Below are 222,164 nucleotides of genomic sequence, written 5' to 3'. Positions count from 1 at the left end.
GTTCTGAGTATGTTAAACTTGGGTTTGAAAATAATACCTTATCCATTGTTAAAATTATAGCATGCTCCTTATTCTGATTATGCTTCTCCCAATAATTGCTTTTGGAGAGGTGGTCATAATATCTAACTTCCCATTAAGAAAAACCAACCTTGAAAAGGTTATAAACCTTGAAAACTATAAGGAGATGGTTGAGATAATAAGGAATGTGGAGGATGTAAAGGATGCATATCTTATGGAAGAAGAAAACAGAGTAACCATCTACATAGAAAGGTACCCAATCATAAAAAGGATACACATAAAAGGAAACATGGCAGTTGCAAAAGAAGAAATACTTTCTTACCTTGGCTTTTATGAGGGCATGCCTATCCGTGGACCAGAGTTTAATGAGATGGACTTACAAACAAGGATAAAAAGGTTATACATGGACAAGGGATTTTTGGATGCATCCGTTGGTGTTACTATGGAAGAAGATAAGGATGGTTATGTGGACCTTTACATAGGGATAGATGAAGGTCCAATTTATTTTACAGAAAGTGGAGTGTATAAAGGTTCAAGCTACGACCCATCCCTTTTGGACTCAAAGATAGGCTTGGTTAAGGGTAGGGTTTTTAAAGAAAGTTTATTTAAGGAGAGCATCTTCTCTCTTCAGGACTTTTATACAAAAGAAGGCTATTGGGACAGCTTTGCTTACTATGAAGGCATTGAAAAACTTAAGCTAAATAGGCCTTTTTACTCTGTGCTTGCTCCCAGGGATAAAACACTTGCCAGAAACCCGCTTAAGCTCCTCGGGTCCCTATCGGAAGGCATATCAAACCTTTTTAGCCATCCAATAGGAACATTAAAAGCTTTGATAGGTAGAGGTTATGTAGCCAGACCTGTATTTCAGATAATTGAAGGTAAAAGGTATAAGCTCAGCTTTGAGGGTACAAGCTTTTTTACACAACAAGACCTAACCGACATAAGCGAGCTTGAAAAGAAAGGCGTTGATCCTTTTTCTTTGGAAGAGGCAAAAGAAAACATAATTAAAGCCTATCATAGAAAGGGCTTTTTTGATGTGGAGGTTTATTATGAAGTTAAGGAGGGACAGATAAGCTTTAGGGTAAAAGAAGGGGAAAGGTATAAGGCCGTAGGTACGGTGCTTGATGGAGAGTTTTACGATGAAGATAGGTTAGAACAATTGTTAAAAATGGAGCTTGAACGCCTTATGGAAGAAGGCTATACATTAGCGGAAGGACGAATAAACAAAGAAGTTTTTAAGGAGGAAAAGAAGGTAAAAGTTAGCTTGGATATAAAACCTGGAAAAAGGCAAATACTTAAAGACTTTGTATATGACGGCCACAATCAAGAAATCAAAAAGATATTTTCAAGGCATGAAGAAAAACTTCCTGCCATATTCAACTCACAACTTGTGGAGTCTTTAAACTTGAATATACAAAATTATTTTCTTAAAAAGGGTTTTATGGAAGGCGATTTTGAAACACAGGTAAAATTGGAAGAGGATGACAAAAACATCTATTACACATACATATACACAGTAAATGAGGGGCCTGTTTATAAATTGGGAGAGACCATATACTATGGATACAAAAACACCACTTCCCGTGAGCTTTCTTATATGACTGAAAAGGCAGTAAATTACTCTGAAAGTTTAAACGATAAAACATTACATAACATGTTGAATAGTGGAATATTTACTGGTGTATATATAGATACTTTCGTTGATAAAAACAAAAAAACTGTACACAGGCTCATACAATTATCCGAAGACAAAAGAGGTATACTGGATTTTTCATTAGGATACAATACAGAAGAAAAAATTTCCTTAGAGGCATTCCTTGGTATGAAAAATATCTTTGGAATAGGGCTGTCCTCGGGTTTAAAATACAGAAAAACTGGTAAAAGAAAGCTTTATGATATAACACTTGAGGATAGGTTTATCTTTTCAAGTAGATACTGGTTTAAAGCCGACGCTTTCAAAAACTATGAAGAACATAAAAGCTACAATTTGGATTCTCGTGGTTTCAATCTACAGTTGGGCTATAGGATAACGGGCAATACATCCGTAGGACCAGTTTTTAGCCTTTTGAACAACCAGGTGAACGGGCAAAGCTTTTATATAAAAAAGTATGGTATTTTCTTAATAAGGGAGTTTAAAGATGACCTATTTTCTCCCAATAGGATTCATTACGATAGTTTAAACTTAAGCTTTGCAGAAGGCGATGCAAAATACACAAAGTTTGATCTATCCACCTTTTACCTAATACCATTAAAAAGGAACTTTAAGCTAAGCTTTAAGGTGGCTGGTGGTGTTGTAAGTCAAAAGGCACCTATATTTGAAAGGTTCTTCTTAGGCGGTCTTAGGGACCTTAGGGGCTATTCCTTTGAAGAGGTGGGACAACCTAATGGCGGAAGATACTACGCCTTTGGCAGGCTTGAGCTTATGTTTCCCATAAAAGGTTCCTTTGTTGGTGTGGTTTTTGGCGATGGTGGAAGTGTGGGAGATAAGTTAGAAGACCTTTCAAAAAGTATAAAGTCTGATTTTGGTGGTGGTGTTGGAATAAATACACCCATAGGTCCCGTTAGGCTGGATGTAGCCTTTCCCTTTGAAAGAGAGTGGTTTAAAAAGTATAAGATCTATCTATCCGTAGGCTACTACTACTAACGTCTATGTAAGCGTTTGTCTATCTCATGCTTGTAGCTGTCAATCTTTTCCTTTCTATAAATTGGATTGCTAAAATAAAGCATGCTTAGCGTGAAGGAAAGGACAACCAAAGCAAGGAGAGTTATAAGGGCTATATATTTCTTCATCTTTATAAAAGGGGGCCAAAGGCCCCGTGCTTGTTATTTCTTATGGTGTTTTTCAAGCCATTCGTAGTTGTATGGGTCCCAGTCTTCGGGCATGTGGGGTATCTTGTCAAAGTTGTGGGGAGGTGGTGGTGAAGGTATAAGCCATTCAAGGGAGGGTGATTGCCATGGATTATCTTCTGCCTTCTTGCCAAGCTTGGTGGAAAGGACGAGGTTGAGGATGGTTATGAGAACTCCAAAAGCAAGTATAAAGGCACCTATGGTTTGAAGCTCGTGGAGCTTTATCCAGCTATCAATAGCTGGATAGTCCGCATACCTTCTTGGCATACCTTCAAGGCCTACAATAAACTGTAAGAAGTAGAAGAGGTTAGAGCCTATCATTATAAGCACAAGTCCTATCTTTGCCCAAAGCTCGTTGTACATCCTGCCAGTTATCTTGGGATACCAGTAATGGAAACCTCCAAAGACAGCAAGAGTGAGAGCCATTCCAAGTACGTAGTGGAAGTGGGCTACAACAAAGTGGGAGTCATGCACAGCCATATCAAAGGCTGGAAGGCCCAATGGTATACCGGTAAGACCACCTATTAGGAACATAAAGATGGCGGAGAGGGTGTAGAGCATTGGTGCAGTAAGCCTAATGGAGCCTTTATAAAGGGTGAATATCCAGTTGAATATCTTTATACCAGTTGGCACACCTATAAGGACGGTTGTATAAGAGAAGATAATCCTTATCCAGTCTGGCACACCACTGGTAAACATGTGGTGTATCCAAACCATAAAGCCCAGTATGGCTATGCCCCATATGGCAAAGATCATGGATGTTCTTCCAAAGATCTCTCTCCTTGAGAAGGTGGCTACCATTTCAGAAATTAGACCAAAGGCTGGTAGGATCATAACATAAACAACTGGGTGAGAATAGAACCAGAAGAGGTTCTGATAGAGAAGTGGGTCTCCACCCCTTGTAGGGTCAAAGAAAGCAGTGTGGAAATACTTATCCATAAGAAGCATGGTGACTGCACCAGCAAGAGCTGGCACGCCAAGTATCTGTATTACGTTCATAGCCAAAAAGGCATGCAAAAAGAGGTTCATCTTCTTGAGGGTTATACCGGGCGCTCTCATGGTGAGGTTTGTCACCACCAAGTTTATGGCGCTTGCCAAGGAGGAGGCGCCAAGAAGGTGTATTATTAGAGCATAAAAGGCCACAGGACCAGCATTTTCATTGAGAGAAAAGGGTGGATAGCCTGTCCACATCATCCTTATATGGTTGCCGGGCAGTAGGGTTATAAGGGCAAGCACGCTTGCGGCGAAGAACAACCAGTAGCTAAGGGCGTTGAGCCTTGGAAAGGCCACATCCCTCGCACCTATCATAAGGGGCAAAAGGTAGTTTCCAAAAGAACCCCATATACCAACTGCCCACCAGAACTGCATCAAAACACCGTGAATGGTTAGAGCTTGATTGTAGGTATCTTCAGACATATATTGGAGACCGGGCTGGAACAGCTCCAACCTTATGGCAAGGGCGGAGAGACCTGCTATAAGGAAAAAGATGAGGCTTGTGATGCCGTACATTATGCCTATCTTTTTGTGGTCCGTGGTGAAGATCCACTCTTTTAGGCCTGCGCTAAAGTACGGCTTATAACCTACTGCTGCCATGGTGGCGCACCTCCTTTAAAGGTTTTCTTTATTAGATTCTTGGCTTGTTTGCGTGCCTTGGTTTAACCACTTTTCAAACTCTTCCTTTGGCACAACCTTCAAAACTGCAGCCATCTTTGAATGCTGTGTTCCGCAGTATTCCCTACAGAAGACCCAATACTCTCCAGGCTTGTTTATCTGGAACCACATGTGGGTAATCCTACCAGGCACAGCATCCTCCATAGCCTTTGCCGGATGAACGTAGAAGGCATGTATAACATCTCTTGATGTGAGAAGGACCTTTATAGGTGTTTCTGCAGGAAGATAAGCTTTAAACATATCATTAACCTGCTCTGGCTTTAGGTAGGCGTTGTTCTCTGGGTTGACCACACTGTTAAAGAAGGAATATACCTTTTTGCCGTTTGGGTATTCAAACTCCCAACCCCACATAAAGGCAGTTACCTTAATCTCCATAGCATTTTCTGGAGCATTTCTTTGAACCCTATAAAAGGCAAAGCTTTGGGTGGCAAGGTATATGACCACTATGGTTGGTATTATGGTCCAAAGTATTTCAAGGGCTTTACTTTCATGCACATGTTGAGCCTTTTCATTAACACCCTTTTTGTAGCGATACTTAAACAAGAAGTAGGCACCTGGTATAAAGACCACAAGATAAATGATTACAGAGACAATGAGCCATATTTCATACATAGTCTGCCAATAGTTGGCAGGATAAGCTAAGATTTCCTTCATTGGTGCACCTCCTTTTTATGTCTGTTGTAAAAGTATGCAAGGGAAAGGGTTGAAAAGAGGCCAAAAATGCCAAGGCCTGCAAAGATTAAGGTTGGGTCTATCACATACCTGCTACGTGAATGGTCATACCTGTAGCAGGCAAGCACGGCAAGGTCCACAAGGTTGTTTATTGAAGGCTTTTCCCTTTGGGCGTCTATGAAGGCAAGGCTTACATCCTTCTCCTTTAAAAAGGGACCATAGAGGTATCTCATCACCTTACCATCTGGCGATATGAATATGGTTACGTTTGGATGGATAAAGATTTTGTCTTTGTCTATGTAGTAGAACTTGTACCCTACCGATTGGGTAAGATTCCTTATATCTTCCTTAGATAGCACACCCACAAGCCAGTTTTCTGGCATGTCCGTGGTGCCAAAGTTCCTTAGCATAAAGTTTTTCATCGTTTCAAGATTATCCCTCTCATCAAAGGACAGTATCACATACCTGTATTCCTTAGATAAGCTTTTTGACACCTTATAAAGGTTTTGCGCTGTTATGGGACATACAGTGTCGCAAGTATAGTATGCAAATAGGAGGGCTGTGGGCTTATTGGAGATAAACTCCTTTAAACTTACTTCACCCTTTAAGGTTTTCACCTTAGCGTTGGCTATCTCTTTCCCTATGTATAGGTCCTCTTGTATCTTTACCACGCTTACATCCTGCTCGCCATAATAGCTTGTATACCTGCCGTATTCATAAGGTTCTCTTGCCATGGCAAGGGCAAAAAGGGTAAGGGAAAGCATAAAAATCCTCATGCCAAGCTACCTATAAGGTAAGCACTGCTTGCCACAAGAAGCCACATAATATCTACAAAGTGCCAGTAAAGGGTTATAGCTCTTATATAAGTATGGCCCTTATGCTCGTTTGCCTTACCACTTAGCAAGAGAAATAGAGCCACAAGCATGGTTAGAAGGCCAACCACTATGTGTGAGGTGTGTATGCCAGTAAGCATATAAAAGCCTGTGCCATACATGTTGGAGCTAAGGGTAAAGCCTTCATGCCATAGATGGAGCCATTCCTTTATGTGTATAGCCATAAAGGCAAGACCCAAAACCATCGTAAGTAGTACAAAAAGGGCGGATGCGGCATTCTTACCTTTTTCAAAAAGTTTTTCTGCTATAGCTATGGTGGCGCTTGAAGCCCAAAGGATAAAGGTAAGTATGAGGGGTATGGTAAGGTTAATGCCCTTTGGAACCCACTGGTGCCATACTTCTGCGTGGGTTGCCCTTGCCATATAAAAACCTGCAAACATAGTGCCGAAGATTACCACCTCGGACACTATAAAGAACATCATGGCGGGCATACCAAGCCCTTCTTCGTGGCCTTTGGAGAAGAACTCGTTGATCCACCCGGCTATGCCGATCACGAAAAGGACAAGGCTTACACCCCCAAAGATAAGGGCAAGCATAGGCTTTTGCCACACCATTAGGGCTATAAAGGTTAAGGGGACAAGTAATACAGCCAGCCCTACGGGCAGAGGCCAGTAGCTATACTCATGCTCTCCTAAGTGATGGTGGTGCACCTCCTGTGCCATCCTTTGCCTCCTTTTACTCTAAGCTATTAAATTGCAATACTTAAATGATACATGTTTGACCTTTGGTGATCTATAAGTTATGGTAATAGGAATATAAGAATTTCTTATGAATTTTATTGCCTACTTGAGGACCACCTCCAATATATTTTCTCTGCCCTCTTTCCAGCTTAATTTCCTTTCTATTTTTACAACCACGTGTTTTACCTCTTGCCATGGAAGGTCTATATAGGTTGGTTCTCTGTAAACAAGTGCATTTTTTGCTTGATAAGATAGAACCCTTACAATCCTTGCACTTTCTCCAGTTGGTAGAAGAGCATCTATTATGATGTATAGCTTGGGATCCCCTTGGTCTGCTGTAGGAAGATTATGAGGAATTCCAACATTCACAACCTTTAGCCTTAGATTTGCACCCCTTTCTAGTTCAACAATAATATCTTCTGGTTTTGCCTTTCCCGTAGGGAAGCTGTGATCATGCCTGGGCTTTTTGGTGTGAAAGTACTCAAAGGGAAACTTCTGAACAATCCTTTTTTCTCCCAAGGAAGGCATGTGGCAGTCTTGACAAGACTTTTGAACCTTTGTAAGGTGCCACTCCTTGTAAGTCTCCTGATGACAGCCAGCACAGAAAAAGGCCTTTGTATAGTTAAGGTCTTGCCTTGAAGGGTGGGGTGGAGACCAAACCTTGTGAGGTCCATGCATGGCCTTTGTTTCCTCTTTGAAATGACAGGCTACGCAGGAAATGCCATCCTCCTTAAACTCCACCCTTAAAGCTGGTTTTACCCCAGGGTCTACTTGGTGTGGTGCATGGCAGGAAAGACACTTATTCTTTGTGTAGTTTTCACTTTCAAGCCTAAACTTCTCACTTTTCCAAGCTATGGCATGCCTGCTTTTCTCCCACTCCTTGAATATGTCGCTATGGCAGTCTGCGCAACGCTTTGCCTGAGGCCTCTCAAGCAGGTCCTTTTCTACAAAAACATTACCACAAGAGCTTACGAAAAGGAAAAGTAGAAAAAATACTACCATTTCCCCTCTCCAAGTTATATAATATTATTCCACAGGCCCGGTAGCTCAGTTGGTAGAGCACCCGGCTGAAAACCGGGGTGTCGGCGGTTCAAGTCCGCCCTGGGCCATTTTCAAAAGCTCAACCCTTACACGGTAATCTACAAGTATCTCAAGAGGTTCCCTGTTTAAATAAGGGTCCAAAAAGGGTATGGCGTAGGGCGAAGTAAGTAGCTTTCTTTCTTCCTCGTAGGATAACTCATCCACACCACCAAAGTAGGCTTTTGTCCCTCCCCTTTTCCTGCCTACGCTTTTTGTGGTGGATAGGCTAAAGCCAAGTTCTTTAAGGGCTTTCCTTACAGGCAAGGAAGAGGTATAAGAGACCCATACACCCTCCTTATGCATAAGCCTTTTTATCTCTTTTAAGAAGTCAAGGCTCCAAAGCTCTGGATTTCTGTAAGGTGAAAAGCCATCATGAAAAACCGCATGGGCTTCAAAGTCTTTTATCTTCTTTATACTTTCCCTTGCATCCCCAAGGTAAAGCTTAAAACTTACACCATCTTCCTCAAAGCTGGGAAGCTTTTCCAAAATATTTTTGTGGATGCTTCTAAACTCTTTTGGCATTGGTGGAATTTGAGCAGGCACTTCCTTCTCAAGGGATATTATTTCAATCTCTATAAGTGGGTTTATCTCTTTTAACTTTTTGATGGCTACAGCCACATTATAGCCAAGTCCAAAGCCAATATCTAAGATGTTTATCCTTTTGAGGCTTTGTACCTTCTCCAAAAGTCCAGAAGGGTTAAAAAACTTTTCAAGACATTCCCTTATGGCACCGGCAGATAGGCTATGGTATGGTTCTCCGTAGTGGGAATGTATAAGAGTAAAATCACCTTCCTGTGTTTTCATAATTCCAGACCCTTCAAGGGAAGGCTTTAACCAAGATTTTAGCTCTAAAACCATAGTGCCTAATCTCTCTTCGGGTATATATATGCCTTCTCTTGCTAAATAGACTTTTATAACCCTTTCAACCTTCATAATTCAATTATTTTAGACCTTGTAATATTTCCTTCTTAGTTCGTCTATTACATTTTTATCAACAATGCCTTCTGCTACGATCTTTCCATTTATAACAAGGGTTGGCACGCATCTAATTCCATAGTTTTCAGCCAATTTACAGCAACTCCCATCTATACATTCACTTGCTCTATGAACCTCTAAATTCACCAAGGGAAAGCTCTTTCTTATCATGTTTTCCATCTTGTCGCAGAGTTTGCAATCCGCCCTAAAAAGTTCCCATTTCATAGTTTTATCATCTCCCTGTTTATGTAATATAGCAACCTTAGAATTTTGTCAAGGGAATTGCGAGGCTGTTTATAAACTGACCTTGTGAAAACAAAAATATAATTAAAATAAAATTTAACTATACGCCGGGTGAGAAATTAAGCATGATAGAGCGCCTTACCAAGAGAACATGGCTGGGGAAACCTCCTTAATTCTCTTTACTGCAAGTTTGAGATAATTTTTATTTATATCAATCCCCACACCCTTTCTGTTTAACTTCTTGCAGGCTACCATGGTAGTTCCTGAACCAACAAAAGGGTCAAGGACAAGGTCTCCCTCATAGGAGAATAGCTTTATACACCTGAGCGGTAGTTCAAGAGGGAAAGGAGCCGGATGACCAAGAGCTTTCCTGTTCTCTCCTGGGAAAGTCCACATTCCGTTTGTCCACTCTATGAACTCTTCCCTGCTTATGGTGGTCTTTCCTCTGTCTCTTCTTTTCCAGTTTTCCTTATATAGCAAGACTACCATCTCTACTGGGGCTATAATGTATGGAGCGGATGCAGACAGCCAGCTACCCCAGGCAGTTCTCCTTGAGATGTTTTGCTCATTCCAGACTATTGTGCTCTGATATTTGAGTCCTACCTTCTTTGCCAGGCACACCACATCCGCATATACGCTCTGAATACCCCCCTTGTTTTTGTCAAGGGGTATGTTAAGACACACTCTTCCATCATCCGCAAGCAGTTGGTAAAACCTTTTAAGATACCTCTCAGTAAAGCGCAAATACTCCTCATATCCCATGCTATCGTCTATAGTCCCATACTCCATCCCCACATTGTAAGGAGGAGAGGTCACTATTAAATTCACTTTCCCCCTTAGCTCTTCCAGATCCACTTTCAAGAAGTCATTGAGCAGCAATCTTATCTGCCCATCATCGTAAAACAAGTTTTGCTTTTCTATAGCTTCGGTAGCATTCTCTTTTTCCTGCTCTCTTAAAAAACTCTCCAATGCTTTATTAAACAGGACATTTAAACTCATCCCTTTTTCTATAGAGAGCTCTTTGAGTCTCTCGTATAACGCTGTAAGAATTCTTACCTTTGTCTCCTTGAAGTCTTTTTTTCTCAGATATTTCATAGAAGAAATTATACCACTAAATTCTGGGGGCTACTTTACCCGCGGTTCCTTTAGTTATAATTAGGCTTCCGATGGATGCGGATGAAAAGGAAGTTAGAAGGAAAAGACAAAGAGAGGTATCCCTTGTAGGAGAAGCTATTGAGAAGCGTATAATGCAAATTCTTGCGCAGGACAACAAAATAAGGGAAGAGTGTATTATCGGGCATGGACCAGCTCAGGCAGTAAGAGCAGAAACCTTTGTTCTCAGGGACTTTGAAAGAGATGAGAGTGTAGAGCTTCCTCATTTAATACTTTCTGTCAAATACACAAGAGAGACGGGAGAAGAGGTTTATATGTATATGGATGCGGACATAGTTATATATCACAAACTCTCAAGAAGAATAGTTTGTGTTATTTCTTCTAAAAAGTCTTTCAGGGAAAGAGGGGCACAGTCCGCTTACTGGTCATTAAAGAAAACGGGACGGGATTTTAAGTATATAATTGTCACTCCAGATAGTGATTTTGAACTCTACAATCCAGACAACCCATACAAGCAGGCAAAGTGGAGGACGATTTTAGAGAACGAAATGGATGCTGTATTCGTAATAGATAAAGGACCACCTTTCAAGAGCAGGAATTTTTATGTGGGAAATGACCACCTGAAGAACTACATAAGGGAGCTTTTATTATCACAGACTTTCTGAATTTCTCACTCAGCGTATAATTAAAATAAAATTTAACTATGGTATGAAGGGTTTTGAATGGACGCCACATAGAATATTGCTAACCTCTTTCTTAGTAGTAATACTCATAGGTTCTGTTCTTATATATTTTTCCACCACAAGACCCATAAGCTACTTGGATGCCCTCTTTACCGCCACCTCTGCCACCACAGTAACGGGTCTTGTAGTGCTTGACACGGAAAAGGACCTAAACTTCTTCGGAAAGGTTGTGGTGTTGGCCCTTATTCAAATAGGTGGCCTTGGATATATGACCCTTACCACTTACTTCTTTATAGCCCTTAGGAAGAGGCTTGGTTTGAGAGATAGGCTTATGCTGGCAGAGTCTTTTAACTATCCCGGTATGCATGGGCTTGTAAGGTTTATAAAAAGGATTATACCCCTTGTTTTCTTTATTGAGTTTCTTGGCATGCTTGCCCTCTTCCCGCCCTTTCTGTTTAAACTGAGGGACCCAGCATGGGCCTTTTTTGCAAGCCTATTTCATTCCGTTTCGGCCTTCAACAACGCCGGCTTTTCCACCTTTTCTGATAACCTTATGGGTTTTAGGGGAAATGTATGGGTAAACTTGGTTATAAGCCTTTTGATAATCCTTGGTGGGTTGGGCTTTTATGTTATATACGAGCTAATACTCTACAAAAGGGGTGAGATAAGGAGGATTTCTACACATACAAAGCTTGTCTTTTTGTCTTCTTCCTTTCTTATTCTTATAGGCTTTATTTTCCTTCTTTTTGACCTGTAGCGCTTCAAAGATATGTCTTTGGGAGAAAAGGTGCTTGCAAGCTTCTTTCATAGCGTTTCTGCCAGAACGGCCGGCTTTAACACCATAGATATTGCAAAGCTTTCTGAGGCATCCCAGTTTTTGATAATAAACCTTATGTTTGTGGGAGCTTCTCCCGGTGGCACTGGTGGGGGCATAAAAACCATAACGGCTGTGGTGGTCTTTTTGGCTGTGCTTTCTTATATAAAGGGTAGGCAAGATGTGGTAGTCTTTGGAAGGAGGCTCATAGAAGTTCAAGTGCATAGGGCTATGGTTATACTTAGCTTGGCCTTTGCCTACAACACTATTGTGGCCATGCTTCTGGCGGAGATTGAAAACATAAAACTATTGCCCGCTCTCTTTGAGACGGTATCGGCCTTTGCTACTGTGGGGCTTTCTTTGGGCAATCCTAAGGGCCTTAGCCTCTCTGCAGACTTTTCTCCCTTGGGTAAAGGCCTTATAATTCTAAGCATGCTCATAGGAAGGGTGGGCCTGCTTGGCTTTATGCTTGCCCTTGTGGGTAAAGAAAAACCAACTCATGTAAAACTTCCTGAGGCGAGGCTTTTGATATGAAGAAGGTTTTTGGAGTTATTGGACTTGGAAGGTTCGGTTTTAACGTGGCAAAGACCTTGGCCGAAGGCGGTGCGGAGGTTATAGCCTGTGATGTGGATGAGGAGAAGGTAAAGGCCATAGCGGAGCTTGTATCTCAAGCCTTCATACTTGATGCCACCGATGAAAAGGCCCTAAAGGAGTCTGGCATAGCCAATGCGGATGTGGTGATAGTGAGCATAGGTGAGAACATAGAGGCGAGCATACTGGTGGTGGTCCAGCTTATGGAGCTTGGAGTAAAGGAGATTATAGCAAAGGCGGTAAATCCTCTTCATGGAAGGATATTGGAGAGGCTTGGTATAAGCAGGGTCATACATCCAGAAAGGGATATGGCCATAAGGCTTGCCCACTCTCTACTTGTAGGTGGCTTTATAGAGGAGATACCCATAGCAGAAAACTACAGCATCTTTGAGATGCTACCACCACAAAGGCTTCATAATAAAGCACTTAAGGACATTGACCTAAGGAGGAAGTACGATATCACCGTTCTGGCCATAAAGAGGGGTGAAAGGTTTATAGTAAACCCATCGGGTGATGAGGTAGTGCTTCCAAACGACATACTTGTAGTATTGGGCAACAGGGAGAGGATAGTATCCTTGTGATAATATTCTATGCTAATGCGTAAGCTTTTGCTTCTTCTTCTCTTTGTTCTTCTTGGTGCCTTTGTGCTTATCTTTGCCATAAACAAGGGGGGAGAAAAGTATGCGGTGGTGGAAGAAAAGGAGATAAAGAGGTTGGTCTATGGCTCTGGCTATGCCAGAAGCAAGGATTATGTGCTTTTGAAGGCCGAGGTCTCTGGCTATATAAAGGAGGTCCTTGTAGAGGAGGGGGATTATGTAAAGAGGGGGCAGGTGCTTGCCCTTATGGACAGTGGCCCACTGGAAGAAAGCATAAAAGAAGTCTCTGAAAGGTTAAGCCTTGCAAGAGAGAGGTCAAGGGAGGACTCTCCCTATCTTAAAAGCTTGGAAAAGGCCTTAGAATCTGCCAAAGTAAGCATGGAAAACTCCAAAAGTGCCTTTGAAAGAAGGGAAAGGCTCTTTTCACAGGGGCTAATACCAAGGGAAGCCTACGAACAGAGTAAAACCCAGTATGAGATAGCCAAAAGAGAGTATGAGAGGGCAAAGAATGCTTATGAAGATGCTATAAGGTCCATAAACACCGAAAAAAGAGTGCTTGAAGCGGACCTAAAAAGACTTTTGAAAGAAAAGGAAAAGTATGTTATAAGAAGTCCCATAGAGGGCTATGTTCTCAAAAAGTATGTAAGCAAGGGTGATTATATAAACCATATAAGCCAAGACAATAAGCTTTTCTCCATAGGTTCAAGGGATTGGGAGGTTTGGCTGGAGGTGGATGAAGAGTATGCGGGGCTTGTAAAGGAGGGGCAAAGGGTGGTCCTTAAGCTGGATGCCTACCCAGATAGGACCTTTGAGGGGAGGGTGGCAAAGATAATAAGGGAGGTAGACAGAAGCAGAAAGCTCATCACCGTAAAGGTCCTTGCAGGCCTTCCAAAGGAAACACCCTTTGGCGCCACAGTGGACGGCCAGATAGAGGTGGAAAACAAAAAGATGCTTCTAATTCCGGCAAGCGCCTACAGGGATGGCTATGTGCTTGTCTATGATGGCATAAGGAAGATAAGGGTGCCGGTAGAAGTTGGAGAGAGGTTTGGTGAGTATATTGAGGTAAAAAGTGGCCTACGGCCCGGTCAAAGGGTTGTCTTGCCATGAACTATATCCTCTTTGTGGCCTTTAAGATGCTTCTTGAGAGAAAAAGGCAAACCTTGGTCTCCATCTTGGGCGTTTCTGTGGGTGTTTGCGCCTTTATAGTGATGAGCTCCCTCATGCTTGGCTTTCAAAACTACTTTATACAGCAGGTCATAGACTTGGAGCCTCACATAAAGATAAAGCCAAGGGAAGAAGAGCAAGAGGTGGAAAAATACGCCATCCTTCTTGGTGCAAAGCCAAAGGAAAAGGACAGGATACTTGGCTGGCAGGAGATCATAAAGGAGCTGGAAGAAAACCCACAGGTGGTAGGCAGTGCGGAAAGGCTCATAAGCAGGGGGATTTTAAAGTATGGTATAAAGGACAAGCCCATAACGCTCATTGGCATAAACCCGCAGAGGGAGCCGAGGGCTTCTGTGATAGAGAGGTTCCTTGTCTATAAAAGACTTGATAAGCTTGAGACAAACAGGACTGGTGTGATAATTGGCAGTCTTGTGGCAAGGAGCCTTGGGATAAAAGAGCTTGGCAAAAAACTTGTGCTTGTGGCACCAAACGGGAAAAGCCTTTTGGTGAGCGTGGAGGACTTTTTTGACTCTGGCATAACCAACATAGATGATACAAGGGTGTATATAAACATAAAAACCCTTCAAAGCCTTTTGGAAAGACAGGGAGAAGTAAACGAGATAGTGCTTAAGATAAGGGATGTGGACAGTGCAGAAAGGCTTGCAAGAGAGCTAAAAGAGAAAATACCCTACGAGGTGGAAAGCTGGCAAAGGGCCTACAGGAACTTTTTAAGCATCTTCAAAATCCAAAACATCATAACCTACATGATAGTCTTTGCCATCTTGACCGTTTCGGCCTTTGGCATCTTTAACATAATCATGATGACAGTCCTTGAGAAGAAAAAGGATATTGCCATACTTATGGCCATGGGCTTTACAAGAAGGGACATACTTTTTATCTTTGTGGTGCAGGGCCTCATAATAGGATTGCTTGGTGCCATAATAGGCTCTTTTCTTGGCTTTGGATTGCAAGAATACCTTGAGTCTGTGAGGCTTGATGTGGAGGGTCTAATAAGGACCAAGGGCTTTGTGCTGGACAGAAGCCCAATCCTTTACCTATATGCCTTTGCCTTCTCCCTCTTCTTCTCCCTTTTGGCAAGCCTATATCCTTCCTACAGAGCAAGCAGGCTGAACCCTGTGGACATCTTTAGAAGCCAATGATTGAACTAAGGGGAGTAAAAAAAGTCATAGGACAAGAGGAGATACTAAAAGGCATTGACATTGAAATAAAAAAAGGTGAGTTTGTGGCCATCATAGGTGCGAGCGGTTCTGGAAAAAGCTCCATGCTATACATAATGGGACTTTTAGATAGGCCCACAGAGGGGGAGGTTTTCTTTGAGGAGGAAAGGATAGACTTCTCCGAGGAAGAAAAGATATCCAAAATAAGAAACCAAAAGCTGGGCTTTGTCTTTCAATTCCATTATCTTTTGCCAGAGTTTAGCCTTTTGGAGAATGTGATGATACCAGCCATAAGGCTTGGGATGAAAAGAGAGGAAGCAAGGGAGAGGGCCTATGAGCTTTTGAGGAGGCTTGGCCTTGGTGGAAAGGAGAATAGGAAGATATACCAAATATCGGGAGGTGAGATGCAAAGGGTTGCCATAGCAAGGGCACTTATAAACAAACCCTTGGTTATCCTTGCAGACGAGCCTACAGGAAACTTAGACAGCAAAAACACCCAAGCGGTCATGGACATATTCAAAGACATAAACTCTGAAGGCACCACCATAGTGATGGTGACCCATGAACTGGAACTTGCCAAACAGGCGCACAGGATTGTGGAGATGAGGGACGGAAGAATACTATAAGGGCTTTTTTTAAAATTATTTGAAGCATACCTTTTGCGTGCAAAAACTCTTTGAGACAAAAACACAAAAACTTACTTTATCATCTCTTAATCATCCGTGAACCTACTTTTTAGGTTCATAACCTTTTGGATAAGATATATCAAGGCTTAGAAGCCTTTTTGCGAAAAATTCTCAATTCCCAACTGGAGGTTCGCGGAAATTTTGCTCCACTTGAACCACTTGACAGATTCCTAAAATTGGTGTATTATCTATATTAGCTTTAGGTGGTAGGTGTTGGGTTTTATCTGAACTATGTGGGATGTAAAGCTTTAGGGATATCAGAGGGCTTAGTAGAGATATCGTCGTTTTATCTGAACTATGTGGGATGTAAAGGGTGATCGCAAGAATCCGACGATGCACCCATCCCCTCCCCAGGTTTTATCTGAACTATGTGGGATGTAAAGACGTAGCCATGCCCAGATCTCGTCAATCACTTCATGGTTTTATCTGAACTATGTGGGATGTAAAGCACAGTTTCCCCGCCCGTCTATGAAGAGATGCCCAACGTTTTATCTGAACTATGTGGGATGTAAAGTGTGGAACTTTGCTCCCCGCCCGTTTATTTCAAATCCTGTTTTATCTGAACTATGTGGGATGTAAAGAGTAGCTCTTGCTGTCCGCCTCTGCGAGGATCTCGTCGTTTTATCTGAACTATGTGGGATGTAAAGCATCTTTTGTATAGCATAGTCAAGGTAGAGAGTGGTTTGTTTTATCTGAACTATGTGGGATGTAAAGGTCAGTTCTTTTGTTTTCTCTTGCAGTACAGGAAAAGGTTTTATCTGAACTATGTGGGATGTAAAGCTTCTCCCAATCTGATCATAGCTCAACCTCCTTCTTTGTTTTATCTGAACTATGTGGGATGTAAAGTTGTTTTGCATAGCCGCACCTCCTTTAAGGTTTTTAGTGGTTTTATCTGAACTATGTGGGATGTAAAGCATGTAATAGTGGGCCGGTGGTTTTCCGTATAGCCGACGTTTTATCTGAACTATGTGGGATGTAAAGTCTTCCTTTACAACTATTTCCTGCCCTAAAGCCCTTAGTTTTATCTGAACTATGTGGGATGTAAAGTGGGATGTAAAGTAAGAAGCCTATTCAAAAAGCTTAACAGCTTCCTTTAAAACCATATCCACCTTCTCTTGGCTTGGCATCTCCACATATATCCTTATGAGTGGTTCTGTGCCAGAGGCTCTAAGGAGAAGCCAGCCATCATCCTCAAAGATGAGCTTTAGGCCATCAAGGGTATTTACCTTAAAAACCTTAAAGTCTCCAAGCTTCTCTGGTGGGTTCTTTATAAGTTCTTTTAGCCTTTCCTTTTTGTCCTCTTCCGCATGAAGGTCCACTCTCTTATAGTAGGCCTCTCCGTATTCTTTAAAGATTTCTTCTATTATTCCAGAGAGGGGCTTGTCCTTTAACATAATAAGCTCCAGAAGGTTCAAACCAGTAAAAAGTCCATCCCTTTCTGGAAGAAAATCCACAATGCCATATCCACCGCTCTCCTCACCACCAAAGAGGACCTTTTCTCTTATTATGACCTCGTTTATGTTCTTAAAGCCCACTGCCACCTCTTTTAGCTCCACGCCGAAGGCCTTGCATATCCTGTCAGCAAGGTAGGTGGTGGAGACTGTTTTTACCACCAGACCATCCCTTAGCCCTTTGTTCTTCAAGAGATGATAAAGCAAAAGCACATAGATGAGCTGTGAGTTTACAAAGTTCCCTTTTTCATCCACAAGGGCTATCCTGTCTCCATCTCCGTCGTTGGCTATGCCAAGGTCTGCACCAAGGGACCTAACTTTAAGGATTAGTGGTTGAAGATGCTTTTCTACAGGTTCTGGCGCATGGCCTCCAAAGAGGGGGTCCCTGTAGCTTCTTATGTTTATAACAGAGGTCTTTGTGCCGGTGAGTATATGAGAATAGGTGCCAAGGGCAGAGCCATACATGGCATCATGGACCAAAAGCATATCCCTTTGTGATAATAGCTCCATGTTTATCCTGTTTTTTACCTCCCTCATATACTCTCCCCAGATGTTTATATACTCTGGCTTAAAGTTCTCCGGCTTTATATCTTCTGAAATCTCTTTTTCTACCTCCGATATAAACTCTGGTGTGGCAGAGCCACCAAAATAGTCCTTTATCTTGTAGCCGTTATACTCCGGCGGATTGTGAGATGCGGTTATCATAACACCGTTATCAAAGCCCATATACCTTACGGCAAAGGAGATCATGGGAGTGGTGCAAGCTTTATTAGCAATATAACACTCAAAGCCAAGGGTTCTAAAAACCTTATAAACCTCAAGGGCAAAATGCTCCGACATAAATCGGTTATCATAGCCCACTATAACTTTATTCTTTCCTTTCCTTTGAAGCACCTTGGCATGGGCATAGGCAACCCTTCTTACGTTTTCAAAGGTAAAGCTTTCGCCTATTATGGCTCTCCAACCATCGGTGCCAAACTTTATCATTTTTGTCCTCCTTGAGGTATGTTTATTATGGGGGTCATCCTTGTATCATATGGGATTAGTATGATGGTGTTGTTGGGGCTTTTGGCATACTCTTGAATGTTCTCTATAAACTTCCAAGTAAGGTATTCTTTGGTTAAAGAGCCGGCTATTATTCTGTTTGCCTCCGCTATACCTTGCGCCTCCACCTTTTTCCTTTCGGCCTCCAGTCTTTCCTTTTCCAAAAGAAACTGCATCCTTTGGGCCTCTTCGTAAGCTTTGCGCTTTTCTTCTATTGCCCTTACCACGCTTTCTGGTAGCCTTATATCCCTTATTAGCACATCTTCAAGGATTAGATACCTTTTCATGAGCTGGTTTCCCACCTCCCTTTTTATCTTCTCTTGGAGCTTTGTCCTCTCCTGATAGACCACCGAGCTTTCCATCTCCGCTATGGCATCCCTAACAGAGGTTCTAACTATCTGTTTTATAAGCTTCTCTTCGTAATCTGGACCGTATTCTCTGAGGAGCTCGGGGGCCTTTTTCCCATCCACCCTATAAAGCACGGCCACATCCATGTTTACAGGCAAGCCGTCCTTTGAAAGGGAGCTTATGGGGTTGTTCTTTTCTCTTGTAAACTCCACAGCCCTTGTCCTTATCTCCACCTTTTCCACGCTTTGAACTATGGGTATTCTAAGGTGCAAGCCCTCCCACATGGGCGTGGGGTCTATCTTTCCCAAGGTCCTCTTCACACCCACAAAGCCAGAGGGTATTATAACAAAGGGATTGCCTATGAAGAACAGCAGAAGTATTAGTATGGGCAAAACCACGAGGTATGGCATAGACCTTAAGCCTTCTGTATTTACTTTTTTCATACTTTACCCCTCCATGCTTCTATTATACACACTGGCTAAAAATTCCTCGTCCGGGCTTTAAGGACTATTATAATTTTTTATGGTGCTGTAGATGATTTCACAAGAAGTTTTAAAAGAGGCTCTTAAAAAGAACAAGCTGAAAAGCGAGGTTTATGGAGACTTAGAATACCTTCGCTTTACCGACGACTTTAAGGATATACCAAGGGGTACTGTGCTTTTGAAGGATACCATCCTTTGGGGCTATCCTCACATAGGCAGGATATTCCAGCTTTCCACAGGCATAAGGGAGCAGTTTGAAGGGCCCTTTTGGGTGGAGGAAAAGGTAGATGGCTACAACGTTAGGGTCTTTATGCACAATGGAGAGGTCTATGCCCTTACAAGGGGTGGTTATGTATGCGCCTTTACCACTGATAGGGTAAAGGATTTTGTAAATCTGGAGGTCTTTGAAAAGTACCCAGACCTTGTTTTGTGTATGGAAGTGGCTGGCCCAGAAAACCCTTATGTGGAAGAAAGTCCGCCATACATCAAGGAAGACATAGCCTTTTTCCTTTTTGATATTATGCAAAAAAATCAAAAAAGCTTTCTACCTTATAGAGAAAAGCTAAGGATAATAGAGGAGTTTAACCTTCCAAGCGTGGAAAGGTATGGCTTATACACTCCAGAGCAGGTGGAAGACCTAAAAAATCTTCTCAAAAGGCTAAACGAAGAAAAGAGAGAAGGTGTTGTGCTAAAGGAAGACTCGGAAAGGGACAAGAGGGTAAAGTACATAACAAGCTACGCAAACCTTAACGATATAAGGATAACTTCCCTTAACATGCTTGGCCTTCCTGCAGATTACTATACCAACAGGCTCTTGAGGCTTGTGCTATTTTTGGAGGAGGAGGGCCTAAAAGGGGATGAAGAATTGCAAAAAGAACTTGGAAAAGCCTTTCTTGATGGGCTTTTTGAAGCTTGCAGGATGGCAAGGGAAGAGGGAAAGGTTTATAGAGTCTTTAGGTGTAGGTTTAGAAGTAGGGAAAAGGCTTTGGTATTCTTAGAGCAGATAAAACATGCATCCACACACATACAAGTGAATATGTTATCCCTTGAAAAGGAAGGAGATTTTTGGGTGCTTGAGTTTGAAAAGGTTTTCCTCAACATGACAGGCCTTTTGGGCTACCTTTTGAAAGGCGGATCGCTTATAGACTAAACCTCTACAGTAAGCTTTCAAGCATATGCCTAAAGCCCTTTGGGTCTATAAGTTTTATACCCACCTTATCAGCCCAATTTCTCAAACCCTCATCACCAGACACCAAAATGGCATCAAGCTCATAGGCAAGCAAAAGCACATCAAGGTCCTCTTTACTATCTATTATGCCAGCCCTTAGGGCTTCTCTATACTTCTCCCTTAGCTTGTTTATGAGCCTTCCCACATCTTCCTCGCTCATCCTTCCCGCTTCCTTTGTATGCTCTTCTGCAATCCTAAGCCCTTTGTTTATCCTGTATCGCACCTCTTCTATAAACTCATAAAGGAACTCTGCTGGCACCATCAGGTTAAACCTTCTGGGAGACCTTATCCTTACAGCAAGCTCAAACTTTGGCCTAAGGCTTCCAAGCTCTACCATCTTGTTAAACTCTTCATATACAGAGGTTGGCATATAGAACCTTGCTTTACTATGAAGTGCCAAAGATATGAAGTTTTCTATGGCTCCTATCTGGTCCTTTTCAAACTGGGTGTATATGTCTGGATTGGTAAAGATGCTTGTATCCAGCACAAAAATTTCTATGTCCTTTTCCATGATTTATATTTTATAACTAAAGAAAACGCCGGGTGAGAAATTAGACCTCAAGTTCACCCCTCCTATAATAGCTATATCCAATAGCATAAGCATATACATACACAAGCACACAAGTTAAAGTCCTCCACCCACTACCAGCATTAAAAAGCTTTATCTGACTTATAACACCTTCCACTACCTGCCTTTTTGCCCTCATCTCCCTACTACCACACACAATCACACCTTCACAACCCCTATAACCCCTATCTCCATACACCACACAACTCTCCACAAGCTTCCTAAACCATAAACTCCTTCTCTTCCTTTCCCTAAATGCCCTAACCTCATGCACACTTCCAAAGCTTATCCACACATCATAAACTCTTCCCCACCTATCACATAACACCATCATCAACATGCCATACCTGACCTCCTCAAACTCCACTACCTTCCCATTGTCTCTCCGAACTATCTTCCTTCTCCTCTTTGCCCACCATACCTTCCCTCTTACCCTCCTTATCTTCTGTGTCCTCGCCCTGTTTACATTGGCTATGTCCACTATGGTTCCATCTATTACAAGTTCTATCTTCTTACCATACAAAAGCCTTGCTAAAATCATAAGCCTCAGCTTGTGAAGCTTGTATTCTCTCAATATCCTGTATACTCTCTTGAGTCTGTATCTTCTGAAGATATGCCATGATTGTATGGATGGGTCAATAAGTAGTTTAGCTAAGGTGAGGACTTTTGTATTGGTTATGTAGGAGAGTATAAAGATGGCTGCTATATGGATGTCTGTGAGTTTAGGCTTTCTGCCTGCTTTAGCTTTTGGCACATTAAGGAATGGCAAGGCATTTTCAAGGTCTTTTAGGATTTGTTGGTAGATGCGTAGGTAAGGTGGTATAATTTCCATGATAAAAACCTCCGATGGTTTTTAGGGCTACTATTATAGTAGCCCTGCTGTCTTTTTATTGATATGGAAGGTTTAGCTTAAAGGGAATTTCTCACTCGGCGTATGATTTATATTTTATAACTAAAGAAAGAGCCAAAGATTGCAGAAGTCTTAAAAAAAGCTGGATTGCTTTAAGGTTTAAATTGACAAGGACTTTCTCAAGGTTTATGATTTTAACTATGAGAAGGGTATTCTTACTGCTTATAACACTGCTAAGCTTTTATAGTCTTTCCACAGCCAAGGAAGTGCCTTTTACACAGGAGGACAGAGACAAGCTCAGAAACATAGAAATAAAGGTTGAAAGGCTTGAAGTTAAAGTAGAAGAAGGTCAGAAAGCTTTGCAAGCGCAGATAGATGGACTTCAAAAACAGATTGATGGACTTCAAAGACAGGTGGATGGATTACAAAAACAGATAGACGAACTTAGGAGCGATTTTAGAACCTATATGAGTATAGTGATAGGAAGCATTATAGCCCTTGTGGGATTTATCATATGGGATAGAAGAACTGCCATATCTCCGGTGGTAAAAAAGACGAAAGAACTTGAGGACAGAGGTGATAAAATTGAAAAAGTTTTAAAAGATTTAGCAAAAGAAGACCCAAAGATTGCAGAAGCTTTAAAAAGGGCTGGGTTGTTATAGTTTGATTTGTTTGAATATGGGAAAATGGAGACTTTGGTAAATAAATCCATAAAAGGATTTTTGGGAAATATTTGAAACCTTTATTGCAACCATTTTGAGAATCTACGCACTTAGGTAATACTTGCTAAAAGCCTACAGGCTAAATCATTCCATCCTACACTTCCAAAAACCTATATTTATATCCTATGTATAGGGACCTAAACTCGCAGACGCAAAAGGATCTAAAGGAGTACTTTCAAAACCAAGACTACATGGTTATTGCCGTTCCAAAGGAGGACCTCATAAGAGTGTATGCCCTTAGGGCTACCAATACGGTGGAGACGGCAAGGAGGCTCCACTCCTTAGAAGGGGAAGAGTTAAAGCTTATGGCTTACAGCATACTATCCGCCTTGCTTTTGACTTCTTTGGTTAAGCATGCCACAAACCAAAAGGTGCTTTTCAAAATACAGAACGATAGTGGTGTGGTGGTGGCAGAAGCGGATGGTATGGGAAGGGTAAGGGGTTTTATGGAGGGCTATCCTTTGGAGGACTGGTCTTCTGGAACCCTTACGGTGGTAAAGGAGCTAAGGCTTGGCACACCCTATACAAGCATAGTGCCAGTGGTGGGAAGGAATGTAAAGGAGGCCCTTTCCTATTATTTTGAACAGTCGGAGCAAACAAGGACCTACATAGACATGTATGTAAAGACCGATGGCGAAAGGGTGCAAGAGGCCTTGGCCTACTTGGTGCAGGTTTTGGGTGGTGCAAGGGAGGAATCGGTCCGTAAGATAGAAGAGAACATAAAAAGCCTTAGCCTTGAGGGCCTAAGGCCCGAAGATATTGCCATGGCAATCCTAAGGGATATGGAGCCAAGGCTCATAGGCCTAAAGGAGGTAGAGTATTACTGCCCTTGTTCTGAAGAGATAGCAAGGTCAAGCCTTTTGCTTTTGAGTGAGGAGGAGTTGGAAGACATATTGAATGAGGGGCCCGCAGAGGTGGTGTGTAAATTCTGTAAAAAGATATACCGCTTTAGCAAGGAACAGCTTATGCTATAATTTTTTACTAAGTCCGCACCTTTCCCCGTTGGGTTGCCCTTAAATAGGGTTTGGGAAAGGGTGGCAAAACCCAAGGAGGTAAGTATGGCAGTAATATCTATGAGAGACCTTTTGGAAGCTGGTGTCCACTTTGGACACTCAAAGAGCAGGTGGAACCCCAAGATGGCTCCCTTCCTTTATGGGGTTCGCAACGGCATACACATAATAGACCTAAACAAGACGGTGGTCTACCTTGAGCAGGCTTACCACTTTGTGGCGGACAGCGTGGCTCAGGGTGCAGAGGTGCTTTTTGTAGGCACCAAAAAGCAGGCCAAGGATGTAATTAGGGAAGAGGCAGAAAGGGCTGGCGTGCCTTATGTAAATGAAAGGTGGGTTGGAGGACTCCTTACCAACTTTAGAACGGTGCGTAAAAGCATACTAAAGCTCCACACCCTTGAAAGGATGGAGGCCGAAGGCGTCTTTGATGTGCTTCCCAAAAAGGAGGTAAGGGCCCTTAGGAGAAAGATGGAAAGGTTGAAAAAGCTCTACGGTGGCATCGTAAATATGGAGAGGATTCCCAATATTCTCTGGGTGGTGGATACATTAAGAGAAAACATAGCAATCCAAGAAGCAAAGAAACTTGGCATTACGGTGGTAGCCATAGCCGACTCCAACTGCGACCCAGACCTTATAGACTATCCCATCCCAGGCAACGATGATGCCATAAAATCCATAAAGCTTTTGACTTCAAAGATTGCCGATGCCATACTGGAAGGTAAGCAAAGAAGAGAAAGCCTTGGAGAAGAAGCGGTAGAAGTGACAAGAAGAAAGGTTATAACCGTAGAAGAAGAAGAAAAGGCACTCTTTGAAAAGGCCATGGAGATGTCCGAAAAGTATGAATACATAGATAAAGGCGCAGAAGAGGAAGAATAAAGGAGGTAAAGTATGATAAGCGCAGAGCTTGTAAAAACCCTTAGAGAAATGACTGGTGCTGGAATGCTTGAGTGTAAAAAGGCTCTTGAGGAGGCTGGGGGTGATATAGAAAAGGCAAAGGAGATATTGAGAATAAGAGGTCTTGCCAAAGCGGACAAAAAAGCGGGAAGGGAAACAAAGGAAGGAATAATCTACACCTATGTATCCGAGGATAGGAAAAAGGGAGTAATCATAGAGCTAAACTGTGAGACGGACTTTGTGGCAAAGAACGAGCAGTTTGTGGAGCTTGCCCTAAAACTGGCAAAGCATATAGCGAGCCTTCCGGAAAACGCCAACAAGTCTGGCACTGGAGAGGATATAAAGGATCAAGCTTACTTTGAGGATACAAGCACCACTGTAGGAGACCTTATAAAGTCTGCCATAGCAAGGATAGGAGAAAATATACAGCTAAGAAGGTTTGTAAGGTTTGATACCGATGGTTATGTGCATGCCTACGTGCATGGCATTGGAAGGGTTGGCGTGCTAATAGATTACACCGCATCACAGATAAACGATAACGTGCTTAGAGTGGTGCAGGATGTGGCCCTTCAAATAGCCGCCATGAAGCCAGAGTTTGTTAGCATAGAAAGCGTAGACCCAGAGGTCCTTGAAAGGGAAAGGAGGATACTTACAGAACAGGCAAGGCAGGAAGGAAAGCCCGAGAACATAATAGAAAAGGTGGTGGAAGGAAGGCTCAAAAAGTTCTACCAAGAGAAGGTTCTGTTGGAGCAGGCCTTTATAAAAGATGAGAAAAAGACGGTAGGACAGTATATAAAGGAAAGCGCAACGGGTGTGGAGATAAAGAGGTTTGTAAGGTTTGAAGTGGGTGGTGCTTGATGGAGGCACCGGTCTATAAAAGGGTACTCTTAAAGCTATCTGGAGAGGCCTTTGCTGGAGACCAAGAATTTGGCATAGACCCAAAATTTCTTGAGTATATAAGCTATGAGATAAAAAGCCTTGTGGATGTGGGCGTGCAAACGGCTATAGTGATAGGTGGGGGTAATATATTCAGAGGTGTGGAGGGAATGGAGCTTGGTATAGACAGGGCTACCGGTGATTACATGGGCATGTTGGCAACCGTTATAAACGCCTTGGCCCTTCAGTCTGCCCTTGAAAGGCTTACCCAGATACCAACACGGGTGCTCTCGGCCATAGATATGAGGCAGGTGGCAGAGCCATACATAAGGAGAAGGGCCATAAGACACTTGGAAAAGGGTAGAGTAGTAATATTTGCCGCAGGCACCGGAAACCCCTTCTTTTCTACCGATACGGCAGGAGCCCTTAGGGCCATTGAGATAGGCGCAGACCTCTTTATAAAAGCCACAAAGGTGGATGGCATTTACACCGATGACCCAGTAAAGAATCCCAATGCAGAGTTCATTCAAGAGATATCCTACCTTCAAGCTATAAGCATGGGCCTTAAAGTTATGGACCACACGGCCATGACCCTTTGCAGGGAGAACAAGCTACCCATATTGGTGTTAAATATAAAAAAGCCCGGAAATCTTCTAAAGGCCGTAATGGGCGAAAAGGTCGGCTCTTTGGTAAGGTAATTGAGGAGGAGAAGCCATGATGGAGGAGATATTTAAAAGCACAGAAGAGGATATGAAAAAAGCTGTGAATTATTTTAAGGGTGAGATAGCAGGCCTGAGGACAGGTAGGGCAAGCACATCCCTCGTAGAAGAGCTAAAGGTGGAATATTATGGCTCAAAGGTTCCACTCAAACAGCTTGGCACCATAAGCGTAAGCGATGTGAACCAGATAACCATCCAGCTTTGGGACAGCAACGCCATAGCCAATGTGGAAAAGGCCATCATGGAAAACCTAAACCTCACACCACAAAGGCAGGGCAATGTGCTTAGGATAACCTTGCCACCACTAACCCAGGAAAGAAGAAAGGAGCTTACAAAGATGCTACACAAGATGGCAGAAGAGGCAAGGGTTGCCATAAGGAACATAAGGAGGGACGCAAAGGAGATGATAGAAGAGCTTGAGGGAGTTTCCGAAGACGAGGTAAAGAGAGCTTTGGAAAGATTGCAAAAGCTCACGGATAAATACATAGAAGAGATAAACCAGCTTGCTCAAGCCAAAGAAAAAGAGATAATGGGTAGCTAAAAGTTTTATATTATTTACCATGGACTTTCCCGAGCTTTTGGTTATACTGGCCGTTGCCTTCATATTTTTGGGCCCAGAAAGGATGGTGGAGGTTGCCACCAAGCTTGGGGAGTTTTTACGCAAAGTAAGGGAAACATGGGACGAATTAAGATACCAGCTATATGTGGAGAGTATAAACAAAAAAATAATGGAAGAGAGCAAGGATGTAGAGGTTTACCAAGAGCCTGAGGAGGTGCGAGAAGAAGATGCAACAGCAGGAACTTCCCAAGATGCCCCTGACGGAACATCTGAGGGAGCTAAGAAGCAGACTGATTAAGTCTATAATAGCCTTCCTTATAGGAACGGGCGTAGCCTTCTACTTTGCAAGCTACATTTTTGAAATTCTCAAAGAACCTGTTAAAAGGTCCTACCCAAAGGTGGAGCTTATAACTCTATCCCCCACGGAGCCGCTTTTTATACTCCTAAAAATATCCGTGGTCTTTGGCTTTATACTGTCTTCGCCCGTAATCCTATACCAGCTTTGGAGGTTTGTGGAACCTGCCCTATATCCCAACGAAAAAAGGCTCATAATCCCCCTTACCTTTTTTTCCATAATTCTTTTCCTTCTTGGGGGAGCCTTTTCCTACTTTCTGGCCCTTCCCATGGCCCTTAAATTTCTCTTAGGTATAGGCCTTTCACAGCTTCAAGCCACACCCTTTTTATCCGTTGACCTATACATTTCCTTCCTTCTTAAGATGATCATAGGCTTTGGCATAGCCTTTGAGCTTCCTGTTTTTATCTTTCTCCTACAGAGGGCGGGCATTGTGAGCGAGGAGCAATTAAAAGCCTTTAGAAAATACTTTATAGTGATTGCCTTTGTGGCTGGCGCCTTAATAGCCCCGGATGTGACCACCCAAATACTCATGGCAGTCCCCCTAATATTGCTTTATGAAATATCCTTGCTGGTTGGTAAGCTTGGCAGAAGAAAACAAAAGGAAAAGGCTATTGAGGTGGTCCAAGAATGAAAGTTCTTATCACTGGTGCCACAGGCTTTATAGGAAGGTATATAGTAAAGGAGCTTCTTTCGGAAGGCTATGAGGTGGGATGTCTTGTAAGGGATGTGGAGAAAACGATTAGACTTTTTGAAAATAAGGTAAGGGCCTACAAGGTGGATTTTGAAGACAGCGGGTCTCTTAAAAAAGCCTTTTCGGACTTTGGCCCAGACTTTCTCATACACCTTATAGGCATACTCTTGGAAGACAAAAGGCACGGACAGAGCTTTATGAGGGTGCATTACCTTTATGCCAAAAACCTATACCAGACCGCAAGGGAATACGGAAAGATAAAAAAGGTGGTGCATATGAGCTCCCTTGGAACCCATAAGGATGCCCCTTCCATGTACCACCGCACCAAATACATGGCGGAGGAAGAGCTAAAAAAGTCTGGACTGAATTACACCATAATTAGGCCTTCCATTGTGCTTGGGCCAGAGCAAAAGCTTTTTTACGATATGTGGCACATTACCACGTATATAAGGCTTGTGGCATTGCCCGGTGGCGGGTCATACCTTTTCCAGCCGGTGGATGTAAGGGATGTGGCCTGCGCCTTTGTTAAGACCCTTAGCCTAAAAGAAAGCGATGGAAAAACCTATGAGCTTTGCGGTAGCAAGAGGGTAAGCTTTAAAGGGCTACTGGAGGACATCTTTAGCGCATGGAAAAGAAAAGTTATACTCCTTCCTATGCCGAAGGCCCTTATGTACTTTGCAGGTCTACTGGTGGAAAGAATTATACAGCCACCACCCTTTAGCTCGGACCAGATGCTTATGATGTGGAGGGATAATGTGTGTGGCCTTGACCCAGAGGTGGAAAGCCAAGGCGTGCAAAAGTTATGTGGAAGGGAGCCAATTCCCTATGAAGAGTCTTTAAGGTGGAGTTTGGAAGAGTTTAGGAGGCGTATAAATGCCTGACCTTTCTGTGGAGCTTTTTGGTATAAGGTTCAAAAACCCCGTATGGGTGGCTTCTGGAACATTTGGCTATGGCTTGGAAGCTCTTGAGCTTTATGATGTATCAAAGCTTGGTGCTGTGGTTACAAAGGGCATATCCCTTAGGCCAAGGCAAGGAAACGCACCGGAGAGGATAGCTGAAACCCCCTGCGGTATGCTAAACTCCATAGGCCTTCAAAACCCAGGAGTGGAAGGCTTTTTAAAGAAGATATACCCGGAGATAAAAAAGATAGACACCAATTTTATAGCCAACGTCTTTGGAGAAGAGGAGGAGGAGTATGTAGAGGTTTGTCTTGCCCTTGAGGAGGCCGAAAAGGTAGTGGCTTATGAGCTAAATGTGTCTTGTCCCAACGTAAAAAAGGGTGGTATGCTCTTTGGCCATGACCCAGAGGTCCTAAGAAGGCTTATAGAAAGGGTAAAGTCAAAGGTGAAAAAGCCTGTGCTTGTAAAGCTATCACCCAACACGGGAGATGTAAAAAGCTTTGCCAAGGTATGCGTAGAGGCTGGCGCAGATGGCCTTGTGCTAATAAATACCTTGCTTGGCATGAAGATAGATGTAAATAGCCAAAGGCCTGAGCTTTCCACCCTTATGGGTGGACTATCTGGCCCTGCCATACTTCCCATAGCGGTAAGGATGGTCTGGGAGGTCTTCTCATACCTTGGCTCTTCCATCCCCATAATAGGCGTGGGAGGTATATACGATACGGATTCTGCCTTGCAACATATCCTTGCCGGAGCTGTATGCGTGCAGGTAGGAACGGCCAACTTCTTTGACCCTTACGCACCTTTGAGGATCATTGAAGGCATAGAAGAGTATATGCGCCAAAAGTCTGTGGAAAACTTTACCGACCTTGTTGGAAAGGCTCATCAGCTTGTTGTGAGGTAATGCTTTTGCGGTAAGTCTTATGAGAAATTCATCCTCTGTAGTGGCAGGTTTTAAACCTGCCAATTATAAAACATTGGGCGGATCCAAGACCCGCCCCTACATTGTTTGTCTCATTTATTTTTAGCAAAAAGGTATAATGGTATCTCCGTTGCTTAATTAATTTCTCACCACACGTATGCTGTAAAAGAATTTCCTAAAGGGAATTTTTGCTACGCCCAGGGTTGAGATTTTGTGCCTTAGACGTACATAAAGGCAGAGTATGAAGCTTTTAAGCCCATAGCATAAGTATTTCCCTTAGGCTCTCTCATACTGTTCTATCATTCTAAACCATAAGAAATACAAGGGCAATAAAGCATCCCAAAAACCTGTAAATAAGGAACCTACAAACATTACGGAAGGCATAAGTAAAAAGGGAATAACCAAAAAGTCTGCAAGTTTGTATCTAAAAACAAAAAAGTAGTATTTCCAGTATAGCCAAAGAATGGCCAAAAGGCCCAAAAGTCCCTTTTCTATAAACTCTGATATAAAAAGAACAGATTCATAACCTACGGCGGATTTTATGTGTAGCCCCTCCCTTTCCTCGGGTTTAAGGCCATGGCCTATCAAAAGTGGCACAATATTTGCTTCCTTTATATCCCTTTCTATTACCATAAGCCCTGCTCTTAAGTTGGCCCACCTTAGACTGGATATGGCATCCAAGGTTCTATTATCAAGCTTTTCTTGACCAGTAAGAACCTTATAAAAAGCTTGGAATCTTGCATCTTTTTTTACAAAGTTGTATGAAAAAACTGCTCCTAATGAGATGGAAAGCAAGGCTATTACTATCATATACCTAAGTTTTATAACACCTCTGAGTAAAAAGACGAGCAATAGGAGAGTTATAACAAGGCCAAGTATGGTGGACCTTCTGAGTGAAAAAAAGACCATTGATATAAACACAAAAAAGGCCAAAAGCCACCAAAGCCTTTTTGTTTTTAAGAACAAGGCTAAGGCAGAAAGGCTAAAAAGAGAATAAAAGGTGGCCACCTCAAAAACACCACCCCATATTGGAGCTACCGTGCCTTTATAATGGTATTTATAAAACACAACAGGTAGCAAAAGAAAGCCAATAAGGCTAATTATAAGGTTTAGCCTATAAAGGTATTTTTCATTAACTTTTACTTCATCTCCACCAAAATAAAGAAAAAGGAATACGCTTCTTTCAAAGGCTTTGTTTAAAAGGTGTGGTGCGTATATTAAAGTGGAAAGTAAGGTAGGGATTGCATGAACTAATAAGGGTAAAGAAAGCTCACCTTTTAGGCTTTTCTTTTTCCTCAGATAGGCTATGAATATATAAATTAGCCCAAGGATGAGCGCACCTTCAAAGACGCTTATTGACAAAAAGGATAGTATGGTGAGTAAAATTACAAAGAAATTCATGCCATTAAATTATAAACTTTATACGAACTTTAACACAGCTTCCTTCACCACTTCATAAGGAACTTCCAAACCTGTCCATATTCTAAAGCTTTCCATTCCTTGGTATAAGAGCATATCTAAGCCATCTTGGAAAGGACAACCTTTCTCTTTGGCCTTTTTCAAAAGGGGCGTTTCCTTATATATGATATCTATTACTACGTGGGTTGGCTTAAGTAGGTCATAATCAAAAAGGGGTGGATCGTCCTCTTTTAATCCTGAGGAGGTAGTATTGACTATAAGTTTAACCTCATCTATTACCCTCTCTGGCCTTTCCACCACCTTACAACCAAAGTTTTCACAAAGTTTGTAGGCTTTTTCTATGGTCCTGTTCCACAGAAAAACCTCTGACCCTTCACCTTTTAGGGCATAAAGGATGGCCCTTGAAGAACCCCCTGCTCCAAGGACCAAGGTTTTAATATCTTTCAACTGTAGCAATAGCTTCTTCACAGCCTTTAAAAAGCCTATCCAGTCCGTGTTGTAGGCATATACACCTTCTTGGGTAAACTTTAAGGTGTTGGCAGACCCTATAGCCTTTGCGTGGCCATCTACAAAGTCCGCAAGCTCAAGGGCCTTTTCTTTGTGGGGCAAGGTTATATTAACTCCTTTTACGCCAAGGGCCTTTAGGCCCTTAAAGGCTATTTCAAACTCTTCTGGCTTTACTTCAAAAGGCACATAAACGGCGTTTATTGAATGGTATTCAAAGGCCTTGTTTTGAAATACAGGAGAAAGGGAGTGTTTGATAGGATAGCCCACTACACCGTAGACTTCCGTTTTGCCATCAAGGTTCATCCTATCTGATACTTAGGTTGAAGTATTTCCACCTTTTTGACCCAGCTTAGATTGCCCTTGATTGCTACATCTACAACGTTTTTGACGCTTACATCCACTATAGGACAGTCTGTGCAACCACCTTCAAACTGAAGGTAAACCTCCCCTTCTTTTATATCTACCACTTTAAGGTTTCCGTGGTGCTCCTTTAGAGCGGGTCTAATTTTCTCAAGTATGGCTTCAACCTCTTTAAGTTCTCTTTCTTCCATAGCTAATCCTCCACCTTTCTATATAAATCTTGAATCTCCTGCCAAAGATTTCCCTGAGCTTCCTCATCCAAATCCATCAGCCTACAAAAACCCTTGAGAGTTAGCTTATCCACCACCACGTCTTCAATGTCCTCTTCTACAAGCTTTGAATAGCCGTACTTCATAAGCACTTCCTTTGCCTCCGGAATGCTTTGGAAAAGTTCTGTTAAGCTTATATCAAAGGTGATCCTTTCCTTCATGACTCTTTAACCTTTTTTACAAAAAGATGGTATTCGCCATCCTCTTCATACATACCCAAAAACTCCTGGCCAGTTGCCTTGCACCAAGCGGGTATATCTTCCACCACACCTGGGTCATCTGCTATAAGCTCAAGCACCTGCCCTATCTGCATAGTTTTTATCATCCTTGCCGTTTCTGCCACTGGCACTGGACAAAAGGTACCAACCACGTCATGCACCACGTCCGGCTTTATATCCTCAAGCTTCATGCCTTTCTCCTTTCTTGTTAAATATTTTAAGAGGTTCAATTAAATCCTCATTTATAGGTTCACCAAAAAGGCATATTTCTCTGCCTTCAAGGTTTATCAAAACCTCACATGGTTGGTTTTTTGAATACCTTGCTATAATATCGGCTATAAGCTTCAGTTCTTCTTCAGATGGTCTCCCCTTAATAAGTGCAAAAGTTCCCTTTCCATCCTTTCTGTATGCATAGCCGTATCTATTCCTAAAACCTTGGAGGAATCTTACTTCCCCCTCGTTCCTTGCTACTATTAGCTTGGCTCCGGAGGGTAAGCGAAGATGACGCCCTAAGGCAAAAAATACCAAATCATCCCTTGTTATAAAGCCTTCATTATGTAAAGCCTCTTTAAACCTATAGGCGTAGTTTTCATCCGTAAGATAACAGCACCCGCCTGCAGGCTGTTCGTATTCTAAGCCATACTTTTGTGCCAAGGCTATCTGTTTTTTCCTTCCTCTTCCCCTTATATCCAAGAGCTTGCTTCTGTCAACCCAACCAAGCCTTTCTGGAATGGTTTCTGGCAAAAGCTTGGCGGAGAGAGGTCTTAGGACGTAGCCTTCAAGCCCAGCCTCCTTTTCTATTAGCATTAGCCTTTCAAAGGTTTGGCTCATGGGCCTCTGGCCAAGCACTTCGCCAGTTATCAAAAATTGGTATCCTTCCCTTTCCATTATCTCCTTTGCCTTTTTAAACATAAATATCCTACAATCTACGCAAGGGTTTACGTTCTTTCCATAGCCATACTTGGGATTAAGGATAACATCAAAATACTCCTGGGATATATCCACTATCTCTATGGGAACTTGGAGCTGGGCTGCTGCTTTCAAGGCAGGATTCACATAGGGCGATCCGTCTTCTCGCTTCAGGCCAAGGCGCCTTTTGTGTTCTGTAATGCAAAAGCCTGTATAAAAGTGTATGGCCTTTACCTCAACGCCCTGGTCCTGAAGGAGGCGGACCGCTAAGGAGCTATCAAGCCCTCCTGAGAAAAGAGCAACAGCCCTTATCTTCATGTGGATAGGAACTCAAACTCCCTGCTTTCTTCCTCTTCCTCTTCGTAGCAGTCTGGTATGCGCATAGCTTCTTCCACTCTTCCTTGCTTGAGGAGATAGTCCTTTATGGCCACATGGAGCGTTTCAAGGCCAAGGTTGGTGCAGTGTATCTTTTGAGGGGGAAGGCCACCAAGCTCGTCAAAGATGTCCTTGTAGGTAAGGTTGAGGGCGTAGCTTATGGGCTTGCCCTTTATCATTTCGGTAAGCTGGGAGGAGACGGCAATGGCAGAGCCACAGCCAAAGGTCTTAAACCTCACATCCTCTATAACATCGTTTTCTGGGTTTATCTTAAGGGTAAATAGCATGGCATCTCCACAGGCTGGATTGCCACACTGCCCTATGGCGTTGGCGTCCTCAAGCACACCCACATTACGTGGGTTCAAAAAATGGTCCAAAACCTTTTCGCTATATTCAAACATCTTAGCACCTCCTAAAAGTGATAAGTATATTATGTTTGTCTTTGTGGTATTTGCTATGACCTTTATCAAAGATTTATCTTACAAAAACTTTTCCACTATATCTTTGAAAGTGTTGCTAAGCCTATGATCATCCTCAATCTCTAAATAATGTTTAACCTTTACCTTGCTTGTAAAAAGCCTTGAGTGTTCTACAGGCACCACATTATCTTTTGTACCATGGAAAACATATATCTCATAAGGCAGTTCTGTGGGAAAGTTTATCTCTCCATCATATATTATCTCGTAACCCCTTTCTCTTATATCCGCCGCAAACTCCCTGTTTATGACAACTTCAAGGCCAGTCTCACACTCTACAATCTTTAAGTCTTCTTTTCCCTCAAGCCAATTTTTGCAGTTTTCTTCACCTACTTCTTCTATGGTCAATTGCAAGGTAGAGTAGGAAGGAGCAAAGAGAAAAACCTTTTTAACCCTATGGGGTCTATAGAGCTTTGCGTAGTTTAGTATTACATATCCGCCGTGAGAGCTTCCGGAGAGCCACACCTCCTCAAACTTCTGAGAAAAGCCCTTTACAAGGGCGTCAAGCACTTCAAGTGTCCTTGTGGTAGTGGTAGTATGATAGTCCATGTCCATGGCAAAGAAGGAAAATCTACCTTGTAAGGACCTTTCCCTTAGGAGGGATACCTTACTTCCCATCACATTGCTTGCAAAGCCATGAAGGTGTATTAAAATAAGCTGAGGGTTGGCAGCCTCGTAGATGAACATAGGTGAAATTATATTGGATTTGGAATTGAGGAGGAAGCTTTTCCACCTTTTTGCCCTCTTGCTTTGGCTTCTGCCCATAAACTTCTTCCCAAAACCTTTGACTATACTTCTTTTTTTACTTGTTTTGTTTATAAACCTTCTAACTGTTATGGGCCTTTGGAAGGAAAGACTTCCCTTTTACTATAAGCTTGTTTATAAGCTTGAGAGGGAAAAGAACTATTCAAAGCCAAGCATACAGGCTCTATGGGCCAATCTGGGAATTTTTCTTAGCTTTCTTATCTTTGGAAAGGAAGCTTCTACGGTGGGTGTGGTAGTATTGGCGGTGGGGGATGCCTTTGCGGGTATGGTGGGTATAAGGTACGGAAAAAGAAGGATAGGAAATAAAAGCCTTGAAGGTGCTTTTGCCTTTTTCCTTTCCGTCTTTTTTGTCCTTTTTCCTTTTATAGGCTTGTGGCAGGCTTTTGTAGTTGCTCTGTTATCTTCTGTAGCAGAAATTTTGCCTTTAAAGCTTGATGATAACTTCACCATACCCTTAATAGCAAGCTTGGTTTATAAAATACTTATGCTATAATTCTAAGCTAAAGCTACCATGGAAACGGACCTTAGTACAACATCTTGGGGATTTGGGGCCTTGGCTTTCCCAAAATACCGCCTGCTGGGGAGTTGGGAAAGCTCAAAAAAAGGGCGGGATAAAAATACCCCAGCCCAAACTGTGCCCTTTCGGTGCAGTTTGGTAAAACAGGTCAAAGATGAGCTTGGGAAAGGTGCTTAGGCTTGAAAGGCTTATGAACAGAGATACTGGAAAGACCATAATAGTACCAATGGACCACGGAGTTAGCTCTGGTCCAATGGAAGGTATAGAAAACATACGCAAGGCTGTGGAAGATGTGGCAGAAGGTGGTGCCAATGCGGTGGTGCTTCACAAAGGCATGGTAAAGGCCGGACATAGGGGCAGGGGCAAAGACATAGGCCTAATAGTGCATCTTTCCGCATCCACCGATTGGGCTCCCACCAAGAACGATAAGGTGCTTGTTTGCACTGTGGAAGAGGCTATAAAGCTCGGCGCAGATGGCGTATCCATACATGTGAACATAGGCGCAGATATGGAGAGGGAGATGCTAAGAGACTTTGGCTATGTGGCCAAAGTTTGCGAAGAGTGGGGCATGCCCTTGCTTGCCATGGTCTACGGCAGGGGAAAGGATATGAACCAGTATGAACCGAAGGTGGTTGCCCATTGTGCAAGGCTTGGTGCAGAGCTGGGAGCGGACATAGTAAAGGTGCCTTATACGGGGGACCCTGAGAGCTTTTCAAAGGTGGTGGAAGGTTGTCCCATACCGGTGGTTATAGCTGGCGGTCCCAAGATGAAAACGGAGAGGGAAGTGCTTGAGATGGTTTATGGAGCCATAAAGGCTGGAGCAAAGGGCCTATCCATAGGAAGGAACATCTTCCAAGCAAAGGATAGGGTAAAGATGGTAAAGGCTCTTAGCCTTATAGTGCATGAGGGCAAAGGGGTAGAAGAGGCATTAAAAATACTTGAGTGAGGAGGCATAGATGGGGCTTTTGGAAGGTAAAAAAGCTCTTATAACGGGTGTGGCAAACGAAAGGAGCATAGCCTATGGTATAGCCAAAGCCTTTCGCAGAGAAGGTGCGGAGCTTGCCTTTACCTACGCCAACGAGAAGTTAAAAAAGAGGGTGGAAGAAATAGCTCAGGAGCTGGGTTCTAACCTTACCTTTGAGTGTGATGTTTCAAAGGATGAGCATATAAAAGGACTGCATGACTGGCTCTCTAATACTTGGGGAAGTCTTGACATAATAGTGCATTCTATTGCCTATGCGCCAAAGGAGGAGTTCAAGGGTGGCGTTATAGACACATCAAGGGAAGGCTTTAAGATAGCCATGGACATATCCGTTTATTCTCTCATAGCCCTTACAAGGGAGCTACTGCCCCTTATGGAAGGAAGGGAAGGCTCCATAATTACCCTATCTTACTATGGAGCGGAGAAGGTGGTGCCACATTACAACGTGATGGGTATAGCAAAGGCAGCCCTTGAAAGCACTGTAAGATATTTGGCCTACGATATAGCAAAGTATGGCCATAGGATAAACGCTATATCCGCCGGGCCTATAAAAACCCTTGCCGCCTACAGCATAACTGGCTTTCATCTCCTTATGGAGCATACCATGAAGGTAAACCCCTTTGGAAGGGCCATAACCATAGAAGAGGTAGGAGATACGGCAGTATTTTTGTGTAGCCCTTGGGCAAGGGCTATAACGGGAGAGGTCATCCATGTGGACAACGGCTACCATATTATGGGCGTATTTGGAAGGGAGGAGGAGATAAAGAAGGAAGTCTTTGGAGAAAACAAGGAATGAAAAGCTTTGAACTGTATGGCCTTAAGGAAGAGGAGTACAAAAGGATAGTAGATAGGCTTGGAAGGGAGCCAAACAGTGCAGAGCTTGGCATCCTTGGAGCCTTGTGGTCTGAGCATTGTTCTTATAAGTCTTCTAAGGTTCATCTTAGAAAATTCCCCACAAAGGCAAGCTGGGTGGTGCAAGGTCCCGGTGAGAATGCGGGCGTGGTAGAGCTGGACCAAAAGGTCTGGCTTGCCTTCAAAATAGAAAGCCACAACCATCCGTCCTACATAGAGCCTTTTCATGGTTCTGCCACTGGCGTGGGTGGAATAATAAGGGACATACTCTCCATGGGCGCAAGGCCCATAGCCCTTGTGGACTCTTTGAGGTTTGGCTTGCCCATTGACAAGAGGATAGTAAAGGGTGTGGTAAGAGGCATTTCCCACTATGGCAACTGTGTGGGCATTCCTACCGTAGCTGGAGAGACCTACTTTGAAGAGTGCTACAAAACCAACCCATTGGTAAATGCCTTTTGCCTTGGAGTTTTGCCCGCTGGAAAGATGCTAAGGGCAAGGGGAAAGGTGGGAGACCTTCTTTTCTTGCTTGGTTCTGCAACGGGTAGGGATGGCATACATGGGGCCGTTATGGCTTCTGGCGAGTTTGATGAAAGCTCTGAGGAAAAGCTTCCCAACGTGCAGGTGGGAGACCCATACTTTGGCAAAAAGCTCATAGAGGCACTTTTGCAGATAATTGACGAGGGCCTTATATCTGGCCTTCAGGACCTTGGCGCCGCAGGCCTTTCTGGTTCTGCTTCGGAGCTGGCAAGCAAGTCCAAGTGTGGTGTGGAGCTTTGGCTGGATAGGGTTCCGCTTAGAGAAGAAAACATGAAGCCTTTTGAAATACTCCTTTCCGAAAGCCAAGAGAGGATGTTGCTTGTTGTTCAAGAAGACAAGGTGGAAAGGCTAAAGGAGCTTGCCAAGTTTTACCATCTTGAAGGCGAAGTGGTAGGAAGGCTTACAGAGGATGGAGTCTTTAGAGCCTACTATAAGGATGAGCTTGTGGCAGAGCTTCCAGTTAGCTTAATAGTGGATGAGGCACCGGTTTATGAAAAGCCCTACAAAGAGCCAGAGTATATAAAGACCTTAAGGTCCTTTGACCAAAGGGAGCTTCCGGAGGTGGATATAAGAGAGTCTATTAAGAAGCTCCTTGCCTCTCCAAACATATGTTCAAAGGAATGGATATACAGCCAGTATGACCATCAGGTAGGCACAAACACGGTGCTAAAGCCCGGTGGAGACTGTGCCGTGCTAAGGGTCAAATGGGTTGTAAGGCCGGAATTAAAGAGCGACAAGCTAATAGCTATAACTTCGGAAGGCAATGGAAGGATGGTCTTTCTAAACCCCTATGAGGGGGGCAAGTATATAGTGGCCGAGGCCCTAAGGAACCTTGCCTGTGTAGGTGCTAAGCCCTTGGGCATTACAGACTGCCTTAACTTTGGAAACCCAGACAGGCCGGAGATAATGTGGCAGTTGGTAAAGGCCATAGAAGGCATGGCTGATGCCTGTGAGTTCTTTGGCGTGCCTGTGGTAAGCGGAAATGTGTCCTTGTATAACGAAACGGTAGAAAGAGGAGAGATAAGGAACATATATCCCACACCCATACTTGTGGCCGTGGGTGCCATAGATAAGGGCAAGTTTGTGGACCACAAGTTTAAGGAAGAAGGGGACTTGGTTTTTCTCGTAGGTGATATAAAAAGGGAGTATTCCCTTGGAGGCAGTGAATTTCTAAAAGTGGTTCATGGCAAAGTGGGTGGTGATGTGCCAGCTGTGGATCTGGAGAAGGAAAAGAGGCTTCATGAACTCCTTATAAAGCTTATTGAAGATGACATAATAAGGTCTGCTCATGATGTTTCTGTAGGTGGCCTTGCCATTGCACTACTTGAGTGCCTTTTTGGTAGCGGTCTCGGTATGGACCTAAACCTTTACATAGAAGACCGTCTTGACTTTTTCCTTTTCTCAGAAAACCCAAGCCTTGTGGTCTTAAGCGTGGAAAAGGAAAAGGCAGAAAGGCTAAAGGATGAGGTGGAGGCCTCTGGCCTTGACTGGATGCTACTTGGCAGGGTAAGGGAGGATGGCCTTTTTACCCTTACCAACAACGAGGAGTCTATTTTTGAAAACAGCGTAAAAGAGTTTGAGGAGATATGGCAAAAGGCCTTAGAAAACATGCTTTGATATATATAGCCGTTGCTACATTGGTTCTTTTTTTGGACCTTTTTACAAAAAGGATGGCAGAGGTTTATCTTGCAGAGAGGGACATAAGCCTTTTGCCCTTTTTGCACTTGGTTCTTATCTACAACAAAGGGGTTGCCTTTGGCCTTCTTTCTAATGCTCCCGATTTTTTAAGGATTCCTTTGCTTTTAATAACACCCCTTTTGGCTTTAGTTATTACCTTTCTTTACACCATAAGGTCAAAGAATACCTTTGTTAGCATACTTATGGGCATGGTGGGCGGTGGTGCTTTGGGAAACCTTTACGATAGGGCATTCTTGGGAAGGGTGAGGGACTTTATATACCTTTCTTACGGAGGCCTCTCCTGGCCAGCCTTTAACTTGGCCGATGCCAGCATAAGCATAGCCATAGTCCTTTTGCTTTTGAGAGGCTTTTTCCTACGTGATAAAAATAAATGAGACAAACTCTTTTTTAAACACCCTAAGGGCTTTTTGTTCTACTCAAAGCCAAAGCAGAAGGCACACCCCACGCAAGGGAAGAGATAAGCAAGAAGTTATGGAATAGAAAGCCAAGCTTTAGCCACTCCTTTAAACTTTCTCCGATAACTTTTAATGGCAAGCCAAAGGCAAGCTCATAAGTACCAAAGCCCATAAAGCTATGGATTGGAAGGACAGAGCTAAGTTCTCCACCCAAAAAGGCAAGGAAGCTTTTGTATAGGCTAATATGCTCAAGGTCAAGAAGGAGGAGAAGGCTTGCAAACTTGGTGGTGGTGGAAAGGAGGGATAGAGAAAAGATTAGGAGGACCAACTTAAAGCTTGTTTCATTTTTTATAAAAACTTTAAAGTCCTTTAACTTACCAAATGGCGGTATTATAAAGTAAAGCCAAGGGAGGGAAAGGGCAAAAATAAAAAGCATAAGAGAAGGCAAAAGCATTATAACCTTTAGGAAAGAAAGGCTAAGGAAAAGTAAAAAAAGCAGGCTAAAAAGGTCATAAAGCCTTCCTATAAAAAAGGTCCAAAGGGACAAGGACAGTTTTACATCTAACTGTTTTAGGTAATAAAACCAGCTTAGCTCTCCAGTCCTTGCGGGCAAAAGATTATTAAACATAATGTTGGCTGAGTTGATAAGAAAAAGGTGGGAAAAAGGAAGGTCTTTTATGAGTATTTTCCACCTCAACGTTCTAAAAAGCTGGCTAAGGCTATAAGAGAAGAAAGCTAAAATTAGGTTCAAAGGATTTATTTTTTGAAGGCTTTTTAAGAGGTCCTCAACTGGTATGAAATAAAAAAGAAGGGCAAGGAAAAGAAGGGTAAGGGCAAAAGGAAAAAGTTTTTTCAACCCTGTTCTGGCACGTCGTGTATAACTATCCTTTTGCCTGCAAACCTGGACAGTATTTCAACGGCCACCTCTACACCAGAACCTGCGCAGGAAGTAAAATGAGAGGAAAGGCCTGCAAGAGTACCAATTACAAAGAGATTTTTATCCACTTCATAATCCTTGTGCTTTATCATGACCCTACCAGGCTTTGGAGATTTGGGATTATCCATCACCTCTACTTGCAAACCCCTTATGTTAAAGTTATGAAAACCACCAGCAAGCACCACATAATCTGTTGTAAAGACCTTGCCAGAGGAGCTTTCCACTTCAAAAACATCACCCTTCTTTTCTACACGGACTACTTCCTCTTCAAGCATATCCACACCACCCCAACTCTTTATCTGTTCTTTTATCTTTTCTAAAAGCTCTGTGCCAGCCATTGGATCCAAGCCGGGCACATTTCTTAAAAAAGCCTTATTTAGGTCGGAATTGTTTAGGTCAAAGAGAAGGTACTTCCTATTCTCTGCCCATTGCCAACCTCTTCCTCTGGCAGATACCAAAGTCAAAGCACAAGAAAGACCACTTGCACCACCACCAACTATAATAACGTCATACTTCATGTTTAATTATTATAAGGCATACACGCCGGGTGAGAAATTAGACCTCAAGTTCACCCCTCCTATAATAGCTATATCCAATAGCATAAGCATATACATACACAAGCACACAAGTTAAAGTCCTCCACCCACTACCAGCATTAAAAAGCTTTATCTGACTTATAACACCTTCCACTACCTGCCTTTTTGCCCTCATCTCCCTACTACCACACACAATCACACCTTCACAACCCCTATAACCCCTATCTCCATACACCACACAACTCTCCACAAGCTTCCTAAACCATAAACTCCTTCTCTTCCTTTCCCTAAATGCCCTAACCTCATGCACACTTCCAAAGCTTATCCACACATCATAAACTCTTCCCCACCTATCACATAACACCATCATCAACATGCCATACCTGACCTCCTCAAACTCCACTACCTTCCCATTGTCTCTCCGAACTATCTTCCTTCTCCTCTTTGCCCACCATACCTTCCCTCTTACCCTCCTTATCTTCTGTGTCCTCGCCCTGTTTACATTGGCTATGTCCACTATGGTTCCATCTATTACAAGTTCTATCTTCTTACCATACAAAAGCCTTGCTAAAATCATAAGCCTCAGCTTGTGAAGCTTGTATTCTCTCAATATCCTGTATACTCTCTTGAGTCTGTATCTTCTGAAGATATGCCATGATTGTATGGATGGGTCAATAAGTAGTTTAGCTAAGGTGAGGACTTTTGTATTGGTTATGTAGGAGAGTATAAAGATGGCTGCTATATGGATGTCTGTGAGTTTAGGCTTTCTGCCTGCTTTAGCTTTTGGCACATTAAGGAATGGCAAGGCATTTTCAAGGTCTTTTAGGATTTGTTGGTAGATGCGTAGGTAAGGTGGTATAATTTCCATGGTAAAAACCTCCGATGGTTTTTAGGGCTACTATTATAGTAGCCCTGCTGTCTTTTTATTGATATGGAAGGTTTAGCTTAAAGGGAATTTCTCACTCGGCGTATGTTTAATTATTATAAGGCATACGGCCCACGGTTTTAATTTATCCCTCAGCGTGTGTTGTAGGATGTATAATCTTATTCATAGGAGGATGGAATGTTTGAAGGCTTTGAGGAGTTAACCGATAGAGACTTTTATGAAAAGGCTATGGCTGGAGAAAAGCCTGCTGTGGTGCTTCTTACAACGCCAGACAATCCCCAGAATGAAGTCTTTTATGGGGTTTTGTTAAAATACCAAAAGCTATACGGCGATAAGATAAACTTCTATTGGCTTGATGTGAGCAAGCATACAAGCGCAGAGGACCTGGGAGTTTTTAGCTTTCCAACCGTTCTTTACTTTAGGGACACAATGGAGTTGGAAAGGCACGATTATACTCCTTCCGAAGAGGATGTGGAAAGGGCCATAAGGAGATTGTTAAGACTATGAAATTGCTTTGGGCTCCTTGGAGAGGCCAATATGTGGAAAAGGTGGACCAGCAAAGCGGTTGTTTTCTTTGCGAAGCCATATCTCAACCAGAAGAAAAGTTAAGGGATTATTTAGTACTTCATAAGGGCAAAAGGGCCTTTGTCATATTTAACAAGTACCCTTATAACCCAGGTCATCTTATGGTATCACCCATAGACCATATAGGCGATTACCTCTTACTTGACAAGGAAACGGCCGAAGAAATCCACACACTTACCAAAGTATGCATACAGGTTATAAGGGAGGTTATGAAGGCACACGGTATAAACATAGGATATAACTTAGGAAGGGCTGCGGGCGCGGGCCTTGAAAGCCATATTCACCTTCATATTGTCCCACGATGGTTTGGAGATACAAACTTTATGAACACCCTGGCGGATGTAAAGGTAATATCTCAAAACCTATACGACCTGTATGACAGAATGAAGCCGGTTTTTGAGAAGTTCCTTCATGCTACTTGAAGTAAAGGACCTAAACCTTTGGTATGGAAGTAAGCATGTTTTGAAGGGTGTAAGCTTTGAACTTAAAGAGGGGGAGGTGTTGTGCTTGGTGGGGGAGTCTGGTTCTGGTAAAAGCTCCATATTACATGCCATACTGGGCTTGTTGCCAGAAGGGACAAGATTAACTGGGTCTATAAGGTTTAAAGGCAGGGAGCTTTTGGGTCTTTCACAGAAGGAATACAGAAAGATAAGGGGAAGGCACATATCCATAGTCTTTCAGGAGCCTTCAGCCTACCTTGACCCTCTGTTTAAAATAGGCACTCAAATAGAAGAGGCTTATAGAGCGCATTTTGATGAAGGCAATGCAAAAGAGGTGGCCTTACAGGCCCTAAGAAAGGCAGGAATTCAAGATGCGGAGAGGGTCTATAACAGCTACAGCCACCACCTTTCGGGAGGTTTAAGGCAGAGAGTATGCATTGCCATAGCTACCGTGTGTAATCCGGAGGTCATTTTGGCCGATGAGCCAACCACGGCCCTTGATGTATCTGTGCAGAGTAGAATACTAAAGCTCTTTAGAGATATGAAGGAGGAAGGTAAAAGTGTTATCCTTGTCACTCATGACTTTGGAGTGGTGGCGGAGGTGGCAGACAGGGTTATAGTGCTAAAGGATGGCACGATTGTGGAGGAAGGTGAAGTTTTAAATATTTTTGATAACCCACAACACCCTTACACCCAAGAGCTACTCAAGGCTATTTAGAAAAAAGATATTTCTCAAGCCCTGTAAGGATCTTCTCCGGAGAGACTTCATAAGTGCCTTTTTGCAACTGTTCCTTTATACTTTCCACCTTTTTCTCTATGTCTTCATAATCCACCTTTTGGGAGTTTTTAAGCTCCTCAGAAAGCTCTACCTTTACACCTTCATCCTCTTCCCTTCTTTGAACTTTACTTTTCTTCTTCTCCTCAACTTCTACTATATATCCTAAAATCCTTTGAAGCTCCACCCTATCAATCATGAGTATATTATCGGAGATTTTTAAAAGTTTTTCAATAATCTACCTTACCCACACTTCCTCTCCCAGATGTACCTTTAGCCTATCCTTTGCACTATCCGTAGGTAAAAAAAGCTCCATAAGGCCAAAGCTACCACAGATTAAAGCTGGCACAGCTTTTTCTGCTTCAAGGTAGTGGGACACCACCTTTAAAACATTGCCTCTAAAAACACTTTCTACATAAGGACCGCAAGGTATGTTGGTTATACAATTACCAAACCGGTCAAAGTATATAACCTTTCCCTTTATAAAACCCTCCTCCACCTTTGCCTCCTCCCAATCAAGGCTAAACCTATACTCTATGGGACTTCCCACCTCCTTGGGGTCTATACCTTTGCTAAGGTAGGCTGCCACCGGAGCAAAAATATCCCTTCCATGAAAGGTTTGGCTTATCTGTGGAAGGGTATACCTTTCAATCTTGTAAGCTTCTACCTTTTCTTCCATACTTTTGAGGGCCAAGTCAAAAAGGCCGTTGTATGGACCTACAAAGAGGTAATCCTTAGTCTTTACAACTATGGGAAGCCTTTCTGAACCAACTCCCGGGTCCACCACGCATAAAAAGATGGTTCCCTTTGGAAAGTAAGAGAAATGAGCTTTTAAGATAAGCGCTCCATGCAGTATATTGAAAGCTTCTACCTCGTGGCTTATATCCACTATCTTTGCATGGGGGTTAATGCTGAGGATAACACCTTTCATGGCCCCCACAAAGCCATCCCTTGTGCCAAAGTCTGTAAGAATTGCAATAAGAGAACTCATGCTTTATTATTTTATAAAGGAGGTGCTACCATGGAAAAGAACATGGCAACTTGGGACAGGGCTATTAGGATAGTGCTGGGGATAATATTCCTCTATCTTGCCATCACAAAAGGCGGTGCCTGGTGGATATTGGGCATTTTGGGCATAGTGTTTATAGGAACTTCTGCCATAGGCTTTTGTCCCCTTTATAAGGTGGTGGGAATAAAAACGGGTTGAAGGTTCTTGCCATTGATTATGGTAGGAGGCGCATAGGCTTAGCCCTTGGGGACACAAGTTTAAGAATAGCCGTACCTATTGGTAGTATTGAAAACAATGGGAGGGTTTTTGAAGAGGTCTCCAAGAGGATAAGAGAACAAGGTATATCCTTGGTCCTCTTGGGCTTGCCTTTAACACCTTCGGGAAAGGAGGGAGAAAGGGTAAGGGAGGTAAAAAACTTTCTTGAAGAATTAAAAAGCCATATACCAGAGGGAGTGGAGATAATATTATGGGATGAACGGTATACTACAAAAGAGGCATACAGTATAATGGAGGGCTTAAGCTGGAAAAAGAAAAAGGAGCTTAAGGATAGTATTTCCGCCTATGCTATACTTTTAGAGTACTTAGAAAGCCTATGAAGTACATCAAGTTTTTGCTTCCAATAATACTTTTGGTTTTGTTTGTTGTTTATTCCCTTTTGCCGGTTAGAGTGGATAAAAAAACTGTGGAAATAGCTTATGGAACTTCAACCTTTGAAATGGCTTTACTTTTATATAAAGAAGGCATATTAAGAAACCCTTTATCCTTCCTCTTCCTTCATAGTGTAGAAAAGAAAAAGCTGGAAGCGGGTGAGTATGAGTTTGATGGCCTTGTTTTCCCGTGGGATGTGTATGATAAAATAAGCAAAGGCCTAAAAAAGCTGTATAGGATAACCATACCCGAAGGGTCCGACCTGTATGATATTGCAAAAATCCTTGAAGAAAACCTTATATGCTCCTCTAAGGATTTCTTGAAATACGCTCTGTCTGAAGAGACTGCCAGAAAATATGGACTAAAAACCCCCACTATGGAAGGCTTTTTATTCCCAGATACATATTTTTTCTCAAAGAATACCCATCCCATGAAGGTTATTGACATTATGCACGTCAATTTTTTAAAGAAAACACAGGAATTAAGAAAAAAGTTACCAGAAAAGAACCTTACCCTTGAAGAATGGGTAACAATAGCCTCCATGATAGAAAAGGAAACGGCAAAGCCTGAGGAAAAACCTTTGGTATCCGCCGTAATATACAACCGAATAAAAAAAGGGATGAAACTCCAGATAGACCCAACCGTTATATATGCGTTAAAAAGAAGAGGCTTGTGGAAGGGTAAGCTCACCTTAGAACACTTAAGGATAGATGACCCTTATAATACTTACTACTACTTTGGACTTCCACCCTCCCCCATATGCAACCCTGGGCTTGAATCCTTAAAGTATGCTCTTGAACCAGCACCGGTGGACTATCTTTACTTTGTGGCCGATGGGTCTGGAGGGCATTATTTTAGTAAGAATTTTTCCGACCATAGTAGAAAAGTAAGGGAATATAGAAGCATAAGGAGCTTAAGGTGATGTATATATATATGGCGGGCTTTTCGGTGGAAAAACGCCTGCTTTTGGCAACAGCCAAGAATGTAAAGGAGGTTTTTGGCTTTGATGTAAGGTTTTCCCATATAGCCTTACCTCCCACTTTGGGCTACAACCCTGCGAGAAAGCAATACAAGGCTCAAGCACTTTTAGAATACCTTTCTAAGGTTTACTATCCTGACATGCTAAAATTGATAGCCCTTTTCCCTTTTGACCTTTATGAGGAGGGGCTTAACTTTGTTTTTGGGCTTGCCCAGCTTGGTGGAAGGTATGCCTTGGTTAGCACATACAGGCTTTTTGACAAGAGAGAAGAATTATACTTTAACAGGGTCTTTAAGGAGGTAAACCATGAACTTGGCCACACCTTTGGGCTTATGCATTGCAAAACTCCCGGTTGTGTTATGAACTTTTCCAACAGCCTTTGGGAAGTGGACGCCAAGAGTAGGTTTTTCTGTGGGAATTGTATTAAAATATTACCAAAACCTTAAGGAGGTTTATTATGGCAACCATAACTTACGAGGAGGCCTTACAACTTCTGAAAGAGCAAATAAAGGACTTTGAAGCCTCTGCAAAGATGGAAGAGGTGGGAGTTGTTTATTATGTAGGTGATGGTGTGGCAAGGGCTTACGGTCTTGATAATGTGATGGCAAACGAGCTTGTGGAGTTTGAAGGTGGAACCATGGGCCTTGCCTTTAACCTTGAAGAGGACAATGTGGGTATTATAATCCTTGGTAGCGAAAGCGGAATAAGAGAAGGCTCCATAGTAAGAAGAACTGGAAGAATATTGGACGCACCAGTGGGTGAAGGCCTCATAGGTAGGGTTATAGACCCCCTTGGAAACCCCCTTGATGGAAAGGGCCCCATAAAGTATGAATACAGGTCCCCTGTGGAAAAGATAGCGCCCGGCGTTGTAAAGAGGAAGTCTGTGCATGAACCATTACAAACGGGTATAAAGGCTATAGACGCCATGATCCCCATAGGTAGGGGTCAGCGTGAGCTTATAATAGGTGATAGGTCCACGGGAAGGACTACCATATGTATAGACACCATACTAAACCAAAAAGATACAGACGTTTATTGCATATACGTAGCAATAGGTCAAAAGAGGTCTACAATAGCAAGGATAATAGAGCTTCTTGAAAGACACGGTGCTATGGAATACACTTGCGTTGTGGTAGCTTCCGCCACAGACCCTGCATCCTTGCAATACCTTGCACCCTTTGTGGGATGCACCATAGGCGAATACTTCAGAGACAATGGCAAACATGCACTAATTATCTACGATGACCTTTCCAAGCATGCAGAAGCTTACAGACAGCTCTCCTTGCTTATGAGAAGGCCGCCGGGTAGAGAAGCTTACCCAGGGGACGTTTTCTACCTTCACTCCAGGCTATTGGAGCGTGCAGCAAAGCTAAACGATGAGCTTGGTGCTGGATCTCTTACAGCTCTACCTGTTATAGAAACAAAGGCTGGAGACGTGGCAGCTTACATTCCTACAAACGTTATATCTATCACAGATGGTCAGATATACCTTGAACCAGACCTATTTAACAAAGGCATAAGGCCCGCCATAAACGTAGGTCTTTCCGTTTCAAGGGTGGGTGGTGCAGCCCAGATAAAGGCTATGAAGCAAGTGGCTGGAACCCTAAGGCTTGACCTTGCCCAGTTTAGAGAGCTTGAGGCCTTTGTGCAGTTTGCCTCTGAGTTGGATAAGGCCACACAACAAACTATAAACAGAGGTCTAAGGCTTGTAGAACTTTTAAAGCAAGAGCCTTACAATCCTATACCAGTGGAAAAGCAAATAGTAGCCATATATGCGGGAACAAACGGATACCTTGATGACCTGCCCGTAGAATCTGTGAGGAAGTTTGAAAAGGAGCTTTACGCTTACCTTGATAGAGAAAGGCCCGATATTCTCAAAGAGATAAAGGAAAAGAAGGCTCTTGATGACCAGCTCAAAGCTAAGATTGACCAAGCTTTAAAAGACTTTAAGTCCAAGTTCATTCCTTGAGGGTTTATGTAGGTTGTAGTGGCTTCTTTTACAGAGATTGGGTGGGAGGGTTTTACCCTCCCCTTTTAAAAAGGGAGGATTATATAAGGTTCTACTCTCAGTACTTTGAAGTGGTGGAAATAAACTCCTCCTTTTATAACTTTCCCAACAGAGGCACGGTAAAAAGTATGCTTTCAAGGACCTCTACCTTGAAGTTTGCCTTTAAAGTTCATAGAATCTTTACCCATAACAGAAGCTATACGCAAGAGGATGTAAAAAAGTTCCTCCATGCCCTTGAACCAGTCCTTGAAGAGGATAGGTTTATAGCTTTGCTTTTCCAGTTTCCAGAGAGCTTTGGATATAAGGAAGAAAGCCTTGAGTATTTAAATAAACTTTCAAAGGATTTTAGTGGTTTGCCAAAGGTGGTAGAGGTAAGGAATAAAAGCTTCAAAAAGGCAGATTTTTACCAATTTTTAGAGGAACATGGCTTTTCTCTTGTAAACACCGATGCGCCAAAGGGTAGCAAGTTTTTGATAGGTCCATGGGTTGGTGTGGGTAGCATAAATTACCTTAGATTTCATGGAAGGGACCCAGACCACCTTTATGACTACCTTTATTCCTTGGAAGAGCTTAAAAAGCTAAAGGATAAAATTAAAAAGCTTGGGGACAGGGACACTTACGTATTTTTCAACAACACCGTAAAGGCAAAAGCGGTGCTTAACGCCTTACAGTTTAAACTTCTCTTTGGCATAAGGACAGAAATACCTAAAAGCTTGGAGAATTCTTTAAGAGAAAAGGAATGGGAGTGAGGTATGGTATGAGAAAGTTATTTCTTTTTTTGGGTCCTTATTTTTATGTTTCTTAGTCCTATGTATGCTTTATCCGCCAAAAAGCAGGAAGCTATAAGTAGTAAAGAAAAGTTGTAGCGGTCGCCCATATAGAAAAGGAAGGAAAGGTTTCTGACCTTATAAAGGCACTCAGAGAGCTTGCAAGCACAGACCCAAAGTAGGCAGAGGTGCTAAGAAAGTTTAACCTGCTTTAAGTTTAGTAAGGTATTGTCAAATTTCTTTATAGGAATAAATTTAAATACATGAGAGAAATAAGCAGAGACGCAAGGGAGCTTTTGGAAAAGGCTCTAAAAGAGCATATGGCTGGGAACTTTAAGGAAGCCATAGAGCTTTATCAACAGTCCATAGAGATACAGCCCACAGCGGAGGCATATACATATATGGGTTGGGCTTACAGCATGCTTGGCGACCTTGAAACTGCAATAGACCTTTGTCTTAAGGCCATAGAGATAGACCCAGAATTTGGAAACCCTTATAACGACATAGGCTCTTACCTTATAGCTTTGGGAAGACCGGATGAAGCCATTCCTTGGCTAAAGAGGGCCATATCTGCCAAAAGGTATGAACCAAGGCACTATCCTCATATGAACTTGGCAAAGGTTTATCTAATGAAGGGTATGTTTAAGGATGCTTTGATTGAAGTAGAAAACGCCATAAGGTTGGCTCCAGATTATAAGCCAGCCCATATACTAAGACACCAGATATTGGCTATGTTAAACTAATAGAATGCCAAAAAGCTCTGGAGAGTTTACAGTAGCCTACAACAAGGAGGCAAAGGCCGAATACGATATTATAGAGACCTATGAGGCTGGCATAGTCCTTGAAGGCCCTGAGGTAAAGGCTTTGAGGAGCAAACAAACAGTTTCCTTTAAAGATAGCTTTGTAAGGATAGAAAATGGAGAAGCTTGGCTACATAACCTTTATATAGCTCCTTATAGGTATGCTACCATAAAGCCACCAGACCCTCTAAGGAAAAGAAAGCTTCTTCTTCACAAAAGGGAGATACTTAGGTTAATGGGAAAGGTAAAAGAAAAAGGTTATACCATAATACCCTTAAGGGTATATTTCAAAAACGGAAAGGCAAAGGTAGAAATAGCCTTGGCGAGGGGTAAAAAGGCTCATGACAGAAGGGAAGAAATAAGACAGAGAGACCTGGAAAGACAGCTAAGAAGGGAGTTAAAAGAAGGCAAGTTAAAACTATAACATTAAAGAATGTTATTTTTCTACAAGACCTAAGCTGTATATATTTCCGAGGTCTGCACAAGCCAAAGCATTGCCCATATTGCAAGCCTTTTCCAAAAGGACCACAGCCTTAGAATAATCACGCATTACACCATTACCATTAACATACATTAGGCCAAGCCTACCACAGGCAAAGGCATTTCCACCATCACAAGCCTTTCTGAGAAGCTCCACAGCCTTAGAATAATTCCTCTGATCACCCTTTGCCTCTATATACAGGTTCCCAAGGCTTGCGCAGGCCATAGGATTATCCATACTACAAGCCTTTTGAAGTAGGTCCATGGCTCTGGGTATATTCCTTTGATTGCCCTTCCCTTCTAAGTATATGTTTGCTAAATCAATGCATGCGTTTGTATTGCCAAGGTTGCAAGCCCTTTGATAAAACTCTATAACCTTTATGTATCTATTTTCTCTGCTTATTACCTCCGCTTGAATGGTGGCCAGCTTATAACATCCATTTGGGTCTCCAAAGTTGCACGCCTTTTGATAGTTTTCCAAAGCCTTTTGAAGGTCCTGGTTTATGTAGTAGCTAATTTCTCCAAGCTTATGGCATGCCATACTGTTTCCTAAGGTGCATGCCCTCTGATAAAGGAATTCTGACATAGCCAAAAGGTCTCCGTTTTTAACCAGACCATAATAATACATATCTCCAAGTTTATAGCAAGCTAAGGAATTTCCCATCCTACATGCCTTTTGATAATATTCCAAAGCTTCTTCATAGTCTTGCTTTACGTCCTTACCATAATAGTGCATGTCTCCAAGCTTATAACATGCCATACTGTTTCCCATATTACAAGCCTTCTCATATAGTTCTTTTATGTTTATGTTCTTTTCTATTGTTATTCCTTCTTGCGACAAGCCAGCGGATAAAACAGTTGTAGATGGTTGTTCCTCTTTGATTGTACTTACAGTAGAATGCTTTTGTTTTCTTTGCAAAGCCATAGATTTTTGGCCATGGTTTTTATGGCTTAAAACTCTCTTCCTATCCTTTTTTACAAACATCTTGCACTGGTTTCCGCCAGTATTAGCCAAGGCGCAAGCCTTTTTGTAAAAACTTATAGCCTTTGCATAGTCTTGTTTAATACCCTTTCCTTCTGCATACATGTTGCCAAGCTCCATACAACTCTTGGCATCGCCCCTTTCACAAGCTTGTTCAAGGCTTTTTATATCCTGAGCTTTTGCACCAAGGATGCCACTTACAACCCCCCCCAACCAGAACCCACTTTAAAAGGCCCTTATTAAGCATATTTGTCCTCCATAGTAGCCATTTGCCTTATAATTTTAACACTATGGCAGTTTAGAAGAGTAAAAGAATAAGATTCTATCAGGCATACTTCAAAACGAACCTACTCAAAAGGCTTATGGATGTAAAATAATAAGGATGAAAATTTTGGTGGTTAAGTTTGGTGGAACATCCGTTGGAAGCCTGGAAAGGATTGAAAACGCTGCCAAAAGGGTGCTTCAAAAGCTAAAAGAAGGCTACAGGGTAGTGGTAGTATCATCCGCCATGGCGGGTGAAACAGATAGGCTTATAAACCTTGCAAAACAGATAGACCCCTTACCACCAGAAAGAGAGTTGGACATGCTTATCTCCACAGGAGAACAGCAAGCTATTGCCCTATTTGCCATGACCCTTCAAAAGTTGGGCGTTCCAGCCATAAGCCTGTGTGGTTGGCAGGTGCCCATAATAACCGATGAAGTTCATACAAAGGCAAGGATAAGAAAGATAGGCGTGCAAAGGTTAAAAAACCTTTTGAATGAAGGCTATACGCCTGTGGTGGCTGGCTTTCAGGGTGTAACGGAAGATTGGGAGATAACCACCCTTGGAAGGGGAGGTTCGGACCTGTCCGCCGTAGCCTTGGCCTACGCCCTTGGTGCAGACTGTGAAATATACACGGACGTGGAAGGTGTTTTTACAGCAGACCCGAGGATAGTTCCAAACGCAAAGAAGATTCCTGTAATATCCTACGAGGAGATGCTTGAAATGGCTTCCCTTGGCGCCAAGGTGATGCAGGCAAGAAGCATAGAGTTTGCTATGAAATACAATGTAAGAATACATGTAAGAAGCTCCTTTAACGATAGTGAAGGGACTTGGATAGTTCCCGAGGAGGAAGTTATGGAGAAGAGCGTTGTAAGGGCTATAACCTTAGAGAGGAACGAATCAAGGATAACGGTAGTAAGGGTGCCAGACAGACCAGGCATAGCCTATAAGATCTTTAAGGCCTTGTGTGATGCCCATATAGTGGTGGATATGATAGTGCAGAACGTATCCCATCAAGGCTACACAGATATGTCCTTTACGGTAAACAAGGCAGACGCCCTAAGGGCGGAGGAGATAGTGAGAAGGGTTGCCAAAGAGATAGAGGCCCAGGAGGTGGTAAGGGATGACAAGATAGCCAAGGTCTCTGTGGTAGGCATAGGCATGAGAAGCTCCTATGGCACGGCGGCCAAGATGTTTGAAGTGCTATACAAGAACAACATAAACATAATGGCCATATCCACATCGGAGATAAAGATATCATGCCTTATAGAGGATAAGTATGGAGAGCTTGCCGTAAGGGAGCTTCACTCAGCCTTTATAGAAGAGGGAGAAGAGGTAAAAGTGATTAATGAGTCTTGATAAGGAGAGTGTTTTAAATATCCTTGAAGAATTTAAAAGGCTCAGTGTTCTTGTGGTGGGGGATGTGATCCTTGACAGGTATATCTTTGGAAAGGTGGAAAGGATTTCTCCAGAAGCGCCAGTGCCTATAGTGGAGGTTCAAAGGGAGGAGTTTAGGCTTGGCGGTGCGGGGAATGTGGCTCATAACCTTTCAAGCCTTGGAGTAAAAACCTACCTTCTTGGTGTGGTGGGTCAGGATTATGGAAGGCATATTATAAGGGGTCTTTTGAAGGAGGCGGGCGTTGGGGACCTAACGGTGGAGGACCCCCAAAGGCCTACCACGGAGAAGACCCGTATAGTGGCCCTGTCCCAACAGCTCCTTAGGGTGGACAGTGAAGACAGGAAGGCTGTGGGAGGTGAAGTGCTTAAAAGTATGCTTGAAAGGCTTGAATTGGATGTGGATGGAATAATAGTCTCCGATTATGCAAAGGGTGTGGTAAGCAAAAGCCTTATGGATAGGATAAGGGAAAAGAGGGTGTTTTTTGCCATTGACCCAAGGCCACAGAATAAGCATCTTTACATGGGCGCAAGCCTTATGACTCCCAACGAAAAAGAGGCTAAGGCTATGGTCTATGAGGAATCTCTTCAAAGCCTTGGCTGGAGGCTAAAGAGGGAGCTAAATCTAAACACCCTTGTAATAACCCTTGGGCCAAAGGGCATGGCCCTTTTTGACAAAGAATATAAGGTCTTTCCAGCGAGGGCAAAGCAGGTGTATGATGTTTCTGGTGCTGGTGATACGGTGGTGGCAGTGCTTACAGCCTGCGCCCTTACGGGCTTGGATTGGGACAGAGCTTGCGAGCTTGCCAACCTGTGCGCCGGCATTGTGGTAGGAAAGCTTGGCACTGCCGTAGTAAAACCTGAGGAGATTCTTCAAAGCCTTGAGGAAGGGTGCGGAGTTTGAAGACCTGGCGGTAGAGTATTTAAAAGGCCTTGGCTACAAAATACTCCACAGAAATTACCATTGCAGGTTTGGCGAAATAGACATTGTGGCCCAAAGTGGCAATACCTTGGTCTTTGTGGAAGTAAAGGGGGGAAGGAGCAAGGCCTTGGGAGACCCAGCGGAGAGGGTGGATAAAAGAAAGATGGAAAGGCTTTTAAGATGCATAGAAGAATACCTTTATAAGCATCCGGCGGAAAACTACAGGTTGGAGGTGGTAATAATAAGGGACAAGGAGGTGGAGCATATAAGGGATGTGGAGCTATTTTAGGGCTTTAAAAGCCTTTTTGAAACTTTCAAAAAGAGCTTTAGTATCAAAACAATTCCTTTCCTGGCACACTTGGGGAAAGCAGGGGCTACACTCCAAGGAAAGGCTTATCTGAAAGACCTTTTCTCCTATGGGCTTCCAAACTATTGGGTCTGTGGGACCATAGAAGATGAAGGTGGGAAGACCACAGTAGCTTGCAAGGTGAGAAATTCCGCTGTCATTTCCCACAAAAAGCCTTGCGCCCTTTAGTGCCTTGGCTATCTCAAGAGGGGAAAAGCTTTCAAAGTAGTTTTTAACATAATCCTTTAGCCATTGGTCCGCTTCACCTATAAAATACACCGTTTTAAAGCCCTGCCTTTTTAGAAAGTCTTCTACCATAAGGAAAAGCTCAAGGGGTGGGTTTTTCTTTGGGGACCCGCTGGAGGGATGAAGCACGGCGCAGTCTTGTAAAGGGCTTTTTTCAAAAGGCTCTATGGGCAAAATCTTAGAAAAATTACCAGATAGCTTAAGGCTTCTAAGGTAGTGTTCCACAACCCATACCCTTTTTTCTGGAAAGGGCTTTACATTACCATCATGTGCTATTATTATCCTTTCCTCAAACTCTCTTTCTGGCACTTCTGAGCTTACAAAATCCACCCAACCTATCTCCTTTGCTATGGAAAAGTAATCCGTATTTCCCACAGCCCATATGCTTTTACCGGACTTTTTTAAGACTTCAAGCATTGGGAAGGTTAGAAGTGTATCGCCAAGCCCGCCACGCCTATAAAACAGGAGCATTATAAAAAGTTTATACCTTAGGTTATAATTCTCTATAAGGAGGTAGTCCTGTGAAAAACACCCTTGACCTTAATCTCATGGAAGAATTTTCAAACCTTGAGTATTTTGTAGTAAAAGCTCCAGTGAACAGCCCAGAGTTTTGGAAGGAGTGGCAGGAAAAGTATTCCAGAGCCTTAATCTCAAGAATAGCTGTAAAAAAACTCCTAAAAACCAGAAGGCTTACATATGAGGAGATCAAAAGGTATAAGGCTCTGCTGGAGGTTTATGAGGACTTAGTCCTATACTTAGAAAGCTTAAAAAAGCTTGCCCTCAACTTAAGAGGTGTCTTTGAAGTCAATGAAAGCCCTGAGTTTGATGATGAAGATATAGACTTTGATTTTTAAAGGAGGTAGAAATGCCCTTTAGGAAAAAGACCCTAAGGGATGTGGATGTTAAGGGTAAAAGGGTGCTTGTAAGGGTAGATTTTAACGTGCCAATGGATGAACTTGGAAACATTGAGGATGACACGAGGATAAGGGCAAGCCTTCCAACCATTGAATACCTTTTGGATGCAAAGGCAAAGATCATCCTTATGTCCCACCTTGGAAGGCCAAAGGGGAAGGACGAAAGGTTTAGCCTTATGCCCGTGGCAAAAAGATTATCAAGATATCTAAACAGAGAGGTTAAAATGCTATCCGACTGCGTGGGGGAAGAGGTGGAAAAAGAAGTCTATAGCATGAAAGAAGGGGAGGTGGTCCTGTTGGAAAACTTAAGGTTCCATGAGGGGGAAAGCAAAGGAAGTGAAGAGTTTGCTAAGGCTTTGGCAAGGCTTGGTGAGGTTTATGTGAGCGATGCCTTTGGCACATGCCACAGAAAACATGCCTCCGTATACCTTGTGCCACAGATATTAAAACCTGCGGTTATGGGCTTTTTGCTTGAAAAGGAGATAAGCTATTTTGAAAGGGCCATGGTAAACCCACAAAGGCCAGTGGTGGCCATCATTGGTGGTGCCAAGGTCTCTTCCAAGCTGGGCATAATAAAGAACCTTCTCAAGAGGGTGGATAAGCTCTTTATAGGTGGTGCCATGGCCTTTACCTTTATAAAGGCATTAGGCTACAAAGTGGGAAGCTCCTTAGTGGAAGAAGACCTTCTTGATACGGCAAGGGATATACTGGAGATAGCCAAAAAGCTGGATGTAAGGCTCTATCTTCCTGTGGACTTTGTGATAGGAAAAGAAGTTTCTGACAACACACCCACAAAGGTGGTGCCTTGGCAGGAAATACCCGATGGGTGGATGGGCCTTGACATAGGGCCAGTCTCTGTAGCCCTTTTGAGGGAGATCATCTCAGACGCCCAAACCATAGTTTGGAACGGCCCCATGGGAGTTTTTGAGCTGGATAGGTTTAAGGACGGCACCTACGAGACGGCAAAGATGCTTGCTCAGTCTCCTGCTCTTACCATAGCGGGAGGCGGCGATACGGACCATGCCATCCACAGGGCTGGAGTCTATAACGCCATAGACTTTGTATCCACTGGCGGTGGTGCCTTTTTGGAGCTTCTTGAGGGCAACAGCCTACCATGTATAGAAGTGTTGGACGATGCATAACATAGAGCTTTTCTTGAGAGTGGCCAAGGAAGCAAGCCTTTTGGGAGGGCTTGTTTTAAAGGAGTTTTACAGGAGAGAAGACAACAAGGTTATGGAAAAGGGTGAAAAGGACGTATACAGCCTTGCGGATAAGCTCTCAGAAGAGAGGATAAGGGAGCATATACAAAAACACCTTCCAGACCATCTTGTGGTAGGTGAAGAAGAAGGTGGTTCAAGCGATGGAGACTACGTTTGGTATATAGACCCCCTTGACGGCACTAAAAACTACATAGCAGGCTTTCCCATCTTTGGCACTTCTGTGGGCCTTCTTTACAAAGGAAAGCCCCTTGTGGGAGCCGTTTATCTTCCTGCCTTTGATAGCCTCTACTGGGCTGCCGAAGGCCATGGTGCCTACAAAAACGGAAAGAGAATAAGTGTTAGGCAGAAGGAAAAACTAAAAGAATGTTATGTGGCCTACGGCTATCCTTCAAGGGCCAAAAGAGACCTAAATGCCTACTGGAACATATTCAAAGAGGTCTTTGATAAAGTAGGAGCCATGAGAAGGCCGGGTGCGGCCGCCGTAGACCTTTGCCTTTTGGCTGAGGGGGTCTTTGATGGGCTATTGGAGTTTGAACTGAACCCTTGGGATGTGGTGGCTGGGACGCTTATAACAAAAGAGGCGGGAGCAAAGGTCGCTCTTAGTAAAGGCTTTTCTTTAGGAACAGACGTATATGCGGGCAACGAGATTTGCTTTCCCTTTATAGAAAAGGTGATTAAATTAAACCTTGAGGAGTTTCATGAGCTTGTTTTTTGAATACAAGAAAGGGGGAATAGGGCTATGAAATTTCTTGTGCCAGTGGATTTTACCGAGATAACAAACCCGCTTTTGAGGATTGTTAAAGCCTTTGCTCAAGCCCACAGTGCGGAAGTGGACCTACTCCATGTGGTCTCCCCAGTTTTATACCTTCCCTATCCAGAAAGCTTTGGCATGGCTACCGTTGACATGAGCCTTTTAACAGAACTCCAAGAGAGGCAAAAGGAAAAGGCAAAGGAAAAACTTGAAGGCCTTGTGGAGTTTTTAAAGCCCTTGAAGGCAAGCCTTTATGTGGAGGTGGGCGACCCGGCGGAGGTAATTTTAGAAAAGGAAAGTGCCTATGACCTTATCTTTGTGGGAAGCCACAAAAAGGGCCTTGTGCAAAGGATACTCATAGGCTCCACCACAGAAAAGGTTGTAAAGTACTCTCACAAGCCTGTTTTTATACTAAAGGGTAGGGAGCCAGAAAAAATAAGCAATGTGCTTATAGGATATGATTTTTCTGAGTATGCCAACAAGGCCTTAAACTTTGCCCTAAGCCTTCTAAAGCCCTTTAATCCTCATGTCTTTTTAGTCCATGTGGAGGAGACTATAGAGCTTCCTTTGGTGGAAGGTGTAAAGGATGTTTTGAGTCAAAGGTATAGGGAAGAAAAGGAAAAGCACATGAAGGAGTTGGAAGGGAGGATAAGAAAAGAAGGCTTTGAGGCAGAGTCTTATATCCTTGAAGACAGATCTCCCGCCGATGGCATAAGGAGGTTTTTAAAAGAAAAGCCACATATGGACCTTGTGGTCCTTGGAAGCAGAGGCCTTTCGGGCCTAAAAAGGGTATTACTTGGAAGCACATCTTCCGAGCTTATGAGGAGTTTGGAAATGCCCATGCTTATACACAGGAGCATAGAATGAGGCACCTTTTTATAACATTGCTTTTTGGTATAGCCTTTTCTTACAACCCCTATATGGACTATATGCTATGCAGAGACCTACAGGAAAAGGAGCCATCAAAGGCTGAGAGCTATTGCCTTAGAGCCCTTGAAAAGACGCCCACGCCAACCCTCTATGTGGATGTGGTAAGGCTCGAGATAAGACTAAAAAAGCATGACAGAGCTTTAAAGATCGCCAACGAGTTCAAAAACAGATATCCCAATATGCCAGAACCCTACCTTTTGCTTCATAGTCTTTATATGTCCAAAAAGGAGGTAGAAAAGGCAATCAAGGTACTAGAAGAAGGCTACTCAAAGAACCCAGAATCTAAGGAGATTATGATATTTTTGGCGGAGGACTATTTAAAAAGAAAAGAGTTTGTGAAGGCAAAGGCTGTTTTGGAAAACCTTGCCAAACTTAGCCCAGACAACCCGCTGCCCTACTTTATGCTTGCACGCATAGCCCTTTCTGAAGGGAAACAACAAGAGGCCATAGAATACCTTGAAAAGTCCTTAAAGATAAACACAAGCTTTGAAGCCAGCTTTATAACCCTTGGTAGCCTTTATGAACAAAGTGGAGAATACTCCAAGGCAGAAAGCCTTTATAAGGATATTCTCAAAAGGGACCCAGACAACAGAAGCGCCCTTGAAAGGCTTGGCAACCTCTACCTTATAACCAACAGGTATGAGGAGGCAAAGGAAATATACAAAAGACTGGCAGACCTATACCCAGATGGAAACTACCTCTATCAATACAGCCTTGTGCTAATAAGGTCTGGAAACACCGCAGAGGCAAAGGAGATATTGGAAAGGCTATACAGGGAAAATCCAGATAACCCAGACATAGCTTTCACATATGCCACCCTTCTTGAGATGTTAAAAGAACAAGACAAGGCCCTTAATGTTTATCTAAGCTTACAAAAAAAGCTTGGTAATAACCCTAAGATCATTGAGAGGCTTGTAGGCATATACATAGACAAGAAGGAATACAAAAAGGCGGAGGAACTCCTAAAGATAGGCCTCTCTACAGAGCCCAACAGCTACATGCTAAACCTTCTTATGGGAAACCTTTTAAACGAAAAGGAAAACTACGATGAAGCACTAAAGTATATAAACAAGGCTATAGATATAAACCCAAAGGACTATAGGGGTTATTTCCTAAGGGCCATAATCTATGATAAGAGAGGGGAGATAATTTCTGCGGAAAAAGACCTAAGAAAGGCCCTTGAGCTAAACCCAGAGGATCCAGAGCTTTTAAACCATCTTGGTTATTCCTTGCTTCTGTGGTATGAGGGGACAAGGCTTGATGAGGCAGAGACATTGATAAAGAAGGCCTTGGAAAAGGATCCAGAAAATCCAGCCTTCATAGACAGTATGGCATGGGTGCTTTATTACAAAGGGGAGTATAAGATGGCTTATGAAATGCTTTTGAAAGCCCTTGAGAAGGAAAAGGAAGATCCAGTCCTATACGAACATGTGGGCGATGTACTTTCAAAGTTGGGACAGGTGGAGAAGGCTCAGGAGTATTACCAAAAAGCCTATAGGCTTCTCCTTGAAGGAAAAAGGGGCGAGCCCAACCAAAAGGAAAGGCTTAAGAATAAATTAAAAAGGTAGATGCTTTTTCGTTGGTTTTTTTGGAAATTTTTGAGACTTTCCTTCTTAATATGTTTTATTTTCACCTTCCTTTTTCTAGTCTTTCAGGTTATAAAGCTCGACCAGATACTATTCCGCCTACCACCCAATCAATCTTTTCCATTTCTATTGCTCTGGCTTTTTTATTACTTTTCCTATATGCTGCCGCTTTCACTTTTTATAGCCTTTTCTCTTAGCCTTTTTGAGTTCAAAGAAAGCAAAAAGCTGCATATAATTCAGTCCTTTGGCATAAAGGCAAGCCATCTTTACACAAAGAGTATAATGTATATGTTTCCAATTCTGCTTGCATTGGTAGTAAGCTCTTTCTTGGTAAATGAAGATCATATAGGCTATCTTAGGAGACAGCTAACGCTTAAATATTACACTCTTATGCTAACTTCAATACCACCCAAGAGCTTTCAAACCTTTGGACAGTTTACCCTTTATGTGGAGGGAAGGGATGGAAATAGGCTTGAAGGAATTTTCTTTAAGTTCCAAGAGGGTGTTGTCGTTGCCAAAAAGGCCTATGTAAAGGATGAGGAGATCATTTTTGAAAAAGGTTCTCTTCTTACCCAAAGGGAAGGCAAGACCTTTTCTACAGACTTTGAGAATTACAGCCTAAACCTTAAGATGGTTATGCCAAGGGAAGACATAAAAAAGAAATACACGGTGAGCATAGTTAACGCCCTTTCACCTTTACTTCTTTTGGCCATTGCCTACCTTTTGGTGCAAGTGCTTGAACATCACCATAGGTTTTACTATATGGTGGGTCTTATATCCATACTGTATGAGCTTATCCTCTTCCTGCTGAAACAGAGACTATAATAACGCCTCTAATTTTTAATCAAATTTTCATCTTCGGTTAGATAATCTATTATTTAACCAAAAACCTTAAGGAGGTAGAAACATGAAGAAGGTACTTTCTTTGCTACTTGCAGTAGCCTTCGCAGGTGTAGCAATGGCACAACCAGCCAAACCTGCTGAGCCTGCAAAGCCAGCCGAGCCAGCAAAGCAAGAGCAAAAGCAGGAGCAGAAGAAGGAAGAGAAGAAGGCTCACAAGAAAGCTCACAAGAAAACTCAAAAGAAAGAAGAAAAGAAAGAGCAAGCTCCTGCAGAGCAAAAGAAGTAAGCATCAATTGGGGGCTTTTGCCCCCTACCTTTTTAAAACACTCTTAAGCAAGTATCTATCACCTTCAATTCTCTCAAGCCTTGCAGAGGCGGAACCTATAACAAACTTAAGCTCCATCCTAACAGGCACATTAGTTTCTTCATCAATCCATAAATACCATAGCCCTTTTGGCTTTAAAAGACCTTTTGTCTCAATGTTTGGATAAACTTCTATCTTCCTTGCCTTGAATTCACCCAAAGGTGTTTCTACTACCTCTATGCCCTTTACACTGTAGGGCAAAAGGTATTCTTTGTCATCGTAGAACATCTTTACCGTGCCTTGGCTTGTCTTTGAGCTGTCCCTGTAGAGTATTAGGCTTGCGGTGTATGGGTCTACAAAGCCTCTATATTCATACTCCTTCTCTTCCTTTTTCTCTATCTCATCGCTTAACTTTACATACTTTATCTCTTTTACCTTTATCTTATGGTTAAAGATGTACTCCTGATACCTTTTGAACTCTCCTTCCTCTTGGTAATATACAAAATGCTTCGGCTTTAGGTCGGGCAATATTATAGTGGCTCCACCTCTGTTATAAACTCTCTTTACAAGCTTTCCTACGTTTATGGTCCTTACAAAGCTCTCCGTTTTGAGATGCTTATTCTCCTGCTTGTAAGTTATGCATGTTTCCGCCACTGGAAAGAAAAAGAGATAGGCTCTGTAGCATGCCTTTAGTTCTTGAGAAAAGGAAAAGGAAGAAAGGCTTAGAAGGACTGCAACTGTCTTAACTGCTCTATCCATGACCTGAACTCTTCTGCCATACTTGGATGGTTGTATTTTAGTGCTTTTTCTATTCCCTCTTGAAGGACCTCTATGGCCTTTTCATACTCTCCCAGCTCCTCATAGCACTTTGCCAGAACTCTATAGCCTGCACCCTCATCCTCTTTTAGGCTCATATACCTTTCCATATGTTTTATGGTGTTCTCGTAGTCTTTTAGTTTGTAGTATTCAAGGGCCAAGGAATAGTGGGCAAGTGGGTTATCTGGTGATTTTTCCAAAAGGCTTTTGAAGTATTCAAGCCTGTCCATTTTCTCTCCTCATCTTTTCATAAGCTGAGATTACATAGCCAAGGAAGTTGTTCTCTGGCTGTGCGCCCACAAACTCCACCAATCCGTTGTTTATAACTATCTTTGGCACACCTACCACTTGGAACCTTTCTGCCAAATCCATGTTTTCGTTGGCATCTACGATAATAGCTTTTATGTTATCGTTTGCCAGAGCAAAGTTCATGGCCGTTATGGCGGCGGAAGGACAATATCCACAGGAAGTGGTTACAAAGACCATTATCTCTATTGGTAGGTCTATGGACTTTAAAAGTTCTATGGTTTTTTCTGAAAGCTTTGGCTCCCTCTTGGAAACCTGCACTATGCCCTGCACAAGGGTAGTGAATTCAAGCCCGGCCGGTAGGCCTATATACCTTATGCCATAATCCTTATCACCCTCTATAACTATGGTAGGCACCCTTTCAATTTGGTATGCCTGGCTTATCTCCCTATCTACCAGTGGAGAGTATATGTTTAGTTTTATCTTTTCTTGTGCCACTTCTGCCAACTCTTTTAGAAGGTCCTCTGCAATCTGACAGCTTTCGCACCCTATGGCTTGAGAGAAGAGCTTTAGATTTACAGGATGCACAAGCTCTTTGGAGAAAATATCCCTTAGCTGGGCCCTTACTTCAAGGTTTAAAAGCATCTTTCACCTCCTTTAGAGTTTTATTATATTCTTAAAATTTACATCTTCCATATAAAAATTTGGTTGAGATAGATTATCAAAGGGAATTATAATCTTTCTTTAGTCATGGGGGCTAAAAAAGCCATCATCACAGGAGGAAGTAAGGGAATAGGAAGGGCTATGGTGGAGAGATTACTAAGGGATGGTTGGGAGGTTTGCACCTGCTCAAGAAAGGAAGAGGACCTAATAAAACTAAAGCATGAACTTGGTAATCCTGAGGGCCTTTATATAAAGGCTTGTGATGTAGGAGATAGAAGGTCTGCAAAGGAGTTTGTAGATTTCTGTGTGGAAAAATTGAAGAAAATAGGCCTTCTTGTTAACAACGCCAGCATCCTTGGAGAAAGGTTATCCATAGAGGACTATCCTGAAGAAGTGTGGGAGGAGGTTATAAGGGTGAATATAAACGGTGTCTTTTATATAACCAAGTATGCCCTTCCTTACATGTCTGAAGGTTCTGTGATAGTAAACATGTCCTCCGGTGCAGGAAAAAGGCCAGCTCCCTATTGGGGTGCCTATGCGGTTTCCAAGTTTGGTGTGGAGGGCTTTAGCCTCCTTTTGGCAGAGGAGTTAAAGGAAAAAGGCATTAGAGTCTATGCCCTAAACCCAGGTGCTACAAGGACCCAGATGAGGGCAAAGGCATACCCTCAAGAGGACCCAAATACACTAAAACCTCCAGAAAAGGTGGCGGAATTTATGCTAAAGCTCATAAGCTCAAAAACGCCAAGCGGTTCCTATGATTATAATATTAATTGTGATATCATATTTCAAAGATGCATAGATACATAAGCATAGGTCTTCTTTTTGGCGGAGCTCTCATTACTTTGCTTTCTTATATATTTAGGGACCAGCTCGTACTTGATAGGCCAACCTTTGCCTTTTGGGTAGCCCTAACACGGATAACCTCCTTTTCTCTCCTTCTATTTATGTCTATCTTGCTTATAGCCTTGGGCAAAAGGTTTATAAGCAAAAGGTTTTATTGGTTTGGTCTATTTCTTGTCCCAGCCTTGATCCCAAACCTTCACCATATACTATCCTTTGTCTTCTTTCCGGACTTTATAACTAAGAACACAAGGGACAAGGTTGCCTACCTCTTTTTAATATCAAGAGTTTTTGTGCTTTTAGCCTTCTTTATTCTGACCTTTCATCACAAAATCAACGGATGGCTATCTGCCAAAAGCTACGGCTTTGTATTAGCCCTCTCCATAACAGCCTCCTTCTATATAGTTCTCTTCTACAACACCCTTCCGCCCCTCTACATTGAAGGTATAGGACAACCCTTTTATAGGGATCTCTTTGACCTTATAACCATTGCCCTTTATGTATATTTTGCCTTCTATGTGATAAGGAACAGATTTCTTGGAGAGGAAAGCTCCTGGTATATCTTCACAGTTTTTGGCTTTCTATCCCTTTCTTCGCTTAGCTTAGCCCTCTATAAACATTTTTATGATTCTCTAATAGTGCTTGCTTCTTTGCATAGGCTTTTTGCCTATATACTGCTTCTTTATGTAATCCTCTACATCAACATCAGGAAAGAGGCTATTGACATTATGAACGAAGTGGCAGGTCTCTTCAGAGATATACTAAGAATAAAACCCACAAAGGAAGGAGACCTTTACCTTTTAAAGCTTGAACATAGCTTTAGATATTTGATAAAAGCCCTTTTCCTTATATGACTTGGAAAAGGGTAAGCCTGTTGCGGCAGTTTATGGTCCAGAAAGGGTAGAGGTGCCAGGGATTGACTTAAGCAGTATTAAAAAGCTGGTTAAAGACCTTGGAGGACAGTACTTTCATAGAGAAGCACATTATAACATTTATGAGAACTATCTTATCGTAAGCCTTCTAAAGGCTTATCCAGAAAGCCCATTGGCAAAGCTTCATGTGCTTAACACAGAAAGGACCATACTTGGATATCTACTAAACTGGATAAACTTTGACAAGCTTATAGAGGAGAAAACAAGGGAGCTTGATAGGTTATACCTTCTTTTGGAGACTTCCGAGTATGCTACACAGGCATACAACAACATAGACACCTTTTCAAAGCAGGTGCTTGAAAGGCTTGATTATATTCTCAACATGGATGGGAGTGTTTTTTATATGTGGAACAAGAACGCAGAACTTCCAGAAAGGATAGTATTTTCCAGCGGCTTCTTGGCGAACTTCCCAGACATAAAAACTTATGAGCTTTTAAAGGAGGTTATAGAAAGCTCAGAAATGTATGGGATGGATAGGGATTACATGTATTGTAAGTTTGAGGAGAATTTTTACTTTTACCAATCTGGTATGGTGGGGCTTAGAAGAGGAAGGAGCTTTGATAAGGAGGAACTGCTCTTTTTCAAAACAGTGGGCAACCAGCTCTTTCATGTGGTAAGGCTTATGAAGGTTATAGAGGACCTACAAAAGGCACAAGCAAGCATAAGGTTGCTAACTGAATACGACCCTCTTACCATGCTCTATAACCGAAAAAGCTTTGAAAAGATCTTTGAAAGGGAGATAGAAAGGACAAGCAGGTCTGGGGAGCCTTTATGTCTTCTATTTATGGATGTGGATAACCTTAGGGTTATAAACAACACTTATGGATACTTTGTTGGAGATTTGGCCCTCAAGCATGTTGCAGAGCTTATAAAAAGAAAAACAAGAAAGTTTGATATTGCTGGCAGATTGGGAGCTGACGAGTTTGGCATATTGCTTCCAAGAACAAACAAGATGACTGCAGAGTCCATTGCAGAAAGGCTAAGACAAGAAATTGCAGATACGCCACTTGTGGTTGGAAAGGATAAAATACATGTAAACATAAGCGTGGGTATAGTGTGTTATCCCTTTGATGCAGAGAAAAAAGAAGAGATCTTTTCCCTTGGTGAGGCTCTTATAGCTCTAATAAAGAGGGAGGGCAAGGGCAAGGTAAAGAAGGTGGAAGAGCCTATAAGTAAGATGCTTCCTGCCCTTAGAAAGGTTGAGAAGGAAATATTAGAGGCTTTTGAAAAGAGAGCTGTTGATGTACTTTTCCAAGAGATATTAAATGTACATACTAATACTGTGGAGGGTTTTGAGGCGCTTATGAGGTTATATGTGGATGGTGGCTTTTTGCCTGCGGGAGACTTTATACGTAGGGCGGAGGAGATGGGAGTAATACGTGAATTGGATAAAATAATGGTGGAAAAGATTTTTGAAGGCGCATCTAGATTTAAGAATAAGGATTTCTTCCTGTTTGTAAACCTCTCCCCGCAAAACCTTACGGAGGATTATATGAAATGGGTTGTAAGTATGGTGGAAAAGTATGGTATAAAGTCAAGCAGGTTGGTTTTTGAAATAACGGAAAGGGAAGCCATACAGGATATAGTGGAGGTCGGCAACTTTATAAAAGGTATGAAGGAGTTTGGTTTTAAGTTTGCCATTGATGACTTTGGCTCAGGCTATGCGAGCTTCATTTACCTTAAATACCTACAGGTGGACTTTCTTAAGATTGAAGGAGAGTTTATAAAAAGTGTAAAAGATTCTGTGATTGATAGAGGATTTGTGAAAAGTATAGCGGATATTGCCAAAGCACTGGGTATAAAAACCATAGCGGAGCATGTGGAGGATGAAGAAACTCTCAATATACTCCTTGAGCTTGGAGTGGATTATGCCCAAGGCTATTACATAGGCAGGCCCGCACCCATGGAAGAAAAGATTAAGGCCTACTTCTCCAAAGAAATAGGCCAATGAGTTGAAAGACTGAATTTAAAAAGAAGACCATCAAGGTTGTGTATATGGTAGCCTTATACCAAAAGTCCATGGGATAGACCCTTAGTAGCATGTCTTCATCTCTGAATCTCCAAGAGTATGGGTCAAAGAAAAGGTTATGAAAGGCAACAAAGAGCCACTCATAGTTTGTCAAAGAAACAAAAAACACAAAAAGGGCAAAAAGCTCCAAAAGCAAAGCTCCAAAGAAAAGCACCTTTCCCATCTCTTTTAAATTTTTCAAACTAAGGAAAAGCAAAAGCCAAGCTGGAAGTCCAATGTACAAAAAACCAAAGAAAAGGCTCAAAAGCCTTTTTACATCCTCCATGTGCTTTATCTCTCTATGGTTAAAAAGCCCAGAGTTTTTAAAGTCTTCCATACCCTTATCTGATAGCACAGACCTTAGCCCAAGCTTTGCTATGTTTAGCCTTTGTTCATAGGGCATGGGGTCTGGAGGGAGGTCTACCCTTGGGTAAAGAAAATCTATAAAAGCTCCAGTAAAGCTAAGCCTAACACAGAGTAAGGTTAAAAGCACAGGAAAGAGAAGTATAAGAAGGGCTTTTATGGGTTTCATATTTTGGCTGGTGCAATTGCGGTTCTCCTGTCCCACATCACAAGGCCTATGAGAATGCCCATACCGCTGAAGAGGATACCAAAGCCCCAGAGCATAAAGGTTTGAAGATTGTCAAAAGGCACCTCACGGGAGAATGAAAAGGCGGTTAAAAGTAAAACGGCTAAGAAAAATTTCTTCATATCTTAAATTATATGCCAAAGGGGCGGGTGGCTCTAAGCCACCCAATTAGGTCAATACCCTCTTGTGTTGGTAGGTCCCGCATGGCAGGCAATACAGGACTTTTGATTTCCAACCACTTTGACCAAGCCAAAGCTTTCCGCTATTCTTTGATGCTTGGCGTGTATGCTCTCCAAAGGTTTGAACTTTCTTACCTGTGGCACGTTTATACCTTGATGGCATTGGTAGCAGGTTAGCATGGCCTCTTTCCAAAGGCTTACAGCCTTCTCTTTGTTCTTCTCCTCAAGAGCCTTTGGAAGCTCGTTATAGAGGATGTTGTTCCTGTGTTTTACCACAGCTTTTAGGTCATCGCTCCATTGGGCCACCATGGGTCCTGCTAAAGCCATGTTCTTTCCGCAGGCAGAGATTCCAGTGGGGCTTTTGATAAGCCTTAGGGCCGCATCAAACTCACCCCTTTCTATATAGCCTCTTAGGGCCACAAAGGAGAAGAAGGTCTTGTAAGCTCCAGCCTTAAAGTTTAGCCTAACATCCGCCAAGTATCTTCCCGCTTGCATCACATGTTCCTTGTTGGCACCTCCCACCACCAGTATGTTTTTGCCATCTTTTTGGACAAGCTTTATAGTGGGCTTTTCAAAGCTAAGGCCAAGCTCTTTTACTATGCTGTTGTTCGTTCCAACCACTATAAGGTTTTGGTAGCTGAGGTCCTTTAGCCTTTGGTCGCTTACCAAAAGCTCGGGCATCCTTGACTGCTTTACATCCTCCGCATTAAAGCCTATATCTTCTGTCCACTGGCCAAGGTAGTAGGCTATCCTGCCCGCAAGGGCCACTACTTCTGGGTCCTCTTTTGAGCCATAAACTATGAGAGTGTTGGGTATGGTGGCATCCTTCACAAGGGCTGGCGTGCCAGTCCATACCTCACCGTATTTAACGTATGGGAAAAGCCTGTCTGCAAAGGGTGGGTCAATGACAGGCTGAGAGAAGGCTATGCCAGCTATGGCGCTTAAAAGCATAATCTTTCTCATCCTTCGCCTCCTTATTTTTTTATCGGGGTGAGGGGACTTGAACCCCTGACCTTCGGCTCCCGAAGCCGACGCTCTGCCACCTGAGCCACACCCCGTTAAGATAAAATTTTATCCATCAAAAACTTTTCTATCTTATCCCTCCATTTTTTGGCCACAAAAAGCACTTCCTCTTGGTCAAGGGTCTTTAACTCTCCCTTCTCTATCAATATTTTACCTTTGCATATGACCGTATCTATATCGGAGGACTTGGCAGAGTATACAAACTGGGCTATGGGATCATAAAGGGGCTGAAGGTGTGGCCTGTTTGTATCTACAAGGATAAGGTCCGCCTCGTAGCCCACCTCCACCTTGCCCGCCTTTATGCCTACGGCCCTAAAGCCCTCCTCCGTGGCTATTCTCAAAGCAGTTCTTGCATCCATGGCCTTTGCGTTAAGGCTTGATCCCTTTTGGAGCTTAACCATTACGCTTAGCTCTTCAAGCATGTCCAAGTTATCGTTGGAGGCAGGCCCGTCGGTGCCAAGGCATACATGAATGCCTCTTTTTACATAATCGCTTATGGGGGCTATGCCAGAGGCAAGCTTTAGGTTGCTCTCGGGACAGTGAAGCACCTTTGCACCGCTTTCCTTTATCATCTCCCTCTCTTCCTCTGTGGTCCAAACCACATGGGCCATAAGGAGCCTGTGGCTAAGCAATCCAAGGCTATGAAGGTGTTCCACTGGCCTTTTTCCAAACCTTTCAAGGGATGCCTCCACCTCTTGCTGTGTCTCCGCCGTGTGGGTGTGGATGTATACATCCTCTTCTAAGGCAAGCTCAAGGGATTTTTTGAGGGTCTGTGGTGAGCAGGTATAGACCGCATGGGGACAAAGCACAGGAAAGACAAGGTCGGAGTTTTTAAACTCCCTTATAAAAGCTTTTGCCCTCTGTAAATACTCCTCTGGGCTTTTTGCCACCTTTGTGGGAAAGTCCAAGATGCCAAAGCCAAGGCCAGCCCTTATGCCAGCCCTTTGGGCCACCTCCGCCACAGCTTCCTCAAAGAAATACATATCCATAAAGAGGGTTGTGCCAGACCTTATGGACTCCGCAATGCCTACGAGGGCTCCATCCCTTACAAACTCTGGAGATACAAACTCACCCTCCAAAACCCATATGACCTTTTGAAGCCAGTCCATAAGGGGAAGGTCTGCACCAAGGCCTCTTAGAAGGCTCATGGATATATGTGTGTGCATGTTGGCAAAGGAAGGGAAAACCACCCTACCATCGGCATGTATGGTTTGCCTTGACTCTTTTTGAATGTCTTCCCCTATCTCCACAATAAGGCCATCCTTTATGCCTATGTCTACAAGTCTTCTTCCCTCTGGCAATAGGGCTTTCTTAATCAACAGGTCCAGCATGGCTTATATTATATTCTTTGTGAAGGTAGATAAATTCTCCAAAATGCTCCAGCTTCAAAGGGTAGAGCTTGAAATAAACAGGGTAAATACAGCCATAAGAAGGCTTCAAAGCCAAATAGAAGAGGCCATAAGGAAGATTGAAAGCTTAAAGGAAGAGAGAGAAGGGATAGCAAGGAGGATTGAGGAGATAAAGAAAGAGATAAAAAAGCAAAGGGAACAGATAGAGGAGTGTAGGGAAAAAGCAAAGAGGGCGGAGGAGAGGCTAAGTCTTGTTAAAAAGGCCGAAGAATATAAGGCACTTTTGAGGGAAAAGGCGAAGAGAGAGGACTGTGTTATAAAGCTTTCAGAAAGCATAAAAAGGCTTGAAGAGGAGTTAAAGGCCCTTGAAGAAAAAAGGGAAGATAAAAGGTTTATAAAAGAGACTCAAGAGCTGGAGGAAGAACTTTCCGACCTAAGATACTCACAGCTTAGGCTAAACACAAGGCTTGAGGAATTACAAAAAGAACTTGAAGAGTTAAGGAGTAAAACGGAAGAGTCTATACTTGAAGAGTATGAAAGGCTAAAGAAAAAACACGGCCTGCCCATCATACTTCCCATAGATTCTCTTGGTGCCTGTACCAACTGTGGAACAAAGCTACCATCAGCTCTGTATTCAAGGCTTATAGCTGGCGATGTGGGAATTTGCCCATCCTGCGGAAGGCTTGTATACCATGAAGAACAAGTTTAAGAAAATCCTTATAGATTATGACCCATACCTGCTTTTTGCTTTGGCAACCCTTTGCCTTATAGGCCTTGTGGGCGTGTATAGCGCCACATACAAGGGAAGCCCTTCTCCCCTCTTTTTGAAGCAGAGCCTTTACATCTTAGCGGGCTGGTTTATCATCCTACTCCTTTCAAGGCTAAACTTTAGGATGGTCTTTGATATGGCCCCAGCCATATACTTTTTAAACCTCTTTCTTTTGGTGCTTGTGCCCATAGCTGGCAAGACGGTCTATGGTGCCAAAAGGTGGATTGACTTGGGACCGGTTAGCATCCAACCATCAGAGCTATTTAAGTTCTCCCTTTTGGCCTTTTCCCTATATACCTTGAGCCACACAAAAAGGCTTTTCAGCAAAGAGTCCCTCATTCTTATTTTGGCCTTTGCCATACCTTCCCTCTTTACCCTCAAACAGCCAGACCTTGGAACCACCATAACTTACGGAGTTATACTTATCACGCTACTTTTCCTCTATGGTGCAAAGCTAAGATACTTTATACTGTCGGGCCTTACCTTTATTTTACTTTCTCCCGTGCTTTGGCACTTTTTAAAAGACTATCAAAAGGAACGGATTCTTGCGGTTATTGACCCTTACCAAGATTACCATGGCAGTGGCTACCAGCTCATTCAATCTATGATAGCGGTAGGCTCTGGTGGCCTTTTGGGTAAAGGTTTTTTGCAAGGCACCCAATCCCACCTTCTCTTTTTACCAGAAAAGCACACAGATTTTATTTTTTCCGTAATAGCTGAGGAATGGGGCTTTCTTGGTAGCTTTTTAATAATTTCCATGCTTTTTTTAACCTTTTATAGGATCCTTCTTTATGCCTTAGATATTCCTCACAGAGTAGAAAGACTATACCTTGGCACCTTTGCAGGCCTTTGGCTCTTTCAAACTTCTGTAAACCTTCTTATGACTATGGGCTGGGCTCCTGTAGTGGGCATACCCCTTCCCTTTGTAAGCTATGGGGGAAGTAGCATTCTCACCTTTTCCACCCTTTTTGGCCTTGCCCTCTCCATCATAAGAGAGCACAGAAACAGGCCCATAAAGTTTGAAAATGCTTAAAGGCCTATACATACACATACCTTTCTGCTCTCACAAATGCCCTTACTGTGATTTTGTATCCTTTGTGGACCAAAGTGTGGACCACTGGGAGTATTTAGACCTTCTTTTGAAAGAGATAGAACTCTACAAGGACAATGACTTTGACCTCAGAACCATATACTTTGGGGGCGGGACTCCTTCCTTGATAGACCCAAGGCTATACCAAGGCTTTATGGAAAGACTTTCCAATCTTTTGGACCTCTCTAATGTGGAGGAGATAAGCCTTGAGGCAAACCCGGAAAACTACACATTGGAAGAATACAGATATTTAAGTTCCATAGGCTTCAACAGGATAAGCCTTGGAGCGCAGAGCTTAAGGGAAGAAGGACTAAAGGCCCTTGGAAGAATTCATTCTGTAAAAGACACGCTCAAGGCCCTTGAGAACATCCACAGAGCTGGCTTTGAGAACATAAACTTAGACCTCATCTTTGGCTATGAGGGCCAAAGCCTTGAGGACCTAAAAAAGGAGCTTGATATGTTAAAGGGCTTACCAATCACTCACCTTTCCTTTTACCTTCTTACACCCTACGAGGACACCCAGTTTGGAAACCTATACAGCAAAGGCCTTTTGAAGCTTCCCTCCGAAGACACCATAGGGGATATGTATGACCTTATCTGTGATAGCCTTGAGGCCATGGGCTTTTTGCATTATGAGATATCCAACTTTGCCCTTCCTGGCTATGAGTGCAAGCACAACCTTCTTTATTGGACCCATGAGGAGTTTTTGGGCCTTGGAGTCTCCGCATGGAGCTTTGTAAATCACACACGCTTTGGAAATACAAAGAACATAAAGCTATACGCTCAAAAGGTAAAAAGTGGAAAAAGGCCCGTAGAATACCAAGAGTTCCTAAAAGGCAAAGACCTTTTATACGATTACATCTTTGTTGCCCTTAGGACAAAAAGGGGTGTGGAAAAAGACCTTTTGTCTATTCCAGAAGAGCTTTTGGAGTTTTTTGAAGAGGAAGATGGAAGGTGGAGGCTAAACAGGAAGGGTATGCTGGTTATAAACGAGATACTTTTAAGGCTTAAAATAAACTTATGCTAAATAGGAGAGAGTTTTTAAAGTATGGTGGGTCTTTTGCTCTCCTTTCTCTTCTTCCCTCCTGTGCGGAAGCTACCACAAAAGGGCCTCTTTTAAACCTTCTTCCGGAACAAAAAGAGATAGAGATAGGAAGGTCCTATGTGCCTTACGCCATAGAAGAGTTTGATGGATTATACCCAGACAGGGAAGTTCAAAACTATGTAAAAGGTGTAGGCCTTATCCTTACAAAGGTGGCAGAAAGAAGACTGCCATATGAGTTCTATGTGGTAAACTCCTCTCAAGTCAACGCCTTTGCCCTTCCGGGTGGGCCGGTTATGATAACAAGAGGATTACTTCTTAGGTTAAACTCGGAAAGCGAGCTTGCCAACGTGCTTGCCCACGAGCTTGGTCACCTAAACGCAAGACACCATGCAAGGTTTTTAGAAAAGCAGTTTGGCCTTAGTCTTCTTTTGAACATAGGGGCCTTGCTCTTGGCAGACAAGCCTTACGGGCAGGTGCTTTTGCAGTTTGGACAGATAGGTGCGGGGCTTTTGAGCCTAAAGTTCAGCAGGGACCAGGAGAGGGAAGCGGACCAGTATGGCCTTCTCTATGCCTACAAGGCTGGCTATGACCCAATGGGCATGATAAGAGTTTTTGAGACCTTTAAGGCTATGGAAAAAAGAGAAAGAGCGCCCGAGTGGCTCTCCACCCACCCACTTCCAGAAACAAGGATGGCCGAGGTAAAAAGGATGATAGAGACTTTTAAGCCTACAGGCTACTTTATAACAGACACCCAAGACTTCCAAGTTGCAAAGGAAAAGCTTTTTAAGACAAAGCCTTCCTTTGATGAGTTTGACAAAGGAAAGGTTGCCTTTGCCAAAAAGGATTACAGTCAGGCAAGCAGACACTTCCAAAGGGCCATAGAGCTTTATCCAGAGAACTACACAGCAAGGGCCTATATGGCCTACATACTTGCCATGGAAGGAAGGACGGGGGAGGCCGAAAGGCATTCAAGTCTTGCACTAAGGACCATGCCCGATGTTTTCCTTACAAACTTTGTGCATGGCTATGTAAAGTTTGCCCAAAGGGAATATCAAGAGTCTTTAAGATATCTTCAAAAGGCAAACAGGCTCATACCGGACCATGCCTCCACCCACTACTACCTTGGAAGGAACTACGAAGCCCTTGGACAAAGAGAAAAGGCCATAGAACACTACAGGATAGCCCTTGAGCTATCTCAAGGCAAGGCGCCATGGGCGGAGGATGCAAAAGAAAGGCTAAGAAGGTTATAATTTTCTCATACGCCGAGTGAGAAATTAATTAGGAAGCTGGGATACCATCATACCTTCTTGCAAAAAATAAATGAGACAAGAAATGTAGAAGCACGGCATGCCGTGCGACTACTAATAAAAAATCCAAAAGTAGTGGCGGGTCTTGAACCCGCCTGATGTTTTATAATCTGGCAGGTTTAAAACCTGCCACTACAAAGGATGAATTTCTCACCCCACGTATAAGAAGGTTATAATTTTCTCATGGAAATTTTAATGGGCGTTGGAAAGGCTGGCCTAAAGTCTGGAGAAAAACCAGACATACTTGTAGTGCTTTTGCCACAAACATGTAGTGCTTCCTTTCTTTTTACAAAAAATCACTTTAAATCTGCCAGCGTGCTTTACTCCCAAAAGGTCTTTAATGGAAGGGTAAGAGCTATGGTGATAAACAGCGGGAACGCCAACTGTGGCGTTGGGAGGGAAGGGCTTTTGCATGCGGAACTTATGGCAAAGAGGGTGGCAGAAAAACTTGATGTGGAAGAGGATGAGGTGCTTGTCTTTTCCACAGGTGTGATAGGAAAGCCCTTACCCATAGATAGGGTACTTTCTGGTATAGATTCTGCCTGTGAAATCCTTGAACCCCTTGACCTAAAAAGGGCAAGCGAGGTAATATCAACCACGGATAGCTTTCCCAAGTATGACTTTGTTAAAAAAGGCAAGCTGGAGGTCTTTGGCTTTGCAAAAGGTGCTGGTATGATACATCCCAACATGGGAACTATGCTTGCCTTTGTCTTTACCAACGCAGACCTAAGGGAGGATATCTTGGAAAGGCTTCACAAGGACATAAACGATAGGACTTTTAACTCCATAAGCGTGGATGGATGTATGAGTACCAACGATAGCTTTGGCCTCATAAGCCTTGGGTTTGTAAAGGAGGACCTACAAAAGGTGAGCGATGCCATAGAGGAGGTCTCACTTAGCCTTGCCAAGAAGATAGTTCAAGATGGTGAAGGAGCCACAAGGGTCATAAAAGTGGTGGTAAAGAACGCATCACTACAGCTAAAGGCAAGGCTTATAGCCCAGGCGATAGCCACCTCAAACCTTGTAAAGACGGCAGTATTTGGAAAAGACCCCAACTGGGGAAGGATAGTGGCGGCGGCCGGTTCTACAGCCTTTCCTATAGACCAGTTTAAGCTAAAAGTTTATATAGGAAGCCACCTTGTATACGATGGAAAGGTGCATCCCAAGGCCGTAGGGAATGCCAAGAAGTATATGGAAGAATCTCAGGAGATTGAGATAACCCTTGACCTTATGGAAGGAAAGGAAAGCTGGACCTACTACTCTTCCGACCTTACCTACGACTATATAAAGATCAACGCAGAATATACCACTTAGGCTATATTTATAAACTATGATGAAAGCCATACCTTATATACTAACGGCTATCCTTTTGATTATGGTCTTATTCTTTGCCTTGGAACACAAGAAGGAGGATGAAGGCTTATCTTCTTACAGGCCACCGGTGGAGCAAAGCCTTCCAAACTTTACCTTTAAAACCCTTGATGGCAAGGAAATTAGCCTGAACGATTTTAGAGGAAAGGTCCTTCTTGTAAACTTCTGGGCCACCTGGTGTCCACCTTGTAGGGAAGAGATGCCCATCTTTGAAAAGGAATACAAAAGGTGTAAGGACAAAGGCTTTGAAATACTGGCTGTGAACATGGATAGCTCTGAAGGGTCTGTAGAGAAATTTTTGCGTGAGAACCCTGTATCCTTCATTATAGTAAGACCCACAGATAACCTTGAAAAGGAGCTAAAGCTTATGGGTTTTCCCACCTCTTACCTTTTGGACAAGGAAGGTAAGATATACCGTATAAGGTTGGGTGTTTATAGGGAGCTTGATAAGGACTTAAAGGAACTTTTGGGATGCTGATTGTGTTATAATTTAAGGCCGGAGGTTTAGGATGGCAAAGGTAAAGATGAAAACAAACAGGTCTGCAAAGAAGAGGTTTAAGATAACGGCTACTGGCAAGATAAAAAGATATAAAGCGGGCGGAGCCCACTACAATACTCATAAGTCAAAGGATAGGAAAAGAAGGTTAAGGAAGCCCACCCTTGTCCACCCCAGCTGGGAAGACAAGGTAAAGGGCATGTTAAAGGAATTCTAACCAAAGAGGTCTCTCCATAGACCTCTTGCCCACTCCTCATATCTCTTTGCCGTTGTCTCTTTCCTTTGGTTATCCTCCCTATGGGTGGGTATGAACCTCTTTGATACTGCATCATACCTAAAGGCCGTTTCCGTCATTATGGCCTCTCTATCGTTTACCATGGCGTAGCATATCATCTGCATATACTCTTCTTTGACCTCTTTGCCCTTTAACCTTGCGTTTATTATCTTTGCCACAAGCTTACCCTCTGAGTGTGCAGCATATCCACTTTTTGGAAGATAGCTCTGAGATGCATCACCTATAACGAAAACGTTTTTCACAGAAGTTTCAAAGGTAAGAGGATTTACCTCTACCCACTTTTGACCCTTCTTGAGAAGTCCAGCTTCTTGCAAAAGCCTGTTTGCCCTCATGGGCGGTATTACATTGGCAAGGTCATACTTAAAATCTCCATGCGATGTTTTTACAATCCTTTTATGCACATCTATATCTCTTACGTGAGCGGAAGTTACATAAGTTGCCACATCCTTATATAGGTCATAGTAGGCTGAAAGAAAGCCTTCTGAGTTTATAAGGGGTCTTTCGTTGGCGTCTATAAAGTATATATGTGCCTTTATCTTGTTTCTTTTTATCATGCTTGCCAATAGGGCTGCCCTTTCGTAAGGAGCGGGTGGACATCTGTAAGGTGGTGGTGGCACTGTTATGACTATATCTCCACCTTCAAAGTCCTCTATGAGCTTTTTAAGGTATATATGCTCCGACCCAGGCCTAAAGGCTGGAGGGTTATATACAAGGGAATCTCTGTAAAATGGATAATCTTCTATATCATAGTCTATACCCGGTGATAGCACAAGATAGTCATAGGATATATATCCAGATGAGGTCCTTACTACCTTTTTATCAAGCTCCACTCCAAGCACCTTATCGTTCAAAACCCTTATGCCATGTTTTACCTCAAGCACGTTGTAGGAAAAACACAGAGGCGTAAGCTCCATAAGGCCAGCCAAGAAGTGGTTTGACACGGGGCAGGACATGAAGAAGGGCCTTTCTTCAATGAGAACCACATCAAGGTTAGGATTTTCCTTCTTTAAATACTTGGCTACAGTGACACCTCCATAGCCACCACCTACTATAACTACTTGGGCCTTAAGCCTATTTTGTGCCTTTGAATATACAAAAAGAGGTGCAAATACCTACAAGGGCACCACCTACGATAAAACTCCTTCTACTAACACCTGATAACTGATTTGACATATTTATCCACCTCCATAACTATACATTTTTCCACAAGCTCTTTGGCCTTTGCAGTAGAGCCATACTGCTGTCTTAGGTCTGCCTTGTAGTTATCAAAGAACTGGTCAAACTGGTCCTTACCAAGAACTCCCACGGCATAAAATTGGCCATTCTCTTCTTGTAGCACTATGGAGGCCAAAGGAACCTCTGGGGGACCATCTAAGACCTTTGCACCTTCCTTTGGGTCGTATAAACCTAAGTGGGCACAACACTGGATTATACCGGCCTTTTTTGTGGTCTCAGATGGCTTGTCTGGTGGATAGTAGTTTATAAAAGAGTAGTCCTTTGTAGGATAACTCCACTGGTGGGCGCATATGGCAGAGTAGGCTACTATACTCTTTTTTGACCCCACGCCCCCTGGCCAGAGGTAGCCAAGCCCATCCTTTAGCTTTATCTCCACAGGCTTTATCTCCTGGTCCAGATTAAGAAGATAACAAGGAGTGGAAACAAAGGGATAGAAGAATATGTAATTGTTATGGGGCTTGAGGTCTTCTTCCTTTAGAGGAGACCCATCCTCTTTGACAAGGAGGGCCTTTTTGTAAGTTTTTAGCATTCCATCCTGTTGGCTTGCCAGCAAATTGGAGAAAATACTGGCATCCAGCATGGAAGCCACTGCCACGGTTCCACAAGTTTTTATAAAGTCTCTCCTATCCATTCCTATTCACCTCTCTGTGTTATATATGCAAATTCCATGCCACGCTTTGGAAGGCTTGTATACTTCACAGAGCATTGAGAAGGGTGTTTTGTGTTGCAACATGTGATGCAAAGGGGGCAAGGCCCCCTTAAGATTATGCGAACATGTCCTTATACATAGACCTTGCCCATTCATAGGTAGCCTTTGCCAAGGCTTCAGACCTTTCGTTTATCACCTTGGGCTTTGGAACTATCTTCTTTTCCTTTTCGTTGTAGTCGTAGGTTACGTTTATAACTATAGCCTCCTGGGGTGATCCGTTCACCATGGAGTAGCAGGTGTTGTCTGGAAGGGTAGGCTTGTATTCTTTGCCCGCTATCCTTGAGGCAATTATCTTTGCCACTATCTTACCTTGCGAGTTGCCCATATGTCCGCTCTTTGGATAAGGCACTCCACCTATAACATCTCCCACCAAAAAGACATTGGGGTCGGATTTTGCTTGGAAGGTTAGAGGGTCCTGGTCTGCCCAACCGGTGGGCTTGCCATCCTTGTCCTTGGCTATAAGGTCTGCCATCCAAACAAGCTCTCCCGCTTGGTGTGGTGGTACAAGGTTTGCATCGGCAAACTTAAATTCGCCTGCGGTTGTCTTTATTATCTTCTTTACGGGATCCACTTCCTTGATGGCCGCCTTTGGCACATACTCTACTATGCCAAGGTATACCTGCTCATAAGCAGCCCTAAAGCCTGGACCCTTTGGAGCTATGTCATCCTTGGGGTCAAGTATAACCACCCTTCCCTTTACCTTGTTTCTCTTAAAGACTTCTGCTATCATGCAAGCCCTCTCATAAGGCGCTGGTGGGCATCTGTAGGCTCCCGGAGGTACGGTGATTATAAAGTCTCCCTCTTCAAACTCATGAACCTTTCTCTTCAAGGCCAAGTGTTCAGAACCTGGTATGAATGCCGCTGGATAATGCACTCTGGTGTAGTTTATCATGTCCTTGTTGTCTCCAAACCAAGCCTTATAGTTGTACTTTATGCCGGGTGCAAGCACCAGGTAGTTGTATTCTATGTAGCCGTGGGGAGTATAGACCCTCTTTTTGTCCCTTTCTATGCCTATGACCACTGCGTTTATAAACTTGTAGCCATACTTGGAAGCTGGCTGGTTGTAGTCATGGGAAAGAAAATCCAAGCTCACAAGGTCTGCTAGCCACTCATTGGATATGGGGCAGGAGAAGAAGTTTGGCCTCTTCTCAATAAGGATAACCTCTATGTTTGGGTTTTCCTTCTTGAGGTACTTGGCTACTGTCAGCCCAGCCCATCCACCGCCGCATATTACAACCCTGTTGCCCTTAGGTGATGGAAGCATAGCCTCCATCTTTACCACTTTTTCTGCCGCTGCAAAGATGGGCTTTGAAGAAAGCCCTGCTGCCAAAGCCCCTACTCCTACAGACTTTAAAAGGTCCCGCCTTGTAATCATGCTATACCTCCCTATAAAGCGTTGTTAAAATCATACTTCTTAAGGAATGAGCTTGTCAATAAGAAAATCTTTGAGGAACCATTAATTAGGCTTATTTAAGCCTATCCTTATATGCTTATAATCAAAAGAGTCAAAAATTAACCAATTTTAAACCTTCTGCTTATATTTTATACTTTTACAAGCTTTGTTTGGAGGTAGGACATGCCAAGAAAGGGCGCAGATATTGTGATAGAGGTGTTAAAAGAAGAAGGCGTGGAGGTGATCTTTGGGCACCCCGGCGGTGCTATAATGGAGGTCTACGATGCCCTATACAGGGATGGTAGTATAAGGCATATATTGGCAAGGCATGAGCAGGGTGCTGGGCATATGGCAGAAGGCTATGCAAAGGCCACTGGTAAGGTTGGAGTGGCCATGTCCACCTCTGGACCCGGTGCTACAAACTTAGTGACAGCCATTGCGGACGCCTACATGGACTCTGTGCCTGTGGTCTTTATAACAGGACAGGTTCCTACACACCTTATAGGTAACGATGCCTTCCAAGAGGTAGATATAGTGGGCATTACAAGGCCCATAACCAAGCACAACTTTTTGGTCAAAAGGATAGAGGATTTGCCTTTAATAGTTCGTCAGGCCTTTTACATAGCTAAGACTGGAAGACCTGGGCCAGTTCTTGTGGATATACCAAAGGACATAACCCAAAAGCTAAGTGATGTGAAAATACCAACCATTGAAGAGGTAAAAGAGTCTCTACCGGGTTATAAGCCACACCTTGAGGGCAACCTACAGCAGATAAGGAGGGCCGTAAGGCTTATAATGGAGGCCAAGAGGCCTGTGCTTTATGTGGGCGGTGGTGCAGTACAGGCGGAGGCCCAAAGGGAGCTGGTGGAACTGGCGGAACTTATGAAGATACCGGTGACCACCACCAACATGGGGAAGGGTGCCTTTCCTGAACTTCATCCCTTGGCTTTGCATATGCTTGGTATGCATGGCACCTACTATGCCAACATGGCAGTTTATAACTGCGACCTTCTTATAGCCATAGGGGCCAGGTTTGACGACAGGGTTACAGGGAAGATAGAAGAGTTTGCCCCGCAGGCCAAGATCATCCACGTGGATATAGACCCAGCTTCCATCTCAAAGAACATCGTGGTGGATGTGCCCATAGTGGGAGATGTAAAGATAGTCTTGAGGAAGATTCTTGAGGAGCTAAAGAGGGAAGGTGCAAAAATACTATATCCAGAAGAAAGACAAAAATGGCTTGAACAGATAGAGGCATGGAAGAAGAAATATCCACTCACATACACAAGGTCCAACAAGGTTATAAAGCCACAATACGTTATAGAGCAGATATACGAAGCTACAAAAGGGCAAGCCATAATAGCTACAGGCGTAGGCCAGCATCAGATGTGGTCCGCCATGTTCTATAAGTACTCTTTCCCAAGGCAGTTTATAAACTCCGGTGGCCTTGGCACCATGGGCTTTGGCTTGCCGGCGGGCATAGGAGCCAAGATAGGAAGGCCAGACAGGGAGGTCTTTGTTATAGACGGCGATGGTTCCTTTATGATGACCATGCAGGAGCTTATTACGGCAGTGCAGTATAGGGTGCCTGTAAAGATAGCTATAATAAATAACGGTTATTTGGGAATGGTGCGCCAGTGGCAGGAGCTTTTCTACGAAAAGAGATATTCAGAGGTAGATTTAAGCATCCAGCCAGACTTTGTTAAGTTGGCAGAGGCCTGCGGAGCCGTAGGCTTTAGGGCAGAAAAGCCATCGGAGGTAAGGGAGATAATAGAAGAAGCCCTTAAGATTGACGATAGGCCCGTTCTTATGGACTTCCACGTGGATAGGGAAGAGAATGTATTTCCTATGGTGCCTGCAGGAAAGTCCTATAGGGAGATGATACTGGAGGATGGCAAAAAGTCTGTAGAAGCGGAGACCATGTACTTGGTTGGATAAAGGAGGTAGAAGATGGCAGACACCATCGGAAGCATGCAATTGGACGCCATAAAGGCACCCCTTTTTAGGGAGGTAAAAAAGGGTGAGGTGCGCAAGCACCTAATAACCCTAACTGTTAGAAATGAACTGGGTGTTCTGGCACGCATAGCAACCCTTATAGCGGGCAAAGGCTACAACATAGAGGGCCTTTCGGTGGGAGAGACCCATGAAAAGGGTATATCCCGCATGACCCTTGAGGTAATAGGCGATGATGTGGTCATAGACCAGGTGGTAAAACAGCTAAGAAAGCTCATAGACACCATAAAGGTGAAAGACCTAACGGACATACCCCATGTGGAAAGGGAGCTTGCCCTTATAAAGGTTCACACTGCCACCCCAAGGGCAAGGGACGAAGTATTAAGGCTTGTGGAGATCTTTAGGGCAAAGGTGGTGGATGTTTCACCGGAGACCTACACCATAGAAATAACTGGTACGGAGGATAAAATAAATGCCTTTGTGGAGCTTGTGAGGCCCTTTGGCATAAGGGAGATGGCAAGGACTGGAAAGGTGGCAATGAAAAGAGAAATCTCAAGCCAGGAGGAAGAATGATGGAAGTAAAGGCATTAAGCTTTCATGTGGAGAGTATAAAAGAACCTATAGGCCTTTTTGTCTTTGAGGACCAGTGGGAAAATTTAAGCTTTTTGGGTGGTTTAAAAGAACAGGTAGAAAAGATATTAAAGGCGGAGAACTTTAAAGGAAAAGAGGAGAGCCTTGCAAAGGTTAGTTTGATCGTGGATGGTGAGGTAAGGGTCTTTTATGTGGCAGGGCTTGGCAAAAGAGAAAAGGCGGGAGAAGACAGCTACAGAACGGCCTCAGCTCTTATAGCCAAAAGGGCAAAGAAAGATAAGGTAAAAAGCCTTTATATGTATGCGGGAGAGATAGACCATAGGCTAAGCAAGGCCATAACGGAGGGTGCCATCCTTGGAAGCTACAGATTTGATAAGTATAAAACCAAGAAAGAGGAAGAGGAGAATTCAAACCTTGAAAACCTTTATATCTACGGGGGAGACCAAGAGGGCATAAACTTAGGAAAGATTTTAGCGGAAGCCCAAAACTTCACCAGAGACTTGGTAAATGAGCCAGGGAATGTGATAAACCCCATAAGCCTTGCGGAAATAGCCCAAAAGGTGGCCCAAGATTATGGCCTTGAGTGTAAGGTATATGATGAAAAAGAAATTCAAGAGATGGGCATGCATGCCCTCTGGAGCGTGGGTAAAGGCTCTGCCACACCACCAAGGTTTGTGCATATGGTATACAAGCCAGAAGGGGAGCCAAAGGAAAGGATAGCCATAGTGGGTAAGGGCCTTACCTTTGATAGCGGTGGCCTCAACATAAAGACGGGAGATTATATGAGGACCATGAAGATGGATAAAGCTGGGGCATGCGCCGTCATAGGCATAATGAAGGCCATAGCCCAGCTAAAACCACAGGTGGAGGTGCATGGCATCTTTGGTGCGGCTGAGAACATGCCAAGCGGAACGGCCTACAGGCCAGACGATATTATAAGGGCCATGAACGGAAAGACCATAGAGATAGACAATACGGACGCAGAGGGAAGGGTAACCTTGGCGGATAGCCTCTCTTATGCATCCAATCTTGGTGTCTCAAAGATCATTGACATGGCCACATTGACCGGTGCTTGCATGGTGGCCCTTGGAGAATACACTGCGGGCCTCTTTACCAACGATGATGAGTTTGGAGATGAAATCCTTAGCCTTTCAAAGCTTACCGGTGAGAGGATGTGGAAGCTACCTATGGATGACAAGAGGCTAAGGGAGAAGATAAAGAAGGGTGAGGGTGATGTTTTGAACTCTGGGGGAAGGTACGGCGGAGCCATAACAGCGGCCATGTTTCTTGAAGAGTTTGTGGGAGAAGGTATAAAATGGGTTCATCTTGATATAGCGGGACCGGCGCATCTTAGGGAGGAGTTTTCCTATTATGCCAAGGGCGGAACGGGCTTTGGTGTAAGAACCTGTGTGGAGTATATACTAAGGCTTGGTGGTAAAGGATGAGAGTGGTAATAGTAGGAAACGGACCGGCAAGCGCCAGCGCCATAGAGGCCTTTAGAAAGGTGGATAAGGACTCAGACATCATAGTCCTCTCCGATGAGGAGTTTCCCACCTACGCACCCAACTGCATGGAGAATGTTATAAGAGGGGACATCTCCGAGGAGGCCCTCTTTTATAAGGGTGGCTTTAGCTTTTACGAAAAATACAAAGTAGATTTTAGGCCCAGAAAAGAAGTGGTAGGCATTGACAACAAGAGAAAGGTGGTTATGGTAAAGGGAGGAGAGGAGATAGCTTACGATAAGTGCCTTTTGGCAGCTGGAGCCTACGCCTTTGTGCCACCCATTCCCGGCGTGGAGCTGGGAGGAGTTACCACAGCCAAAAACCTCTACGATGCTAAAAGGATAAGGGAATGGGTGCTTTCGGGAAGGGTAAAGAGCGTGGTAATAGTGGGAGCGGGGCCCATAGGCATAGAGGATGCAGAAACCTTAAGACACATGGGCCTTGAGGTGCATGTGGTGGAGTTCTTTGATAGGGTGCTTCCAAGGATGTTGGATAAGTTTATGGCTGACAAGTATATGAAGCCCTTGGAAGAGGAAGGTATAAACTTCTACCTGAACCATCAGGTAGTAGCCATACATGGGGAGGACGGTTGGGTGGAGGCGGTGGAGATAAGGCCCAATGGGACGGATAAGAGCAAGTTTATAAGGGCGGACATGGTCATACTCTCCACTGGGGTAAGGCCAAGGACAAACCTCGTGGCAGATACAGACATAAAGCTACACATAAACGAGGCTACAGGAAGGGTTGTTGGAGGTATACTGGTAAACGAGTACCAGCAAACATCGGACCCTGATGTTTATGCGGCTGGGGATATATGCTCTGGCATAGACGCCTGGGGCAATCACAGATGGATAGCCCTCTTTCCACCAGCACAGCAGAGCGGTGCCATAGCGGGCTACAACATGGCGGGGCTAAAGGTCAAAAACCCAGGCCTTGTGGATTACAACGCAGTAAAGACAAGGTCTGCCACAGCTGGCAGTGGAGGAGTCTTTGAAGAGGCGGAAGAATCCTTTAGCTTTGAATGGAACGGTAAACTGGTAAAGGTCTTCTTAAAAGAGGGTTCGGTGTGTGGCTATCAATTTGTAGGCGTGGGAAAGGGAAGGACTTTAAACCCAAGGAATAGGTTTTTAAGGAATGAGAGGATAAAAAGCTGGGCGGAAAAAATTATTTTGGACAAGGGGCTTGGCCTTGAGGCAAGCGGTGTGCTATTCCATCACTTTATAAGGTTCAAAGAAAGGAAGATAGAAGGTTGGGTTGTAAGGGCTATAAAAGAGGGAATGCTTAGGTCTCTTGCCAACCCAGCCTTTGAGGTGTCTATATTTTAGGTTCGTAGACCTCTATCCTATTTCTGCCAAGTTCCTTTGCCTTGTATAGTGCCTCATCAGCCATTCTCATAAGGTCATCTATCTCTTCCACCTCTGGTACAAAGGGAGCAAGCCCTCCACTAAGGGTTGTTCTTACCTCCATTCCTCTGTACACTATAACACTATTCTGGAAGCACTGCCTTATCCTTTCTGCAACCACTCTACCCTGCTGAAGGTCTGTGTTTGGCATAAGAAGGGCAAACTCTTCACCACCTAGCCTGGCAGGCAGGTCTGACTTTCTTGAGTTCTTTCTAAGAACCTCCGTAAAATTCTTTAAAAGTAAGTCTCCAGCCTCATGGCCATAGGTGTCGTTTATCTTTTTAAAGTGGTCAAGGTCAATAAGGAGAAGGGTAAGGGGAGTTCTATACCTTTTTACACTCTCAAGTATAAGGCTGGCATGGTCAAAGAAAAACCTCCTGTTTGGGAGGCCTGTAAGAGGGTCATAGAAAGCCAGCTCTTCAAGCTCCTTTTGCTTTTCTTTTAACTCCTCAAAGGCGTGTTTTAGACTTACAGCCATGTTGTATATACTATGCTTGAGTTCCCAGACTTCATCCTTGGAACTTTCTTTAGAATTTTTAAGAAGGTCAATTACAGAAAAATCCCTTTTCTCTATGCTTGCGGTTATGTTCTTTAAAAAGATCACTCTGCTTGCCAAGCTTGAAGCTATCCTAAAGAGCATAAAGGCCAAGAAGGAGAAAACAAACAAAGAGTATAGAGCAAGCGCAAGGAATATTAGGTATGTTTCTTTATATATGCCAGATACATCTTTTATAAGCACTACCCTTCCTATAGGAAGGCCATTCATACCCGTAAGCGGAACCTCTACAAGAAGGCTTTTTTTAAGAAAACTACCATGAAGCATATAGCCCTTAACGTCAAGAGGCATGTAAAGAACTTTTGGGTTCGAAAACCTGTCAATAACCACATTATCTATAACAACCTTTTCCTTCATAAAACTGTCAATGGAGCCATCCAAAACATCCTTCAAAAGGTTTCTGTTGTAGTAGATTATCCAATCCACATCCACGGAGTTTTTCATTAGTTTTAGAATATCCTCAAGCTTAATGCCTACAAAATAGCACCCATCGGGATAAAGCCTATTCATGCCATAATAAGGACCGGAAGGTAGTATTCTATAATAAGGTTCCTCATCACAGGAATTATCACGTAATTTTTCTTTGTAATAATAATCACCTCTCACAGCAGAACTTTCATCAAGGAACCTTAGGTCTTCCTTCTCGTGGTTTACTATCTCCTTATAGTTCTTGTATATGAACTCATACGTTTCTCTAATCCTGCCCTCAATGAGCCGAGAGGATATAAAGTAAAGCAGGATGAAGGATATGATAAGGGTTAAAGACACAGAGAAAAGCAAGCTTAAGTATATCCTTTTTCTTATTGACATGTTTTTTCTACCAGTTTTTCACAAAGCCTAAGAGCGCTCAAAGATGGGCTTTCATCCGCTATGCCTTTCCAAGCTATATCGTAGGCTACGCCATGGTCTGGGGATGTCCTTATAAAGGGTAATCCGAGGGTAAGGTTTACACCCTCCTTGAAGGCAAGCAGCTTAAAGGGTATAAGTCCTTGGTCGTGGTACATACACAGATATAGGTCAAGGTCCTCCCTCAAAAAGGCGCTGTCTGGAGAAAGGGGGCCTTCCACCTTGTAGCCTTCCGCCTTAAGGGCTTCTACCGCCGGCGCTATCTCTTTTACATCCTCCTCCCCTATGGTTCCCATATCGCCCGCATGAGGGTTAAGGCCCAAAATGCCTATGGTTGGTTCCACATCAAAAAGCCTTTTAAACTCCCTTGATATGAGTTTTACCTTTTTTATTATCTCTTGGCTCTTTATCCTTTCTGGCACTTCTTTAAGGGGTATATGGGTGGTTAATGGCACTACCCTTATCCTTTCTGAATACATAAGCATGGCGTATTCCTTTACATTACAGGCTTGTGCCAAAAACTCCGTCTGGCCCTCGTAGGAAAAGCCTGCCAGCTTGGCCCAAAACTTGTTTATGGGCATGGTGAGAAGGCCATGGATATTCCCATAGACCGCATCCACCACGGCCCTTCCAAGATAGGCCACAGCCACCTTACCGGAGGTCAAAGAAGGCATGAGCCTGTCTGCCTCGCTTATGTTTAGGTCTGCTATGTATATCCCGGGTGTTTTCACCTCTTCTATGGTATATATGTCCACAAGGTCAAGGTCTATGCCCAGCTCTTTCTGGATAGCATCCATTATCTTTTTTTCTCCGTATATAACATAAGCCTTCTGTGGGTCAAAATGTCTGGATATTTTTAATATAAGCTCTGGTCCAACTCCCGCAGGGTCTCCTATGGTTATACCTATTTTAAGCATAGTTAAAATGATATAATAGAGTGAGTTATGAGAGTTAGAGTTCTTATACTTCCAAAGAAGGGACTTCTTGACCCAGAGGGTAGGGCTGTAAAGGAGATGCTACTGGATGAAGGCTTTCCTGTGAAGGAAGTAAAGGTGGGCAAGGTTGTGGAGCTGGAGCTGGAAAAGGAGACAGATATAAAAACCATGGTAGAAAAATACCTTATCAATCCTCTTGTGGAGGAATACATAGTAGAATGAGGTTTGCAGTTTGCGTTTTCCCGGGTTCTAACTGTGATTATGACACCTATTATGTGATAAGGGACCTTCTTGGACAGGAAGTAAGCTTTGTAGATTACACCACAAGAGACTTAAAAGGCTTTGACTGTGTGGTAATTCCCGGAGGTTTTTCCTTTGGAGACTATCTTAGGGCTGGTGTGCTTGCCAGTAAAACTTCTCTTGGCAAGGCCATAGTGGATTTTGCCCAAAAGGGTGGACTTGTGCTTGGCATATGCAACGGTTTTCAGATACTTACAGAGCTAGAGCTTCTGCCTGGAGCCTTATTGAGGAATGAAAATATGAGGTTTATATGCAAAGATGCGTACCTCAGGGTTGAAAACAAGGAATTAGCTTTTACGAAACGTTTTGAGGAGGGAGAAATTATAAGGATGCCAATAGCCCATGGGGAAGGAAGGTATTACTTGCCAGAGGAAGAGTTAAAGTTGATAGAGGAGAGGGGTCAAGTGGTGTTAAGATACTGTGATGAGGAGGGTAATATAACTTCTCAGGCTAATCCCAACGGGTCTGTAAACAATATAGCCGGTGTATGCAACAAAGAAGGCAACGTTTTTGGCCTTATGCCCCATCCAGAAAGAGCCTGTGAAGACCTTTTGGGCTATAGAGATGGGATAATCCTCTGGCATTCTCTACTTGCTTGAGAATATAATTAAATCATGAAGTTTTCAAACGAGGCTAAGGTTGGTTTTCTCGTGCTTTTATTCTCTCTTGGCTTTGCCTTCCTTATACTTACCTTTGGTGAAGTGCCGTTTTTTAGGCCGGCGGTAAAAACCTACAAGGTCTATTTTGATAACGTGGCAGGGCTAAGCGTAGGTGCCGAGGTGAGGGTGGCAGGTATAAAGAGCGGCAAGGTAAGGTCTATAAGCCTAAGGGATGGAAAGGTAGAAGTAGTTTTTGAGCTTGACAAAGACATTACCCTATACAAGGATGCCCAAGCAGAAATAGGCACTCTTGGACTTATGGGGGATAAGTATTTGAATGTTTATCCAGGAAGCCCACAGGCTGGTGTGTTGGAAGAGGGGGGAGTTATAACAAAAACCCTTGGCTATGCAGACACAGATAAGCTTATAAAGCAAATGACAAATGCCTTTGAAAATATGAAGCTTATGGTGGAAACTTTTCAACTAATCCTCTCCGAAAATAGAGAGGATATTAGAAAGGTTATACAAAACCTTGAGGCTCTTAGCTATAACCTTAACCTTATAGCCATGGAAAACAGAGAAGCCTTAAAAGGTGCCATAAGAAATATAAACCTGCTTGCTTATAACCTAAACAGAACCTTGCCACAAACCATAGAGAATATAGATAGGCTTGCCAAAACCCTTGACAGTATGGCCATGGAAAACAGGCAAGATATAAGGGAAACGGTTGAGAACCTAAAAAGTTTAAGTTATAGTTTGAAAAGCACGCTACCGGAGCTTACCACAAACCTTAACGAGCTTTCCAAAAACCTCAATCTCTTAGTTTCGGAAAACAAGCAAGATATAAGAACAACCGTTTCAAACCTTTCTGAGCTTACCACATCTTTGAAAGAAAGCTCCGAAAGACTAAACAACATTTTAGCTACCATAGAAAGGGGTGAGGGAACCCTTGGAAAGCTTGTAAAGGATGAAGAGCTATACAGGAATGTGGTTTCTGGTGTAAAGGTTTTTGGTAAGGCTGGGGAAGTGGCAGATAAGACTAACCTCAACATAGGATTTAGGGGTGAGCTTTACAGGGGTGGAGATTCCAAAGGTATACTAACCGTCAAGCTTCAACCGGATAATGAAAAATATTATTTACTTGAGATAGTGGGCGACTCAAGAGGTAGGGTTTATAAAGAGGAAGTGCTTCCAAATCAATGGGTAGTCAAAAAGGAATTCAAACCAGAATTTACTTTGCAGTATGCAAGAGTCTTTCCCTTCTTTGGTGGAACCAACTTGGTTTTGAGGGGTGGCCTAAAGGAATCCACCGGCGGTGTGGGTGCTGACCTTTTACTCTCGGAGAGGCTAATGATAACCTCGGACCTTTGGGATTTTGGCAGAAAGGATAGGCCTTATGATAAGGACTTAAAGCCAAACCTTCAAGTGGGTGTAAATTACAAAGTGGGAGGACCTTTGTATGTAAGGTTTGGTGGGGATGACCTTCTTAATTCAAAGCTGAGGGGTGTGTTTGGTGGCGTGGGCCTTATGTTTACAGATAACGACCTTAAATACTTACTTGGAGGCTTAAGGCTTCCATTGCCTTAGCCTTGATTTCTTACACAACATATATAAATTGAGTTAAATTTATTTAATAACCATGTACCAAGAGGCCATTTACAAGCTTTATAAGGTTAACATGGACTTGAAGGAGAGTGAAAGGCTTTTGCTCATTACGGACACGGAGAAGGACTACCTTGTGGACCTTATGGAAGACTTTGTGGATGTGGCGGGGGTTATAACAAAAGAAGTTAAACATCATATTTATCCTTCTTTGAAGGGTCATGGAAAGGAATTACCAGAGGAGGTTTGGAGGCTTACCTTTGGAGAAAGGGCAGTAGAAAAGTTAAGAGAAAAAGGCCTACTGGAGAAGGTACTTTTTAAAGAGGATTATCCAGAATCGGAAGTTTTTGAAATACTTACATCCTACGCAGAGGATGTTCCCAATGTAGTAGTTGCCTTTCCATACTACTCAACCACCCATACCTTTTTTAGGAAGGCTTTAACATCGGCCTTCGGCTGTAGATATGCCAGTATGCCCCTCTTTGAACCAGATATGTTCTTTGGCCCTATGGATGTGGATTGGAATTATGTGGCAAGCCTTAGCCAAGACGTGGCAGATATACTCTCGGAGGCAGAGTGGGTGCATATAAAAGCGGAAGGAACGGATATAGAATTTTCCATAAAAGACAGAAAAGCCATAGCGGACACAGGGCTTTTCCATCAAAAGGGTCAGTATGGAAACCTACCAGCGGGGGAGGCCTTTGTGGCACCCATTGAAACTTCTGCTTTTGGTAGGCTTACCATAACTTACGGTCCAGACAGAAAGCTTGAAAGGCCTATTACTTTAAAGTTTAAGGATGGAGCGGTGGAAGAGCTGGAGGGTTTTGAACCATACAGGAATTATCTTGAAGATATTTTTAAAAGACATGAAAATGCCCGTTTTATAGCGGAGTTTGGCGTTGGAACTAATCCAAAGGCAAAAAGGCCCGACAATGTGCTGGAAGCAGAAAAGATATTGGGTACAATACATATAGCCATAGGAGACAATCATTCCTTTGGTGGAACCAATAAGGTGCCTTTTCACACCGATTATGTAGTCTTTGAACCACAAGCAACTGTAGGAGGTAAGGGATGGCAAAAGAGGCTTTTGGAGAAAGGCAAGCTCAAGACCTAAAGCTGGAGTTGTTTAAAAAGGTTCATCTATTTGAGGACCTATCCAACGAAGAGCTAAAGGATGCTCTTAAATATATGCAGATTAGAACCTTTAAAAGGAACGAATACCTCTTCTTTGAAGAAGAGGCGGAGCCAGGCGTTTATATACTCATAGATGGGCTTATAAAACTTTTAAAAGAGACTCATGATGCAAGGATAGTTATAGTTAGACTTGTATACCCGGGGGATGTGTTTGGCTGGATAGAGTGGGGCAAAAAGGCACCAAAAAACACCTATACTGCAAAAGCCATGGTTGATAGCAAAACCTTGTATATATCCAACAAAGACTTTATAAACCTTGCCATAAAGCACCCGGCCATAGCCATAAAGATGACCTGTGAGGCCACTTCCACATTGCTTCATAGCTATGAGACACTCAAAAGCATAGCTGGCGGAAAGGTGGAGGAAAGGATAGCCAAAGTGCTTTTGGAGATAGCGGACAGGATTGGCAAAAAGTATGAGGACGTTATAGTCATAGATGCACCACTTACAAGGCTTGATATTGCAGAGATGACTGGCACAACGGTGGAGACTACCATAAGGGTTATGAGCAAGTGGAAAAAGCAAGGCATAATAAACGCAGAAAGGGGCTACATTGAGATAATAAAGAGAATAGAGCTTGAAAAACTTGCAGTATGAGCCGGGAGGGATTCGAACCCTCGACCCACGGATTAAAAGTCCGTTGCTCTACCAGACTGAGCTACCGGCTCTAAGCATTAGTATTATAAAGCTTTAAGGGTTTTTAGTCAAGCAGTTTTTCTTTGCCTTTGCCCTTAAGTATTCTTAGCTTAGACCTTTCTATTGCCAAGTCGCCATCGGGTACATCCTTTGTAATTACAGAACCGCCCGCTATAAAAGAGTAGCTACCTATCTTTATAGGGGCCACTATAAGAGAGTTGCTACCTATAAAGGCACCTTTTCCTACATAACTTTCATATTTTTTCTTCCCATCAAAGTTGGCAAAGACCACGCCCGCCCCCACATTTACCTCATCCTCAAGGGTGGCATCTCCTATGTAGGCCAGGTGTTTTGCCCTAACATTTTCACCAATGTATGACTTTTTGACCTCTACAAAGTTGCCTATGTGGCTTTTCTTACCTATAAGACTATTATCCCTTATGTGTGCAAAAGGTCCCACTATGGCACCAGACTTTATGTGAGAATTCCTAACCACAGAATAGGCATCTACTATGGCTCCATCTTCCACGGTGGAGTTCTCTATTATACTCCCTTTGCCAACTACCACACCTCTACCAAGCCTTGTATTACCCTTTAGCATCACATCTGGGTATATTTCCACGTCGCCCTCTAAAACCACCTCTGGACCTATCCAGAGGCTTTCCGGCTGGTGCAGGGTATTGCCCTTCTCAGCCCATTCTTGCAGTATTCTAAGCCTTATTACGTTTTCCGCTATAGCCAAGTCCCATCTTGTATTTACACCCAGTATCTCCGTTGGGTCCTCCGCCATAAAGCTTCTAACCTTATAGCCAGCTTGTGCCATAAGGCCAAAGACTTCCGTTAGATAGACTTCTCCCGTTTTTGGGCTTGGGCTAACCTTAAACAAGGTCTCAAGCAAATGTGGGCAGTAGAAAAGGTATACTCCTCCGTTTACCTCCCTTATTAGCTTTTCTTCAAAGGTGGCGTCTTTTTCTTCTACCACCTTTATCACATTCCCTTCTTGGTCCTTTACCACCCTTCCATAACCGGTAGGGTCTGGTAGCTGCGCAGAGAGCAAAAGGGCGCTCAATCTTATATTCTCATACTCTTCTACCATATGTAAATACCTTTGCATGTTGTGAATGGTTTGACTTTTTACAAGGGGTGAGTCTCCATTTATAACGAGAAGATAGCCATCATAATCTCTCCAAAAGTCTATGGCCGAAAGCACTGCATCACCCGTTCCCCCCTTTGGGTTTGATTGATAAAAATACTGGTAAGCCTCTCCAAAGTAAGCCTTTATCTCTTCCGCTTTATGTCCCACCACAAGGGCAATATCTGGAATGTTTAGGTCCTTTAGGACCTTTAGCACATACCAAAGCATGGGCTTTTCAAGAATGGTATGCATCACCTTGGGCTTTTCACTCTTAAAGCGCGTGCCAAGACCTGCAGAAAGTACAAGAGCTCTCATAAAAATATTTTATCCCTTGCCCGCATCCCTTGCTACGCCTCTTTTAGAACTCTGTATAAACTCCACAAGCCTTACCACCTCTGGGTATTTACCATATTCTTCAAGCACAAGCCTTATGGCCTCAGACCTTAGCATAGAACTTCTAAAGAGTGTCCTATAGACCCTTTTTAGCACCGTTATAACCTCTTTGCTAAAGCCCCTTCTTTCAAGGCCTATTGTGTTTATGCCATAAAGGTGGGCATGCTGGCCGGAGGCCCTGGTGTATGGTGGAATATCCAAGGAAACTCCCGACAAGCCTCCCACCATGGCGTAGGCTCCCACCCTTGCCCATTGATGCACAGCAGACAGTCCACCTATAAAGGCATATTCTCCCACCTCCACATGACCGCCCAAGGTGGCGCAGTTGGCCATTATCACACCCCTTCTTACCACACAGTCATGGGCCACATGGGCATAGGCCATAAGCATAACATCGTCTTCCACCACCGTTTTTAGCTTATCCAAGGCTGTGCCACGGTGGATGGTGACATACTCCCTTATTATCACCCTGTTGCCTACAATCACCTCGCTCTCTTCTCCAGCATACCTTAAATGTTGTGGCTCCTCACCAATTATTGCCCCATCATATATTTTGCACTCCTCGCCTATGGAGACCTTTCCCCTTATGGAAACCTTTGCGCCTATCCTTGTGCCTTTACCTATCTTTACTTTTCCCTCTATTATGGTATAAGGGCCTATCTCCACATCCTCACCCAGTTCCACCTCACCTTTCAGCACAGCCGTTGGATGCACCTTTTTCATTCTATCCTCCCTTCAAAAGGTATTGCCTTAGCATCTCAAGGGCCCATTGGGTAGCCAAAAAACGGTTTTCATTCCTACCACCATTAAAAAGAAACCTTTTTACTATTACCTCTCTATCGGTGGCTAAGCCTATGTAGGTTAATCCCACGGGCTTGTCTACGGTGCCGCCCTCCGGGCCCGATATACCCGTTATGGCAAGGGAAATGTCCGCATCCGTCTCTTCAAGGGCTCCCACGGCCATCTGCCTGCAAACCTCCTCAGAGACCGCTCCATACCTTTTTATGGCTTCCTCTTCCACGCTCAAAAGCCTGGTCTTTAATTCGTTGGCATATACCACAAAACCGCCTACAAAGTAGGCAGAAGAACCTGGCACATTGACTATCCTCGCAGAAAGCAAACCCCCCGTACAGCTCTCCGCAGTGGCAAGCTTTAAGCCCCTCTCTTTCAAAAGCCTTCCTACCACCTCCTCCATCTCCTCCCTTCCTACGGCATAAACGTATTCACCATATTTTGCCAAAAATTCCTCCAGCTCCTCTTGGCTTTTTAAAATTACATCAACGCCACCTATCCACCTTATTTGCTTATAGCCTTCAAGCCCTTCAAGGCCTATGGTCCTTGCTATAAGGCCTTCTACCTTTAAATCCTCACACAAGCCAACCTTCATATTAGGACCTCATAGCGATGGTAAGGCCTTTGGGCGAAGGCTCCCACCCTGTAGCCTGGGTCAAAGGGCTGGAACTCTTCGTATTCTGAGGGTATGAATATAACACCCTCCGCTATGTTTTCCGTAGTATGAAGCTCAAAGCTTACTCCTCTTATCTCTATACTATGCCTTAGACCAAGCCTTTTGGCGGTATGTGGGTTTATGTATGCCCTTTGAAACCTTTCCATATCATGGGTCCATGGGTTCCAATGCCCTAAGTCTTCCACAAGTGTGCTGTCTGTATATAGGAAAAGGTCGCTTCTTGGTATTTCACCACCCATATCTTTTACAAGGGCTATGTCTTTTCCTTTAAGGTAAACCTCTCCTTCTTCTTTTAACCTTTGTGGGTCAAGGCCCATATCCTGTAAAAAGGCATCCACCTCCACCTTTTTAGAGAAAGCAGAAGAAAGCACCCCGTAAGGGTTATATACGCCCTCCTCTGGCTCAAGGGTCTTGGGAGAATATACAAGATAGCCAAAGCCATGCCTGTAGTTTATAAAGTCCCTTTCATAAAACATGGTGCTGGCAAAGAGAAGATGAGAGTAATGGGCTGTTATGTTAGGAAAGGCTTGAAAGCTAACCACAAACTTCTTTTCAAGTGCTTTTAAGTGTTCTTCTTTAAAATACCTAAAGAGGTTTCCAAAAACCACAAGGTTGTCAAACTCCTCCAGCCTTTCAAAAAACTCCTCAAGCCTTTTGGCTGGGAAGGGCATAAGATCACCCACAAAACCGTAGTTAATACCATACTTGTTTTTCAATCTGGCTATTAGCTCAACCACTTTCTTCTCGAAGGGAGAATTAAGAAGATGGGCACCTATCAAAACAAGAGAACCTCTGAGCAAAAACAGGCTTTTCTTTACAAACTCTATCCTCTCTTCCTTTTTCTCTGGGTCCAAAAGGGATTCTAAAAAGTCCATCATAAGGTCTGGCTTTAAAAGCCTTCTTTCTTTGGCCTTGGCGCATAGGGTCTCATACCTGCTGGAAAGGCAGAAAAGATAGGCGCCAGATTCTATGGCATCTACAAGCCAACGAGTTGCCATAACCTCCGAAAAGACAGGTTCTGCATCCACAGAAAGGATAAACTTTGAACCTTTCCATTGAGTAGGATGTAGGCTTGAAGGAACAAAATCCACCACTGGTGCATCAACGAACACATCCTCTGTTATATCCTTTGCAAGCAAATACTCTTCAATCCCTGCCTGCCTTCCAAGAAGAAAGGCCGTTTTCCCTTTTGAAAGCTTTTCTTTGAGTAGCTCTATGGCATGTGAAAGGTCTATGGATTTTAATTCCTCTCCATGTTTAAAAAAGATGCCTTTAAGCCTTATGGGATTTTTTGAAATCTCTTGTATGTAAGTGATACCCTTGGTGCAAAAGCTACCCACACCCCTTTTATCGGAAGGATGACCGTAAAGGTCTACTATTTTATTATCCCTTAGGTAAAGTATGTAGCCACAACCACAGCCACAGCCGGCACAAAAGCCTACTTTTTGAGCATCAAAATCCTTTGTAGTAAGCGGTAGCTTAGTAGGTTCAAGGCTCATAAGGAAAGAATTATACAACATAATGAAGCATCGTAGCTTTCCAGCTATGTATGTTAAAACCCATGCCCGTTGAAAGTAGTTTATTTGTTTGATACATGATAGATGTTTGACACAATATATATATCAAACCACTTGACATTTTCTACAAAAGGCATAATATCAAAAACATGGAGGATGTAGCCAAGATTATGGCGAGGGGGCTTATAGCACTGCCAAGCGATATAAGAAAGAAGCTTGGTTTAAAGGAAGGGGACCTTGTAAAGATTGAAGTAAAGGAAGACCATATTATAATAAAGAAAGAACAAAGGATTTATGACCTAAAGGGCGCACTTCAAGCACAAGAAAATCAAAACAAAAGCTTTGCACAGATATTGGCTGAAGAGTTTGAAAAACAAAGAGGGAGGAAATAAAATGGCTGAACTAAAAGCCACAGACCCTTACAACCTAAAGCTACCAGAACCAAAGATACTTCCCAAAAGCTATACGCAAGGCGTAGATACTCTCTCTTCCGAGGACTTTTTGAAGATATACATGGAAACTTTAAAATACCAAGACCCCTTTCAAACACAGGACTTTTCAAAAATGCTTGAAGACATGACAAGGTTAAACCAGATAAGATACATGAACGATATGAAAGCCTTTATAGAGGGCTTAAAGGGATGGTTTAATCAGATAACCTTGCTTTCAAGCCTTAGCCTTATAGGCAGAGAGTTTGTTTTTTCTGCGGATAGGCTGGATACTGTGAAGGGTGGACAATATTACCTTATATCCTCCGAAGAAATAAAGGGGGCAACCCTTAAGATTATGGATGGTGATGAAGTGGTAAAGGAAATAAACATAGACCTCAACAAAGGGCTAAATCCTATTGACATAGGAGATATTCCAAAGGGACAGTTTGATATAAAGCTTATTAAAAACGGCATTCCTGTGGAAGGTGTAAGCTTAGGCTACTTAGGCAGGGTAAAGTCGGTAAATATCTTAAATGGTGAGCTTCTTTTTGAGCTTGAAAATGGAGAGCTTATCTCTCCTTCAAAGTTAATATACGCAGGAGGGGTTTAAACATGATGAGAAGCTTTTTTAACGCAGTAACGGGGCTAAACGCCTACAGGACTTGGCTGGATATAACTGCGGATAACATGGCAAATGTAAATACCATAGGCTTTAAGGGGAGTAGGCCCATCTTTCAAGATATGGTCTCATCCGTTGTAACAGGAATAAATACGGTAACGAATACGATGAAATCCACAACTTACGGTGCGGGTGTAGTAGTTGATAGCACACAAAAGCTTTGGACCATAGGAAACTTTAAACAAACAGGAATAAATACAGACCTGGCTATTCAAGGAAGAGGGCTTTTTATAGTGAAAGACCCTATTTCTAACGCCTTTTACTACACAAGGGATGGCCAATTTAGGCTTAGCAGAGACGGCTTTATGGTTAACTCTGGTGGTCTTAAATTGCAAGGGTTTAAAGTGGATGAAAAGGGTAAAACTATTGGAACTGGCCTTGAAGATGTGCATGTGGTACCCCAACTTCCACCAAAGGCTACAGGGCAGATAAGATTTCTTGGACCCACAAACCTTAATGCAGATGCAGGTATTCCAGCGGTGGCTTTTGACCCCAACAATCCAGCAAGCTATAACTATAAATACACCGTGACCATATACGATAGCCTTGGCACACCCTATCAGGCCGATATATTCTTTAGGAAAACAGGTACGAATACATGGAATATATACATAAGGTCTGATATTGATCCAAATACTCCTGGATATGAACTTAGTGGTGATTGGACTAATGTGCAATTTGACCCTTCTGGTAGCCTTATTTATGATGGCACTGTGGTAACAAGGGAGCCTTCTCCAGATGGCAAAAGTTATTATTACTATCTTAATCCTAATCCCCCCTATTTAACTGTACCTGCCACAACGCCCAGCGGTGGTAGTTTCCCTATAGCTGGTGACTGGAGGATATACATGGGTGAATCTCTTCAATCTGCTACGGTGAACACGGGCGATCCTATTCCAAATTCATATGTAACTCAATACTCTGCAGACTTTACTGTTACGGCAGAGCAGAATGGTTATCAAAAAGGTGATCTTGTAGACGTTTATGTTCTTTCAGAAGACGGCGCAGTGGTGGGAGTCTATTCCAATGGAAAATCTCTTCCACTATATAGGGTTGCCGTGGCGGTCTTTTCTGACCCAGAGGAACTTATTAAAAAAGGTTCCAACCTTTACACTTCTATATCCACGCCTACCATAATGACCCCTGGCGGTGCAGAAAAGATAAGGTCTGGCATGCTTGAGATGTCCAACGTGGATATAGCTTCTGAGTTTATAAACTTAATATCTGCTCAGAGGGCCTATCAGGCTAATACAAGGGTAATAACATCTTCAAACACTGTGCTTGAGGATACTATAAACCTTGTTAGGTAATTTATAAGAGTGGGTTATGGGAGGGTATACGGGGGTGGGAGGGGGTTTAACTTTTTAGGGCTTCAAGAAGAAAAGCTATATCTTCTTCTTTATACCTTAGGCTTGCGGTTAGCCTTAGCCTTGCCTTTCCTTTTGGAACGGTGGGATACCTTATGGCTTGAATAAAAACACCCTTTTCCAAAAGTCTGTCCCTTATCTCAATGGCTTTCGCTTCTTCATAGACCATTATGGGCAGTATAGGGGTGCCATAAAAAGATATTTCAAAGCCTATTTCTTTTATCTGATTATAAAGCCTTTCGCTTAAGCTTTTGAGCCTTTCTATCCTCCATGGCTCCCTTTGGATTATCTCAAGGGCTTTTTTGGCCCCTGCGCAAACAGATGGTGGAAGAGAAGTAGAGAATATAAGGCTTCTTGCCTTGTTTATAAGGAACTTACACAGGCTTTCGGAGCCACATACAAAGGCTCCATAGGAGCCTAAGGCCTTTGAAAGGGTCCCCATGATTATGATGTAGTCTTTCCAATCTTCTTTAAAAAACTCCAGACCGCCCCCGCCAGAATCTCCCAAAACACCAGTGGCGTGAGCTTCATCCAAATAGAGCATACAATCATAAGCTTCAGAGAGCTTTTTCAAAGTAGGTATATGGGCTATATCACCGTCCATGCTAAAGACCGTATCACTTACAATCAAGCACCTTCTGTAGTTCTTCCTATGGCTTTTTAGCAACTCTTCAAGATGTTCATAATCTCTGTGTTTGTATACTAAGACGGTGGCCTTGGATATTCTACACCCATCTATAATGCTGGCATGGTTTAGCTGGTCGCTAAGGATAAGGTCCTTTTCATCTACCAAGGCTTGGATTGTGCCAAGGTTGGCAAGATAGCCAGAGCCAAAGAGAACACAGCAAGGCACTTTTTTAAAAGAAGCAAGGCTTTCTTCCAAATCCTTATGATGCTTTGTATATCCGGAAACTAAAGCAGAGGCACCAGAACCCAAGCCGTAATCCTTTAAAATCCTTATGGCCTCTTCTACCACTTGCGGATGGTCCCTTAGGGCTAAATAGTCGTTGGAGCAGAAATCTTTTAACCCTTCCCTTAGAAGTCTTTTTCTAAATAAGTTTGATGATTCAATTTCTTCTAACTCCTTTTGAAGCCAATCCATTTAACTTAATTTTATGCAAATTACATAGAAGATGAAGGCCGGGCTTCTCTTGCCCGACCCTTTCAATCTTTTACTTTTCAGGCTCACAGATGTATTCCATTTCCTGGGTGGAAGCAGGTTGAACCTTGGGCTTTTTTGCTACCTTTTTAACAGGTTTTGTAGGTGGTTTGCTTGTTTGCGTTGTAGAAGACTTTACTTCAGGCTTTTGGGTTGTGGCTTTCTTAACAGTGGATGTAGTCTTCTTTTTGACTACAGGTTTGCTTTCCGTTGGTGTTTTTGCCTTGGGCTTCCAATAACATCTTTGTTTTACCTCTGGGGCTATCTGCACTTGTCCGTCCTTTTCTATGACCTGCACACCACCACCAGTGGCTCCAGAAGAAGCACCACCGGATGCACCTACATTACCAGTACCACCCGTTCCGCCAGCACTGCCTGTTCCACCGGGCAAAGGCGTTGGAGTAAGCAATGCACCACCTAACCATGGAGCAACGCCACCAGACCCGCTGTCTTGGCCACCAGTATTGCCGCTTTGTCCTCCACTTGAAGGACCGCTCGGTTGATTACCGCCTCCTTCAGCATAAATCGGGCAATGCTCTGGCTTGGGAAGGCTTACTTCCACCATAGGTTGGTTTTGTACGCCCGGCACGCTCACAGTGTTTTTCACCTCACTTTGGGAGCAGTTATGTTGGCTTTTTAAACAGAACTCAAGGGGTGAGGCATGGTAATAAGCTTTTACATCAAAGTTCTGAAGGTTGCTTGAACTTGATAATGCATAATCCACTTCTACCTTTAAGGGTTGTCCATTGGTTTGGGATGCTATGCTGGATAGGTTGGCCGTTAGGCTACCGTTAGCCAAGCAATCATAGGTAAATATGGTGTTGTTTGCGCTGTCTTTTACATTTATTATAAGCTTGGAAAAGTCCGACAGGCTTGTGTTGGCTATCTCCACCTTTGTCCACAAGAAGGGCTTTGGACCAGAGCAATACTGCCAAGGTTGGAAGGTGAAGTTTTGCTTGCCTTCTTTGTCTTCACACCTTGAAGCCTTTCCCTGTGTAAGTGGCTTATTGGGGTCAAAGTTCCACATGGCAGGTGCATTATCTCCCAACACCCATATACATCCTTTATCATCTACGTTAACCGCATAATTCCAAGGATTGTTTGTCCACGAAGGATAAGAAGATGTTGGCGTGCAAGAAGCGCCAGCTGACCAATCCCAACAGTGTACTGCATTAGTTCCTTGAAAAAAATCTGGAAAATAGGTACGAGTCCCTATGGTTATTTCAGAACCAAAACCGTACGCAGAGTTCAAAGTAGATACTATTGTTGGTGGAGTAGTTATTACACCACTGCTAATATTTACACAGCTTTGTGTAGATCCATTTAGTCTTGCACATACATGTCTTGGTGTCATGCTATTGTCATAGTATAAAAAAGTGCTTATAAAACGATTTGCTGTTATATTTCTTGGTAAAACAGACCAACCCATACATGTACCTTTGATAGCTGTGTCAAAGCAAAAGGTTCGTAAAGTCATATTTACTGTTAATAAAATATTTATAGAATGAACTGGGTTCGTGCTGGTTGTAAGATATAGCTTGTTATTGTATATCTCTCCTGCAACAGCAGGACCCCACCACGGGTCATTGCCTGACCATGCTGGACCAGGTTTTGGGAAAGCACCTAATGGCAATTGAAAGCCTGTAAAATAGTTCCCAAGTCCAGAGCAGAAATTACTTGGATTATTGGCATCAAGACAGTAAAGCTTACCATCCATATCTATAATGTAAAGTTCGTTGCCAACCTTCCAAGGTCCTTTTACGTAAGCTTCGCCATTATAACCAGATGGTAAAGCTCCAAGCTTGAAAAAGCCACATTCTGCATCCGTAGCAAGGTCATAACAACCTAAGCCAAATTCCCAAGAGGTATTATTAACATTGGTAGGATTGTCCGGGGTAGTAACCACATAGTAAAGTTGAGTACCTTTAAGAAAGTACTCTTCAGGATGCATGTTAGTGGAGGAAGGCTTACCGCTTCCATCTCCTTTGGGAAGCTTTTTAGGGAAACCAGGACATAAGTTGCCCGTAGATGTATTAATACATCCAAAAGGCATAGCATTGGATATATTGGAACCAGGTAAGGAATGATTTCTAGTAACGTGATGATTTATATAGTAAATACGAAGCACACCACCGCTATCACGATATGGAATTACAATATAGCCATCACCAGAGCCTGATCCTGGATTAAAAGATGCGGGGCCAGATGTGGGAATAGTTGCACTCATATATCCATTGATAGGGGGTGCGTTTCCTGTCCATGTGGCCACCGTGTTTGTGGAGTTTAAGGTCCCGGTCCATCCCGTTGGACCCTGCAGAGAACCTGGCACTATGTTGTTTATTGGCCCTTCCGTTATGCTTATGTTATTCTGTGTGGTGTTTGTGTTGTTGGCATAGTATATAACCCAGTTTATAGTGTATGTGTTTCCGCTTTGGGAGATGTTTACAGGCTTTTTCTCAAGCACTGGGTAGGTAGGTAAATCCTTGCCTTCGGTTAGCTTTTTGATAAGCATTGGAATAAGAAGAAGTGGCAATACTATGGCAGGCCCAATGTTAACACCTCCACCACCTTCCTTTGGTGATTCTGGGACGGGATATGGACCCTGTTGGGCAAAAACAGGATAAAAAGCTAAGGAAAAACATAGGGCTAAAATAGTAAAAACCCTCATGATGAAAACCTCCTTTACCCTCTCCCCATGAATATTTTCATAGAGATTGAGGATAGTAAACTGTATTCAGCTAATAGGCTACGCTTCTTAATATAGGTTTAAATTTTTATTTTACAAGTCTATTTAGGTCCTCCTCTGTGGGTACTCCAGAATGCATGCTACCGTTCATGCCTATGAAGGTTGGCGTTCCATTTATGCCAAGCCTGTTCAGAAACTCAAGGTTGGATTGAATGGCCTTTTTGCCTTCTTCACACTGGTTTTGAGAGGTGTATCCTTCTGTGTATTCTTTAAAACCTTTTTTATCGCATACTAAGGCTACAGACTTGTCAAAGGCCTCTGGATGGATAGGAAGTGGGAAAAGGATTACTCTTACTTCCACCTTGTTCTTCTTTGCCCATTCCTCCACTATGGGGTTGCTTCTTTTACAGAAAGGACAGTCTGGGTCTGTTATAAAGTAGATGTATTTGTTCCCTTCTCCAAACTTTATGTTTACATGTTTTTCAAGCTCCTTTAGCTGGTCTGCAGATACCTTCATAAACTCCTGCTGTCTTTCTCTTGTTAGGTTCTTTTTGTCTTTTAGACTTATAAGGTTTCCTGCCAAAATGTACTTGCTTTGCCCGTCCATATAGAAAACAAGGGGCTGGGCGCCCACCTTTATCACCACTTCACAAAGGCCCTTTATATCCTGAAGCTGAGTTATGGATTCTACGGTAAAGTCCTGAGGTATAAGCTCTTTCACCTGCGCCTTCACTTGGTCCTTTGTGGGGCATTTGGCAGAACCTTGCCCGCAGGCGCTTAGGGTAAGCAAAGCTACCGATAAAACAGATATAAAGCTAAATCTTTTTAGCATAACATCCTCCTTTTTGAAAGCAATTATAAGACAAGTTATCCTTTTTTGCAAACCTTTAGTATTTCCTCCACAATCTCTTCAGGTTTAAGGCTTGCATCAAGGGTTAGGTGAGCCTGTGCGTACCTTTGGGACCTTTCTTCAAAAAGCTTCAACAATTCTTCTCTACTCCTTTTTAAAAGGGGCCTTGAGGGGTCCTTGCCACACCTTTCTATGAAGGTATCAAACTCCACCTTTAACCAAACTACCAGGCCTTTTGACTTCATGAGTTCCATGGCATAAGGATTGGCTCCAAGGCCCCCACCTGTGCTAATTACTATGTTTTCTTTCTGACTAAGGGCTTCAAGCACACTAACTTCAAGCCTTCTAAAGTAGTCTTCGCCCTTTTTCTCAAATATCTCTGGTATTGTCATAGCCTCAAGCCTTTGCACCTCTTCATCTACATCCACAAAGGACCAACCAAGCCTCAAGGAAAGCAACCTCCCAACAGTACTTTTACCACTACACATAAAACCTACAAGGAATATCCTTTTATAATTCATGTCTTATAAACAAAAGACTTAATATGACAAGAAGGGCACCTATTATAATCCCGTAGGAAAGGGTTTTAGGTTTTATCCTTTGGAGCAGGTTAAGATGCACGAGGATGGCATAGTATAGCCAAAGGAATAGCACATATACAAGCTTTGGGTCATTTATCCAGTGTTGTCCAAAAAAGCTTCTGCTCCAAAGGCTTCCAAAGATCAAAGTAAATGTGAAAAATATAAAGCTTAGGTTAATAAAAAGCCTTTCACCCCTTCTTAAAAGGTTAAGGGGCATGAAAAAACCGCTCAAACTTTTCTGTTTTAGCTTAGCCTCCACCATAAACTTTATTAAGGAAAAGAGTCCTCCCAAAAGGGCAAAGGCATAAGAGAAAAGGGCTGAGGTTATGTGCAAAGAATAGAGTGGGCTTTTGTATGGAGAAGGTTCTGCAGGGAGAGCCAAAAGGGTGGACAAAATACCCATCAAAGAAAAAAAGGCTAAAAACTTCTGAAGCTGTTCTTGCTTAAAGGATATAAGCAAGAGAAAAAAGAGCATACCATTTCCCAGCAAAGAATAAAAACCATAAGTGTCTGCAAAGGGGAAACTTCCAATATCCAATGCCATCTTTATAACGTAGGCCATGTAAAAAAACCAACCAAGGAAAAGGCTAAAAAGGGTGGGCCTTTTGAAGACAGAAAGGAAGTGATAAACTAAGGAGAATATGAAGGCTAAAAAGTAGAAAACTATACCAAGCCAAAGCAGGTACATGTAAGATAGTTTATCATGGTGGGCATTGATATAGTCAAAAACCAAAGGATAAAGGAAGCAGTAGAAAGGTTTGGTGAGAGGTTTTTGAAGAGAATCTATACAGAAGAGGAACTACGCTACTGTCAAAGCCAAAAGTCCTTTTATGAATGCCTTTCTGCTCGGTGGGCTTGCAAAGAAGCAGTGTTAAAGGCCTTTTATCAAGCCTATGGTGTGGTGTTAAAATTCTCTGAGATTGAGGTTTTGGGCGATAGGGGGAAGCCTGCAAGAGTGAGAATATTACGAAAGGGCTTTGAAAAGGTTAAGGTGTTGGTTTCCCTTTCTCATGAACGGGAATTCTCTGTGGCTGTGGCCTACCTTTTAAAGGAATAAAAGGGCCAAAAGTGGTTTAGTGGTCCATGTCCCTTGCCCAAGGGTAGTGAGTTTTCTATGGCGCCTTGTATGTACTCTTTTGCTTTTTTAACCGAATCAAGTAGGCTATAGCCCTTTGCCAGGTATGAGGTTATGGCAGAAGAAAAGGTGCAACCGGTACCGTGTGTATTCTTGGTATTGACCCACTTTCCTTTAAGGTATTCAAAACCCCTTCCATCGTAAAAAACATCTATTACCTCTTCATGCCTTAGATGTCCGCCCTTTAAAACCACCGCAGAACATCCAAGGGAGTATATCTTTTTACAAGCCCTTTCCATATCCTCAAGGCCTTTTATCTCAAAACCGCACAGTTCTTCCGCCTCTGGTATGTTGGGTGTAATAACAAGGGCAAGGGGAATAAGCTCTTTTATAAGAGTCTCTTTTGAAGATTCTTTTAATAGTGGGTCTCCCGATTTTGCCCTCATCACTGGGTCAAGCACAAACTTTTCCAGCTTGAATTCCCTTATGGCTTTGGCCACCACCCTTATTATCTCCTCGTTGGAGAGCATACCGGTTTTACAAGCATCCACACCAATATCCTCTGCCACAACCCTTATCTGGTCGTAGACCATCTGAGGAGGCAAGTCCAACACCTCATAAACACCTACCGTATTTTGCACCGTTATGGAGGTTATGGCGCTCATGCCATAAACGCCAAGGGCTGTAAAGGTTTTTAGGTCCGCTTGGATGCCAGCACCCCCACCGCTATCCGACCCAGCTATGGTTAAAGCCCTTGGTGTCATCAGAAGAACACACCCAATACAAAGTGTAGCTTGCTCCTTGATGTATCTCCTGGCACTTTTTTGGTCTTAAAGGCCCAGTCCAGCTTTATGGGTGCAAAGGGTGTTATAAACCTTATGCCCACACCAAAGCCCCCTCTTAAGTTCTGCGTTTTTAGCTCATTCCAGTTGTCAAATCCAAGACCAGTATCGTAGAACACGGCTCCATAGAGTATGTTTTTGTAAAGTGGATAGTTTGCTTCTATGGAGAATATGGCTTCTCTTTTTGCTCCAACAGGGTCGTTGGTGTTGGGATCAAGGGGTCCTGCATAGCCATACTTGTATCCTCTTACAGTGAAGTCTCCACCCACAAAAAACCTCTCATCAAGAGGCACCCTTTTACCACCATAAGGCTCAACCATTCCAAACACACCTTTTACCGAAAGTATCAAACCAGTATCAAGCCATCTATCTTTAAAGAAGTGCTGGTGAGAAAGGATTAATTTGTTAAACTTTTCGTTGCCGCCCAGCACAGGCACAGCCACCGAGTAGTTTATCTCTGTAAGGGACCCTTGAGAGGGGAAGAGGTAGTTATCCCTTGTATCCCTTGTTATGCTAAATAGGAACTTCCTTGATTGCCTTGTGCCTGCCTCTTGCTGTATTAAAGGTGAGGCATTGGAAGATATATTTTTGTAGTTTACCTTTTGAAGGCTTACACCTGCACCTACCCTCCAAAACTCTGCAAATTCCCTCGAAAATATTAGGTCAATACCTGTCCTTTCTACTGTATAAGTGGTGTACTCTATCCTTTTATCGTAAAGGGAACCTGTAAGGTCAATTGGTTTGTTAAGGAACCACCTTTTTGTATAGGAGAGTGAATTGTCCTTGTACTTGTTTCCATATGATATGGATATTCCTGCTATGTCTCCAGTGCCAAGGAAATTACCCTTACGCAAAGACACAAAACCCGAAATGCCAGTGACCTGGTTGTATCCTAGGCCTACAGAGAACTGTCCAGTGAACCTTTCCCTTACCTTTGCCACAAAGTCCCAGTTTTTGCCCTCTGAAGGGAAGGGGTCTATGGATACATCCTCATAATAGCCAAGGTTAAAGATCCTTGTCTTTGACCTTTCTATCTCCTTTAAGTTTGCCAGCTCACCCTCTTGGAACCTCAGCTCCCTTCTTATCACATAATCCCTTGATTCATAGTTGCCCTGCACTTCAATCCTGTTTACATAAACTGGCTCGCCCTCTTGAATCCTTAAGCTAAGGCTTACGCTTTTCTTTTCTGGGTTCACATCCTCCCTTTCTTCCACGGAAACACCCAAAAAGCCCATCTCCGAATACCTTTTCCTTATGTTATCTTTAAGCCTATCAATGACTTCTCTTCTGTAATAGCCTCCTCTGTTCTTTTTGAGAATATCACCCACCAGCTCTTTGTAAGCAAAGAGAGTGTTGCCCTCTATGTTTAGGTCTTTTAACTTATACCTTGGTCCTTCTTCTATCTTTATGCTTATCTCATACCTGTTTCCTTCTCTTTTGACAGAGTAGTCTACCTTGGCTTCAAAAAAGCCCTCAGAACGGTAAAAGTCCCTTATCTTTTTTACATCCTCTTTTAAAACCTCTTCGCTAAAAGGCGGTTTTAGCCTAAAGGCAAGAAGGCTTACTGGCTTTGTTTCCATAAGCCCAAGCAGTTTGCCCCTGCTAAAACTTTTATTCCCCTCAAACCTTATGCTCTTTACATATTCGGGTTCACCCTCCTTTATTGTATAAACGATTTTGGAGGCCCCCTTTTTGGGCACAAGACCGTATTCTACTTCCACTTTGGGATACCCCTCTTTGGCATAAGCTTCTATTATTTTTCTCTTTATGTACTCCATTTCCTCACGGGTAAGCACCCTACCCAGCTTAAGCCTCTTTTGTATCTCAAGCTTTTCTTCTATGGCTGGAGAGGAAGTATATCCCTTTGTAATCTCCTCTATGTCTATCTTACCAACCTCTGTTTCTATACCTATCTTCTTCTCAAGGTTCTCCGATTTTATCTTTTTGTTGCCTTGAAATTCAATTTTGTATATAACAGGCAGGTCCTTTACCTTGTATATTAGGACTACTTGGTCCCCTTGCCTTTCTTCATAAACTGCCACCTCATCAAAAAAACCACTTCTATACATACGCCTTATACTTTCCCTTACAAGGTCTGGACTGTAAAAGCTTCCGCTTTTTATGTTTATAAGGCCAAGGATAACATCCTCAGGCACGTATTGAGAACCTTCAATCCTTATCTCCTTTATAACCTGCGCCAAAGAAAGGCTAACAAACAATAAAAGAATGGCAAAAGTTCTACACAATAAGCACATCCTTTTTACCCTCCTCTATATTACCGCATACAAAAGAAGAATCTACAGCCTTTAAAACCTTTTCTACATCTTCTTTACTTACCACCACCATAAAACCTACACCCATATTAAAGGTTTTATACATCTCATCCCTTGGCACATTTCCAAGCTCCCTAATCCAGTCAAATATGGGATTTGATGGTATTCGGTTGGCTTCCACTATAGCCTTGCAGTTCTCTGGAAGTATCCTTATTAGATTTCCCGGTATGCCACCACCGGTTATATGTGCCATACCTTTTATCATAACACCGGCTTTTTTAAGATTGTTTATCTCTCTTGAGTATATCTTAGTTGGTTCCAAAAGCACCTCCCATATTCTTTTATCCGTTCCCTCGAACCTATCATGATAGCTTATGCCTTTGCTTTCCAGTATTTTTCTTACTAAGCTGTAGCCATTGCTATGAAAACCGCTTGAAGGAAAGCCTATTATAATATCCCCCGGCTTTATGTCCTTACCCGTTATAAGCTCTTCCCTTTCACACACACCCACACAAAAGCCCGCAAGGTCGTAAGTGCCTTCTGGATAAAAGTCTGGCATCTCCGCCGTTTCTCCACCCACTAAGGCCACATCCGCCATCTTGCAACCTTCCACTATGCCATCCATAACTCTTTTTAAAACCTCAAGGTCTATCTTCCCCACCGCTATGTAATCAAGGAAGGCTATGGGCTTTGCTCCAGTGGTAAGAAGGTCGTTGACGTTCATGGCCACAAGGTCTATACCTACCGTGTGATGCACCTTTACCTCTTGGGCTATTTTGAGCTTTGTCCCAACTCCGTCCGTTGTCATCATAATGACAGGATTTTTATAGCCTTCTAAGCTTATCCCACTGGCAAAGCTTCCAAAAAGAAGGGCTTGCCTTGGCAAAGACTGGACCTTTTCCTTTATATAATCCACAAAGGCCTCAGCCCTTTCTATGCTTACTCCTGCCTTCTCATAAGTCCATTCACCCATTTAAGTAAAACTCCTCTATAACTGTGTATATTGGTCCAACAGAAGTTAAAGAACTTTTTATAAGGGCTATCCTATCCACAAGGTCCTCTCCAAAGCTTGTGTTTTCATATTGGCGTAAAAGGTTTTTCAAGGCCTTTTTATCATACTCTTTTATCCTGCATATGGTTACATGTGGTTGGAAGGGCTTGCCTTCATCCCTTATGCCTATCTGCCTGTTTGCCCTCACTATGGACCTTGCCATATCTATAAGCTGTCTGTAGCCATCCGCCACACCTATCCAAAGCACCCTTGCCCTATCAACGTTTGGAAATACACCAAGCCCCCTATACTTTACCTTTACAGGTTTTAGTCCTTTGGCGGTTTCCTGAAGGCTTTTTAAAAGGTCTATCAACTTTTCTTGCTCCACCTCCCCTATAAACTGGAAGGTCATGTGAAAGTTCTGTGGCTCAACCCACTTACCCCTTATAAAGCCTTCCGACTGGGCCTGTATCTTTTCCACAGCCTCTTGTATTCTCTTTGTTGTAAAAAAGCCCACAAAAACCCTTACCATTACCAGCACCTAAAAGGTCCTGTATCAAGATGCACAAAGCCAGAGCTTGGATAGTAGCCCACTCCTCCAGCCCTAAGGCCAATAGCCAAATCCCTGAGGGCTTGCAGAGGCATACCTTCTATCCTTATATCTATCGCCCTTCCGAGTGTGTGATAGCTATTTTGGGCTACGCCCTTTTTCTTTCTATGTAGATAGGCGTTGGTAGAAGGCGACCTATAACCGGATATGACTATGATCTCCTCTTTGCCCGATAGCTGGGTTATTAGATAAAGAAGGTCAAGGAGCCTTGTGTCTATGGGTGCTATCTGACCGCTCCTGTAGTCTCTCAAAATATAGTTTATCTCCTCAAGGGAGCTGTTTATATAGTTGCCGTCCATCCAGTAGGCTACTTTAAGCCTTTCCCCTGTGTTTAACGAATATAAATTTAGCCACCTTGCCCCCTCTCTTGCATTTATCCTCTCGGGTAGGAAGGCATAAGAAAAGGAGCCAAAGGCCAATCCTCCCAAGTATGCCACAGACCTTATAAAGTCTCTCCTTGTCATCACCTACCTCCAGAAGAGAAAAGAACCTGAGACAAAATTGTATCATATCCGTAGAGGTCTTCTCTAAAATGAAGCTTTCCATCCCTTCCAAAGGCCGTAAAGTAAAGAATGTATATGGGCATAGCTTCTTTTAGCTTAAGGTTTATGGTCTGTCCTTGTTCTATTAAAGCCTTTAACCTTTCCTGCGTCCATCCTTGGCCTAATAGATAAAGGGCAAGGTATTCTGCCTTCTCCACCCTTATACAGCCAGAGCTAAAGGTCCTTTTTGTATGTTTAAAGAGGTGTTTATCGGGTGTATCATGAAGGAACACTTGGAAAGGGTTGGGAAAGTTGAACTTTATGCGCCCAAGGGCGTTTTTTGGCCCTGCCTCTTGCACAAGCCTAAAGGGAAAGTTATTTTCATCGTAAAGCCTCCAATCTATCTGTAGAGGGTCCACCTCTTCTCCCATATAAAAGACCTTAAAGCCCTTTTTAATGAGGTATCTTGGGTCCTTTTTTACCTTTGGAAGTATATCTTTTACCGATATGCTTGTAGGTACATACCATTTGGGGTTTATGGTTATGCTTTCAATTTTGCTAAAAAGCATGGGAGTTGGCCTAAAATCCTCCCTGTAGTCTCTTCCCACTATAACCTTTGAATAAAAAATGACCCTGTCTTCTTCCATTATGTATAGTTCAAAGGATGGTATGTTTACTATTAGCACTCTTTTAAAGGGCTGGTATATCCATCGGTGTTTTTCAAGGTTTAGGAGAACCTGTTTTAATCTATCTGCTGGGCTTATGTTTAACTCTTGGATAGTTTTTTTATCAATGATGCCTGTTTCTGGTAGTCCATGCCTTTTTTGAAAGCTTTTTATTGCCTCAATAAGCTCTTGGTCAAAAACATCAGAATTTTTGTATTCTTTAAGGTCTCCCAAAAGGAAAAGCCTAAACCTTATCTCGTCAAGGCATTGGTCCCTATCTCCAAGCTTCAAATTCCTTTTGAGTTTTATAGGCTTCCACTCAAAATGGGACAAGCCTTCTAAGTATTTAGCCTGTTCTACAAGGAACCAATACTCACCACTTTTTGGGGAAAGTTCTATCAATAGGTCCCTTATTCTGCCCTCTTTTAAAAGACTGGCCAATATGTTTATCACTTGGTCTGGCTTTTTGGGAAGGTTCCAGCCCTTATAAAGCTTGGAAGGGTCTGCGCTACCATAATAAAGCTTATAGGCTATGTCTATAAGTTCATCTGTTAAGGCAAGTTCTGGGTCAAGGCTTTTACTTTCTCTGGGCCTTATGCCGTGGTGTATAACCTCTTTGAAGATCTCTTGAAGTGTGTAAAAGTTATCTGTTTTTTCGCTGTTGCAAAGCCACAGGCATTCAAAGTTTATTAGCTTGTATAGCTGATAGACCTTTTGGGGGTGTGATAACCTGTTCCAGTTTTCTTTTATCTTTTTTTCAAAGCTATTGGAATACGCAATGGAAAAAAAAGACAAAGAGGTATAAAAAGAAAGGGACCGCCATAGGCGGTCATAATTATATCACATGGGCTTTCCTTCTATTACGTCTCCGCCTTCTCCTGTTTTTCCTGTGCCTTGATAGAGGTGGCTTCCCACCTTTCCTGCTACCTCAAGCACCTTTTCTGTCATGCTTCTTACCTCGTTAATATCTTGGGAGCTTGCAAAGACCTTCTTGGCTTCTTCTATGGTTTTTTCCGCCTCGGAGATTACATCAGAAGGTAGCTTATCCCTGCTTTCCTTTAGCACCTTTTCAAGGTTATAAACATGTTGGTCAAGCTGGTTTTTGGCTTCTATAAGTTCTTTTTTCCTTTTGTCCTCTTCCTCGTGCATCTGGGCCTCTTTTATCATCCTTTCTATTTCCTCTTGCGTTAGTCCAGAGGAAGCCTGCACCCTTATGGATTGTTCCTTACCCGTGCCAAGGTCCTTGGCGGTTACATGCAGTATGCCATCCACGTCTATGTCAAAGCATACCTCTATCTTTGGAACGCCCCTTGGAGCTGGTGGTATGCCCGTAAGATAGAACTTACCAAGAGATTTGTTATCCTTTGCCAATGGGCGTTCACCCTGAAGCACGTGAATTTCTACCTCTGTCTGATAGTCGCTGGCAGTGGTAAAGATTTCACATTTCTTGTAAGGTATGGGTGTGTTCCTTGGTATAAGCACGGTCATAACACCGCCATAGGTTTCCACACCAAGGGAGAGGGGTGTTACATCTACAAGGAGTATTTCCTTTACCTCTCCAGAAAGCACGCCCGCCTGTATGGCAGCACCAACCGCCACCACCTCATCGGGGTTTACACCCTTATGAGGCTCCTTTCCAAAGAACTCTTTTATCCTTTGTTGGACCAAGGGTATCCTTGTGGAACCGCCCACAAGCACCACTTCATCAATGTCCTGAGGCCTGAGTTTGGCGTCCTCAAGGGCCCTCTTGACTATTTCCATAGTCCTATCCACAAGGTCCTTTATCATCTCCTCAAGCCTTGCCCTTGTAAGCTTCTTCTGGAGGTGTAGGGGTTGGTTGGTGGATGGGTCTATGGTTATAAAGGGAAGGTTTATCTCCGTTTCCAGCTTAAAGGAGAGTTCCTTCTTTGCCTGTTCGCTGGCTTCCTTTAGCCTTTGAAGGGCTGTCCTATCCTTCCTTAGGTCCACACCTGTTTCCTTTTTAAACTCTTCAATGAGCCATTCCATTATCCTCTCATCTATGTTGGCACCACCAAGGTGGGTGTCTCCCGCCGTAGCCTTTACCTCTATAACTCCTTCTCCGCCTTCCAGTATGGAGACGTCAAAGGTACCACCTCCAAAGTCATAGACCAGTATTTTTACATCGCTCTTTTTGTCAAGGCCGTATGCCAAGGCTGCTGCCGTTGGCTCGTTTAGGATTCTTAGGACTTCAAGGCCTGCAATCTTACCCGCATCCTTTGTGGCCTGCCTTTGCCTCTCATTAAAGTAAGCTGGCACAGTGATTACGGCCTTTGTTATCTTTTCTCCAAGGTAGGCCTCTGCCGCCTCCTTTAGCTTTTTGAGGATTTGGGCGCCCACCTCCTCGGGCCTGACCTTTCTGCCTAAGTTTGGAATTTCAAAGCTTGCATCTCCCTTCTCATCTGGAACCACCTTGTAGGAGACCCTTTTGGCTTCATCCAAAACCTCTTCATACTTTCTTCCTATAAACCTTTTGGATTCATACACCGTGTTTTCTGGGTCAAGTATGGCACGCCTCTTGGCGGGTTCTCCTACCAAAACCTCCTTTTCCTTTGTCCAAGATACTACAGAGGGTGTAAGCCTTGAACCCTCTTGATTGGCTATGACTACAGGCTCATCACCTATCATAACTGCCACCACAGAGTTGGTCGTTCCAAGGTCTATACCTATAATCTTCTCTGCCATAGGCCACCTCCTTTGCCTTAGTTTGTGAAAAAATATAAAACTTTAGTAAAGTTTTGTCAAGTTTTTTATATAAGGTTTTTAAAAATCTTAATAGGATATTGCTTCTTTGGCCTACATAGAGTAACACGTTGTCCGAGAAATATACCTTTGAACATTTGGTATGTTTAGGGTCTGTAAATTTAATCTATATGGACCCTTTACGGGTACCCATTTGGCAAGAGCGAGCCCTGCACCTGCATTAACAGGTTGCAAGCCCTAGGCTTTAATTTCTCACTGAGTCTTTTAATGATATGATAGATCTCATAGAAAAATAAGAAAATAAACACATATTTACTTAAAAAATCTTAGGAGGTAAGCCGTGCTTATAAAAATTCAAGAGCTGCCCAAGGTGGCCAACGAGCTGTTTAATGCCTTACATGAAGATGAGGTGCAGATAATAAATGAGCTTTATATTGCTTGTGAAAAAAAGCATTTAGAAGAAGTGGATAAACTTATGGATCTTCTCCTTTACGACATAGAGGATCACTTTTCTACAGAAGAGGAGCTTATGAGAGAGGCAGAGTTTTTTGCCTATCCAATGCACAAAGCGGAGCATGATAGTATGAGAAAGGATATAGAGGAGCTGTATAATAAGTGGAAGTCTTCAAGGGATTGTGTTGAAATTGTAAGGTTTCTAAAAGAAAAATTTGTACCTTGGCTTGTACTTCACATATCAAGGTGGGATTCCACTACAGCTATGCACATAGGTGATTGAAATTTGCTGAAAACAAATAAGGCAAAAATCTTTTTGCGTTGTGCGCTGTGTAAAAGTGTTATGTTAAAAATTTAAAGGTTAGACTTCCAACCTTTAATCGAGCAACTGTAAGGACCTAGTAAATGCCTTTGTAGGGGCTGCCTTTTCACGCCTTATATCATTTTGGGTAGGTTACGAGTCTATTCCTACAAAGGGTAAACTTCCCATATTGCATAGCTTATAATAATATTGATATACGCCGGGTGAGAAATTAGACCTCAGGTTCACCCCTCCTATAATAGCTATATCCAATAGCATAAGCATATACATACACAAGCACACAAGTTAAAGTCCTCCACCCACTACCAGCATTAAAAAGCTTTATCTGACTTATAACACCTTCCACTACCTGCCTTTTTGCCCTCATCTCCCTACTACCACACACAATCACACCTTCACAACCCCTATAACCCCTATCTCCATACACCACACAACTCTCCACAAGCTTCCTAAACCATAAACTCCTTCTCTTCCTTTCCCTAAATGCCCTAACCTCATGCACACTTCCAAAGCTTATCCACACATCATAAACTCTTCCCCACCTATCACATAACACCATCATCAACATGCCATACCTGACCTCCTCAAACTCCACTACCTTCCCATTGTCTCTCCGAACTATCTTCCTTCTCCTCTTTGCCCACCATACCTTCCCTCTTACCCTCCTTATCTTCTGTGTCCTCGCCCTGTTTACATTGGCTATGTCCACTATGGTTCCATCTATTACAAGTTCTATCTTCTTACCATACAAAAGCCTTGCTAAAATCATAAGCCTCAGCTTGTGAAGCTTGTATTCTCTCAATATCCTGTATACTCTCTTGAGTCTGTATCTTCTGAAGATATGCCATGATTGTATGGATGGGTCAATAAGTAGTTTAGCTAAGGTGAGGACTTTTGTATTGGTTATGTAGGAGAGTATAAAGATGGCTGCTATATGGATGTCTGTGAGTTTAGGCTTTCTGCCTGCTTTAGCTTTTGGCACATTAAGGAATGGCAAGGCATTTTCAAGGTCTTTTAGGATTTGTTGGTAGATGCGTAGGTAAGGTGGTATAATTTCCATGGTAAAAACCTCCGATGGTTTTTAGAGCTACTATTATAGTAGCCCTGCTGTCTTTTTATTGATATGGAAGGTTTAGCTTAAAGGGAATTTCTCACTCGGCGTATAGCTTATAATAATATTGATATTTTTACTCCCCATCTGGAGGGGTGGCCGAGTGGACGAAGGCGGGTGATTTGAAATCACCAGTGGGTTCACAGCCCACCGGGGGTTCGAATCCCTCCCCCTCCGATAATCTTAGAAATTTTCTGTAATTTTACAAAAAAAAGTTCCACCCCCACCCTATGCAAATCCTTGAGAGACAATCAAAAGAGATGTGGAACACAAAACAAAAAACTTGCCTCAGAAGTTTTTTACAAAAAAAGTTCCACTTTTGGGATAAGTTTATCCCAAACCTGCTGGTTTTTCATGTGTTATGTGTCATTTGTCAAAAGAAAGGATATTTGTCAGAGTCAGTGTTGGTTCTGTATTTTTGAGCAAGTTTGAAAATCTTTAAGCTATATTCATAATTGATATCGCATGCGTTTCTCCACTGACGACAGCCGTTCTTAGTTTTCCACACACAGACATCCTTCCGTCTACAAGTTCTATAGCCGTCTTCCCACTTGCAAGAGTTTGCTTTGGCAAGTTCTCTCGTAACAAGATCACCACCATTGTAGCGTTGATACATTTCAAAAAGTTTACGACACCGTGTCCGGTCATACTCATAGCGGTTGATATAAGCTTGAGCTTTAGCATGGTTTGGGATGGATTTGATCTCGGGGATGCCAACTTTTGCAAGTCTGTTTTTCCACCAATCCCAAGTAATCTGTGCAAAGCCTTCCGAGCCTATGCCGTCACTTGACAAAATTGAGTGACGGCAAAGGCTTTCTTTTTCGGCCTGTCCAATTGAGTACCAATAAGGAAAGTCAAGCCCGAAGAAAAGGTAATGAGCTTTTCTTATTTCTTGGGCAAGGACAAGGCAACGCTGGTTAGCCTCCGCTTGCGTATGCATAGATAAAAATGCAATAAAGAGCAATAACAAGAAGAGTTTTTGCATTGAATGCCTCCTCCTCCCAATTCACAGATGGAAAGGCAAGTTTTCTTGTAATATGCGCATGAAGAAAACCGACGCTGACAAGCAAGATTTTTACGGAGAGCAATTGTAAAGGAGTAGGCAAAATTTCATAAAGCTTGAAGGCGTAGATAAAGAGAAGAATTGAGGCAATCAAAAGGTCAAAGGTAATTCTTTTCAGAGCCTGCAACATTTTACACCTCCTATAAGCCAAAAATGCCTATAATGATACCCAGCCCGAGACCTACTCCGAGCCATTTAGCTTTTTCAAAGGGGTTAAGGCTATGTTTTGATTTTTCTTCCTCATATGCGGTTTTGTAAAGCTGAGCTTGGTTTTTGATCAATTCAACCTGTTCTCTTAGAAGTTCGTTCTGCTTTTTGAGGAGTTCATTTTGCTTTCTCAGATTTTCAGTGAGGGTTTCATATTCAGCTATTTCTTTTTCAAGAACTCTTTTCTGTTCAAGCTCAACGGCTATGCGTTTGGCTTGCTCAACTGGAAAGCATACTTCACCTGCAAATGTCACCTGGCAGAGCAAAAAGAGAAAGCTAACGAATACTTGCTTCATAGCCGAGCTCCCTGAACTTTTTCACAATTTCTTCATTTGTTGTGGGGGCTTTTATTTCCATCCGTTGCTTTTTTAGGGTAACAATGCGTTTCTCTCTTAAAACTCGTTCTTTCTGCAAAGCTTCTATTTGCGTTTGTAGGGCTGAAATTTCTTGCTCTTTCTGCTTGATGAGTTTTTGATATTGCTTTGCACTTTCACTAAGGAGTTTGTTTTCTTTGTGGAGAGAAAAAACCTTAAAAGTAAGGAATGCTAGTAAAACTACAATGATAAAGAAAAACAGAGATTGGTATTTACTCATTTAATTCCCTCCAACTCTTTGACCTCCCTTGCATTTCTCTAAGATGCTCGGGAAGTTTTTCCTCTGGATAAGTGCCTTTATAAATTTTGTCCAGATACCACCACCAGTAATCCGGCCTTTCTTTTTCTCTGTAGGCGGGTGGTCCATACTTTTTGAGCTTTTTTATGAGTTCCCTATCAAGAGCTTTCACTCTCTCATCCTCGCTAAGTCCCAGGCGTTCTATTGAATCCCTTATATCAGTCAGCATCCAGTAGTTGTGGTGAGAATAGGCGTCGGGCAATTCGGGAGGATACTCAAGGACAGACTCATAATCTTCTATCAAAGTATCTGGATTATCGCTGAACCAAAGGTTTCTGCTACTCTCTTTATCCATGCTTCAACCTCCTCTCTATAAAAAGAATTTATAGACATGTTGTCGTCTGAGCAAACTACTTTGAGATCTCCTTTATAAAATATGTAAGATGTGGATTTGCCTCTTCTTTCTACATAAACCCTGTCGGGGTTCCTTATTAGTTCGTAGGCTTTCTTTTTGTACTTATCAGACGTTTGAGCTCCTACCTCAGCACCGTGCTTCTGAAAGTGCCTTTCTACATATTTGCCGAGAAAATTTCTTATGTCTTTTTCTTTAGGCTCAGCGGGAGGTCTTGCCCACTCTGAACCAAGGTGCGCTTTTATTCTGTTAGTGAGCTCCTCTTTCGTAAAGCTTCTGTACTCCTGCTCTAACTCTGCCTGCAGAGGTGTGTTTGGAACTCCGGGTGGAGTTTGAACCATAACGGGTAGTTCCACAGTCTCTTCGTGCGCTACGATGCGACAGCGACAAAATGGATGTGCCGGAGGCCATTTGTTTGGAATGCTATCAGTAGGGCCAGTCCAGGGTTTGTTTAGGATGGGTTTTAAATCCTTAATTATGGTGGGATCTTCCGATGCTTCTATCATATCCAGAATTCTTATGCTGTCTTCTGTTTTAAAAACTCTGCCGTCAAGGCTTCTACAGACAGGGCACGTAAGCCTGTCTCCAACGGCATCCCACCGATAGTATTTGACCTGCGCTCTTTGGAAAGCTCTCAAGCGAGCTGAGTTCCGTAGGTAATTCACAGATGTGTCTATTATCTGACGAGCTTTCCATTCTGTTTGCGGTTTGATATACTCTTTGAACTGCTCCAGAAACTCCTTTATGCCTTTCTGGCCTCTCCCTATCGGGTTGCCCTGCTCTAAGTAGTACCTGTTCATCCAGTTCAAAACTCTAAGCCTTATTTCCCTGTCTCCCTGAAAGAACTTACCGAGATAAAAGTCGTGTAGTTTTAGAGCGTAGTTGATTGTCCTTAGATCTTGTGTTCTGAAATCAAAAAAGTCATCTTGTATGATGTTGAGAGGTAGTTGAGCCTGCGTTTTTCTGTATATGTCCTCAAGCTCTTTTAAGAGCCTGCCCTTTACCTCATTAGGAAGTCTTACCTTCTCTTCAAGCTTTAGAAGGAGCATACGGGAAAGGTCGTTGAAGGATATGAAAAACTTACCAATTCTGAAAACATCTGTAAGTGCTTCTTCAAGCTTTTGATTCACGCTTGGAAGAATCAGTTTTAATAATCTCTCTATGTATTCATTACCCTCTCTATCCCAATTGCCTTCCATCACAGCACATCTCCTAGCAGGTTTCTGGCTTCATCAAGAGATATAATGCCTGCCTGTAGAAGCTGGATAACCCACTCAACTTTCATTTTTCTTGCCTCTTCCTCTTCCCTAGCTTTAAAATTCGGCGGATCTGTAAAACTAACGTTAACATCCTCTACATCGTATCCCTTGAGGGCAAGATGCAGTTTGTATACATACTCCAAAAATCTTTCCACAAGTCTATGATAGTTTTTGATCTGACTTGCAAAAATATAAAGGCTAACCGTTGCCCAGGTTTCTGTGTAGCCTTCCGAAAAGCCCAGTAGTGCCGGTTGGCTTTTGGCGCTCTCTATAGTCCACTTTTCCAGAGTAGAGAGGAGATCCTTTATTCCGCTGAGCTGTGCAGATATGTCTTTAAACTCTACTTCTGTGCCTTCAAAGTGTAGAAGTATGCCTTTGTGTATGTTTTCCTGCACATATTTTGCCATCTGCTCTAAAAACTTCAAACTTCTTTCTCTGTATTCGGTTTCTGTCTCTGAGGGAGCCTTTGGGAGCGAGGGAAACTGAATGTCAAGAAAACCAAGCAGTCCCATCTTTTGCGCGAGGTTTTTCAGTTCTTGAATAAGCTGGTCAGTAGTATCCATCAGCTGCAGAGAGGCAAGCATGGGGGGTATGGCATATGGGCTTGAATCAATGGTCAAAATAGGCAAATAAAGGTATGTTTTAGGGTTCAGCTTGATGAGTTCTGTGCCTACCATCTGATATGGTATGACTAAAATTTTTTAGCAACTCTTGACAAAATGCAGTCAAATGATTACTTTAATTGTATGAAATCATATGAAGTGATGGAGATTTTAAGAATATCCCGGAGTACTTTAAGAAGACTCAGGAAGGAGGGAAAAATAAAAGCAACTCGTTTGCCAAATGGCAGATATGAATATGACGAAGATAGTGTTTACAAGTACCTTTTAGAAACTACAGGAAAGTCCCCGTACAGAAAAACTATCATTTATGCGAGAGTTTCCACTCCAAAACAGAAACAGGATTTAATTAACCAGATAGAGCTTGCCAAGAGTTTTTGTATTACAAGAGGCTGGAAAATAGATGGAGTTTATAAGGACATAGCTTCAGCTCTTAATTTTGATGCAAGAAAAGACTTCCAAACTCTCTTAAACGAGGTTCTCAGTTATCGCATAGAGAGAGTGGTGATAACCTACAGGGACAGACTTACGAGAACAGGGTTTAATTTCTTTGAAAACCTCTTTTCAAGATTTGGAACCCAGATAGTGGTGATAAATGACTATACGAGCGAGAAGAAAGATGTTGAAGAAATAATTGAAGAAATCATCACTCTGCTACATTCATTTTCCATGAAATATTATTCAAACAGAAGAAAACTCAGAAAGGCGGTAGAAGATGTTCTCAGGTAAAAGAGTTCTTACCATAAGAATAGGGGGAAAAGAAAGAAAAAGAAAAGTAAGAACTCTACTTTTAGACCTTGCTCACTTTAGAAACATACTTATAATTCTTGTCAGAAAATATTATACGCTTTATAAAGAACATTTACTAAACCAGTCTATTCTTTATGGCCTTGTTGCAAAAAACTATACAGGTAAATACAAAGAAGAGTTTGAAAAGGTCTTAAAAAATATAGAAAGTAATCCTGAATTAGCAGACCTACTTATAAAACTTAAAAATCAAAAAGAGAAAGTAGATAATCCTTGCTACATCCAATACATCATCCGTCAGACTATAAAAGACTTTAAAAGCTTTTTTAAATCTCTTGAAAGCTTTAAAACCAATCCTGAAAAGTTCAAAGAAATGCCAAAACCACCTAAAGCTAAAAAACTTAAATACCTTATGAACTTTTCTGTAGAAGGAAATGTTAACACTTTTAAGCAAGAAGGAGATAAAATAATAATCAGGCTCAAAAACAATAAGTATCTTAAAGTTAAATTACCTAAAGATTTCCCTTATAAAATTTCTTCAGTAAGAATAAAACTCTTTGGCGACGACCTCTATGTAGATGTTGTTTATGAGTATCCTTTAAAAGTAGAACAGCCAGAAGGAGAATACAGAGCAGGAATAGATATAGGATTAAATGAACTCCTTTCTGTCGTGAGTGAAAATCCAGAGTTAAAAAGTTTTATAGTATCAGGAAAAGAAATAAAAGCTTTCAATCAGTGGTTTAACAAAGAAATGTCAAAACTTAGAGCTGAAATAGATAACTTAAGAAACTCTATCAAGAAAGGTTTTATTGAAAACGAAGTTGCTACTAAGAAGATTCATGAATTAGAATTAAAGATGAAATCTTTATCTTCCTACAGAAAGAGGTGGCTTGATAACAACTTTCACAAAATAGCAAGGAAACTGGTTGATTTACTCCGTGAAACAGGACATAAAACCATCTACATAGGAAAAAATGCAATTGAAAGTAAAAACGGCATAGACTTAGGAAAGAAAACTAATCAAGAGTTTGTATCTATTCCTTTTAGAAGGTTAATAGAGTTAATAGAGTACAAAGCTTATGAGTATGGAATGGAAGTTATAGAGGTTGATGAGAGTTATACATCTAAAACATCACCGTTAGCTAATATATTTGAAGTAAAAGAGACAAAAAATAAAGAAATATGTCAAGGAAAAAGAGATGGAAATATATTTAAAGATAAAGTTTTAAATAAAGTATTTCACGCAGACTTAGTAGGAGCTGTGAATATTATTAGAGTAGGAGCCAAGCTCCTGAGACTTAGATTTTACGAAAATCTTAAAACTTTCTTTATAAAGCTTTGCAATCCTGTAAGACTTAAATTGATTGATTTGTTTTACAAAGTATCTCCTGAGTCCTTACGGATAGGGAGTAGTAGGCAGGGAACATCATTCCCTGCAGGGTGGATGGAAAAACCAGGTTATTTGAATACGTTTGAAACTTAAAACCTGGTTTTTCTATACCTCCACTCGTCTGCTTCCTGGTCGTATTCAAAATACACATACTGCGGATGAACTCTCACAATCTTTTGAACTCCATCAAGCTTTTCTGAAACAACGATTTCGCAGGAAATTGCTCCATAGAGTATGATCTGGCTAAAAAGAGCATTGCACAAGGCATCTATGTTTTGCCGTGCAGCGAAACTCCTAATCTCAGCTATAGCTTCTTGATTCTCCGGGACAACCTCAACAGTGTGCCCCGTGTTAGCAAGGTTAATAGTAAGAGAATGTACCTGCGAGAGTATGGGATGGTTAAAAACCGCCTTCTCAATTTGCCCTAATGCTTCTCTGGGAAATCTGGGGTTTATGAGCCTTGACCTTACATCCTGGCTCTTTGGCAGATACACAGAAACAGGCTCTACGCTTTGTCTTTTGCTCTTGAGGTCTTCCTTTCTAAAAGTCTTTCCCAACCAGTCTTTTATACCCATGCTCTACTCCACCGGCTTGCAATACTCCACTGACTTGCAAAATAAATCGGTAAAATTTCCTTTACATCTTCTGAGGATGCAGCTTTTACTGCAAGAGCCAAAGCCCAAAAGCGATCTGCGTGGCTGTCCTGAGTGCTTCCTTCGTAGCGTATATTTCCTGCATCTGTCACAGTTCTTCTAATGCTATGAAGGTCTCATATGGGTTGAAGAGGGTCAAAGGTATCTCAGTTTCACTTCTCCAAAAGGCATTGCAGAAACAAAAGACAGGTCTGGGTGGCTTTCTTCAAAAGAAGAGCCAGATATTTCAAAGCTCCTGCAAAAGCTATTTCACAAGGAGGGCGGGAAATGATAGTAGAGCTTGAAATTAAAGACCTTGTGATTCCTCAGGGTCTGCTTCCCAGGGTTTTGACGGGGACGGTGGAAGAAAAGGTGCAAGAGTACACGGAAATGCTTGAAGAAGGTGTGGAGTTTGACCCAATCCTGGTGTGGGAAAGAGAAGATGGATATTGGGTAGTTGACGGAGTGCACAGGATAGAGGCACACAAAAGAGCTGGGAGGGAGGTTATAAAAGCAAAGCTCGTAAAGTGTGAAAATGAGCTTGACTTCAGGGTCAAAGCTATACAGGCAAACCTAAAGCACGGCTTGGCTCTGGCAAAAGGAGAAAAACCACTGCTGGCCCAGATGCTCTATGAGCAAGGACTAAGCGAGGAGGAGATAAGGAAGATATTTGGAATAAGCGAAAGAACGCTCTATTTATGGCTCGCTCCGGTTAAGGAAAGGGAAAGGCAGGAAAAGATAAGAAAGGCGATAGAGCTGAGAGAAAAAGGATGGAAGGTAGAGGATATAGCAAAGGAGTTGGGGATACCAAAGCGCACGGTCTACGACTATATTTCCAGACATTCAAATGATTTTCCAAAAACTGCAAAAATTGCAATTTTTGGAAAAAACCCAGACCCCACCTCTCAGTCTCCCTCAGCCCCACCTCCCTTCTCATCCCAATTGGCGGGCTCCCAGCCCGCCTTTTCTGCAGAAGACTGGGAGCAAGTCATCAGTAGGATTACGCCCGATCAAATCCGCGAGGCTCAGGAAGTACTTGAGGAAGAGGTAGGGAGAAAACCCGGACCCGGAAGACCCAAAAAAGAGCCTTTGCCACTGGATAGAAGGCAGCTGGAAGTGTTAAAGGACAGAATGTTAGAGATATTATACGACATTGCCCGCGGGTGGGGTTGGGAAGATGCGGAAAATGTACTCAAGCAGGTCACCAAAGAGTTTTACGAGACAAAGGAAAGCTCTGTGAGGTAAAAAGATGGATAAAAGGACGGAGGCTAAAAAACTATACCTGCAGGGATTTTCCATCCGGCAGATAGCAAAAATCCTGCAGGTATCGCATACCACCGTATTGCGGTGGCTTTCCTCCACTCCAACAAAAGAGCCGTGGGTCGTGCAAGTGTACAGACAAATGTCAGAGGATGTTCGGAATCGTCTCAGGAACCTTCTTAGTATCAGCACATATGAGAAAGGGAAAACAAGAGTGCTAAGCTATGCGCAGATTTATAAGCTTCTTGAGATAGAGCTGAGATGTCTGGGAATAGATAGCCTGCACAAGTTTTATCGCTTTATTGACTACTTTGTGCAGAAAGAGTACGGCTCAAAGGAACGACTGGAGGTGCTAAGAAGAGGCAAAAAAGAAACTGCAAAGTTTAAAACGAGCAAGGGTAAAGTAAAGAGAACGCCGGGAGTTATAGAGATAGACGCTACAGGCTACACATTTAGAGGGAAGCTCTATGTTTTGCTCCTTGCCCGTGAGGTCTATTCGGGATACTTCTTTGACCCGTACCTTGTTGAGGCAAAAGACAACGGCATCAAATACTACAACACAATCACCAGCTACGATATAGCCAAGTATCTTATCAGCATCTTTGAAGAGTTTGGACTGCCAGACGCTATAAAGACTGACAACGAGAAAGCCCTCACATCTGAGCTGATAACAAACGCTCTTAAAGAGCTGAACGTAAACATAATCAGGACAAAACCCTACTCTCCAAACCAGAAGCTCATAGAAAGAGCCATAAGAGATCTAAAAGACCTCATGATTCTTATGCGCGAGTTTACCGAGCTACACAGCCCTTTGTTTCAAGAGATACCGTCCTCGCGCTCATAGAGCATGGGTTTAGCTATGAAGCTCTCTCGGATATGGACTACTCAGAGCTCCTCTTCTGGGCTAAAGCCCTCTCGGAGTACTATCAAAAACTCAAGGAAGATACCTGAGCCTCTCTTTCAGAAGCCTTTTGAGCTTTTTCCTTTCTCTCCTTCTCTCCAGATAACTCTTCACAAAAGGCTTGACCATCACATATCCCAGCCATACGAGGAAAACCAAAGGCATCAGCACCAGCGCAAGACCACCCAGCAAGTAGCCCACCAGGACGCTCAGGATCAAAACAAGCATTTAATAGGAATATAAAACATGGATTTTAAAGTAGCAATAGCCCTACAACTTATAGACAACTTCACCCGGCAGATATCGCAGATCAGGCAGGCAACCGAGGAGTTTGAAAAGCAGATAAACAAAACCCAGAGTAAACTCCAAAAACTCCAAGAGACGCTCAAAAAAACCTTTGACCCCAAAAATCTCTGGCAGGCGTCAGAGAGAATGGAAGACTTTTCAGCAAAAATAGCCCAGGCTACCGCCATACCAGTCAGCGCAATTACAAAAGCACTCAGTGCCTTTACAGAGCTTGAACACGCAAGAACACAGATGGAAGTTGCCTTTATGACCAGCACAGGACTCCCGAAAGAACTTAAAGAGATAAACAAACAAGTTGAAGAATTGGGTATAAAGCTCCCTGGCTCCGCAACAAATTTTTACAGGGTAGCCACCGCTCTCAAATCCCTCGGCATGTCAGCAGAAGACATAGCCAAAGGTGCTCTAAAAGGCGCATCTTACGCGTGGGTGCTTTTCAAAGATGAAGTCAGCCCAGAACAAGCAGCGGAATACATGCAACAGTTTGCCAACGCTTTCAAAATCCCAGCAAACCAGTTTGTGGAGTTTATAGACCAGCTACAAAGAGTTAAGTTTTCGTCCGGCCTTACCCTCTCAGAAATCGCATACTCTACAAAATACTTCAGCGCCGAACTAAACCAGCTTGGCTTTACTGGAATACAGGCATTTAAATTTATGGGAGCATGGCTTGGCACACTTAAACAGGCAGGGCTGCAAGGCGAGACCGCAGGCACATCCATACGCTCCGTGCTTCAAAGAATACCAGAACTTCAGAAACATCTTGAAAAACTCAACAAACAAGGAATAAACCTGCAGATAAACGCCAGGGATTTTGTAGATGAAAAAGGAGTCTTCAAGCTGGAGGAGTTCCTGATAACACTTAGGGGGAGGCTCTCAGAGCTACAAGACCCTATCCAGCGGATGCAGGCAATGCGGGAACTTTTTGACATGGAAGGTATGCGTGCAATAGCCCCCCTTATGGCAAGAACTAAAGAAGAAGCCCTGTCTTATATTGAGGCCATCAAAGAAACACTCTCTCCAGAAGAGTATCAGAGACTCAGAGAACAGATAGAACGCGGAGGTTTTAGCGGACTGGAAGATATGGCAAAGAGAATGCAACAGCAGGCAAGCCTTCAAGCAAGAATAGACAGAATGCTTGGCACTATGGCAAACACATGGGAGAGCTTTCAGGGAACACTCACCCAGCTTGCAGCAGTAATCGGAGAGCTGGTAGCTCCTTCTCTTAAGAAACTCGTGGACACCCTGAACAACTTCATTGGAAAGGTTATAGACTTCATACAATCTCACCAAACTCTTGCAAAAGTCCTTGCCTACACAGTAGGTAGCTTTATTACCTTCCTGGTTGTACTAGGAACCCTCGGGCTCATATTAGCCTCCGTCATTAAACTCTTTTCCTTCGCCTTCTCTCCGTTCGTATGGCTCGTCAGGATCAATCTTGTTAGAAGCTTCACAGCCGCACTAATCCAGAATAGTGTAGCGTTGCTTAGATGGGCATGGACTGGAACAGCGTCGACAGGGTGGCTCAAAGCTCTGGACTTCTTTCTCCTAAAAGCAAAACTCAGAGTGCTTGAGCTAATTTTTGCTTTTAGAGCCTTACTCGTAGCGTTCCTAACAAACCCTATAGGCCTTATCATAACAGGCATCCTTGCTCTTGTGGGAGCAGGCTATTTGCTATATAGGAACTGGGACAAAGTAAGCAAAGCGTTAACATCCGCCTTTAACTGGCTAATCATGGTTTTAAACAAACTTGTAGAGTACGTGCATAAGATCAATCTTTTTGATGCAGGACAGAAGATCATAAGAACTCTGTGGGAAGGAATGAAGTCTATGGCTAACAAGCCAGTAGAAGCTATAAAAGAAATAGCTCAAAGAATAAGAAACTTCCTGCCCTTCTCTCCCGCAAAGGAGGGACCACTCAGGGATCTACACCGCATTAAGCTTGTAGAAACCATAGCCCAAGCACTGAAACCCGCCCCACTCGCGCTTGCAGTAAAAAACACACTCCGGCAGGCTTTTATGACTGATCCTATACCCACGCGCTCACCAGTTTCCATAGTTATAAACATAAATGGTATAAATGTAAGCGGAGACGTTTCACCTGCTCAGACAAAACGGATAGCCGCCACCCTTGAACGCGAAATCAGGACAGTGCTTGAACGCATAGCCAACGAGCGTTTCAGAAGACAATATTAATGCAGAATTTTACAAAAAAAAGTTCCATTTTTGTTACAAAAAAAGTTCCACCCAGAAATTAAGAACATGCTTAAATTATTATAAGCCTTGATTATCAAGCGTCCCAGAAAGTCCCAAAAAGTCCCTCTATGTCCCGGAATTCAAAAAAGGTGTCCCATTTTTTTGTCAAATTATACCACTAAGGCAAGCAATTCTTCAAACTCTTCTGTAAAAACTCCAAGAGCTTTAGCCTTCTGTTCACATTCATTTCTAAGCTCTTCAACCATTTCTAAAAGCTCTTCACCCAAGGACCTATAAAAGCCATCCTTGTCCTTGTAGTCATCTACCATTTGAAAAAGAAGGCCCACCTTTAGGCCCAAGTCTTCAAGGCTTTTCAAAAGGTCATATCTTTTTGCTACTATTCCACCAGCAATAAAACAAAAAGAGAAGAGTTCTGCCGTTTTTTTAAGACTTATTTCATTCTGGTCTGATAGCCTTCTTATGTCCAAAACTTGCCCTCCCACCATACCTAAAAAGCCAGCCTTTTTTGCCAAAAGGCTTATTAAAGAAAGGAGTTGACTACCTTCTAATGACCTAAAATTTTCTTCATTTGCCAAAACCTCAAAGGCATAGGTAAGGAGGGCATCGCCAGCCAATATGGCCATATCCTCACCAAAGACCACATGGCAGGAGGGTTTGCCCCTTCTAAAACTATCATTATCAAGAGCAGGAAGGTCATCATGGATAAGAGAATAGTTATGCACCATTTCAACCGCACAGCCTACAGTAATAGCATCCTCCATATGGCCACCAAGTGCATTACAAACGGCGCACAAAAAGAGAGGTCTTATGCGCTTGCCCTCTTGAAAGAGGTAGTAGGACATAGCTTCATAAAGGATTTGTGGTTCAAAGGGCTTTAGAAGTTCTCTCAGCCTTGCCTCTACCAAGTTTTTCCAAAGCTCAATTTTATTCATCATTCCACCTTATTGGTATCAATTATTTCCACCTTATAAAGCTTTTCTTTGCCAGAATGAATTTCCTTTACTGTGTACTCTACCACCCTTTTTTGGCCTTCGTACTCAAAGACTGCACTACACATATATTCTTTTTCTGACTTTTTTGTGGGCTTGCTCACATCTTTTAGCTCCAGTTTTTTAACTATGGGTTCTATTTCGCTTTCAAAGGCTTTTTCTGTATTCTTCTGTCCGCTCAAGGCTGAAAGCATGGATATAAAGAAATGGCTAAGAGCTTTTTCCGGATTGTTTTCTACATATATCTGTATAGCCAGCCCTTCTTTTACCTCTTTTAACGTATAGTCAGAAGAGCATGGATTGTTCCATGGCAAAAATTGACAACCAGCCGTAAAAATAAAAAATAGAGATAATGACCATGGCTTATAAACCTTCATTAAATTCCTCCTCCCATATGGGCACATCTGTATACACTACAATGCCAAGCTCTTTGCAAAGCTCCAAAGCCTTCGGCTCCACCATAGGTGATATTATTACCTTTTTATAAGCCTTTTTTCCTTCTTTTTTCTCAAAAAACTTTACCTTTCTGTCAAAGAGCAAAACATCACCAACACTTACAGAAGATTTAATTTCTGCCACTATGAGCTTGCCATTTTCTATGATAAGGTTCAGTTCTACAACCTTTCCCGGTCTTTCATCAAAAACCTCTCCCTCATAATCTATAGCCTCATACCTTTCCACTTTAACAGGAAGGTATTCTTCCATAAGGCCTTTTACCGCATTTCTAAAGGACCTTTCCGTTTTCAAGCCCCATCTTGCTCCCAAGGCGTCTATCTGCACATCCTGCCTTTTCCTCAAAGATATAAGCTCTTGTGTGAGAAGTTCAAGCTTCTTTGAATGTTCCTCAAGCCTTTTCTCTTGTTCATCAAGCCTTCTTATGGCCTCCTGCCATCTTCTTTCACCTTCCTCTCTTAAGATTTTTATCTCCTCAAGGAGTATGTTAAACCTGTCCTCTGTTTTTTCCTTCTCTGCAAAGTAGGGTTTTAGAAAGGTTATAAATTGGGCTCTAAAGCTTTCATCCTTCTCAAGTATTTTGGGTAAGGTTTTAAAAAGGGCCTTCTTAAAGCTTTCGCTACTTTTAGCCTTTTTTTCTGGCTTTTTCATAACTAATAAAATTTTAGCATTTTTGCGCTGGATGAGAAATTAAAGCCGTGGGCTTCCTGCAAGTTGATTTTTAATGTAGATGCGGGTTCAAAAGCCCGCTTTTGAGTATTTAGACGGTCAATGACTTACGGGCGATTTCAGCAAGCACCGGGCAGGGTGTTTCAAAAATAGCCTGTGCCTTTACACAGACTACCACCCCAGTTCCCTACAACGGGAACTTACGCCCATATAGGATTTCCCGTAAGCTCCGAAAGAGAATACCTTCCATAAGCACACCTCATAGCTGAGGACCATATTCTCATGAGGTTTAAGACCTTTTCCTTGTCTTGATAGCCTGAGAATAAAAGCTTGGCATTTATTGTTATCATCTTTTGGTATTTTAAAATAATTGTTAGGTAAAGTGGATTTTTTACACATTCTCCTCAACGGGGCTTGATTTTTGGATACTTCTATGCTATAATTAAAGTGCATTATCTGAACTGCGTGGGGGAGTTATCAAGTTTAAGGAGGATAAAAAGGTGAAGACATTAAATCAAGAGAGGGGTCTGTTTGCCTTAAATGAAGTAAGCAAAATAAAAAGCGACAGGGGCAAAGCAAAGAAATACAAAAGCTATGCTAAAAAACTTCCTGCTCTCATAGCCACCAATGGGCTTATAGCCACTCTTGCCTTTTTGAAATCAAAGAGTGATGCCAAAGATGTTTACGATTCTGTAGTTAGATGGTTGAAACAGCAAGAATATATAGAAAGTGAGGAAAATGGATTAGAAGAATTACTAAAAGTAGATTATCACAAGCTTCGTTTGGCAACTATGGAGGCTTTGGCTTTTGCCAGTTGGCTAAAAAGGATAGTGGAGATTGAGATAGAAGAGGATGAAAATGAATAGGCATAGCAAAAGTAGGAGGGAAAGAAAGCATAAGATTAAGGGAAGTATTCGCTTTGGAAGTTGTAATGAGATCTTTCTCAGATATGAAGCTCCTGACGATCTCGTAGATAAAGATGAAGAGAATGTAAAGAATAAGTTCTTTGATAATGCAATGAAACACCTTATAAGTAAGGGAGTAGATAGCTTGCCTTTACTGCTTAACAAGTATATTCCAATTCCTGATAATGCTGTGGAAGTTATCACAATAGAAGAGAAAAATGGTAATCCTAAGGAAAGCAGGAAAGACTTCCTTTCACTTAAAAAAGGTAAAATTATAGAGGAAGGAGTAAAGAGGTTATTCTATAATTCCTTATTGAAGCATTTTAGGTATTCAGATCTAACAAAATCTACTATAAAAAACAGACTTGATGAAATTTTAAATACTTCAGAAAGCTCTGGATATGTAAAGGTCTTTGACAAAACTCTAAAAACTATATCTCCACTTGTCTGTGGGCTTGGGGCAACTCATATATTTGAGACTTCTATAACATTACACCACATATGGGGAGTTCCTTACATTCCGGGTAGTAGTCTAAAGGGTGTGTGTAGGCAGGTGGCCTTTTGGAAGCTTGTTGAAGAAAGAAAGTTATCAAAGGATGATTTGGAAGAGTTCCAAAAGAAATTTTATGGTGATTTAATCACCGATGATAAAGAAATTCTAAAATACCAGCTTTTGTTTGGAACGCAGGGCTTTAAAGGACTTTTGCTTTTCTTAGATGCCTATCCTGAAATACAAGATGGAAGTATAAAAGAACTATTTAAGCTTGACATTATGAATCCGCATTATAGCGAATACTATGGAGAGAAAAGGGATATTCCGGGAGATTGGGAAAATCCTGTGCCGGTGTTTTTCCTTACGGTAAAAGAAGAGGTGTCTTTTAGGTTTGTGGTTCTCTTTGACAAAAGCAGGTGGGAGGTGATAAAAGAAAAAGGAATACCTGCAAAAGAAGGAAAGAGAAGGCAATTAGCTAATGAGGAAATAGAAGGGGTTGAAGAGTATATGAAAAGTGAGAAGTTTTATGAGGATATTATAGGGCAAGCTCTTGAGTTCTATGGAGTTGGTTCAAAAACAAGGCTTGGCTATGGATTGTTTGAGAGGTAAAGTCTATGGAGTTTAGGGTAAATATGGACACTACGAAAATACTTGTGGCCATATGGGGTAATTTCTCTGCTTGGAAGGATGCAAACTATAGGTATAAGAATAAAATCTATACTTCAAGCACTACTTTACCTTTATTGCTTGATACAATAAAACCAAACTATACTTACATAATCTTGGCTGACACTTTGATGGATAAATACGATAACATTTTTACCTATCAAGAGGGTTTGGCAAGGATAAAGAACGAGGCAGGGGCTTTCATTAAAGAAAAAATAAGAAGCTATCCTACTAAACTAAAGGAAGATAACATAAATATTTTGATTTTGCCGGCTGTGGGCACTTTTTCAAGGTCAAGGTTTGTGGGAAATCCTAATAATTTCTATGCCTTGGTTTATTTTGAACTTGCAAGGAATATTCTAAGGAATTTGGGGTCTAAACTGGCATTTATAAGCGAAAATAATAAGCCTTGTTTAGAACTTTACCTTGATATAACTCATGGCTTGAACTTTATGACCATGATGACTTACAGGGCGGTAAAGGATATTTTGCAGATAATTGCCTATTTTTGTAATGTAAGACTAATAGTTTTGAATAGTGATCCTTTGGTGGGTAGTGGAAATATTGACTTGAATATCAACGAGATTGAGAAAATAAACGTAATACCAGCTTTTAACTTTTATAGGTATAGTGATACTATGCTTCTTATTCCAAGTCCAAGCGGGCATGAAGGTGTAAACGCTCTTACAAAAAGGATGGATAGGCTTTATGCCTTTTGCAGTGCCTTTCTACATGGCTTGCCTGTTTATATGTATTGTTTTTATGAGAAGCCTAAGGAAGATGAGATAGAAAACATAGTTAAGCTGTTTTATGACCATATAGAGGTAAATGTCAATGGAACTTTTGAGGTTATTCAAGGGTTGAACTTTGGCGAAAGTTTTATATCACTTCTTCAGGGCTTTTTGCTGTCAAACCTTTTAATGGTTAATGCCAAGGATGATGGTGTGGTGAAAATGGATGATATAGAGAGAATAAAGGGTATCTTTAAACATTCAAGGACAATCCTACAAAGGCTTGAAAGGGAGCTTGGAAAAATAAAGAGGGTGCGGATAGGCTCCGAGTTTAAGGACTATGGATTTTATGCAGAGGCCAATTATTCTCCTAATGATAACTTTGATGGGAGAAACTTTTTTGCTCACTGTGGCTTTGTGCATAATCTAATTGAGTTGAAAAGGGAAGGAAATACCATATTTATTAAACCAAAGCAAAGATTTATAGAGGAAATACATGAGGCTCTTTTGGAGAGCCTACCATCTGGAGGGTAGCTATGGCACAGGGTAATTATTCTGTGGATTATGTTTTGAAGTTAAAGGCATTGATGCATGATCCTATACATAAGATATGGCTTTTTTCTGAGGAAAATAAAAGGAAAGTTGTTTTAGAACATGGGAGTGAAATAAGTAAAGATCTTAGACAGTTCCACGAGAAAGTAGCGGAAGATCTTTTTAGATTCCTTATAAGTGATAGTATAAAAGATAGTGAAGGGGAAATTGCATATGCAGATCATATAAGTTCTGCTCTGTCAAGGATAGTTGTAAAAGACGCACCTATGGTTAATTTTGAAGAGTCTCGTTTTATTGATCCTTTTACTGCGGAATCAAGCAAAACTGAAGCTCCTGAGGATCATAAAGAAGTAGTAGAAGTTTTTAAAAATCTTGGGAAGCTAAACTTTCCTGACCAGCAAGAAAGGGCAAAGTTTTTCTTTCTTTTCCTTTGGAGATTTTTGCCAGATATCTTTCCTTGGATAGAAAAACATCCTGCAGACTCAAGGGCTCCTAACCATTCCATATACGACCACCTTGTGCAATGCTCTTGTATTGCCACATGTCTTGACAAGGGAGATAAACCAGCCTTTTTGCTCTTTACCATTAGTCCTGTGCAATCCTTTATTGCCATAGCCAGAAAAACTTCCGACCTTTGGGCTGGGAGTTATTTAATTTCTTATCTGATCTATAAGGCTATTGAAGTAATCATGGATGAGCTTGGACCAGACCATATTATCTTTCCTAATTTAAGAGGGCAACCATTGGTGGATTTATGGCTTTATGAAAAGCATTTTAAAGACTATGAAAATCACTTTAAAGATTTAAACATAAACAAAATCGGGGCTTTTGATTTTGAAAAGTGGAAAGATAGTCTTAAAACCGATAAGCTTCTTATTGCCAACTTTCCTAATAGATTCTTGGCTATAGTGCCTGATGGTAGGGCAAAAGATATAGCTAAGGAATGTCAAGAAGCGATAGGAAAGGCAATTGATGAGCTTTTGGAAAAAGTAGAAAGTTTAAATGATAATAAGGTAAAAGAGGAAGTTAAAAAAGTAAAGGATGTTATAAAGGAACACATTACTAAATATCTAAAAATTTATTGGGTGGTTTTGCCTTTTTATGAAGGTAATGATCATAAAGATGTTAATTCCATTTTTGAGGATTACAAAAATTTAGTGGGTGAAAATGATTTATACAATTTAGTTAAAACAGTTGTAGAAAATCTTCCTGATGGATACAAAAACGTCGGAAATGCCTATTCTCTCCTTGTAGATCTAACGGAGAGGTTTTTGGCAAGCAGGAAGGCAATAAGAGATTTTGAAGTGATTAAAATAGAGAAAGAAAAAATAGAGCGGTGCCATCTTTGTGGTAAGTATGAGGCGCTTGATATAGAATGGAGAAATATTGGTAGGAAATATGTAGGCGAAAGTGAAAGATTGTGTGGTATGTGCTTCTTTAAAAGGCTTTTGCCTGAGTTGATAGGAAATGAGTTTGGTCTTGAATTAAAATTTCCATCCACTTCTGAGATGGCAACGGTTAAGTATAAAGTAAAATTAGCAGAAGAAAAATTAGCGGAAGATTTGAAAAATGAAATCAAAAATTTCCTAACCAAAAATTTAAGAGAGCTAAACGGGCATAAACTAATAAAACCTACAGGTGTGCCAAGGTTAGAGTTAGAGAAAAATCCACTATACGACATTGATGGTCAATGGCTAATGGAATCATCTTACAGAAAAGAATACCTTAAAAAGGAATATGGGATAGATATTCCAGAGGAAGAGCTTGAGGAAATAAGGGAGTATTTAAAGAAAAAGGATATAAAGCCACCTACCTATTATGCCATTCTTTCTGTGGATGGTGATAATATGGGTAAGTGGCTAAAGGGGGAGAAATTGCCAGCGGTGGAGGAGTTAATTCATGAAAAGGTGAGAGATGAATTATTTAAGCGCTATGAAACTTTTAAAGCATTCTTTAAGGAAAACCATCCCATGTCTCCATCTTTTCACAATTTATTTTCCAGAAGGTTATCGGAGTTTGCTTTAGAAAAGGTAAGGAAAATAGTAGAAGGGAGGTATTATGGCAAGCTTATTTATGCTGGTGGGGATGATGTGTTAGCCTTTTTGCCGGTAGAGGATGCTTTGAAGTGTGCTTGTTATTTAAACAAAGCTTTTAAGAGTTTACTTGGAGAAAAGGCAAGTGTGAGCGCAGGGATTGTTTTTGTCCATCATAAATATCCACTATCTTTGGCTTTGAGAGAGGTAAGAGATGCACAAAAGAAGGCAAAACGGGATTGTGGCCGTTCGGCAGTATGCATAAAACACATATCTGGTTCTGGTCAAGTTAGAACCACTGGTTTTAAGTGGGAAGATAAGGGTTTCTTTGATGAGATTGTTAAAAAATACTCTGAGGAAGAACTTTCTTCTAAGTTTGCTTATGACCTTATGGATGTGGTGAGGATGCTACAAGGAAGAGAGAATGAAGTTAAGGATGAAGTGCTTTCTGTCTTGGAGAGGGAAGTTAAGAGGTTGTATAGGCGTAAAATTTCTAAGAGTGATGATTTTGAAAACAAGCTCTTGGAGACTATGAAAAAGTATAAAAATAACATACTTTGCTTTGCTGATATGCTGATAATTGCAAGGTTTGTAGCCAAGAAGGGGGCAGAAAGATGAAGGAGATTAGACTTAGCTGTGAGGTGATTACTCCTTTGTTTATGGGCGGAGCTAATATGGAGCCTGAGATAAGGACGCAGTCTATAAATGGGGTTATAAGGTGGTGGTTTAGGACTTTGGGAGGTAGTAAAGAAGAAGAAAAGAAACTTTTTGGATGGACTGGACAAGAATCCAAGAAGGGTGCGGTGAAATTTGTGGTTTGTAAAGAACCTTATAATTCAAGAGATATACAATCTTACCTAGATAGTTCAAAAAATGGTTTGAATTATCTGGCCTTTTCCTTGAAAAGACAAAATAGACGATGTTTGGATGTAGGTTATAAGTTTGACTTAAGAATTATTTTCTCTACTATTTTAGAAGAAAAAGAAAAGAAAAAATTTTTGGGAGCGCTTTGGTGTGCTTTTTATTTGGGTAATTTTGGAAGTAGGGCAAGAAGAGGTTTTGGGTCTATTATGGTAAAGGAAATTTCTGGTGATTTTGACAATGTTATTTCCTTTGTTCCAAAAGGTGATATAAAAGAATGGTTAAGGAGTAATTATGAAGAAATAAAAAGGCTATTCCCAAAAGCTAACAATATAGAGGTTTACTCCTTTGAAAAAAGAGATGCTAAAACAGTCCAAGATTGGGTAAGTGAGATTCAACTTCGAAAAGGAATAGATAAACGGAAAATTCAAAAAGATAAGGGTAGTAAATGCTTTGTAGATGATTTTAACCAACAAGATTTAGGAGATTGGGATGGGTTGCTTAATCTTATGGGCTACACTTTAATGGCTTACAGGAAATGTTTAGGAAAATATGAAGTTCAAGTAGGGAAATATAAAGTTCAAGATTGCTATTTTGCAAGGAATATAATACAAAGTCAAGGGAAACTACAAAATTTTACTGAAAAACCTATCATACAAAGAGCTATATTCGGTCTTCCTTTGAATTTTTACTTTTTATCCATAAAGCAGGGAAATAATAGGGGAACAGTTTTTCCTGTAAAAGGAGGAGAAAAACTTCGCCGAGCATCGCCTTTAATATATAAGGTGATTAAAAACGAAGAAAAGTTGGAGGGCTTAATCATTTTTGTAATGGATAAGTTCTTGCCAGATGATGTTGATTTAGAACTAAATGGTGTAAAATTACAAAAGCCTGATTATACTCTTATTAAAGATTACCTACAAAGCTTGCAAGATAAAAAGATTATCGGGAGGCTTATCTGATGTTGAAATTCACTATTAAGCCTATTGATGTGGTGTTTTTTGGAAGTGGTAAGCCTTTTAACTTGGGGGGATTGGGAGAGAGTATATTTCCACCATTTCCAAACTCCTTTGCCAGTGCAATTTTTGCAAAGATTTATGAGGCGAAAGGGATAACTAACGGAGTATTTAAAGCTGTCTATGGTCCTTTCTTGGAAAAGGATGATAAATATTACTTTCCTGCGCCTTGTGATATAGTCAAGGAAAAGGGAGGCAGTAGGATAAAAGTTTATAAGCCAAGGGAGAGCTCTAATCTTATAAAAGTGGAAAATACAGACCTTGAAAATAAGATAAAGCTTATGCCTTGGATAAAGCCAGAGTGCCAAGAGGATTACGAACCTTTTAATGGTTTTATAAGCCTTGAAGGGCTTAAAAAGTGGTATTATGGAGAGAAAATAAATGCTTCTGATTTGCTTTCTGAAGACAGGATTTTTTATATAGAAGATAGAATTTCCATACGCATGGATGATAGCACTGGCACGGTAAAGGGAGAAGATGGGCTTTATAGGGTAAGGTTTGTAAGGCTTAAAGAAGAGTTTAGATTTGTCTTTTGGGTGGAACTAAACAACCAAACGCTTACGGAAGATGAAGCACTAAAAATTTTCAAACAACATCCAAAGGTCCTAAAGATCGGTGGAGAGGCAAGAACTGCCACTTATGAAGTGGAAAATCATAACTTTAAAGATTTATTTGAAGATTTTCATTCCAGTAATCAAGGCGAAAGCTGTAAAATCCTTTTCCTAACGCCGGGAGTTTTTGAGGAAGGAAAGCCAATACTTAACAATTTTGAAAATTTAGAATATGCTTGTATATCTGGATACACTCTTCTATCTATTAGGTCAAAGCATAATTACAAGAATAAAGTTATCCGTGCCATAAAGCCGGGAAGTGTGCTTATGATAAAGGCTAGGAATTTATCTACACCTATAGATTTTTATAAGCCTACGGATGATTTTATAGGTTCAAACCTTGTTTTAGTTAAAAAGGGAGGTGTTAGTCATGTATAAGGACCGTGCGCTTTTGACCTACTACACTTTAACTCCTTTGCATATGGGTTCGGGTAGTAGTGTGCATTATGTGGATTTGCCTATCCAAAGGGAGAGGCATACTTCCTTTCCTATAATGGCTGGTAGTGGCATAAAGGGGGTTTTTAGGAATTTGGCGGAAAGGGAATGCAATAAGAAATGCAATGAGAAAAAATGGAGTAAGGAAGATGTAGATAAGATATTTGGCCATGAGGAGGCGAGCGAGGGTGCTTCTATGGTTGCTTTTACAGATGCCAAAATTCTTTTATATCCTGTGCGTAGCTTAAGGGGGACTTTTGCTTGGATTACTTGTCCTTTGGTGCTAAAGAGGTTCAAGGAGGAGCTAGAAAGCTTGGGTGAAATAAAAAACACAAGCTGGGAAGTGCCAAACCTTGATCCTAATAAAGATAATAAAGCCTTGGTAAGTAATAACTCATCCTTAATAATTGATGATAAATCTATCGGACTTGAGGAGTTTGTGCTTGAGTGTGAAAAGAGTGAAAATGTGGATAAAATAGCTGAAGTTATAAAGAATTATCTACCACAAACAAGCACGGTAAATGAGTTACCGTTATCTAAAAGGTTAGTGGTAGTTGATGATAATATCTTTACAGACTTTGTAAACTATGCAGTGGAGATTAGGACAAGGATTAGGATAGACCAAGGGACTGGAACGGTGGAAAGGGGTGCGCTCTTTACTGTAGAGTTTGTGCCATCGGAGGCAATTTTTTATAGCTTTGTGTTTTTTATAGAAAGAAAGGAGGGTGATAGCTCAGACGCAAGGACAAAGTTTGAAAAGCTTTTTAGCTCTGAGGATAAAGATAAAGCAAACAAAAATAAAGTTGAAAACAAAAAAGTAAAGGAGTTGGTGCTTCAATTTGGTGGAGATGAAACTATAGGGGCCGGTTTTACAAAGGTTAGATATAATGAACTTGTGTGTGAACGCGGAGAGCATAAAGCTACCACTGGGGGTATTCCTTAAAATTATTTGAAGCATACTTCCCGCGTGCAAAAACTCTTTGAGACAAAAACACAAAAATATACTTTATCATCTCTTAATCATCCGCGAACCTACCTTTTGGGTGCATAGCATTCTGGATAAGATGTATCAAGGCTTAGAAGCCTATTTGCGAAAAATTCTCAATGCACAACTGGAGGTTCGCTGCAAATTTACTTCACTTGAACCACTTGACAAAATTCTAAAATTGGTGTATTATCTATATTAGATTTAGGTGGTAGGTGTTGGGTTTTATCTGAACTATGTGGGATGTAAAGTTAGAGGCAGGGTCAGGAAAAAGGCTCTTAAAAGCTCGTTTTATCTGAACTATGTGGGATGTAAAGTTCAATGCTGATGAGATAGCTCACATGGTAGAAAAAGTTTTATCTGAACTATGTGGGATGTAAAGCTGTGTATGCAGTCAGATTGGGGCAAACCGCAGTGCGTTTTATCTGAACTATGTGGGATGTAAAGTGAGAAAACTCTCGCCGCATCTGAAGCTATCGTGAGAGTTTTATCTGAACTATGTGGGATGTAAAGCCGTATCAGAGCACGCGGTGTGGTCGTTCCAGCCCGGTTTTATCTGAACTATGTGGGATGTAAAGGGTATTGGGCTAAATTATGTGTAATGGGTAAGAAGAAGTTTTATCTGAACTATGTGGGATGTAAAGATCCACGAGCGCACGTTTCTTGATCCACCAGACCGCATGTTTTATCTGAACTATGTGGGATGTAAAGTGCTGGGCTTCTTGGGTCTGGGTGGTTGTTTGCGTTTGTTTTATCTGAACTATGTGGGATGTAAAGCTCGTGGATAAGGTATGTAAATTTCCCTGCTGAGCGGGTTTTATCTGAACTATGTGGGATGTAAAGAGATATAAATACGCTCTTGTTGATGGGTAATACTTCATGTTTTATCTGAACTATGTGGGATGTAAAGCCAGCCAGCCACCATAGGCTAGGCGATTTCTAAACTAGTTTTATCTGAACTATGTGGGATGTAAAGTGGCCTGTTGCCACATCTCTAAATCTTCACAGGTCAGAGGTTTTATCTGAACTATGTGGGATGTAAAGATAAACCTCTCATCCACAGCTTCACTTGGAAACTTTACAGGTTTTATCTGAACTATGTGGGATGTAAAGAAGCAACAACAAACTTTACTTAAACATGGACGTTGGAGTTTTATCTGAACTATGTGGGATGTAAAGTCTTTAAAAAACATGTCAAAAGTTATAATGGCTTTGGTTTTATCTGAACTATGTGGGCTGTAAATATCAAAAGATCACAGCAGTTAGGAAGTAGTCTGAGATAAGAATAAGCATGGAAGAGGTCACCACGCTGTTGGTGGTTGCCCTTCCCACTCCTTCTGTGCCACCTTGCGTATAAAAGCCAAAATAACAGCTAACAGAAGAGATGATAAAGCCAAAAAATATAGCCTTATAAAGACCGCCTATAAAGTCGTATAGTTCCACAATATCCTTCATCTTCTCCCAAAAGAGGTGATCATTTACTCCAAAGAGCTTTACCGCTACAAACCAACCGCCAAAGATACCGGATAGGTCCGCTATTACCGTAAGCATGGGAACGCCCACCACGCCGGCGAAGAGCCTTGGTGATACAAGGTAGCTCCTTGGATTTATGCCCATAACTTCAAGAGCGTCTATCTGTTCCGTTATCCTCATGGTGCCTATGTTAGCAGTCATAGCAGAGCCTACTCTTGCCACCACCATAAGAGAGGTCAAAACAGGCCCCAGCTCTCTACCCATGGAAAGGGCCACCACCGCACCTATTAAAAACTCCGCATTAAACCTATGAAAGGTGCTGTATGTTTGTAAGGCTATAACGCCACCGGAGAAAAAGGAGGTGATCACCACCACAGGTATGGTCTCTGAAGCAAGGTAGGAGAGCTGTTTTATAAAGTGCCTTGCCTTTGGTGGGCTTTTGAATATATAAAAGAGCCCCCATAGGGTCAAAAGTGTGGCCTTTCCCACCTCCTCAAAAAGCTTTAACATGCTCCATATACCTCTTAAACCTCTCCTTTACCTCTTCCATAAAATCACCGCCAAGCTTTTCAAGGAGAGCGTCCGCAAGCACTATGGCAAGCATAGCTTCACCAACCACAGAGGCCGCTGGAACTGCCACCACATCGCTCCTTTCTTTGCCAGCTCTTACACCTTCCCTTGTGCTTATATCCACGCTTCTCAAAGGCTTGGTAAGGGTTGGTATGGGCTTCATGGCACACCTTACCACTATGGGCATGCCGTTGGTTATGCCACCCTCCGTTCCACCAAGGTTATTGCTGTATCTAAAATATCCTTTCTCTTCGGACCAGCCTATTTCATCATGCACCTCAGATCCAAACCTTCTGGCGCTCTCAAAGCCCAGGCCTATTTCCACACCCTTTATGGCCTGTATGCTCATCATGGCTTGGGCTATTTTGCCATCTATGCGCTTGTCCCACTGGATATGGCTTCCAAGGCCTGGTGGCACACCCACAGCAAAGACCTCAAAAACACCCCCAAGGCTTTCTCCCCTTTCCTTTGCCTCATCTATAAGCTTTGTAAATTCTTCATCCTTTGAAGGGTCTGGAAATCTTACTTGCGAATTTTCTGCCAATTCATGCCTTTTTAAAAGGTCTTCTTCTTTTATCTCTGGCTTTAAGGCCCCTATGCTTATCACATAGCTACCTATCCTTATGCCAAACTCCTCAAGAAATCTTTTGCATACAGCTCCCACAGCTACCCTTGCAGCCGTTTCCCTTGCGGATGCTCTTTCAAGTATGTTTCTAAGGTCCCTTTGGTTGTATTTTATTCCACCTGCAAGGTCTGCATGGCCGGGCCTTGGCCTGCTAAAAGGAACAACGTTTTCTGGCACCTCACCCTCATAGGCCATCTTATCGGACCAGTTTTCCCAATCTTTGTTCCATATAACCATAGAAATGGGGCTTCCCAGTGTTTTCCCAAATCGTAAGCCAGATAGGAACTCCACTCTGTCGCTTTCTATCTTCATCCTTCCCCCTCTTCCGTAGCCTCTTTGCCTCCTTTGAAGCTCCTTGTTTATATACTCAGAGGAAAGCTCAAGGTTGGCAGGTATGCCTTCTAAAATACAAAGGAGAGCCTTCCCATGAGACTCTCCTGCGGTTAAAAACCTTATTGGCATTATTGTCTTATGCTTACTGCTTTTACTACCTTACCAGCCTTAAGGCACTTGGTACACACATAAACCCTTTTCACCCTTCCATCTTCAAGCACTACCCTTACCCTTTGAAGGTTTGGTTTAAAGGTCCTTGTATTCCTTTCTGCGGAAAAGGTCACGCTCTTTCCAAACCTTGTTGTTTTTCCACAAACATAACACTTTGCCATTTTAGACCTCCTTTTAAGAGTATAAAATTATACCACTTTGAGAAGCGCAAGATTCACTATTCTATCACCTTCTTTAACACAGCCTTTAAAGATAAAAGTGGATTAAGCAAACTCATAGAATACTCTTCCACTTCCTTCAGTATTTTCAATTTCTCCTCTTGAGTGGCCACCGATTCTATTTCAAAGGCCTTTTGATGGAAATTGCAATGAAGCCTTTCTATGGTTTCCAAAAGGCTGGCAATCTCCAACGGATATTGGTCCTTGTTGGGCCATACCTCAGAATAGAGAAGCTTACCAAAGGCGCATTCGGTACATTCCTTGTGAGGAAAGGCCTTACCAACCCTTATACTCTTTTTTAACCTATCCACATAGTTTATGTGCTGGGCTATAATTAGCTCTATTCTCTCAAGTAGAGTTCTAAGCTCTTGAAGGCTATGGTCCATGCTCCTTTTCTCCAGAGGTTTAAGTAATGCTTATAATTATATAAGAAAAGCTTATAAAGCTTATAACCTGATGATACCCTTACCGCTGGAAAATGGTAGGGCTTTTGTTATATTTTATCCTTATGAAGGTAGAAAAAGTTGCACACCTGGCAAGGATAAGGTTAACAGAGGAAGAGAAGGAGCATTTTGAAAAGCAACTTCAAAGCATACTGTCCTTTGTGGAACAGCTCCAGGAGGTAAACACAGAAGGTATAGAACCTTACACGCCTTACTTTGAAGAGACACCCATGAGAGAGGACGAGGCTGTAAAAGATTTTGATCCACAGCTTGTACTAAGGCAGGCACCAGAGAGCGAGGGAGGATTTTTTGTAGTGCCAAGGGTAGTAGAATATTAAAAGGAGATAGACATGGTAGAAGAGACACAAAAAGAAACTCTTGAAAAAAGAAAGGCTCTTGAAAACGCCCTTACCAGTATAGAAAGGCGTTTTGGTAAGGGTTCCATAATGCCCTTGAAAAATGCAGAAAAGGTCAAGGTGGATGTAATACCCACTGGTTCTCTTGCCCTTGATATAGCCACCGGTATAGGAGGTATTCCAAAGGGTAGGGTTATTGAAATATTTGGTCCGGAGTCTTCCGGGAAGACCACTTTGGCCCTTCACATAATAGCGGAAGCGCAAAGGAGGGGAGGTATTGCGGTCTTTATAGACGCAGAACACGCCTTGGACCCTAAATACGCCGAAAAGATAGGCGTGGATACGGAAAACCTTTACATATCACAGCCAGACTATGGAGAACAAGCCTTGGAGATAGCTGAAAGCCTTGTAGCAAGCAATGCGGTGGATGTGATAGTGATAGATTCGGTGGCTGCTCTGGTGCCAAAGGATGAGTTGGAAGGTGAGATAGGAGAGGCTCATGTGGGTAAACAGGCAAGGCTAATGTCCCAAGCTCTTAGAAAGCTAAAGGGTTTGGCTCATAAGGCCAACACAGCCATAATCTTTATAAACCAGCTAAGAGAAAAGATTGGAGTTATGTTTGGAAACCCAGAGACCACACCGGGTGGAAGGGCCCTTAAGTTCTTTGCGGATATGAGGCTGGATGTGAGGCGCATAGGTGAGGTAAAGGACGGAGGAGAAAAAACGGGCAACAGAGTAAGGGTTAAGGTGGTAAAGAACAAATTGGCTCCACCCTTCCAAGAGGCTGAGTTTGATGTGCTTTATGGAGAAGGCATATGCAAGCTCTGCGACCTTATAGATGTGGCCAGTGAGCTAAAGGTTATTAACAAAAGCGGTGCATGGTATAGCTATGGAGATATAAGGCTTGGACAGGGTAAAGAACAGGCAAAGAAGTTTTTAATGGAAAACCCAGAAATAGCTCAAGAGATAGAAAACAAAGTGAGAGAGGTAGCTGGCCTTGCTCCAGCTGATACTTAAAAAGGCCATAGAGCTTGGAGCTTCTGACATACATCTAAAGACTGGAAGTCTGCCGGTAATAAGAGTAAAGAAGAAGCTAAGAAGACTTGAGGATTTTCCTGTCTTGGATGAAAAGATTATGGAGCTTATTGTTAGAGAGGTTCTTGAGAAAAATAGAAAGAAAATGGCCGAGTTTGAAGAGCTTGGAGAGGTGGATACTTCTTATTCCTTGCCCGGTGTAGCCCGTTTTCGTGTAAATGTATATAAACAGAGAACAAGCGTAGGCCTTGCCTTCCGTGTGATACCTTTCAATGTGCCAGCCTTTGAAAGCCTTAACCTTCCAGAGGTCATGAAGAGGATAATCCATGAATATACAAAGGGCCTTATACTGGTGACCGGTCCCACAGGCTCTGGCAAATCCACAACTCTGGCAGCTCTTATAGATATCATAAATGAAACAAGAGAAGACGTAATCATTACCATAGAGGATCCTATAGAGTACCTTTTTAGAGACAAAAAGTCCTTCATAGTCCAACGTGAGGTAGGTATAGATACCTCATCCTTTGCAAGGGGCTTAAGAGCTGCTTTAAGGGAGGACCCAGACGTTATAATGGTAGGTGAGATAAGAGACCCAGAAACAGCACTTATAGCCCTTCAGGCGGCGGAAACTGGACACTTGGTTATGTCCACCCTTCATACCCTTGACGCAAAGGAGACCATAAACAGGCTCATAGGCATGTTTAACCTTGAGGTAAGAGAGCAGATTAGAATTCAACTGGCCGAAACCCTTGTAGCCATATTCTCCCAAAGATTACTTCCGAAGGCGGATGGAACAGGCGTTATACCTGCCGTAGAGGTGCTTATAAACACAGCCTCCATAAAAGAGGCCATTGTAGACCCATCAAAGTTTGATGAGATACCCAACCTACTTGAAAAGGGAAGACCTGTTTATGGAACTCAGCTTTTTGACCAACACTTGGAAGACCTTTATAGAAAGGGCCTAATAGACTACAACACAGCCCTTAGGTATGCCAGTAGGCCAACGGACTTGGAATTAAAGCTAAAAGGTGTAGCCTCTGGAGGAAGAGGGTTCTTCTGATGAAGATAGCAATAGATGGTCCTGCTGGAAGTGGTAAAAGCACGATAGCAAAAGAAGTTTCAAAGAGATTAAACCTTCCCTATCTTAATACCGGGCTAATATACAGGGCCTTTGCATATGTGTGCATGGTGGAAGGGCTAAAGGAGGGTGAGGTTTTTAAGGTCTTTGAGATGCCAGTTGAAGTTAGGTTGGATGTGGCAAGAACTGTGGTAGTGTATAAGGGAGAAGATATAAGCCACAAGCTTGGCTCGGAAGATGTTGGTAAATGGGCATCCCAAATAGCAAGTTTGCCGGGCTTTAGAGAAAAGATAAACCAATTCTTTAGGTCTCTTGTGGGAAATGGACAAGTTGTGGCGGAAGGGAGAGATGCGGGAAGCCACATATTCCCTGAGGCAGACCTGAAGGTTTTCCTTACGGCCTCACCGGAAGAGAGGGCAAGAAGAAGGTATATACAACTAAAAGAGGAAGGGATAGAGGTTAGCTTTGAGGAGGTGCTAAAGGCCATAATAGAGAGGGATGAGAGGGACAAAAACAGGCCCCTTTACCCATTTAGGCCCGCCGAGGATGCCATAATAATAGATACAACAGGGCTAAGCCCGGAGGAGGTTGTGGAAAAGATTTTAAGCTTGGTGGAGGAGAAGGTATAATTTTCTTATGAAAGACTTTTGGTATTGGGCTCAAAAGTATGATAAAAAGCTTATAACCACGGCCTTAGAATCTGGTGCAAAGGTCATATGGCTTTCTGACCCTTCAAAGGTTCAAGAGGTCAAATCCCTCGGCAGGGTAATGGTGGCTTCCAAAGATGGTGGAGACCTCATTGAGGGAAGGGATTTTGCCTATGTGCTGATAGAGGGCAAAGAGGATGAAGAGAGGGCGGCCAAGTTCCCACCACAGGTAAAGGTTATTGTAGAAACTACAGACTGGACCATCATACCCCTTGAAAACCTAATAGCCCAAAGGGAAGAACTTTACGCAGTGGTAAAGAACGAAGAGGAGGCAAGGCTTGCCATAAAGGTGCTTGAAAAGGGTGTAAAGGGCATAGTGCTAAAGACGGAGGATATGAACACCATAAAGAGGGTTGGCAAGGTGCTGGAGGAAGAAGAGGAAAGGCTTCCCCTTGTGGTGGTAAAGATAACAAAGATTTTGCCTTTGGGCCTTGGAGACAGAGTTTGTGTAGATACTACTTCTCTGCTTAACCGTGGAGAGGGTATGCTTGTAGGGAATTCATCCGGTGGTATGTTCCTTGTGCATGCCGAAACGGAAGAAAATCCTTATGTGGCCTCAAGGCCCTTCAGAGTTAATGCGGGCGCTGTGCATATGTACATAAGGGTGCCGGGAAACAGGACCAAATACTTGTGTGAACTCTCAGCTGGAGACCCTGTAATGGTATATGACTACAAAGGAAGGGGAAGGCTTGTTTATGTGGGAAGGGCAAAGGTGGAAAGAAGGCCCATGCTTTTGGTGGAAGGAAAGTATGAAAATAAAAAGGTAAGTGCCATACTACAGAACGCAGAGACCATAAGGCTAACAAGGCCCGATGGAACCCCCATATCGGTGGCCGAATTAAAGGAAGGTGATGAGGTCTTGGGCTATATAGAGGAGGCTGGAAGACACTTTGGCATGAAAGTAGAAGAGACCATAACAGAAAAGTGAGGCTTGAAGAACTTTTAAAAGGATGTAAGGGCATTAGCGCCAATTCAAAGGAAGTATATCCAGGCTACCTTTTTGTAGCCATAAGAGGAACTCAGTCAGATGGTCATAGTTTTGTAAAAGAGGCCCTTGAAAGGGGCGCCATTGGAGTGCTTGTAGAAAAAGATGTGGGCGTAGAGGACCCACGCATAATAAGGGTGGAAAATACAAAAAAGGCCCTTGGGGAGCTTTCCAGCCTTTTCTACGGTGAGCCATCAAAGGCTCTCAAAGTCATAGGTATAACGGGCACCAACGGGAAGACCACAAGCACACACATTGTAGAGTCCATACTAAACACGGCGGGCATAAAAACAGGCCTCATAGGCACCATATACTACAGGCTTGGAGAAAAAATATATGAATACGAAGGAAGGACAACGCCGGACCCAATAAAGTGGCACTCAACCCTGATGGAGATGAAAAAGGAAGGGGCAAAAGCTGTGGTCTGCGAGGTCTCTTCCCATGCCCTGGACCAAAAAAGGGTGTGGGGAACGGTTTTTCACACGGTGGCCTTTACAAACCTAAGCCAAGACCACCTTGACTACCACCAAACCATGGAAAACTACTTTTTGGCAAAGGCAATGCTCTTTACCGAGTATGAATACCAGCATGCCATCATAAACGCCGACGACCCTTGGGGCGGAAGGCTCGTAAGCATGGCAAAAAATGTAAAAACCTACGGGAAAGAAGGGGATTTAAAGATATTGGACTTTTCCACAGGCCTTGAAGGCTCAAGGCTGAAGGTTGAGTATGAAGGAAAGGAATACACCTTTTATTCCAACTTAAGGGGGGGCTTTCAAGCCTACAATCTCTCCCTTGGCATACTTTTGGGCTTTCTTTGGGACCTTTCTCCAGAGGTTATACAAGAAGGCATAAAAGAAGTGCATGTGCCAGGAAGGTTTGAAACCTATAAGGGCAAGGGTTTTATGGTGGTGGTAGATTACGCCCACACGCCCGATGCGTTAGAAAAAGTGCTAAGAACGGCCAAGGCTTTGACAAAAAACAGGCTCATTGTTGTCTTTGGCGCGGGTGGAAACAGAGACAGAACAAAAAGGCCCCTTATGGGAAAGGTAGCAGAAATGCTGGCAGACCTTGTAATTCTCACTTCCGACAACCCAAGGTTTGAAGAGCCTATGACCATCATAGAGGACATCTTGGCGGGTATAGAGGATAAGAGTAAGGTGCTTGTGGAAGAAGACAGAAGGAAAGCCATAGAGCTTGCCATAGGCTTGGCAAGGGAGGGTGATGTGGTTGTAGTGGCCGGAAAAGGACATGAAGACTATCAGGAGATAAAAGGTGTAAAATATCCTTTTAAAGATTCTCAAGTGGTCAAGGAGGCCCTCGGTGTGCGACTTTGAAAGTCTACATTACACGCTAAAGGATGAGCTTTTGAACCTTTATAAAGAGGCGGACACACCAAGGCCAAGGGTCAAGATAACAAGCCTAAAAAGCGGTAAGCTCTGCGGCCTTGCCAACCTTGCCAAAATAATCCTTTACTTTGAAAGGGAAGGCTATGTGGTGGTGTTGAACAAGGATGATAATTATACCGAGTGGGAGATACAGATAGAGCCTGGCATACTTGACCTGCTTTTCGGGTATGGGTGAGCTTGAACTAAAGAAGCTTGGGAAGGAGGAAGCTAAAAAAGTAGCACAGGCCATTGAGATTGCCTTAGAAAGCATTGAAGATAAAGCTAAGGATGTGGCCCTACAGAAAAAGCTGGAGCTAAAGGAAGAACTTACAAAGGAGCTTATAACAAAGGCAGAGTTTTATGGTGAGATTGGCATTCTTAGACAGGAAATACAGAATGTAAGGCAAGAGGTGCAAAACGTGAAATTAGAGATTGAAAAAGAGATACTCAAGCTTGACAGGAAGTTTACCATTATGTTTTTAATGCTTCTTTTTACCATACTTTTGCTAAACAAGGATGCCTTAGAATTCTTAGCAAAGCTTTTTGGCCTTGTTAAGTGATAAAGGTGGGATAAAATTTTAACCATGAAGCTTTTTATGATAGGGTTGGGGAGGATGGGGCTTGGTATGTCAAGGAGGCTATCCAAAAAGGGGCATGAGGTTTTTGGCTACGATGTGAGCGTGGAGGCAAGGGAGAGGGCAAAGGAATACATAAGGGTTCTTGAGGGGCTTGAAGAGCTAAAGGAACAAGGGGAGAAGGTCCTCTGGCTTATGGTTCCTCATGGAGTTGTGGATGAAGCCATAAATAGCCTTAGGCCTTATTTGAAGGAAGGGGACATACTCGTAGACGGTGGGAACAGCCACTATAGAGACTCTCAGAGGAGGGCAAAGGAGTTAAAAGAAATAGGCGTTTATTTTCTTGATGTGGGTGTGAGCGGGGGAGTGTATGGAGAGGAGCTTGGCTACTGTTTAATGGTTGGTGGTGAAAGAGAGGCCTTTGAAAAGGTTGAGCCTATCTTAAGGGACCTTTCCTTTGAAGGTATGGGCTATGCCTACCTTGGGCCATGGGGTGCTGGACACTTTGCCAAGATGGTTCATAACGGTATAGAGTATGCTATGATGCAGGCCATAGGCGAGGGCTTTGAGCTTCTAAAGGAGAGCGGTTTTAACTATGATTTGAAGGAGGTGGCGCGCATATATAACGCGGGCAGTGTGATACGTAGCTGGCTTATGGAGCTAACTCAGAAGGTCTTTGAGGACTTTGGAGACCTTGAAGGTCTGGAGGCCTATGTAGAAGACACAGGGGAAGGCCGTTGGACGGTGGAAGAGGCCATCAAAAGGGCTGTGCCAGTGCCTACCATAGCGGAGGCCCTCTTTGCCCGCTTTAGGTCAAGACAGAAAAACTCCTTTAGAGACAGGCTCTTGGCGGGCCTCAGATACGAGTTTGGAAGGCATCAAGTAAGAAGAAAAGATGGATAAAAGCTTTTCCCTTTTTATACTGGGTGGCACGGGAGACCTGGCAAAGAAAAAGCTTTTCCCATCCCTTTCAAGGCTATACTCTAAGGGCTACCTTAAGGGCCTTGATAAGGTATATTCCTTGGCAAGGAGCAAAAGGGAAGACTGGGAGAAGATAGTCTGCCAGCTTGACAGAGGCCTTGGAAAGCTTTGCAACTTCATACCCTTTGATGCAAAAGACTGGAACTCCTACCTTGAGCTTGGAAAGGTCATAAAAGAGCTAAAGGGTCAAGAGCTTATATTCTTCCTATCCATTAGCCCTTACCTTTTTGAGGATGCCATAAGAAACTTAGGGAGGCTTTTGAGGGACTTTACCAATCCAAGGAAGATAGTCATAGAAAAGCCCTTTGGCTTTGACCTAAAATCTGCCCAAAGGCTAAACGACCTTCTTTACAGATACTTCATAGAGGATGAGATATACCGCATAGACCACTTTTTGGGGAAGGACACCATTCAAAACATCTTTTCCCTTAGGTTTTCCAACACCATCTTTGAAGGTATATGGAACAAAAACTTTATAGACCATGTGCAGATAGTGGCCCTTGAAAAGGTGGGCGTGGAAGGGAGGGAAGAGTTTTATGATAAGGTGGGCGCCATAAGGGACATGCTACAAAACCATATGCTTCAAATGCTTGCCTTTACGGCCATGGAACCACCTGCCCTAATGGAAGAGAGGTTCATAAGGGATGAGAAGGTAAAGGTCCTAAAGAACACAAGGATAGAACGCCTCCTTAGGGGAAGGTATGAGGGCTACACTTTGGAGGTGGGCAACGAAAACTCAAAGACGGAGACCTTTGTGTGCGCCAAGGTGCTTGTGGAAAACTTCAGATGGCAAGGGGTTCCCTTTTACCTTATGACGGGAAAGGCCCTAAAGGAAAAGCTAACTCAGATAGTTATAGTCTTCAAGGAAATACCTCAGGGCCTCACCAGGCTTTTGAACTGCAAGCCTCAGCAAAACAAGATCATCTTTCAAATGGCTCCAGAGAGCAAGCTAACAATAGCCTTTGACCTTAGGCCGCCTACGGGAAAGCTTCTGTCTTGCCCTGTGGAAAGCCTTATGGAGTATAAGTTTCCCACCGAGTTTGAGGAGGCCTATGAGGTGCTTTTGCTTGATATAGTGGAGGGTGATAGGTCCCTCTTTATAAGAGGTGATGAGGTAGAGGCCCTATGGGAGATAGTCCAGCCATACCTTGACCAAGAAGATGATCCCTTTATCTATCCCAAAGGTGTAATGGTGCCTCAGCCTGCGGTAGAGTTTATAAAGGAGGAAGGTAAAGAATGGTTTTTATAGGCATATAAGCTAAGTTTATAAATTCTATAAGTTTGGCTTATAAAGGCATAACAAAGTTGAAAGTTAAATTAGCAAGAAAGGGACATAATTTAATAATCACAGGAGGTTTGACTATGGAAATAGGTGGTAGCTTTTACGATAGGAAGGCCTATAGTACCTGTTATATGTGCGCCTGTAGATGTGGAATAGAAGTCTATGTAAGAAACAACAAGGTAGCCTACATAAAAGGAAACGATGCACACCCAACCAACAAAGGAGTCCTATGCGCCAAAGGTTCCTCCGGAATAATGAAAGAGTATAGCCCTGCCAGGTTAAGAAAGCCACTCTTGAGAGTTGGGCCAAGAGGCTCTGGACAGTTCAAGGAGATAGAATGGGAAGAGGCCCTTCAGATAGCCACCCAGTGGCTTGAGGAAGCTCGCAAAAAGGGACCTTACAAGATAGCCTTTTTCACAGGAAGGGACCAAATGCAACAGATAAACAGCTGGTTTGCATCCCAGCTTGGCACGATAAACTGGGCGGCGCACGGTGGCTTTTGCTCCGTTAATATTGCAGCGTCGGGCCTTTATTCCATCGGCGGTTCCTTCTGGGAGTTTGGAGAGGCGGACTTTGAAAACACCAAGTATTTTATGCTAATAGGCGTAGCCGAAGACCACTCTTCCAATCCCTTCAAGCTTGGCATTCAAGAGATGAAAAGGAAGGGTGGAAAGTTTGTGGTGGTAAATCCCGTAAGGTGGGGCTACGGAGCTGTGGCGGATGAGTGGGTGCCAATAAAACCTGGCACAGACGGCGCCTTCTTTATGGGTATAATGCATGTGCTATTCAAATACAACTTGGTAAACTGGGACTTTTTAAGAGAATATACCAACGCACCTTGGCTTGTAATTCAGGCTCCCGGCACTCCAAAGGATGGACTCTTTTATAGGAACCAAGAAGGCAAGCCCATGGTCTTTGACAAAAAGTCCCAGTCCTTTAAGCCTGCAGACAGGGTAGTGCCAGAGGACTTAGACCCTGCCTTTATAGGTGAATTTACCACGCCAGAGGGCTACAGAGTAAGACCAGCCTTTGACATCTTTGCAGAGAGGCTTGTAAAAGACTATAGCCCAGAAAAAGTAGAGAAGATAACGGGCATACCCGCCAAGGATATAGAAAGGATAGCCAAGGAGATGGGCACCATAGCCCTATACCACCCCATAGAGCTTCCTATAGAGTGGGTGGATGTTTGGGGAAGAAAACACAAAAAGGTTATAGGAAGGCCCGTATCCTTCCATGTTATGAGAGGAGTGGCATCCCACACCAACGGCTTTCAGACGGCCAGGGCTATCTTCCTCCTTATGATGATGCTGGGAGTGGTGGATGTGCCAGGAGGCTTTTTAAACAAGCCACCCTATCCCAAGCACATTGAGGACCTACCAAAGCCTTATAAGATCACAAGGCCCGATGAGATAAAGTATGGAGAGGTTTACCCAGGCCCACACCTTGGATACCCACAAAGCCCAGATGACCTTTTGGTGGACGAGAAGGGCAACCCAGTTAGAATAGACCATGCTTATAGCTGGTGGTTCCCACTTACAGCCCACGGCTGTATTCAAAACGTTATCCCTGCTGCATATGAAAGAAATCCTTACGGTATAGAAGTCTTGATGATATACATGGCAAACATGGCTTGGAACTCTTCCCAAAATATTCCTTACATTATAGAAGCCTTAACCGCCACAGACCCAGCTGGCAACTACATAATTCCAAAAATAATAACCATAGACGCCTTTTACAGCGAGCAAGTGGCTTATTCCGACTTGGTTCTTCCAGATGCCACATACCTTGAGCAATGGTTTGCCCTTTCTTTGCTTGACAGGCCACCCTCTGCAGTGGATGGTCCTGTGGATGCCTTGAGACATCCTATCATAAACCCGCAAGAAAACGGCTACGACGTGAGAGGTTGGGGAGATGTAATGGTAGAGCTTGGCTCAAGGCTTAAGCTTCCCGGCTTTGTAAACCCAGATGGTTCAAGGAAGTATAAGGACTTTAAGGACTTTCTTATAAACTGGCAGATAAGGCCGGGAGTGGGAGCCTTGGCAGGATGGCGTGGCAAAAACGGAGACAAGCACTTTGTAGGAGAACCAAACCCCAACCAGCTTGAAATGTACATAAAGAATAAGGGCTTTTTCTACTACAAGCTCCCGGAAAACATGAGATATTACAGGCATGTTAACAAAGACTACCAAGAATGGGCAGTAAGCGTAGGCTTTATGAAAAAGGTGGCGCCCATAATCTTTAACTTCTACCTTGAGACCTTGCAGACCTTTAGGCTTGCCGGCCAAGGCCTATGGGAGGGCAAAAACCAACCACCCAACGACCCCATATTGAGGGAAAGGCTTATAAAGTACTTTGACCCTCTACCCTTCTGGTATCCACCCTTTGAGGAAGAGGTTTCCGGAAAGGACTACCCCCTTTATGCCTTTACACAAAGGCCCCAATGGATGTACCACTCTTGGGACTCACAAAACGCATGGCTAAGACAAATATCTTCAAGGAACTACCTTTACATGAACCCAAAAACGGCGGAAAAGCTTGGCATAAAGCACCTAGACTGGGTTTGGGTAGAGTCAAGGATAGGAAAGGTAAAATGCCAGGTCTTTTTGACAGAAACCACAGAACCCAACTCCGTATGGACATGGAACGCCATAGGCAAGATGAAAGGCACTTGGGGTCTAAAGCCACAAGCAGAAGAAGGACACGAAGGATTTCTGCTAAACCATGTAATACCCCACTCAATAAAGATAGGAGGGAGGGAAATCTTTTATGGAGACCCCATTACAGGACACTTTGCGTGGTTTGACACTAAGGTGAAGGTTTATAAAGCTCAAGACCAAACGCCAGAAACCGCACCCCAGTTTGAGGTAAAACCTCTACCTTATATAGAAGAAAGGTGGGTGCCCGTCCTGAGGTATAAGCCGTGAAGGTAGTAGAAAAGAAAAAATACACCCTTGAGGACTACGAGCGCCTGCCAGAAGGAAGTCCATACCAACTGATAGAAGGAGAACTTGTCATGAGCCCAGCGCCAGGTTATGAGCATCAAGAAACAGAGAAGAGATTTTTTATCAAGCTATACGAGCTTGTGGAAAAGACAAAAAAAGGCAAAGTTTTTATAGCTCCTTTTGATGTCTACCTTGACCAAGAGAACGCCTATCAGCCTGATATAGTGGTGTTGCTTGAAGGTTCAAAAGCAAAGATAAGCCAAAAAGGTATAGAAGGAGCACCTGACATTGTTGTGGAAATACTCTCACCTTCAACAGCCTATTATGACCTGACGGAGAAAAAAGAAGTTTATGAGCGCTCAGGCGTTAAAGAATACTGGATTGTAGACCCAAAAAGAAAGACCTTTGAGGTTTACGCCAACTCCCAAGAAGGCTTTAAGCTCATATCCAAAGCAAAAGAAAAGGGCTCTGTAAAGTCTGAACTTCTGGGTATAGATTTAGACCTGAAAGAAGTATTTGGTGAGGTGTAAGCGATGCCTTTGACTAAGCTTTCTGAGTTGGTAAAGGATGTGGACATTTACATATCTCAGCACGCTCTTTACATAAACAAGCTGGAAAGAGCTATAAAGGAAGGCAAACCCTTTGAGCACAAGGACTGCCATAGCTGTAATTTTGGCAAAAGGTGGGATGAGTTGGTAGCTCCAGTAAAGGGGGAACTTCCAGAAGATGTAATGGCTGTATTGGAAGAGATAGAGAGTATTCACTGTGAATTTCATGAGATTAGCATGCAAATAGATTTAGAAAACAGGAAGGAAACTGATGCGGAAAACCTTAAGAGAATGAAAGAATTGTCAACTAAACTTTTTCAAAAACTTTTATCTCTAAAACAGCTAATTAATAAGGAGGCTTAGGCATGGCACAGTTTGCTTTGGTGATAGACTTAAACACTTGCGTTGGATGTCATGCGTGTGCTACCAACTGCAAAGAGTGGAACACGCAGGCTTCCTTTGGTCCCCTTTCGGACTTTGACCCTTATGGAAAAGAACCGCATGGTGTTTGGTATAACCGGATAATGACCTACGAGGTAGGTGAGTTTCCCAACACACAGGTGTTTCACCTTCCCAAGTCCTGTCTTCACTGCCAAGATGCCCCCTGCGTGCCCGTATGCCCCACTGGAGCCAGCTACAAGAGGGAACAGGACGGCATTGTATTGGTAAACTATGACGATTGCATAGGCTGTAAGCTATGCTCTTGGTCCTGCCCATACGGCTGTAGGGAGTTTGACGAAGCTGACAAGGTGATGAAAAAATGCACCCTTTGCATAGATAGGATTTACGATGAATCCCTGCCACCAGAACACAGAAAGCCTGCTTGCGTACTAACCTGCCCAGCAAGGGCAAGGTTCTTTGGAGATATAGAAGACCCCAACAGTGAAGTATATAAGGTCATAAAAGAAAGGAACGGCTTTGTCCTCTTCCCAGACATGGGCACAAACCCCGGAAACCACTACTTGCCAAGGACAGAGACAAAGATACACGTGGACGAACACCTTCTAAAGCACGACAACCCGCTCTTTTTGGAGGTTTTAAGAAGACATCACGTGGGTACATAAGCTTCATAAGTTATAAAGGCCTCCGGCGGAATGCTGGGGCCTCTTGCTATCACCAAAAGACTTGCCTATAATGATGTAGCCTTGCAGAAAAAGCTGGAGTTAAAAGAAGAGCTAAGGAAAGAACTTATAAAGTAGTTGTAAATATTTGAAGCAAAAGCTAAGTGGGCTATCCTTAGTTAGTGTGCCTAATTTTACATCCTTGGCAAAAAATAAATGAGACAATACGCCGGGTGAGAAATTCGCCCTTTGTAGGGGCAGGTTTTAAACCTGCCAGATTATAAAACATTGGGCGGGTCAAAGACCAGTAGGTTTTTTATTAGTAGTTGCACAGATGCCGTGCTTCTAAATTTCTTGTCTCATTTATTTTTTTTTAACAAAAAGGTATAATGGCATCACCTTTGCCTAATTAATTTCTCACCCAACGTATTACTTGGTGTTTTAATGGTTATAATAAAACTCATGGAATACAAGCCTCAAGATATAGAAGCCAAGTGGCAAAGGACTTGGGAAGAGCAAGGGCTTTTCAAAGCAAAGGAAGAGGGAAAAAAGATTTATGTTCTTGAGATGTTCCCTTATCCCTCTGGCCGTATTCATATGGGCCACGTGAGGAACTACACCATAGGCGATGCCATAGCCAGGTTTTTGAGGTTTAAGGGTTATTCAGTTCTACATCCCATGGGCTGGGATGCCTTTGGCCTTCCGGGAGAAAACGCTGCCATAAAACAGGGAGTGCATCCTGCAGACTGGACCTATGAAAACATAGCCTATATGAAAAAACAGCTAAAAAGCCTTGGCTTCTCTTATGATTGGGACAGGGAGATAGCCACATGCGACCCAGAATACTACAAGTGGAACCAGTGGATCTTTTTAAAATTCCTTGAGCATGGCCTTGCCTACAGGAAGTCTGCGGAGGTAAATTGGTGCCCCAACGATGAGACGGTGCTTGCCAACGAGCAGGTAATAGATGGAAGATGTTGGAGGTGTGGAACTCCCATAGTAAGAAAAGAGGTGCCTTCTTGGTATTTAAAGATTACCGCCTACGCGGAAAGACTTTTGGAGGACCTAAAGGAGCTGGAAGGTAAGTGGCCCGAAAGGGTAATAGCCCAGCAGAAAAACTGGATAGGAAGGTCGGAAGGTGCCCTTCTTAAGTTCTTTGTGGAAGACACAGCCATAGAGGTCTTTACCACAAGGCCAGATACAGTCTTTGGTGCCACCTTTGTGGTCCTGGCTCCAGAGCATCCTTTAACACTCAAACTGGCAAAAAGCCCGGAGGTGAAGGCCTTTGTAGAAAGAATGAAGCAAAAGTCCACAAGGGAGAGAGGGATAGAGGAAGAGAAGGAAGGAGTCTTTTTAGGAGTTTATGCCACAAACCCGGCCACCGGAGAGAAGATACCCGTATGGACTGCCAACTATGTGCTTTATGAGTATGGTACCGGCGCCATTATGTGCGTGCCAGCCCATGACCAGAGGGACTACGAGTTTGCCATAAAGTATGGCCTTCCCATAAAACAGGTTATAAAGCCCTACCAGGGAGAGGCACCAAAGGACAGGGCCTATGAGGACCCGGGCATTCTCATAAACTCAGCCCATTTCAGCGGTATGGACTCCACAGAGGCAAAAAGAGCTATTACCCAGTGGCTAAAAGAGAAAGGCTTGGGAGACTTTAAGATAACCTACAGGCTAAGGGATTGGAACATATCAAGACAAAGATATTGGGGCACACCCATTCCAGTGGTCTACTGCGACCAGTGTGGCATTGTGCCTGTGCCAGAGGACCAGCTTCCTGTGATGCTTCCCTATAAGGTGGAGATAACGGGCCATGGAAACCCATTGGAAAAGGTGCCCGAGTTTGTCCATACCACATGCCCCAAGTGTGGAGGACCGGCAAAAAGAGAAACGGACACAATGGACACCTTCTTTGACTCCAGCTGGTACTTTTTGAGGTTCTGCGACCCAAAAAACGCACAAAGACCCTTTGACCCAGAAAGGGTGGAGTTTTGGATGCCCGTGGACCTCTACATAGGCGGTATAGAGCATGCGGTCCTGCACCTTCTTTATGCTCGCTTTTTCCAAAAGTTCCTCTACGACCTTGGACTTGTAAAGGACAAGGAGCCCTTTTTGAGGCTTATAACCCAAGGCATGGTCCTCAAAAGATGGGTAAGCATAGAAAGGTTTTTGAAATACTTGGAAGAAAAATACGGCGTGGAAAACCTTGAGGAAAGAGAGCTTGAAGAGCTTGTGGAGCTAATAAAAAGGGATATGAAAGGGTAAAAAAGGAGCCGGGAGGGCCGGGGTTTAAAAATAGAAAGTGCTAAAGCCCAATTATAATTACGCTAACGCTTACCTTACTTTGATTATTTGCGTTGTTGGCATCTTGGCCTATTATTTCCACGGTGTACCCAGTGAGTAGTAATTGAAGTCCGCTTGGCTGAATGGTAGCTGTGGTAGACTGTCCACAATTTAAGGTAGTCTGAACAAAGCTAACAGTTATATCTGACGTAAGAAGACCTGTAGGATCTTTTACTTGGTAGCTTAGATTAACAGGATTATTAAAGCCCTGGCTACACTGTAAGCTTACAGTGACATTGGCAGGAGAATAAATTCCTAAAACTTTAAGCAACGTTACAGATGTAGGGTTAGCCATTAAATTAAAGCTACCACTACTGGTGGAAGTATTAAAGCTTGCGGAGCATGTTTTTGAGGAAGTCATATTTACTGTGCATTGTGAGTTCGTACCACAATATAGACAATCTCCTGCCCATCCTGCAAAGGTAGAACCACTATCTGGTGTGGCTATAAGAACCACAGATGTATTTGTGTTAAACTGTGCAGAGCAAGTGTTTCCACAATTTATTCCGGGAGGATTGCTAACAACAGCACCAGAGCCGGTGCCTGCTTTAATAACGGTAAGTGTGGCTGTTTGACTTCCACCACCAGAACCTCCGCCGCTGCCAGAAGCCTGTACATTCAAATTAAAAGAAACCCTATGAGTTATATTACCAGAAGTAGCTTTAAGAGTTGCTTGATAAAAACCAGGTTGGGTGTTAGGGTCTGCAAAAATCGTGATCACATACAGATATACTCCACCCAACAACTTACTTGGGTCTGGTAGAAAAATTTTACTTGTAATTAAGACTACACCAGGAGGAACACCATCCAGGCTAAGATTGACTTCTCCAGAAAAGCCAAACAAAGGCTCTGCCTGTAAGCTTAAATAAGCTTGACTCCCTCTAACTATGGTTATATCCTTTTGTAGCAGTGCAATTTTAAAATCTGGGCTTGGAGAGCCTCCACCGCCACCACAAGAACCTATAAAAAATCCTAGTAATATTAGTATTAAGGTGAAGAGTTTAACTTTCTTCATCCTAGTACCTCCTTCATATGGTGGGGTGCCATTGGGCACCCAAAAACATAGCATTTACTAACGGCTACCGAGTAAGCCACCCAGTAAGCCACCAAGAAGACCACCACTTAGAAGGCTGTTTAATAGACCAACTACGGTGTTAAGCAAACCACCGAGCAATCCACCAAGAAGGTTGTTGTTCATAGGTTGGACATTAACTTGGCTTCCAGAAGTACCCTGCACTGTTCCCACAGGCACCAATAAGGTAGAGTTTGGCAAGGTTAAAGTATTATCGGATATACCCAGCCCTTGAAGAAGGGAAGTTTTTGTCACACCTAGAAGAATCCTATCAGCAGTGCCAAGGAGTGTGCTTATTAAACCTCCTTGTTGTCCATTGCATATAACTGCACTTTGTTCTGGATGATAGAACAAACTCTCCAGTACATCTCCTACTACTCCTGAGTTGGTGGGGTATCCAAGCAAACTACATGTCAAGTTGTCTAAAATCTGTACCGTATTATGGATAATTCCAACTTGAGGGCTACACTGTATTAGTCTATTACCTACTAGTATATATAGCACGTCTTTAACTGGATTTGCTACATTAACTACCAAACCACCAGTCAAATTATTGAGAATGCCAGGTACTAATTGACAGAACAGGCTTGTTGTAGTATTATCAACAGTATTGACAAGGCTCAAGAGCAAACCTTGATTAGAACTACCAGTGCTTCCACCACCAGAACCTCCGCCGCTGCCACCGGTTCCACCACCAGTGCCGCCACCCACACTACCGCTGCCACCAGCACTTATATCTGCACCTGCGCTAAATGAACCGCCTCCACCACCGCAGGAACTCAAAAAGGCTCCCAAGACTAAGGCAAAAACAGCTATGAAGAGCTTAAGGCTAAAAGCCTTTCTCATGGTTCTACCTCCCATAGTTAGTTTAATTGCCTTTATATTAGCAACTGGTTTTGGCGCACAAGTCCCAGGGTGACTATTTACAACAGCCTGAATAGAGTATGATTTTCCGTGGACCTTCTGAATACCAATAAGGCTTCTTTTAAAAGCGGATCCACGGAACGATACATGAGATCTTGTACGATTTTTAGAATGTATGCTTTTACATGTTTTAGGAGTGTAGTTTGATTGAAATCATATTACATGCCTATTGACAATTTATTAAAAATGTATTAATATAAAGGCAATTAAACATACATTCCTGTCCTTTTCACACAATCATAGCAGGGTATTCTTCCTTCCTCAGAGAAAATACCAACACATAAAGGCTTAAAAATATGGCTGTGAGCTGAAAGGCCCAGAAGCTAAGGAGTTTAAGGTAAGCAAAGTATGGGTTAAATAGTATTAAAAGACTTGATAAATTGTCCAAAAAGGAAAAAAGAAAGACAGAAAAGCCTAAGATTATAGCCTTTTTCTTTTTAACGCCTGCAAAGGGTAAAAGGTGAGCAAGGATAAGGGAAAAAAGGGCCATGGTCAAAAGGTGTGGATAAAAAACCTTAAAAACACCTTGAAAGGTCTTTGGTTTTATAAAAAGGGAAGGATTTCCAAGGTAGTAATCCTTTATGCCCTCTATACCAAAGCCCATTTTGGAAAAGAAGTTTAAAAAGTTGGAAAGGAGAAAGAGAAGAAAAAATAGGGAAAATAAAAAGGTAAAATACCTTAAGGCCTTTGTTTTGGGTGGCCTGGCATCTTTAAGGACAAGACAGTAGAGATTGTAAAGGATTACAAAAAGTAAAAGCAATTGATAAACTATAAAGCTAAAAAGCTTTAACCACAAAAGAATTGGCCATTCAAGGAAGAATATAAGAAGGTCTGCACCTATGTAAAAAAGGGCAAAAAGGTTGGAAGAGAGAATTATAAAAAGCTTGAAGTTTTGATTTTGTCCAAAGAGGTTAAAGATGGAAAGGAGTGTGAGTAGCATAAGGCCGTGTAAGAAGAGGTTTATATGTATATCCTCCGATATTTGGGCTATGGATATTTTTTGAGGGAACTCTGGGTCCATAAAGTAGTACTTAAAGAGACTCTCATAGGAAAGGCCATACTTGCCATAAAAGCTTATCCAAGAGGCAATCCAAAAAAGAAGGGAAAAAATCAAAAAGGCAAGCACTGCATAGTAGAGGGCTTTGTTCCTCTTTATATCGGCGGAGATAAAGAACCTCACCTTTGGCCTCCGAAAAGCACCTGCCACATGGCTAAAACCTTCCTCGTGTTATCCGTTATGGCCCGTGCGGTAAGGGTGGCTCCTGTCATGTTGGGAATGTCCCTTTTTAGCCTTATGGGGTCCTTGTTTAGCTGCTTTCCTGCAAAGAGCTTGAGCCACCTTTCTTCTGGCATATACTCAAGAGGCTCATTAAAGGCCAAAACCTCTATCACATCAATCTTTCCCTCTGGTGTGATGGTGTATAGGACCACCTCAGGATGGGTCCTTACTATATGTGTATCCACATAGGCGTAGGCTATTAAAGTTCCTCCTCTTTTGACTATATACCAAGATACAAGCCTTGAATTTAACTTTACTCCAGATAGCTTTTCTATGGCAGATTGCTGTTCTGGTGTGAGGATTATGTTCTTTACTTCCACTTGGCTGTTTGGATATATCTCCCTAAGGGCCTTCTCGGGCCTATTAAAATCTCTTGCCGATATATCCGTTCCAAAAGAGAACAGAAAAACAAAAAAACTCAAAAAGAGGCACCACCTACACACTCTCATCATATTTTACTCCAAAAACAGAACATGTCATATCTACTAAAAATATTACTTAGTAGTTTTCTTACATAAGGCCCTCCCGCAGAGAGAGGGCACCAACAGAAGAAAGAGCCTTCAGAACATAAAGCCAAGCGTAAGCCTGTACTCATTCTCATCCTTTTTTGGAGAGCTGTAGTTGAGCCTTGCATAATCCGCTTTTATGGCAACCAAGGGATGAGGTTTGTAGGAAAGACCCACGTTGTACACCCTTAGCTTGTGTCCGTCGGGCTTTGAGTAGCCAGCAGGCACTTTACTGTGGGTGTCAAAGTCTTCATATATACCAAAAAGGTAAAGTTCTTGATTTTCTGGACCAAAGAGTCTAAATAGGTCATAGGCTACCTGTACATAAAAGCCCTTTTGTTCTTCTGGTACTATGTTATTTCCACCAATTGAACCCCCAAAAAGGTCCTGTGACATTTTTAAAGCATCATCCACTTTTACCAAAGCCCCCACAAGCCTTACATCCCACCCTGCATACTGCCACCATAGGTGTGGAGAAAGTATGGCAACAGAACCTACCTTTGTACCCCTTCTTAGATTAAGCTTTGAATCACTACCCCCCTTTGATTGAACATCCGCAAGGACAAAGGAACCACCCAAAATAACGTTGTACGGTAGCTTTAAATCTACTCTACCTGTAAAGCCAAGCCTATCCGCCACAGCCCTTGCACCCCTTTGCCTAACAGTTTTAAGAGGTTCCTTTGCATCATAATCTCCGCCACCCTTCAACATAAGGCCATTAATTAGATAGAACCTATAGTTTGCTGGACCTACCTGCCCATATACTCCAAGGCCCATCTCCTCCCATGTGGACATCATAATGCGCCTTTCAAAATAAGGTCTGTCTGCACTAGGAAATGTGGGTGGCTCATGAACTTCGTTTATAATACCCACTGGCATAAGCAAAAGGCCGCCCCTTACACCAAACTCTGGCCTAAATTGATAATCTAAATAGGCAAGTTCAGCCTTAAAGTATCCTCCTCCCGTACCTTGAGAACCAGAAGTAGAAGCATGTTCCAATTCAAGCTCTGAGTTGAACTTTAACTTTTCATCAAAGGCATAGCCCAGATAGATTATAAGCCTTTGCATATCCGCTATATTTTTTGCACCACCTCGTGCATTCACATCGTTATGCAAAAAAGTAAGCTCACCATAACCACCTATGGATACACCCCTTGGGGTAAAGTGCACCTTGGAGGCTGCAGGACCGAATCCATAATAGGATTTTATTTCAAGCTGCGGCATAGCAATCTCAAGCCTTAGTTTCCTTATCTCCTCCTTTATTGCTTCCGCTTCTCGTTTTGTTTCCTCTGCTTTCTTCTGCTCTTCCTTTAGCTTTTGCACTTCTTGCTGGAGCATTCTTATCTGATCTTCCAGCTGCTTAATTCGGTCTTCCGCTGGTTGGGCAAAAACGGCGCTAGAAAAAAGGGCAGTAGCTAAGAGAAACTTCTTCATGCTCTACCTCCTTATACAAAAATTGAGATTTGATAGCATAAAGTTTAAATAAATTGAAATCCACTGTCAATATGATTAGCCTCATATTATCTCTTTGCCTCCACAAGTCTTTTTATTTCTTTCTCCAAAGAACAAACACCGTGAGAGTGGCAAAAGATGCACCTTTCTTTGGCATAGCTTTTGGCAAGCTTTACCATGTTGTGGCCCACAAGCCCTGTAAAGATTATTATCCAATCGGCGCAGGCAAGGACGCTGTCTATGTTTTGTTGCGTTTCTTGATTGATAAACCTTATGTCTAAGCCATAGCGTTTGGAAAGCTCTTTTATCCTACCTTTCATCCTATCATGCCCACCAAGGACTAATAGCTTCATAGCACGCCCTCCTAATTGATATTGAGTATAAATTTTATCAAAGGATGAGAAGGCATAAAATGATTTTTCTCATGCTTTACTTAAAAGATTTTTAGTATGTTTGTCTACCAGGTCTAGCTATTATGTAAAGGAAATGATTAAAAAACAGTAACACACGTTGTATGCAAAGCAGGTACACCATTCATAACAGGACAAGCCCAGCAAGATAAAAATGCGGATACACTAAAAGGTGGTAAAAAATTGCTACAGTTTTTAAAAGATATGTGAAGCAAAAGCTGGGTTATGCAGTTTAAATCAAAAGGCAGGCGAAGGGTAAAAGGCTATTCTTTACCTTTTCTGCATAATCCTTTAACTTTATCTTGCTAATTGGATGCACAATGTCTGGATTTAGTTCCAACAGTGGAAAGAGGAAAAAGTCCCTTTCTGTAAGGTATATATGTGGGATATGTAAAAAGCTTAACATGATTATGTGGTTCTCATAGAGTAGTATGTCAAGGTCTATCTCCCTTGGTCCCCATCTCTCCCTTGGTTTTCTTCCTGCCTTTTCTTCAATTTCTTTTAGAACCTCTAAAAGTCCTATGGGTTCAAGATCTGTATAAAATTCCAAAACACCGTTTAAAAACTCCGGCTGGTCTATCTTCCCCCATGGCTGGCTTATGTATAGGGTGGATACCTTCTTGATTGAACCATATTCTTTTAAAAACTCAAAGGCTTTTAATATATACTCAAGCCTATCCCCCCAATTGCTGCCAAAGGCTATATAACATACAGGCATAAGAAAAGGTTAATACATTCCACCGTTTACGTGTATAATCTCTCCAGTTATATAGCTGGCATAGTCCGAGCAAAGGAAAAGCACAGCGCCAGCCACATCCTCGGGCTTTCCAAACCTTCCCAAGGGTATGCTTTTAAGATAGTTCTGTTTTAGTTCTTCACTTAGCACCGCCGTCATGTCCGTTTCTATAAAGCCCGGTGCTATGGCGTTTACCGTTATGTTTCTGCTTGCCAGTTCTTTGGCAAGGCTTTTGGTAAAACCAATAAGGGCAGACTTGGTAGAAGAGTAGTTCACTTGACCCACATTGCCGGTAAAGCCCACCACAGAGGATATGTTTATTATCCTGCCCCAACGGTTTTTTAGCATGGCCTTTATTGCCAAAGAAGTTATCAAAAAGGTGCCTGTCAGATTTACCCTTATTACCTCTTCCCAGTCTTCAAGGGACATCCTCAAGAAGAGCTTATCCCTTGTTATGCCTGCGTTATTTATGAGTATATCCACACCACCCCAGGCATTTTCTATCTTTGCGTAGGCCTCTCTTATAGATTCTTCCTTGCCCATATCCATAGCCACTCCGAGGGCTTCTACCCCAAAGCTATCAGATAGGCTTTTTGCCACATCCTCCGCCTTTGAGCTGTCTCTTCCTGTTATAACCACTTTGGCACCAGCCTTGGCAAGAAATTCGGCTATGGCTTTACCTATACCACGTGTAGAACCAGTAATTAAGGCCCTTTTGCCCGACAAGTCTATGCAAAGCATGGTAAGATTTTAACATAGCATGAGGCTTTTCTTCGGTGGAAGCTTTGACCCTGTGCATGTGGGCCATTTACTTGTAGCAAGGGATGTAAAAGAGGCTTTGGGCTTTGAAAAGGTTATATTTTTACCAGCCTTTCAGGCACCCTTAAAAGAACCTCACCTTGCAAGCCCACAGGATAGATTAACCATGTTAAAGCTTGCTATCAAAGGCCTTGAGGATTTTGAAGTTAGCACCATGGAAATAAAAAGAGGTGGTATTTCTTATACGGTGGATACAGCAGAAGAAATATACAAAAACTTTGGAGAAAGGCCCTTTTTCTTGGTGGGTGCGGATAGCTTTCTAAGCCTACATCTTTGGAAAGAACCTATCAAACTTCTTTCTTTGGCTCGTTTTGTGGTGGTAGATAGGGATGGAAAGGGAAAAAAGGTAAAGGATTATGTAAAGGAAAACTTTTCAAGTTTAAAGGAAGGGACGGATTTTTTCCTTTTGTCTATTAGGAGAATAGATGTGTCTTCAACGGAGATAAGGGAAAGGGTAAAGGAGGGCAAAAGTATAAAATGGATGGTTCCCCAAGAGGTAGAAGACTACATCCTTGAAAAGGGTCTATATAAAGCCTAAGCTATCTTCTCCAAGGGCTTAAAATCTGCCTCTTTCACACTCCAGCACTCCTTAAATATGGCGTAGGGGCATTTTCTCCTACAGTATTCATGGTCAAGCTTTTTAAAGAGTTCTACGATAGATTGACCCTTAGAATCAAAGATGTTATCCGGGTCTATATGCTTGTCTATATCCAACCTTTCCAGCAATGGATATATGGTGCATCCTATATTGGCAAGGGCTGGCTCTATGCCCATGGCCTTGATCCTGTCAAGAAGCCTTATAAGAACAAGACTTCCGGAAGCATCCATATAGTTAACCGCCTCAAGGTCAAGCAAGACAAACCTTAAGGTCTTTTTGCGTTCTTCTACCTTTTCAAGTATATATTCATACACATACTCCGCATTGCCAAAGTAGAGGGACATGTTGGGCCTTATGTAGAGTATTTGGGGACATTCTGGTAATTTTTCCCTTTCTGCGTTTACAAAGGTGGAGGACTTGGGGTTCCTTGTAAGCACCACTATCCTTGGATACATGGTCTTATAGACAAAGCTTCCAAAGGCTATGAGGGTTCCAAGGGTTATGGCTACCCAAAGGTCCATAAAGAAAACGGTTATAAAGGTAATACCCGCCACTATGCCGTCCGTTGGGTTTATCCTATATAGCCTTATTATCTCCTGTGGTCTTATGAGGTTTATTACGGCCGATAACACTATGGCCGATAGGGTGGCCTTGGGAAGATAGTAAAAGAGGGGTGCAAGGAAGAGCAAAGTAAGGCCTATCACAAGGCAGGTTATCACGCTGGCTATGGGTGTTTTGGCTCCAAGCTGATAGTTCAAGGCGGACCTTGAGAAAGAACCCCCCACAGGAAAGCCTTTAAAAAGACCGGCCACTATGTTGGCAAGCCCTTGGCCTATAAGCTCTTGGTTTGGGTCCCATCTGTCTCCAGCTTTTATGGCAAGCTGTTTGGCAATGGCTACTGCCTCCATAAGTCCAAAGGCTGAAATGATAATGGCACCTACCCATAGTTGAGATATGCTTCTATAATCTGCAGAAGGAATTTCCAAAGAGGGAAGGCCGCTTGGCACTTCACCAACCAAAGAAACGCCAAAATTTTGAAGGTTAAAGAAGTATGAGATCAAGGATGTGGCTATCACCGCCAACAAAGCACCGGGAACCAAAGGACTTATCTTTCTTGAAAGCCATATTATTACATAAGCTAAAACACCTATGATAAATGTATATGGGTTCGTTTGAGATAGTTTGCTAATTATATCTGAGACAACTTCGTATATGTGGGTGCTTTGAGTGATCTTAAAGCCCAAAAGGTGGCCAAACTGGCTTAAAGCTATCACAAGAGCGCCTGCACTTGTAAATCCAACTATAACGCTGGTAGATATAAGTTCCACCACAAAGGCAAGTTTGAGAAGGCCTACTACAAGCCTTATAAAGCCCACCATAAGTGCCAACACACCTGCAAGAGCTATCCATTTATCACTTCCAGGCTCTGCAAGCCCATACAGGGCAGAGCTAGTAAGTAGTGCAGTCATTGCAACGGGGCCTGTGGCCAAAAACCTGGAACTTCCAAAAAGAGCTGCCACTATAACAGGCAAAAAGGAGGCATAAAGGCCATGTATGGGGGGCATGCCAGCAAGTAAGGCATAGGCCATAGACTGAGGCACAAGCACTGCAGCAACTGTAAGACCGGCTATAAGGTCCCTAACAAACTTATCCTTATCGTAGGATTTTAACCATGGTAAAAAGGGTGCAAGGTCAAGGGTGATGTTTACTTTCATAGCTCCAACCTCTTCACTTTGAATTTTTCGTATTGCACTTGCTTCAAAGCCTGCAAGAGGTCCATGCCTTGTGAGTAAAAGTCCAAGGCCCTTTCAAAGTCCGATTTTCCCTCCACTTTAAACAGCCTATCCTCCAAAAGCGTTCTCAAGCTTTTTACTATCCTCTCCCTATCTATGCCAAAGCTGTATTCAAAAAGGTAGGCAAGTTCCAAAAGTGTGTATACAGACAAAAAAACCTTGCCCTTTTTCCTTTCCACTTCCCTAAGGTACCTCTCCAGCTTTTCTGCTCTTTCTCCTTTAGTCAAAAAATCTATAAGGTCCTGCGTGTCTATGGCATCCATTGGGGTGGAACCTCCACATTATCCCTTACCTGGCCGTTGCCAAAGATGATAAACTTCTGGATGGTCAATTCTTCAAGGGCCATGGGACCCCTTGCATGTATCTTATCGGTAGAAATACCCATCTCAGCTCCAAGGCCAAACTCATTACCGTCTGTAAAGCGCGTTGAAGCATTTACATAAACCGCCGCCGAATCCACCTCCTTTATAAACCTCATGGCCTTTGTGTAGTTTTCTGTGATTATGGCATCGGAGTGCTTTGACCCATATTTTTCTATAAACTCTATGGCCTCATCAAGGCTTCCCACCGTTTTTACCGCCAGGATTAGGTCCAAAAACTCTTCATAGTAGTCCTCTTCTGTGGCTGGCACAGCCTTTACATGGGAAAGTTCTGGCATGGATTTTATTATCTGTAAGCTCTCTTCATCGCACCTTAGCTCCACGCCAGCCTTTCCAAGGATGTCTGCCATTTTTGGCCAAAAGGTATTAAGGAGGCTTCTATGAATTACTAAGTTTTCCACCGCATTACAGACAGAGGGCCTTTGCACTTTGGCGTTATAAACTATGTGATATGCCTTTGTAAGGTCCGCCTCCTCATCCACGTATATATTGCAAACCCCTTTATAGTGCTTTATAACTGGCACTCTTGCGTTCTCCGCCACAGCCCTTATTAGGCTTTCCCCACCTCTTGGAATGGCCACATCCACTTTTCCTTCCATCTTAAGTATGTCCCAAACTATCTCCCTCTCTGGCCTGTCTATAAACTGCACCGCCTCTTCTGGAAAGCCCGTTTCTCTACAAGCTCTATGTATTATTTCCACGAGGGCCCTGTTGGAGTTTATAGCTTCCTTGCCACCCCTCAAAAGCACCGCATTGGAGGATTTCATACACAGGGAAGCCGCCTCTATGGTTACGTTAGGCCTTGCCTCATAGATTATGAAGATGAGGCCAAGGGGAACTCTCATCCTTCCCACTTGAAGGCCGTTGGGAAGGGTCCACATGCGCGTGATCTCACCCACCGGGTCGGGCAAAGATGCCACATCCTTTAGCACCTTTATCATACCATCTATGCGCTTATCATTGAGAAGGAGCCTGTCTATGAGGGCTGAGGATAAGCCTTGGGATTTACCATATTCTATGTCTTTTGCATTTTCTTCCTTTATAAAGTCTCTATTGGCATCTAAAAGTTCGGCAGCTTTAAGGAGTGTTTTGTTCTTTATCTCCGTATTCAAAGATATAAGTTTTCTAAGCGTTGACCTTGCACGTTCTACCTTTTCTTCCGCATAGCTCTTGAGGTCCACCATAGTAAGGTAATATTTTATAACAACTTCTCATAAAGGCTTTTAAGGTCTCTAAGACTTTCTTCAAAGCTTACCTTTTCTCCTACCTTCTGCACAAAAAACTTGTTTATCTCTTCTTTATGTCTTATTACCTTATCCACCATAGGATTGCTTCCTGGAGTGTAAAGCCCAAGGTTTACCATATCCTCCATAGACTCATAAACACTAAAAAGCTCTCTCAAGTACATGGCCATTTTCATATGTTCTTGGCTTACTATCTGTGGCATGAGCCTGCTAAGGCTTCTTATGGGGTCTATGGCTGGGAAAATCCCTGCGTTGGCCCTTTTCCGGGAAAGGATGATATGGCCGTCAAGCACGGCCATAAGGGAATCTGCCACAGGGTCCAAACTAATATCATCACCTTCCACAAGCACGCTGAATATGCCGGTTATGCTACCATTGCCAAAGTTTCCACAGCTCTCTACCACTTTGGAAAGAAGGTAAAAAACCGACGGCGTGTATGCCTTCATGGTTGGTGGCTCGCCCGCAGATAGGCCTACCTCCCTCTGAGCCATAGCAAGCCTGGTGATAGAATCCATAACAAGGAGTACATCCATACCTTTTTCGGCCAAATACTTGGCGTGGACCAAGGCGCTTATGGCACCTTTTACCTTTAGAATGGGCGTCTGGTCTGAGGTGGTGGCTATCACTATGCTTTTCCTTCTTCCCTCCTCTCCAAGCACATCCTCTAAAAACTCCTTTACCTCCCTTCCCCTTTCACCTATAAGGGCAAGCACCACCGCATCCGCTTTGCTGTTCCTTACAATCATGCCCAAAAGGGTGCTTTTGCCCACACCAGCACCAGCAAATATGCCCACCTTTTGACCCTTACCAAGCGTAAAGAGGCCGTTAATAGGTCTTATACCACAATCAAAAACATCTTTTATTCTTTCCCTTTGTAGTGGATTTATATCTTCTAAAAGTATGGGCCTTTTTTCTCCCTTTAGCTCTGCACCACTAAGTAAACTCCTACCAAAGGGGTCAATAACCTCACCCAGTAGGCCTACCCCACATACCGTAGATACATGTTCCTTTTTTATCCATACCCTATCGCCAGCTCTTACTCCCCATATATGGCTAAAGGGCATAATAATGCATCGGTCTTCATTAAATCCTATAATTTCGCCTTCTATAGGATAGTTCCTCTGATTGTAGATTATCACATGGTCTCCAATGGCGCCATCTGTGTTATAAGCTTCAAGATAAACTCCACTTGCCTTGTAAACCTTATGATAGACCCTGAAGACCCCTCTCATCCCTCATATCCTCTATAATATCTTGCAATAAATCCTCATACCTTCTTTCTATCCACAACTTTTGAGTCTCTATTATAAATTCCCCTTCATTAAGCTCTTCTCTTACCATTGGATTTATAGAAAAGAAGCCTTCGGCTCTTTCTTTTAACTTTTCCAAATAAGGGTTTATTCTTTGAAAATCCGTAGGATTGAGGTAAAGGTTTATTTCCCCTTTTAAATCTATGCCCGATTCAAAAACCTTTGACAAGGCACGCACAAGAGCTTCTTCCTTTGGTAAAACATCTGCAAGTAAAAGTCTTTTCAATATGTTAATTGCAAAATTTATAGCTTCATTTTTTGCGTTTTCCTTTTCCTTTGAAAGCATTTCCAACATATTGTTTAAAATATTTTCCATAAAATTATCAAGCCTTTCTTTATCTTCAAGCTTTTTAAGGAGATTGCTTTTCTCTTCTATAAGTTTTCTTCTTTCTTCTTCTAAGGAACTTATTGCCAAATTCAACCTATATATCTCTTCACTTAGCTTTTCTATTTCTGCTTTGTAATTTGACTCTACGTCTTCGCATGGATTTATTTCCTTTTCAACCTCTTTTTTAGGATGTTTTTCTTCTTCCACCGAGTCTATATAGTTAGGATGATATAAAAGTTTAAATTCTTCTTTATACATATGCTTCTCCGCCAGATATGTCTATCACTCCTTGCTCCGCCAAACTCTTTATAACCTTTACCACCTGCTTTTGTGCCTTTTCTACCTCCGAAGCCTTTACTGGTCCAAGAGCTTCCATATCCTCCCTCATAATATCTGCAGCCTTCTTTGACATATTGGAGAAAAACTTTTCTTTTATATCTTCTGGTGCACCCTTGAGAGCTACTATAAGCGTGCTTTTATCTACAGCCTTCAGTATTTCCACTATGGCCCTGTTATCCAGCTTCCTTATGTCTTCAAAGGTAAACATCTTTTCTTTTATCTTTTCCGACAGATAAGGGTCTTCTTCATCAAGCTTAGAAAGTATCTTATTGGTTGTATCCTTATCCAGTATATTTAAAAGTTCTGCTGCAAGGCTTATTCCCTCCATCTTTTGCATTATACCGCTCACACCCATACTCCTTATCTCTTCAGCCAAAACCTCTATAAGTTCTCCAAAGAACTCTGGGGATATGTTCTCAAGAGTTGCAAGCCTTTTTACCACTTCTACAGATAGGCTATCTGGTAGCTGTTTTAATATCTCTGCAGACTTGGCAGGGCTAAGTTGAGAAAGTACCACTGCTATGGTTTGAGGATGTTCATTTCTTAGAATACTTGCCAATACTTTACTGTCTACTTTTTCAAGCTCTTGAAAGCTCTTTATAAGGTTTGAACTGCTAAGAAATTCATATATTTTGGCAAACTTATCCGGGGGTAGAACCTTTCTGGCAAATTCAAGAAGCTTATCCATATCCGGGCTTAGGAAGGTGGTTGCCTTGTATTCCTCTATGAACTCCTTTGCTATCTCCTCTATATCTTTGAGTGTTATACCTTCAAGGCTTGTGGCATGCATTATTATCTCTTGTATCTCATCATCGGAAAGCTCTTTCATAATTTCCACAGCCACCTGTGGTGGCATGGCCATAAGAAGTATGGCTGCCTTTTGAGCTTTTGTAAGCTTACTCCTAACCTCTGGCATGGATATAAAATTATAAACTTGTGAGTACAAAAATTCTAACTTACCACAACGTAGGAAAACCTCCTAAGGGAGCAAAGTTAAAAACACTTTTTGTTGGTAGAGAACAGTTAAAAAGACAGGTAAAGCTTCTTAAGTTTATGGGCTTTAACTTTCTCAGCTTAGGGGACCTATTATTAAACAAGAATACTAAAAAAGGAGTTTTGCTTACCTTTGACGATGCCTATCTGGATTTTTGGGAGAATGCCCTTCCTACCTTTATGGAGCTAAAGGTCAGATGTGTGATCTTTGTGCCTGTGGCTCTTGTGGGAAGCTACAATCAGTGGGACCATGAACGCATAAGAGTCAAAAAGCCTATAATGAACTGGGGACAGATAAAAGAGCTTCATAGCCTTGGCTTTGAGATAGGCTCTCATAGTCTTACACACCCCTACCTTTCAAAGATAGACCCACAAAAGGCATGGGAGGAGATATACACTTCAAAAGTTATTCTTGAAGACAAGCTTGGAACAGAGATAAGGGCCTTCTGTTATCCCTACGGAGACTACAACCAACGAATAAAGGACATGGTCCAAAGGGCTGGCTATAGCATAGCCTTTACCACAAGGCATGGAAGCTTTGAAGAGAGTGAAAACCTCTTTGAGGTAAGACGTATAACCATCTTTGGCAACGACTTTCTTCCAAAGTTTTTGTATAAGGTTCTACTATGAAGATAGCATGGCTAAACGGCAATCCAAACCCCAACTTTGGCGGCACAGAGCTTCACACCATACAGATGGTAAAGGAACTTTCAAAGGAAGGCATTGATGTGGTACTTATCTGTGCAAAAGGCTCTTACGTGGACAAACACACAGAGGGCATAAAAAAGTACCACCTTTCTTTTCCAAACAGCCTTGCTCTCCTTAGCACCATAAGGCTTGCCAAGTTGCTAATAAAGGAAAAGCCAAAGCTTATTATAGCCAACAACGGAAAAGAGTATGTGAACGCCCTCTTGGCGGGCAAAATGGCTGGAATAAAGGTAATCTTTTTCAGACACATGGAAAGGATGAAGGAGTGGATGGTAAGGAAGTTTGTCTTTCCCTATGTGGATAGGTTTTTTGCGGTAAGCGAGCGTGTGAAAGAAAACCTTATAAAGGAAGGCGTAAAGCCAGAAAGGATAAAAGTAATTTACAACCTTATAGAAGAGGCACGTTTTGGCTACGCAGAAAAGGAAGAAGGCAAGATAAACTTTCTCTTTGTGGGCAAAGTGGATAGGGGAAAGGGCATTTTTGACTTCCTTGAAGCCTTTTATAAGTTGTCATTGGAAAGAAAAGACATAGAAGCTTACGTGGTGGGCGATGGGAAGGCCATGGGTGAGGTGAAAAGCTTTATAGAAAAGTATGGCCTCAAAGACAAAGTCCATCTTGTGGGTTATACGCCAAGGGTGGAGGACTACTATAAGATGGCCCATGTCTGTGTAATACCCTCAAGGAACACAGAGGCCATGCCAAGGGTGGTTATAGAAGCCCTGGCTTGTGGATGTGCCTTGGTAGTCTCGGATGTGGGAGGTATTAAGGAAGCTGTAGAAGAGGATAAAAACGGCTATGTCTTTAAGGTAGGTGATGTGGAAGACCTCAAAGAAAAGATGAAGAAGGCCACAGAAAGGTGGAAGGACTTTTCCATGCATTCATACAACTTGTACAAAAGAAAATTTTCAAGGGACGTGGTTTTAAAAAGCTTCATAAAAGAGCTTGAAGAGCTTACACATTGAAGCGGAAATACACAATATCCCCATCCTTTATCTCATAGTCCTTTCCCTCAAGCCTTACCAAGCCAAGCTCCTTTGCCTTGCTAAGGGACCCAACCTTTATGTAATCCTCATAGTTTATCACCTCTGCAGCTATAAAGCCTCTTTCAAAGTCAGAGTGTATTTTGCCTGCGGCCTGTGGAGCCTTTGTGCCTTTCTTTACCGTCCAAGCCCTTGTCTCTTTCTCTCCAGCGGTGAAAAAGGTGATAAGGTCCAAAAGCTTGTATGCTTCTCTTATTAGCCTGTTTAGCCCCGGTTCTTCAAGACCATAGGATTTTAAAAGCTCCTCCTTTTCTTCTGGTTCAAGGCCTATAAGTTCTTCTTCCAGCTTGGCGCATATTAGCACGGCGGGAGACCCCTCTTCCTTGGCATACTCAAAGACCCTCTTGCTAAACTCATTCCCTTCTGGCAAATCCTTCTCGCTCACGTTTGCCACATACATCAAGGGTTTGGCCGTAAGCAGGAAAAGGTTCCTTTTTGCATAGTCCAAGACCTCTGGATCCAAGTTCTTTGCATGCCTCCTTATAGGCTCCATCTTTTCAAGTATGGACCTTATTGACTCAAGCATATTTAGCTCTTCCTTTGCCTTCTTGTCTCCAATCCTTGCCATCTTCTCCACCTTCTCCATCCTTTTTTCTACTGTTTCTAAGTCCTTGGCTATTAGCTCAAGGTCTATTATCTGGGCATCTCTTATAGGGTCTACCGAACCTTCCACATGCACCACCTCTGGGTTTTCAAAGCACCTTAGCACCATGGCTATGGCGTCCACTTCCCTTATGTGAGCCAAAAACTGGTTTCCAAGGCCTTCACCCTTGCTGGCGTTGCGCACAAGACCTGCAATATCCACAAACTCTATAAAGGTAGGCACCACCCTTTTTGACCTTTCAAGCCTTGCTATCTCATAGAGCCTTTTGTCTGGCACCTCCACAGTGCCTACGTTTGGCTCTATGGTGCAAAAGGGGTAGTTGGCTGCGGCAGCCTTTGCCGCCTGTATTAGGGCATTAAAAAGGGTAGACTTTCCTACGTTTGGTAGTCCTACAATCCCTACGCTAAGCATAAGTTTAAGATTTTATCAGTTCTCCCATCTTAAAGATGGGCAAATATAAGGCTATGAGTATTAAACCTACCACTCCACCTATAAACACAATAAGCATAGGCTCTATAAGCTTTATCATACCTTCCACGGCCTTGTCAAACTCGTCTTCGTAAAATCTGGCTATTGTGTCAAGCATCTCATCCAGTCTACCTGTATCCTCGCCAACTCTAACCATAGCAATTATAAGCTTTGGGAACATGCCAGTTTTTTCAAGAGCCTTGTGCATTGGAGCTCCTTCAATAACATCCTTTTTGGCAGCCTCCAAAGCTTCTCTTATCCTTACATTACCAGCAACTTGACCAGCTATCTCAAAAGCTCTTTCAAGAACAACACCACTGGAAAAGAGAGTGGCCATTGTCCTTGCAAACCTGGCCATGGTGCTTTTGACCACCAAATCCCCCATCTTGGGAGCCCTTAGCATAAAAGAATGGACTGCCCTTCTAAACTGGTAAACATTTTTCATAAGGAACCTAAAAAGGAAAGAAAAGCCTATGATAAAAGCTAAAATTGGCAATAAACTTGACCTTAGAGCGTTGGATGCTGCTATTAACATCTGTGTAGGTAGTGGTAGCTCACCGCCAAGGGAGTTGTATATTTCTGCAAAGGTAGGCACAAGGAAGTATAGGATGCCTGTAACTATGACCGTGGCTATTATCACTACAAAGGTGGGATAAAAGGATGCACTTTTTATCTTGTTTTTTATAGAAGCCATCTTTTCATAGTAATCAGCTGCTCTTATAAGGGCAATGTCAAGATTACCAGTCTCCTCACCCACCTTAACAAGGTTTACTATGAATTCTGTGAACACAGAAGGAAACTCTGCCATAGAATTGGATATGGGTTTTCCTTCACTAACCATTATTGCCACCTTCTTGCTTGCTTCAGCAAGCCTCTTATTTGGCAGCTGTTCTGACAGTATGTTTAAAGCATCTATAAGGTTGAGTCCAGCATTTATCATCGTTCCCAATTGTCTACAAAATATGGAAAGGTCTCTGTCGCTAACCCTTGATCCAAAAGGCAAAGATAGTTTAAAAGCACCTCTTCCCTCTTTTTTTCTTCCTCAAGGTTTATTACCTGTATTATGGTTAGACCCTTTTGTTGTAAATCTGTTATCAAAGCTTCTTGACTCGGATATTCTCCCTCACTTTCCACAAAAGACCCCATCTCATCAAAGGCCTTATACCTATACTTTGGCATCTTTTAGCCTCCCCTTCTAATCATATTTTCAAGCTCTTTCACATCCGGAGAGTATTTATAGGCATCTTCCAAGGTTATAAGCCCAGATTTGTAAAGTGAATAAAGAGACTGGTTCATCGTTTGCATACCCGTTTGCGCCTGTCCGCTTTGCATAATAGCGTATATTTGCTGAAGCTTATTCTCTCTTATAAGATTTCTTATAGCAGTGTTGGGTATCATAAGTTCATAAGCAAGAACCCTTCCACCACCTATCTTTGGAATGAGCCTTTGGGATATAACACCTTGAAGGACAAAAGAAAGCTGGACTATAACCTGTGCTTGTTGTTGTGGCGGGAAAACATCCACTATCCTTGTTATGGTGGATACAGCCGTGTTTGTATGAAGCGTTCCAAAAACTAAGTGACCTGTTTCTGCTGCCCTCAAAGCTATCTCAATGGTTTCCAAGTCCCTCATCTCTCCAACCAATATAACGTCCGGGTCCTCTCTAAGGGCAGCCCGCAGGGCATCTGCAAAGCTATGCACATCTTCCCCAATCTCCCTCTGGTTAACTATGCTCTTTTTGTGATGAAAGACATACTCTATGGGGTCTTCTATGGTTATTATGTGGTGTGGGAAGTTTTGGTTTATGTAATCTATAAGAGAAGCAAGCGTTGTACTTTTACCAGAACCCGTTGGACCTGTAACCAGAACAAGGCCCATACTTTTATGGCAAAGCTCTAAAACTTTTTCCGTAAGGCCCAACTCTTTCACACTCATTATCTTGTTTGGCAGTCTTCTAAAGGCAGCCGCTACAGAACCCCTTTGCATAAAAACGTTCGCCCTAAACCTGCCTATATCCTTTACACCAAAGGAAAAGTCTACTTGACCCTTTTCCTCAAGGGTTTTTCTGTGTTTTTCAGACATCACAGAATAAGCAATTCGTTGGGTCATCTCTGGAGTCAATATGGGATATTCCATAAGCGGAGTTATCTTACCATCAATACGCAATGCTGGCCTTGCACCGGCCGTTATGTGAATATCAGAAGCATTAGCCCTAAGGGCCTTTTGAAGTATATCTATAAGCCTTATTTCAGTAGTGGCATTAGCCGGTGTCATATCACCCTCCTCAGTTATCTTTAATTATAAATTTCACTTCTTTTTAGGTAGCAGTGAAAAAACAAGGAAATTGCCCTCTTTTTTAACAGGAGACTCAAGCTGACCCACATCGGATAACTCTTCTATTATCCTATTCACCAGTTTATCGCCCAGCTCGGGATGGAGGTGTTCTCTTCCTCTAAAGCGTATCCTGACTCTGACCTTGTCCCCATCCATAAGAAACTCTCTCATATGTTTAAGCTTCACCTTAAGGTCGTGTTCGTCAATCCTTAGGGAGAGCATCATATCTTTCACTTCAATAGCATGTTCCCTTTGCTTTTTCTTTGCCTCCTTTTCCTTCTTTTTTAGCTCATACAAGAACTTTCCATAATCCAGTATTTTGCACACAGGCGGGTTTGCGTTGGGGGCTATCTCTACTAAGTCCAGCCCCTTCTCACTGGCTATCCTTAAGGCTTCTTGCAAAGGAACTATGCCTATCTGCTTGCCATTCTCGTCTATAAGCCTTACCTCTTTTGCTCTTATCTGTCTGTTTACCCTATACTCCTGCAAAGGCACCTCCTTTTAGTTTTTTGAAAAGTAAATAAAAGGAAAAAAGAAAATTTATAAAAAGTAAAAGGGTAGAAAGCATAGAAACCCTTCTAAAAACCACCCTTTTGGGGTCCCTGTAGTCAATAAGGTCTATATTTCCAAGCTCTTTTTTGTATTTTTTCAGCCAGTATGATACTCCCACGTTCAAGCCAAGACCCAGCATGAGAAGTAGTGTATATATTCTCTCATCTCCTAAAATAAGATAAAACATAAGCAACAAAAAAGCAACCTTATAAAACCTCCACAGTATTGTCCCATAGAACCTACCCGCAAGGTTTTTGTTTTCTTCCACCCTTAGCAGGGAAGGAGCAACTATAAAGACTATGGAAAAAAGTAGGCCTACATATAGTGAGAGCAAAACTTCAGGACGCATAGTGTAAATTCTTGTAAACCCCTACCAGCCCAATTTCTAGACTAAAAACTTTAATACTCATAGTCCTGTCTTTAATTATACTATTATTCTGTGAAAGCTTGGATAGAAAAAATAAGCCTAGAGGGGTTCAAGTCCTATGGAAAGGATAGGGTAGAAATACCACTAGGACAGGGCTTTATAGGCATTGTGGGACCCAATGGATCGGGTAAATCCAATATAGGAGATGCCATATCCTTTGCCCTTGGCATAGCAACAGCAAAAACCTTGAGGGCCAAGAACCTTTCATATCTTATCTACAACAGAAACTCTGATAGGGCGGATTATGCCTACGTGGAGGTACATTTTAAAAACTACGGCCTTTTCCCCTTGCAAGAGGAGGATATAGTCATATCAAGAAAGGTTTATCAAGATGGAAGGACAGTTTTTCGGATAAACGGTGCGGTGGTGAGGGAGAGGGACCTTATGGACTTTTTGTCAAAGGCTGGCATATACGAAAACGCATACAATGTGGTGCTTCAGGGGGATATTGTAAGGTTTTTGAAGATGACGCCCGTGGAAAGGAGGAAGCTTATTGAAGAGATTGCAGGCATTGAAGAGTATGAGGAGAAAAAGCAAAAGGCTCTGGCAGACCTTGGGGAGGTTGAATTAAAGATAAGGGAGCTAAAGCTTTTGATGGATGAAATGGAAGTGCAGATGGAAAAGCTAAAGGAGGAACTAAAAAGGCTAAGGCTTTACAAGGAGCTGGAGGAAGCAAAGAGAAGCTTAGAAATAAAGCTTAATTTAAAAACTGCTTACGAATTTAAAAGGTCCATTGATAACATAAAGGTTCAGATTGAATCAAAGGAAGAAGAGCTAAAGGATTTAAGGCAAAGGATAACAGGCTATGAAGAGAGGCTAAAGACTCTTGAAGAAGGATTAAAAAAGCTAAATGAGGACCTTTTCCCCTTTAGGGAAAGGGTGGGAAGGATTTCACAATCCATGGAAAACATAGACCAAACAATCCAAACTTATAGAAAAAGGTTGGAAAACCTTGAAAAGGAAATATATTCCACACAGGAGCAGATAAAGTTTTTGGAAGTTCAAAAAGAACTTCTTTTAAAAGACGAAGAGGACCTTAAAAAATTAATAGACCAAGAGGAAGTAGAGCTAATATCCTTGGAAGAATCTGCCAATTTACTGTGGAGGAGCATAAAAGAAAAGGAAGATAGATTAAAAGTGTCCCTTGAAGAAATGGAAAAAACTGAGGAAAAGCTAAAGGAGTTAAGTTCTATTTTGGAAAAAAATAAAAAAGAGCTATCCACATTGGAGCTAAGGATAAGAGAGATTGATATAAAAAAGGAAAGGATAAGGGAGGATATGGAAAGGCTAAAAGAGGAGGAAGAAAAGCTCAAAGCGGATATGGCAGAGGCCATAATGAAAAGGGAAAACTATCAAAAGATGTTAAAAGAAGAAGAAAAATCACTAAAACACAAAAAGGAAGAGTATCAAAAGGTAGAAGAAAGGTTAAGAAAGATAAGACAAGAAAGGGAAGAGGTGCTAAAAGAGATGTCTATGATAAGGGGGAGGCTTCAAAGCCTACCACCAGAGGACCTTCCCTTTGAAGATATAAAAGGAGTATATGGGAGGGTGGCAAGCCTTGTAAGAATAAAAGACTTGGAATACTTAAAGGCTGTGGAAACGGCGGGGGGTGGAAGACTATCCTATGTGGTGGTTGAGAACGAAGATGTGGCAAAGGAGTGCATAAACAGGTTAAAGGAGCTGAGGTGGGGAAGGTTGAACTTTATACCTTTGAATAGGATAAGGGATACAAAAATACCCTCCTATCCACCAAGGATGAAGGGTGTTATAGACTTTGTGGTAAACTTGCTTGACTACGACCCAAGGTTTGAAAAGGCCGTAAAGTTTGTCTTTGGAGACACCCTTTTGGTGGATAGCTTTGAAACTGCCAAGGCCTTAGGTGTTGGCACATACAGGATGGTGACCCTTGAGGGTGAACTTTTTGAAAAAAGCGGTGTGATAAGCGGTGGCTATGGCGAGGAAAGGGGTGAACTGGGTAGGGGTTTTTACCTTGAAGAGTTGGAAAGACTAAACCAAATACATGAAAAGCTAAGGGTAGAGGAAGAAAGAGAAGAAAAGCTTTTAAAGGCTTTGAGGGACGAGCTTGTGGAAAAGGAAGGAGTAATGGCCATACTCCGAAGGAGGCTTGAAGAGATAGAAGAAAAAGACAAGTCAAGCTTTGAAAGGATAAGGGCCATAGAAGAAAAGCTTAAAAAGGCGGAGGATTACATAAGCACCTTAGAAGAGGAAAGAGAAAAGGCAAAAGAAAGGATAAAAGAGCTAAGGGAGGAAACCCAATACTTGGAAGAGAAGATGGAAAACCTAAGCCTAAAAAGACAGTCCTTTTTGGTCCACTACAAAGAATCTGGTGTTGAGGACCTAAGGGTGCAGTATGAAAAGCTTCGCCAAAAGATGGAAAAACTAAAAGAATCCATACATGGTAAACAGATAAAACTTAAAGAGGTGGAGCTTGAAAAGGAAAATATACAAAAGGAAATAGGTAGAAAGCTTGCCTTTATAGACAGCGCCCAAAAGGAGATGGAAGACCTAAAGGCACAGATTGAAAGCTTACTACAAAAAAGGGAAGACCTTGAAAAGGAGCTACAAAACATAAACCTACAGGCCTATGAACTATACAGGCAAAAGGATAGACTGGAAGAAGAACAAAGAAGTGTTCAGTCGGAGCTTGGAAAGCTAAAATTCCACGAGGAAAACCTTAAAGAGGAGCTTCACAGGCTAAGCATAGAAAGGACAAGAATGGAAGAGAGGTATGCAGAAAACATTGAAAGATTAAAGGAGCTTGGCTATGAAGGGGAGGTGATGGAGGTAAAGGAGGGAATGAACAGGCTAAAAGAGGAGTTGTCCAAAGTTTTAAGAGAATTATCTTCTTTGGGCAGTGTAAATTTCAAAGCAGAGGAAGAATATAAGGAATACGAAGAGAGGTACAAAGACTACCAAGAAAGGTACAAAAGGTTAAAGGAAGAAAAGGAATCTATAAAGGAACTAATAGAAGAAGTAGAAAGTAAAAAGCTAAAAGCCTTTATGGAAACCTTTCAGGCCATAAACAAGAACTTAAAGAATATCTTCTCTCAGCTATCTCCAGGTGGTAAGGCATACATGCTTCTTGAAAAAGAAGAAGACCCTTTTTCTGGTGGCGTTAGTCTTGTGGTAAAGCCAAGGGGTAAGGAGGTGCAATACCTTGAGGCCATTTCTGGTGGAGAAAAGACGCTTGCAGCACTCTCTCTTATATTTGCCATACAAGACTACAGACCTTCACCTTTTTATTACTTTGATGAGGTAGATGCCCACCTTGATGAGGCCAACGCCAGAAGGGTGGGAGAGCTTATAAAAGAAAGGTCAAAAAAGGCCCAGTTTATCGTGGTAACACTTAGAGAAGTTTTGGCAAGCTTTGCGGATAAGGTTATAGGTGTAAGTGGAAGGGGAGGGCTCTCCAAGGTCTTTGCCTTAGAAAACCCTTCAATTGCGTTTACTGATTAAATATGGCTTCCAGCTTCTCCCTTTTCTTCACAGGCTTTAGATAAGGCTTGTCATCCTTTACCCTTATCTCTACAAGCTCTACATCCGCAAGGCTACCTTTTAGTAGCTCTTCTGCCAAGAGGTCTTCCACATGGTGTTGCAATGCCCTCTTTAAGCTTCTTGCTCCATACTCGGGCTTGTACTCCTTTTCAATTATCCAATCCACAAAGCTCTTGTGAAGTTTAACTTTTACGTTCCATTCTTTGAGGCTTTCATTGATTTGGTTAAGCTGCAAGTCCAGTATTTTAACCACATCTTCCTTCTCAAGAGGTCTATAGACTATGATCTCATCAAGCCTGTTGAGAAACTCTGGGCTAAAGGTCCTTTTTACCTGGTCCATAACGTTTTTCTTCATCTGTTCGTAATCTATCATGCCAAACTTCTTCTCAAAGCCCATCTGACTGCCATGGGTTATGAGCCTTGCTCCAAGGTTGGAGGTCATGATGATTATGGTGTTGGAGAAGTCCACCGTTCTGCCCATGGCGTCTGTAAGCCTTCCATCGTCAAAGATCTGTAGGAAGATGTTAAACACATCGGGGTGAGCCTTTTCTATCTCGTCAAAGAGTAGCACAGAGTAAGGTCTTCTACGCACCTTTTCTGTTAGCTGACCGCCTTCCTCATAGCCCACATAGCCTGGAGGAGCGCCCACAAGCCTTGATACGGTGTGCTTTTCCATGTATTCGGACATATCAAACCTTATAAGGGCATCTTCCGAACCAAAAAGGTACTCTGCCAAAGCCTTTGCCGTTTCTGTCTTTCCTACACCGGTAGGACCAAGGAAGAGGAAAACTCCTATGGGCCTATGCTTGCCCTTAAGCCCAACCCTTGACCTTCTTATGGCTCTGGCTATGGACCTTATAGCATCCTCTTGACCTACTACCCTCTTGTGAAGCTCTTCTTCTATATGGAGGAGCTTTTCCATATCGCTTTCGTGTATCCTCTTTACCGGTATACCAGTCCATCTTGCCACCACCTCTGCCACATCCTCTTCTGTAACCTTTGGCCTGTTGGCGGACATCTCCTGCTTCCATTTTGCCTTTAGGTTTTCAAGCTTTGCCCTTAGCCTTAGCTCCTCATCCCTTAACCTTGCTGCCTTCTCATAGTCTTGCTCGTTGGCTGCCTCTTCCTTCTTCTCCTCTATTTCCTTTATCTTTTCCTCAAGCTCCTTTAGTTCTGGCGGTAGCTGGTAAGCCCTAAGCTTTACCAATGAGCCGGCCTCGTCTATCACGTCTATGGCCTTGTCTGGTAGATTTCTCTCCGTTATATACCTTTCGGAGAGGATTACGGCCTTCTCTATGGCCTCTGGTGTGTATTCTACGTTGTGGAACTCTTCAAACTTAGCCTTTAGTCCGTAGAGTATCCTTATGGTGTCCTCTTGAGAAGGCTGTTCTACTATTATGGGTTGGAACCTTCTCTCAAGGGCGCCATCCTTCTCTATGTACTTCCTGTATTCATCAAGGGTGGTGGCACCTATCACCTGTATTTCACCCCTTGCCAATGCTGGCTTTAGCATATTGCTTGCGTCAATGGAGCCTTCCGCAGAGCCAGCACCTACAAGAGTGTGTATTTCATCTATGAAGAGTATTACGTTGGGAGCCTTCTCAAGCTCTTTGAGAATGTTTTTGAGCCTTTCTTCAAACTGTCCCCTATACTTGGTACCTGCCACAAGGGCTGCAAGGTCAAGAGCTACCACCCTTTTATTCAGAAGCGGGTCTGGCACCTGCCTGTTGGCTATCCTTTGGGCCAAGCCTTCCACTATGGCCGTTTTGCCCACGCCTGGGTCTCCCAAAAGCACTGGGTTGTTCTTCCTGCGCCTTACAAGTATCTGTATAACCCTCTCTATTTCCTTGTCCCTTCCTATTACAGGGTCAAGCTTCCCTTCCCTTGCCATCTGGGTCAGGTCTCTGGAGAACCTATCAAGGTTGGGCGTTGGTGCATACTTTGTGGTCTCTTGCGGTGGAAGCTCACCCAGTATTTGTAGCACTTCCCTTCTTACAGAATATTCATCAAGGCCAAAGCCCCTTAGTATCCTTCCACCAAGGCCAGTCTTTTCCCTTACCACACCTATGAGAAGATGTTCCGGTCCTACAAACTGATGGTGGAGTATGCGGGCCTCTTCTACGGCAAACTCCAGCACCCTTTTGGCATCTGGAGCAAAGAGTATCTCACCCGAGTGGCTTCCACGGGTTATCTGTCCCATTATGGCTTTGCGCACCTTTTCTGGAGTGAGTCCAAAGCGGGAGAGTATTAGGGAGGGTAGGTCATCCTCCCTTATCAAGGATAGCAATATATGCTCACTGCCAAGATAAGTATGCCCAAGCTCTATAGCTTCCTCCCTTGCTTGGAGGATAATTTGCCTTGCCTTCTCAGTAAACTTCTCAAACATCTCTCACACCTCTCTTATTAGATAAAGATAACAAAGCTATAAACTTTTGCAATAAGGATTATACTATTTAAATCATGTATATCCCCTTTGCCAGAAAGTATAGGCCAAGGACCTTTTCTGAGGTGGTAGGGCAAGAGGTGCCAGTCCGAGTTCTCAAAAACGCCATAAGACTGGGAAAACTCTCGCATGCCTATCTTTTTGCTGGTCCAAGGGGGACGGGGAAGACCACACTGGCACGCATACTTACAAAGGCCGTAAACTGTCTTCAACCAAAGGAGGGAGAGCCTTGCGGAGTTTGTGAAAACTGTGTGGCCATAGACAAAGGCTCCTTCCCAGACCTTATAGAGATAGACGCAGCCTCCAACAGGGGCATAGATGATATTAGGTCCATAAGGGACGCGGTCTCTTATGCACCCATAAAGGGCAAATACAAGGTCTATATACTTGACGAAGCCCATATGCTCACAAAGGAGGCCTTTAACGCCCTTTTGAAGACCTTGGAAGAGCCACCACCCAGAACCATCTTTATCCTTTGCACCACCGAATACGAAAAGATCATACCCACCATCCTTTCAAGATGCCAAAGGCTCATCTTCTCCAAGCTAAGAGAAGACCAGATTGTGGAAAACCTAAAGAGGATATGCCAAAAGGAAGGCCTTGAGTGTGAAGAAAAGGCCCTATACATGTTGGCAAAGCTAAGCGACGGTGGAATGAGGGATGCGGTATCTCTTTTGGACCAGGTTAGCACCTACGGTGAGGGAAAGGTAAAGGTGGAGCTGGTGGAGGAGTTTTTGGGTATAGTCTCCCAGGAGAGGGTAAGGGAGTTTCTCCTTTTACTTTTGGATTCTAAGGTGGATGAGGCCCTTGACTTTGTGAGGGACCTTAGCCAAAAGGGCTTTAACCTTGTGAGGTTCTGCGACCTTCTGGAGGAGGAAATAAGGTCCCTTCTACTTTATAGGAGCCTAAAGGACCCAGAAAAGGTAATGAGAGTGGAAGACTTTCACAAAAGCCTTCAGACTGTGCCGCTCAATGCCCTACTATACCTTGAAAAGGTGGTAAACACCATAAGGATAGATGCAAGAAGTAGGGACATCCTTAGAGCCTTTGAGCTTGCCATCATAAAGACACAGATAATAAAGGACATTTTGCCCATAAGCCAGCTATTAAAGTATGGATTGCAGGTAAAGGTGGAGGAAAAGCCAGAGGATAAAGCGGAGGAAGAAAAAAAGACGCAAGAGGACCCAAAGATAAACCCTCTTGAGGCCTTTGAAGGTAAGGTGGATAGCCTTACCTTTGAGATATTAAAGAGGTCAAGGTATGAGATAAAGGAAGACAGGGTGGTCTTTTATGTGGAGGAGGGAACCCTTACTCAAGAGGAGATAAACAAACTAAAGGCCATAAATCCAAAGGCGGATTTTGTGATAGAAAAAATAGAAAAGGAGAATGCTTCGTTGCCACCCTTTGTGGAAAGGGTAAAGGATATGTTTGGTGCAAAGATAATAAGCCATGAGCAAAGAGATAAGGGCAAGGGTGCTTCTGGTAAGGGTTCCTAAGAGGTATATAGGCCTTTTTACAGCCCTAATGGACGGTGCAGGAAGGAAGGCCATAGTGAGGACAAAGGAGAAAAGCTCCGATGAGGTCTACCTTATTGCCACGCCAGACACCTTTGAAGACCTATACCCCATCCTTGAAAATATAAAAAGGCACATTCCACTTGAGATAGTGGGAGAGGTAAGCCATATAGATGTGGGATAAAAAGAGGGCCTACAGGTTCATCTTCCTTATGGGCCTTGTGAGCCTTCTTTCCGATTTTACCTACGAAGGTGCCAAGGGCATAATAGGGCCTTACCTTGCCTACCTTGGAGCCAGCGCCTTTGCGGTAAGCCTAATATCTGGAGCTTCCGAGCTTATAGGCTATTGGATAAGGCTTTTCTCCGGTGTGCTTTCCGATAGGCTAAGGAGCTATTGGGCTTTAACCATGCTGGGCTACGCCCTTAACCTTTTCTCTGTGCCTTTGCTTGGCTTGGTAAAAAGCTGGCAACTTGCTGGCCTCTTGGTCTTCTTTGAGAGGTTTGGGAAGGGCATAAGGACGCCCTCAAGGGATGTGCTTCTTTCAAAGGCTACTTCTTTGGTGGGGCATGGTAAGGGCTTTGGCCTCCATGAGTTTCTTGACCAGATTGGTGCCGTGCTTGGGCCTTTGTTTGTGGCCTTGGTGCTTCTTTTGGGCCTTGGCTATAGGTCCGCCTTTCTCTTCCTCCTTATCCCTGCCATCCTTGCCATACTTTTGCTATTTTTTGCAAAAAGGATATACTCGGACAAGATAAACCTTGAAAAGTCTTCCTATGAGCCTGCCAAGTTTTCCAAAGCCTTTTATCTTTACCTTTTGTCCTCCTGCCTTATCTCCCTTTCCTTTTTACCCTTTCCCTTAATAGGCTTTCATCTTTACCAGCATGCCTTTGACGGATGGAAGGTCTCCCTCCTTTTTGCCCTTGCCATGGCCTTAGACGCTCTTTCTGCCCTCTTTTTTGGTGTGCTATATGACAAAAGGGGCTTTTTGGCGCTTGCAGTTGGCCTCTCCTTTGGACTCTTTTCTCCCATTCTTCTTTTCCTCTTTGATAAGGTGCTTTTCGCCATAGCCCTTTGGGGCATAAGCCTTGGAGTGCAAGAGTCTATCATGAGGTCTGCCGTTGCCAAGCTTTCCTCTGAGGCAAGCAGAGGGAGGGCCTACGGCATCTTTCACTTCTTTATAGGCCTTTCGGCCTTCCTTGGTGGCGCCCTAATGGGCCTCCTCTATGAGCTTTCACCAATGGCCCTTGTCATATACTCCCTATCTTTGCATATTTTAGCCCTATTTATCCTTTTGAAGATAAGGCCATGAGGAAAGAAGATTTAAAGGTGGTGCTTGAAATAATGAAGGATGAGTATGAAAAGTGGCATGCGCCCATTGTAAAGCTCATCGCCCAAAAGAGGAAGGACCCATTGAGCGCCCTGCTCTGCGCCCTGCTTTCCACAAGGACAAGGGATGAGACTACAGCAGAGGTCTGTAAGAGATTTTTAGAGAGGGTAAAAAGTCCACAGGACCTTCTGCAGATGGACCTCAAAGAGCTTGAAAGGCTCATATACCCCGTGGGCTTTTATCGGAATAAGGCAAGGCAGTTAAAGGAGCTTGCAAGACAGCTTATAGAAGACTTTGGTGGAAGGGTTCCGGACACTTTGGAAGACCTTTTGAAGCTAAAGGGTGTGGGCAGGAAGGTGGCAAACATAGTGCTTTCTGAAGGCTTTGGAAAACCAGCCATTGCAGTGGATACCCATGTGCACCGAATAAGCAACCTATGGGGCCTTGTGAAGACAAAGACTCCAGAGGAAACAGAAAAAGCTCTTATGGAAATCCTACCAGTGGAATATTGGCGAGATTTTAACCGATTGGTGGTGGCCCTTGGCCAAACCATATGCAAGCCAGTAAAGCCAAAATGTGGTGAATGTCCTGTGAGAAGCTGGTGCGATTATGGCTTAAAATTTTAAGCCCATGGAAAGGGAGATATCCGAGCTTATTGAGATAGGAAGAGAGCTTCATTCAAGGGGCTGGCTACCCGCCAGTGGTGGAAACCTATCCGCAAGGCTTGAAGATGGACTTATCCTAATTACCGCCTCTGGAAGCCACAAGGGACACCTCACAAGGGAGGACTTTGTGTTTGTGGACCTTGAGGGAAACTTGGTAAAAGGCTCAAAAAGGCCTTCGGCGGAAACACTTTTGCACACCTTGGTTTATAAACTCTTTCCTTCCGCCATGTGTGTTTTGCACGTGCATTCCATAAACTCTACGCTCATATCAAGGCTTTCTAAAGGGGATATAAGGCTGGAAAACTACGAGCTTTTGAAGGCCTTTGAAGGTATAAAAACCCATCAAACGAGCCTAATGGTGCCAGTCTTTGAAAACTCCCAAGACATGAAAGGCCTATCCGAGATGATAAGGGAGAGGTTGGAAAAGGAAGAAAAGGTTTATGGTTTTCTTTTGAAATCTCATGGCCTTTACACATGGGGCAAAAGCATAAGGGAAGCCTACATAAGGCTTGAAGCCTTTGAGTTTTTGTTTGAGTGTGAGTTAAAAATGCTGTTAAAATAGAATACAGGCCTAAGGAGGGGCATGCGCAAGCCTGCGACCTTTCAAAGTATTAGGATGTATAATATGAATTCAAGTTATGTAAAAATGGAAAGCAAAGAAAAACTCTTTTATGACGCATTAAAGAACATCTTCGTAGGAGAAAAGATAGAAGGCCAAGGTGGTTATGTCAATTTAATGAGGATAAAGTCCAAGTATTATGAAAAGCTGGAGAAGGCGTTAAAACAAGATATAGAAAAAGCTACAGAAAAGAAACCATCCTTTAGAGAAGAGCTTTATGATAAGCTTTACACCTTTTTCAAAAGGTATTTTAATCCAGCTGGATGTATTCTTTTTAGTGAAACGCCTTACCATTATAGTGTTTATGAAAGGATTTATACAGATGATAGAGATATGATCCTTTTTTATAAAACAAAAGACCTCTATTACATAAAGACAGATAGGCTTTATAGAGAGCTAAGCATAGAAGTGGATGGTGTAAAGTTTAAGTTTGATGTTAGCCGCTTAGAATACAAAAAGAGTAATGAGAAAAGAAAGCTTATCTATGAGTTTGACAAAATAGAGGATGATACGATTGTTTTAAAAGTTCTATACTCTGAAAGAGGCAAAGAAACAGATGAAGAAAACATCGTAAAGAAGATTAAAAAGCATGGATACAATATAAAAGAGGAAGCTTTAGAGAAGGCTATAAGGACTTTTGAAAAGCAAAGTGAAGTGGACTACTTTTTACACAAAAATCCGAGAGAGTTTTTAAAAGAACAGTTAAAGCTTTGGCTACATAACTATATTTATGAAGGTGGAAAGGAATGGAGCATAGACAGAATAAACCAGCTTATGACTATCAAAAATATTGCGGAGAAAGTTATAGATTTGGTAGCACAGTTTGAAGAAGAGCTTTTAAAAGTTTGGAAAAAGCCAAAGTTCGTAAGAAAATCAAACTATGTAATAACTCTTGATAGGATCGCCAGTAAAGAAGGTGGAATAAAGATAATAGAAGAACTTTTAAATCACACTAATATAGAAGAGCAGATAAAAGAGTGGAAAGAACTTGGAATAGTGGATGAAAGCTTTAGAAGTGAAGAGGTTTTAAAAGATGGCTCTTTAAATCCAAAGCATAAGTTTTTACCAATTGATACAAAATACTTTAAGGATTTGGAGCTTGATATATTGAGCTTGTTTGATAACCTTGATAATGAACTTGATGGATGGCTTATAAAGAGTGAAAACTGGCAGGCTTTGAATACCATTTTGCCAAAGTTTAAGGAAAAGGTGCAGACTATTTACATTGATCCACCCTTTAACAAGGAGCAGGAAGCAGACTACTTTTACAGTGTAAAGTATAAGGATTCTACTTGGGCTACCATGCTTGAAAATAGGTTAAGGCTTGCAAAGGAGTTTTTGAAAGATACAGGAAGCATTTTTGTAAGGTGCGATTACAATGGAAACTGGATTGTAAGGCCTTTGATGGATGAGATTTTTGGAAAGGAGAATTTTAGAAATGAGATAATAATCAATAGAAAAAGGCAACCTATAGGAACACCTAATAAATTTGAAGTAGAAAGTGAATTCCTTTTTCTTTTTGGAAAAACAAGTAAAGCTTTTAAGAAAGATATATACAAAAAAAGGTCTTTAATCAATATGAAATGGACAAGTTTTCTAAAGCAAGAAGAACGAAAACCAGCTGAAAGGAAGTTTTTCGGAAAAGTTTTGTATCCTCCTCCAGGGCAACATTTTGCTTTAGTTCAAGAGAAGGTAGATAAGTTGTTAAAAGAACACTATTTGAGATTGGTGTGTAAGGAATGTGGTGCTATATACTACTGGGATGAAGAAAATTCCTTAGATAAATTTATAGAAAAAATATTTGCTTCAAAGAACAGTGAAAAATTCAAGTATTTTGATATAACAATTGATGATAAAGTTTTTGGTATAACTGAATTAGATAGGTGTTTAAATTGCAATCATGATTCATGGAAAGTTGAATACCTCACATCCGAAGAAACAAAAATAGGTGATAATTGGAAAGATATTCCTTCATATGAAGATACTTGGGGCTTTAGAACAGAGAACTCTGAAATACTTCTTAAGCGGGTCATAGAATCTACATCTAATGAAGGCGATTTAGTTATGGACTTCTTCCTTGGCAGTGGCACAACTATAGCTGTAGCACATAAGCTTAAAAGAAAATGGATAGGAATAGAGATGGGAGAACACTTTTATAGTGTTATATTACCAAGAATGAAAAAAGTTTTGGCTTATGATAAATCAGGAATTTCTAAAGAAAAGGATGTTAAAGAAAAATACAATGAGAATAATGCGGGTGGATTTTTTAAATACTATGAACTTGAACAGTATGAAGATGTTTTATCCAATCTAATTTATGAAGATACGGAACCTTTAGAAAGTGAGAGTATATATACACAGAAGATATTTTTAAAAGACGAAAAGATGTTAAGAGCTATAGAAATAGATGGTGGTAATGTAAAGGTAGACTTTTCCAAACTTTATCCAGATATAGACCTTGCGGAAACTTTATCAAATCTTAAAGGTAAATGGATAAAAAAACTGAATTCTACGGAAGTGGAGTTTGAGAATGGAGAAAAATTTGATTTTAAAAATATGGATTTTAAGCTAATTAAGTCGTTAATATGGTGGATATAAAATGTGGAATACCTTTTCATTTTGGATAAGGAAGAATCTTAAGGATGCTTATTCAGGCTTAATTGCACAGGACATAGATTTTGTATATATTGACTGTAATAAAAGGTATTTGTTTTTTATAGAAGAAAAAAACAGCAGAAAAGCCAGAGTAGGGCCTGCTCAGAAAATAATATTTAAAATGTTTGATGACCTACTTTCTTCAATAAATAGTTATAGATTTTTAGGCACAGCCATATTAACAATTTTAGATGAACAAATCACCATTGAGGATGTTAAAAAGAATATAGATGCTGCTTTGAAAGACAAAGAAAGATATGCTATAGATACTTCACTATTGGAAAAACTTTGGGATTGTCAGGGAAAGCCTCCTTGTAATAAAACAGAACAGGAGAGAAGCGGATATAGAGGTTCTATATTGAGAAAGCTTTTTGAAAAGCATAAGCTTTTTTCCGTTCAAAACCATAGGTATATAGAGAATATTAATTGGATTTTTTTAAACTACTGTGAAGGATATTTTATATTTATAGAGGAACAAGTTAACGGGAAATTAAAACTATCGCAAACAAGGAAAGAGTTCATAAAGATTATTGATAGCTTGTTTGAATTGGCAAGTAATTATAATACAAGTGCAAAAAATCCTAAAAGTAATAAGCTTTATAGATACTTAGGTTTTTATAGGTTAGGCTTTTCTAATACTAATCCAGACAATTCTAAGTATATTCTGTTGAATAACTGCTTTGTTAATAAACATCAACTTATAGATTTACTTAACCTTGATAGCTGTAAAATTGAAAAATACCGTATTCCTGTAGAGGAGTGGATAGAAGAATGGGGATAGTAGTGTTGAAAGATATAACGGAAGGCTTGAATACTATGGATTTTATCTTTGACTTTAAGAGTTTTTCTAAGGAAAAAACTTTATACAACTACCAGCAAGAAGCTTTAAAAAACTGTGCCAAAGTTTTATGGAAATATTACAAAGAATACAACGGTAATAAAGAAAAGCTTGCAAGTCTTTATGAACATAAGATAGATTTAGAGGTAAAGAAGAAAGTGGCAAGTTTTTATCAAGAGTATGGTATTCCTATAGAAGATGGCAAAGTAGCATTCAAACATGTTGCCAATAGAATGAGCTTTTGGATGGCCACTGGAAGTGGAAAAACACTGATGATAGTAAAGCTCATAGAAATGCTTAAGTTTTTGATGGATAATGACACAATTCCTAAGAAAGATATTCTATTTTTGACACCAAGAGAAGACCTGATAGAGCAGTTTAAAAGGCATGTGGAAGAGTTTAATAGGTATCAAGATACAAAGATATTGCTTTATGATTTGAAAGAATTCGGAGAGCAGAAGGCTAAAGGAGAGATGCTATATCCACATGAGATAAGAGTTTTTTACTATAGGAGCGACCTTTTATCCGATGAACAAAAGGAAAAGATATTGGACTTTAGGAATTATGAAAACGATGGGAACTGGTATATTATCTTGGATGAAGCACACAAAGGAGACAAAGAAGACAGCAAAAGACAGCATATATACAACATAATGGCAAGGAATGGCTTTCTCTTTAACTTTTCTGCTACTTTTACGGACTCAATAGATTACATTACCTGTGTTTATAACTTTAATCTGGCTGAGTTTGTAAAAAATGGATATGGAAAACATGTGTATGTATCAAAACAGGATTTAAAAGCCTTAGGAAAGAGAGAAGATTTCAATCCAAGTAAAAAGCAATTGATAATTTTGAAGCTTCTTATTCTACTTGCCTATCTCAAAAAGGTAAAACAAAAAGTAAAAGATTACTACCATCATCCACTTATGGTGGTCCTTGTAAATTCTGTAAATACTGAGGACTCTGATTTAGAGCTTTTCTTCAAAGAGCTTAGGAAGGTTGCTATAGGAGAGGTGGATGAAAAGCTTTTTGAAAAAGCAAAAGAAGAATTGAAAGGATTACTGGTGAAGTGTGAGTTTAGTGAAGAAGAGATTGCTCTGGATGGCATAGAGGATATAACACTAAAGGATGTTCTTGAGCAGGTATTCAACAGCCCTTCTTTTGGTGAAATAGAGTATGGGGTGGTGCCAGAAAACAGGCAAGAGATAGTGTTTAAGCTAAAGACAAGTGATAGGTATTTTGCGCTTATAAAGGTTGGAGATATTAGCAACTGGATAAAGGAAAAACTTGAAGGATATGAAAGGATAGAAGAATGGGAGGAAGGAAAGAGCTATTTTAGAGATTTAGAAAACTCTCCCGATATTAACATACTCATGGGTTCAAGAGCTTTTTATGAAGGATGGGACAGCAACAGGCCAAATATTATACTTTTCATAAACATAGGAACAGGCACCAATGCCAAAAAGTTTGTTCTCCAATCTGTAGGAAGGGGTGTAAGGATAGAGCCTGTAAAGGATGTGCGAAGAAGGATAGAGTATTTGTATGCAAATGGTATGATAGATGATACCACTTATCAAGCTATAAAGCCATATGTTAAGGCTTTGGAGACACTCTTTGTCTTTGGAACTAAGGGAAGCAATCTGCGGACCATATCTGCTACACTAAAAGGAGAAAGGCAGGATAACATACTAACAGATGTAAAGCTAAACCCTGAAATAGAGAATAAGCTTTTGCTTGTGCCTGAGTATAAGGATGGTGGTAAGGATTTGAAGGAGATAACAGAATACAAGGTGGCAAAAGAGGATTTAAAGCTTATAAAGGAATACCTTAAGATCAAAGATACAATATTGCTTGCCATGTATGACTTTTTGACACCTGTGCATCTAAGACTTATAAGAGAAGCGGTGGAAAATGGTAAGGTGAAAATGGATGATGGAATGCTTGCTGTTGAAAATGCTTTGTATCACTTTAAAAAGCTAAAAGAGTATGTGGAGAAATAAGAACTCGTGGTTTAAGAAAGGAATATGTTTACAGCAAGAAAATTCTTAAGGAGGGATATAAAAGGTGTGTTAAAAGATTAATAACTCTACAGGCTTTGCTTTGTCCTACGCCTTTCTTGCTCTTCTTCCTGCTGGCTTTGTTCCTTTGCCTTTTTGAGGAAGTTCTTGTGGGCATACAATAGGGTCATGGTAAAGCTAAGGTGGGGAGCTTCTAAAATGATTTCCGTGTTTCCATCCACAAACTTGGCCCATGTATCTCCCACAAAGGTTATGCGGGAACCCACCAGTTTATACTTCTCTCTTAGTAGCTTGTAGTAATAGTTAAACTCGGGAATATGTTGCCCAGACCCACTTTTGGAAAAGGTCATCAGTACGGCCATGAGCTTACCATCCTTGTCAAAAATGAGCCTGCAGGACTGTAGGTATTTCATATCCACCTGTTTGGGGTCCACATCGTACATATCGCCCAGAGTGTATTTGTTTATGCCGGCATGCCTTAGCTTATACCTTGCCTTGGCATCTTGAACGGTAGCCTTTCCTATCTCAAGGCCTAAGGGTGCTGGGTCGGCCCAAGCGTAGAGGGCAAAGGTCAATAAGACAAGTAAAAGCTTCCTCATCCTACCTCCCTAAGCTTTTTAATGATTATACTATAACCTGCCATGGCTCAAAAGGATAAAGAAAGGTGGGAAGAAAGATATAAAAAGGGTTGGAGGTCAAGCCTGCATAAGACCCTTCTTGATTTTTATCACTTGGCTAAGGTTGGGAGAGCTTTGGAGCTTGCCTGTGGAACTGGGGAGAATGCCCTTTTTCTGGCAAGTAAGGGCTTTTTGGTTGATGCCATAGACATATCCTGCACGGCCATAGAGATGGCAAAGCAAGAGGCTGAGGCAAGGGGGCTAAAGGTAAATTTTATCTGTGCAGATTTGGATGATTATGAGCTTTTGGAGAATACCTACGACCTTGTAGTAAACTTCTATTACCTGAACCGAAGCTTGTGTCCCAAAATAATCAAGGCTTTAAAAACAGGTGGTTTGCTTATCTTTGAGACATACAACTACAAACATCTTTGCGTAAGGGAAGATTTTAACCCTGAGTATTTACTGAAAGAGGGTGAGCTTTTGGAGCTTTTCAAAGGGCTTGAGGTTATATACTACAGGGAGGAGTTTAATATATCCACCCTTGTGGGAAGAAAGGTTTATAATACCTTACATGAGCCTGATTGTGGTTTTTGATGAAAGTGGCAAGGCCTTAGAGGTGATTAAGGATTATAACAGCATAAAAGAGAGGCTTGCTTCCATAGGTGTGCGCTTTGAAAGGTGGGAAACAGACAGGGAGCTTCCTTGGTCTGCCACGCAGGAAGAGGTCCTACAGGCTTACAAGGAAGAGGTGGAGAGGGTTGTAAAGGAGTTTGACTTTAAATCCATAGATGTGGTAAGCCTTACTCCAGACCATCCCAAGAGGGAAGAGCTTAGAAATATGTTCCTTTCCGAACATACCCATTCGGACTTTGAGGTGAGGTTCTTTGTGGACGGCAGCGGCACCTTTTACCTACATCCCGATGATAAGGTTTATGTGGTTTTGTGTGAGAAGGGAGATTTTATAAGTGTGCCAGCCAACACAAAGCATTGGTTTGATATGGGCACAAGACCCTTCTTTAAGGCCATTAGGTTCTTTTCCATTCCAGAGGGCTGGGTGGCCCAGTTTACAGGATCGGACATCTCCAAAAGGATACCAAGCCACGATGAGATAGTAGAGCAGTATCTATGAAGCCGGAGCTTCCAAGGCTTTATGCCATCACCGATAGCAAAAGGTATGCAGACTTCCTTGAAAGGCTTGAAAAGGTCCTAAAAAAGGGCATAAGGATGGTGCAACTAAGAGAAAAGCAGATTTCTGGCCTTAAATATTACATGCTTGCCCTTAAAGTTAGGGAGATGACAAAGGATTATGGGGCCTTGCTTTTCATAAACGATAGGGTGGATATAGCTTTGGCTGTGGGTGCCGATGGTGTGCATCTTCCGGAGAAGGGCTTTCCACCAAGCGTGGTAAAGAGGATGGCTCCGGGGCTTTTGGTGGGATACTCTGCCCATAGCTTGGAGGATGCCCTTTACGCCCAAAGGGAAGGTGCAGACTTTATAACCCTTAGCCCTATCTTTAAAACTCAGAGCCATCCGGAGAGGGAGCCCATAGGCCTTACGGTGCTAAAGGAGGTATCTCAGCGCCTTTCTATACCAGTTTATGCCCTTGGAGGTATAACATGGGACAGAATAAAGCTTTGTTATAAGAATGGAGCCTATGGGATAGCTGGCATAGGCCTATTTTTTGAACATGTTGATAGTGATTGGGGGAGCAACGGGTAGCGGGAAGTCGGAGGTCTGCTGTCTTTTGGCAAAAAGGGTGGGGGGAGAGGTCATAAGCGCAGACTCCATGTGTGTCTATAGGGGCATGGATATAGGCACGGCAAAGCCCTTGGATTGTATGAGGGAGGTAAGGCACCACCTTGTTGATATTGTGGACCCTGGGGAGGTCTTTGATGCAAAGCTCTTTGAAGAGCTTTCTTTAAAGGCCATAAGGGAAATAGAAGAGAGAAAAGCCTTGCCCATTGTGTGCGGTGGGACCTATCTGTACATTCAGGCCCTTTTGTATGGCATGGCGGAGACTCCTCTTCCCGACTGGAAGCTAAGGGAGAGGCTATACCACATAGCCCAAAGGAAGGGAAGCCCTTACCTTTATCAGAAGCTTTTGGCCATTGACCCTTTGTATGCCAAAAAGGTCTCTCCCAACGATACAAGGAGGATAGTGAGGGCTTTGGAGGTCTTTATAAACTCCGGAAGGCCCTTCTCATCCTTTCACAAATGGGATAGGCCAAGGTTTGATTATATGGGCTTTTATCTTAGCTGGAGCTGGGAGGCCTTGAGTAAAAGGATAGAAGAAAGGGCCTATAGAATGTTGGAGGCTGGGCTTTTAAAGGAGATAGAAGGTCTTTTAAAGAAGGGCTTTGAGAGTTTTTTGACATCGCCGCAGGCCATAGGCTACAAGGAGTTTATACCTTACTTTAAAGGTGAAAAAAGCCTTGAGGAGTGCCTTGAGGAGATGATAAAGAACACAAAGGAGTATGCCAAGAGGCAGATAAGATGGTTCAGAAGGCAGGGCTGGATAGAAATATCCATGGAAAGGCTTGGAAAGGAGGGAGCGGTGGAGGAGATCCTTTCACACCTCCGTTCCACCCAGAACCATGGACCTTATCCTTAAGGTAGGCTGGGCATCGCTTACCGGCACACCCTGCCCATCCTTTCCGCATGTGCCTATACTCCAGCCAAGGTCTGAGCCAACGGCATCCACATCCATAAGGGCCTTTGGCCCGTTGCCTATGAGGGTGGCAGACCTTATGGGATAGGTGATCTTTCCGTTCTCTATCATATAGCCTTCTATGATCTCAAAGACAAAGTCTCCCGTCACCGTATTTACCTCACCACCGCCCATCTTCAAAACAAGCACTCCCTTCTTTGTATCCCCTATTATGTCCTCCGGGTTGTCCTTACCGGGAGCTATAAAGGTGTTGGTCATCCTAACTATTGGCACATGGGCATAGCTCTGCCTCCTGCCGTTTCCGGTAGATTCTTTGCCCTCCCTCATGGCCGTCAGCCTATCGTACATATAGCCCACAAGATAGCCGTTCTCAATAAGCACAGTCCTTTGGGCCGGGACACCCTCATCGTCTACGGTAAAGGAACCAAGGTGGTTTTCAAGGGTGGCATCGTCCAAAACGGTTATAAGCTCGCTGGCAACCTTTTGCCCAATTTTCCCCCTGTAGACAGATAGCCCCTTTTGCACAAGGTCTGCCTCAAAGCCATGGCCTACGGCCTCATGTATCATAGTGCCACCCGCTTGACCAGCCAAAACCACGGTAAAGTTGCCCGCAGGAGCAGGCTTGGCGCTTAGCATCAAAATAGCTCTCTCTGTGGCCTTTTTTGCCACATCTTCAGGCTTTATCCTTTCAAAGATTTCAAAGCCACCCTTAATTCCTATTGATTCATAGCCCCTTTGCATTATGCCATCTTGGCTTGCCACCACGTCCGTGAAAAAGACCACCCTCTTTTGAAGGTCCTCGGCCATCTCACCAAGGCTGTTGATGACAAGTATGTCCCTTGTCCTGTCTGTTAGGACCACCATCACCTGTTTTACCTTGTCCCCATAGCTTCTGGCCGTCTCGTTTGCCCTAAGGAGGAACTCTGCCCTGTAGTCTATTCCCTTTTCATCCGGGTCTATCTTTAAATCTGTCCATCCGCGAATGCGCCTTTGGCCCACCTTAACAGGCCCATGACCTTGCCCTCTTGCCAATGTGCGCACTATCTCCATAAGGTTTTCAAAGGTAGGCTCGGTGGTATATCCGTAGTAGGTTTTACCATCTTTTATTAGCCTTATGCCCACGCCTTCATCTATGCCCCACTGGACCTTGTCTATCTTGTTGTCCTCAAGCTGTATCCTACAAGCGCGAACCCTCTCATAAAAGATCTCTCCATACTCCCCACCTTGGGATAAAAGGTTTGAAAGAAGATAGCCAGCCTTCTCCTTTAACATTTCCTTTACCATTTTGAACCTCCAAAGATTCTTTAAATATATGCTAAAATCTTATACCATGGGTGTGAAGATAGATATAAACAGCATACAGAGGGATATGTTTATTGAGCATAACGGAGTTCCTCACAGGGTTTTGGACTACGAGCATGTAAAGCCGGGAAAGGGTCAAGCTTTTGTGAGGGTAAAGGCAAAGAATATGCAAACGGGGAACGTGATTGAGATTACCTACAAGTCCTCCGACGCCATTGAACTGGCGGACTTTGAGCAGGTTTTTGCAGAGTATTCTTACAACGATGGAGATTATTATTACTTTGTGAGCCAAACCACCTATGAAATGATACCAGTTTCCTCAGAGAACATAAAAGAGGAAACCAAGTTTTTAAAAGAGGGTATGACGGTGGTGGTCTTCCTTTACAAGGGACAGCCCATAGGCATAGAACTTCCAAAGCAGGTGGAGCTTGCAGTGGTGGAAACGGAACCAGCCTTTAAGGGAGATACGGCCGCAGGCGGTTCAAAGCCTGCCAAGCTTGAAACGGGCGCGGTAATACAAGTGCCTTTCTTTGTAAAGGAAGGGGACATAGTAAAGGTGGATACGCGCACGGGCGCCTACATAGAAGTGGTAAAGAGAGCCTAATGGATAAGGAGTTTATAAAGGAAGTTATAAACTTAGTAAAGGGAAGCGATATAAAGCAGATAACCATAGAGGCCGAGGGCTTTAAGTTCTTTATAGAGACCCATCAGAAGGAAATATCTCAAAGGATAGAAGCCCCCGTGCAGGTGCGATATCAGGAGATAATGCCCCCATCGGAGGAAGTGCCAAAGGAAAATCTCCACGTTATAAAAAGCCCATTGGTAGGCACCTTTTACAGGTCGCCCTCTCCCGGAGCTCCACCCTTTGTAGAGGTGGGAGATATGGTCTCTCCCGGTCAGGTGCTTTGTATAATTGAGGCACTCAAGGTGATGAACGAGATAGAGAGCGATGTGAGAGGCAAGGTGGTAAAAATTTTGGCGGAGAACGGCGAGACAGTAGAGTATGGACAGCCACTCTTTTTGATAGATACCAACGTGTAAAGATGGAAGAGAAAAGGGTAATCCTTAAACTTTCGGACTTAGAACACACATATGTGGCCCAAACCTCCCATGGTGAGCTTCTGGTGGGAGAAGAAGGCTATAGGCCCATGGAGCTGGTCCTTGTGGCCCTTGCGGGCTGTTCTGGCGTAGATATATCTCACATACTAAAAAAGAAAAGGCAAGAGGTAAAAGACATTCAGATTGAGGTGGTCGGTAGAAGGAGGGATGAGCATCCAAGGGTCTATGAAAGGATAAGCATAAGGTATAAGGTTTATGGCAAAGACCTAAAGGAAAAGGCTGTGGAAGACGCCATAAGGCTTTCTGTAAATAAATATTGCAGTGTTTATGCCATGCTTTCTAAGGCTTGTGATATAGATGTGGGCTTTGAGGTGATAAATGAGGCTTGAAGGTTTTTGGAAGGAGAATAAAAAGGCGTTGCTTTCTTATATGATGGTGGGCTACCCCGATTATGAGGCTTCCCTTGAGGCCTTTAGAGTACTCTTAAAGGAAGGCACAGATATACTGGAGATAGGCTTTCCCTTTCGGACCCTGTGGCGGACGGCCCAACCATCCAATATGCCCACGAGATAGCCCTACGGAACGGCATAAAATCAGACCATGTTTTTGAACTCTCTTCCACTCTAAGAAAGGAATTTCCAGAAAGGCCCTTCCTCCTTATGACCTACTACAACCCCATCTTTAAGATGGGCCATGAGAACTTTTGCAAAAGGGCAAAAGATGCTGGCATAGATGGCTTTATTGTGCCAGACTTGCCACCAGAAGAAGGAAGAGAGTTAAAAGAGGTTTGCTCAAGCCTTGGGCTTTCCTTGGTTTTCCTTGCCTCTCCCACAAGCACAGAAAAAAGGCTAAGGCTAATATGTGAAAACTCAGACCATATGGTCTACTTTGTATCCCTTACAGGCACAACGGGAGCAAGGGAGAGCCTGCCCTTAGAGAGGCTAAGGGAGAAGCTAAAGCTTTACAGGTCTATATGTCAAAAGCCAGTGGTGGTGGGCTTTGGCATATCAAAGGCGGAGCAGGCAAGAGAGATAGCCAAGCTTGCGGACGGCGTGGTGGTAGGGAGCCACTTTGTAAAGCTTTCTGGAGAAAAGAGCTTTGAGGAGTTAAGAAGGAGCGTGAGAGAAATAAAGCAAGCCTTGGTGGAGTAAAATATTAATCCTATGTTCTTCTGGAAAAAGTCCAAGGAAGAAAAGCTGGCCGAAGAAGGAGACAAGGGGGCCATACTGGCCCTCATAGAGAAGGGCAAAAAGGAAAAGGCCATTGAGATTTTGGAGAGGTTCAAAGAAAACAAAGAGCTAAGAGGCCTTCTTTTCAAGCTTTATATGGAAGAGGGCAAATACTACTATGCCTATCAGCTCATAGAACACTACGACCCAGACCTAGCCAGCGCAAAGGAAAAGGCCCTTATATACGAGAAGGTTGGAGAGCTTGAAAAGTCTGCCAAGGAATATGCCAAGCTTGGAGATTGGGAAAGCCTTAAAAAGGCCGGAATGCTCTTGTGGCAAGCAAAAAAGCCCCAAGAGGCCCTTGAGTATTTAAACAGGTCCCTTTCTTTGGCGCCAGCCCTCAAAAGACAAGAGGTAGAAGAAGTTATAAATAAAATAAAAGAAGAGCTTGGCCTTTTGCCAAAAGAGGGCCTTTTGGAAAGGCTACGCAAGGGACTAAAGAAGACAAAGGAGGCCATAGAGTTTGGAATAATCTTTGCGGGAAGGAAGATAGATGAGGAGTTCTTTGAGGAGCTGGAAGAAAAGCTAATAAGGGCGGATGTGGGAAGCAAAACCACCTTGTATATAGTGGAAGAGCTAAGGAAAGAGGCAATAAGGAAGAATTTAAAGACCTCCGACCAGCTTTTGGATTCTTTTAAAAGGCTACTTTTGGAACAGATAGGAAAGTGCCAAGCAAGCTTAAAAGAGCCTCATGAGGGCCAAAGTGTATACCTCTTTTTGGGAGTAAACGGCTCTGGCAAGACCACCACCATAGGAAAACTGGCCTACAGGTTTGTAAAAGAGGGCAAAAAGGTGCTTCTTGTGGCGGGGGATACCTTTAGGTCTGCCGCCATAGAGCAGTTGGAGGTTTGGGCCCAAAGGAGCGGAGCCCATATAGTAAAAAAGCATGAGGGCGCAGACCCGGCTTCTGTTGTGTATGAGGCCATGCAAAAGGCAAAGGATGAAGGCTATGATGTTATCCTCATAGATACGGCGGGAAGGCTTCATACCAAAGAGCCACTCATAAGGGAGCTCCGAAAGGTAAGGGATGTGATCAAAAAGTTCTTTCCCGAAGAGCCTACAGAAACCCTTCTGGTGCTTGACGCCACAATAGGACAAAACTCCATACAGCAGGCAAAGGTCTTTAAGGAGGCGGTGGATATAAGCGGAGTGGTGCTTACAAAGCTTGATGGTTCTGCAAAGGGCGGTGCGGTAGTACCTATATGTAAGGAGCTTGGCATTCCTATAAAGCTTATAGGTGTAGGCGAAGGTATAGAGGACCTCCAGCCCTTTGATGCCCAAGCCTTTGTAGAAGAGCTTATCTCTTAGGAGGAGAGCATGATTCCAGAAGAGTTTATAAAGGTGCCGGAGGTGCCTTCAGGGGCTTTTGAAATTCCTGTTATGCCCCTTAGGGACCTGGTGGTCTTCCCTTCCATGGTTATCCCACTTTTTGTAGGCAGGAGCTTTTCCATAAGGGCCATAGAAGAGGCCCTAAAGGGCAACAGACTAATATTCCTTGTGCTTCAAAAGGACAAGAATATAGAAGTGCCTACAAAGGAGGACCTACATACCGTAGGCACTATAGCCCACATTATAAGGTCCGCACCCATAGAAGAAAACAGATTAAAGCTTTTGGTTCAAGGCATAAAGAGGGCCAAGCTTGTAGATTATAGGCAAAATGAGGACTTTTTCACAGCCGTGGTTGAGCCTGTGGAAGAGGAGGAGGTTGACCCAGAAAGCCTTTCCAAGGAGATAAGGGCCTATATTAGGTCTGTAAAGGAACAGCTTGACATAGCAGTATCTCTTGGCAAGCAGATAATCCCGGACCTTTTGATGCTAATAAAGGACCTGGAGGACCCAGGGAAAATAGCAGACCTCACAGCCTCCATTTTGGAAATAAAAGCCACAGAGGCCCAAAAGGTTTTGGAAACCTTTGACCCAATAGAAAGGCTAAAGCTTGTGCATCAGCTACTCCAAAGCGAGGTGGGACTATTAGAAGTGCAAAGTAAGATAAGGGGCGTAGCCCGGGAAAAGATAGAAAAGGAACAAAGAGAATACTTTTTAAGACAACAGCTAAAAGCCATACTGGAAGAGTTGGGAGAGGGAGACGAAAGAAGGGCAGAGATAGAAGAGTACAGGAAGAAGCTAAGCAAGCTAAAAATTTCAAAGGATTCAAAGGAGGAGATAGAAAAGCAGATAAGGAGACTGGAAAAGCTTCACCCTGAGTCTGCAGAGGCGGGAGTGCTTAGGACTTGGCTTGAGTGGGTCCTTGAACTACCTTGGAACAAAAGCACAAAGGACCGGTATGACCTGGATAAGGCAAGGGAGGTCTTGGACAGAGACCACTACAACTTAGAAAAGGTAAAGGACAGGATAATAGAATACTTGGCGGTAAAGAAGCTAACAAAGGGCAAAAGCCATATGGTACAGATACTCTGCTTTGTTGGACCTCCTGGCGTTGGAAAAACATCCCTTGGCAGGTCTATAGCCGAATCCCTTGGGAGGAAGTTTGTAAGAATATCCCTTGGCGGTATTAGAGACGAGGCGGAGATAAGAGGCCATAGGAGGACCTATGTGGGTGCCATGCCCGGCAGGATAATACAGGCCATAAAGCAAGTAGGCACAAAGAACCCACTCATAGTGCTGGATGAGATAGATAAGCTATCTCTTTCCTTCCAAGGGGACCCAGCGGCGGCCCTCCTTGAAGTGCTTGACCCAGAACAAAATAAAAGCTTTGTGGACCTCTATATTGGCCTTCCCTTTGACCTTTCGGACGTGTTCTTTATATGCACGGCTAACAGGGTGGATACCATACCAAGGCCCTTGCTTGACAGGATGGAAGTTATATACCTCTCTGGCTACTCGGAAGAAGAAAAGGTCTTTATAGCCAAAAACCATCTCCTTCCCAAGCTTTTGCCAGAGCATGGCTTTAAGGATGGACAGGTGCTTTTTAGCGATGATGCCCTCCTTGAGGTAATAAGGGGCTATACAAGAGAGTCTGGCGTGAGAAACCTCCAAAGGCAACTAAGCACCATCTTAAGAAAGCTGGCATTAAAGCGTCTTAAGGGAGAATCTCCACCCTTTGAGGTAAAGGCTCAAGACATAAAAACCTTCCTTGGCGTATCCAAAAGGCATGTAATATCGGAAGAAAAACCCATGGTTGGCATAGCGGTGGGCCTTGCCTGGACAGAGGTGGGTGGAGAGATAATGATAATAGAGGCCACCAAGTTTAAGGGCAAAGGCCATCTTATACTCACCGGTTCCCTTGGAGATGTGATGAAAGAGTCTGCGCAGGCTGCCCTGTCCTACATAAAGTCAAAGGCAGAGGACTATGGCATAGACCCGGAGGTCTTTTCCCAGGTGGATGTGCATATACACGTGCCTGAGGGAGCGGTGCCAAAGGATGGACCTTCTGCAGGTATTACCATTGCGGTAGCCTTGCTTTCCCTCTTTACTGGAAGAGAGGTTAGAACGGATATAGCTATGACAGGAGAGGTCACCTTAAGGGGTAGGGTCCTCCCCGTGGGTGGTTTAAAGGAGAAAATACTGGCGGCCAAGAGGGCGGGCATATACGAGGTTATACTGCCATCTAAGAACAAGGAGGAGGTTATGGAGGACTTACCTTCCTATGTGCGAGAAAAGATGAAGCTTCATTTTGTTGACCATCTTGAAGAAGTTTTTGGTATAATTTTTAACAAAACTTAAGGAGGTGAAAGGTTTTGGCGATAGTGGAAGTTTATGAAAACGAACCCTTTGAGAAGGCTTTTAAGAGGTTCAAAAGGATAGTAGAAAAGGAAGGTATATTAACAGAGGTAAAAAGAAGGCAGTTTTACGAAAAGCCCAGCGAGAAGAAGAAGAGAAAGGAAAGGCAGGCAAGGAAAAGGATAATTAAAGCCCTTAAGAAGAGGAGCCTTCTGTAGGCTCTCCCGTTTTATAAAGTTTTAGAGTTTTTCTTTGTTCTTCCAATATAAATTTTCTGATATGTTCTTCTTCTTTTTTCCCTAAGGTATCAAACTTAACACCTAAGCATGTCCTTTCTGGAGTACTCCTTACGTTTCTTACTGTACCTATCACCTTTATAGGCAGAGATTTAAGCTCAAAATATATATATACCTTGTTTTCAACCTTGGCATCTATTAATTTAGACAAACAAACTCTAACACCGCTTGTACTAATATCTTCTATAGTGCCATCCATAGTATCCTCAGGCTCTTCCACAAAAGTTGGTGCTATATTGTCGGAATATATATAAACCTTTGCAGGAATACTTACTTTCCATCTTAAACTTTCTCTTAGCTGTATTTTAGAAAGACTGTCTGTGTGAGGTACTACTAACACAATCTTGCTACCATCTCTATAAACTCTTTGTACTTCTGCTTGAAAATAATATCTTCCGTCATCCTCTCTCAAGAAAGAGAATTTAACCTTATCACCAGGTTTTGGAAGTTTTATGTGTGTATCAAGAATAGCTATATGAAGCTCCAACTCGCTCTTGTCCCAAACTGCAGAATTATACGTTATACCTTCAAAAGATAAAAAGCCTGTTTGATAAAGTTCTATATCCCTTGTATTACTAAGAGGTAAAAACCAAGGAAGACTATCAAACTTTAGTTTTTTCCTTATCTGGGGTATCATTTCTATTACAGAAATATCTTCTTTTACCAGTTTATTTATACATTTTTCAAAAACAGCCTTGCTTTGAAGTATCTTGATCGGTTCCTTGCTAAAACTTGCGCACTTCCATAACAATGTTATTTCAGAATCAATTAAGCCAAGGGATTTACCAACAGAAGAAAATTCCCTTTTAAGACTGGCCTTTGCCTTGTATTTTGATATCATATAAGGAAATACGATCAAAAGACCAATAGCAAGTGAAAAACCAATGACAACAAAGAGTATATCAGATATACTTGGAGATTCAAACATATACCTTGTAGCTTCTTTAAATGTCTCAAACCCTCCCTGGTAGTTCATATTATTACCTTCAAAAGTTATTTTCTATATACCTTTCTGCCTCTATGGCCGCAATGCAACCCTCTCCAACGGCTACGGCTACTTGACCAGTGGCCCCACTCCTACAATCACCAGCAGCAAAAACACCTTCCATGGATGTCCTCATCCTTTCGTCGGTGATTATATATCCTTTATCGTCAAGGTCCACCACTCCTTTAAGGAACCCTGTATTAGGCTCAAGGCCTATGAATATAAAGACCCCTTCCACGGGAAGCTCCGAAAGGCTACCATCCTTTGTATCTCTAAGCAGTAAGCTCTCCACAAAGTCCTTTCCTCTTATCTCTTCCACCACCTTATTGGGAACAAAGGTTATCTTAGGGTTGGAGAAAACCTTTTCTTGAAGGTGTTTTTGGGCCCTCAGCTGGTCCCTTCTATGGACCAAGTATACCTTACTTGCAAACCTTGTCAAAAATAGGCTCTCTTGAGTGGCAGAATCGCCACCACCAATTACGGCTATGGGAACACCCTCAAAGAGGGCGCCATCGCATGTAGCACAGTAAGAGACTCCACGGTTTAAAAACTCTTCTTCACCAGGCACACCAAGCCTTCTTGGATTGGAACCAACGGTAAGTATTACCGTTTTACTCCTAACAAGCTCACCGGTCCTCAAATGTATAAATATTTCCTTGCCCTTTTTCTCTATTTTTGAAACTTCTTTCCTAAGTATTTTGAGACCAAAACGCTCAGCTTGCTCTTTGAATTTCTGTGTAAGCTCCTTACCGCTTATTCCTTCGGGAAAGCCTGGGTAGTTTTCCACAAGGTCTGTGATGGCTATCTGCCCTCCCAAGGTGCCCTTTTCAAAAAGTAAGGTATTTAATTTAGCCCTTGCGCAATAAAGCCCCGCGGTTAAACCCGCAGGACCACCACCAACTATGATCGTATCGTAAAGTATATCCTCTGATAGTTCCATGTTTAAAGGTGGCTGTTTATCATCTGTCTAAGGGCCTCTTTTGGCTGGACGCCTATACGCGTATCCACCACTTCACCGTTTTTGAAGAGCATTATGGTAGGTATGGCCCTTATGCCATATCTCATGGCTATGTTTGGGTTTTCGTCTGTGTTTAGCTTTCCAAACTTTACCTTATCTCCCATTTCCATAGCAAGCTCTTCTATTATGGGTGCTATTATCCTACAAGGTCCGCACCAAGGTGCCCAAAAATCCACAACCACTGGCACATTGGAGTTTATAACCTCCGCCTGCCAGTTTGCTTCTGTAAGCACTATAACGCTACCTGCCATTTTACACCTCCTTACTAAGGATTTTGTAAATTTCTATTGCCCTTTCGTCTTTGATGTAGTAGCACACTATGGAACCATCCCTCTTACACCCCAATATGCCTTTGTTCCTTAGAATGCTTAGGTGTTGAGATACGTTCGGTTGAGAAGTGTGAAGGAGGTCGCTAAGGTTTTTGACGCACTGCTTGCCCTCAATTAATACCGATATGATCCTTAGCCTAATAGGATGGGCAAGGGCTTTTAAAAACTCTGCCCATTCTTCCAACCTCTCCTCGCTTATAATATCCACCTGCATCTTATCACCTCTCTCGCCTATATTATATCATGCTAATATGGATAAATTACAACTTTATAGAAAAAGGTCAAAACAGCTTTACTATGCCTTTGTGCTTTCTCTTACCATAACCTTTTTGGCATGCCTTCCATTGTATTTTTATTTTAAGTTGCCGGTCCATCCGGACCTTCCCCGTTCTATGTTCTTTTTCTTATCGGTTATGGGCCTTGCCATCTTACCTATTGGCTTGCTTATTAAAAAGAGGGTCTTCCCAGTAGATTCTTCCAAGGACCCATACTGGAGCTACACGACCACTCGCAGATACTTTTGGCTATTCCTTTTATCTTTGGTGCCTTTCGCCTTTTCCTTTATTGTCTTTATAGTCTTTGCTTTGATTGAGGTGCTTCTGCTTGGATATGTGCTTAGCCTTTGTGGTTTAATATTAGTAAGACCAAAAGAGGAGGATGTGAGATGAACAGAGAAGAGATCATTCAAAAACTCTTACAGGAAAACAAGGAATTTAAGTATCACTATGAAAAGCACCATGAGCTTGATGCCAAGATTGATAAATTGGAAAAGCATCACCCAATGACCCATGAATTGGAAATGGAAATAGAGGCACTAAAAAAGGAAAGGCTTTATCATAGGGATATGATGGAGGCTATAATAAGCCAATATATGAAGGCGCACACATGAAGAGCCATACGGCCTATCTTACCTTTCAAACCAAGAATAGAAGGGAACTTATAAGGATAACGGAGGAGGTCAAAAGGATAGTGGAGGAGTCTGGCATAAGAGAAGGATTATGCCTTGTATCCTCTATGCACCTTACCGCCTCTGTGATAATCCAGGATGATGAGGAGGGATTGCACCAGGATATATGGGAATGGCTTGAAAGGTTGGCACCCTTTAGAGAGGACTACAAACACCACAGGACGGGAGAAGACAACGGGGATGCTCACCTTAAGAACCTTCTTACCCATCTTCAGGTGGTGGTTCCTGTCACCAGCGGCAAGCTGGACCTGGGGCCATGGCAGGAGATATTCTATGCGGAGTTTGACGGCCAAAGGAGGAAGAGGGTGGTGGTTAAAGTGATAGGGCTTTAAAGGCCTCCTCTCTTTCTTTGCACTTTTCACAGCGCCCGCAAGGGCTTATCTTACCTTTTGACCTTTTTGGGTTTATGCAGGAAAGGGTCCTTTCTAAAGGCACATCCTTTGAAAACTTGGCTATGACCTGGTGCTTTTCCATACCCATAAAAGGTGTTAAGATTTCAATCCCTGTAAGCCTTTGCAAGCTTCTCATATAGTCTAAGTTGTTATCATAAAAAGGGTAAATACCTAAGCTACCTATGGCTATGCTTTTTATACCTTTTAAAAGGGCGTAGTTGCTTGCAGGTGTTATAAGGTTTAGGTTTCTTAAGGGTATAAGAAGGTCCTTACTATGGCTTCTACTTTTCACCTTTTCCGGGTTTGTGTAAAAGAGAATCCTTATTGGCATGAGGTTTTTATAGGTCCTTTTGGCATACTGCCAAAGCCTTTTGGCATTTTCCAGCTCAACAGGTTCCCAAGGATAGCCAGCCCTCATATAAACCGGATAGACAAGCCAGCCTTTTTTTAGATAAAGGTACAAAAGGCATGTGCTTTCCACCCCTCCACTAAAGAGGACTACAATTTTATGTGCATTCTCCCGATACATGTCTTCCACTGTCAAGGTTTATTATCTCCCCTGTCATGCTTTCCACCTCAAGGAGATAGTGGGTAAGCTTTATTACATCCTCCACAGATACAGGCCTTTTGAGTGGTGTTTTGTTTATGTACTCTTGCCACTTTTCTTGGGAAAAATCTGGTGGCTTTACAGTTGGTCCAAGGGCTATGGCGTTTACCAAGATATGGGGTGCCAGCTCCTTTGCCATCACTTTTACTGCCGTGTGGAGGGCGCCCTTTGCCACAAAGTATGCTGAATAATTCCTATAAGGTGTGGTGTTGGTAGCCCAATCTCCAAAGGCTATTATCCTACCTTTAATATCTCCTGTGTTTTTTAGCATCACAGGGTAAAGCTCCTTACAAAAGACCAAAAAGGCTTGGGCTATGGGTTTGAAGTGCTTATCTATATCTTCTTCCTTTAAGCTATCAAGGGGTGTGGCCTCATAGGGGCTTGCCAAGTGCAAAAAGGCATCCACTCCACCAAGCCTCTCAGAAAGCTCCCTTATTGCTCTTTCACAATCCTGCCAAAGGCTAAGGTCAGCCCTTACTCCAAAAACCCTTGGCCCAAACTCTTTTGAGAGGCTTTTATAAATATCTTCGGAAGTTTTATAAACAACTCCTACAGTCCAACCCTTTTCTAAGAGGCTTTTGGCTACTTTATGTCCAATCCGCCTTATGCCCGTTATTATGGCTCTTTTCATCAGGTATTAATTATAGGCTTCTGCCTATGAGCCGATGGGATATTAATCAAGGTTTGTTAAAATAAACTCAGGGAGGGTGGCATGCGCAAGCTTGCGACCTTTTTAGTAATGGGGTTTTTTAATAAGCGCATGTTCGGAGAGGGCTGGGCTGGAAGTCCTTTGTAAGCTGGGTAGTGCAGAAGCTTGCTATAGTCTTGGAGTTATGTATTCGGAGGGTAAGGGGGTGCCACAGGATTATAAGAAGGCTGTGGAGTTTTATGAGAAAGCTTGTAATAAAAATATGGGCGAAGCCTGTTTAAACCTTGGAGTTATGTATGCAAGGGGACAGGGTGTTTTGGAGGATCGCAAAAAAGCCATGGAGCTTTTTGAAAGGGCTTGCCAGATGGACATAGGCTTGGCATGTAGAAACCTTGGGCTTATGTATGCAGAAGGCAAGGGAGTGCCAAAGGACTATAAGAAGGCGAGCGAGCTTTATCAAAAGGCATGTGATAAGGGCGAAGCCATGGCTTGTATAAACCTTGGTGCAATGTATCAGGAAGGTAAGGGGGTTTTGAGGAACACAAGCAAGGCTATTGAGCTTTTTCAAAAGGCCTGTCAGATGGAAAGTGGCTTTGGGTGTTTATTGGTTGGTTATATGTATGCCGAGGGTATAGGGCTACCAAAGGATATGGAGAAGGCTAAGGAGTTTTATAGAAAGGCGTTGGAGCTGTCCAAAAGTTCTTGCGATAATGGTGATGAGTATGGGTGTTTTGTGCTTGGTTTTATGCATGAGGAGGGCTTGAGTGTTTCCAAAAACTACTTTAGGGCGGTGGAGTTTTATCAAAAGGCATGTGATCTGGGGAATGGTAGCGCATGTAGAAAGCTTGCTTGGATGCATGCAAGAGGCTTAGGCACAAAGGCGGATAGTTCAAAGGCCTATGAGTATCTAAAAAAGGCTTGCGACCTTGGAGAGGAAGAAGCATGCAAGATGAAATTTTAATAAGGAGGTGTAAGCCATGAGGGTGTTTGGGGTTTTTGCCTTGTTTGGTCTTTTGTTTTTGGGTGGGGTCTCCTATGCCAAGGACCCATTTCCGCCAAAGCCATCAAAGGTGCCGGGCCAAATTAGGTGCAATACCAGATGTATTAACGATATGTGCTGGCGCACCTATGATGATGGAAGGAGTGTAAAGTTTAGAGCCAGACCAAAGTGGGACCCATTCCAACAGCGATGGGTCTTTGACCCAGGACCTTGTTAAGGAGGGCAAGCCATGATAGTTTTTACAAGCCTTTTAGCAATAATTGATAAGGTAATTATAATTCCTTTAGCGGTGGTTTATGGTTTATGTATGGCGGTTTTGTCGATTTGTAAAGCGATTACAAGCCTTTTACTAATAGTTTATAGCTTTTTACTAATGGTTTATGGCTTGTATATGGGTTATAAGGGTTGGGAGGCATTTAGTCGTACGTCCAAGTTAGACCTAAGCTATGCACAACAAACTCTTGAACTTTTGCGGGCACAGGGTGATAACACTCTTATTTCCCTTCTCCTAATATGGCTTTCTTTATTTACATTATGGATAGTAACGCATTATAGGTAATATCCTTTGCCTTCAAGAAAGATTAAGAATATAAGGGCGGGGCTTGTCCCTGCCCGATTGTGTATTGGCGTGCCACCACAAAGGCATTTTAGATTTTTAACAGGTAGTATGAGAAGTTTATCTTCTGGGGGCATGCCACTATCAATTTTTACTAAAAATAAACTTAGACAATTAAACGTAGGGGCACGCTGATGCGTGCCATAAAAAATATAAAAAGAAAGGGCACAGTGCACCGTGCCCCTACAAAAGGGAATTTCTCACCCAGCGTGTATTTTTGCAAAAAATAAATGAGACAAGCAATGTAGGGACACGCTGACGCGTGCTATAAAAAAAGTCCAAAAGGATGAATTTCTATTAAGGCGCTGAAATGTTATAATTTTAGTCATACCTTTGAAAAAGGAGGTTTGAGAATGAACCTTTATGAGTATGAGGCTTACGAGAAGATATTTAAAAAGTATGGTATTCCTACGCCAAGGTTTATGTTTGATAACCATCTTAGTGATGAGATAGTCAACTTTATCAATCAACTTGGGGAATGTGTAATAAAGTCCCAAGTGCTTGTGGGAAAAAGGGGAAAGGCTGGCGCTGTAAAGCTGTGTAAAAGCCCAGAGGAAGCCATAGAGACCTTTAACGCACTGCTTAATTACCCTGTTTATGGCGAGATGCCCGTGGGCCTTTTGGTTACAGAAAAGGCAAACATACTAAAGGAGCTATATGCCTCCATAACCTACTCTACAGAGGTAAGGGCGCCTGTTTTGACCTTGAGCCTTGAAGGTGGAATGGACATAGAGGAGGTCCCACCAGAAAAGGTAAAAAGCTGGGTAATAGACCCAATAAAAGGCCTATACCCCCACATGGTAAGGAACTACCTCCTTGAGCTTGGCTTTCCAAAAGAATACATGGGAGTCTTAAGGGAGCTATCAGAAGTTATAGCCAATATGTGGAGGGCCTTTTGGGAGGCAGAAGCCAGACTCTTGGAGATAAACCCACTTGCCATATGCGATGTGGGAGGAAAGCAAAAGGTTCTGGCCCTTGACGCAGTGGTAACCATAGACGATGATGCAAGCATACCACCAGCCAAGATATACGGCGTAAGGACAGCCATGAAGAGGCCACCCACAGAAAGGGAGATAGAAGCCTCTCTCATAGATAGGGATGACCACAGAGGAAAGGCTGGCTCCTATGTGGAGGTGGATGGTGATATTGCCATGATGACCTTTGGCGGTGGGGGTTCAACGGTTACCATAGAGACCACCTACGCCATCGGCCTAAGGCCTGCCAACTTTACCGACATAGGAGGAAATCCACCGGCGGAAAAAATGTATAAGATAACACGCATAATTCTCTCAAAGCCCGGCCTTAGGGGAGTTTTGGTATGCGGTGGAACGGCCAACAACACAAGGATTGATGTAACCTTGGGTGAAGGCGTGGCAAATGCCATAAGGGACCTCTACAAGGAAGGAAAGCTAAATCCCAATTGGATATGGGTGGTGCGTAGAAATGGGCCAGAGGCCGAAAAGGGCCTTAGGATGCTATATGAGGCCATGAAAGAATGCGGTGTAAAGGCGGAGATATACGACTCTTCCCTGCCCTTGACAGAGGCGCCAATAAGGCTAAAGGAACTCCTTGACAGGTGTGAAGCACTTCAAAGGGAATCTCAAGAGGATAGACACCTAACAGAAGAACAAGCAAAGGATATGGGGCTTTAAGCCCCTTTTTTTATTTTTGGTGGAGCGGAGGGGATTTGAACCCCCGACCTCCTACACGCCAAGCAGGAAACATACGCTTCTGAAAACATTACGCTTCAAAGAAAAGCTAAGTGTATCAAGGATTTGACGCTTTTCTTATCTACTCCTAATTCCACTCAAAATGGCTAAAATTTACCTTCATCTTCGGTAGTATTTCGGCAAGTTAGACTGATGCACTAATAAGGTTTAGAGATGGAGCAAGACTTTTTAGACCTTTTGAAGACTGCTGAAGACTATGGTTTAAGTCCTTTTTGGCTTTTGAGACTGCGTGGTTTGCCTACATTTAAGTATCTTCAAGAGAAAGGACGGGCGAAACACAGGCCTGAGCTTTTACCGTCTATAACTCAAGCCTTTCAAGGCTATGCGGTCAAGCTTCCTTACTGCTACTATATCAAGCGGTTTATAAAACTTGGAAGGCTTGACCTTATTCAAAACTATCCTGAGCTAAGGCGCAATTACTATCGTTGCCTTTGGAAAGAGAGGAAAAAGGAAGAGAACAGGCTCAAGGAGTTAAACATAAGCACTTTCCAGAACATGTTTATGAACTACAAAGGTAGGAAAACAACAATCAACCTTGAAGATGCGATAGCTTTCTTCAGAAACCCTGCGTGGATAGGAGATAGAAGGCGTTTGTATGCACCTTACATTCTTGCTCTAAGGCGGTATGGTTTGACCCCCACAGAAGTAAGGACGCTTAGCCTTGAAGAGATAAAACAAAGAGCCTGCTATACTTACTTGAAAACCGTAGCGGAAGACCCAGAAAAGTTTATCAGAGCCTTGTTTTACCTTAACTATCCTACAATCGTTCAGGAAGGATATACAAAGCTTACATATAGGGGCTTAAGGTGGTGGGCTATCAGGATAGGTTTTGAGCAAAGGAAGAGGGCAGGTCTAACCTTTGAAGAGTTCAAGAAGGACTTCTTAGAGCTTGTATACTTGCACATCAACTACAGGAACATAGATAGAGAAGTATGTCCTTCAGTCAGTCAGGAACTTTTCAGAAAAAGGAGAGAGCTTGATGTTGACCTACCGTCCGCCCTGTTGCTTGTGAGTGCGTGGGATTATGGTTGGCGCAATATTCTTTACCTTAAAGGCTACGAATTAAACGGCCCTCTCTACTATATCTTACGCTCCAAGAAGGTAAGCTCCAAAGACATAGACCTTGCCCTTGTTGAAAGCACTACTCTGGAAGACTACCTTAAAAAGCTCAGGTCTCTTATCCACAACTTTGAAGACTTTGTCTATAATAGCTTCCACTACTGGCTTGTCAGGTATGTCCACAAGCACCTTCCTTCCGCAAAGTTAAAGTTTGACCACTGGAATGTGTGTATAAACGGCGTATGGTTTGACTTCTCAAACCCCGTAGAGTTTAAAAGACAGTTGGTAAAGTTCTTTACCAACTCCTAAAACTCTCAACCTACCTCCTCAAGCTCCTTCTCTGTTAGCACTACCGCATTTACCATCATGCAAAAATTGTTCCAAAATTGAACTCCAATTTTGGAAATACTCAGGAGTTGGTAAAGTTCTTTACCAACCGACTAACAAAAGGCATCATTCCAAAGGACTTGAGTAAAGCTTTTCCTTGAGTGCATGCACGCTAAGGATAGCCATGGTAAGGACAGGATAGCGTCCGAGCTTGAGAAGGAGCGGTGGCTCTTTCTTAACCGTCAAAAGAGCAAAAGGTTTGGCACGGACAAGCTCAAACCTATCATCTTTTATTGGATACACCGCATCCCACACTTGCATGGTTTCAATGGTGGTTGCAAGGATGCGCAAGTATTCAGGATTGGAAAGCTTAAGCCTTGCTATGTCTCCTCCCCCCATCACTTCAAGCACAAGCCTGTCTTCTTCTATCCACAAGCTTATCTCTTCATCCCCTTGAGACCATGAGACCTTCTCAGGCTTTCCACTAAAAAGCGCCTTTTCTATTTCCCACTTGAGAAAAACAAGCTCCGCAAGGCTTAGCACCTTTCTCTCTTCTTCTCTCTGCACTATAACAAACCTTGTAAACCTGTCCTTCTCCTTTTTGTAAAGGTTAGAAAGCGTTAGGCTTTTCAGAACAAGCCTAAAGTTTTCTTCTTTCTGTTGCCCTGCGTGGTAAAGACTTCTTAGCACAAAATCGTAAAGCATGATAAGTTCTTTAAAGGTTAGTGTTTGCAAGAAGTTCATTCAGCTCCTCCTTTACCTTTGTGAGCTTCCTAAGAAGGCAATAAAGCCTTGCGGTTTGTCTTAACTTCTCAGGCTCCTTTCCGTAGGCAAGCCTGTGCTGGATTAGGTTCTCATCACTCACTCTTAGCTCATAACTCCTTCTTCCTCGCACCACATAGGAAGTGGTAAACTCAAGTTTTAGTGCTCTCTCAAAAAGCTCCTGCCTTACGCCTAAGTCCTTGAGAGACATCTCAAGCTCCTTTCTTAAACGCTCTATAGTGCTTTCAAGACACATGGCTAATAGCTTTGTAGAAAAGCAAGGCATCTTCCACTCTTGCAAAAGGCACCGCTCTTTCTTGAGTGAAAACCACCGCAGGCACGGATAGGTTGGAAACAGGATAGGGGTTGAAGTGTTTGTAGGTATAGGCGTCAAGGTTTTTTAGAGAACCAGAGTTGAGAATTATGCGTGGGGTTAAGCCTTCTCTCATGTCCTTTGGATAGAAAACGGTAGCAACAGTAGGCGCATGTGTATGCCCCAGTGCTATCACATCTGCGTATGGATACAAAAGATGGAGTTGTCTTATGCCCGCATGGGTTGGGTTTATTATGGAGTTGAACCTGCTTTTGTGGACTATAGCTATGTTGTAAGTCTTTTTTCCAATTTTTAGCTCAACCACAAGCCTGTTAAGCCCCATAGGCACTTTAACGGTGGAGAGAAAGTCAAGCGAAGAGAACTCTTCATGATTTCCTATCACAAAAGCAAGAAGCTTGTCCTTTAAGAACATCAAGAGCTTCTTGGCAATGGCTCTTTGTTTTGCAGGAGAAAGGATTTGTGAGCTTGCACCTTCTAAGGCAAGCTTAGGCACAGGCACATCAAAGTTGTCTATCAGGTCTCCGTTTATCACCACATATACACCTTCCTGAGAGAAAAGCTCCTTCACAATACCTTCAAGCCTTTCATAGTCTGAATGCACAGAGCCTACATGAAGGTCGGACAGGAAGACAATGCACACAGGCTTGTCAAACTCATGCTCTACCACATCGGAGAGTAAGACAGGCTCTTCAAAGCCTTCTATGGTCTCTTTAAGCTCCTTAAGCTCCTGCACAAGCTTTAACAAAAGCTTTTGGTTGCTACTCTTTCTCTTTCTCATGTTTTTCCTCCTCCAATGACTTATAGTGCATTAGACGGACGCACGCAAAATAACCGCCATTCACATCAAGCACATTGCCTAAGGCTTTAGGGCTTTCACAAGAGTAAGCCTTTTTATACGGTGAGACAAGAAGGACATTTTCTCTGTCTACCCACATGAGACCTATAACTTCTCCTACTACACAAGCCTTTAAAGTGTTTTCTTCCATCTTATACCCCTTTGCCTGCAATATCCTTTCTGCATCCTTCCAATTCCTTTCCACTTCTTCAAGCCTTTTGTCCACATGATAGCCACGCACATGATAGCCGCCCGGGAGTTTTATTAGCACAAGGTAGCCTTTCTCTACTGGTAGGACATTGTCAGGCCTGCATGGAACTTCCTGTAGCTTATCACGAAGCTTGTACTCAACAAGGGGCGCTATGCGGGGGTCGGCAAAGTTAAAGATGTTGCAATCGCCCAGCGCTATTAGTGGTGGCACTGCTAAAGCTATAAAGACCTTCTCCAAAGTTTTTAGAACCTTAGCCTTCTCCATGTTTAACACCTCCTATCTCTTATTAGTGCAAGTGGAAAGGTCGGTTTTTGTCCGCTATATTTAGCTTTGAAACTCAGTTAGTTAAACTCCAATGTCTTGCATGTTTTTCCTCCTCTGCCGCCCCGAAGGGGCGGTTCTGTACCCCTCCAAAACTAAGGATTAGAAACTAAGCATCGTGGGGTAGAGAACCGCCCCTTACGGGTGGAATACTCGGTAGGAGGAAAAGCCATGCAAGACCAAACCTTGCAACAAACCTTAACAGACGAGGACAGGGCACGCGCCCATGCCTATGTCCGCCAAACCTTGCATTATCTCAAATGCACAGACAGTCTTCTCAAGGAAAGGCTCAGGTGGTTCCTACAGGAGTATCAGGAAATAGCCCCGCAGGTAGTGGCAAAAGCAAAAAGCGTCCAAATTACCGCCTACTCCTTTAACGCCTTCTCTCAGCCCTTTGAGCTACACACAAAGGTAAAAAGCTCCGACGGAAAACGCTACTACTCAGTCCGAATTGCCTACTACCCCATCTCTCAAGAACTGGTCTTCTCTTGCACCTGCCCTGCCCATCAAAGAGGCATATGCAAGCATGCGGTGGCTCTTGCTCAAGCCTTTGTCAGGTCATCTCAGTAGGAGGAAAAGCCATGCGAAACGAAACACTATCCACACAGAGGATGTACATCCGTGCCCATCTCCGCCTTCTCTCGTTTCATCGCAAATACGCAACCATACTCTTCAAGAGATGGTTCAAGTGGTACCTGCGAAGGTGTAGGAGAGAAGCTCCACAGGTAGTGGAAAGAGCGAGAAGTATCCGTGTTGTCCGCTACCGCTATGAAATCCACGATGAACTAAAGCTCCACGCATTGGTAAAAGACCCCGACGGTAAACGCTACAATGTCCAAATTAACTACTCACCCGGGCTCCAATCAGCGTCCGCAATTTGCACCTGCTCAAACTCATGTGCTGATTGCGAGCATAAGGTAGCTCTTGCCCAAGCTTTTATCAGGTCTGGTAGGCCGCCAAAACCAGAACTGCCCTGAGCCTTAAGCAATCTCTCCAGGCCCCTTTGGGGCCTCTACCTTATTTGGTTAAAGTGGAACTACTGAGTTTAGCTACTTTCTTTTTTCTTAATTCCTTCCGCTATGAAATAAATTTCTTTACAAGGCTCAAAGCTCCACTTCTTTTACTTCCTTTGCTCTTTCGCTTTTTACCTCGCCAACTTGTTCAAGCACTTCCCACTTTACCTTTGGAAGAGCATTAAGGTAGTCTTCAGGAAAGTTGAAAGCCTGTAGTGGTAAAACTACCGCAGGCAAGACTTTGTCTCCTACACGGACACGGACTATCTCCTGAGAAGTAAGCTTGTGTTCAGAAAGTATGCTAAGGATTGCTTGCTTAGGTAGTTTTAGTCTTTCCGCCATCTCCTCCACCGCCATGCTTGCATTTATTACCACCACTCCTTGCTCCTTGTCCACTATAACTCTGAAGAAGTTAGAAAGGTTTACCGCTTTATCCTTCATAATCCTGTCCTGAAGTAGTGCAAAGTAGCTCTCTTCCTTTTCCTGCCCCTCTCTTTTGAGCTCTTTTGATACTACCGCCATGTCTCCTTCTCTAAGAACGGAAAGCAAGAAGTTGTCTTGAGCAAAGGCTTGTGCAAGTGGTGTGTGCTCAAAGGCAAGAGCGGAAACCATGTTGATGTATACTTCTTTATCCCACCTGAGCAAAGAAGGATTGGTTTTGAGAAACTCATACAAAAGCAATGCGGAAAGCATGTTATGAGACATATCTCTTCTCCACCTTACTCTACGCATAGGAACGGAAGGTGTTTTAAGCTCCAAAGGAAAGTAAGGCACTGTCCAACCTTTCCTGTCAGGCACAGGCTCATAGTCCGCAATCTTTCCCACATCATGCACAAGACCTGTAAGAAAGCTTGCAAGAAGGTATTGCTCTCTTAGCACGGCGGTCTCTATTGAGTTTATGGTATTGTTCTGCCCGTAGCTTACAACACTGTCTATCTTCTCCTTTGCCTTCAAAAAGCAAGCTATGGCGGTCTCTACTGAATGCCAAAAAAGACCACCTTCTTGTGATGAGTGGTGGTTTTCAGAAGCAGGTAGTTTATGGGTAAGTTGGTAAAGGAGCCTAACCGCAGGCTCAAAAAGTTTGCACACCTTCTGCCCACACTCTTTCTCAATCCTTTCAAGAGCCCTCTCAACCATCTTCAAGCCCCAAAAGCTTCCATCAAGTTAAGCCCATTTTCTGTAATGTCGGGCGGGTCATAGAAAAGAGTGAGCTCTCTTTTACTTTCCTTTGCCCTAAGCACAGGCACTATGCCTCTAAACCACCTGTCCCCTATTTTGGCATAGAAGTTTAGCGGTCTTAGCCCCGTTAAATACTCCTTCCTAATCTCTGGCACAAGGCTTTCAGCCCTGCTTAGCTCAAAAGGAATAAGTAGGTTTGTTATGGAAAACTCCCACATTCTCCTGTCCTCCCCCCACACTAAAGGTGAGATGTCTTGCACAAACTTGCCCGCATCGTCCCCTGTCTGTAGCAAGAAAATCTTTACATGAGTGTTGTCAAGGTATATCTTGAGCAAGCTCTCTCCTACTCTATGCACCACATCGGAAAAGCTTTGATGCGCTACTATCAGAGTTAAACCTGCCCCTGCGGACTTGTTAAACAGGTCTTCTATCCCCGGAAACACACAGTTGGCAAACTCATCTATAACTACAAAGAACTTCTTTTCAAGCTTGCCTTCACGCAGTAGCACATCTCCTATAACCGAGTTAAGCTCCGATATGAGCATCTTAGCAACCGCACTTGAAAGAACTGCGCTCTTTTGATAGGAAAGGGCAACATAGACTATCCTACCTTCACGAACCGCATCCGCAAGGTAAAAGGTAGGTCTGTAGGAGTTAAGGAAAGGTGCATGGTCTCCAAAGGCAAAGCGTCCTATGGCTACTTGAGTGCCTCTTATCAGGTATAGCGCTTTCTGTGGCGATTGTATAAGCATATCGTGTAAAGCCTTGAGCCTTTCCCTGCTCTCTTCATTCTTAGTGTTTTGAATAACCCATTCTCTTGCACTATCCTTTGTAAGAGCAATATACATGTCTCTGAAGTTGAACCTTTTGCCAAGACCCATAAGAGAACCCACAAGGGCGTCCACAATGTCCTCTTTCACATCTTCCCAAAACTGTTCTCCACCCCCTTTTGAAAGCTTAAAGGCATTGAGAATTCTTGAAACTATCTCCGACTGAGAGCCAAAGATAAGCGGATTGGTGCTTGAGCTTGTAGCAGGAAACTCTCCTGCGGATATGGTAGAGCGCAAGGAAGAGAAGAAAGGAGAGAAGAAGATAAAATCCTCTTGCCTTCCACAGGACAAAGTAGTGTCAAAAGCAATGCGGAAAAGGTCAACATCAGGCTTCATGTCTATAAGCAAAAGACCATAACCTTTCTTGATGATTTGTCTAAGGAGCAGTCTCAATAACACGGTTTTACCACTCCTTGTAGCACCAAGAATAGACCAGTGTCCTTTGCCTACTTCATAAGGCACTGTAATAGGAGAGAATTGAGCTATGTTGCCTCTTCTAAAGAAACCGCCTATGCCTATGAAAAGGCTATCTTCCTTTGCCCACCTGTCTATAAGCTTTGCACTAAGCATCATCTTTCTGTCTCCTCCATATAAGGCTTTAGTGCAAGGAAAAGAAACCTTACGCTAAGGACTATGAGCGCACAGAAAAGGCTCACAGGCACTACCGATAGGTTCTTAGAAAGAAGGAGTGTGTAAAGGACAAAAAGAAGGAAGGATAAGGCATAAGCAAAAGTGTGAAGTCCTCCATGCACAAGAGATTTTGGATAGTAAAGGTAAAGGAGCTTGGTGCTAACAAGGGCGCATAAAAACAAAGAGAATGGCACGAGCATAATCAGATATTCCTTTAAGAAGTAGCCAAAGGTTCCCATAAGCAGGAAGAAGATGGTTAAAAGGGCGTTGCGGACTATGGGGCTCATTCCTCTTCCTCCATAAAAACTGGTTCTTCCTTGCCTTGATAGAATAGGAAAACAAGGTAAAGCTCATAAACCAAAACAGGTAGAAAGGCTAAGAGTGGAAGGAAGGGGCTAAAGCTTATACCCGCAAGCTTACACGACCAGTAGGTTGTGGCACAGGCAAAAAGATAACTACTGAAGGCTCTCTCTATCCTTTTTCCTACACCTCTTGGAAGCGTCATAACACCACCTCCAGAAAGAGCTTGATTGAATAGGCAAACAGGAAGGTCAAAAAGAAAAGCTCAAGATAACTCGTAAGAGAAAAGCCTCGCACTATGGCAATAGCCTGATTGTAGCCATAGTAGACAAAAAAAGCCGCAAGAACAACGGTAAGGAACTGAAGGAGACGCAGGTTAAACATGGAAGTAATAAAGTAGAGCAAGGTAAGAGCAAGGCACGCCACAGAAAACCAAAGAGAAGAAGTGTGGTAGATAAGATAAAGCACAAGAGCCATAAGACCTGACCAGATGTAGAGCTTCAAGACCTGCCCTCCATAAGGTCTATGAGCACTTCTTCAATAAGCACATCTATTTCTCTAACACTTCTTGACATGGCTACCTGCGTAATTTCATGGACAAGGGCATCCTCGTTCTCTACCACAAGGTTTAGCCTTTCAAGGGCTTTTCTGAGCTTTCTATGGACAAGCTTTCTAAGAACTTCTTCAGGAAGATGTCCATAAACCGCAATGTAGTCTATCCTGCTAACAAAAGCTTGTCCAAGCTCAGGAGGTAAAGCACTTGCTATGATGTTTCTTAGCTCTTGGTCGCTCCTGCCTTTTAGCCACTCCGCCCTGTCGCTTGCAAGGTTGGAAGTAAGCACAAACACACACCTTGACACATCCACCCACTCATCAAAGGAAATGTCTTTTAGCTTACCTTCATCAAAACCCTGCAAAAAGTGTTGCCACAGCCTTACATCCGCCTTCTCTATCTCATCAAGCAAAATAACACCACTACCTTTTAGCTTGGTTTTAACACCTTGCGTAAGGTCTCCACCTTTATCAGAGCCTACATACCCCTTAGGGCTTCCAAAGAGAGAAGATGAAGTATGCACATCCGCATACTGGTTCATAGGTAGGAAAAGGAGCCTTCCTTCAAAGAAAAGCTCCGCTATCTGCTTTGCGGTCTCCGTTTTACCTGTCCCTGCGGTTCCAAGAAAGAGAAAAACAAGGGGCTTGCGCTCTCTCAATCTCGTTCCATAGTATAAAGACTTCAAACCTTTTATCACCTTCTCAATTGCCTGCTCCTGTCCAAGCACACGCTCTTTCAAAAGCTCCAGTCTTCTTAGAAACTCCTCTTCAGGAAGTTCACGGATAAGTGGTTTGTCTTCAGGTTTGTGCTTCTTGACCACAGAACCTTTCCTATAAACCACTCTCTTTGTTAATTCGGTAAGCTCCTCAAAGGAAGATACAGGCTCTTCAGGTAAAGTTGGTTTTGTAGGTTCTACAGGCTCTTCCTTTGGCTTGTCTTCCTTAACCACCACAGGCTTTGTAGACCTTAGCCTTC

At 42.7% G+C, this 222,164-nt stretch carries 237 protein-coding genes, 4 tRNA genes, 4 pseudogenes and 2 CRISPR repeat arrays (2 of these 247 cut by a window edge); of the genes and pseudogenes, 130 read left to right on the top strand and 115 right to left on the bottom strand.

Annotated features, from left to right (window positions below; translation table 11 throughout):
• Positions 1-46, bottom strand: partial view of a hypothetical protein gene (locus tag ACZ5GB_RS08510; RefSeq protein WP_464326793.1) — the beginning only. It extends 221 nt beyond the left edge of the window; the window shows 46 of its 267 coding nt (coding positions 1-46); it begins with the start codon at positions 44-46; its stop codon lies beyond the left edge, outside the window.
• A 15-nt stretch (positions 47-61) separates the two neighbouring features.
• On the opposite strand from ACZ5GB_RS08510, the gene ACZ5GB_RS08505 reads away from it, so the two are divergent.
• Positions 62-2,662: a BamA/OMP85 family outer membrane protein gene (locus ACZ5GB_RS08505; protein ID WP_464326792.1), complete on the top strand. Its 2,601-nt coding sequence runs from the start codon at positions 62-64 to the stop codon at positions 2,660-2,662.
• On the opposite strand, the gene ACZ5GB_RS08500 is transcribed toward ACZ5GB_RS08505, so the two are convergent.
• The 6 genes from ACZ5GB_RS08500 to ACZ5GB_RS08475 form a co-directional block, all read right to left on the bottom strand.
• Positions 2,659-2,808: a hypothetical protein gene (locus tag ACZ5GB_RS08500; RefSeq protein ID WP_464326791.1), complete on the bottom strand. Its 150-nt coding sequence runs from the start codon at positions 2,806-2,808 to the stop codon at positions 2,659-2,661. The two genes, ACZ5GB_RS08505 and ACZ5GB_RS08500, sit on opposite strands and share 4 nt — an antisense overlap.
• A gap of 33 nt (positions 2,809-2,841) precedes the next feature.
• Positions 2,842-4,458 (bottom strand): cytochrome c oxidase subunit I, encoded by a 1,617-nt coding sequence (locus ACZ5GB_RS08495; RefSeq protein WP_464326790.1) that lies wholly within the window; start codon positions 4,456-4,458, stop codon positions 2,842-2,844.
• Positions 4,459-4,473: 15 nt separating this feature from the next.
• Positions 4,474-5,190: a cytochrome c oxidase subunit II gene (gene coxB / locus ACZ5GB_RS08490; protein ID WP_464326789.1), complete on the bottom strand. Its 717-nt coding sequence runs from the start codon at positions 5,188-5,190 to the stop codon at positions 4,474-4,476.
• On the bottom strand, positions 5,187-5,984 hold the full coding sequence (locus ACZ5GB_RS08485) for an SCO family protein (protein WP_464326788.1): 798 nt from the start codon (positions 5,982-5,984) through the stop codon (positions 5,187-5,189). Before ACZ5GB_RS08485 ends, coxB begins: the two co-directional genes overlap by 4 nt.
• Positions 5,981-6,763: a cytochrome c oxidase subunit 3 gene (locus tag ACZ5GB_RS08480; protein ID WP_464326787.1), complete on the bottom strand. Its 783-nt coding sequence runs from the start codon at positions 6,761-6,763 to the stop codon at positions 5,981-5,983. The genes ACZ5GB_RS08485 and ACZ5GB_RS08480 overlap by 4 nt, the downstream gene beginning before the upstream one ends.
• Before the next feature lie 120 nt (positions 6,764-6,883).
• Entirely contained in the window at positions 6,884-7,783 is a 900-nt protein-coding gene (locus tag ACZ5GB_RS08475) for a multiheme c-type cytochrome (RefSeq protein WP_464326786.1), read from the bottom strand.
• 34 nt (positions 7,784-7,817) lie between these two features.
• Here ACZ5GB_RS08475 and ACZ5GB_RS08470 point away from each other — a divergent pair.
• Positions 7,818-7,890, top strand: a tRNA-Phe gene (locus tag ACZ5GB_RS08470).
• A gap of 205 nt (positions 7,891-8,095) precedes the next feature.
• Here ACZ5GB_RS08470 and ACZ5GB_RS08465 read toward each other — a convergent pair.
• The 3 genes and pseudogenes from ACZ5GB_RS08465 to ACZ5GB_RS08455 all read right to left on the bottom strand — a co-directional run.
• Positions 8,096-8,383: pseudogene (locus ACZ5GB_RS08465) on the bottom strand (MnmC family methyltransferase); the annotation flags it as partial.
• A gap of 423 nt (positions 8,384-8,806) precedes the next feature.
• Complete coding sequence (locus ACZ5GB_RS08460; RefSeq protein WP_464326785.1) at positions 8,807-9,061, bottom strand: thioredoxin family protein; 255 nt, start codon at positions 9,059-9,061, stop codon at positions 8,807-8,809.
• A 156-nt stretch (positions 9,062-9,217) separates the two neighbouring features.
• Positions 9,218-10,174, bottom strand: coding sequence for a DNA-methyltransferase (locus ACZ5GB_RS08455; RefSeq protein WP_464326784.1), 957 nt, complete (start codon positions 10,172-10,174; stop codon positions 9,218-9,220).
• Between the two features lie 71 nt (positions 10,175-10,245).
• Between ACZ5GB_RS08455 and ACZ5GB_RS08450 the strand changes: the two genes are divergently transcribed.
• From ACZ5GB_RS08450 to ACZ5GB_RS08425, 6 genes and pseudogenes are all read left to right on the top strand, one after another.
• Positions 10,246-10,857, top strand: coding sequence for a BsaWI family type II restriction enzyme (locus ACZ5GB_RS08450; protein WP_464326783.1), 612 nt, complete (start codon positions 10,246-10,248; stop codon positions 10,855-10,857).
• A 43-nt stretch (positions 10,858-10,900) separates the two neighbouring features.
• Positions 10,901-12,223, top strand: a pseudogene (locus tag ACZ5GB_RS08445) (TrkH family potassium uptake protein).
• Positions 12,220-12,861: a potassium channel family protein gene (locus ACZ5GB_RS08440; protein WP_464326782.1), complete on the top strand. Its 642-nt coding sequence runs from the start codon at positions 12,220-12,222 to the stop codon at positions 12,859-12,861. The pseudogene ACZ5GB_RS08445 and the gene ACZ5GB_RS08440 overlap by 4 nt, the downstream one beginning before the upstream one ends.
• A gap of 15 nt (positions 12,862-12,876) precedes the next feature.
• Complete coding sequence (locus tag ACZ5GB_RS08435; protein ID WP_464326781.1) at positions 12,877-13,983, top strand: efflux RND transporter periplasmic adaptor subunit; 1,107 nt, start codon at positions 12,877-12,879, stop codon at positions 13,981-13,983.
• On the top strand, positions 13,980-15,200 hold the full coding sequence (locus ACZ5GB_RS08430; protein WP_464326780.1) for an ABC transporter permease: 1,221 nt from the start codon (positions 13,980-13,982) through the stop codon (positions 15,198-15,200). The genes ACZ5GB_RS08435 and ACZ5GB_RS08430 overlap by 4 nt, the downstream gene beginning before the upstream one ends.
• A complete protein-coding gene (locus ACZ5GB_RS08425) occupies positions 15,197-15,844 on the top strand; it encodes an ABC transporter ATP-binding protein (protein WP_464326779.1) in 648 nt (215 codons plus the stop codon). The genes ACZ5GB_RS08430 and ACZ5GB_RS08425 overlap by 4 nt, the downstream gene beginning before the upstream one ends.
• Positions 15,845-16,121: 277 nt before the next feature.
• A CRISPR array of direct repeats spans positions 16,122-16,951; the repeat unit is 29 nt; unit sequence GTTTTATCTGAACTATGTGGGATGTAAAG.
• A 20-nt stretch (positions 16,952-16,971) separates the two neighbouring features.
• On the opposite strand, the gene ACZ5GB_RS08420 is transcribed toward ACZ5GB_RS08425, so the two are convergent.
• Positions 16,972-18,342 carry a phosphoglucomutase/phosphomannomutase family protein gene (locus ACZ5GB_RS08420; protein ID WP_464326778.1) on the bottom strand — a complete coding sequence of 457 codons (1,371 nt, stop codon included), beginning with the start codon at positions 18,340-18,342 and terminating at the stop codon, positions 16,972-16,974.
• On the bottom strand, positions 18,339-19,190 hold the full coding sequence (locus ACZ5GB_RS08415) for a prohibitin family protein (RefSeq protein ID WP_464326777.1): 852 nt from the start codon (positions 19,188-19,190) through the stop codon (positions 18,339-18,341). Before ACZ5GB_RS08415 ends, ACZ5GB_RS08420 begins: the two co-directional genes overlap by 4 nt.
• Before the next feature lie 91 nt (positions 19,191-19,281).
• On the opposite strand from ACZ5GB_RS08415, the gene ACZ5GB_RS08410 reads away from it, so the two are divergent.
• Complete coding sequence (locus tag ACZ5GB_RS08410; protein WP_464326776.1) at positions 19,282-20,379, top strand: RNA ligase; 1,098 nt, start codon at positions 19,282-19,284, stop codon at positions 20,377-20,379.
• A 4-nt stretch (positions 20,380-20,383) separates the two neighbouring features.
• Here ACZ5GB_RS08410 and ACZ5GB_RS08405 read toward each other — a convergent pair whose 3' ends face one another.
• Both ACZ5GB_RS08405 and ACZ5GB_RS08400 read right to left on the bottom strand, forming a co-directional pair.
• Positions 20,384-20,968 (bottom strand): RNA ligase partner protein, encoded by a 585-nt coding sequence (locus ACZ5GB_RS08405; protein ID WP_464326775.1) that lies wholly within the window; start codon positions 20,966-20,968, stop codon positions 20,384-20,386.
• A gap of 40 nt (positions 20,969-21,008) precedes the next feature.
• A complete protein-coding gene (locus ACZ5GB_RS08400) occupies positions 21,009-21,857 on the bottom strand; it encodes a hypothetical protein (RefSeq protein ID WP_196607743.1) in 849 nt (282 codons plus the stop codon).
• Between the two features lie 218 nt (positions 21,858-22,075).
• Between ACZ5GB_RS08400 and ACZ5GB_RS08395 the strand changes: the two genes are divergently transcribed.
• The 10 genes from ACZ5GB_RS08395 (at position 22,076) to ACZ5GB_RS08350 (ending at position 29,504) form a co-directional block, all read left to right on the top strand.
• Positions 22,076-22,537 carry a coiled-coil domain-containing protein gene (locus ACZ5GB_RS08395; protein ID WP_464326774.1) on the top strand — a complete coding sequence of 154 codons (462 nt, stop codon included), beginning with the start codon at positions 22,076-22,078 and terminating at the stop codon, positions 22,535-22,537.
• A gap of 185 nt (positions 22,538-22,722) precedes the next feature.
• Positions 22,723-23,571 (top strand): Hsp33 family molecular chaperone HslO, encoded by an 849-nt coding sequence (locus ACZ5GB_RS08390; protein ID WP_464326773.1) that lies wholly within the window; start codon positions 22,723-22,725, stop codon positions 23,569-23,571.
• A gap of 84 nt (positions 23,572-23,655) precedes the next feature.
• Positions 23,656-24,483 carry a 30S ribosomal protein S2 gene (rpsB, locus tag ACZ5GB_RS08385; RefSeq protein WP_464326772.1) on the top strand — a complete coding sequence of 276 codons (828 nt, stop codon included), beginning with the start codon at positions 23,656-23,658 and terminating at the stop codon, positions 24,481-24,483.
• Positions 24,484-24,495: 12 nt separating this feature from the next.
• Complete coding sequence (gene tsf / locus ACZ5GB_RS08380; protein ID WP_464326771.1) at positions 24,496-25,359, top strand: translation elongation factor Ts; 864 nt, start codon at positions 24,496-24,498, stop codon at positions 25,357-25,359.
• Positions 25,359-26,075 carry a UMP kinase gene (pyrH, locus tag ACZ5GB_RS08375; protein WP_464326770.1) on the top strand — a complete coding sequence of 239 codons (717 nt, stop codon included), beginning with the start codon at positions 25,359-25,361 and terminating at the stop codon, positions 26,073-26,075. Before tsf ends, pyrH begins: the two co-directional genes overlap by 1 nt.
• Positions 26,076-26,091: 16 nt before the next feature.
• Positions 26,092-26,637 (top strand): ribosome recycling factor, encoded by a 546-nt coding sequence (frr, locus tag ACZ5GB_RS08370; protein ID WP_464326769.1) that lies wholly within the window; start codon positions 26,092-26,094, stop codon positions 26,635-26,637.
• A gap of 19 nt (positions 26,638-26,656) precedes the next feature.
• The gene (locus tag ACZ5GB_RS08365; RefSeq protein WP_464326768.1) at positions 26,657-26,953 is read left to right on the top strand and encodes a Sec-independent protein translocase subunit TatA/TatB; all 297 of its coding nucleotides are present in this window, start codon (positions 26,657-26,659) and stop codon (positions 26,951-26,953) included.
• Positions 26,907-27,641, top strand: coding sequence for a twin-arginine translocase subunit TatC (gene tatC, locus ACZ5GB_RS08360; protein ID WP_464327829.1), 735 nt, complete (start codon positions 26,907-26,909; stop codon positions 27,639-27,641). The genes ACZ5GB_RS08365 and tatC overlap by 47 nt, the downstream gene beginning before the upstream one ends.
• Positions 27,638-28,582 (top strand): NAD-dependent epimerase/dehydratase family protein, encoded by a 945-nt coding sequence (locus tag ACZ5GB_RS08355; RefSeq protein ID WP_464326767.1) that lies wholly within the window; start codon positions 27,638-27,640, stop codon positions 28,580-28,582. The genes tatC and ACZ5GB_RS08355 overlap by 4 nt, the downstream gene beginning before the upstream one ends.
• Positions 28,575-29,504 carry a dihydroorotate dehydrogenase gene (locus ACZ5GB_RS08350; RefSeq protein ID WP_464326766.1) on the top strand — a complete coding sequence of 310 codons (930 nt, stop codon included), beginning with the start codon at positions 28,575-28,577 and terminating at the stop codon, positions 29,502-29,504. Before ACZ5GB_RS08355 ends, ACZ5GB_RS08350 begins: the two co-directional genes overlap by 8 nt.
• A 294-nt stretch (positions 29,505-29,798) precedes the next feature.
• Here the strand turns inward: ACZ5GB_RS08350 and ACZ5GB_RS08345 are convergent, their stop codons facing one another.
• From ACZ5GB_RS08345 to ACZ5GB_RS08310, 8 genes are all read right to left on the bottom strand, one after another.
• The gene (locus tag ACZ5GB_RS08345; RefSeq protein WP_464326765.1) at positions 29,799-30,923 is read right to left on the bottom strand and encodes a hypothetical protein; all 1,125 of its coding nucleotides are present in this window, start codon (positions 30,921-30,923) and stop codon (positions 29,799-29,801) included.
• Positions 30,924-30,941: 18 nt separating this feature from the next.
• Positions 30,942-31,751 (bottom strand): shikimate dehydrogenase, encoded by an 810-nt coding sequence (gene aroE / locus ACZ5GB_RS08340; protein WP_464326764.1) that lies wholly within the window; start codon positions 31,749-31,751, stop codon positions 30,942-30,944.
• On the bottom strand, positions 31,748-31,999 hold the full coding sequence (locus tag ACZ5GB_RS08335) for a NifU family protein (RefSeq protein ID WP_464326763.1): 252 nt from the start codon (positions 31,997-31,999) through the stop codon (positions 31,748-31,750). The genes aroE and ACZ5GB_RS08335 overlap by 4 nt, the downstream gene beginning before the upstream one ends.
• A gap of 2 nt (positions 32,000-32,001) precedes the next feature.
• Complete coding sequence (locus tag ACZ5GB_RS08330) at positions 32,002-32,238, bottom strand: DUF1858 domain-containing protein (RefSeq protein ID WP_464326762.1); 237 nt, start codon at positions 32,236-32,238, stop codon at positions 32,002-32,004.
• Entirely contained in the window at positions 32,235-32,486 is a 252-nt protein-coding gene (locus tag ACZ5GB_RS08325) for a sulfurtransferase TusA family protein (RefSeq protein WP_464326761.1), read from the bottom strand. The genes ACZ5GB_RS08330 and ACZ5GB_RS08325 overlap by 4 nt, the downstream gene beginning before the upstream one ends.
• Complete coding sequence (locus ACZ5GB_RS08320; RefSeq protein ID WP_464326760.1) at positions 32,476-33,522, bottom strand: hypothetical protein; 1,047 nt, start codon at positions 33,520-33,522, stop codon at positions 32,476-32,478. Before ACZ5GB_RS08320 ends, ACZ5GB_RS08325 begins: the two co-directional genes overlap by 11 nt.
• Positions 33,519-33,980 carry an iron-sulfur cluster assembly scaffold protein gene (locus ACZ5GB_RS08315; protein WP_464326759.1) on the bottom strand — a complete coding sequence of 154 codons (462 nt, stop codon included), beginning with the start codon at positions 33,978-33,980 and terminating at the stop codon, positions 33,519-33,521. Before ACZ5GB_RS08315 ends, ACZ5GB_RS08320 begins: the two co-directional genes overlap by 4 nt.
• Positions 33,981-34,058: 78 nt before the next feature.
• Complete coding sequence (locus ACZ5GB_RS08310; protein WP_464326758.1) at positions 34,059-34,742, bottom strand: alpha/beta fold hydrolase; 684 nt, start codon at positions 34,740-34,742, stop codon at positions 34,059-34,061.
• On the opposite strand from ACZ5GB_RS08310, the gene ACZ5GB_RS08305 reads away from it, so the two are divergent.
• From ACZ5GB_RS08305 to lspA, 5 genes are all read left to right on the top strand, one after another.
• On the top strand, positions 34,735-35,313 hold the full coding sequence (locus ACZ5GB_RS08305) for a diacylglycerol/polyprenol kinase family protein (RefSeq protein ID WP_464326757.1): 579 nt from the start codon (positions 34,735-34,737) through the stop codon (positions 35,311-35,313). The genes ACZ5GB_RS08310 and ACZ5GB_RS08305 overlap by 8 nt on opposite strands.
• A 178-nt stretch (positions 35,314-35,491) precedes the next feature.
• Positions 35,492-36,283: a 2-amino-3,7-dideoxy-D-threo-hept-6-ulosonate synthase gene (locus ACZ5GB_RS08300; protein WP_464326756.1), complete on the top strand. Its 792-nt coding sequence runs from the start codon at positions 35,492-35,494 to the stop codon at positions 36,281-36,283.
• Positions 36,284-36,293: 10 nt separating this feature from the next.
• Positions 36,294-37,115 (top strand): enoyl-ACP reductase FabI, encoded by an 822-nt coding sequence (locus ACZ5GB_RS08295; protein WP_464326755.1) that lies wholly within the window; start codon positions 36,294-36,296, stop codon positions 37,113-37,115.
• The gene (gene purL / locus ACZ5GB_RS08290; protein WP_464326754.1) at positions 37,112-39,325 is read left to right on the top strand and encodes a phosphoribosylformylglycinamidine synthase subunit PurL; all 2,214 of its coding nucleotides are present in this window, start codon (positions 37,112-37,114) and stop codon (positions 39,323-39,325) included. Before ACZ5GB_RS08295 ends, purL begins: the two co-directional genes overlap by 4 nt.
• Complete coding sequence (gene lspA, locus ACZ5GB_RS08285; RefSeq protein ID WP_464326753.1) at positions 39,295-39,780, top strand: signal peptidase II; 486 nt, start codon at positions 39,295-39,297, stop codon at positions 39,778-39,780. Before purL ends, lspA begins: the two co-directional genes overlap by 31 nt.
• 22 nt (positions 39,781-39,802) lie before the next feature.
• Here the strand turns inward: lspA and ACZ5GB_RS08280 are convergent, their stop codons facing one another.
• From ACZ5GB_RS08280 to ACZ5GB_RS08270, 3 genes are read right to left on the bottom strand one after another with little or no spacing between them, the layout of a single operon-like run.
• Positions 39,803-40,657: a flippase-like domain-containing protein gene (locus tag ACZ5GB_RS08280; RefSeq protein ID WP_464326752.1), complete on the bottom strand. Its 855-nt coding sequence runs from the start codon at positions 40,655-40,657 to the stop codon at positions 39,803-39,805.
• Positions 40,654-41,256 carry an FAD-dependent oxidoreductase gene (locus ACZ5GB_RS08275; RefSeq protein ID WP_464326751.1) on the bottom strand — a complete coding sequence of 201 codons (603 nt, stop codon included), beginning with the start codon at positions 41,254-41,256 and terminating at the stop codon, positions 40,654-40,656. Before ACZ5GB_RS08275 ends, ACZ5GB_RS08280 begins: the two co-directional genes overlap by 4 nt.
• A 37-nt stretch (positions 41,257-41,293) precedes the next feature.
• Entirely contained in the window at positions 41,294-42,142 is an 849-nt protein-coding gene (locus ACZ5GB_RS08270; protein WP_196607743.1) for a hypothetical protein, read from the bottom strand.
• A 195-nt stretch (positions 42,143-42,337) separates the two neighbouring features.
• Here ACZ5GB_RS08270 and ACZ5GB_RS08265 point away from each other — a divergent pair, with 195 nt between their 5' ends.
• From ACZ5GB_RS08265 to ACZ5GB_RS08255, 3 genes are read left to right on the top strand one after another with little or no spacing between them, the layout of a single operon-like run.
• The gene (locus ACZ5GB_RS08265) at positions 42,338-42,667 is read left to right on the top strand and encodes a thioredoxin family protein (RefSeq protein WP_464326750.1); all 330 of its coding nucleotides are present in this window, start codon (positions 42,338-42,340) and stop codon (positions 42,665-42,667) included.
• On the top strand, positions 42,664-43,167 hold the full coding sequence (locus tag ACZ5GB_RS08260; protein WP_464326749.1) for an HIT family protein: 504 nt from the start codon (positions 42,664-42,666) through the stop codon (positions 43,165-43,167). Before ACZ5GB_RS08265 ends, ACZ5GB_RS08260 begins: the two co-directional genes overlap by 4 nt.
• Positions 43,157-43,903 carry an ABC transporter ATP-binding protein gene (locus tag ACZ5GB_RS08255; RefSeq protein WP_464326748.1) on the top strand — a complete coding sequence of 249 codons (747 nt, stop codon included), beginning with the start codon at positions 43,157-43,159 and terminating at the stop codon, positions 43,901-43,903. Before ACZ5GB_RS08260 ends, ACZ5GB_RS08255 begins: the two co-directional genes overlap by 11 nt.
• Here the strand turns inward: ACZ5GB_RS08255 and ACZ5GB_RS08250 are convergent.
• Together ACZ5GB_RS08250 and ACZ5GB_RS08245 are read right to left on the bottom strand one after the other, a co-directional pair.
• On the bottom strand, positions 43,896-44,159 hold the full coding sequence (locus ACZ5GB_RS08250) for a flagellar biosynthesis anti-sigma factor FlgM (protein WP_464326747.1): 264 nt from the start codon (positions 44,157-44,159) through the stop codon (positions 43,896-43,898). The genes ACZ5GB_RS08255 and ACZ5GB_RS08250 overlap by 8 nt on opposite strands.
• 39 nt (positions 44,160-44,198) lie before the next feature.
• Positions 44,199-44,951, bottom strand: coding sequence for an SAM hydrolase/SAM-dependent halogenase family protein (locus ACZ5GB_RS08245; protein WP_464326746.1), 753 nt, complete (start codon positions 44,949-44,951; stop codon positions 44,199-44,201).
• 30 nt (positions 44,952-44,981) lie between these two features.
• On the opposite strand from ACZ5GB_RS08245, the gene ACZ5GB_RS08240 reads away from it, so the two are divergent.
• The 8 genes from ACZ5GB_RS08240 (at position 44,982) to smpB (ending at position 50,595) form a co-directional block, all read left to right on the top strand.
• Positions 44,982-45,167, top strand: a complete 186-nt coding sequence (locus ACZ5GB_RS08240; protein WP_464326745.1) for a YgaP family membrane protein — start codon at positions 44,982-44,984, stop codon at positions 45,165-45,167.
• On the top strand, positions 45,164-45,565 hold the full coding sequence (gene ruvX / locus ACZ5GB_RS08235) for a Holliday junction resolvase RuvX (RefSeq protein WP_464326744.1): 402 nt from the start codon (positions 45,164-45,166) through the stop codon (positions 45,563-45,565). The genes ACZ5GB_RS08240 and ruvX overlap by 4 nt, the downstream gene beginning before the upstream one ends.
• Entirely contained in the window at positions 45,562-46,539 is a 978-nt protein-coding gene (mltG, locus tag ACZ5GB_RS08230; protein ID WP_464326743.1) for an endolytic transglycosylase MltG, read from the top strand. The genes ruvX and mltG overlap by 4 nt, the downstream gene beginning before the upstream one ends.
• Complete coding sequence (locus ACZ5GB_RS08225; RefSeq protein ID WP_464326742.1) at positions 46,539-47,042, top strand: archaemetzincin family Zn-dependent metalloprotease; 504 nt, start codon at positions 46,539-46,541, stop codon at positions 47,040-47,042. Before mltG ends, ACZ5GB_RS08225 begins: the two co-directional genes overlap by 1 nt.
• An 11-nt stretch (positions 47,043-47,053) precedes the next feature.
• Positions 47,054-48,565 (top strand): F0F1 ATP synthase subunit alpha, encoded by a 1,512-nt coding sequence (atpA, locus tag ACZ5GB_RS08220; RefSeq protein ID WP_464326741.1) that lies wholly within the window; start codon positions 47,054-47,056, stop codon positions 48,563-48,565.
• Positions 48,562-49,353, top strand: a complete 792-nt coding sequence (locus tag ACZ5GB_RS08215; protein WP_464326740.1) for a DUF72 domain-containing protein — start codon at positions 48,562-48,564, stop codon at positions 49,351-49,353. Before atpA ends, ACZ5GB_RS08215 begins: the two co-directional genes overlap by 4 nt.
• 281 nt (positions 49,354-49,634) lie before the next feature.
• Positions 49,635-50,114 carry a tetratricopeptide repeat protein gene (locus ACZ5GB_RS08210; RefSeq protein ID WP_464326739.1) on the top strand — a complete coding sequence of 160 codons (480 nt, stop codon included), beginning with the start codon at positions 49,635-49,637 and terminating at the stop codon, positions 50,112-50,114.
• Between the two features lie 4 nt (positions 50,115-50,118).
• Positions 50,119-50,595 (top strand): SsrA-binding protein SmpB, encoded by a 477-nt coding sequence (gene smpB, locus ACZ5GB_RS08205; protein WP_464326738.1) that lies wholly within the window; start codon positions 50,119-50,121, stop codon positions 50,593-50,595.
• 12 nt (positions 50,596-50,607) lie between these two features.
• Here the strand turns inward: smpB and ACZ5GB_RS08200 are convergent, their stop codons facing one another.
• A complete protein-coding gene (locus ACZ5GB_RS08200) occupies positions 50,608-51,846 on the bottom strand; it encodes a tetratricopeptide repeat protein (protein ID WP_464326737.1) in 1,239 nt (412 codons plus the stop codon).
• Positions 51,847-52,015: 169 nt separating this feature from the next.
• Here ACZ5GB_RS08200 and ACZ5GB_RS08195 point away from each other — a divergent pair, with 169 nt between their 5' ends.
• From ACZ5GB_RS08195 to ACZ5GB_RS08185, 3 genes are read left to right on the top strand one after another with little or no spacing between them, the layout of a single operon-like run.
• Positions 52,016-53,254, top strand: coding sequence for an aspartate kinase (locus tag ACZ5GB_RS08195; protein WP_464326736.1), 1,239 nt, complete (start codon positions 52,016-52,018; stop codon positions 53,252-53,254).
• Positions 53,244-54,194 (top strand): D-glycero-beta-D-manno-heptose-7-phosphate kinase, encoded by a 951-nt coding sequence (gene rfaE1 / locus ACZ5GB_RS08190; protein ID WP_464326735.1) that lies wholly within the window; start codon positions 53,244-53,246, stop codon positions 54,192-54,194. The genes ACZ5GB_RS08195 and rfaE1 overlap by 11 nt, the downstream gene beginning before the upstream one ends.
• Positions 54,172-54,501, top strand: coding sequence for a YraN family protein (locus ACZ5GB_RS08185; RefSeq protein ID WP_464326734.1), 330 nt, complete (start codon positions 54,172-54,174; stop codon positions 54,499-54,501). Before rfaE1 ends, ACZ5GB_RS08185 begins: the two co-directional genes overlap by 23 nt.
• On the opposite strand, the gene ACZ5GB_RS08180 is transcribed toward ACZ5GB_RS08185, so the two are convergent.
• Complete coding sequence (locus ACZ5GB_RS08180; RefSeq protein ID WP_464326733.1) at positions 54,493-55,275, bottom strand: glycosyltransferase family 9 protein; 783 nt, start codon at positions 55,273-55,275, stop codon at positions 54,493-54,495. The genes ACZ5GB_RS08185 and ACZ5GB_RS08180 overlap by 9 nt on opposite strands.
• A gap of 50 nt (positions 55,276-55,325) precedes the next feature.
• Between ACZ5GB_RS08180 and ACZ5GB_RS08175 the strand changes: the two genes are divergently transcribed.
• From ACZ5GB_RS08175 to ACZ5GB_RS08145, 7 genes are all read left to right on the top strand, one after another.
• On the top strand, positions 55,326-55,658 hold the full coding sequence (locus ACZ5GB_RS08175; RefSeq protein WP_464326732.1) for a hypothetical protein: 333 nt from the start codon (positions 55,326-55,328) through the stop codon (positions 55,656-55,658).
• A gap of 11 nt (positions 55,659-55,669) precedes the next feature.
• Entirely contained in the window at positions 55,670-56,860 is a 1,191-nt protein-coding gene (locus tag ACZ5GB_RS08170; RefSeq protein ID WP_464326731.1) for a phosphoglycerate kinase, read from the top strand.
• On the top strand, positions 56,853-57,653 hold the full coding sequence (locus ACZ5GB_RS08165) for an inositol monophosphatase family protein (protein WP_464326730.1): 801 nt from the start codon (positions 56,853-56,855) through the stop codon (positions 57,651-57,653). Before ACZ5GB_RS08170 ends, ACZ5GB_RS08165 begins: the two co-directional genes overlap by 8 nt.
• 24 nt (positions 57,654-57,677) lie before the next feature.
• Complete coding sequence (locus ACZ5GB_RS08160; RefSeq protein WP_464326729.1) at positions 57,678-58,556, top strand: universal stress protein; 879 nt, start codon at positions 57,678-57,680, stop codon at positions 58,554-58,556.
• Complete coding sequence (locus tag ACZ5GB_RS08155) at positions 58,553-60,187, top strand: tetratricopeptide repeat protein (RefSeq protein ID WP_464326728.1); 1,635 nt, start codon at positions 58,553-58,555, stop codon at positions 60,185-60,187. The genes ACZ5GB_RS08160 and ACZ5GB_RS08155 overlap by 4 nt, the downstream gene beginning before the upstream one ends.
• A complete protein-coding gene (locus tag ACZ5GB_RS08150; protein WP_464326727.1) occupies positions 60,188-61,030 on the top strand; it encodes an LptF/LptG family permease in 843 nt (280 codons plus the stop codon). It abuts the gene before it with no gap.
• 82 nt (positions 61,031-61,112) lie between these two features.
• Positions 61,113-61,334, top strand: a complete 222-nt coding sequence (locus tag ACZ5GB_RS08145) for a hypothetical protein (RefSeq protein ID WP_464326726.1) — start codon at positions 61,113-61,115, stop codon at positions 61,332-61,334.
• 24 nt (positions 61,335-61,358) lie between these two features.
• On the opposite strand, the gene ACZ5GB_RS08140 is transcribed toward ACZ5GB_RS08145, so the two are convergent.
• From ACZ5GB_RS08140 to pdo, 3 genes are read right to left on the bottom strand one after another with little or no spacing between them, the layout of a single operon-like run.
• The gene (locus ACZ5GB_RS08140) at positions 61,359-62,111 is read right to left on the bottom strand and encodes a DUF3108 domain-containing protein (protein ID WP_464326725.1); all 753 of its coding nucleotides are present in this window, start codon (positions 62,109-62,111) and stop codon (positions 61,359-61,361) included.
• Complete coding sequence (locus ACZ5GB_RS08135) at positions 62,075-62,398, bottom strand: tetratricopeptide repeat protein (protein ID WP_464326724.1); 324 nt, start codon at positions 62,396-62,398, stop codon at positions 62,075-62,077. Before ACZ5GB_RS08135 ends, ACZ5GB_RS08140 begins: the two co-directional genes overlap by 37 nt.
• On the bottom strand, positions 62,385-63,059 hold the full coding sequence (pdo, locus tag ACZ5GB_RS08130; RefSeq protein ID WP_464326723.1) for a protein disulfide oxidoreductase: 675 nt from the start codon (positions 63,057-63,059) through the stop codon (positions 62,385-62,387). The genes ACZ5GB_RS08135 and pdo overlap by 14 nt, the downstream gene beginning before the upstream one ends.
• Before the next feature lie 105 nt (positions 63,060-63,164).
• Here pdo and ACZ5GB_RS08125 point away from each other — a divergent pair, with 105 nt between their 5' ends.
• The 3 genes from ACZ5GB_RS08125 to ACZ5GB_RS08115 are packed head-to-tail and all read left to right on the top strand — an operon-like array spanning position 63,165 to position 66,800.
• Positions 63,165-63,884: an SDR family NAD(P)-dependent oxidoreductase gene (locus ACZ5GB_RS08125; RefSeq protein ID WP_464326722.1), complete on the top strand. Its 720-nt coding sequence runs from the start codon at positions 63,165-63,167 to the stop codon at positions 63,882-63,884.
• On the top strand, positions 63,869-64,771 hold the full coding sequence (locus ACZ5GB_RS08120) for an MASE3 domain-containing protein (protein WP_464326721.1): 903 nt from the start codon (positions 63,869-63,871) through the stop codon (positions 64,769-64,771). The genes ACZ5GB_RS08125 and ACZ5GB_RS08120 overlap by 16 nt, the downstream gene beginning before the upstream one ends.
• Before the next feature lies 1 nt (position 64,772).
• Positions 64,773-66,800: a putative bifunctional diguanylate cyclase/phosphodiesterase gene (locus ACZ5GB_RS08115; protein WP_464326720.1), complete on the top strand. Its 2,028-nt coding sequence runs from the start codon at positions 64,773-64,775 to the stop codon at positions 66,798-66,800.
• On the opposite strand, the gene ACZ5GB_RS08110 is transcribed toward ACZ5GB_RS08115, so the two are convergent.
• The 5 genes from ACZ5GB_RS08110 to ACZ5GB_RS08090 form a co-directional block, all read right to left on the bottom strand.
• Positions 66,766-67,389, bottom strand: a complete 624-nt coding sequence (locus tag ACZ5GB_RS08110; protein WP_464326719.1) for a TIGR01906 family membrane protein — start codon at positions 67,387-67,389, stop codon at positions 66,766-66,768. The two genes, ACZ5GB_RS08115 and ACZ5GB_RS08110, sit on opposite strands and share 35 nt — an antisense overlap.
• Entirely contained in the window at positions 67,386-67,568 is a 183-nt protein-coding gene (locus ACZ5GB_RS08105) for a hypothetical protein (RefSeq protein WP_464326718.1), read from the bottom strand. Before ACZ5GB_RS08105 ends, ACZ5GB_RS08110 begins: the two co-directional genes overlap by 4 nt.
• Before the next feature lie 51 nt (positions 67,569-67,619).
• The gene (locus tag ACZ5GB_RS08100; protein ID WP_464326717.1) at positions 67,620-68,588 is read right to left on the bottom strand and encodes a cellulose biosynthesis cyclic di-GMP-binding regulatory protein BcsB; all 969 of its coding nucleotides are present in this window, start codon (positions 68,586-68,588) and stop codon (positions 67,620-67,622) included.
• A gap of 22 nt (positions 68,589-68,610) precedes the next feature.
• Positions 68,611-68,683: transfer RNA gene (locus ACZ5GB_RS08095), tRNA-Pro, on the bottom strand.
• Positions 68,684-69,979 (bottom strand): amidohydrolase, encoded by a 1,296-nt coding sequence (locus tag ACZ5GB_RS08090; RefSeq protein ID WP_464326716.1) that lies wholly within the window; start codon positions 69,977-69,979, stop codon positions 68,684-68,686.
• Positions 69,980-69,998: 19 nt separating this feature from the next.
• Here ACZ5GB_RS08090 and ACZ5GB_RS08085 point away from each other — a divergent pair, with 19 nt between their 5' ends.
• The 7 genes from ACZ5GB_RS08085 to rpmI all read left to right on the top strand — a co-directional run bounded on the left by ACZ5GB_RS08085 (position 69,999) and on the right by rpmI (position 76,292).
• Positions 69,999-70,706 carry a zinc ribbon domain-containing protein gene (locus tag ACZ5GB_RS08085; RefSeq protein ID WP_464326715.1) on the top strand — a complete coding sequence of 236 codons (708 nt, stop codon included), beginning with the start codon at positions 69,999-70,001 and terminating at the stop codon, positions 70,704-70,706.
• Positions 70,690-71,799: a rod shape-determining protein RodA gene (gene rodA / locus ACZ5GB_RS08080; protein ID WP_464326714.1), complete on the top strand. Its 1,110-nt coding sequence runs from the start codon at positions 70,690-70,692 to the stop codon at positions 71,797-71,799. The genes ACZ5GB_RS08085 and rodA overlap by 17 nt, the downstream gene beginning before the upstream one ends.
• Positions 71,792-72,883 carry a radical SAM family heme chaperone HemW gene (gene hemW / locus ACZ5GB_RS08075; RefSeq protein ID WP_464326713.1) on the top strand — a complete coding sequence of 364 codons (1,092 nt, stop codon included), beginning with the start codon at positions 71,792-71,794 and terminating at the stop codon, positions 72,881-72,883. Before rodA ends, hemW begins: the two co-directional genes overlap by 8 nt.
• On the top strand, positions 72,877-74,151 hold the full coding sequence (locus tag ACZ5GB_RS08070; protein WP_464326712.1) for a M48 family metalloprotease: 1,275 nt from the start codon (positions 72,877-72,879) through the stop codon (positions 74,149-74,151). The genes hemW and ACZ5GB_RS08070 overlap by 7 nt, the downstream gene beginning before the upstream one ends.
• A 240-nt stretch (positions 74,152-74,391) precedes the next feature.
• Complete coding sequence (gene argJ, locus ACZ5GB_RS08065) at positions 74,392-75,522, top strand: bifunctional glutamate N-acetyltransferase/amino-acid acetyltransferase ArgJ (RefSeq protein ID WP_464326711.1); 1,131 nt, start codon at positions 74,392-74,394, stop codon at positions 75,520-75,522.
• 16 nt (positions 75,523-75,538) lie between these two features.
• Positions 75,539-76,057 (top strand): TlpA disulfide reductase family protein, encoded by a 519-nt coding sequence (locus ACZ5GB_RS08060; RefSeq protein WP_464326710.1) that lies wholly within the window; start codon positions 75,539-75,541, stop codon positions 76,055-76,057.
• Positions 76,058-76,088: 31 nt separating this feature from the next.
• A complete protein-coding gene (rpmI, locus tag ACZ5GB_RS08055) occupies positions 76,089-76,292 on the top strand; it encodes a 50S ribosomal protein L35 (protein ID WP_464326709.1) in 204 nt (67 codons plus the stop codon).
• Here the strand turns inward: rpmI and ACZ5GB_RS08050 are convergent.
• The 3 genes from ACZ5GB_RS08050 to ACZ5GB_RS08040 all read right to left on the bottom strand — a co-directional run bounded on the left by ACZ5GB_RS08050 (position 76,289) and on the right by ACZ5GB_RS08040 (position 79,690).
• Positions 76,289-77,422 carry an NAD(P)/FAD-dependent oxidoreductase gene (locus tag ACZ5GB_RS08050; protein ID WP_464327828.1) on the bottom strand — a complete coding sequence of 378 codons (1,134 nt, stop codon included), beginning with the start codon at positions 77,420-77,422 and terminating at the stop codon, positions 76,289-76,291. The two genes, rpmI and ACZ5GB_RS08050, sit on opposite strands and share 4 nt — an antisense overlap.
• A gap of 95 nt (positions 77,423-77,517) precedes the next feature.
• The gene (locus ACZ5GB_RS08045; protein ID WP_464326708.1) at positions 77,518-78,237 is read right to left on the bottom strand and encodes a Rieske (2Fe-2S) protein; all 720 of its coding nucleotides are present in this window, start codon (positions 78,235-78,237) and stop codon (positions 77,518-77,520) included.
• 133 nt (positions 78,238-78,370) lie between these two features.
• Positions 78,371-79,690 (bottom strand): FAD-dependent oxidoreductase, encoded by a 1,320-nt coding sequence (locus ACZ5GB_RS08040; RefSeq protein ID WP_464326707.1) that lies wholly within the window; start codon positions 79,688-79,690, stop codon positions 78,371-78,373.
• Between the two features lie 201 nt (positions 79,691-79,891).
• Here ACZ5GB_RS08040 and ilvB point away from each other — a divergent pair, with 201 nt between their 5' ends.
• Genes ilvB through ACZ5GB_RS08020 form a run of 4 tightly spaced genes read left to right on the top strand, consistent with a single transcriptional unit; the run spans position 79,892 to position 85,079 of the window.
• Positions 79,892-81,646, top strand: a complete 1,755-nt coding sequence (gene ilvB / locus ACZ5GB_RS08035) for a biosynthetic-type acetolactate synthase large subunit (protein ID WP_464326706.1) — start codon at positions 79,892-79,894, stop codon at positions 81,644-81,646.
• Positions 81,647-81,658: 12 nt separating this feature from the next.
• Positions 81,659-82,234 (top strand): acetolactate synthase small subunit, encoded by a 576-nt coding sequence (gene ilvN / locus ACZ5GB_RS08030; protein WP_464326705.1) that lies wholly within the window; start codon positions 81,659-81,661, stop codon positions 82,232-82,234.
• Entirely contained in the window at positions 82,234-83,697 is a 1,464-nt protein-coding gene (locus ACZ5GB_RS08025) for a leucyl aminopeptidase (protein ID WP_464327827.1), read from the top strand. The genes ilvN and ACZ5GB_RS08025 overlap by 1 nt, the downstream gene beginning before the upstream one ends.
• On the top strand, positions 83,694-85,079 hold the full coding sequence (locus tag ACZ5GB_RS08020) for an NAD(P)/FAD-dependent oxidoreductase (protein ID WP_464326704.1): 1,386 nt from the start codon (positions 83,694-83,696) through the stop codon (positions 85,077-85,079). Before ACZ5GB_RS08025 ends, ACZ5GB_RS08020 begins: the two co-directional genes overlap by 4 nt.
• Here ACZ5GB_RS08020 and ACZ5GB_RS08015 read toward each other — a convergent pair.
• Both ACZ5GB_RS08015 and pdxA read right to left on the bottom strand, forming a co-directional pair.
• Positions 85,069-86,523 carry a GGDEF domain-containing protein gene (locus ACZ5GB_RS08015; protein ID WP_464326703.1) on the bottom strand — a complete coding sequence of 485 codons (1,455 nt, stop codon included), beginning with the start codon at positions 86,521-86,523 and terminating at the stop codon, positions 85,069-85,071. The genes ACZ5GB_RS08020 and ACZ5GB_RS08015 overlap by 11 nt on opposite strands.
• A complete protein-coding gene (gene pdxA / locus ACZ5GB_RS08010; RefSeq protein ID WP_464326702.1) occupies positions 86,514-87,476 on the bottom strand; it encodes a 4-hydroxythreonine-4-phosphate dehydrogenase PdxA in 963 nt (320 codons plus the stop codon). Before pdxA ends, ACZ5GB_RS08015 begins: the two co-directional genes overlap by 10 nt.
• 27 nt (positions 87,477-87,503) lie before the next feature.
• Between pdxA and purS the strand changes: the two genes are divergently transcribed.
• The 5 genes from purS to ACZ5GB_RS07985 are packed head-to-tail and all read left to right on the top strand — an operon-like array spanning position 87,504 to position 91,786.
• Entirely contained in the window at positions 87,504-87,716 is a 213-nt protein-coding gene (gene purS / locus ACZ5GB_RS08005; RefSeq protein WP_464326701.1) for a phosphoribosylformylglycinamidine synthase subunit PurS, read from the top strand.
• Positions 87,713-88,393 carry a phosphoribosylformylglycinamidine synthase I gene (gene purQ / locus ACZ5GB_RS08000; RefSeq protein WP_464326700.1) on the top strand — a complete coding sequence of 227 codons (681 nt, stop codon included), beginning with the start codon at positions 87,713-87,715 and terminating at the stop codon, positions 88,391-88,393. Before purS ends, purQ begins: the two co-directional genes overlap by 4 nt.
• Before the next feature lie 15 nt (positions 88,394-88,408).
• Complete coding sequence (locus tag ACZ5GB_RS07995; protein WP_464326699.1) at positions 88,409-89,980, top strand: MlaD family protein; 1,572 nt, start codon at positions 88,409-88,411, stop codon at positions 89,978-89,980.
• A 52-nt stretch (positions 89,981-90,032) separates the two neighbouring features.
• Complete coding sequence (locus ACZ5GB_RS07990; RefSeq protein ID WP_464326698.1) at positions 90,033-91,109, top strand: aminopeptidase; 1,077 nt, start codon at positions 90,033-90,035, stop codon at positions 91,107-91,109.
• Complete coding sequence (locus ACZ5GB_RS07985) at positions 91,067-91,786, top strand: Crp/Fnr family transcriptional regulator (RefSeq protein ID WP_464326697.1); 720 nt, start codon at positions 91,067-91,069, stop codon at positions 91,784-91,786. The genes ACZ5GB_RS07990 and ACZ5GB_RS07985 overlap by 43 nt, the downstream gene beginning before the upstream one ends.
• On the opposite strand, the gene ACZ5GB_RS07980 is transcribed toward ACZ5GB_RS07985, so the two are convergent.
• The 5 genes from ACZ5GB_RS07980 to ACZ5GB_RS07960 all read right to left on the bottom strand — a co-directional run bounded on the left by ACZ5GB_RS07980 (position 91,784) and on the right by ACZ5GB_RS07960 (position 96,320).
• Positions 91,784-91,857 (bottom strand) — tRNA-Lys (locus tag ACZ5GB_RS07980). The two genes, ACZ5GB_RS07985 and ACZ5GB_RS07980, sit on opposite strands and share 3 nt — an antisense overlap.
• 32 nt (positions 91,858-91,889) lie before the next feature.
• Positions 91,890-93,275 (bottom strand): bifunctional UDP-N-acetylglucosamine diphosphorylase/glucosamine-1-phosphate N-acetyltransferase GlmU, encoded by a 1,386-nt coding sequence (gene glmU / locus ACZ5GB_RS07975; RefSeq protein ID WP_464326696.1) that lies wholly within the window; start codon positions 93,273-93,275, stop codon positions 91,890-91,892.
• A gap of 9 nt (positions 93,276-93,284) precedes the next feature.
• A complete protein-coding gene (lpxA, locus tag ACZ5GB_RS07970) occupies positions 93,285-94,076 on the bottom strand; it encodes an acyl-ACP--UDP-N-acetylglucosamine O-acyltransferase (protein WP_464326695.1) in 792 nt (263 codons plus the stop codon).
• Between the two features lies 1 nt (position 94,077).
• Positions 94,078-94,740: a CinA family protein gene (locus ACZ5GB_RS07965; protein WP_464326694.1), complete on the bottom strand. Its 663-nt coding sequence runs from the start codon at positions 94,738-94,740 to the stop codon at positions 94,078-94,080.
• Positions 94,737-96,320, bottom strand: a complete 1,584-nt coding sequence (locus ACZ5GB_RS07960; protein WP_464326693.1) for a dehydrogenase — start codon at positions 96,318-96,320, stop codon at positions 94,737-94,739. The genes ACZ5GB_RS07965 and ACZ5GB_RS07960 overlap by 4 nt, the downstream gene beginning before the upstream one ends.
• A gap of 167 nt (positions 96,321-96,487) precedes the next feature.
• Here ACZ5GB_RS07960 and ACZ5GB_RS07955 point away from each other — a divergent pair, with 167 nt between their 5' ends.
• From ACZ5GB_RS07955 to ACZ5GB_RS07945, 3 genes are read left to right on the top strand one after another with little or no spacing between them, the layout of a single operon-like run.
• Positions 96,488-96,730 carry an AbrB/MazE/SpoVT family DNA-binding domain-containing protein gene (locus ACZ5GB_RS07955; RefSeq protein ID WP_464326692.1) on the top strand — a complete coding sequence of 81 codons (243 nt, stop codon included), beginning with the start codon at positions 96,488-96,490 and terminating at the stop codon, positions 96,728-96,730.
• Position 96,731: 1 nt separating this feature from the next.
• On the top strand, positions 96,732-97,379 hold the full coding sequence (locus tag ACZ5GB_RS07950; protein WP_464326691.1) for a flagellar hook assembly protein FlgD: 648 nt from the start codon (positions 96,732-96,734) through the stop codon (positions 97,377-97,379).
• Positions 97,380-97,381: 2 nt separating this feature from the next.
• Positions 97,382-98,758 (top strand): flagellar hook protein FlgE, encoded by a 1,377-nt coding sequence (locus ACZ5GB_RS07945; protein ID WP_464326690.1) that lies wholly within the window; start codon positions 97,382-97,384, stop codon positions 98,756-98,758.
• 46 nt (positions 98,759-98,804) lie between these two features.
• Here ACZ5GB_RS07945 and bioF read toward each other — a convergent pair whose 3' ends face one another.
• The 5 genes from bioF to ccsA form a co-directional block, all read right to left on the bottom strand.
• A complete protein-coding gene (gene bioF / locus ACZ5GB_RS07940; RefSeq protein ID WP_464326689.1) occupies positions 98,805-99,917 on the bottom strand; it encodes an 8-amino-7-oxononanoate synthase in 1,113 nt (370 codons plus the stop codon).
• A 70-nt stretch (positions 99,918-99,987) separates the two neighbouring features.
• Positions 99,988-102,642, bottom strand: coding sequence for a hypothetical protein (locus ACZ5GB_RS07935; RefSeq protein ID WP_464326688.1), 2,655 nt, complete (start codon positions 102,640-102,642; stop codon positions 99,988-99,990).
• A 106-nt stretch (positions 102,643-102,748) separates the two neighbouring features.
• Positions 102,749-103,543: a DsbC family protein gene (locus tag ACZ5GB_RS07930; protein WP_464326687.1), complete on the bottom strand. Its 795-nt coding sequence runs from the start codon at positions 103,541-103,543 to the stop codon at positions 102,749-102,751.
• The gene (locus tag ACZ5GB_RS07925) at positions 103,528-103,959 is read right to left on the bottom strand and encodes a shikimate kinase (RefSeq protein ID WP_464326686.1); all 432 of its coding nucleotides are present in this window, start codon (positions 103,957-103,959) and stop codon (positions 103,528-103,530) included. The genes ACZ5GB_RS07930 and ACZ5GB_RS07925 overlap by 16 nt, the downstream gene beginning before the upstream one ends.
• 61 nt (positions 103,960-104,020) lie before the next feature.
• The gene (gene ccsA / locus ACZ5GB_RS07920) at positions 104,021-104,779 is read right to left on the bottom strand and encodes a cytochrome c biogenesis protein CcsA (RefSeq protein WP_464326685.1); all 759 of its coding nucleotides are present in this window, start codon (positions 104,777-104,779) and stop codon (positions 104,021-104,023) included.
• A 15-nt stretch (positions 104,780-104,794) separates the two neighbouring features.
• Here ccsA and acpS point away from each other — a divergent pair, with 15 nt between their 5' ends.
• Complete coding sequence (gene acpS, locus ACZ5GB_RS07915; protein ID WP_464326684.1) at positions 104,795-105,148, top strand: holo-ACP synthase; 354 nt, start codon at positions 104,795-104,797, stop codon at positions 105,146-105,148.
• Here the strand turns inward: acpS and thiD are convergent.
• Genes thiD through dnaK form a run of 7 tightly spaced genes read right to left on the bottom strand, consistent with a single transcriptional unit; the run spans position 105,130 to position 113,732 of the window.
• Entirely contained in the window at positions 105,130-105,930 is an 801-nt protein-coding gene (gene thiD, locus ACZ5GB_RS07910) for a bifunctional hydroxymethylpyrimidine kinase/phosphomethylpyrimidine kinase (protein WP_464326683.1), read from the bottom strand. The two genes, acpS and thiD, sit on opposite strands and share 19 nt — an antisense overlap.
• Entirely contained in the window at positions 105,930-108,263 is a 2,334-nt protein-coding gene (gene bamA / locus ACZ5GB_RS07905) for an outer membrane protein assembly factor BamA (protein WP_464326682.1), read from the bottom strand. Before bamA ends, thiD begins: the two co-directional genes overlap by 1 nt.
• Positions 108,247-109,254, bottom strand: coding sequence for a phosphoribosylformylglycinamidine cyclo-ligase (gene purM / locus ACZ5GB_RS07900; RefSeq protein ID WP_464326681.1), 1,008 nt, complete (start codon positions 109,252-109,254; stop codon positions 108,247-108,249). Before purM ends, bamA begins: the two co-directional genes overlap by 17 nt.
• On the bottom strand, positions 109,247-109,804 hold the full coding sequence (gene thpR / locus ACZ5GB_RS07895) for an RNA 2',3'-cyclic phosphodiesterase (protein ID WP_464326680.1): 558 nt from the start codon (positions 109,802-109,804) through the stop codon (positions 109,247-109,249). The genes purM and thpR overlap by 8 nt, the downstream gene beginning before the upstream one ends.
• On the bottom strand, positions 109,804-110,346 hold the full coding sequence (locus ACZ5GB_RS07890) for a peptidoglycan L,D-endopeptidase MepK (protein ID WP_464326679.1): 543 nt from the start codon (positions 110,344-110,346) through the stop codon (positions 109,804-109,806). The genes thpR and ACZ5GB_RS07890 overlap by 1 nt, the downstream gene beginning before the upstream one ends.
• Complete coding sequence (locus ACZ5GB_RS07885) at positions 110,346-111,824, bottom strand: L,D-transpeptidase family protein (RefSeq protein ID WP_464326678.1); 1,479 nt, start codon at positions 111,822-111,824, stop codon at positions 110,346-110,348. The genes ACZ5GB_RS07890 and ACZ5GB_RS07885 overlap by 1 nt, the downstream gene beginning before the upstream one ends.
• A 45-nt stretch (positions 111,825-111,869) precedes the next feature.
• Positions 111,870-113,732 (bottom strand): molecular chaperone DnaK, encoded by a 1,863-nt coding sequence (gene dnaK / locus ACZ5GB_RS07880; RefSeq protein WP_464326677.1) that lies wholly within the window; start codon positions 113,730-113,732, stop codon positions 111,870-111,872.
• A 358-nt stretch (positions 113,733-114,090) separates the two neighbouring features.
• Here dnaK and ACZ5GB_RS07875 point away from each other — a divergent pair, with 358 nt between their 5' ends.
• Positions 114,091-114,486 (top strand): bacteriohemerythrin, encoded by a 396-nt coding sequence (locus ACZ5GB_RS07875; RefSeq protein ID WP_464326676.1) that lies wholly within the window; start codon positions 114,091-114,093, stop codon positions 114,484-114,486.
• 250 nt (positions 114,487-114,736) lie between these two features.
• On the opposite strand, the gene ACZ5GB_RS07870 is transcribed toward ACZ5GB_RS07875, so the two are convergent.
• On the bottom strand, positions 114,737-115,585 hold the full coding sequence (locus tag ACZ5GB_RS07870; protein ID WP_464326675.1) for a hypothetical protein: 849 nt from the start codon (positions 115,583-115,585) through the stop codon (positions 114,737-114,739).
• Positions 115,586-115,725: 140 nt separating this feature from the next.
• Between ACZ5GB_RS07870 and ACZ5GB_RS07865 the strand changes: the two genes are divergently transcribed.
• Positions 115,726-115,813: transfer RNA gene (locus ACZ5GB_RS07865), tRNA-Ser, on the top strand.
• A 196-nt stretch (positions 115,814-116,009) separates the two neighbouring features.
• Here the strand turns inward: ACZ5GB_RS07865 and ACZ5GB_RS07860 are convergent.
• The 6 genes from ACZ5GB_RS07860 to ACZ5GB_RS07835 form a co-directional block, all read right to left on the bottom strand.
• Positions 116,010-116,621 carry a hypothetical protein gene (locus ACZ5GB_RS07860; protein WP_464326674.1) on the bottom strand — a complete coding sequence of 204 codons (612 nt, stop codon included), beginning with the start codon at positions 116,619-116,621 and terminating at the stop codon, positions 116,010-116,012.
• Between the two features lie 218 nt (positions 116,622-116,839).
• Positions 116,840-117,202, bottom strand: a complete 363-nt coding sequence (locus tag ACZ5GB_RS07855; protein ID WP_464326673.1) for a hypothetical protein — start codon at positions 117,200-117,202, stop codon at positions 116,840-116,842.
• On the bottom strand, positions 117,183-117,500 hold the full coding sequence (locus tag ACZ5GB_RS07850; protein ID WP_464326672.1) for a hypothetical protein: 318 nt from the start codon (positions 117,498-117,500) through the stop codon (positions 117,183-117,185). The genes ACZ5GB_RS07855 and ACZ5GB_RS07850 overlap by 20 nt, the downstream gene beginning before the upstream one ends.
• A complete protein-coding gene (locus ACZ5GB_RS07845) occupies positions 117,493-117,873 on the bottom strand; it encodes a hypothetical protein (protein ID WP_464326671.1) in 381 nt (126 codons plus the stop codon). The genes ACZ5GB_RS07850 and ACZ5GB_RS07845 overlap by 8 nt, the downstream gene beginning before the upstream one ends.
• The gene (locus ACZ5GB_RS07840) at positions 117,819-119,129 is read right to left on the bottom strand and encodes a minor capsid protein (RefSeq protein WP_464327826.1); all 1,311 of its coding nucleotides are present in this window, start codon (positions 119,127-119,129) and stop codon (positions 117,819-117,821) included. The genes ACZ5GB_RS07845 and ACZ5GB_RS07840 overlap by 55 nt, the downstream gene beginning before the upstream one ends.
• On the bottom strand, positions 119,129-119,866 hold the full coding sequence (locus ACZ5GB_RS07835) for a hypothetical protein (RefSeq protein ID WP_464326670.1): 738 nt from the start codon (positions 119,864-119,866) through the stop codon (positions 119,129-119,131). Before ACZ5GB_RS07835 ends, ACZ5GB_RS07840 begins: the two co-directional genes overlap by 1 nt.
• A 69-nt stretch (positions 119,867-119,935) precedes the next feature.
• Between ACZ5GB_RS07835 and ACZ5GB_RS07830 the strand changes: the two genes are divergently transcribed.
• Positions 119,936-120,538 carry an IS607 family transposase gene (locus ACZ5GB_RS07830; protein WP_464326442.1) on the top strand — a complete coding sequence of 201 codons (603 nt, stop codon included), beginning with the start codon at positions 119,936-119,938 and terminating at the stop codon, positions 120,536-120,538.
• Complete coding sequence (locus ACZ5GB_RS07825; RefSeq protein WP_464326441.1) at positions 120,525-122,039, top strand: RNA-guided endonuclease InsQ/TnpB family protein; 1,515 nt, start codon at positions 120,525-120,527, stop codon at positions 122,037-122,039. Before ACZ5GB_RS07830 ends, ACZ5GB_RS07825 begins: the two co-directional genes overlap by 14 nt.
• Here the strand turns inward: ACZ5GB_RS07825 and ACZ5GB_RS07820 are convergent.
• Positions 122,036-122,521: a hypothetical protein gene (locus ACZ5GB_RS07820; protein ID WP_464326669.1), complete on the bottom strand. Its 486-nt coding sequence runs from the start codon at positions 122,519-122,521 to the stop codon at positions 122,036-122,038. The genes ACZ5GB_RS07825 and ACZ5GB_RS07820 overlap by 4 nt on opposite strands.
• Before the next feature lie 345 nt (positions 122,522-122,866).
• Here ACZ5GB_RS07820 and ACZ5GB_RS07815 point away from each other — a divergent pair, with 345 nt between their 5' ends.
• The 3 genes and pseudogenes from ACZ5GB_RS07815 to ACZ5GB_RS07805 all read left to right on the top strand — a co-directional run bounded on the left by ACZ5GB_RS07815 (position 122,867) and on the right by ACZ5GB_RS07805 (position 124,682).
• Positions 122,867-123,823, top strand: a complete 957-nt coding sequence (locus ACZ5GB_RS07815; protein WP_464326668.1) for a helix-turn-helix domain-containing protein — start codon at positions 122,867-122,869, stop codon at positions 123,821-123,823.
• 4 nt (positions 123,824-123,827) lie between these two features.
• Positions 123,828-123,890 (top strand): annotated as a pseudogene (locus ACZ5GB_RS07810) (terminase gpP N-terminus-related DNA-binding protein); the annotation flags it as partial.
• A 162-nt stretch (positions 123,891-124,052) separates the two neighbouring features.
• Positions 124,053-124,682 carry a transposase family protein gene (locus ACZ5GB_RS07805; protein WP_464327839.1) on the top strand — a complete coding sequence of 210 codons (630 nt, stop codon included), beginning with the start codon at positions 124,053-124,055 and terminating at the stop codon, positions 124,680-124,682.
• Positions 124,683-124,772: 90 nt separating this feature from the next.
• Here the strand turns inward: ACZ5GB_RS07805 and ACZ5GB_RS07800 are convergent, their stop codons facing one another.
• Positions 124,773-124,967: a hypothetical protein gene (locus tag ACZ5GB_RS07800; RefSeq protein ID WP_464326667.1), complete on the bottom strand. Its 195-nt coding sequence runs from the start codon at positions 124,965-124,967 to the stop codon at positions 124,773-124,775.
• A gap of 18 nt (positions 124,968-124,985) precedes the next feature.
• On the opposite strand from ACZ5GB_RS07800, the gene ACZ5GB_RS07795 reads away from it, so the two are divergent.
• A complete protein-coding gene (locus ACZ5GB_RS07795) occupies positions 124,986-127,235 on the top strand; it encodes a phage tail tape measure protein (protein WP_464326666.1) in 2,250 nt (749 codons plus the stop codon).
• A 170-nt stretch (positions 127,236-127,405) separates the two neighbouring features.
• On the opposite strand, the gene ACZ5GB_RS07790 is transcribed toward ACZ5GB_RS07795, so the two are convergent.
• The 4 genes from ACZ5GB_RS07790 to ACZ5GB_RS07775 all read right to left on the bottom strand — a co-directional run bounded on the left by ACZ5GB_RS07790 (position 127,406) and on the right by ACZ5GB_RS07775 (position 129,717).
• Complete coding sequence (locus ACZ5GB_RS07790) at positions 127,406-128,191, bottom strand: polyprenyl synthetase family protein (RefSeq protein WP_464326665.1); 786 nt, start codon at positions 128,189-128,191, stop codon at positions 127,406-127,408.
• Positions 128,188-128,622, bottom strand: a complete 435-nt coding sequence (locus tag ACZ5GB_RS07785; RefSeq protein WP_464326664.1) for a hypothetical protein — start codon at positions 128,620-128,622, stop codon at positions 128,188-128,190. The genes ACZ5GB_RS07790 and ACZ5GB_RS07785 overlap by 4 nt, the downstream gene beginning before the upstream one ends.
• A complete protein-coding gene (locus ACZ5GB_RS07780; protein ID WP_464326663.1) occupies positions 128,609-129,349 on the bottom strand; it encodes a DUF3782 domain-containing protein in 741 nt (246 codons plus the stop codon). The genes ACZ5GB_RS07785 and ACZ5GB_RS07780 overlap by 14 nt, the downstream gene beginning before the upstream one ends.
• Positions 129,350-129,567: 218 nt before the next feature.
• The gene (locus tag ACZ5GB_RS07775; RefSeq protein WP_464326662.1) at positions 129,568-129,717 is read right to left on the bottom strand and encodes a hypothetical protein; all 150 of its coding nucleotides are present in this window, start codon (positions 129,715-129,717) and stop codon (positions 129,568-129,570) included.
• Positions 129,718-129,867: 150 nt separating this feature from the next.
• Here ACZ5GB_RS07775 and cmr5 point away from each other — a divergent pair, with 150 nt between their 5' ends.
• From cmr5 to cmr4, 7 genes are read left to right on the top strand one after another with little or no spacing between them, the layout of a single operon-like run.
• Positions 129,868-130,233 carry a type III-B CRISPR module-associated protein Cmr5 gene (cmr5, locus tag ACZ5GB_RS07770; protein WP_464326661.1) on the top strand — a complete coding sequence of 122 codons (366 nt, stop codon included), beginning with the start codon at positions 129,868-129,870 and terminating at the stop codon, positions 130,231-130,233.
• Positions 130,220-131,374, top strand: coding sequence for a type III-B CRISPR module RAMP protein Cmr6 (gene cmr6, locus ACZ5GB_RS07765; protein WP_464326660.1), 1,155 nt, complete (start codon positions 130,220-130,222; stop codon positions 131,372-131,374). Before cmr5 ends, cmr6 begins: the two co-directional genes overlap by 14 nt.
• A 5-nt stretch (positions 131,375-131,379) precedes the next feature.
• On the top strand, positions 131,380-132,696 hold the full coding sequence (gene csx1, locus ACZ5GB_RS07760) for a CRISPR-associated CARF protein Csx1 (protein ID WP_464326659.1): 1,317 nt from the start codon (positions 131,380-131,382) through the stop codon (positions 132,694-132,696).
• A 2-nt stretch (positions 132,697-132,698) separates the two neighbouring features.
• Positions 132,699-135,365 (top strand): type III-B CRISPR-associated protein Cas10/Cmr2, encoded by a 2,667-nt coding sequence (gene cas10, locus ACZ5GB_RS07755; RefSeq protein WP_464326658.1) that lies wholly within the window; start codon positions 132,699-132,701, stop codon positions 135,363-135,365.
• The gene (gene cmr1 / locus ACZ5GB_RS07750; protein ID WP_464326657.1) at positions 135,362-136,570 is read left to right on the top strand and encodes a type III-B CRISPR module RAMP protein Cmr1; all 1,209 of its coding nucleotides are present in this window, start codon (positions 135,362-135,364) and stop codon (positions 136,568-136,570) included. The genes cas10 and cmr1 overlap by 4 nt, the downstream gene beginning before the upstream one ends.
• Positions 136,570-137,613: a type III-B CRISPR module-associated protein Cmr3 gene (gene cmr3 / locus ACZ5GB_RS07745; protein ID WP_464326656.1), complete on the top strand. Its 1,044-nt coding sequence runs from the start codon at positions 136,570-136,572 to the stop codon at positions 137,611-137,613. Before cmr1 ends, cmr3 begins: the two co-directional genes overlap by 1 nt.
• The gene (cmr4, locus tag ACZ5GB_RS07740; protein ID WP_464326655.1) at positions 137,606-138,613 is read left to right on the top strand and encodes a type III-B CRISPR module RAMP protein Cmr4; all 1,008 of its coding nucleotides are present in this window, start codon (positions 137,606-137,608) and stop codon (positions 138,611-138,613) included. Before cmr3 ends, cmr4 begins: the two co-directional genes overlap by 8 nt.
• A gap of 264 nt (positions 138,614-138,877) precedes the next feature.
• Positions 138,878-139,899: a CRISPR direct-repeat array (repeat unit 29 nt; unit sequence GTTTTATCTGAACTATGTGGGATGTAAAG).
• 1 nt (position 139,900) lies between these two features.
• Here the strand turns inward: cmr4 and ACZ5GB_RS07735 are convergent.
• The 4 genes from ACZ5GB_RS07735 to ACZ5GB_RS07720 are packed head-to-tail and all read right to left on the bottom strand — an operon-like array spanning position 139,901 to position 142,431.
• Positions 139,901-140,638 carry an MlaE family lipid ABC transporter permease subunit gene (locus tag ACZ5GB_RS07735; protein WP_464326654.1) on the bottom strand — a complete coding sequence of 246 codons (738 nt, stop codon included), beginning with the start codon at positions 140,636-140,638 and terminating at the stop codon, positions 139,901-139,903.
• Positions 140,622-141,785, bottom strand: a complete 1,164-nt coding sequence (gene aroC / locus ACZ5GB_RS07730) for a chorismate synthase (protein WP_464326653.1) — start codon at positions 141,783-141,785, stop codon at positions 140,622-140,624. Before aroC ends, ACZ5GB_RS07735 begins: the two co-directional genes overlap by 17 nt.
• Positions 141,785-141,988: a 50S ribosomal protein L28 gene (rpmB, locus tag ACZ5GB_RS07725; RefSeq protein ID WP_464326652.1), complete on the bottom strand. Its 204-nt coding sequence runs from the start codon at positions 141,986-141,988 to the stop codon at positions 141,785-141,787. Before rpmB ends, aroC begins: the two co-directional genes overlap by 1 nt.
• 56 nt (positions 141,989-142,044) lie before the next feature.
• The gene (locus ACZ5GB_RS07720) at positions 142,045-142,431 is read right to left on the bottom strand and encodes a CZB domain-containing protein (protein ID WP_464326651.1); all 387 of its coding nucleotides are present in this window, start codon (positions 142,429-142,431) and stop codon (positions 142,045-142,047) included.
• 122 nt (positions 142,432-142,553) lie between these two features.
• Between ACZ5GB_RS07720 and gatC the strand changes: the two genes are divergently transcribed.
• The 15 genes from gatC to leuS all read left to right on the top strand — a co-directional run bounded on the left by gatC (position 142,554) and on the right by leuS (position 157,700).
• Complete coding sequence (gatC, locus tag ACZ5GB_RS07715) at positions 142,554-142,826, top strand: Asp-tRNA(Asn)/Glu-tRNA(Gln) amidotransferase subunit GatC (RefSeq protein WP_464326650.1); 273 nt, start codon at positions 142,554-142,556, stop codon at positions 142,824-142,826.
• A gap of 12 nt (positions 142,827-142,838) precedes the next feature.
• Positions 142,839-143,861: a recombinase RecA gene (recA, locus tag ACZ5GB_RS07710; protein ID WP_464326649.1), complete on the top strand. Its 1,023-nt coding sequence runs from the start codon at positions 142,839-142,841 to the stop codon at positions 143,859-143,861.
• A complete protein-coding gene (locus ACZ5GB_RS07705) occupies positions 143,842-144,939 on the top strand; it encodes a type IV pilus twitching motility protein PilT (RefSeq protein WP_464326648.1) in 1,098 nt (365 codons plus the stop codon). The genes recA and ACZ5GB_RS07705 overlap by 20 nt, the downstream gene beginning before the upstream one ends.
• On the top strand, positions 144,939-145,586 hold the full coding sequence (gene cmk, locus ACZ5GB_RS07700; protein WP_464326647.1) for a (d)CMP kinase: 648 nt from the start codon (positions 144,939-144,941) through the stop codon (positions 145,584-145,586). The genes ACZ5GB_RS07705 and cmk overlap by 1 nt, the downstream gene beginning before the upstream one ends.
• 7 nt (positions 145,587-145,593) lie before the next feature.
• The gene (locus ACZ5GB_RS07695) at positions 145,594-146,592 is read left to right on the top strand and encodes a 3-dehydroquinate synthase II (RefSeq protein ID WP_464326646.1); all 999 of its coding nucleotides are present in this window, start codon (positions 145,594-145,596) and stop codon (positions 146,590-146,592) included.
• Positions 146,589-147,986, top strand: coding sequence for a UDP-N-acetylmuramoyl-L-alanyl-D-glutamate--2,6-diaminopimelate ligase (locus ACZ5GB_RS07690; protein ID WP_464326645.1), 1,398 nt, complete (start codon positions 146,589-146,591; stop codon positions 147,984-147,986). The genes ACZ5GB_RS07695 and ACZ5GB_RS07690 overlap by 4 nt, the downstream gene beginning before the upstream one ends.
• Positions 147,973-148,233, top strand: coding sequence for a hypothetical protein (locus ACZ5GB_RS07685; protein WP_464326644.1), 261 nt, complete (start codon positions 147,973-147,975; stop codon positions 148,231-148,233). The genes ACZ5GB_RS07690 and ACZ5GB_RS07685 overlap by 14 nt, the downstream gene beginning before the upstream one ends.
• Positions 148,226-148,597 carry a hypothetical protein gene (locus tag ACZ5GB_RS07680; protein WP_464326643.1) on the top strand — a complete coding sequence of 124 codons (372 nt, stop codon included), beginning with the start codon at positions 148,226-148,228 and terminating at the stop codon, positions 148,595-148,597. The genes ACZ5GB_RS07685 and ACZ5GB_RS07680 overlap by 8 nt, the downstream gene beginning before the upstream one ends.
• A 24-nt stretch (positions 148,598-148,621) precedes the next feature.
• Positions 148,622-149,515, top strand: a complete 894-nt coding sequence (gene gnd / locus ACZ5GB_RS07675; protein WP_464326642.1) for a phosphogluconate dehydrogenase (NAD(+)-dependent, decarboxylating) — start codon at positions 148,622-148,624, stop codon at positions 149,513-149,515.
• Positions 149,508-150,842 (top strand): glucose-6-phosphate dehydrogenase (NADP(+)), encoded by a 1,335-nt coding sequence (locus ACZ5GB_RS07670; RefSeq protein WP_464326641.1) that lies wholly within the window; start codon positions 149,508-149,510, stop codon positions 150,840-150,842. Before gnd ends, ACZ5GB_RS07670 begins: the two co-directional genes overlap by 8 nt.
• A 113-nt stretch (positions 150,843-150,955) precedes the next feature.
• The gene (gene sreA, locus ACZ5GB_RS07665) at positions 150,956-153,799 is read left to right on the top strand and encodes a sulfur reductase subunit SreA (protein WP_464326640.1); all 2,844 of its coding nucleotides are present in this window, start codon (positions 150,956-150,958) and stop codon (positions 153,797-153,799) included.
• Entirely contained in the window at positions 153,796-154,347 is a 552-nt protein-coding gene (locus tag ACZ5GB_RS07660) for a Uma2 family endonuclease (RefSeq protein WP_464326639.1), read from the top strand. The genes sreA and ACZ5GB_RS07660 overlap by 4 nt, the downstream gene beginning before the upstream one ends.
• Before the next feature lie 3 nt (positions 154,348-154,350).
• Positions 154,351-154,728 carry a CZB domain-containing protein gene (locus ACZ5GB_RS07655; RefSeq protein WP_464326638.1) on the top strand — a complete coding sequence of 126 codons (378 nt, stop codon included), beginning with the start codon at positions 154,351-154,353 and terminating at the stop codon, positions 154,726-154,728.
• A 2-nt stretch (positions 154,729-154,730) separates the two neighbouring features.
• Positions 154,731-155,429, top strand: coding sequence for a sulfur reductase subunit SreB (sreB, locus tag ACZ5GB_RS07650; protein WP_464326637.1), 699 nt, complete (start codon positions 154,731-154,733; stop codon positions 155,427-155,429).
• A 459-nt stretch (positions 155,430-155,888) separates the two neighbouring features.
• A complete protein-coding gene (gene leuS / locus ACZ5GB_RS07645; protein ID WP_464326636.1) occupies positions 155,889-157,700 on the top strand; it encodes a leucine--tRNA ligase in 1,812 nt (603 codons plus the stop codon).
• Between the two features lie 40 nt (positions 157,701-157,740).
• Here leuS and ACZ5GB_RS07640 read toward each other — a convergent pair whose 3' ends face one another.
• The 8 genes from ACZ5GB_RS07640 to fabG all read right to left on the bottom strand — a co-directional run bounded on the left by ACZ5GB_RS07640 (position 157,741) and on the right by fabG (position 164,898).
• Positions 157,741-158,793 carry an InlB B-repeat-containing protein gene (locus tag ACZ5GB_RS07640; protein WP_464326635.1) on the bottom strand — a complete coding sequence of 351 codons (1,053 nt, stop codon included), beginning with the start codon at positions 158,791-158,793 and terminating at the stop codon, positions 157,741-157,743.
• A gap of 57 nt (positions 158,794-158,850) precedes the next feature.
• Positions 158,851-159,696, bottom strand: coding sequence for a hypothetical protein (locus ACZ5GB_RS07635; protein WP_464326634.1), 846 nt, complete (start codon positions 159,694-159,696; stop codon positions 158,851-158,853).
• A gap of 307 nt (positions 159,697-160,003) precedes the next feature.
• Positions 160,004-160,954 (bottom strand): hypothetical protein, encoded by a 951-nt coding sequence (locus tag ACZ5GB_RS07630; RefSeq protein ID WP_464326633.1) that lies wholly within the window; start codon positions 160,952-160,954, stop codon positions 160,004-160,006.
• The gene (locus ACZ5GB_RS07625; RefSeq protein ID WP_464326632.1) at positions 160,951-161,475 is read right to left on the bottom strand and encodes an FMN-binding protein; all 525 of its coding nucleotides are present in this window, start codon (positions 161,473-161,475) and stop codon (positions 160,951-160,953) included. Before ACZ5GB_RS07625 ends, ACZ5GB_RS07630 begins: the two co-directional genes overlap by 4 nt.
• Positions 161,476-161,613: 138 nt before the next feature.
• Entirely contained in the window at positions 161,614-162,993 is a 1,380-nt protein-coding gene (locus tag ACZ5GB_RS07620) for a DUF3373 domain-containing protein (protein WP_464326631.1), read from the bottom strand.
• 86 nt (positions 162,994-163,079) lie between these two features.
• Positions 163,080-163,364 carry a DUF2325 domain-containing protein gene (locus tag ACZ5GB_RS07615; RefSeq protein WP_464326630.1) on the bottom strand — a complete coding sequence of 95 codons (285 nt, stop codon included), beginning with the start codon at positions 163,362-163,364 and terminating at the stop codon, positions 163,080-163,082.
• A gap of 289 nt (positions 163,365-163,653) precedes the next feature.
• The gene (gene folK / locus ACZ5GB_RS07610) at positions 163,654-164,139 is read right to left on the bottom strand and encodes a 2-amino-4-hydroxy-6-hydroxymethyldihydropteridine diphosphokinase (RefSeq protein ID WP_464326629.1); all 486 of its coding nucleotides are present in this window, start codon (positions 164,137-164,139) and stop codon (positions 163,654-163,656) included.
• A 9-nt stretch (positions 164,140-164,148) separates the two neighbouring features.
• Positions 164,149-164,898, bottom strand: a complete 750-nt coding sequence (fabG, locus tag ACZ5GB_RS07605; RefSeq protein ID WP_464326628.1) for a 3-oxoacyl-[acyl-carrier-protein] reductase — start codon at positions 164,896-164,898, stop codon at positions 164,149-164,151.
• A gap of 19 nt (positions 164,899-164,917) precedes the next feature.
• Here fabG and nadD point away from each other — a divergent pair, with 19 nt between their 5' ends.
• Positions 164,918-165,514, top strand: a complete 597-nt coding sequence (gene nadD / locus ACZ5GB_RS07600; protein ID WP_464326627.1) for a nicotinate-nucleotide adenylyltransferase — start codon at positions 164,918-164,920, stop codon at positions 165,512-165,514.
• Here nadD and ACZ5GB_RS07595 read toward each other — a convergent pair.
• The 6 genes from ACZ5GB_RS07595 to fliG are packed head-to-tail and all read right to left on the bottom strand — an operon-like array spanning position 165,511 to position 171,884.
• Positions 165,511-167,289 carry a SulP family inorganic anion transporter gene (locus ACZ5GB_RS07595; protein ID WP_464326626.1) on the bottom strand — a complete coding sequence of 593 codons (1,779 nt, stop codon included), beginning with the start codon at positions 167,287-167,289 and terminating at the stop codon, positions 165,511-165,513. The two genes, nadD and ACZ5GB_RS07595, sit on opposite strands and share 4 nt — an antisense overlap.
• On the bottom strand, positions 167,286-167,630 hold the full coding sequence (locus tag ACZ5GB_RS07590) for a PIN domain-containing protein (protein WP_464326625.1): 345 nt from the start codon (positions 167,628-167,630) through the stop codon (positions 167,286-167,288). The genes ACZ5GB_RS07595 and ACZ5GB_RS07590 overlap by 4 nt, the downstream gene beginning before the upstream one ends.
• A complete protein-coding gene (locus tag ACZ5GB_RS07585) occupies positions 167,618-168,931 on the bottom strand; it encodes a glutamate-5-semialdehyde dehydrogenase (RefSeq protein WP_464326624.1) in 1,314 nt (437 codons plus the stop codon). The genes ACZ5GB_RS07590 and ACZ5GB_RS07585 overlap by 13 nt, the downstream gene beginning before the upstream one ends.
• Before the next feature lie 14 nt (positions 168,932-168,945).
• A complete protein-coding gene (locus ACZ5GB_RS07580) occupies positions 168,946-170,223 on the bottom strand; it encodes a FliI/YscN family ATPase (protein WP_464326623.1) in 1,278 nt (425 codons plus the stop codon).
• Positions 170,195-170,887 carry a FliH/SctL family protein gene (locus ACZ5GB_RS07575; protein ID WP_464326622.1) on the bottom strand — a complete coding sequence of 231 codons (693 nt, stop codon included), beginning with the start codon at positions 170,885-170,887 and terminating at the stop codon, positions 170,195-170,197. The genes ACZ5GB_RS07580 and ACZ5GB_RS07575 overlap by 29 nt, the downstream gene beginning before the upstream one ends.
• Positions 170,880-171,884: a flagellar motor switch protein FliG gene (gene fliG, locus ACZ5GB_RS07570; RefSeq protein ID WP_464326621.1), complete on the bottom strand. Its 1,005-nt coding sequence runs from the start codon at positions 171,882-171,884 to the stop codon at positions 170,880-170,882. The genes ACZ5GB_RS07575 and fliG overlap by 8 nt, the downstream gene beginning before the upstream one ends.
• A 20-nt stretch (positions 171,885-171,904) precedes the next feature.
• Here fliG and ACZ5GB_RS07565 point away from each other — a divergent pair, with 20 nt between their 5' ends.
• Both ACZ5GB_RS07565 and ACZ5GB_RS07560 read left to right on the top strand, forming a co-directional pair.
• Positions 171,905-172,591 carry a polysaccharide deacetylase family protein gene (locus ACZ5GB_RS07565; protein WP_464326620.1) on the top strand — a complete coding sequence of 229 codons (687 nt, stop codon included), beginning with the start codon at positions 171,905-171,907 and terminating at the stop codon, positions 172,589-172,591.
• Positions 172,588-173,631, top strand: a complete 1,044-nt coding sequence (locus ACZ5GB_RS07560) for a glycosyltransferase family 4 protein (RefSeq protein WP_464326619.1) — start codon at positions 172,588-172,590, stop codon at positions 173,629-173,631. The genes ACZ5GB_RS07565 and ACZ5GB_RS07560 overlap by 4 nt, the downstream gene beginning before the upstream one ends.
• Here the strand turns inward: ACZ5GB_RS07560 and ychF are convergent.
• Genes ychF through ACZ5GB_RS07530 form a run of 6 tightly spaced genes read right to left on the bottom strand, consistent with a single transcriptional unit; the run spans position 173,621 to position 178,016 of the window.
• Positions 173,621-174,724: a redox-regulated ATPase YchF gene (gene ychF / locus ACZ5GB_RS07555; RefSeq protein ID WP_464326618.1), complete on the bottom strand. Its 1,104-nt coding sequence runs from the start codon at positions 174,722-174,724 to the stop codon at positions 173,621-173,623. The genes ACZ5GB_RS07560 and ychF overlap by 11 nt on opposite strands.
• Positions 174,725-174,728: 4 nt before the next feature.
• Positions 174,729-175,721, bottom strand: coding sequence for a type II secretion system F family protein (locus tag ACZ5GB_RS07550; protein ID WP_464326617.1), 993 nt, complete (start codon positions 175,719-175,721; stop codon positions 174,729-174,731).
• Positions 175,718-175,960, bottom strand: coding sequence for a hypothetical protein (locus ACZ5GB_RS07545; RefSeq protein WP_464326616.1), 243 nt, complete (start codon positions 175,958-175,960; stop codon positions 175,718-175,720). Before ACZ5GB_RS07545 ends, ACZ5GB_RS07550 begins: the two co-directional genes overlap by 4 nt.
• Before the next feature lie 3 nt (positions 175,961-175,963).
• A complete protein-coding gene (locus ACZ5GB_RS07540; RefSeq protein ID WP_464326615.1) occupies positions 175,964-177,055 on the bottom strand; it encodes a type IV pilus twitching motility protein PilT in 1,092 nt (363 codons plus the stop codon).
• A 33-nt stretch (positions 177,056-177,088) separates the two neighbouring features.
• A complete protein-coding gene (gene infC / locus ACZ5GB_RS07535) occupies positions 177,089-177,604 on the bottom strand; it encodes a translation initiation factor IF-3 (protein ID WP_464326614.1) in 516 nt (171 codons plus the stop codon).
• On the bottom strand, positions 177,591-178,016 hold the full coding sequence (locus ACZ5GB_RS07530) for a hypothetical protein (RefSeq protein ID WP_464326613.1): 426 nt from the start codon (positions 178,014-178,016) through the stop codon (positions 177,591-177,593). The genes infC and ACZ5GB_RS07530 overlap by 14 nt, the downstream gene beginning before the upstream one ends.
• A 90-nt stretch (positions 178,017-178,106) precedes the next feature.
• Between ACZ5GB_RS07530 and smc the strand changes: the two genes are divergently transcribed.
• On the top strand, positions 178,107-181,571 hold the full coding sequence (gene smc, locus ACZ5GB_RS07525; protein ID WP_464326612.1) for a chromosome segregation protein SMC: 3,465 nt from the start codon (positions 178,107-178,109) through the stop codon (positions 181,569-181,571).
• Here the strand turns inward: smc and ACZ5GB_RS07520 are convergent.
• Positions 181,561-183,996 carry an ATP-dependent Clp protease ATP-binding subunit gene (locus tag ACZ5GB_RS07520; RefSeq protein ID WP_464326611.1) on the bottom strand — a complete coding sequence of 812 codons (2,436 nt, stop codon included), beginning with the start codon at positions 183,994-183,996 and terminating at the stop codon, positions 181,561-181,563. The genes smc and ACZ5GB_RS07520 overlap by 11 nt on opposite strands.
• 74 nt (positions 183,997-184,070) lie before the next feature.
• On the opposite strand from ACZ5GB_RS07520, the gene dnaX reads away from it, so the two are divergent.
• The 8 genes from dnaX (at position 184,071) to ACZ5GB_RS07480 (ending at position 193,669) form a co-directional block, all read left to right on the top strand.
• Entirely contained in the window at positions 184,071-185,549 is a 1,479-nt protein-coding gene (gene dnaX / locus ACZ5GB_RS07515; RefSeq protein WP_464326610.1) for a DNA polymerase III subunit gamma/tau, read from the top strand.
• Positions 185,503-185,751, top strand: a complete 249-nt coding sequence (locus ACZ5GB_RS07510) for a hypothetical protein (protein ID WP_464326609.1) — start codon at positions 185,503-185,505, stop codon at positions 185,749-185,751. The genes dnaX and ACZ5GB_RS07510 overlap by 47 nt, the downstream gene beginning before the upstream one ends.
• The gene (locus ACZ5GB_RS07505; RefSeq protein WP_464326608.1) at positions 185,741-186,874 is read left to right on the top strand and encodes an MFS transporter; all 1,134 of its coding nucleotides are present in this window, start codon (positions 185,741-185,743) and stop codon (positions 186,872-186,874) included. Before ACZ5GB_RS07510 ends, ACZ5GB_RS07505 begins: the two co-directional genes overlap by 11 nt.
• Positions 186,871-187,518 (top strand): endonuclease III domain-containing protein, encoded by a 648-nt coding sequence (locus ACZ5GB_RS07500; RefSeq protein ID WP_464326607.1) that lies wholly within the window; start codon positions 186,871-186,873, stop codon positions 187,516-187,518. The genes ACZ5GB_RS07505 and ACZ5GB_RS07500 overlap by 4 nt, the downstream gene beginning before the upstream one ends.
• A 4-nt stretch (positions 187,519-187,522) precedes the next feature.
• Positions 187,523-188,119 (top strand): methylthioribulose 1-phosphate dehydratase, encoded by a 597-nt coding sequence (locus ACZ5GB_RS07495; RefSeq protein ID WP_464326606.1) that lies wholly within the window; start codon positions 187,523-187,525, stop codon positions 188,117-188,119.
• Between the two features lie 390 nt (positions 188,120-188,509).
• Positions 188,510-190,774 (top strand): DNA methyltransferase, encoded by a 2,265-nt coding sequence (locus ACZ5GB_RS07490; protein WP_464326605.1) that lies wholly within the window; start codon positions 188,510-188,512, stop codon positions 190,772-190,774.
• A 1-nt stretch (position 190,775) separates the two neighbouring features.
• A complete protein-coding gene (locus ACZ5GB_RS07485) occupies positions 190,776-191,612 on the top strand; it encodes a hypothetical protein (RefSeq protein WP_464326604.1) in 837 nt (278 codons plus the stop codon).
• Complete coding sequence (locus tag ACZ5GB_RS07480; protein WP_464326603.1) at positions 191,603-193,669, top strand: DEAD/DEAH box helicase family protein; 2,067 nt, start codon at positions 191,603-191,605, stop codon at positions 193,667-193,669. The genes ACZ5GB_RS07485 and ACZ5GB_RS07480 overlap by 10 nt, the downstream gene beginning before the upstream one ends.
• Before the next feature lie 86 nt (positions 193,670-193,755).
• Here ACZ5GB_RS07480 and ACZ5GB_RS07475 read toward each other — a convergent pair whose 3' ends face one another.
• The gene (locus ACZ5GB_RS07475; protein ID WP_464326602.1) at positions 193,756-194,286 is read right to left on the bottom strand and encodes a hypothetical protein; all 531 of its coding nucleotides are present in this window, start codon (positions 194,284-194,286) and stop codon (positions 193,756-193,758) included.
• 42 nt (positions 194,287-194,328) lie between these two features.
• On the opposite strand from ACZ5GB_RS07475, the gene ACZ5GB_RS07470 reads away from it, so the two are divergent.
• From ACZ5GB_RS07470 to miaA, 4 genes are read left to right on the top strand one after another with little or no spacing between them, the layout of a single operon-like run.
• A complete protein-coding gene (locus ACZ5GB_RS07470; protein ID WP_464326601.1) occupies positions 194,329-194,901 on the top strand; it encodes a class I SAM-dependent methyltransferase in 573 nt (190 codons plus the stop codon).
• On the top strand, positions 194,879-195,436 hold the full coding sequence (locus tag ACZ5GB_RS07465) for a 1,2-dihydroxy-3-keto-5-methylthiopentene dioxygenase (protein WP_464326600.1): 558 nt from the start codon (positions 194,879-194,881) through the stop codon (positions 195,434-195,436). Before ACZ5GB_RS07470 ends, ACZ5GB_RS07465 begins: the two co-directional genes overlap by 23 nt.
• Positions 195,433-196,026, top strand: coding sequence for a thiamine phosphate synthase (gene thiE / locus ACZ5GB_RS07460; RefSeq protein WP_464326599.1), 594 nt, complete (start codon positions 195,433-195,435; stop codon positions 196,024-196,026). Before ACZ5GB_RS07465 ends, thiE begins: the two co-directional genes overlap by 4 nt.
• On the top strand, positions 195,995-196,918 hold the full coding sequence (gene miaA, locus ACZ5GB_RS07455) for a tRNA (adenosine(37)-N6)-dimethylallyltransferase MiaA (protein WP_464326598.1): 924 nt from the start codon (positions 195,995-195,997) through the stop codon (positions 196,916-196,918). The genes thiE and miaA overlap by 32 nt, the downstream gene beginning before the upstream one ends.
• Here the strand turns inward: miaA and ACZ5GB_RS07450 are convergent.
• Positions 196,877-198,259 (bottom strand): TldD/PmbA family protein, encoded by a 1,383-nt coding sequence (locus ACZ5GB_RS07450; RefSeq protein ID WP_464326597.1) that lies wholly within the window; start codon positions 198,257-198,259, stop codon positions 196,877-196,879. The genes miaA and ACZ5GB_RS07450 overlap by 42 nt on opposite strands.
• 46 nt (positions 198,260-198,305) lie before the next feature.
• On the opposite strand from ACZ5GB_RS07450, the gene efp reads away from it, so the two are divergent.
• The 7 genes and pseudogenes from efp to rpsU all read left to right on the top strand — a co-directional run bounded on the left by efp (position 198,306) and on the right by rpsU (position 204,464).
• A complete protein-coding gene (efp, locus tag ACZ5GB_RS07445) occupies positions 198,306-198,881 on the top strand; it encodes an elongation factor P (RefSeq protein ID WP_464326596.1) in 576 nt (191 codons plus the stop codon).
• Complete coding sequence (gene accB, locus ACZ5GB_RS07440) at positions 198,881-199,318, top strand: acetyl-CoA carboxylase biotin carboxyl carrier protein (RefSeq protein ID WP_464326595.1); 438 nt, start codon at positions 198,881-198,883, stop codon at positions 199,316-199,318. Before efp ends, accB begins: the two co-directional genes overlap by 1 nt.
• A 2-nt stretch (positions 199,319-199,320) precedes the next feature.
• Positions 199,321-199,725 (top strand): OsmC family protein, encoded by a 405-nt coding sequence (locus ACZ5GB_RS07435; protein WP_464326594.1) that lies wholly within the window; start codon positions 199,321-199,323, stop codon positions 199,723-199,725.
• Positions 199,715-200,487 (top strand): annotated as a pseudogene (gene trpA / locus ACZ5GB_RS07430) (tryptophan synthase subunit alpha). Before ACZ5GB_RS07435 ends, trpA begins: the two are co-directional and overlap by 11 nt.
• 12 nt (positions 200,488-200,499) lie before the next feature.
• A complete protein-coding gene (gene ftsY / locus ACZ5GB_RS07425) occupies positions 200,500-201,873 on the top strand; it encodes a signal recognition particle-docking protein FtsY (RefSeq protein WP_464326593.1) in 1,374 nt (457 codons plus the stop codon).
• Positions 201,874-201,882: 9 nt separating this feature from the next.
• Positions 201,883-204,249, top strand: coding sequence for an endopeptidase La (gene lon / locus ACZ5GB_RS07420; RefSeq protein ID WP_464326592.1), 2,367 nt, complete (start codon positions 201,883-201,885; stop codon positions 204,247-204,249).
• A 20-nt stretch (positions 204,250-204,269) separates the two neighbouring features.
• Positions 204,270-204,464 carry a 30S ribosomal protein S21 gene (rpsU, locus tag ACZ5GB_RS07415; RefSeq protein WP_464327825.1) on the top strand — a complete coding sequence of 65 codons (195 nt, stop codon included), beginning with the start codon at positions 204,270-204,272 and terminating at the stop codon, positions 204,462-204,464.
• Here the strand turns inward: rpsU and ACZ5GB_RS07410 are convergent.
• The 4 genes from ACZ5GB_RS07410 to ACZ5GB_RS07395 are packed head-to-tail and all read right to left on the bottom strand — an operon-like array spanning position 204,442 to position 207,088.
• On the bottom strand, positions 204,442-205,518 hold the full coding sequence (locus ACZ5GB_RS07410; protein WP_464326591.1) for a flagellar brake protein: 1,077 nt from the start codon (positions 205,516-205,518) through the stop codon (positions 204,442-204,444). The genes rpsU and ACZ5GB_RS07410 overlap by 23 nt on opposite strands.
• Positions 205,519-205,528: 10 nt before the next feature.
• Entirely contained in the window at positions 205,529-206,467 is a 939-nt protein-coding gene (gene trxB, locus ACZ5GB_RS07405; RefSeq protein ID WP_464326590.1) for a thioredoxin-disulfide reductase, read from the bottom strand.
• A gap of 2 nt (positions 206,468-206,469) precedes the next feature.
• On the bottom strand, positions 206,470-206,796 hold the full coding sequence (gene trxA, locus ACZ5GB_RS07400) for a thioredoxin (protein WP_464326589.1): 327 nt from the start codon (positions 206,794-206,796) through the stop codon (positions 206,470-206,472).
• A 1-nt stretch (position 206,797) separates the two neighbouring features.
• Positions 206,798-207,088 (bottom strand): ArsR/SmtB family transcription factor, encoded by a 291-nt coding sequence (locus tag ACZ5GB_RS07395; RefSeq protein ID WP_464326588.1) that lies wholly within the window; start codon positions 207,086-207,088, stop codon positions 206,798-206,800.
• Between the two features lie 37 nt (positions 207,089-207,125).
• Between ACZ5GB_RS07395 and ACZ5GB_RS07390 the strand changes: the two genes are divergently transcribed.
• The 3 genes from ACZ5GB_RS07390 to ACZ5GB_RS07380 are packed head-to-tail and all read left to right on the top strand — an operon-like array spanning position 207,126 to position 208,173.
• Positions 207,126-207,542, top strand: a complete 417-nt coding sequence (locus ACZ5GB_RS07390) for a hypothetical protein (protein ID WP_464326587.1) — start codon at positions 207,126-207,128, stop codon at positions 207,540-207,542.
• Positions 207,539-207,763, top strand: coding sequence for a YdcH family protein (locus tag ACZ5GB_RS07385; protein ID WP_464326586.1), 225 nt, complete (start codon positions 207,539-207,541; stop codon positions 207,761-207,763). Before ACZ5GB_RS07390 ends, ACZ5GB_RS07385 begins: the two co-directional genes overlap by 4 nt.
• Positions 207,760-208,173 (top strand): secondary thiamine-phosphate synthase enzyme YjbQ, encoded by a 414-nt coding sequence (locus ACZ5GB_RS07380; protein ID WP_464326585.1) that lies wholly within the window; start codon positions 207,760-207,762, stop codon positions 208,171-208,173. The genes ACZ5GB_RS07385 and ACZ5GB_RS07380 overlap by 4 nt, the downstream gene beginning before the upstream one ends.
• Here ACZ5GB_RS07380 and ACZ5GB_RS07375 read toward each other — a convergent pair.
• Positions 208,154-208,714, bottom strand: a complete 561-nt coding sequence (locus ACZ5GB_RS07375) for a 7-cyano-7-deazaguanine synthase (protein WP_464326584.1) — start codon at positions 208,712-208,714, stop codon at positions 208,154-208,156. The two genes, ACZ5GB_RS07380 and ACZ5GB_RS07375, sit on opposite strands and share 20 nt — an antisense overlap.
• Before the next feature lie 25 nt (positions 208,715-208,739).
• Positions 208,740-209,471 (bottom strand): SDR family NAD(P)-dependent oxidoreductase, encoded by a 732-nt coding sequence (locus tag ACZ5GB_RS07370; protein ID WP_464326583.1) that lies wholly within the window; start codon positions 209,469-209,471, stop codon positions 208,740-208,742.
• 202 nt (positions 209,472-209,673) lie between these two features.
• On the opposite strand from ACZ5GB_RS07370, the gene ACZ5GB_RS07365 reads away from it, so the two are divergent.
• The 5 genes from ACZ5GB_RS07365 to ACZ5GB_RS07345 all read left to right on the top strand — a co-directional run bounded on the left by ACZ5GB_RS07365 (position 209,674) and on the right by ACZ5GB_RS07345 (position 214,203).
• On the top strand, positions 209,674-210,450 hold the full coding sequence (locus ACZ5GB_RS07365) for an SEL1-like repeat protein (RefSeq protein ID WP_464326582.1): 777 nt from the start codon (positions 209,674-209,676) through the stop codon (positions 210,448-210,450).
• Between the two features lie 16 nt (positions 210,451-210,466).
• Entirely contained in the window at positions 210,467-210,706 is a 240-nt protein-coding gene (locus ACZ5GB_RS07360; RefSeq protein WP_464326581.1) for a hypothetical protein, read from the top strand.
• A 12-nt stretch (positions 210,707-210,718) separates the two neighbouring features.
• The gene (locus tag ACZ5GB_RS07355) at positions 210,719-211,048 is read left to right on the top strand and encodes a hypothetical protein (RefSeq protein ID WP_464326580.1); all 330 of its coding nucleotides are present in this window, start codon (positions 210,719-210,721) and stop codon (positions 211,046-211,048) included.
• 410 nt (positions 211,049-211,458) lie between these two features.
• Complete coding sequence (locus ACZ5GB_RS07350) at positions 211,459-212,757, top strand: ATP-grasp domain-containing protein (RefSeq protein WP_464326579.1); 1,299 nt, start codon at positions 211,459-211,461, stop codon at positions 212,755-212,757.
• Positions 212,758-212,988: 231 nt separating this feature from the next.
• Positions 212,989-214,203 (top strand): hypothetical protein, encoded by a 1,215-nt coding sequence (locus tag ACZ5GB_RS07345; protein WP_464326578.1) that lies wholly within the window; start codon positions 212,989-212,991, stop codon positions 214,201-214,203.
• 144 nt (positions 214,204-214,347) lie between these two features.
• Here ACZ5GB_RS07345 and ACZ5GB_RS07340 read toward each other — a convergent pair whose 3' ends face one another.
• From ACZ5GB_RS07340 to ACZ5GB_RS07325, 4 genes are read right to left on the bottom strand one after another with little or no spacing between them, the layout of a single operon-like run.
• On the bottom strand, positions 214,348-214,965 hold the full coding sequence (locus ACZ5GB_RS07340; RefSeq protein WP_464326577.1) for a hypothetical protein: 618 nt from the start codon (positions 214,963-214,965) through the stop codon (positions 214,348-214,350).
• Positions 214,937-215,239 (bottom strand): hypothetical protein, encoded by a 303-nt coding sequence (locus ACZ5GB_RS07335; RefSeq protein ID WP_464326576.1) that lies wholly within the window; start codon positions 215,237-215,239, stop codon positions 214,937-214,939. The genes ACZ5GB_RS07340 and ACZ5GB_RS07335 overlap by 29 nt, the downstream gene beginning before the upstream one ends.
• Positions 215,229-216,095, bottom strand: coding sequence for a metallophosphoesterase (locus ACZ5GB_RS07330; protein WP_464326575.1), 867 nt, complete (start codon positions 216,093-216,095; stop codon positions 215,229-215,231). Before ACZ5GB_RS07330 ends, ACZ5GB_RS07335 begins: the two co-directional genes overlap by 11 nt.
• Positions 216,076-216,627 (bottom strand): hypothetical protein, encoded by a 552-nt coding sequence (locus tag ACZ5GB_RS07325; protein ID WP_464326574.1) that lies wholly within the window; start codon positions 216,625-216,627, stop codon positions 216,076-216,078. The genes ACZ5GB_RS07330 and ACZ5GB_RS07325 overlap by 20 nt, the downstream gene beginning before the upstream one ends.
• A 228-nt stretch (positions 216,628-216,855) precedes the next feature.
• Between ACZ5GB_RS07325 and ACZ5GB_RS07320 the strand changes: the two genes are divergently transcribed.
• Positions 216,856-217,254 carry an SWIM zinc finger family protein gene (locus ACZ5GB_RS07320; RefSeq protein WP_464326573.1) on the top strand — a complete coding sequence of 133 codons (399 nt, stop codon included), beginning with the start codon at positions 216,856-216,858 and terminating at the stop codon, positions 217,252-217,254.
• A gap of 533 nt (positions 217,255-217,787) precedes the next feature.
• Here ACZ5GB_RS07320 and ACZ5GB_RS07315 read toward each other — a convergent pair.
• The 6 genes in view from ACZ5GB_RS07315 to ACZ5GB_RS07290 are tightly spaced (at most 2 nt apart) and all read right to left on the bottom strand, a layout consistent with a single transcriptional unit that may run on beyond the window.
• Complete coding sequence (locus ACZ5GB_RS07315) at positions 217,788-218,834, bottom strand: TraI domain-containing protein (protein WP_464326572.1); 1,047 nt, start codon at positions 218,832-218,834, stop codon at positions 217,788-217,790.
• A gap of 2 nt (positions 218,835-218,836) precedes the next feature.
• Entirely contained in the window at positions 218,837-220,279 is a 1,443-nt protein-coding gene (locus ACZ5GB_RS07310) for a type IV secretory system conjugative DNA transfer family protein (RefSeq protein WP_464326571.1), read from the bottom strand.
• On the bottom strand, positions 220,276-220,623 hold the full coding sequence (locus ACZ5GB_RS07305) for a hypothetical protein (RefSeq protein WP_464326570.1): 348 nt from the start codon (positions 220,621-220,623) through the stop codon (positions 220,276-220,278). The genes ACZ5GB_RS07310 and ACZ5GB_RS07305 overlap by 4 nt, the downstream gene beginning before the upstream one ends.
• Positions 220,620-220,841 (bottom strand): hypothetical protein, encoded by a 222-nt coding sequence (locus ACZ5GB_RS07300; RefSeq protein ID WP_464326569.1) that lies wholly within the window; start codon positions 220,839-220,841, stop codon positions 220,620-220,622. Before ACZ5GB_RS07300 ends, ACZ5GB_RS07305 begins: the two co-directional genes overlap by 4 nt.
• Positions 220,838-221,140 carry a hypothetical protein gene (locus ACZ5GB_RS07295; RefSeq protein ID WP_464326568.1) on the bottom strand — a complete coding sequence of 101 codons (303 nt, stop codon included), beginning with the start codon at positions 221,138-221,140 and terminating at the stop codon, positions 220,838-220,840. The genes ACZ5GB_RS07300 and ACZ5GB_RS07295 overlap by 4 nt, the downstream gene beginning before the upstream one ends.
• Positions 221,137-222,164 carry the 3' portion of an AAA family ATPase gene (locus ACZ5GB_RS07290; RefSeq protein WP_464326567.1) on the bottom strand. 181 nt of this gene lie beyond the right edge of the window, so the window shows 1,028 of its 1,209 coding nt (coding positions 182-1,209); its start codon lies beyond the right edge, outside the window; its stop codon occupies positions 221,137-221,139. Before ACZ5GB_RS07290 ends, ACZ5GB_RS07295 begins: the two co-directional genes overlap by 4 nt.

This window comes from Hydrogenobacter subterraneus (assembly GCF_055390195.1).
This window is presented reverse-complemented; position numbering and strand designations above follow the sequence as displayed.

Coding starts and splice junctions, on each gene's coding strand:
- ACZ5GB_RS08505 (WP_464326792.1), top strand. CDS start 62: ATGCTCCTTATTCTGATTATGCTTCTCCCAATAATTGCTTTTGGAGAG.
- ACZ5GB_RS08500 (WP_464326791.1), bottom strand. CDS start 2,808: ATGAAGAAATATATAGCCCTTATAACTCTCCTTGCTTTGGTTGTCCTT.
- ACZ5GB_RS08495 (WP_464326790.1), bottom strand. CDS start 4,458: ATGGCAGCAGTAGGTTATAAGCCGTACTTTAGCGCAGGCCTAAAAGAG.
- coxB (WP_464326789.1), bottom strand. CDS start 5,190: ATGAAGGAAATCTTAGCTTATCCTGCCAACTATTGGCAGACTATGTAT.
- ACZ5GB_RS08485 (WP_464326788.1), bottom strand. CDS start 5,984: ATGAGGATTTTTATGCTTTCCCTTACCCTTTTTGCCCTTGCCATGGCA.
- ACZ5GB_RS08480 (WP_464326787.1), bottom strand. CDS start 6,763: ATGGCACAGGAGGTGCACCACCATCACTTAGGAGAGCATGAGTATAGC.
- ACZ5GB_RS08475 (WP_464326786.1), bottom strand. CDS start 7,783: ATGGTAGTATTTTTTCTACTTTTCCTTTTCGTAAGCTCTTGTGGTAAT.
- ACZ5GB_RS08460 (WP_464326785.1), bottom strand. CDS start 9,061: ATGAAATGGGAACTTTTTAGGGCGGATTGCAAACTCTGCGACAAGATG.
- ACZ5GB_RS08455 (WP_464326784.1), bottom strand. CDS start 10,174: ATGAAATATCTGAGAAAAAAAGACTTCAAGGAGACAAAGGTAAGAATT.
- ACZ5GB_RS08450 (WP_464326783.1), top strand. CDS start 10,246: ATGGATGCGGATGAAAAGGAAGTTAGAAGGAAAAGACAAAGAGAGGTA.
- ACZ5GB_RS08440 (WP_464326782.1), top strand. CDS start 12,220: ATGAAGAAGGTTTTTGGAGTTATTGGACTTGGAAGGTTCGGTTTTAAC.
- ACZ5GB_RS08435 (WP_464326781.1), top strand. CDS start 12,877: ATGCGTAAGCTTTTGCTTCTTCTTCTCTTTGTTCTTCTTGGTGCCTTT.
- ACZ5GB_RS08430 (WP_464326780.1), top strand. CDS start 13,980: ATGAACTATATCCTCTTTGTGGCCTTTAAGATGCTTCTTGAGAGAAAA.
- ACZ5GB_RS08425 (WP_464326779.1), top strand. CDS start 15,197: ATGATTGAACTAAGGGGAGTAAAAAAAGTCATAGGACAAGAGGAGATA.
- ACZ5GB_RS08420 (WP_464326778.1), bottom strand. CDS start 18,342: ATGATAAAGTTTGGCACCGATGGTTGGAGAGCCATAATAGGCGAAAGC.
- ACZ5GB_RS08415 (WP_464326777.1), bottom strand. CDS start 19,190: ATGAAAAAAGTAAATACAGAAGGCTTAAGGTCTATGCCATACCTCGTG.
- ACZ5GB_RS08410 (WP_464326776.1), top strand. CDS start 19,282: ATGATTTCACAAGAAGTTTTAAAAGAGGCTCTTAAAAAGAACAAGCTG.
- ACZ5GB_RS08405 (WP_464326775.1), bottom strand. CDS start 20,968: ATGGAAAAGGACATAGAAATTTTTGTGCTGGATACAAGCATCTTTACC.
- ACZ5GB_RS08400 (WP_196607743.1), bottom strand. CDS start 21,857: ATGGAAATTATACCACCTTACCTACGCATCTACCAACAAATCCTAAAA.
- ACZ5GB_RS08395 (WP_464326774.1), top strand. CDS start 22,076: ATGAGAAGGGTATTCTTACTGCTTATAACACTGCTAAGCTTTTATAGT.
- ACZ5GB_RS08390 (WP_464326773.1), top strand. CDS start 22,723: ATGTATAGGGACCTAAACTCGCAGACGCAAAAGGATCTAAAGGAGTAC.
- rpsB (WP_464326772.1), top strand. CDS start 23,656: ATGGCAGTAATATCTATGAGAGACCTTTTGGAAGCTGGTGTCCACTTT.
- tsf (WP_464326771.1), top strand. CDS start 24,496: ATGATAAGCGCAGAGCTTGTAAAAACCCTTAGAGAAATGACTGGTGCT.
- pyrH (WP_464326770.1), top strand. CDS start 25,359: ATGGAGGCACCGGTCTATAAAAGGGTACTCTTAAAGCTATCTGGAGAG.
- frr (WP_464326769.1), top strand. CDS start 26,092: ATGATGGAGGAGATATTTAAAAGCACAGAAGAGGATATGAAAAAAGCT.
- ACZ5GB_RS08365 (WP_464326768.1), top strand. CDS start 26,657: ATGGACTTTCCCGAGCTTTTGGTTATACTGGCCGTTGCCTTCATATTT.
- tatC (WP_464327829.1), top strand. CDS start 26,907: ATGCCCCTGACGGAACATCTGAGGGAGCTAAGAAGCAGACTGATTAAG.
- ACZ5GB_RS08355 (WP_464326767.1), top strand. CDS start 27,638: ATGAAAGTTCTTATCACTGGTGCCACAGGCTTTATAGGAAGGTATATA.
- ACZ5GB_RS08350 (WP_464326766.1), top strand. CDS start 28,575: ATGCCTGACCTTTCTGTGGAGCTTTTTGGTATAAGGTTCAAAAACCCC.
- ACZ5GB_RS08345 (WP_464326765.1), bottom strand. CDS start 30,923: ATGAATTTCTTTGTAATTTTACTCACCATACTATCCTTTTTGTCAATA.
- aroE (WP_464326764.1), bottom strand. CDS start 31,751: ATGAACCTTGATGGCAAAACGGAAGTCTACGGTGTAGTGGGCTATCCT.
- ACZ5GB_RS08335 (WP_464326763.1), bottom strand. CDS start 31,999: ATGGAAGAAAGAGAACTTAAAGAGGTTGAAGCCATACTTGAGAAAATT.
- ACZ5GB_RS08330 (WP_464326762.1), bottom strand. CDS start 32,238: ATGAAGGAAAGGATCACCTTTGATATAAGCTTAACAGAACTTTTCCAA.
- ACZ5GB_RS08325 (WP_464326761.1), bottom strand. CDS start 32,486: ATGAAGCTTGAGGATATAAAGCCGGACGTGGTGCATGACGTGGTTGGT.
- ACZ5GB_RS08320 (WP_464326760.1), bottom strand. CDS start 33,522: ATGAAGATAAGGGCTGTTGCTCTTTTCTCAGGAGGGCTTGATAGCTCC.
- ACZ5GB_RS08315 (WP_464326759.1), bottom strand. CDS start 33,980: ATGTTTGAATATAGCGAAAAGGTTTTGGACCATTTTTTGAACCCACGT.
- ACZ5GB_RS08305 (WP_464326757.1), top strand. CDS start 34,735: ATGAACATAGGTGAAATTATATTGGATTTGGAATTGAGGAGGAAGCTT.
- ACZ5GB_RS08310 (WP_464326758.1), bottom strand. CDS start 34,742: ATGTTCATCTACGAGGCTGCCAACCCTCAGCTTATTTTAATACACCTT.
- ACZ5GB_RS08300 (WP_464326756.1), top strand. CDS start 35,492: ATGAGCTTGGGAAAGGTGCTTAGGCTTGAAAGGCTTATGAACAGAGAT.
- ACZ5GB_RS08295 (WP_464326755.1), top strand. CDS start 36,294: ATGGGGCTTTTGGAAGGTAAAAAAGCTCTTATAACGGGTGTGGCAAAC.
- purL (WP_464326754.1), top strand. CDS start 37,112: ATGAAAAGCTTTGAACTGTATGGCCTTAAGGAAGAGGAGTACAAAAGG.
- lspA (WP_464326753.1), top strand. CDS start 39,295: ATGGCAAAAGGCCTTAGAAAACATGCTTTGATATATATAGCCGTTGCT.
- ACZ5GB_RS08275 (WP_464326751.1), bottom strand. CDS start 41,256: ATGAAGTATGACGTTATTATAGTTGGTGGTGGTGCAAGTGGTCTTTCT.
- ACZ5GB_RS08270 (WP_196607743.1), bottom strand. CDS start 42,142: ATGGAAATTATACCACCTTACCTACGCATCTACCAACAAATCCTAAAA.
- ACZ5GB_RS08265 (WP_464326750.1), top strand. CDS start 42,338: ATGTTTGAAGGCTTTGAGGAGTTAACCGATAGAGACTTTTATGAAAAG.
- ACZ5GB_RS08260 (WP_464326749.1), top strand. CDS start 42,664: ATGAAATTGCTTTGGGCTCCTTGGAGAGGCCAATATGTGGAAAAGGTG.
- ACZ5GB_RS08255 (WP_464326748.1), top strand. CDS start 43,157: ATGCTACTTGAAGTAAAGGACCTAAACCTTTGGTATGGAAGTAAGCAT.
- ACZ5GB_RS08250 (WP_464326747.1), bottom strand. CDS start 44,159: ATGATTGATAGGGTGGAGCTTCAAAGGATTTTAGGATATATAGTAGAA.
- ACZ5GB_RS08245 (WP_464326746.1), bottom strand. CDS start 44,951: ATGAGTTCTCTTATTGCAATTCTTACAGACTTTGGCACAAGGGATGGC.
- ACZ5GB_RS08240 (WP_464326745.1), top strand. CDS start 44,982: ATGGAAAAGAACATGGCAACTTGGGACAGGGCTATTAGGATAGTGCTG.
- mltG (WP_464326743.1), top strand. CDS start 45,562: ATGAAGTACATCAAGTTTTTGCTTCCAATAATACTTTTGGTTTTGTTT.
- ACZ5GB_RS08225 (WP_464326742.1), top strand. CDS start 46,539: ATGTATATATATATGGCGGGCTTTTCGGTGGAAAAACGCCTGCTTTTG.
- atpA (WP_464326741.1), top strand. CDS start 47,054: ATGGCAACCATAACTTACGAGGAGGCCTTACAACTTCTGAAAGAGCAA.
- ACZ5GB_RS08210 (WP_464326739.1), top strand. CDS start 49,635: ATGAGAGAAATAAGCAGAGACGCAAGGGAGCTTTTGGAAAAGGCTCTA.
- smpB (WP_464326738.1), top strand. CDS start 50,119: ATGCCAAAAAGCTCTGGAGAGTTTACAGTAGCCTACAACAAGGAGGCA.
- ACZ5GB_RS08195 (WP_464326736.1), top strand. CDS start 52,016: ATGAAAATTTTGGTGGTTAAGTTTGGTGGAACATCCGTTGGAAGCCTG.
- rfaE1 (WP_464326735.1), top strand. CDS start 53,244: ATGAGTCTTGATAAGGAGAGTGTTTTAAATATCCTTGAAGAATTTAAA.
- ACZ5GB_RS08180 (WP_464326733.1), bottom strand. CDS start 55,275: ATGCTCCTGTTTTATAGGCGTGGCGGGCTTGGCGATACACTTCTAACC.
- ACZ5GB_RS08170 (WP_464326731.1), top strand. CDS start 55,670: ATGCCCTTTAGGAAAAAGACCCTAAGGGATGTGGATGTTAAGGGTAAA.
- ACZ5GB_RS08165 (WP_464326730.1), top strand. CDS start 56,853: ATGCATAACATAGAGCTTTTCTTGAGAGTGGCCAAGGAAGCAAGCCTT.
- ACZ5GB_RS08160 (WP_464326729.1), top strand. CDS start 57,678: ATGAAATTTCTTGTGCCAGTGGATTTTACCGAGATAACAAACCCGCTT.
- ACZ5GB_RS08155 (WP_464326728.1), top strand. CDS start 58,553: ATGAGGCACCTTTTTATAACATTGCTTTTTGGTATAGCCTTTTCTTAC.
- ACZ5GB_RS08150 (WP_464326727.1), top strand. CDS start 60,188: ATGCTTTTTCGTTGGTTTTTTTGGAAATTTTTGAGACTTTCCTTCTTA.
- ACZ5GB_RS08145 (WP_464326726.1), top strand. CDS start 61,113: ATGAAGAAGGTACTTTCTTTGCTACTTGCAGTAGCCTTCGCAGGTGTA.
- ACZ5GB_RS08140 (WP_464326725.1), bottom strand. CDS start 62,111: ATGGATAGAGCAGTTAAGACAGTTGCAGTCCTTCTAAGCCTTTCTTCC.
- ACZ5GB_RS08135 (WP_464326724.1), bottom strand. CDS start 62,398: ATGGACAGGCTTGAATACTTCAAAAGCCTTTTGGAAAAATCACCAGAT.
- pdo (WP_464326723.1), bottom strand. CDS start 63,059: ATGCTTTTAAACCTTGAAGTAAGGGCCCAGCTAAGGGATATTTTCTCC.
- ACZ5GB_RS08125 (WP_464326722.1), top strand. CDS start 63,165: ATGGGGGCTAAAAAAGCCATCATCACAGGAGGAAGTAAGGGAATAGGA.
- ACZ5GB_RS08120 (WP_464326721.1), top strand. CDS start 63,869: ATGCATAGATACATAAGCATAGGTCTTCTTTTTGGCGGAGCTCTCATT.
- ACZ5GB_RS08110 (WP_464326719.1), bottom strand. CDS start 67,389: ATGAAACCCATAAAAGCCCTTCTTATACTTCTCTTTCCTGTGCTTTTA.
- ACZ5GB_RS08105 (WP_464326718.1), bottom strand. CDS start 67,568: ATGAAGAAATTTTTCTTAGCCGTTTTACTTTTAACCGCCTTTTCATTC.
- ACZ5GB_RS08100 (WP_464326717.1), bottom strand. CDS start 68,588: ATGAGAAAGATTATGCTTTTAAGCGCCATAGCTGGCATAGCCTTCTCT.
- ACZ5GB_RS08090 (WP_464326716.1), bottom strand. CDS start 69,979: ATGCTGGACCTGTTGATTAAGAAAGCCCTATTGCCAGAGGGAAGAAGA.
- rodA (WP_464326714.1), top strand. CDS start 70,690: ATGAAGAACAAGTTTAAGAAAATCCTTATAGATTATGACCCATACCTG.
- hemW (WP_464326713.1), top strand. CDS start 71,792: ATGCTTAAAGGCCTATACATACACATACCTTTCTGCTCTCACAAATGC.
- ACZ5GB_RS08070 (WP_464326712.1), top strand. CDS start 72,877: ATGCTAAATAGGAGAGAGTTTTTAAAGTATGGTGGGTCTTTTGCTCTC.
- argJ (WP_464326711.1), top strand. CDS start 74,392: ATGGAAATTTTAATGGGCGTTGGAAAGGCTGGCCTAAAGTCTGGAGAA.
- ACZ5GB_RS08060 (WP_464326710.1), top strand. CDS start 75,539: ATGATGAAAGCCATACCTTATATACTAACGGCTATCCTTTTGATTATG.
- rpmI (WP_464326709.1), top strand. CDS start 76,089: ATGGCAAAGGTAAAGATGAAAACAAACAGGTCTGCAAAGAAGAGGTTT.
- ACZ5GB_RS08045 (WP_464326708.1), bottom strand. CDS start 78,237: ATGGATAGGAGAGACTTTATAAAAACTTGTGGAACCGTGGCAGTGGCT.
- ACZ5GB_RS08040 (WP_464326707.1), bottom strand. CDS start 79,690: ATGATTACAAGGCGGGACCTTTTAAAGTCTGTAGGAGTAGGGGCTTTG.
- ilvB (WP_464326706.1), top strand. CDS start 79,892: ATGCCAAGAAAGGGCGCAGATATTGTGATAGAGGTGTTAAAAGAAGAA.
- ilvN (WP_464326705.1), top strand. CDS start 81,659: ATGGCAGACACCATCGGAAGCATGCAATTGGACGCCATAAAGGCACCC.
- ACZ5GB_RS08025 (WP_464327827.1), top strand. CDS start 82,234: ATGGAAGTAAAGGCATTAAGCTTTCATGTGGAGAGTATAAAAGAACCT.
- ACZ5GB_RS08020 (WP_464326704.1), top strand. CDS start 83,694: ATGAGAGTGGTAATAGTAGGAAACGGACCGGCAAGCGCCAGCGCCATA.
- ACZ5GB_RS08015 (WP_464326703.1), bottom strand. CDS start 86,523: ATGTCAATAAGAAAAAGGATATACTTAAGCTTGCTTTTCTCTGTGTCT.
- pdxA (WP_464326702.1), bottom strand. CDS start 87,476: ATGCTTAAAATAGGTATAACCATAGGAGACCCTGCGGGAGTTGGACCA.
- purS (WP_464326701.1), top strand. CDS start 87,504: ATGAGAGTTAGAGTTCTTATACTTCCAAAGAAGGGACTTCTTGACCCA.
- purQ (WP_464326700.1), top strand. CDS start 87,713: ATGAGGTTTGCAGTTTGCGTTTTCCCGGGTTCTAACTGTGATTATGAC.
- ACZ5GB_RS07995 (WP_464326699.1), top strand. CDS start 88,409: ATGAAGTTTTCAAACGAGGCTAAGGTTGGTTTTCTCGTGCTTTTATTC.
- ACZ5GB_RS07990 (WP_464326698.1), top strand. CDS start 90,033: ATGTACCAAGAGGCCATTTACAAGCTTTATAAGGTTAACATGGACTTG.
- ACZ5GB_RS07985 (WP_464326697.1), top strand. CDS start 91,067: ATGGCAAAAGAGGCTTTTGGAGAAAGGCAAGCTCAAGACCTAAAGCTG.
- glmU (WP_464326696.1), bottom strand. CDS start 93,275: ATGAGAGCTCTTGTACTTTCTGCAGGTCTTGGCACGCGCTTTAAGAGT.
- lpxA (WP_464326695.1), bottom strand. CDS start 94,076: ATGAAAAAGGTGCATCCAACGGCTGTGCTGAAAGGTGAGGTGGAACTG.
- ACZ5GB_RS07965 (WP_464326694.1), bottom strand. CDS start 94,740: ATGAAGGTTGGCTTGTGTGAGGATTTAAAGGTAGAAGGCCTTATAGCA.
- ACZ5GB_RS07960 (WP_464326693.1), bottom strand. CDS start 96,320: ATGAGCCTTGAACCTACTAAGCTACCGCTTACTACAAAGGATTTTGAT.
- ACZ5GB_RS07955 (WP_464326692.1), top strand. CDS start 96,488: ATGGAGGATGTAGCCAAGATTATGGCGAGGGGGCTTATAGCACTGCCA.
- ACZ5GB_RS07950 (WP_464326691.1), top strand. CDS start 96,732: ATGGCTGAACTAAAAGCCACAGACCCTTACAACCTAAAGCTACCAGAA.
- ACZ5GB_RS07945 (WP_464326690.1), top strand. CDS start 97,382: ATGATGAGAAGCTTTTTTAACGCAGTAACGGGGCTAAACGCCTACAGG.
- bioF (WP_464326689.1), bottom strand. CDS start 99,917: ATGGATTGGCTTCAAAAGGAGTTAGAAGAAATTGAATCATCAAACTTA.
- ACZ5GB_RS07935 (WP_464326688.1), bottom strand. CDS start 102,642: ATGAGGGTTTTTACTATTTTAGCCCTATGTTTTTCCTTAGCTTTTTAT.
- ccsA (WP_464326685.1), bottom strand. CDS start 104,779: ATGTACCTGCTTTGGCTTGGTATAGTTTTCTACTTTTTAGCCTTCATA.
- acpS (WP_464326684.1), top strand. CDS start 104,795: ATGGTGGGCATTGATATAGTCAAAAACCAAAGGATAAAGGAAGCAGTA.
- thiD (WP_464326683.1), bottom strand. CDS start 105,930: ATGACACCAAGGGCTTTAACCATAGCTGGGTCGGATAGCGGTGGGGGT.
- bamA (WP_464326682.1), bottom strand. CDS start 108,263: ATGTGCTTATTGTGTAGAACTTTTGCCATTCTTTTATTGTTTGTTAGC.
- purM (WP_464326681.1), bottom strand. CDS start 109,254: ATGGGTGAATGGACTTATGAGAAGGCAGGAGTAAGCATAGAAAGGGCT.
- thpR (WP_464326680.1), bottom strand. CDS start 109,804: ATGGTAAGGGTTTTTGTGGGCTTTTTTACAACAAAGAGAATACAAGAG.
- ACZ5GB_RS07890 (WP_464326679.1), bottom strand. CDS start 110,346: ATGACAAGGAGAGACTTTATAAGGTCTGTGGCATACTTGGGAGGATTG.
- dnaK (WP_464326677.1), bottom strand. CDS start 113,732: ATGGCAGAGAAGATTATAGGTATAGACCTTGGAACGACCAACTCTGTG.
- ACZ5GB_RS07870 (WP_464326675.1), bottom strand. CDS start 115,585: ATGGAAATTATACCACCTTACCTACGCATCTACCAACAAATCCTAAAA.
- ACZ5GB_RS07860 (WP_464326674.1), bottom strand. CDS start 116,621: ATGCAAAAACTCTTCTTGTTATTGCTCTTTATTGCATTTTTATCTATG.
- ACZ5GB_RS07855 (WP_464326673.1), bottom strand. CDS start 117,202: ATGAAGCAAGTATTCGTTAGCTTTCTCTTTTTGCTCTGCCAGGTGACA.
- ACZ5GB_RS07850 (WP_464326672.1), bottom strand. CDS start 117,500: ATGAGTAAATACCAATCTCTGTTTTTCTTTATCATTGTAGTTTTACTA.
- ACZ5GB_RS07845 (WP_464326671.1), bottom strand. CDS start 117,873: ATGGATAAAGAGAGTAGCAGAAACCTTTGGTTCAGCGATAATCCAGAT.
- ACZ5GB_RS07840 (WP_464327826.1), bottom strand. CDS start 119,129: ATGGAAGGCAATTGGGATAGAGAGGGTAATGAATACATAGAGAGATTA.
- ACZ5GB_RS07835 (WP_464326670.1), bottom strand. CDS start 119,866: ATGGTAGGCACAGAACTCATCAAGCTGAACCCTAAAACATACCTTTAT.
- ACZ5GB_RS07830 (WP_464326442.1), top strand. CDS start 119,936: ATGAAATCATATGAAGTGATGGAGATTTTAAGAATATCCCGGAGTACT.
- ACZ5GB_RS07825 (WP_464326441.1), top strand. CDS start 120,525: ATGTTCTCAGGTAAAAGAGTTCTTACCATAAGAATAGGGGGAAAAGAA.
- ACZ5GB_RS07820 (WP_464326669.1), bottom strand. CDS start 122,521: ATGGGTATAAAAGACTGGTTGGGAAAGACTTTTAGAAAGGAAGACCTC.
- ACZ5GB_RS07815 (WP_464326668.1), top strand. CDS start 122,867: ATGATAGTAGAGCTTGAAATTAAAGACCTTGTGATTCCTCAGGGTCTG.
- ACZ5GB_RS07800 (WP_464326667.1), bottom strand. CDS start 124,967: ATGCTTGTTTTGATCCTGAGCGTCCTGGTGGGCTACTTGCTGGGTGGT.
- ACZ5GB_RS07795 (WP_464326666.1), top strand. CDS start 124,986: ATGGATTTTAAAGTAGCAATAGCCCTACAACTTATAGACAACTTCACC.
- ACZ5GB_RS07790 (WP_464326665.1), bottom strand. CDS start 128,191: ATGATGAATAAAATTGAGCTTTGGAAAAACTTGGTAGAGGCAAGGCTG.
- ACZ5GB_RS07785 (WP_464326664.1), bottom strand. CDS start 128,622: ATGAAGGTTTATAAGCCATGGTCATTATCTCTATTTTTTATTTTTACG.
- ACZ5GB_RS07780 (WP_464326663.1), bottom strand. CDS start 129,349: ATGAAAAAGCCAGAAAAAAAGGCTAAAAGTAGCGAAAGCTTTAAGAAG.
- ACZ5GB_RS07775 (WP_464326662.1), bottom strand. CDS start 129,717: ATGATAACAATAAATGCCAAGCTTTTATTCTCAGGCTATCAAGACAAG.
- cmr6 (WP_464326660.1), top strand. CDS start 130,220: ATGAAAATGAATAGGCATAGCAAAAGTAGGAGGGAAAGAAAGCATAAG.
- csx1 (WP_464326659.1), top strand. CDS start 131,380: ATGGAGTTTAGGGTAAATATGGACACTACGAAAATACTTGTGGCCATA.
- cas10 (WP_464326658.1), top strand. CDS start 132,699: ATGGCACAGGGTAATTATTCTGTGGATTATGTTTTGAAGTTAAAGGCA.
- cmr1 (WP_464326657.1), top strand. CDS start 135,362: ATGAAGGAGATTAGACTTAGCTGTGAGGTGATTACTCCTTTGTTTATG.
- cmr3 (WP_464326656.1), top strand. CDS start 136,570: ATGTTGAAATTCACTATTAAGCCTATTGATGTGGTGTTTTTTGGAAGT.
- cmr4 (WP_464326655.1), top strand. CDS start 137,606: ATGTATAAGGACCGTGCGCTTTTGACCTACTACACTTTAACTCCTTTG.
- ACZ5GB_RS07735 (WP_464326654.1), bottom strand. CDS start 140,638: ATGTTAAAGCTTTTTGAGGAGGTGGGAAAGGCCACACTTTTGACCCTA.
- aroC (WP_464326653.1), bottom strand. CDS start 141,785: ATGCCAATAAGGTTTTTAACCGCAGGAGAGTCTCATGGGAAGGCTCTC.
- rpmB (WP_464326652.1), bottom strand. CDS start 141,988: ATGGCAAAGTGTTATGTTTGTGGAAAAACAACAAGGTTTGGAAAGAGC.
- ACZ5GB_RS07720 (WP_464326651.1), bottom strand. CDS start 142,431: ATGGACCATAGCCTTCAAGAGCTTAGAACTCTACTTGAGAGAATAGAG.
- gatC (WP_464326650.1), top strand. CDS start 142,554: ATGAAGGTAGAAAAAGTTGCACACCTGGCAAGGATAAGGTTAACAGAG.
- recA (WP_464326649.1), top strand. CDS start 142,839: ATGGTAGAAGAGACACAAAAAGAAACTCTTGAAAAAAGAAAGGCTCTT.
- cmk (WP_464326647.1), top strand. CDS start 144,939: ATGAAGATAGCAATAGATGGTCCTGCTGGAAGTGGTAAAAGCACGATA.
- ACZ5GB_RS07695 (WP_464326646.1), top strand. CDS start 145,594: ATGAAAGACTTTTGGTATTGGGCTCAAAAGTATGATAAAAAGCTTATA.
- ACZ5GB_RS07680 (WP_464326643.1), top strand. CDS start 148,226: ATGGGTGAGCTTGAACTAAAGAAGCTTGGGAAGGAGGAAGCTAAAAAA.
- gnd (WP_464326642.1), top strand. CDS start 148,622: ATGAAGCTTTTTATGATAGGGTTGGGGAGGATGGGGCTTGGTATGTCA.
- ACZ5GB_RS07670 (WP_464326641.1), top strand. CDS start 149,508: ATGGATAAAAGCTTTTCCCTTTTTATACTGGGTGGCACGGGAGACCTG.
- sreA (WP_464326640.1), top strand. CDS start 150,956: ATGGAAATAGGTGGTAGCTTTTACGATAGGAAGGCCTATAGTACCTGT.
- ACZ5GB_RS07655 (WP_464326638.1), top strand. CDS start 154,351: ATGCCTTTGACTAAGCTTTCTGAGTTGGTAAAGGATGTGGACATTTAC.
- sreB (WP_464326637.1), top strand. CDS start 154,731: ATGGCACAGTTTGCTTTGGTGATAGACTTAAACACTTGCGTTGGATGT.
- leuS (WP_464326636.1), top strand. CDS start 155,889: ATGGAATACAAGCCTCAAGATATAGAAGCCAAGTGGCAAAGGACTTGG.
- ACZ5GB_RS07640 (WP_464326635.1), bottom strand. CDS start 158,793: ATGAAGAAAGTTAAACTCTTCACCTTAATACTAATATTACTAGGATTT.
- ACZ5GB_RS07635 (WP_464326634.1), bottom strand. CDS start 159,696: ATGAGAAAGGCTTTTAGCCTTAAGCTCTTCATAGCTGTTTTTGCCTTA.
- ACZ5GB_RS07620 (WP_464326631.1), bottom strand. CDS start 162,993: ATGAAGAAGTTTCTCTTAGCTACTGCCCTTTTTTCTAGCGCCGTTTTT.
- ACZ5GB_RS07615 (WP_464326630.1), bottom strand. CDS start 163,364: ATGAAGCTATTAGTCCTTGGTGGGCATGATAGGATGAAAGGTAGGATA.
- folK (WP_464326629.1), bottom strand. CDS start 164,139: ATGCCTGTATGTTATATAGCCTTTGGCAGCAATTGGGGGGATAGGCTT.
- fabG (WP_464326628.1), bottom strand. CDS start 164,898: ATGCTTTGCATAGACTTGTCGGGCAAAAGGGCCTTAATTACTGGTTCT.
- nadD (WP_464326627.1), top strand. CDS start 164,918: ATGAGGCTTTTCTTCGGTGGAAGCTTTGACCCTGTGCATGTGGGCCAT.
- ACZ5GB_RS07595 (WP_464326626.1), bottom strand. CDS start 167,289: ATGAAAGTAAACATCACCCTTGACCTTGCACCCTTTTTACCATGGTTA.
- ACZ5GB_RS07590 (WP_464326625.1), bottom strand. CDS start 167,630: ATGGATGCCATAGACACGCAGGACCTTATAGATTTTTTGACTAAAGGA.
- ACZ5GB_RS07585 (WP_464326624.1), bottom strand. CDS start 168,931: ATGGTGGACCTCAAGAGCTATGCGGAAGAAAAGGTAGAACGTGCAAGG.
- ACZ5GB_RS07580 (WP_464326623.1), bottom strand. CDS start 170,223: ATGAGAGGGGTCTTCAGGGTCTATCATAAGGTTTACAAGGCAAGTGGA.
- ACZ5GB_RS07575 (WP_464326622.1), bottom strand. CDS start 170,887: ATGTATAAAGAAGAATTTAAACTTTTATATCATCCTAACTATATAGAC.
- fliG (WP_464326621.1), bottom strand. CDS start 171,884: ATGCCAGAGGTTAGGAGTAAGCTTACAAAAGCTCAAAAGGCAGCCATA.
- ACZ5GB_RS07560 (WP_464326619.1), top strand. CDS start 172,588: ATGAAGATAGCATGGCTAAACGGCAATCCAAACCCCAACTTTGGCGGC.
- ychF (WP_464326618.1), bottom strand. CDS start 174,724: ATGCTTAGCGTAGGGATTGTAGGACTACCAAACGTAGGAAAGTCTACC.
- ACZ5GB_RS07550 (WP_464326617.1), bottom strand. CDS start 175,721: ATGATAAATGCTGGACTCAACCTTATAGATGCTTTAAACATACTGTCA.
- ACZ5GB_RS07545 (WP_464326616.1), bottom strand. CDS start 175,960: ATGCCAAAGTATAGGTATAAGGCCTTTGATGAGATGGGGTCTTTTGTG.
- ACZ5GB_RS07540 (WP_464326615.1), bottom strand. CDS start 177,055: ATGACACCGGCTAATGCCACTACTGAAATAAGGCTTATAGATATACTT.
- ACZ5GB_RS07530 (WP_464326613.1), bottom strand. CDS start 178,016: ATGCGTCCTGAAGTTTTGCTCTCACTATATGTAGGCCTACTTTTTTCC.
- ACZ5GB_RS07520 (WP_464326611.1), bottom strand. CDS start 183,996: ATGTTTGAGAAGTTTACTGAGAAGGCAAGGCAAATTATCCTCCAAGCA.
- dnaX (WP_464326610.1), top strand. CDS start 184,071: ATGTATATCCCCTTTGCCAGAAAGTATAGGCCAAGGACCTTTTCTGAG.
- ACZ5GB_RS07510 (WP_464326609.1), top strand. CDS start 185,503: ATGAGCAAAGAGATAAGGGCAAGGGTGCTTCTGGTAAGGGTTCCTAAG.
- ACZ5GB_RS07505 (WP_464326608.1), top strand. CDS start 185,741: ATGTGGGATAAAAAGAGGGCCTACAGGTTCATCTTCCTTATGGGCCTT.
- ACZ5GB_RS07500 (WP_464326607.1), top strand. CDS start 186,871: ATGAGGAAAGAAGATTTAAAGGTGGTGCTTGAAATAATGAAGGATGAG.
- ACZ5GB_RS07495 (WP_464326606.1), top strand. CDS start 187,523: ATGGAAAGGGAGATATCCGAGCTTATTGAGATAGGAAGAGAGCTTCAT.
- ACZ5GB_RS07490 (WP_464326605.1), top strand. CDS start 188,510: ATGATCCTTTTTTATAAAACAAAAGACCTCTATTACATAAAGACAGAT.
- ACZ5GB_RS07485 (WP_464326604.1), top strand. CDS start 190,776: ATGTGGAATACCTTTTCATTTTGGATAAGGAAGAATCTTAAGGATGCT.
- ACZ5GB_RS07480 (WP_464326603.1), top strand. CDS start 191,603: ATGGGGATAGTAGTGTTGAAAGATATAACGGAAGGCTTGAATACTATG.
- ACZ5GB_RS07475 (WP_464326602.1), bottom strand. CDS start 194,286: ATGAGGAAGCTTTTACTTGTCTTATTGACCTTTGCCCTCTACGCTTGG.
- ACZ5GB_RS07470 (WP_464326601.1), top strand. CDS start 194,329: ATGGCTCAAAAGGATAAAGAAAGGTGGGAAGAAAGATATAAAAAGGGT.
- ACZ5GB_RS07465 (WP_464326600.1), top strand. CDS start 194,879: ATGAGCCTGATTGTGGTTTTTGATGAAAGTGGCAAGGCCTTAGAGGTG.
- thiE (WP_464326599.1), top strand. CDS start 195,433: ATGAAGCCGGAGCTTCCAAGGCTTTATGCCATCACCGATAGCAAAAGG.
- miaA (WP_464326598.1), top strand. CDS start 195,995: ATGTTGATAGTGATTGGGGGAGCAACGGGTAGCGGGAAGTCGGAGGTC.
- ACZ5GB_RS07450 (WP_464326597.1), bottom strand. CDS start 198,259: ATGGTAAAGGAAATGTTAAAGGAGAAGGCTGGCTATCTTCTTTCAAAC.
- efp (WP_464326596.1), top strand. CDS start 198,306: ATGGGTGTGAAGATAGATATAAACAGCATACAGAGGGATATGTTTATT.
- accB (WP_464326595.1), top strand. CDS start 198,881: ATGGATAAGGAGTTTATAAAGGAAGTTATAAACTTAGTAAAGGGAAGC.
- ACZ5GB_RS07435 (WP_464326594.1), top strand. CDS start 199,321: ATGGAAGAGAAAAGGGTAATCCTTAAACTTTCGGACTTAGAACACACA.
- ftsY (WP_464326593.1), top strand. CDS start 200,500: ATGTTCTTCTGGAAAAAGTCCAAGGAAGAAAAGCTGGCCGAAGAAGGA.
- lon (WP_464326592.1), top strand. CDS start 201,883: ATGATTCCAGAAGAGTTTATAAAGGTGCCGGAGGTGCCTTCAGGGGCT.
- ACZ5GB_RS07410 (WP_464326591.1), bottom strand. CDS start 205,518: ATGAACTACCAGGGAGGGTTTGAGACATTTAAAGAAGCTACAAGGTAT.
- trxB (WP_464326590.1), bottom strand. CDS start 206,467: ATGGAACTATCAGAGGATATACTTTACGATACGATCATAGTTGGTGGT.
- trxA (WP_464326589.1), bottom strand. CDS start 206,796: ATGGCAGGTAGCGTTATAGTGCTTACAGAAGCAAACTGGCAGGCGGAG.
- ACZ5GB_RS07395 (WP_464326588.1), bottom strand. CDS start 207,088: ATGCAGGTGGATATTATAAGCGAGGAGAGGTTGGAAGAATGGGCAGAG.
- ACZ5GB_RS07390 (WP_464326587.1), top strand. CDS start 207,126: ATGGATAAATTACAACTTTATAGAAAAAGGTCAAAACAGCTTTACTAT.
- ACZ5GB_RS07385 (WP_464326586.1), top strand. CDS start 207,539: ATGAACAGAGAAGAGATCATTCAAAAACTCTTACAGGAAAACAAGGAA.
- ACZ5GB_RS07380 (WP_464326585.1), top strand. CDS start 207,760: ATGAAGAGCCATACGGCCTATCTTACCTTTCAAACCAAGAATAGAAGG.
- ACZ5GB_RS07370 (WP_464326583.1), bottom strand. CDS start 209,471: ATGAAAAGAGCCATAATAACGGGCATAAGGCGGATTGGACATAAAGTA.
- ACZ5GB_RS07365 (WP_464326582.1), top strand. CDS start 209,674: ATGTATTCGGAGGGTAAGGGGGTGCCACAGGATTATAAGAAGGCTGTG.
- ACZ5GB_RS07360 (WP_464326581.1), top strand. CDS start 210,467: ATGAGGGTGTTTGGGGTTTTTGCCTTGTTTGGTCTTTTGTTTTTGGGT.
- ACZ5GB_RS07355 (WP_464326580.1), top strand. CDS start 210,719: ATGATAGTTTTTACAAGCCTTTTAGCAATAATTGATAAGGTAATTATA.
- ACZ5GB_RS07350 (WP_464326579.1), top strand. CDS start 211,459: ATGAACCTTTATGAGTATGAGGCTTACGAGAAGATATTTAAAAAGTAT.
- ACZ5GB_RS07345 (WP_464326578.1), top strand. CDS start 212,989: ATGGAGCAAGACTTTTTAGACCTTTTGAAGACTGCTGAAGACTATGGT.
- ACZ5GB_RS07340 (WP_464326577.1), bottom strand. CDS start 214,965: ATGAACTTCTTGCAAACACTAACCTTTAAAGAACTTATCATGCTTTAC.
- ACZ5GB_RS07335 (WP_464326576.1), bottom strand. CDS start 215,239: ATGTGTCTTGAAAGCACTATAGAGCGTTTAAGAAAGGAGCTTGAGATG.
- ACZ5GB_RS07330 (WP_464326575.1), bottom strand. CDS start 216,095: ATGAGAAAGAGAAAGAGTAGCAACCAAAAGCTTTTGTTAAAGCTTGTG.
- ACZ5GB_RS07325 (WP_464326574.1), bottom strand. CDS start 216,627: ATGGAGAAGGCTAAGGTTCTAAAAACTTTGGAGAAGGTCTTTATAGCT.
- ACZ5GB_RS07320 (WP_464326573.1), top strand. CDS start 216,856: ATGCAAGACCAAACCTTGCAACAAACCTTAACAGACGAGGACAGGGCA.
- ACZ5GB_RS07315 (WP_464326572.1), bottom strand. CDS start 218,834: ATGGTTGAGAGGGCTCTTGAAAGGATTGAGAAAGAGTGTGGGCAGAAG.
- ACZ5GB_RS07310 (WP_464326571.1), bottom strand. CDS start 220,279: ATGATGCTTAGTGCAAAGCTTATAGACAGGTGGGCAAAGGAAGATAGC.
- ACZ5GB_RS07305 (WP_464326570.1), bottom strand. CDS start 220,623: ATGAGCCCCATAGTCCGCAACGCCCTTTTAACCATCTTCTTCCTGCTT.
- ACZ5GB_RS07300 (WP_464326569.1), bottom strand. CDS start 220,841: ATGACGCTTCCAAGAGGTGTAGGAAAAAGGATAGAGAGAGCCTTCAGT.